This window comes from Streptomyces sp. NBC_01275 (assembly GCF_026340655.1).
Classification (GTDB): Bacteria; Actinomycetota; Actinomycetes; order Streptomycetales; family Streptomycetaceae; genus Streptomyces.
In genome coordinates this window covers 8013851-8243244 of the sequence record NZ_JAPEOZ010000001.1, presented here as the reverse complement: position 1 = coordinate 8243244, position 229394 = coordinate 8013851, and the positions used below count along the sequence as shown (strand labels likewise).

The 229394-nt window shown below is 72.2% G+C and carries 193 protein-coding genes, 1 tRNA gene and 10 pseudogenes (2 of these 204 running past the window's edge); 79 read left to right on the top strand and 125 right to left on the bottom strand.

What is annotated here, in order from left to right:
* The 3 genes from gnd to OG562_RS36140 form a co-directional block, all read left to right on the top strand.
* Positions 1-885 carry the 3' portion of a phosphogluconate dehydrogenase (NAD(+)-dependent, decarboxylating) gene (gene gnd / locus OG562_RS36150; protein ID WP_266409705.1) on the top strand. Its footprint begins 3 nt before the window's first position, so 885 of the gene's 888 nt are visible here — the last part of the coding sequence; the start codon falls outside the window, past its left edge; it ends in the stop codon at positions 883-885.
* Between the two features lie 9 nt (positions 886-894).
* Entirely contained in the window at positions 895-1488 is a 594-nt protein-coding gene (locus OG562_RS36145; RefSeq protein WP_266405620.1) for a histidine phosphatase family protein, read from the top strand.
* A 68-nt stretch (positions 1489-1556) separates the two neighbouring features.
* Positions 1557-3011, top strand: a complete 1455-nt coding sequence (locus OG562_RS36140; protein ID WP_266405619.1) for a membrane-associated oxidoreductase — start codon at positions 1557-1559, stop codon at positions 3009-3011.
* A 1-nt stretch (position 3012) separates the two neighbouring features.
* On the opposite strand, the gene OG562_RS36135 is transcribed toward OG562_RS36140, so the two are convergent.
* Positions 3013-4839: a bifunctional sugar phosphate isomerase/epimerase/4-hydroxyphenylpyruvate dioxygenase family protein gene (locus tag OG562_RS36135; RefSeq protein ID WP_266405617.1), complete on the bottom strand. Its 1827-nt coding sequence runs from the start codon at positions 4837-4839 to the stop codon at positions 3013-3015.
* A 23-nt stretch (positions 4840-4862) separates the two neighbouring features.
* The gene (locus OG562_RS36130) at positions 4863-5738 is read right to left on the bottom strand and encodes a shikimate dehydrogenase (protein WP_266405616.1); all 876 of its coding nucleotides are present in this window, start codon (positions 5736-5738) and stop codon (positions 4863-4865) included.
* Between the two features lie 122 nt (positions 5739-5860).
* On the opposite strand from OG562_RS36130, the gene OG562_RS36125 reads away from it, so the two are divergent.
* Positions 5861-6526 carry a TetR/AcrR family transcriptional regulator gene (locus OG562_RS36125; RefSeq protein ID WP_266405614.1) on the top strand — a complete coding sequence of 222 codons (666 nt, stop codon included), beginning with the start codon at positions 5861-5863 and terminating at the stop codon, positions 6524-6526.
* A gap of 157 nt (positions 6527-6683) precedes the next feature.
* The gene (locus tag OG562_RS36120; RefSeq protein WP_266405613.1) at positions 6684-8042 is read left to right on the top strand and encodes an MFS transporter; all 1359 of its coding nucleotides are present in this window, start codon (positions 6684-6686) and stop codon (positions 8040-8042) included.
* A gap of 94 nt (positions 8043-8136) precedes the next feature.
* Here the strand turns inward: OG562_RS36120 and OG562_RS36115 are convergent, their stop codons facing one another.
* A complete protein-coding gene (locus OG562_RS36115; protein ID WP_266405611.1) occupies positions 8137-8595 on the bottom strand; it encodes a PPOX class F420-dependent oxidoreductase in 459 nt (152 codons plus the stop codon).
* A 128-nt stretch (positions 8596-8723) separates the two neighbouring features.
* On the opposite strand from OG562_RS36115, the gene OG562_RS36110 reads away from it, so the two are divergent.
* Genes OG562_RS36110 through OG562_RS36100 form a run of 3 tightly spaced genes read left to right on the top strand, consistent with a single transcriptional unit; the run spans position 8724 to position 12023 of the window.
* The gene (locus OG562_RS36110) at positions 8724-9323 is read left to right on the top strand and encodes a TetR/AcrR family transcriptional regulator (protein ID WP_266405610.1); all 600 of its coding nucleotides are present in this window, start codon (positions 8724-8726) and stop codon (positions 9321-9323) included.
* A complete protein-coding gene (locus tag OG562_RS36105; protein WP_266405608.1) occupies positions 9320-10735 on the top strand; it encodes an MFS transporter in 1416 nt (471 codons plus the stop codon). The genes OG562_RS36110 and OG562_RS36105 overlap by 4 nt, the downstream gene beginning before the upstream one ends.
* A gap of 58 nt (positions 10736-10793) precedes the next feature.
* Positions 10794-12023, top strand: coding sequence for a serine hydrolase (locus OG562_RS36100; protein WP_266405607.1), 1230 nt, complete (start codon positions 10794-10796; stop codon positions 12021-12023).
* Here the strand turns inward: OG562_RS36100 and OG562_RS36095 are convergent.
* The 5 genes from OG562_RS36095 to ribA form a co-directional block, all read right to left on the bottom strand.
* Complete coding sequence (locus OG562_RS36095; RefSeq protein WP_266405605.1) at positions 11989-12498, bottom strand: GNAT family N-acetyltransferase; 510 nt, start codon at positions 12496-12498, stop codon at positions 11989-11991. The two genes, OG562_RS36100 and OG562_RS36095, sit on opposite strands and share 35 nt — an antisense overlap.
* Before the next feature lie 34 nt (positions 12499-12532).
* The gene (locus OG562_RS36090; protein WP_266405603.1) at positions 12533-13723 is read right to left on the bottom strand and encodes a saccharopine dehydrogenase family protein; all 1191 of its coding nucleotides are present in this window, start codon (positions 13721-13723) and stop codon (positions 12533-12535) included.
* Complete coding sequence (locus OG562_RS36085) at positions 13716-14789, bottom strand: saccharopine dehydrogenase (RefSeq protein WP_266405602.1); 1074 nt, start codon at positions 14787-14789, stop codon at positions 13716-13718. The genes OG562_RS36090 and OG562_RS36085 overlap by 8 nt, the downstream gene beginning before the upstream one ends.
* A complete protein-coding gene (locus tag OG562_RS36080; RefSeq protein ID WP_266405600.1) occupies positions 14786-15931 on the bottom strand; it encodes an FAD-binding oxidoreductase in 1146 nt (381 codons plus the stop codon). The genes OG562_RS36085 and OG562_RS36080 overlap by 4 nt, the downstream gene beginning before the upstream one ends.
* A 96-nt stretch (positions 15932-16027) precedes the next feature.
* Positions 16028-16687 (bottom strand): GTP cyclohydrolase II, encoded by a 660-nt coding sequence (gene ribA, locus OG562_RS36075; protein WP_266405598.1) that lies wholly within the window; start codon positions 16685-16687, stop codon positions 16028-16030.
* Positions 16688-16725: 38 nt separating this feature from the next.
* Between ribA and OG562_RS36070 the strand changes: the two genes are divergently transcribed.
* On the top strand, positions 16726-17511 hold the full coding sequence (locus tag OG562_RS36070; protein WP_323187592.1) for a creatininase family protein: 786 nt from the start codon (positions 16726-16728) through the stop codon (positions 17509-17511).
* A gap of 251 nt (positions 17512-17762) precedes the next feature.
* On the opposite strand, the pseudogene OG562_RS36065 reads toward OG562_RS36070, so the two are convergent.
* The 5 genes and pseudogenes from OG562_RS36065 to OG562_RS36045 form a co-directional block, all read right to left on the bottom strand.
* Positions 17763-18770 (bottom strand): annotated as a pseudogene (locus OG562_RS36065) (YbhN family protein); the annotation flags it as partial.
* On the bottom strand, positions 18770-19885 hold the full coding sequence (locus tag OG562_RS36060) for a class I SAM-dependent methyltransferase (RefSeq protein WP_266405595.1): 1116 nt from the start codon (positions 19883-19885) through the stop codon (positions 18770-18772). The gene OG562_RS36060 and the pseudogene OG562_RS36065, both read right to left, overlap by 1 nt.
* The gene (locus OG562_RS36055) at positions 19882-21096 is read right to left on the bottom strand and encodes a glycosyltransferase family 4 protein (protein ID WP_266405594.1); all 1215 of its coding nucleotides are present in this window, start codon (positions 21094-21096) and stop codon (positions 19882-19884) included. Before OG562_RS36055 ends, OG562_RS36060 begins: the two co-directional genes overlap by 4 nt.
* Positions 21093-21491 carry a 6-carboxytetrahydropterin synthase gene (locus OG562_RS36050; protein ID WP_266405592.1) on the bottom strand — a complete coding sequence of 133 codons (399 nt, stop codon included), beginning with the start codon at positions 21489-21491 and terminating at the stop codon, positions 21093-21095. Before OG562_RS36050 ends, OG562_RS36055 begins: the two co-directional genes overlap by 4 nt.
* 116 nt (positions 21492-21607) lie before the next feature.
* Positions 21608-22588 (bottom strand): zinc-binding alcohol dehydrogenase, encoded by a 981-nt coding sequence (locus tag OG562_RS36045; protein WP_266405591.1) that lies wholly within the window; start codon positions 22586-22588, stop codon positions 21608-21610.
* A 109-nt stretch (positions 22589-22697) separates the two neighbouring features.
* On the opposite strand from OG562_RS36045, the gene OG562_RS36040 reads away from it, so the two are divergent.
* Positions 22698-23462 (top strand): CDP-alcohol phosphatidyltransferase family protein, encoded by a 765-nt coding sequence (locus OG562_RS36040; RefSeq protein WP_266405590.1) that lies wholly within the window; start codon positions 22698-22700, stop codon positions 23460-23462.
* A 76-nt stretch (positions 23463-23538) separates the two neighbouring features.
* Here the strand turns inward: OG562_RS36040 and OG562_RS36035 are convergent, their stop codons facing one another.
* From OG562_RS36035 to OG562_RS36010, 6 genes and pseudogenes are all read right to left on the bottom strand, one after another.
* On the bottom strand, positions 23539-24273 hold the full coding sequence (locus OG562_RS36035; RefSeq protein ID WP_266405588.1) for a YcnI family protein: 735 nt from the start codon (positions 24271-24273) through the stop codon (positions 23539-23541).
* Between the two features lie 71 nt (positions 24274-24344).
* On the bottom strand, positions 24345-24950 hold the full coding sequence (locus tag OG562_RS36030; RefSeq protein ID WP_266405586.1) for a hypothetical protein: 606 nt from the start codon (positions 24948-24950) through the stop codon (positions 24345-24347).
* A 115-nt stretch (positions 24951-25065) separates the two neighbouring features.
* Positions 25066-26328: an MFS transporter gene (locus OG562_RS36025; RefSeq protein ID WP_266405584.1), complete on the bottom strand. Its 1263-nt coding sequence runs from the start codon at positions 26326-26328 to the stop codon at positions 25066-25068.
* Positions 26325-28124, bottom strand: a complete 1800-nt coding sequence (locus tag OG562_RS36020; RefSeq protein WP_266405582.1) for an ABC transporter permease subunit — start codon at positions 28122-28124, stop codon at positions 26325-26327. The genes OG562_RS36025 and OG562_RS36020 overlap by 4 nt, the downstream gene beginning before the upstream one ends.
* Positions 28125-28128: 4 nt before the next feature.
* Positions 28129-29688, bottom strand: coding sequence for an ABC transporter substrate-binding protein (locus OG562_RS36015; protein ID WP_266405580.1), 1560 nt, complete (start codon positions 29686-29688; stop codon positions 28129-28131).
* A gap of 163 nt (positions 29689-29851) precedes the next feature.
* A pseudogene (locus OG562_RS36010) lies at positions 29852-30382 on the bottom strand (N-acetyltransferase family protein); the annotation flags it as partial.
* 126 nt (positions 30383-30508) lie between these two features.
* On the opposite strand from OG562_RS36010, the gene OG562_RS36005 reads away from it, so the two are divergent.
* Positions 30509-31459 (top strand): ArsA-related P-loop ATPase, encoded by a 951-nt coding sequence (locus tag OG562_RS36005; RefSeq protein WP_266405579.1) that lies wholly within the window; start codon positions 30509-30511, stop codon positions 31457-31459.
* 74 nt (positions 31460-31533) lie between these two features.
* Positions 31534-31926, top strand: a complete 393-nt coding sequence (locus OG562_RS36000; RefSeq protein WP_266405577.1) for an SCO5389 family protein — start codon at positions 31534-31536, stop codon at positions 31924-31926.
* Between the two features lie 38 nt (positions 31927-31964).
* On the opposite strand, the gene OG562_RS35995 is transcribed toward OG562_RS36000, so the two are convergent.
* Together OG562_RS35995 and OG562_RS35990 are read right to left on the bottom strand one after the other, a co-directional pair.
* Positions 31965-32825 (bottom strand): alpha/beta fold hydrolase, encoded by an 861-nt coding sequence (locus OG562_RS35995; protein ID WP_266405575.1) that lies wholly within the window; start codon positions 32823-32825, stop codon positions 31965-31967.
* A gap of 107 nt (positions 32826-32932) precedes the next feature.
* Positions 32933-33505: pseudogene (locus OG562_RS35990) on the bottom strand (family 1 glycosylhydrolase); the annotation flags it as partial.
* 223 nt (positions 33506-33728) lie between these two features.
* Here OG562_RS35990 and OG562_RS35985 point away from each other — a divergent pair.
* Positions 33729-35510: a coagulation factor 5/8 type domain-containing protein gene (locus OG562_RS35985; RefSeq protein ID WP_266405573.1), complete on the top strand. Its 1782-nt coding sequence runs from the start codon at positions 33729-33731 to the stop codon at positions 35508-35510.
* 109 nt (positions 35511-35619) lie between these two features.
* On the opposite strand, the gene fusA is transcribed toward OG562_RS35985, so the two are convergent.
* Together fusA and OG562_RS35975 are read right to left on the bottom strand one after the other, a co-directional pair.
* On the bottom strand, positions 35620-37734 hold the full coding sequence (gene fusA, locus OG562_RS35980; protein ID WP_266405571.1) for an elongation factor G: 2115 nt from the start codon (positions 37732-37734) through the stop codon (positions 35620-35622).
* Positions 37735-38049: 315 nt separating this feature from the next.
* Positions 38050-38760 carry a nucleotidyltransferase domain-containing protein gene (locus tag OG562_RS35975; RefSeq protein ID WP_266405569.1) on the bottom strand — a complete coding sequence of 237 codons (711 nt, stop codon included), beginning with the start codon at positions 38758-38760 and terminating at the stop codon, positions 38050-38052.
* 427 nt (positions 38761-39187) lie between these two features.
* On the opposite strand from OG562_RS35975, the gene OG562_RS35970 reads away from it, so the two are divergent.
* The 8 genes and pseudogenes from OG562_RS35970 to OG562_RS35935 all read left to right on the top strand — a co-directional run bounded on the left by OG562_RS35970 (position 39188) and on the right by OG562_RS35935 (position 47588).
* Positions 39188-40009, top strand: coding sequence for a hypothetical protein (locus tag OG562_RS35970; RefSeq protein WP_266409703.1), 822 nt, complete (start codon positions 39188-39190; stop codon positions 40007-40009).
* Positions 40010-40165: 156 nt separating this feature from the next.
* Positions 40166-41320, top strand: a complete 1155-nt coding sequence (locus tag OG562_RS35965; RefSeq protein ID WP_266405568.1) for an FAD-binding oxidoreductase — start codon at positions 40166-40168, stop codon at positions 41318-41320.
* Entirely contained in the window at positions 41317-41643 is a 327-nt protein-coding gene (locus tag OG562_RS35960; protein ID WP_266405567.1) for a (2Fe-2S)-binding protein, read from the top strand. The genes OG562_RS35965 and OG562_RS35960 overlap by 4 nt, the downstream gene beginning before the upstream one ends.
* Positions 41640-43013: pseudogene (locus OG562_RS35955) on the top strand (FAD-dependent oxidoreductase); the annotation flags it as partial. The gene OG562_RS35960 and the pseudogene OG562_RS35955, both read left to right, overlap by 4 nt.
* 153 nt (positions 43014-43166) lie before the next feature.
* On the top strand, positions 43167-44063 hold the full coding sequence (locus OG562_RS35950) for a dihydrodipicolinate synthase family protein (protein WP_266409701.1): 897 nt from the start codon (positions 43167-43169) through the stop codon (positions 44061-44063).
* A 58-nt stretch (positions 44064-44121) separates the two neighbouring features.
* The gene (locus tag OG562_RS35945; RefSeq protein WP_266405566.1) at positions 44122-45123 is read left to right on the top strand and encodes a proline racemase family protein; all 1002 of its coding nucleotides are present in this window, start codon (positions 44122-44124) and stop codon (positions 45121-45123) included.
* A gap of 177 nt (positions 45124-45300) precedes the next feature.
* Complete coding sequence (locus tag OG562_RS35940) at positions 45301-46014, top strand: GntR family transcriptional regulator (protein WP_266405565.1); 714 nt, start codon at positions 45301-45303, stop codon at positions 46012-46014.
* 287 nt (positions 46015-46301) lie between these two features.
* Positions 46302-47588, top strand: coding sequence for an NAD(P)/FAD-dependent oxidoreductase (locus OG562_RS35935; RefSeq protein WP_266405563.1), 1287 nt, complete (start codon positions 46302-46304; stop codon positions 47586-47588).
* 136 nt (positions 47589-47724) lie between these two features.
* On the opposite strand, the gene OG562_RS35930 is transcribed toward OG562_RS35935, so the two are convergent.
* From OG562_RS35930 to OG562_RS35895, 8 genes are all read right to left on the bottom strand, one after another.
* Positions 47725-48945 (bottom strand): tryptophan dimethylallyltransferase family protein, encoded by a 1221-nt coding sequence (locus OG562_RS35930; RefSeq protein WP_266405561.1) that lies wholly within the window; start codon positions 48943-48945, stop codon positions 47725-47727.
* A 222-nt stretch (positions 48946-49167) separates the two neighbouring features.
* Positions 49168-50517, bottom strand: coding sequence for a cytochrome P450 (locus tag OG562_RS35925; RefSeq protein ID WP_266405559.1), 1350 nt, complete (start codon positions 50515-50517; stop codon positions 49168-49170).
* A gap of 8 nt (positions 50518-50525) precedes the next feature.
* Positions 50526-51119 carry an ATP/GTP-binding protein gene (locus OG562_RS35920; RefSeq protein ID WP_266405557.1) on the bottom strand — a complete coding sequence of 198 codons (594 nt, stop codon included), beginning with the start codon at positions 51117-51119 and terminating at the stop codon, positions 50526-50528.
* Positions 51094-51471: a DUF742 domain-containing protein gene (locus tag OG562_RS35915; protein ID WP_266405555.1), complete on the bottom strand. Its 378-nt coding sequence runs from the start codon at positions 51469-51471 to the stop codon at positions 51094-51096. The genes OG562_RS35920 and OG562_RS35915 overlap by 26 nt, the downstream gene beginning before the upstream one ends.
* Entirely contained in the window at positions 51468-51869 is a 402-nt protein-coding gene (locus tag OG562_RS35910) for a roadblock/LC7 domain-containing protein (protein WP_266405554.1), read from the bottom strand. The genes OG562_RS35915 and OG562_RS35910 overlap by 4 nt, the downstream gene beginning before the upstream one ends.
* Entirely contained in the window at positions 51866-53056 is a 1191-nt protein-coding gene (locus OG562_RS35905) for an ATP-binding protein (RefSeq protein ID WP_266409700.1), read from the bottom strand. Before OG562_RS35905 ends, OG562_RS35910 begins: the two co-directional genes overlap by 4 nt.
* Before the next feature lie 496 nt (positions 53057-53552).
* Positions 53553-53637, bottom strand: a tRNA-Leu gene (locus OG562_RS35900).
* A gap of 120 nt (positions 53638-53757) precedes the next feature.
* Entirely contained in the window at positions 53758-54213 is a 456-nt protein-coding gene (locus OG562_RS35895) for a MarR family winged helix-turn-helix transcriptional regulator (RefSeq protein WP_266405552.1), read from the bottom strand.
* A 70-nt stretch (positions 54214-54283) separates the two neighbouring features.
* Between OG562_RS35895 and OG562_RS35890 the strand changes: the two genes are divergently transcribed.
* A complete protein-coding gene (locus tag OG562_RS35890) occupies positions 54284-55183 on the top strand; it encodes an LLM class flavin-dependent oxidoreductase (RefSeq protein WP_266405550.1) in 900 nt (299 codons plus the stop codon).
* A 7-nt stretch (positions 55184-55190) separates the two neighbouring features.
* On the opposite strand, the gene OG562_RS35885 is transcribed toward OG562_RS35890, so the two are convergent.
* Positions 55191-55946: an aldehyde dehydrogenase family protein gene (locus OG562_RS35885; RefSeq protein ID WP_266405548.1), complete on the bottom strand. Its 756-nt coding sequence runs from the start codon at positions 55944-55946 to the stop codon at positions 55191-55193.
* Positions 55947-56059: 113 nt separating this feature from the next.
* A pseudogene (gene sucD / locus OG562_RS35880) lies at positions 56060-56982 on the bottom strand (succinate--CoA ligase subunit alpha); the annotation flags it as partial.
* On the opposite strand from sucD, the pseudogene OG562_RS35875 reads away from it, so the two are divergent.
* A pseudogene (locus OG562_RS35875) lies at positions 56982-57761 on the top strand (MFS transporter); the annotation flags it as partial. The pseudogenes sucD and OG562_RS35875 overlap by 1 nt on opposite strands.
* A gap of 79 nt (positions 57762-57840) precedes the next feature.
* Here the strand turns inward: OG562_RS35875 and OG562_RS35870 are convergent.
* The 16 genes from OG562_RS35870 to OG562_RS35795 form a co-directional block, all read right to left on the bottom strand.
* Complete coding sequence (locus tag OG562_RS35870; protein WP_266405547.1) at positions 57841-58896, bottom strand: sugar phosphate isomerase/epimerase; 1056 nt, start codon at positions 58894-58896, stop codon at positions 57841-57843.
* Positions 58897-58989: 93 nt separating this feature from the next.
* On the bottom strand, positions 58990-60441 hold the full coding sequence (locus OG562_RS35865; protein WP_266405545.1) for a nucleotide pyrophosphatase/phosphodiesterase family protein: 1452 nt from the start codon (positions 60439-60441) through the stop codon (positions 58990-58992).
* Positions 60438-61607: a metabolite traffic protein EboE gene (gene eboE / locus OG562_RS35860; protein WP_266405543.1), complete on the bottom strand. Its 1170-nt coding sequence runs from the start codon at positions 61605-61607 to the stop codon at positions 60438-60440. The genes OG562_RS35865 and eboE overlap by 4 nt, the downstream gene beginning before the upstream one ends.
* A 3-nt stretch (positions 61608-61610) precedes the next feature.
* A complete protein-coding gene (locus tag OG562_RS35855; RefSeq protein ID WP_266405541.1) occupies positions 61611-62459 on the bottom strand; it encodes a TatD family hydrolase in 849 nt (282 codons plus the stop codon).
* On the bottom strand, positions 62459-63328 hold the full coding sequence (locus OG562_RS35850) for an EboA domain-containing protein (protein WP_266405539.1): 870 nt from the start codon (positions 63326-63328) through the stop codon (positions 62459-62461). The genes OG562_RS35855 and OG562_RS35850 overlap by 1 nt, the downstream gene beginning before the upstream one ends.
* Positions 63325-64386, bottom strand: coding sequence for a sugar phosphate isomerase/epimerase (locus OG562_RS35845; protein WP_266405537.1), 1062 nt, complete (start codon positions 64384-64386; stop codon positions 63325-63327). Before OG562_RS35845 ends, OG562_RS35850 begins: the two co-directional genes overlap by 4 nt.
* Positions 64387-64607: 221 nt before the next feature.
* Positions 64608-65345, bottom strand: a complete 738-nt coding sequence (locus OG562_RS35840) for a UbiA family prenyltransferase (protein ID WP_266409698.1) — start codon at positions 65343-65345, stop codon at positions 64608-64610.
* 122 nt (positions 65346-65467) lie between these two features.
* On the bottom strand, positions 65468-66592 hold the full coding sequence (locus OG562_RS35835; RefSeq protein WP_266405535.1) for an inositol-3-phosphate synthase: 1125 nt from the start codon (positions 66590-66592) through the stop codon (positions 65468-65470).
* Positions 66593-66722: 130 nt separating this feature from the next.
* The gene (locus OG562_RS35830; RefSeq protein WP_266405533.1) at positions 66723-68054 is read right to left on the bottom strand and encodes a ThuA domain-containing protein; all 1332 of its coding nucleotides are present in this window, start codon (positions 68052-68054) and stop codon (positions 66723-66725) included.
* Positions 68055-68068: 14 nt separating this feature from the next.
* Positions 68069-70603, bottom strand: coding sequence for a PQQ-dependent sugar dehydrogenase (locus OG562_RS35825; protein ID WP_266405532.1), 2535 nt, complete (start codon positions 70601-70603; stop codon positions 68069-68071).
* A gap of 101 nt (positions 70604-70704) precedes the next feature.
* Positions 70705-71703 (bottom strand): sugar phosphate isomerase/epimerase, encoded by a 999-nt coding sequence (locus OG562_RS35820; RefSeq protein WP_266405530.1) that lies wholly within the window; start codon positions 71701-71703, stop codon positions 70705-70707.
* 14 nt (positions 71704-71717) lie between these two features.
* The gene (locus OG562_RS35815) at positions 71718-73076 is read right to left on the bottom strand and encodes a Gfo/Idh/MocA family protein (RefSeq protein ID WP_266405529.1); all 1359 of its coding nucleotides are present in this window, start codon (positions 73074-73076) and stop codon (positions 71718-71720) included.
* A gap of 204 nt (positions 73077-73280) precedes the next feature.
* The gene (locus OG562_RS35810) at positions 73281-74342 is read right to left on the bottom strand and encodes a substrate-binding domain-containing protein (RefSeq protein WP_266405527.1); all 1062 of its coding nucleotides are present in this window, start codon (positions 74340-74342) and stop codon (positions 73281-73283) included.
* Positions 74343-74359: 17 nt separating this feature from the next.
* Positions 74360-75376: an ABC transporter permease gene (locus tag OG562_RS35805; RefSeq protein WP_266405525.1), complete on the bottom strand. Its 1017-nt coding sequence runs from the start codon at positions 75374-75376 to the stop codon at positions 74360-74362.
* Positions 75373-76920 (bottom strand): sugar ABC transporter ATP-binding protein, encoded by a 1548-nt coding sequence (locus OG562_RS35800; protein ID WP_266405523.1) that lies wholly within the window; start codon positions 76918-76920, stop codon positions 75373-75375. The genes OG562_RS35805 and OG562_RS35800 overlap by 4 nt, the downstream gene beginning before the upstream one ends.
* A gap of 180 nt (positions 76921-77100) precedes the next feature.
* On the bottom strand, positions 77101-78282 hold the full coding sequence (locus OG562_RS35795) for an ROK family transcriptional regulator (protein WP_266405521.1): 1182 nt from the start codon (positions 78280-78282) through the stop codon (positions 77101-77103).
* A gap of 258 nt (positions 78283-78540) precedes the next feature.
* Between OG562_RS35795 and OG562_RS35790 the strand changes: the two genes are divergently transcribed.
* Positions 78541-79713, top strand: a complete 1173-nt coding sequence (locus OG562_RS35790) for a low temperature requirement protein A (RefSeq protein WP_266405520.1) — start codon at positions 78541-78543, stop codon at positions 79711-79713.
* Here OG562_RS35790 and OG562_RS35785 read toward each other — a convergent pair.
* From OG562_RS35785 to OG562_RS35770, 4 genes are all read right to left on the bottom strand, one after another.
* Positions 79692-80369 carry a GntR family transcriptional regulator gene (locus OG562_RS35785; RefSeq protein WP_266405518.1) on the bottom strand — a complete coding sequence of 226 codons (678 nt, stop codon included), beginning with the start codon at positions 80367-80369 and terminating at the stop codon, positions 79692-79694. The two genes, OG562_RS35790 and OG562_RS35785, sit on opposite strands and share 22 nt — an antisense overlap.
* A gap of 275 nt (positions 80370-80644) precedes the next feature.
* Entirely contained in the window at positions 80645-81592 is a 948-nt protein-coding gene (locus tag OG562_RS35780; RefSeq protein ID WP_266405517.1) for a beta-ketoacyl-ACP synthase III, read from the bottom strand.
* 232 nt (positions 81593-81824) lie between these two features.
* Complete coding sequence (locus OG562_RS35775) at positions 81825-81962, bottom strand: hypothetical protein (RefSeq protein WP_266405515.1); 138 nt, start codon at positions 81960-81962, stop codon at positions 81825-81827.
* Positions 81928-83283, bottom strand: a complete 1356-nt coding sequence (locus tag OG562_RS35770) for an OFA family MFS transporter (protein ID WP_266405514.1) — start codon at positions 83281-83283, stop codon at positions 81928-81930. Before OG562_RS35770 ends, OG562_RS35775 begins: the two co-directional genes overlap by 35 nt.
* A gap of 279 nt (positions 83284-83562) precedes the next feature.
* Between OG562_RS35770 and OG562_RS35765 the strand changes: the two are divergent.
* The 5 genes and pseudogenes from OG562_RS35765 to fdhD all read left to right on the top strand — a co-directional run.
* Positions 83563-83955: pseudogene (locus OG562_RS35765) on the top strand (ketopantoate reductase family protein); the annotation flags it as partial.
* 1 nt (position 83956) lies between these two features.
* Positions 83957-84503: pseudogene (locus tag OG562_RS35760) on the top strand (molybdopterin oxidoreductase family protein); the annotation flags it as partial.
* 4 nt (positions 84504-84507) lie between these two features.
* Positions 84508-85712: pseudogene (locus OG562_RS35755) on the top strand (NADH-quinone oxidoreductase subunit F); the annotation flags it as partial.
* Positions 85709-86569: a 2Fe-2S iron-sulfur cluster-binding protein gene (locus OG562_RS35750; RefSeq protein ID WP_266405513.1), complete on the top strand. Its 861-nt coding sequence runs from the start codon at positions 85709-85711 to the stop codon at positions 86567-86569. The pseudogene OG562_RS35755 and the gene OG562_RS35750, both read left to right, overlap by 4 nt.
* Before the next feature lie 7 nt (positions 86570-86576).
* Positions 86577-87461 carry a formate dehydrogenase accessory sulfurtransferase FdhD gene (fdhD, locus tag OG562_RS35745; RefSeq protein WP_266405511.1) on the top strand — a complete coding sequence of 295 codons (885 nt, stop codon included), beginning with the start codon at positions 86577-86579 and terminating at the stop codon, positions 87459-87461.
* A 124-nt stretch (positions 87462-87585) separates the two neighbouring features.
* On the opposite strand, the gene OG562_RS35740 is transcribed toward fdhD, so the two are convergent.
* The 3 genes from OG562_RS35740 to OG562_RS35730 form a co-directional block, all read right to left on the bottom strand.
* The gene (locus tag OG562_RS35740) at positions 87586-88113 is read right to left on the bottom strand and encodes an isochorismatase family protein (RefSeq protein WP_266405510.1); all 528 of its coding nucleotides are present in this window, start codon (positions 88111-88113) and stop codon (positions 87586-87588) included.
* A gap of 19 nt (positions 88114-88132) precedes the next feature.
* The gene (locus OG562_RS35735; RefSeq protein WP_266405509.1) at positions 88133-88570 is read right to left on the bottom strand and encodes a MarR family winged helix-turn-helix transcriptional regulator; all 438 of its coding nucleotides are present in this window, start codon (positions 88568-88570) and stop codon (positions 88133-88135) included.
* A 159-nt stretch (positions 88571-88729) separates the two neighbouring features.
* Complete coding sequence (locus OG562_RS35730; protein ID WP_266405508.1) at positions 88730-89854, bottom strand: S8 family peptidase; 1125 nt, start codon at positions 89852-89854, stop codon at positions 88730-88732.
* 175 nt (positions 89855-90029) lie between these two features.
* On the opposite strand from OG562_RS35730, the gene OG562_RS35725 reads away from it, so the two are divergent.
* Complete coding sequence (locus tag OG562_RS35725) at positions 90030-90947, top strand: zinc-binding dehydrogenase (protein ID WP_266405506.1); 918 nt, start codon at positions 90030-90032, stop codon at positions 90945-90947.
* A gap of 213 nt (positions 90948-91160) precedes the next feature.
* Here the strand turns inward: OG562_RS35725 and OG562_RS35720 are convergent, their stop codons facing one another.
* Complete coding sequence (locus OG562_RS35720; RefSeq protein ID WP_266405504.1) at positions 91161-92180, bottom strand: bile acid:sodium symporter family protein; 1020 nt, start codon at positions 92178-92180, stop codon at positions 91161-91163.
* A 193-nt stretch (positions 92181-92373) separates the two neighbouring features.
* Between OG562_RS35720 and OG562_RS35715 the strand changes: the two genes are divergently transcribed.
* Positions 92374-93276 (top strand): LysR substrate-binding domain-containing protein, encoded by a 903-nt coding sequence (locus OG562_RS35715; RefSeq protein WP_266405502.1) that lies wholly within the window; start codon positions 92374-92376, stop codon positions 93274-93276.
* Here OG562_RS35715 and OG562_RS35710 read toward each other — a convergent pair.
* Positions 93251-94345, bottom strand: a complete 1095-nt coding sequence (locus OG562_RS35710; RefSeq protein ID WP_266405500.1) for an Lrp/AsnC family transcriptional regulator — start codon at positions 94343-94345, stop codon at positions 93251-93253. The genes OG562_RS35715 and OG562_RS35710 overlap by 26 nt on opposite strands.
* 123 nt (positions 94346-94468) lie before the next feature.
* Here OG562_RS35710 and OG562_RS35705 point away from each other — a divergent pair, with 123 nt between their 5' ends.
* The 3 genes from OG562_RS35705 to OG562_RS35695 all read left to right on the top strand — a co-directional run bounded on the left by OG562_RS35705 (position 94469) and on the right by OG562_RS35695 (position 99173).
* Complete coding sequence (locus tag OG562_RS35705; protein WP_266405499.1) at positions 94469-95986, top strand: MFS transporter; 1518 nt, start codon at positions 94469-94471, stop codon at positions 95984-95986.
* Positions 95987-96309: 323 nt separating this feature from the next.
* Positions 96310-98136, top strand: a complete 1827-nt coding sequence (locus tag OG562_RS35700; protein WP_266405497.1) for a long-chain fatty acid--CoA ligase — start codon at positions 96310-96312, stop codon at positions 98134-98136.
* Between the two features lie 200 nt (positions 98137-98336).
* Positions 98337-99173, top strand: coding sequence for an aldo/keto reductase (locus OG562_RS35695; protein ID WP_323187590.1), 837 nt, complete (start codon positions 98337-98339; stop codon positions 99171-99173).
* Between the two features lie 57 nt (positions 99174-99230).
* Here the strand turns inward: OG562_RS35695 and OG562_RS35690 are convergent, their stop codons facing one another.
* From OG562_RS35690 to OG562_RS35675, 4 genes are all read right to left on the bottom strand, one after another.
* Entirely contained in the window at positions 99231-99944 is a 714-nt protein-coding gene (locus OG562_RS35690; protein WP_266405496.1) for an SDR family oxidoreductase, read from the bottom strand.
* 90 nt (positions 99945-100034) lie between these two features.
* Positions 100035-101018: a trans-aconitate 2-methyltransferase gene (locus OG562_RS35685; RefSeq protein WP_266405495.1), complete on the bottom strand. Its 984-nt coding sequence runs from the start codon at positions 101016-101018 to the stop codon at positions 100035-100037.
* Between the two features lie 174 nt (positions 101019-101192).
* Positions 101193-102917 (bottom strand): glycoside hydrolase family 6 protein, encoded by a 1725-nt coding sequence (locus OG562_RS35680; protein WP_266405493.1) that lies wholly within the window; start codon positions 102915-102917, stop codon positions 101193-101195.
* Between the two features lie 77 nt (positions 102918-102994).
* On the bottom strand, positions 102995-104512 hold the full coding sequence (locus OG562_RS35675) for a cellulase family glycosylhydrolase (protein WP_266405492.1): 1518 nt from the start codon (positions 104510-104512) through the stop codon (positions 102995-102997).
* Between the two features lie 273 nt (positions 104513-104785).
* Here OG562_RS35675 and OG562_RS35670 point away from each other — a divergent pair, with 273 nt between their 5' ends.
* The 3 genes from OG562_RS35670 to OG562_RS35660 all read left to right on the top strand — a co-directional run bounded on the left by OG562_RS35670 (position 104786) and on the right by OG562_RS35660 (position 111184).
* Positions 104786-107701: a glycoside hydrolase family 48 protein gene (locus tag OG562_RS35670; protein ID WP_266405491.1), complete on the top strand. Its 2916-nt coding sequence runs from the start codon at positions 104786-104788 to the stop codon at positions 107699-107701.
* 361 nt (positions 107702-108062) lie between these two features.
* The gene (locus tag OG562_RS35665) at positions 108063-110735 is read left to right on the top strand and encodes a cellulose binding domain-containing protein (RefSeq protein WP_266405489.1); all 2673 of its coding nucleotides are present in this window, start codon (positions 108063-108065) and stop codon (positions 110733-110735) included.
* A 113-nt stretch (positions 110736-110848) separates the two neighbouring features.
* On the top strand, positions 110849-111184 hold the full coding sequence (locus tag OG562_RS35660) for a hypothetical protein (protein ID WP_266405488.1): 336 nt from the start codon (positions 110849-110851) through the stop codon (positions 111182-111184).
* Between the two features lie 58 nt (positions 111185-111242).
* Here OG562_RS35660 and OG562_RS35655 read toward each other — a convergent pair whose 3' ends face one another.
* Both OG562_RS35655 and OG562_RS35650 read right to left on the bottom strand, forming a co-directional pair.
* Positions 111243-113033 (bottom strand): rhamnogalacturonan lyase, encoded by a 1791-nt coding sequence (locus OG562_RS35655; RefSeq protein WP_266409694.1) that lies wholly within the window; start codon positions 113031-113033, stop codon positions 111243-111245.
* A gap of 171 nt (positions 113034-113204) precedes the next feature.
* Positions 113205-114161 carry a YafY family protein gene (locus tag OG562_RS35650; RefSeq protein ID WP_266405487.1) on the bottom strand — a complete coding sequence of 319 codons (957 nt, stop codon included), beginning with the start codon at positions 114159-114161 and terminating at the stop codon, positions 113205-113207.
* Between the two features lie 40 nt (positions 114162-114201).
* Here OG562_RS35650 and OG562_RS35645 point away from each other — a divergent pair, with 40 nt between their 5' ends.
* Positions 114202-114681, top strand: a complete 480-nt coding sequence (locus OG562_RS35645) for a hypothetical protein (protein WP_266405485.1) — start codon at positions 114202-114204, stop codon at positions 114679-114681.
* Positions 114678-115283, top strand: a complete 606-nt coding sequence (locus OG562_RS35640; RefSeq protein ID WP_266405484.1) for a hypothetical protein — start codon at positions 114678-114680, stop codon at positions 115281-115283. Before OG562_RS35645 ends, OG562_RS35640 begins: the two co-directional genes overlap by 4 nt.
* Here OG562_RS35640 and OG562_RS35635 read toward each other — a convergent pair.
* Together OG562_RS35635 and OG562_RS35630 are read right to left on the bottom strand one after the other, a co-directional pair.
* On the bottom strand, positions 115222-116013 hold the full coding sequence (locus OG562_RS35635; protein ID WP_266405483.1) for a class I SAM-dependent methyltransferase: 792 nt from the start codon (positions 116011-116013) through the stop codon (positions 115222-115224). The two genes, OG562_RS35640 and OG562_RS35635, sit on opposite strands and share 62 nt — an antisense overlap.
* Positions 116014-116124: 111 nt before the next feature.
* Positions 116125-116430 (bottom strand): 4a-hydroxytetrahydrobiopterin dehydratase, encoded by a 306-nt coding sequence (locus OG562_RS35630; protein ID WP_266405481.1) that lies wholly within the window; start codon positions 116428-116430, stop codon positions 116125-116127.
* A 230-nt stretch (positions 116431-116660) separates the two neighbouring features.
* Here OG562_RS35630 and OG562_RS35625 point away from each other — a divergent pair, with 230 nt between their 5' ends.
* The 6 genes from OG562_RS35625 (at position 116661) to OG562_RS35600 (ending at position 120888) form a co-directional block, all read left to right on the top strand.
* Positions 116661-117500, top strand: coding sequence for a helix-turn-helix domain-containing protein (locus OG562_RS35625; protein ID WP_266405480.1), 840 nt, complete (start codon positions 116661-116663; stop codon positions 117498-117500).
* A 207-nt stretch (positions 117501-117707) separates the two neighbouring features.
* Positions 117708-118571 carry a helix-turn-helix transcriptional regulator gene (locus OG562_RS35620; RefSeq protein ID WP_266405478.1) on the top strand — a complete coding sequence of 288 codons (864 nt, stop codon included), beginning with the start codon at positions 117708-117710 and terminating at the stop codon, positions 118569-118571.
* Positions 118572-118710: 139 nt separating this feature from the next.
* A complete protein-coding gene (locus OG562_RS35615) occupies positions 118711-119532 on the top strand; it encodes an SAM-dependent methyltransferase (RefSeq protein WP_266405476.1) in 822 nt (273 codons plus the stop codon).
* 47 nt (positions 119533-119579) lie between these two features.
* Positions 119580-120086 carry a right-handed parallel beta-helix repeat-containing protein gene (locus tag OG562_RS35610; protein WP_266405474.1) on the top strand — a complete coding sequence of 169 codons (507 nt, stop codon included), beginning with the start codon at positions 119580-119582 and terminating at the stop codon, positions 120084-120086.
* Between the two features lie 2 nt (positions 120087-120088).
* A complete protein-coding gene (locus OG562_RS35605) occupies positions 120089-120484 on the top strand; it encodes a hypothetical protein (RefSeq protein ID WP_266405473.1) in 396 nt (131 codons plus the stop codon).
* Positions 120481-120888, top strand: coding sequence for a hypothetical protein (locus OG562_RS35600; protein ID WP_266405472.1), 408 nt, complete (start codon positions 120481-120483; stop codon positions 120886-120888). Before OG562_RS35605 ends, OG562_RS35600 begins: the two co-directional genes overlap by 4 nt.
* A gap of 68 nt (positions 120889-120956) precedes the next feature.
* Here the strand turns inward: OG562_RS35600 and OG562_RS35595 are convergent, their stop codons facing one another.
* From OG562_RS35595 to OG562_RS35570, 6 genes are all read right to left on the bottom strand, one after another.
* Complete coding sequence (locus OG562_RS35595; RefSeq protein WP_266405471.1) at positions 120957-121718, bottom strand: glycerophosphodiester phosphodiesterase family protein; 762 nt, start codon at positions 121716-121718, stop codon at positions 120957-120959.
* Between the two features lie 245 nt (positions 121719-121963).
* The gene (locus tag OG562_RS35590; protein ID WP_266405470.1) at positions 121964-122389 is read right to left on the bottom strand and encodes an OsmC family protein; all 426 of its coding nucleotides are present in this window, start codon (positions 122387-122389) and stop codon (positions 121964-121966) included.
* A 240-nt stretch (positions 122390-122629) separates the two neighbouring features.
* Positions 122630-124426 (bottom strand): hypothetical protein, encoded by a 1797-nt coding sequence (locus tag OG562_RS35585; RefSeq protein WP_266405469.1) that lies wholly within the window; start codon positions 124424-124426, stop codon positions 122630-122632.
* Positions 124423-125484, bottom strand: coding sequence for an ATP-binding protein (locus OG562_RS35580; RefSeq protein WP_266405468.1), 1062 nt, complete (start codon positions 125482-125484; stop codon positions 124423-124425). The genes OG562_RS35585 and OG562_RS35580 overlap by 4 nt, the downstream gene beginning before the upstream one ends.
* 116 nt (positions 125485-125600) lie before the next feature.
* Complete coding sequence (locus tag OG562_RS35575; RefSeq protein ID WP_266405467.1) at positions 125601-127745, bottom strand: phage holin family protein; 2145 nt, start codon at positions 127743-127745, stop codon at positions 125601-125603.
* Between the two features lie 170 nt (positions 127746-127915).
* Positions 127916-128326 (bottom strand): hypothetical protein, encoded by a 411-nt coding sequence (locus tag OG562_RS35570; protein ID WP_266405466.1) that lies wholly within the window; start codon positions 128324-128326, stop codon positions 127916-127918.
* 84 nt (positions 128327-128410) lie between these two features.
* Here OG562_RS35570 and OG562_RS35565 point away from each other — a divergent pair, with 84 nt between their 5' ends.
* Positions 128411-129184 carry an MBL fold metallo-hydrolase gene (locus tag OG562_RS35565; RefSeq protein WP_266405465.1) on the top strand — a complete coding sequence of 258 codons (774 nt, stop codon included), beginning with the start codon at positions 128411-128413 and terminating at the stop codon, positions 129182-129184.
* Positions 129185-129222: 38 nt separating this feature from the next.
* A complete protein-coding gene (locus tag OG562_RS35560; protein ID WP_266409692.1) occupies positions 129223-129849 on the top strand; it encodes a DedA family protein in 627 nt (208 codons plus the stop codon).
* 73 nt (positions 129850-129922) lie between these two features.
* On the opposite strand, the gene OG562_RS35555 is transcribed toward OG562_RS35560, so the two are convergent.
* From OG562_RS35555 to OG562_RS35525, 7 genes and pseudogenes are all read right to left on the bottom strand, one after another.
* Entirely contained in the window at positions 129923-131053 is a 1131-nt protein-coding gene (locus tag OG562_RS35555; protein ID WP_266405464.1) for an MBL fold metallo-hydrolase, read from the bottom strand.
* A complete protein-coding gene (locus tag OG562_RS35550; protein WP_266405463.1) occupies positions 131050-132297 on the bottom strand; it encodes an aminotransferase class I/II-fold pyridoxal phosphate-dependent enzyme in 1248 nt (415 codons plus the stop codon). The genes OG562_RS35555 and OG562_RS35550 overlap by 4 nt, the downstream gene beginning before the upstream one ends.
* A gap of 88 nt (positions 132298-132385) precedes the next feature.
* A complete protein-coding gene (locus tag OG562_RS35545) occupies positions 132386-133132 on the bottom strand; it encodes a hypothetical protein (protein WP_266405462.1) in 747 nt (248 codons plus the stop codon).
* A gap of 173 nt (positions 133133-133305) precedes the next feature.
* Positions 133306-134100 carry an RNA polymerase sigma factor SigF gene (locus tag OG562_RS35540; RefSeq protein WP_266405461.1) on the bottom strand — a complete coding sequence of 265 codons (795 nt, stop codon included), beginning with the start codon at positions 134098-134100 and terminating at the stop codon, positions 133306-133308.
* 334 nt (positions 134101-134434) lie between these two features.
* Positions 134435-134650 (bottom strand): annotated as a pseudogene (locus OG562_RS35535) (DUF6158 family protein); the annotation flags it as partial.
* Between the two features lie 148 nt (positions 134651-134798).
* Complete coding sequence (locus OG562_RS35530) at positions 134799-136418, bottom strand: ABC-F family ATP-binding cassette domain-containing protein (RefSeq protein WP_266405459.1); 1620 nt, start codon at positions 136416-136418, stop codon at positions 134799-134801.
* Positions 136419-136526: 108 nt separating this feature from the next.
* Positions 136527-137189 (bottom strand): histidine phosphatase family protein, encoded by a 663-nt coding sequence (locus OG562_RS35525; protein WP_266405458.1) that lies wholly within the window; start codon positions 137187-137189, stop codon positions 136527-136529.
* A 223-nt stretch (positions 137190-137412) separates the two neighbouring features.
* On the opposite strand from OG562_RS35525, the gene OG562_RS35520 reads away from it, so the two are divergent.
* A complete protein-coding gene (locus OG562_RS35520; RefSeq protein ID WP_266405456.1) occupies positions 137413-138234 on the top strand; it encodes a class I SAM-dependent methyltransferase in 822 nt (273 codons plus the stop codon).
* Positions 138235-138277: 43 nt separating this feature from the next.
* Positions 138278-138448 (top strand): hydrophobic protein, encoded by a 171-nt coding sequence (locus OG562_RS35515; RefSeq protein WP_266405455.1) that lies wholly within the window; start codon positions 138278-138280, stop codon positions 138446-138448.
* A gap of 65 nt (positions 138449-138513) precedes the next feature.
* On the opposite strand, the gene OG562_RS35510 is transcribed toward OG562_RS35515, so the two are convergent.
* Together OG562_RS35510 and OG562_RS35505 are read right to left on the bottom strand one after the other, a co-directional pair.
* The gene (locus tag OG562_RS35510; RefSeq protein WP_266405453.1) at positions 138514-139203 is read right to left on the bottom strand and encodes a GvpL/GvpF family gas vesicle protein; all 690 of its coding nucleotides are present in this window, start codon (positions 139201-139203) and stop codon (positions 138514-138516) included.
* A 162-nt stretch (positions 139204-139365) separates the two neighbouring features.
* On the bottom strand, positions 139366-139707 hold the full coding sequence (locus tag OG562_RS35505; RefSeq protein ID WP_266405451.1) for a hypothetical protein: 342 nt from the start codon (positions 139705-139707) through the stop codon (positions 139366-139368).
* Between the two features lie 122 nt (positions 139708-139829).
* On the opposite strand from OG562_RS35505, the gene OG562_RS35500 reads away from it, so the two are divergent.
* Positions 139830-140180, top strand: a complete 351-nt coding sequence (locus tag OG562_RS35500) for a VOC family protein (protein WP_266405449.1) — start codon at positions 139830-139832, stop codon at positions 140178-140180.
* A gap of 16 nt (positions 140181-140196) precedes the next feature.
* On the opposite strand, the gene OG562_RS35495 is transcribed toward OG562_RS35500, so the two are convergent.
* Positions 140197-141096: an arginase family protein gene (locus OG562_RS35495; protein WP_266405447.1), complete on the bottom strand. Its 900-nt coding sequence runs from the start codon at positions 141094-141096 to the stop codon at positions 140197-140199.
* 59 nt (positions 141097-141155) lie between these two features.
* Here OG562_RS35495 and OG562_RS35490 point away from each other — a divergent pair, with 59 nt between their 5' ends.
* Positions 141156-141503: a DUF6204 family protein gene (locus OG562_RS35490; protein WP_266405445.1), complete on the top strand. Its 348-nt coding sequence runs from the start codon at positions 141156-141158 to the stop codon at positions 141501-141503.
* Here the strand turns inward: OG562_RS35490 and OG562_RS35485 are convergent.
* The 6 genes from OG562_RS35485 to OG562_RS35460 form a co-directional block, all read right to left on the bottom strand.
* Entirely contained in the window at positions 141475-142089 is a 615-nt protein-coding gene (locus OG562_RS35485; protein WP_266405444.1) for a GNAT family N-acetyltransferase, read from the bottom strand. The two genes, OG562_RS35490 and OG562_RS35485, sit on opposite strands and share 29 nt — an antisense overlap.
* Positions 142090-142108: 19 nt before the next feature.
* On the bottom strand, positions 142109-142360 hold the full coding sequence (locus tag OG562_RS35480) for a LapA family protein (RefSeq protein ID WP_266405443.1): 252 nt from the start codon (positions 142358-142360) through the stop codon (positions 142109-142111).
* A 94-nt stretch (positions 142361-142454) separates the two neighbouring features.
* Positions 142455-143378, bottom strand: coding sequence for an LD-carboxypeptidase (locus OG562_RS35475; RefSeq protein WP_266405441.1), 924 nt, complete (start codon positions 143376-143378; stop codon positions 142455-142457).
* Positions 143375-145327, bottom strand: a complete 1953-nt coding sequence (locus tag OG562_RS35470; RefSeq protein WP_266405440.1) for a prolyl oligopeptidase family serine peptidase — start codon at positions 145325-145327, stop codon at positions 143375-143377. Before OG562_RS35470 ends, OG562_RS35475 begins: the two co-directional genes overlap by 4 nt.
* Positions 145328-145341: 14 nt before the next feature.
* The gene (locus tag OG562_RS35465; protein WP_266405438.1) at positions 145342-146646 is read right to left on the bottom strand and encodes a M20/M25/M40 family metallo-hydrolase; all 1305 of its coding nucleotides are present in this window, start codon (positions 146644-146646) and stop codon (positions 145342-145344) included.
* Between the two features lie 50 nt (positions 146647-146696).
* Positions 146697-147530, bottom strand: coding sequence for a M55 family metallopeptidase (locus tag OG562_RS35460; RefSeq protein ID WP_266405436.1), 834 nt, complete (start codon positions 147528-147530; stop codon positions 146697-146699).
* Between the two features lie 138 nt (positions 147531-147668).
* Here OG562_RS35460 and OG562_RS35455 point away from each other — a divergent pair, with 138 nt between their 5' ends.
* Positions 147669-148583 carry a sigma factor gene (locus OG562_RS35455; protein ID WP_266405434.1) on the top strand — a complete coding sequence of 305 codons (915 nt, stop codon included), beginning with the start codon at positions 147669-147671 and terminating at the stop codon, positions 148581-148583.
* Between the two features lie 152 nt (positions 148584-148735).
* Here OG562_RS35455 and OG562_RS35450 read toward each other — a convergent pair whose 3' ends face one another.
* The 5 genes from OG562_RS35450 to OG562_RS35430 all read right to left on the bottom strand — a co-directional run bounded on the left by OG562_RS35450 (position 148736) and on the right by OG562_RS35430 (position 153421).
* A complete protein-coding gene (locus OG562_RS35450; RefSeq protein ID WP_266405432.1) occupies positions 148736-149077 on the bottom strand; it encodes a DoxX family protein in 342 nt (113 codons plus the stop codon).
* Positions 149078-149183: 106 nt separating this feature from the next.
* Positions 149184-149909, bottom strand: coding sequence for a class I SAM-dependent methyltransferase (locus OG562_RS35445; protein WP_266405431.1), 726 nt, complete (start codon positions 149907-149909; stop codon positions 149184-149186).
* A gap of 216 nt (positions 149910-150125) precedes the next feature.
* Positions 150126-152639 carry a SpoIIE family protein phosphatase gene (locus OG562_RS35440; protein WP_266405430.1) on the bottom strand — a complete coding sequence of 838 codons (2514 nt, stop codon included), beginning with the start codon at positions 152637-152639 and terminating at the stop codon, positions 150126-150128.
* Between the two features lie 142 nt (positions 152640-152781).
* On the bottom strand, positions 152782-152919 hold the full coding sequence (locus OG562_RS35435; protein WP_266405428.1) for a hypothetical protein: 138 nt from the start codon (positions 152917-152919) through the stop codon (positions 152782-152784).
* A 58-nt stretch (positions 152920-152977) separates the two neighbouring features.
* Entirely contained in the window at positions 152978-153421 is a 444-nt protein-coding gene (locus OG562_RS35430; protein ID WP_266405426.1) for an SRPBCC family protein, read from the bottom strand.
* Between the two features lie 223 nt (positions 153422-153644).
* Between OG562_RS35430 and OG562_RS35425 the strand changes: the two genes are divergently transcribed.
* The 3 genes from OG562_RS35425 to OG562_RS35415 all read left to right on the top strand — a co-directional run bounded on the left by OG562_RS35425 (position 153645) and on the right by OG562_RS35415 (position 156877).
* Positions 153645-154688, top strand: a complete 1044-nt coding sequence (locus OG562_RS35425; protein WP_266405424.1) for an Rv2578c family radical SAM protein — start codon at positions 153645-153647, stop codon at positions 154686-154688.
* A 158-nt stretch (positions 154689-154846) separates the two neighbouring features.
* On the top strand, positions 154847-156424 hold the full coding sequence (locus OG562_RS35420; protein WP_266405422.1) for an alpha/beta hydrolase: 1578 nt from the start codon (positions 154847-154849) through the stop codon (positions 156422-156424).
* Between the two features lie 54 nt (positions 156425-156478).
* On the top strand, positions 156479-156877 hold the full coding sequence (locus tag OG562_RS35415) for a RidA family protein (RefSeq protein WP_266405420.1): 399 nt from the start codon (positions 156479-156481) through the stop codon (positions 156875-156877).
* Positions 156878-156971: 94 nt separating this feature from the next.
* Here OG562_RS35415 and OG562_RS35410 read toward each other — a convergent pair whose 3' ends face one another.
* On the bottom strand, positions 156972-157547 hold the full coding sequence (locus OG562_RS35410) for an adenylosuccinate lyase (RefSeq protein ID WP_266405418.1): 576 nt from the start codon (positions 157545-157547) through the stop codon (positions 156972-156974).
* 427 nt (positions 157548-157974) lie between these two features.
* Between OG562_RS35410 and OG562_RS35405 the strand changes: the two genes are divergently transcribed.
* The 9 genes from OG562_RS35405 (at position 157975) to pssA (ending at position 168942) form a co-directional block, all read left to right on the top strand.
* Positions 157975-159798: a 3-hydroxyacyl-CoA dehydrogenase family protein gene (locus tag OG562_RS35405; protein ID WP_266405417.1), complete on the top strand. Its 1824-nt coding sequence runs from the start codon at positions 157975-157977 to the stop codon at positions 159796-159798.
* A gap of 136 nt (positions 159799-159934) precedes the next feature.
* Positions 159935-160750: a TetR family transcriptional regulator gene (locus OG562_RS35400; RefSeq protein WP_266405415.1), complete on the top strand. Its 816-nt coding sequence runs from the start codon at positions 159935-159937 to the stop codon at positions 160748-160750.
* A 425-nt stretch (positions 160751-161175) separates the two neighbouring features.
* Positions 161176-162519, top strand: a complete 1344-nt coding sequence (gene ccrA / locus OG562_RS35395) for a crotonyl-CoA carboxylase/reductase (RefSeq protein WP_266405413.1) — start codon at positions 161176-161178, stop codon at positions 162517-162519.
* An 18-nt stretch (positions 162520-162537) separates the two neighbouring features.
* Positions 162538-164586: a protein meaA gene (locus OG562_RS35390; protein ID WP_266405412.1), complete on the top strand. Its 2049-nt coding sequence runs from the start codon at positions 162538-162540 to the stop codon at positions 164584-164586.
* Positions 164583-165548: a CoA ester lyase gene (locus tag OG562_RS35385; protein ID WP_266405410.1), complete on the top strand. Its 966-nt coding sequence runs from the start codon at positions 164583-164585 to the stop codon at positions 165546-165548. Before OG562_RS35390 ends, OG562_RS35385 begins: the two co-directional genes overlap by 4 nt.
* A gap of 5 nt (positions 165549-165553) precedes the next feature.
* The gene (locus OG562_RS35380) at positions 165554-166066 is read left to right on the top strand and encodes a MaoC family dehydratase (RefSeq protein WP_266409691.1); all 513 of its coding nucleotides are present in this window, start codon (positions 165554-165556) and stop codon (positions 166064-166066) included.
* Between the two features lie 2 nt (positions 166067-166068).
* Positions 166069-167274: an acyl-CoA dehydrogenase family protein gene (locus tag OG562_RS35375; protein WP_266405408.1), complete on the top strand. Its 1206-nt coding sequence runs from the start codon at positions 166069-166071 to the stop codon at positions 167272-167274.
* A gap of 170 nt (positions 167275-167444) precedes the next feature.
* Positions 167445-168101: a phosphatidylserine decarboxylase gene (locus tag OG562_RS35370; RefSeq protein WP_266405406.1), complete on the top strand. Its 657-nt coding sequence runs from the start codon at positions 167445-167447 to the stop codon at positions 168099-168101.
* 22 nt (positions 168102-168123) lie between these two features.
* The gene (gene pssA / locus OG562_RS35365; protein WP_266409689.1) at positions 168124-168942 is read left to right on the top strand and encodes a CDP-diacylglycerol--serine O-phosphatidyltransferase; all 819 of its coding nucleotides are present in this window, start codon (positions 168124-168126) and stop codon (positions 168940-168942) included.
* A 120-nt stretch (positions 168943-169062) separates the two neighbouring features.
* Here the strand turns inward: pssA and OG562_RS35360 are convergent, their stop codons facing one another.
* Positions 169063-170181 carry a glycerate kinase gene (locus OG562_RS35360; RefSeq protein WP_266409688.1) on the bottom strand — a complete coding sequence of 373 codons (1119 nt, stop codon included), beginning with the start codon at positions 170179-170181 and terminating at the stop codon, positions 169063-169065.
* A 215-nt stretch (positions 170182-170396) separates the two neighbouring features.
* Here OG562_RS35360 and OG562_RS35355 point away from each other — a divergent pair, with 215 nt between their 5' ends.
* Together OG562_RS35355 and OG562_RS35350 are read left to right on the top strand one after the other, a co-directional pair.
* Positions 170397-170897 carry an NUDIX hydrolase gene (locus tag OG562_RS35355; protein WP_266405404.1) on the top strand — a complete coding sequence of 167 codons (501 nt, stop codon included), beginning with the start codon at positions 170397-170399 and terminating at the stop codon, positions 170895-170897.
* A 94-nt stretch (positions 170898-170991) separates the two neighbouring features.
* Positions 170992-171723: a Sir2 family NAD-dependent protein deacetylase gene (locus tag OG562_RS35350; RefSeq protein WP_266405402.1), complete on the top strand. Its 732-nt coding sequence runs from the start codon at positions 170992-170994 to the stop codon at positions 171721-171723.
* 33 nt (positions 171724-171756) lie between these two features.
* Here OG562_RS35350 and OG562_RS35345 read toward each other — a convergent pair whose 3' ends face one another.
* The 7 genes from OG562_RS35345 to OG562_RS35315 all read right to left on the bottom strand — a co-directional run bounded on the left by OG562_RS35345 (position 171757) and on the right by OG562_RS35315 (position 179652).
* Positions 171757-172251 (bottom strand): methylated-DNA--[protein]-cysteine S-methyltransferase, encoded by a 495-nt coding sequence (locus OG562_RS35345; RefSeq protein WP_266405400.1) that lies wholly within the window; start codon positions 172249-172251, stop codon positions 171757-171759.
* Between the two features lie 19 nt (positions 172252-172270).
* A complete protein-coding gene (locus OG562_RS35340; RefSeq protein WP_266409687.1) occupies positions 172271-173740 on the bottom strand; it encodes an AlkA N-terminal domain-containing protein in 1470 nt (489 codons plus the stop codon).
* 144 nt (positions 173741-173884) lie between these two features.
* Positions 173885-174364: a hypothetical protein gene (locus tag OG562_RS35335; RefSeq protein WP_266405399.1), complete on the bottom strand. Its 480-nt coding sequence runs from the start codon at positions 174362-174364 to the stop codon at positions 173885-173887.
* Complete coding sequence (locus OG562_RS35330; RefSeq protein WP_266405397.1) at positions 174361-175719, bottom strand: hypothetical protein; 1359 nt, start codon at positions 175717-175719, stop codon at positions 174361-174363. The genes OG562_RS35335 and OG562_RS35330 overlap by 4 nt, the downstream gene beginning before the upstream one ends.
* 123 nt (positions 175720-175842) lie before the next feature.
* Complete coding sequence (gene lpdA / locus OG562_RS35325) at positions 175843-177255, bottom strand: dihydrolipoyl dehydrogenase (protein ID WP_266405395.1); 1413 nt, start codon at positions 177253-177255, stop codon at positions 175843-175845.
* An 88-nt stretch (positions 177256-177343) separates the two neighbouring features.
* Entirely contained in the window at positions 177344-178882 is a 1539-nt protein-coding gene (locus tag OG562_RS35320) for a HAMP domain-containing sensor histidine kinase (protein ID WP_266405393.1), read from the bottom strand.
* On the bottom strand, positions 178879-179652 hold the full coding sequence (locus OG562_RS35315; protein ID WP_266405392.1) for a response regulator transcription factor: 774 nt from the start codon (positions 179650-179652) through the stop codon (positions 178879-178881). The genes OG562_RS35320 and OG562_RS35315 overlap by 4 nt, the downstream gene beginning before the upstream one ends.
* Before the next feature lie 134 nt (positions 179653-179786).
* On the opposite strand from OG562_RS35315, the gene OG562_RS35310 reads away from it, so the two are divergent.
* Both OG562_RS35310 and OG562_RS35305 read left to right on the top strand, forming a co-directional pair.
* Positions 179787-181019 carry a DUF3500 domain-containing protein gene (locus tag OG562_RS35310; RefSeq protein ID WP_266405390.1) on the top strand — a complete coding sequence of 411 codons (1233 nt, stop codon included), beginning with the start codon at positions 179787-179789 and terminating at the stop codon, positions 181017-181019.
* A 19-nt stretch (positions 181020-181038) separates the two neighbouring features.
* Positions 181039-182337, top strand: a complete 1299-nt coding sequence (locus OG562_RS35305; protein ID WP_266405388.1) for a HupE/UreJ family protein — start codon at positions 181039-181041, stop codon at positions 182335-182337.
* A 98-nt stretch (positions 182338-182435) separates the two neighbouring features.
* Here the strand turns inward: OG562_RS35305 and OG562_RS35300 are convergent, their stop codons facing one another.
* Together OG562_RS35300 and OG562_RS35295 are read right to left on the bottom strand one after the other, a co-directional pair.
* Positions 182436-186344 (bottom strand): glycoside hydrolase family 2 TIM barrel-domain containing protein, encoded by a 3909-nt coding sequence (locus OG562_RS35300; protein ID WP_266405386.1) that lies wholly within the window; start codon positions 186342-186344, stop codon positions 182436-182438.
* Positions 186345-186525: 181 nt separating this feature from the next.
* Positions 186526-190782 (bottom strand): bifunctional nitrate reductase/sulfite reductase flavoprotein subunit alpha, encoded by a 4257-nt coding sequence (locus OG562_RS35295; RefSeq protein ID WP_266405385.1) that lies wholly within the window; start codon positions 190780-190782, stop codon positions 186526-186528.
* 522 nt (positions 190783-191304) lie between these two features.
* On the opposite strand from OG562_RS35295, the gene OG562_RS35290 reads away from it, so the two are divergent.
* Together OG562_RS35290 and OG562_RS35285 are read left to right on the top strand one after the other, a co-directional pair.
* Positions 191305-193185 (top strand): M1 family metallopeptidase, encoded by a 1881-nt coding sequence (locus OG562_RS35290; protein ID WP_266405384.1) that lies wholly within the window; start codon positions 191305-191307, stop codon positions 193183-193185.
* 107 nt (positions 193186-193292) lie between these two features.
* Positions 193293-193817 carry a CGNR zinc finger domain-containing protein gene (locus tag OG562_RS35285; RefSeq protein WP_266405383.1) on the top strand — a complete coding sequence of 175 codons (525 nt, stop codon included), beginning with the start codon at positions 193293-193295 and terminating at the stop codon, positions 193815-193817.
* Between the two features lie 38 nt (positions 193818-193855).
* On the opposite strand, the gene OG562_RS35280 is transcribed toward OG562_RS35285, so the two are convergent.
* The 9 genes from OG562_RS35280 to OG562_RS35240 form a co-directional block, all read right to left on the bottom strand.
* On the bottom strand, positions 193856-194503 hold the full coding sequence (locus tag OG562_RS35280; protein ID WP_266405381.1) for a sigma-70 family RNA polymerase sigma factor: 648 nt from the start codon (positions 194501-194503) through the stop codon (positions 193856-193858).
* Positions 194504-194667: 164 nt separating this feature from the next.
* Positions 194668-195354 (bottom strand): hypothetical protein, encoded by a 687-nt coding sequence (locus OG562_RS35275; RefSeq protein WP_266405379.1) that lies wholly within the window; start codon positions 195352-195354, stop codon positions 194668-194670.
* Between the two features lie 154 nt (positions 195355-195508).
* Entirely contained in the window at positions 195509-196018 is a 510-nt protein-coding gene (locus tag OG562_RS35270) for an O-acetyl-ADP-ribose deacetylase (protein ID WP_266405378.1), read from the bottom strand.
* Positions 196019-196101: 83 nt separating this feature from the next.
* Positions 196102-197076: an EboA domain-containing protein gene (locus tag OG562_RS35265; RefSeq protein ID WP_266405377.1), complete on the bottom strand. Its 975-nt coding sequence runs from the start codon at positions 197074-197076 to the stop codon at positions 196102-196104.
* A 288-nt stretch (positions 197077-197364) separates the two neighbouring features.
* Positions 197365-198777 carry an NAD(P)/FAD-dependent oxidoreductase gene (locus OG562_RS35260; RefSeq protein ID WP_266409686.1) on the bottom strand — a complete coding sequence of 471 codons (1413 nt, stop codon included), beginning with the start codon at positions 198775-198777 and terminating at the stop codon, positions 197365-197367.
* A 215-nt stretch (positions 198778-198992) separates the two neighbouring features.
* Positions 198993-199850 (bottom strand): inositol monophosphatase family protein, encoded by an 858-nt coding sequence (locus tag OG562_RS35255; RefSeq protein WP_266405376.1) that lies wholly within the window; start codon positions 199848-199850, stop codon positions 198993-198995.
* A gap of 86 nt (positions 199851-199936) precedes the next feature.
* The gene (locus tag OG562_RS35250; RefSeq protein WP_266405375.1) at positions 199937-201784 is read right to left on the bottom strand and encodes a gamma-glutamyltransferase family protein; all 1848 of its coding nucleotides are present in this window, start codon (positions 201782-201784) and stop codon (positions 199937-199939) included.
* 111 nt (positions 201785-201895) lie between these two features.
* Complete coding sequence (locus tag OG562_RS35245) at positions 201896-202813, bottom strand: oxygenase MpaB family protein (protein WP_266405374.1); 918 nt, start codon at positions 202811-202813, stop codon at positions 201896-201898.
* A 127-nt stretch (positions 202814-202940) separates the two neighbouring features.
* Entirely contained in the window at positions 202941-203546 is a 606-nt protein-coding gene (locus OG562_RS35240; RefSeq protein WP_266405373.1) for a TetR/AcrR family transcriptional regulator, read from the bottom strand.
* Positions 203547-203678: 132 nt separating this feature from the next.
* Between OG562_RS35240 and OG562_RS35235 the strand changes: the two genes are divergently transcribed.
* The 5 genes from OG562_RS35235 (at position 203679) to OG562_RS35215 (ending at position 208945) form a co-directional block, all read left to right on the top strand.
* A complete protein-coding gene (locus OG562_RS35235) occupies positions 203679-204137 on the top strand; it encodes a cupin domain-containing protein (RefSeq protein ID WP_266405371.1) in 459 nt (152 codons plus the stop codon).
* A gap of 47 nt (positions 204138-204184) precedes the next feature.
* Entirely contained in the window at positions 204185-204994 is an 810-nt protein-coding gene (locus OG562_RS35230) for an alpha/beta fold hydrolase (RefSeq protein ID WP_266405369.1), read from the top strand.
* A gap of 88 nt (positions 204995-205082) precedes the next feature.
* A complete protein-coding gene (locus OG562_RS35225; protein WP_266405367.1) occupies positions 205083-206489 on the top strand; it encodes a DHA2 family efflux MFS transporter permease subunit in 1407 nt (468 codons plus the stop codon).
* A gap of 97 nt (positions 206490-206586) precedes the next feature.
* Entirely contained in the window at positions 206587-208143 is a 1557-nt protein-coding gene (locus OG562_RS35220) for a serine/threonine-protein kinase (RefSeq protein WP_266405365.1), read from the top strand.
* 133 nt (positions 208144-208276) lie between these two features.
* Positions 208277-208945 carry a hypothetical protein gene (locus OG562_RS35215; RefSeq protein WP_266405364.1) on the top strand — a complete coding sequence of 223 codons (669 nt, stop codon included), beginning with the start codon at positions 208277-208279 and terminating at the stop codon, positions 208943-208945.
* Between the two features lie 89 nt (positions 208946-209034).
* On the opposite strand, the gene OG562_RS35210 is transcribed toward OG562_RS35215, so the two are convergent.
* The 9 genes from OG562_RS35210 to OG562_RS35170 all read right to left on the bottom strand — a co-directional run bounded on the left by OG562_RS35210 (position 209035) and on the right by OG562_RS35170 (position 220109).
* Positions 209035-210597, bottom strand: a complete 1563-nt coding sequence (locus OG562_RS35210; RefSeq protein ID WP_266405363.1) for an NCS1 family nucleobase:cation symporter-1 — start codon at positions 210595-210597, stop codon at positions 209035-209037.
* A gap of 175 nt (positions 210598-210772) precedes the next feature.
* Positions 210773-211792: a TIGR03842 family LLM class F420-dependent oxidoreductase gene (locus OG562_RS35205; protein ID WP_266405361.1), complete on the bottom strand. Its 1020-nt coding sequence runs from the start codon at positions 211790-211792 to the stop codon at positions 210773-210775.
* An 11-nt stretch (positions 211793-211803) separates the two neighbouring features.
* Positions 211804-213207: a dihydropyrimidinase gene (hydA, locus tag OG562_RS35200; RefSeq protein ID WP_266405360.1), complete on the bottom strand. Its 1404-nt coding sequence runs from the start codon at positions 213205-213207 to the stop codon at positions 211804-211806.
* Positions 213208-213301: 94 nt separating this feature from the next.
* Entirely contained in the window at positions 213302-214144 is an 843-nt protein-coding gene (locus OG562_RS35195; protein ID WP_266405358.1) for a nitrilase-related carbon-nitrogen hydrolase, read from the bottom strand.
* Between the two features lie 155 nt (positions 214145-214299).
* A complete protein-coding gene (locus OG562_RS35190) occupies positions 214300-215883 on the bottom strand; it encodes a PucR family transcriptional regulator (RefSeq protein WP_266405356.1) in 1584 nt (527 codons plus the stop codon).
* A 30-nt stretch (positions 215884-215913) separates the two neighbouring features.
* Positions 215914-217197 (bottom strand): aspartate aminotransferase family protein, encoded by a 1284-nt coding sequence (locus tag OG562_RS35185; RefSeq protein ID WP_266405355.1) that lies wholly within the window; start codon positions 217195-217197, stop codon positions 215914-215916.
* Positions 217194-218036, bottom strand: coding sequence for a nitrilase-related carbon-nitrogen hydrolase (locus OG562_RS35180; protein ID WP_266405354.1), 843 nt, complete (start codon positions 218034-218036; stop codon positions 217194-217196). Before OG562_RS35180 ends, OG562_RS35185 begins: the two co-directional genes overlap by 4 nt.
* 179 nt (positions 218037-218215) lie before the next feature.
* Positions 218216-219682, bottom strand: coding sequence for a hypothetical protein (locus tag OG562_RS35175; protein ID WP_266405353.1), 1467 nt, complete (start codon positions 219680-219682; stop codon positions 218216-218218).
* 172 nt (positions 219683-219854) lie between these two features.
* Complete coding sequence (locus OG562_RS35170; protein WP_266405352.1) at positions 219855-220109, bottom strand: helix-turn-helix domain-containing protein; 255 nt, start codon at positions 220107-220109, stop codon at positions 219855-219857.
* A 44-nt stretch (positions 220110-220153) separates the two neighbouring features.
* Between OG562_RS35170 and map the strand changes: the two genes are divergently transcribed.
* Both map and OG562_RS35160 read left to right on the top strand, forming a co-directional pair.
* Complete coding sequence (map, locus tag OG562_RS35165; protein ID WP_266405351.1) at positions 220154-220924, top strand: type I methionyl aminopeptidase; 771 nt, start codon at positions 220154-220156, stop codon at positions 220922-220924.
* Between the two features lie 471 nt (positions 220925-221395).
* The gene (locus OG562_RS35160) at positions 221396-223951 is read left to right on the top strand and encodes an ATP-dependent Clp protease ATP-binding subunit (protein WP_266405350.1); all 2556 of its coding nucleotides are present in this window, start codon (positions 221396-221398) and stop codon (positions 223949-223951) included.
* Here the strand turns inward: OG562_RS35160 and ggt are convergent.
* Complete coding sequence (gene ggt, locus OG562_RS35155; RefSeq protein ID WP_266405349.1) at positions 223946-225745, bottom strand: gamma-glutamyltransferase; 1800 nt, start codon at positions 225743-225745, stop codon at positions 223946-223948. The two genes, OG562_RS35160 and ggt, sit on opposite strands and share 6 nt — an antisense overlap.
* Positions 225746-225888: 143 nt before the next feature.
* Here ggt and OG562_RS35150 point away from each other — a divergent pair, with 143 nt between their 5' ends.
* Both OG562_RS35150 and OG562_RS35145 read left to right on the top strand, forming a co-directional pair.
* Positions 225889-226635 (top strand): hypothetical protein, encoded by a 747-nt coding sequence (locus OG562_RS35150; RefSeq protein ID WP_266405348.1) that lies wholly within the window; start codon positions 225889-225891, stop codon positions 226633-226635.
* Between the two features lie 95 nt (positions 226636-226730).
* Complete coding sequence (locus OG562_RS35145) at positions 226731-228305, top strand: alpha/beta fold hydrolase (protein WP_266405347.1); 1575 nt, start codon at positions 226731-226733, stop codon at positions 228303-228305.
* 83 nt (positions 228306-228388) lie between these two features.
* Here OG562_RS35145 and OG562_RS35140 read toward each other — a convergent pair whose 3' ends face one another.
* Entirely contained in the window at positions 228389-229132 is a 744-nt protein-coding gene (locus OG562_RS35140; RefSeq protein ID WP_266405346.1) for an amino acid ABC transporter ATP-binding protein, read from the bottom strand.
* A 151-nt stretch (positions 229133-229283) separates the two neighbouring features.
* On the bottom strand, positions 229284-229394 hold the 3' end of the coding sequence (locus OG562_RS35135) for a DUF6278 family protein (protein WP_266405345.1). 309 nt of this gene lie beyond the right edge of the window; 111 of the gene's 420 nt are visible here — the last part of the coding sequence; its start codon lies off the right edge, out of view — the gene reads right to left on this strand; the stop codon is at positions 229284-229286.

Here is a 229394-nt window from a genome sequence, read left to right as displayed (position 1 = left end):
CAGCTGGGTCTGATCGGTCTCGGCAAGATGGGCGGCAACATGCGCGAGCGCGTCCGCCGCGCCGGCCACACCGTCGTCGGCTACGACCGCAACCCCGAACTCTCCGACGTCAGCGGCCTCGCCGAACTCGTCGAGAAGCTGCACGCGCCGCGCACCGTCTGGGTGATGGTGCCGGCCGGCGCCCCCACCCAGTCCGTGATCGACGAGCTCGGCGACCTCCTCGAGCCAGGCGACACGGTCGTGGACGGCGGCAACTCCCGTTGGACGGACGACGAGAAGCACGCCGAGGAGCTGGCGGCCAAGGGCGTCGGCTTCGTCGACGCGGGCGTCTCCGGCGGCGTCTGGGGCCTGCAGAACGGCTACGCCCTGATGGTCGGCGGCGACAAGGAGCACGTCGAGCGCGTCCAGCCGATCTTCGACGCGCTCAAGCCGGAGGGCCCGTACGGCTACGTCCACGCGGGCAAGGTCGGCGCCGGGCACTTCTCGAAGATGGTCCACAACGGCATCGAGTACGCCATGATGCAGGCCTACGCCGAGGGCTGGGAGCTGCTGGAGAAGGTCGACTCCGTGGAGAACGTCCGCGAGGTCTTCCGCTCCTGGCAGGAGGGGACCGTCATCCGCTCCTGGCTGCTCGACCTGGCGGTCAACGCCCTCGACGACGACACCCACCTGGACAAGCTGCGCGGCTACGCGGAGGACTCCGGCGAAGGCCGCTGGACGGTCGAGGCCGCCGTCGACCACGCCGTGCCCCTGCCCGCCATCACCGCGTCCCTCTTCGCCCGGTTCGCCTCCCGCCAGGAGGACTCGCCGCAGATGAAGATGATCGCGGCACTGCGCAACCAGTTCGGCGGCCACGCCGTCGAGTCGGCATCGGCGCAGAAGTAGGCGTGGGCCGTGGGAGATCTGCTGCTGGTCCGCCACGGCGAAACGGAGTGGAGCGTCTCGGGGCAGCACACCGGCTTCACCGACCTGCCGCTCACCGATCGCGGTGAGGAGCAGGCCAAGTCCCTCGCTCCCCTCCTGTCCGGCCGGACCTTCTCGCTCGCTCTGACCAGCCCGCTGCACCGCGCGGTCCGCACCGCCGAACTCGCGGGCGTCACCGGGGCCGTGCCCGACCCCGACCTGCACGAATGGGACTACGGCGGCTACGAGGGCGTCACCACCGTCGACATACACCGCACCCGTCCCGACTGGTATCTGTGGACCGACGGCGTGCCGCCCGGCCCGGAGGATCGCCCCGGCGAGTCGCCCGAGGAGATCGGGCGGCGCGCCGACCGGGTGCTGAACCGGGTGGACGCGGCGCTCGCGCGCGACGACGGTGACGTCGTCCTCGTCGCCCACGGCCATTTCCTGCGGGTGCTGACGGCCCGTCGGCTCGGACTGCCGCCCGCCGAGGGCCGGTTGTTCCAGCTGGCCACCGCCACCGTCAGCCGGCTGTCGACGGAGCACGGACGCCCCGTGATCGCCGAGTGGAACCTGCGCGCGTAGCCGGTCGGGCCGGATGGACCGGATGGGCCGGTTGACACCGCCCAGAGGGCCCGCCAGAGTCGCGGCTGATGGAGATCGACGATCTGACACCGGCCGAACAGCGAGTCTGGCGGGCCTTCGCCACGGGGGCGACCGTGGACTTCCGCGCGGGGGCCGAACCGGATGCGCCCGGCTGGGGTCCCGAACGGACCGTACGGGCAACGGTGTTGCGGGCGCTTCTTCTCAACGGCCCGCGAGAGGCAGGGGAGGTGGCGGCTCTCAAGCTCGTCGGGGCGCGGATCAGCGGCGAGTTGGACCTGCGGTACGCGCACGTCGACAGCGTCGTGCGCATGAACCGCTGCCGCTTCGACGAGGTCCCCCGCATCGCCGGAGCCCGGCTGAGCTACCTCAACCTGCGGGACTCCGAGCTGCCAGGCCTGGCGTCGGCGCGGGTCCGGGTGGACGGCAGTCTGCGGCTGACGCGCTGCCGGATCAGCGGGCCGGTGCACCTCGGCGGGGCGCAGATCTCCGGGGCGCTGTTCCTGGACCGGGCCGAACTCACCGCCCGGGACCCCGCGCAGGCCGTGCTCCAGCTCAACCAGGTGTCCATCGACGACGACCTGTGCGCCCGGCAACTGCGCACCCGGGGGCTGATCCGGCTGGACGGCGCGAGCGTGGCCGGCTCGATCGACCTGGAGGACGCCGAGCTGAGCAACCCCGGCGGGTTCGTCCTGGAGGCGGAGGCCCTGACCGTGGGCGCCAATCTGCTGGGCCGACGGCTGCGCACCCGGGGCCGGATCGACCTGCGCGGGGCCCGGGTGCCGGGGCGGGTGGACCTGCTGCACAGCTCCCTGTCCAACCCCGGCGGCACCGCCCTGCGGGCCAGCAGCTGCGTCATCGGGGAGATCTGGCTGCGCGCGGGCGACCCGATGGAGGGCATGCTCAATCTGCGCCGGGCCGAGATCGGCCAGCTCAGCGTGGAGCCGGAGATGCTGCCCGACCAGGTGCGCCTGCTCGACCTCACCTACACCTCCCTCACCCCGCACGAGCCCGCCGAGCGCCGGCTGCCGATGCTGGAGCGGGACGACGACGCCTTCGACCCGCACGCCTACGAGCAGTTGACGGCCGCCTACCGGCGCGTCGGCGACGACCAGGCCGCCAGGCTCGTCCAGCTCGCCAAGCAGCGCCGCCGCCGCGCCACGCTCCCCTGGTACGGCCGGGTGTGGGGCCGCCTCCAGGACGCGGCCGTCGGCTACGGCTTCCGTCCGCTGCGCGCCGCCGTCTGGCTGGCCTCCCTGCTCGCCGTCGGCTCGATCGTCTACGCCGGACACCGTCCGCCCGCGCTCAAGCCGTCCGAGGCCCCTGACTTCGACCCGTTCTTCTACACCCTCGACCTGCTGCTCCCGGTGATCTCCTTCGGCCAGGAGAGCGCGTTCGCCCCGACCGGCTGGTACCAGACGCTGTCGTACGTCCTGATCGTCACCGGCTGGATCCTGGCCACGACCGTCGTCGCGGGCGTGACCAGGACGGTCAGCCGGCAGTAGGTCAGCGCCCGGCGCGCTGGGCCGCCAGCCGCACCGGTGCGTTGGCCGCGCCGTAGCCCTGGTAGCCGTCGTCGCGCTGGACGAGTTCGAAGAAGACGCGGCCGACGGTGTGCGTGTAGCAGTGCCGGAAGACGCCGTGGGCGTCGCGGTCGTAGAGGATGCCGAGGGCGCGGTAGGTCTCCCACTCGCCGTCGGCGAAGGTGAAGCGGGCCGCGAGGTCGTCGTAGTAGTTCGCGGGGATCGGCAGCAGTCGGCCGCCGGCCTCGGTGAAGCGGCGGGCCGCGGCGACCACGTCATCGGTGGCCAGGGCGATGTGCCGGGCCTGGGCGGTGTCGTCGCCGGGGGCCGCGCCGACGGTGAGCGGGAGGCGGACGCCGCCGTCGGCGGTGGCGACGGCCCGGCTGCGCAGCAGCCCGTAGGGGTCGGCGACGTCCACGCTCTCCTGGGCGTCGAGGCCGAGGACGCTGCGATGGAAGAGGACCGCCTCGTCGAAGTGGTGCCAGGGCTGGGTCAGCGCCACATGGTCGATGCGGCGGACGCCGGCGACGGCCGCGGCGTGCGGGACGTCCTCGAAGTCGGCGCGCCAGTCGGGCAGTCCGGGGCGGTGTGTGGCGCACAGGAAGAGCTCCGTGCCGTCGGGGGCGGCCACGGCGTCGAGCGGGGCGTCCTCGGCGGCGCGGCGGCGGGGCAGCACGGGGGCGAGCAGGGCCTCGGCGCGGCGGGCGGCGGCGGCCGGGTCGGGTGACTCCAGGCCGATCGCGGCGAGACAGGTGCCGTCGACGGGGGTCCCCCCGAGCGAGCGAAGCCGAGAGTGGCGGAGGGCGGCCGGGCCGGTGTTGACCAGCAGTCGGGCCTCGCCCTGTTCCCACAGCTCGACGGGTTTGCCGCGGTGGCGGGCGGTGCGGGCGAAGCCGAGGCCGGTGAGGAGGGCGCGGACGGGTTCGGCGTCGGGGGTGACCAGCTCGGCGAAGGCGAATCCGGTGGGGGCGGCGGGGGCGGGCAGGGCGGTGAGGCCGACCTGGTCCTGGAGCACGAGCAGGGAGCGGCGGGCGTCCACGGCGGTCGGGCCGGCCTCGGCCTGCCGGAAGACGTCGTTGAAGACCTCGAGGGAGAGCGGACCGTCGTATCCGGCGCGCAGTACGTGCCGGACGAGGCCGGCGACGTCGAAGCCGCCCTGTCCGGGGAAGCAGCGGTGGTGGCGGCTCCACTGCAGGACGTCCATGCCGAGCAGCGGGGCGTCGGCCAGCTGGAGGAAGAAGATCTTCTCGCCGGGGATGTCGGCGATGCCTTCGAGGTCCTTGGGTTCCGGGCTGCGGGACAGGATGTGGAAGCTGTCCAGGCAGGTGCCGAGCGCCGGGTGTCCCGCCGTCTCGACGATCCGCCAGGCGTGGTCGTACGTGCTGACGTGCCGTCCCCAGGCGAGCGCCTCGTAGGCGACGCGGACGCCGAAGTCCTGGGCGAGGTCGGCGAGGCGGCTGAGCTGCTCGGCGGCGAGGGCGTCGTCGTCCTCGGCGAGCGGGGAGACGCTGGAACAGACCAGGACGGTGTCCGTGCCGAGCCGGCCCATCAGCTCGAACTTGCGCCGGGCGCGGCGCAGGTTGCGGGCGAACTCCTCGGCGGGCACGGCCTCGATGTCCCGCATCGGCTGGTAGAGGTCGATGGTGAGGCCGAGGTCGGCGCAGCGGGCGCGGACCTCCTCGGGGGCGAGGGGGCTGGCGAGCAGGTCGTTCTCGAAGATCTCGACTCCGTCGAAGCCGGCCCGGGAGGCGGCCGTGAGCTTCTCGGTGAGGGATCCGCTGAGGGAGACGGTGGCGATGGATGTACGCACCTGGGCACCTCTGGGTCGCTGGGTTACTTCGGGGTGGTGACGCCTGCGGCCAGCTCGGCGAAGTGGGCGAGCATGCTCGCGCTGTCGGGTTCCCGGCCGGTGAACAGCCGGAACGCGTCCACCGCCTGGAAGACGGCCATGCCGCCGCCGTCGAGGGCGGCGCAGCCGACCGCGCGGGCGGTGCGCAGCAGCTCGGTCTCCAGCGGGCGGTAGACGACTTCGGCGACCCACAGCCCGGGGTGCAGCAGCTCGGCCGGGAAGGGCAGGCCGGGGTGGGCGGCCATGCCGGTGGGGGTGGCGTGCACGACGCCCTCGGCGTCGCCGAGCAGCTCCGCGAGCCGGTCGGGGCCCGCCGCGGCGGCCCGTCCCGCGCCGAAGTGCCGGTTCAGCGCGTCGGCGAGGGCGGCAGCCCGCTCGGCCAGCGCGTCGACGACGGTGACCCGACCCGCGCCGAGGGTGAGGGTGGCGTGCGCGACGGCCGCGCCCGCGCCGCCCGCGCCGAGTTGCACCACCCGTTCCAGGGGGACGTCGGGCAGACCGCGTGCGAAGGAGGCGGCGAAACCGGTGACGTCCGTGTTGTGGCCGACGGCCCGGCCGTCCTCGAAGACGACGGTGTTCACCGCGCCGAGCGCCTCGGCCTGCGGGGCGAGGGCGTCGAGGTGGGGGATCACCAGCTGCTTGCAGGGGTGGGTGATGTTCAGCCCGTCGAAGCCCAGGTCGCGGGCGGCCCGCACCAGGTCCCCGACCGCCTCCGGAGCGGCCCCGAGGACATCGATGTCGATCAGCCGGTAGAGGTAGCGCAGCCCCTGCCGGTCGGCCTCGCGCTCGTGCAGCGCCGGACTGAGCGACGGCCCGATGCCGGATCCGATCAGCCCGACGAGATACGAGTCCTTGGTCACGGCAGGCCTCCTGAACGGGCGACTAATGTACGAACTGGTGAGTTAGTCATACACCGAGAGAGGCGCGAGGGGAAGCCCTTCTAGAATCGCGGCACTGCACCCGCGCCGCCCGAAGGAACCCGATGACCAGCGTCGACGAACCGGCACGACCGAACGGGCGGACCCGTGACGCCGCCCGCACCCAGGCGGAGATCCTCGACGTGGCGACACGGGAGTTCGCCCGCGCCGGCTACGCCGGGGCCCGGGTCGACGACATCGCGGCCCTCACCCGCACCACGAAGCGGATGATCTACTACTACTTCGGCGGCAAGGAGCAGCTGTTCACCGCCGTCCTGGAGCGGGCGTACGGCGTGATCCGCGAGGCCGAGCAGGAGCTGGACGTCGAGCATCTTGACCCGGTCGCGGCCATCCGCCGGCTGGCGGAGCTGACCTTCGACCACCATGAGCAGCACCCGGACTTCATCCGGCTGGTCAGCATCGAGAACATCCACGAGGCCGAGCACATCGCCGCCTCCGCGAAGCTCGGCAGGATCGGCTCCCCCGCGCTCGACGTGATCCGCCGCATCCTGGCCTCCGGGCAGGAGTCCGGCCTGTTCACGGCCGAGGTGGACGCCGTCGACCTGCACGCGATGATCAGCTCGTTCTGCTTCTTCCGGGTGGCCAACCGGCACACCTTCGGAGCCCTGTTCGGCCGCGACCTCGTCGATCCGGCCCAGCGCGAGCACTACCGCACGATGCTCGGCGACATGGTGATCGCCTACCTGACGGCCGAGCGCACGGCGGACTGACCGGCCTGCGCGCGACCTCTTGACACCGGGGAAACGCGGGCGCAACATCCCTACCCACCGCGCATTAACTATCCAGTGGGTTAATTAGCCGCTCGATCCGGCCCTTCGCCCCGCCGCTCACCTCCCCTACGTTGGGGTTCCCCCGAAGGAGCAAGCCGTGTCCGTCCCCGCCGCACCCCGCGACGCCGCCGCGCCGCCCGGCCAGCCGAAGAAAGCCGCCACGGCGGCCTGGATCGGCAGCGCCCTGGAGTACTACGACTTCTTCATCTACGGCAGCGCGGCCGCGCTGATCTTCCCGAAGGTCTTCTTCGACGAGTCCGACCCGGCCACCGCGACCCTGCTCTCCCTGGCCACGTTCGGCGTCGCCTACGCGGCCCGTCCGGTCGGCGCGCTGTTCCTCGGGCACTTCGGCGACCGGGTGGGCCGTAAGCAGATCATGGTCTTCACGCTGATCCTGATGGGCGTCTCGACGTTCCTCATCGGCTGTCTGCCCACCCGCGCCCAGGTCGGCGGCCTCGCGCCCGTGCTGCTGGTCGCCTGCCGGGTCCTGCAGGGCATCTCCGCGGCCGGGGAACAGGCCAGCGCCAACTCCATGACGCTGGAGCACGCGCCGCCGCACCGGCGTGGCTTCTTCACCAGCTTCACCCTCAGCGGCACCCAGGGCGGCCAGCTCCTCGCCACGCTCGTCTTCATCCCGATCGCGGCCCTCCCCGAGGACCAGCTGCTGTCCTGGGGCTGGCGGGTGCCGTTCTGGCTGAGCATCGCGGTCGCCGTCGTCGGCTACGTCATCCGGCGCAAGCTGGAGGAGACCCCGGCCTTCGCCGCCCAGCAGGCCACCGGCGAGGTCGTGAAGCTGCCGCTGGCGGTGCTGCTGCGCGAGCACTGGGCGGACGTCCTGCGGGTGATCGCGGGCGCGCTGGTCGCCTCGGTGAGCACGATATTCACGGTGTGGGCGCTGGCGTACGCGACGAGCGACTCGGTGGGCGTAGACCGCTCCTCGATGCTGTGGGTGGGCGCGCTGGCCAACCTGGTCGCGCTGGCCGCCATCCCCCTGTGGGCCACGCTCTCGGACCGCATCGGCCGCCGCCCGGTGTACCTGATCGGCGCGTCCGGCAGCGCGGTGATGATGTTCGCCTACCTGTGGGCGATCTCCACCGGCTCCTACCCGCTGATCCTGGTCCTGGGCATCGTCACCTTCGGCGTGGTCTACAGCGCGGCGAACGGCGTGTGGCCGTCCTTCTACGGCGAGATGTTCTCCACCCGCGTCCGGCTGTCCGGGATGGCGATCGGCACCCAGATCGGCTTCGCGGCGGCGGGCTTCGCGGTCACGTTCGCCGCGCAGATCGCGGGTCCGGACGGCGACGACTGGTCCTCGGTCGCCCTGTTCACCGCGGCCCTGTGCGTGCCGCCGGTGATCGCGGCCCTGTCGGCGCGCGAGACGGCGAAGGTCCCGACGGAGCTGCTCGGCGAGCGCGCCGTGCGGGAGGCCGCGCAGCCGGAGACGGTGACCGCCTGATCCCGCCGACCCCGCCCACGGGCCGTGTGAGCCCCCGGACGCCTGACGGCTCCGGGGGCTCGGGCATGTCCTGCGCGAAGGGCGGCGCTCCCTCTCAGCCCTCGTCGGCGCCCGCCGGGATGCCGTACGCCCGTTCCACCCGCAGCCGCAGGACCAGGCGGCGGTCGCGGACCATGGCGGCGCGGTAGTCGTCCCAGTCGGGGTGCTCGCCCGCGAGGTCGCGGTAGAGGCGGACGAGTTCCTCGACGGTCTCGTCGTGGGGGTCCGCGGCGACGGGCGTGAGGTCGGCGGTGGCCTCGACGACCGTGTAGGCACGGTGGCCGGGGGTGGTCACGTGGTACGACGCCCGGGGGTCGCGGCGCAGGTTGCGGGTCTTCGCGCGGTCGTCCGTGATCGAGATCCGGATGACGCCCTCGTCCGGGTAGTAGAGGTGGGTGACGTTCGACAGCTGGGGGCGGCCGTCGCGCTTGAGGGTGACCAGTACCCCGCCGCGGCCCTCGGAGAGCAGCGCGAGCAGTGCGTTCTGCGTGTCGTGCGTCGTGTCCTGAGTCATGTTCGGCACAACCGGCGTCGCCGTGGGACGCATTCCCGCCGTGTTCCGCACCTCCGAGCGCCGACGGGCCGGGCTCTCGGGATCCCAGGTAGTAGACAGTGTCTACCATATCCTGGTAGACACTGTCTATGAGCCATGACTCCGAGAAGCCGGACCCCGACCTGCGGACCCGTCTCGTCGACGTCGGCGTGGACCTGGTGGCCCTGGAAGGCGTCGGCGCGCTGACCCTGCGGGAGATCGCCCGACGGGCCGGCGTCTCGCACGGAGCCCCGCGCCGCTACTTCCCCACGCATGTGGAGCTGCTGTCGGCCATCGCCCGCCGCGGCTTCACCGAGCTGGCCGGGCGGGTGACGACCGCGCTCGGCGACGGCGGCGCGCGTCCGCGCGCCCAACTGGCCGAACTGGGCCGGACCTACCTGGAGTTCGCCCTGGACAACCCCGGGATGTACGAGCTGATGTTCCGTCACGAACTGCTGAAAAGCGGTCATCTGCGGCTGCGGGACACCAGCCTGCCGCTGTTCAGGACCCTGGTGGACCTGGTCGGCCGGGCCCGCCCCGACCTGCGGGCCGACGCCCGCACCGTCGCCGGCGCGCTGTGGGCGAACCTGCACGGCATCGCCCAGCTGTGGGGCTGGGGCAGTCTCCAACTCGCCACGGACACCGACGACTTCGCACCTCTGCTGCATACGGCTCTGGACGCGCATCTCGGGCCGGAGGGCGGCCGGTGAACCGTCCCCTGACGCTGGCGAGCAGCGTGGCCGGGGCCGTGGTGGTCGCCCTGGACGGCACCGTCCTCACGGTCGCCCGGCCCACGATGCAACGCGATCTGGACGCCTCCCTCGCGCAGGTCCAGTGGACCGGCACCGGGTATCTCGTCGCCGTGGCGGGCCTGTTGGTGTTCGCCGGCCGGCTCGGCGACCGGTACGGACACCGGCGGACCTTCGCCGTCGGCATGCTCGGCTTCGGGGCCGCCTCGGCGGGTCTGTGCTGGGCGCCGGGCGTGGGCTGGGTGATCGGACTGCGGGTCGTGCAGGGGGTGTTCGGGGCGCTGTTGCAGCCGGCCACCCTGGGGATGCTGCGCACCTCGTTCCCGCCGGACCGGCTGCGCACCCCGATCGCCGTGCGCACCGCCGCCATCGGGCTGGCGGCGGCGGCCGGACCCGTGGTGGGCGGAGCGCTGGTCACGGCGTTCGGCTGGCGGGCCGTGTTCCTCCTCAACATCGTGCCCGCACTGCTGTTCGGCGTGCTCGCCCTCGCCTCCCGGGAGAAGACGCGGCCGACCGTCGACACCCCGCTGGACGTCCCCGGCTCCCTGCTGCTCGCGGCGGCCCTGGCCTGTCTGGCGCACACCCTGGTCACCCTGCCGGGCGTGAGCTGGTCGGCGGCCGGCGCACTCCTCGCGGGAGCCGCCTTCGTACGCCACGAGCGCCGTACGCCGGTCCCGCTGCTGCCGCCGGCCGTGGTGGGCTCGCCGGCCGTCGGCGCGTCGCTCGGGCTGCTCGTCGCCGTGTCGGCCGCCCTCAACGGCGCGCTGTTCGCCTGCGTCTACCTCCTCCAGGACGATCTGGGGCTCACCCCGCTGCACACCGCCCTGCTCAGCCTGCCGCTGGCCGTGCTGCTGATCGCGGCCGCGCCCACCGCCGCAATCCTGCTGCGCCGGGCCGGCGCGCGCGCCACCGTGACGGGGGCGACGGCCGTCCTCGCCGCCGGTCTCCTCGTCCTGGCCGAAGCCTCGGGCCAGGCGGCCTTCGGCGTCGGGTTCGCACTGCTGGGCGCCGGATTCGGCACGGTGATGGTGGCGGCGACCCATGTCGTCGTACACCAGGCTCCCGCCGCCTCCGCCGGAGTCGCGGGCGCGTTGCAGCAGACGGCGATGAACGTCGGTCCCGTGCTGGGCGTGGCCTCGGCGACCGTGCTCATGGAACTCGGCACCGCCCGCTCGCCCCTGCTCGTGATGGCGCTCGCGGCCGCCGCCGCCCTGCCCGTCTGCCGGGCGCTGCCGGGCCGCCCCCGTCCCGCCTCCTCCACCTCCGCCGCCCCTTCCGCCGGACTCCCGGCTGGTGGAAGCGACGCACCCCACACAAACCACGGCGTCGAAAACGATCCCTCCCGGCATTCCCTACGCGACCATGAGGTCTGAGGTCGCCCGCGCGGGACAGGCCGGACCGCACCTCGAAGGAACGCACCGGAGGAGAACGATGGCACTGCTGCGACAAGAGGTCGACCCGAGCGAGGTCGGACTGGACGCGAAGGCGCTGGACCGCCTCGACCAGCACGTCGCCCACTACGTCGACGAGGGACGCCTGCCCGGATTCCTCGTCGCCGTCTCGCGCGGCGGCCGGGTCGCGCACCTCACCGCGCACGGCCACCGCGACGTCGCCGCAGGTCTGCCCGTCGAGCCCGACACCCTCTACCGGATCTACTCCATGACCAAGCCGGTCACCTCGGTCGCCGCGCTGATACTGATGGAGGAGGGCCGACTGCGGCTCGACGACCCGGTCGCCGACCACCTCCCGGCCTTCGCCGACCAGCGGGTCTACGTCGGCGGCTCCGGCGCCGACCTGCGCACCCGGCCGGTCGAGCAGCCGCTCCTGGTACGGCATCTGATGACCCACACCGCGGGCCTGACCTTCGCCTTCTACCACTGTCACCCCGTCGACGCCCTCTACCGCGAGGCCGGGCTGGAGTCGGCGGTGCTGCCGGGCTCGACCCTCGCCGAGACCGTCGAGGCGTACGCGCGGCTGCCGTTGCAGTTCGAGCCGGGCACCCAGTGGAACTACTCGGTGTCCACCAACGTCCTCGGCCGCATCATCGAGGTCGTCTCCGGGCAGCCCCTCGACACCTTCCTCGCCGAGCGGATCTTCCGCCCGCTCGGCATGCCGGACGCCGGCTTCCAGGTCACGGACGAACAGGCCGGCCGCCTTGCGGAGCTGTACGGCGACGCGGACAGGGGCGGAATCGAGCCGATCCCGGGCCTGCCTCTGTTCGGCCGCCCCCGGTTCCTCTCGGGCAGCGGCGGCATGGTCGCGAGCGCCTACGACGTCCACCGCTTCGCGGAGCTGCTGCGCCGGCGCGGCGAGCTGGACGGCGTCCGCCTCCTCGCGCCCGAGACGGTGGACCTCATGACCCGCAACCACCTCCCCGGCGGGGCCGACCTGCGCGCCTTCGGCGCCCGCCCGGCCCATGACGAGCCCGGCAACGACGGCGTCGGCTTCGGCCTGGGCGTCTCCGTGGTCGTCGACCCGGACCGCACCCAGGCCCCCGCCGGCCTCGGCGCCTACGGCTGGAGCGGGGTCGCCACCACGACGTTCTGGGTCGACCCGGCCCATGACGTGACCGTCCAGTTCCTGACCCAGCTCAGGCCGAGGAGGTCGCTCAAGCTCTACCCCGACCTCAAGCGGCTGGTCCATGAGGCGCTGACGGGCTGAGGCGACGGCGGTAGCGCACGCCGGGGCGGCCGTCGAGGGTGATGCCGTCCACGGCCGTGAACCCGGTGCGCGCCGGCACGGCCCTGGACGCCGGGTTGTCGAGGGTGGCGGCGGCGGTGAGGGCGGACAGCCGGTGCGCCTCCGTCGCCGGCCGGCAGACCTCCTCCACCGCGCCCGTCGCCACGCCCCGGCCCGCGGCGCGCTCGGCGACCCGGTAGCCGAGGTCGGCCCTCCCGTCCTCGACCTCCACGAGATCGACCCGGCCGACGAGGTCGCCCCGGTCGTCCACCACGCCATGGAAGTGACACACCCCGGCGTCCTGCTCGGCGAGCAGGACGCGGAGCCGGGAGGGGAACTCGGAGAAGCACGCGTCGCCCCGGTCCGGCACGGTCCGCGCGAAGTGGCTCCGGTTCTCGCGCTCGAAGGCCGGCAGGGCCTCCGCGTGATCGGCACGCAGCCGCTCCGGCTTGATCACGCCGCACCACGATACGCGGCAGGACGCCGGCCGGTCAGCCGTCGACGCGCACGGTGAACTCCAGCCCTTCGTCGCCGAGTTCGCGCAGCCACTGCTCCGAGCGTGCCGCGGTCTCCGCCGCCCGGCTCAGCCCCGGCGGCAGGGAGCCGTCCAGGATGTGCCGGACGCCGAGGGCGAGAGTGCGGGAGACGCAGCGGGCCATGGCGCTCTCCCGCGCGTCCCCGGTCAGGTCGAGCAGACAACTCCCGGACCACGCCACGCCGTTGTCGGCGTCGACGTCCAGGGACACCGCGAGGACCACGCGGTCGCGGTCGGCGTCCGTGGTGGGGTGGGCGGCGGCCAAATCCCGGGCCAGGGCGGCGATCCGGGCGTCGTCGCCGTCCTTCAGCTCCTCGAACACCGGGTCCCAGGCCCGCAGCCAGCCGTCCAGGCGCAGGGTGCCGCGCACGAAGGCCTCCGGCCGCCAGGCCCCCGGCAGCTCGTACTGCTCGATGAAGGGCAGGCTGTCGCGGTTGGGGTAGACCTCGAAGGTCTCCGCGGCCGTCCCGTCGTTCCCGTCGAGCGCGCCGTTCCCGTCGACGACGTGCCCCCGGGTGGCCTCCCACGGCCGGGCGACCTCGACCTCGACGCCGTCCTCGACGTAACGCGCGGGCGAGCGCAGGGCGTTGAGGACTCCGAGGGGCGCCCAGCTGAAGCGGTAGCGGAAGTCGTTGGGGACGGCGGGGACGCCTCCGCAGTAGGAGGTGAGTCGGTAGGAGGCGGGGACGCCCGCGCCGACGGCCGTGCCGGCCCGGGCGACGAGGCTGTGCGCGAAGAGATGGTCGATGCCCGGGTCGAGACCGGCCTCGGTCAGCACCACGAGCCCGGCCTCGGCGGCGGCGGGCGCCTGCTCCAGGACCGCGTCCGACACATAGCTGGAGCAGGCGAAGTGGGCGCGCTCGGCCACGCAGGCCGCCAGCAGCGGGGCGTGCTCGGGCGCGGGCAGCATCGACACCACGACGTCCCCGGGGGCCAGTTCGGCCGTGAGCGCGTCGAGGGTGTACGCGCGCGGCTCGACGCGTCCGGTCAGGCCCAGCCGGTCCAGGGCCTGCGCCGCGCGCTCCGTCGTACGGTGCCACAGCCGCACCCGGCCGGTGTGGGCGCACAGGTCGGCCAGACCGCTGCCCGTGGACAGCCCGGCCCCGACCCAGTGGACTGCGCCGGATGCGGCGACCCGCTCAGACACGGCCGAACTCCCCTTCCGAGAGGCCCAGTTCACGGCCGGCCTGGCGGAAGCGGTCCAGGCAGCGGCCCCAGGGACCGCCGACGCCGAAGTCGAGCAGCTGGGGTGTCAGGGCCGCCGAGAAGTCGGCGCTGGACTCGGCCGGCAGCAGGGACGGCAGGTTGTCGATGGCGATCAGATCGAGCGGGGGCTCCGTGCGCAGCCGGCGCACGGGGTCCGTCCACTCGGTCGTACGGTCGTAGACCGGCAGGACGTTGAGGGGCGAGCCCACGTCGCAGGTGACGTCGCAGAGGGTGCGCAGCCGGCGGGCCGGGTCGTCGAGGTCCTCCTCGCGGACGAAGGGCGGCACCGGTGCGGTGGCGAGGACGCAGTTGACCAGCACGTCGTGGGCCAGCAGGGCGCGGCGGTCCAGGGCGCGGGTCTCCGCCAGGTCCCAGCAGGTCGGTTCCACGCCGGCCGTGGCGAACGCGGCCCGTGCGCCCCGGCCGCTGCGGCCCAGGGCGCCGACGACGAGCGCGGTGAACCCCTCGTCGCCGGAGGTCTCCCCGTCGGTCGGGCGCAGCGTCGCGTCCAGCTCGTCCTTGTCGGTCGGGCGCAGGGGCGCGGTCAGCCGGCCCCGGTGCTGGAGCACCGCGAGGGCTGCGCCCAGATAGCCCGCCCAGAAGCCGAAGGCGGCGAGCCGGCGGCCCTGGTCGTCGACCAGGTACTCCAGGTCGAGGAGCGTCCCGCCTCCGGCGGCGAACCTCCGCAGCAGGTCGGCCGCGCCGGGCTGGCCCTTGTAGGCGTGTCCGAAGAAGATGTGGCGGTGCGTCAGTTCCCGTGGCTCGTCCGGGAGTTCCTTCAGTCCGAGGACGACGGCCTCGCGCGGCGCCGACGGCCAGGAGCCCGCGGGGACGATCCGGGCGCCGATCGCCTCGTACTCCTTGGTCGGGACGATGCGCTGCGGGGAGTCCTCGACGGTCAGGGCCACGCCGGCCTCGACGAGGCGGCGGGCGTCGTCGGGGACGACCGGGGTGCGCCGCTCGGTGGTGCGGGCCTCGTGGCGCAGCCACAGCTGCAGGTCGCTCATACGCGGTTGACCTCCGGACGCGGGGCGTCGGCCGCGAACCGGCCGGCGCTCAGGGGGGTGACGTCCACGAAGGGTACGCGGCCGAGGTACAGGTCGCGGACGACCTCGCCGACGGCCGGTCCCTGGAGGAAGCCGTGCCCGGAGAAGCCGGTCGCATACAGAAAACGGGATACCGAAGTCGCCTCGCCGATCAGCGCGTTGTGGTCCGGAGTGACCTCGTACAGCCCCGCCCAGCCGCCCGTGCGGCGCAGGTCGAGCAGGGCGGGGGCGCGGTGCTCCAGGGCGGCGGCGAGACGGGGGATCCACCGGTCGTGGGCGTCGGTGGCGAAGCCGGGGCGTTCGTCGGGGTCGGACATGCCGACGAGGAGGCCGGGGCCCTCGGTGTGGAAGTAGAGGGTGCTGGTGAAGTCGATGGTCATCGGCAGGTCGGGCGGGAGGCCGGGGACCGGTTCGGTGACCGCGATCTGGCGGCGCAGCGGCTGCACCGGCAGATCCACGCCGGCCATCGCGCCGACGGCCCGGGACCAGGCGCCGGCCGCGCAGATCACCGTGTCGGTGGTGACGCGGCCCAGGGTGGTGGTCACGGCGGTGATCGCGGCGCCCCGCGTCTCGATGCCGGTCACCTCGGTGTGCCGCAGGATGCGCGCTCCGCACCGGCGGGCGGCGTCCGCGTACCCCTGGACGACGGCCTCGGGGGTGCAGTGGCCGTCGTCGGGCGAGAACGCGGCCGCCAGCAGCCCGTCCGTGGTGATCAGCGGCGAGAGGCGGCGCGCCTCGGCCGGGTCGATCATGCGGCTGGGCACGCCGAGCGCGTTCTGCAGCCGGACGCTCGCCTCGAAGGAGGCGACCTCCTCGGGCGTCGACAGCAGGAAGAGATAGCCGACGCGGTGCAGTCCGATGTCGTGCCCGAACTCCTGGCCGAACCGTCCGAACGCCTCCAGGCTGCGCGCCCCGAGCTGGATGTTCAGTTCGTCGGAGAACTGCGCGCGCACTCCGCCGGCGGCCTTCGAGGTCGATCCGGCGGCGAGTTCGTCCCGCTCGAGGAGCAGGACGTCACGGACGCCGGCGGCGGCCAGATGGTAGGCGATGCTCGTGCCCATCACTCCGCCGCCGATGACGACGACCGAGGCATGCGTGTTCACGCGAGCGGCTCCTTATCGCGGCGGCCTCGGCCGGATGCCGAGGCCGAGGCTGTCCTGCGCCGTGTCCGTCCTGCGCGGTGGCCGTGCCCTCACGGCTCAGGACCAGTGCGCCACCGCGTCCAGGTGGGGCAGCCGGTGGTCGAGGCGCTCCCGCTTGGTGCGCAGGTAGGTGATGTTGTTCTCGCACGGCTCGATCAGCAGCGGCACCTCCTCGGCGACCAGGATGCCGTTGTCCACCAGCGCCTCCCGCTTGCGCGGGTTGTTCGACATCAGGCGGACCGAGCGCACGCCCAGGTCGCGCAGGATGTCGGCGGCCACCTTGTAGTCGCGGGCGTCCACCGGCAGACCGAGGGCGAGGTTCGCCTCGACCGTGTCCAGGCCCTCCGCCTGCAGGGCCATCGCGCGCAGCTTGCCCAGCAGCCCGATGCCACGGCCCTCGTGACCGCGCAGATAGACGACTATGCCCCGGCCCTCGGCGACGACCGCGCGCAGCGCGGAGGCCAGCTGGTCGCCGCACTCGCAGTGCTGGGAGCCGAACGCGTCGCCGGTCAGGCACTCCGAGTGCAGCCGGGTCAGCACGTCCTCGGCGCCGATGTCTCCGTAGACCAGGGCGACCTGTTCGTCACCGCGGTCGTGGTCCATGTAGCCGATCGCCTGGAATTTCCCGTACACCGTGGGCAAGGGCGCATTCACCACGCGTTCCACACCGGTGCGCTGCGGGGTCTTCGTGCCGAGTACGCCAATTTTTTCTGTCATGATCTGGTTCCTAAGCAGAGACGAAAGGCCGTGAAAAGATGAGTGGTTCGGACATACCGTCGACGGCGTACGGTCTGGTGCCGACGGACACTACGGAAGACGTACGGACCCGGGGGGCCGGCGTCTCGACGCAGGTGGCGGTCCTTCCCGTCGGAAGCTTCGAACAGCACGGTCCGTACCTGCCGTTGGCCACCGACACGCTGGTCGCCTGCGCCATCGCCCGGGAGATCGCCGAGGCGTACCCGGTGCACCTCCTTCCGCCGGTGACCATCGCCTGCTCGCACGAGCACGCGGCCTGGCCGGGGACCGTCAGCATCTCCTCCGTGACCCTTCACGCGGTGGTACGGGACATCGCGGCGTCACTGCGCCGCTCGGGCGTCGAGGCCCTGGTGCTGGTCAACGGACACGGCGGGAACTACGTCCTGGGCAACGCCGTCCAGGAGTCCTCCGCCCGCGGCGAGCCAATGGCGCTGTTCCCGGCCCCGGAGGACTGGGAGGAGGCGCGGGAACGGTCCGGGGTGGTGACCTCGCTGCTCACCGACATGCACGCCGGGGAAATCGAGACCTCGATCCTGCTGCACGCCCATCCGGAACTCGTCCGGCCCGGTCATGCGTCCGCTGATTTCGTCGCGGACGACCGTCGCCATCTGCTCACGCTGGGAATGTCCGCCTATACCGATTCGGGCGTCATCGGCCGTCCTTCCCTGGGGTCCGCGGAAAAGGGGAAGGAACTCCTGGCGAGCCTGGCGGATTCCTTCGGCGCGTATTTCTCGCTGCTCACCACGGGGGCCGCCGCGGGAGCCGGAGCGGGCGACTCCGTGTAATGCCCGGCGAGTTCGTCGACGGATTCCGCGACGGATTCCCCGACGGTTTCGGGGCCGGTCGAGCCGGCCCCGGCCGCCCGGGAGGCCATCGCGTCGCCGGAGGCCGCCGCGTCGCCGCAGGCCCCCGCGGGCGAACCGTTCGCCGCGCCCGCTCGCAGTCCGGCGTACCAGCGGACGACCAGGACGACGGCGCCGGGCAGGGCGGCCACGAAGCTCAGCACCCCGTACACCACGGCGACCGCGAGGCCGGTGCTCGCGCCCAGGCCCGCCGCACCGAACGCCCAGGCGGTGACGCCCTCCCGGGGGCCCCAGCCGCCGACGTTCAGCGGCAGGCCCATGGCGAGCAGGGCGAGGACCGCGATCGGCAGCAGCGCCAGGACGGAGGCGCCGGAGCCGGCGACCCGGGCGGCCACGACGAACATCCCGAGGTGTCCGGCCAGCACGACCACGGACGACACGGCGACGCCGGGTCCGTTGCGCCGGGACAGCAGGCCCTCGCGCGCCTCGGCCAGCGTCGCCCGCAGCCGCCCGCCCCGGCGCGGGGCCGAGGAGTTCATGCGGACGGCGAGGAGGACCGCGGCCGCGCCCACCGCGGCCAGCAGGACCAGCGGGGCGACCTGTCGGGCGTCCGCCATGACCGGGGACGGCAGGGTCAGCAGGACCGTCACTCCCGCGACGGCCAGCACGAGCTGTCCCGCGGTCCGCTCCAGGACCACCGCGCGCACTCCGCGTCCGACGTCGCCGGCGCTCTGCCCGTGCCGCACCGCGCGGTGCACGTCGCCGAGGACGCCGCCGGGCAGCGCCGCGTTGAGGAACAGGGCGCGGTAGTAGTCGGCGACGGCCGCGCCGAGCGGCAGCCGGATCTGCAGCCCGCGGGCCACCAGCGCCCACCGCCAGGCGCTGAACACGGTGGTGATCACACCGATCCCGAGCCCCGCGAGCAGCGTCGGCACGTCGATCCGCCGCAGCCCGTCCAGGAACACGCCGGTGCCCAGCCGCCACAGCAGCACGGAGAGGATGACGACCCCGGCGACGGTCCCGACGTGCGTGCGCAGGGCCCGGTTGGCCAGCAGGGTGCGCAGCCGGGACGTCTTGGCGCGCGGCGCGGCGACGATGACGCCGATGCGGGCCTCGGACACGGCGGCTCCGGAGCGCGTCACCGACGGGGGACGCGGGGGCCGTCGTACGGCCAGGGCGCCCTCGCCCCAGATCACCGGCGCGGTCGGGTCGACCCGGGCGCTCGCCGTCTCCGCGCTCATCACGCCGCGCCCGTCGGCCGGGCCAGTGCCAGCAGGTCGCTGTGGTGGACGGTGACGCGCAGCTCGCCGGCCGCGAGGGCGGCGAGCCGGGCGGCCAGGTAGGTCTCGGCGCGGGCGGCGAGTTCGGGGCGCTGCTCGACCGCCGCGCCGACCCAGCCGCGCAGCCACTGCTCGGTGAGGGCGGCGTGCTCGGGGCCGAGCCGCCAGGCGCTCGGGTGCACCTTGACCGTCGCGCCGTGGTCGGCGAACGCCTCGCAGGCCGCGGTCACCGCGTCGGGGCCGAGGAGGCCGCCGCGGCGCTGGTGGTCGTTGAAGGCGGCGGCGATCTCCTCGTCCAGCGGGTCCTGCGGGGCGAGGTCGACGCGTCCGGCGACGGAGAGCGTGAGCAGCGCCGGGCAGCCCGCGCCCGCGCAGGCCGCGGCGAGGGTCTCGATCTCCTCGCGGGTCAGGACGTCCAGCAGGGCGGAGGCGGTGACCAGCGAGGCGCCGCGCAGGGCGTCCGGGGTGAGCCGGGCGACGTCGCCGCGCCGGGTCTCGACGGTGACCCGGCTGCCGTCGGCGGCCACCCGCGGGGAGGCGACGGCGGCGAAGTGCAGCAGGTAGGGGTCGCGGTCGTGCAGGATCCAGTGCTGGGCGCCGTCCAGGCGCGGGGCGAGCCAGCGGCCCATCGAGCCGGTGCCGCAGCCCAGGTCGTGGACGGCGAGTCCGCCGGGGCGTCCGGGCAGGTTGGCGAGCCGGATGCGCAGGGGGTCCAGCAGGTCCATCGACCGGGCGTCCGCGTCGGCGGGCTCGCGCAGCTGGAGCCATTCGGGCGCGTAGCGCGGCTGCTCGTCGGGCCCGGCGTCCCGCAGCCGTACGGTGGGCCGCTCGCCGGGGCGGGTCACGGGGCCGGCGCCGGGGATGACGGACCCCGACGGCTGGTCGGCACCGGTGTCGATGCCGTCGCCGTTGCCGTTGCCGTCGCCGGATATGGCGGGCCGCGCCCCGGAGTCGGCTCCGGAGGTCGGAGAAGTCACGGACTGAGTCACGAGGTCGCCCTCCTTGGGGCCCGGCTGCGTCGGGATGTGTCCCACGCGTCGGGCCAGGTCCGCCGGGGTCACGGTGCTCTTGCTCATGCCGCCCTCCGGGGTTCGCTGGGAAGCCGGCCGAGGACTCCGGCCAGGCTCTGGGCGGTGGACGCCCAGCCGTTCAGGGCCGCCCGGCGGCCGCGCGCGGCCGCCTTCAGCCGGCGCCGTACGTCCGCCTCGCCGAACCAGCCGCGCAGTTCGGCGGCGAGGGCGGCCGGGTCCTCCGGCGGCACGAGGATGCCGGGGACGCCGCCGTCGGGGGCGCGGCCGACCGCCTCGGGCAGTCCGCCGACGTCGGTGGCGAGGACGGGGATGCCGCGCGCGAGCGCCTCGGTGACCGCCATGCCGTACGTCTCGGCGTAGGAGGTGAGGACCATCAGGTCGGCGGCGGCGTAGCTGGCGTCGAGTTCGGCGCCGGCCTTCGGGCCCGCCAGCTCCAGCCGGTCCTCGAGGCCGTACTTCCTGATGAGGCCGCGCAGATGGGCGACGTACTCCGGGTCTCCCCCGAGGCCGCCGACACAGGAGCAGCTCCACGGCAGGTCGGTGACGGCGGCCAGCGCCTCCACCAGGCGGTGCTGGCCCTTGCGCGGGGTCACGGCCGCGACGCACAGCAGCCGGGACACGCCGTCCGTGCCGGAGGCCAGCGGCGCGATGTCGGCGCCGGGGGCGGCGACGTGCACCTTCTCCGGCGCCAGGCCGTGGTGGGAGACGAGGCGGCGCACCGCCCAGTCGCTGGTGGCGATCACGGCGGGCACGGCGCGCAGCACGGCCCGCTCCTTGGCGTCCAGCTCGGCCGCCGTCTGCGGGGCGAGTCCGGTCTCGTCGCCGAGCGGGAGGTGGACGAGGACGGCGAGCTGCAGGCGCTCCGCCTCCGGCACGATGATCTCCGGGACGCCGCAGGCCACGAGCCCGTCGAGCAGCACGATCGTGCCGTCGGGGAACTCGGCCAGCGTGCGGGCCAGTTCCGCCCGGGCGGCCGGCTGCGGGCTGGGCCAGGAGCCGGACGCCAGGTGCCTGTGGACCTGCCAGCCGAAGCCGGCCAGGTCCAGGCAGACCCGCCGGTCGTAGGCGTTGCCGCCGCTGGGGTTGGCCGGGTCGTCGACGCCGCCCGGCATGACGAAGTGCACGGACCGCAGCGACATGGGGATGATCCCCCCGATCTTCGGACAGGTCTTCGGGACGGCGACCTGCGCGGGCACATAGGCGAGCGAGGGCGGCTGCGCGGTCTGCACGGTCTTCTCCAGGGTCACGTCGGTCACAGCGCACGCTCGTAACTCGCCCAGGCGATGTGCGACTCGTGCAGCGTGACGGCGAGGGCGGCGATGCCCCGGGCGCCCTCGCCGAGGGCGCCCTTGTCGATCCGCGCGGCGAGCCGGTCGGCGATGACCTTGGCCAGGAACTCGGTCGAGGTGTTGATCCCGTCGAATTCCGGCTCGTTGTCCAGATTTCTGTAGTTCAGCTCGCTGACGACCGCACCGAGCTCCTGCGTGGCCAGTCCGATGTCGACGACGATGTTGTCGTCGTCCAGCTGGTCGCGGCGGAAGGTGGCGTCCACGAGGAACGTCGCTCCGTGCAGGCGCTGCGCGGGTCCGAAGACCTCGCCGCGGAAGCTGTGGGCGATCATGATGTGATCGCGGACGGTGACACTGAACAACGGACGACCCTCCAGGTGCGGCGCGTCTGGTCCCCCGGCCGTTGGCCGCCGGGGGATGCCGTGTAGTACGGCTCTTCGCTTCCCCGTGTTCAGCCCGATCTCACTCTTTTCTCAGGTCAGGCGCTCTGTTCGTACCTGATGCGGTGACAGAGCGCCGGAATCTCCCCGGTGGCGAGCCTCGGCATCACCTCCGGCAACTCCTCGAAAGCGCTCTCCCCGGTGACGAGGGCGTCGAGCGCCGGGTCGGCGAGCAGTTCGAGGGCGAGCGCGAGCCGATCGGCGTACGTGCGACTGGCGCGGGCCGGGGAGACGGTGCCGACCTGGCTGCTGCGGATGACCAGGCGGCGGGAGTGGAAGGCCTCGCCGAGCGGGAGGGACACCTGCCGGTCGCCGTACCAGCTCAGTTCGAGGACCGTGCCCTCGGGCCGCAGCAGCTCCAGGGCGCGGGCGAGGCCCTGTTCGCTGGCGCTGGCGTGCACGACGAGGTCGCAGCCGTCGAGCGCGTCGCCGGGGAGGGCGAAGCCGACGCCGAGGGCCTCGGCGACCTTCGCCCGCGCCGGGTCGGCGTCCACCAGTTGGACGCGGACGCCCGGGAAGCGGGCCAGGAGCGCGGCCACCGAGCAGCCGACCATGCCGCCGCCGACCACCGCGATCCGATCGCCGACCAGGGGCGCGGCGTCCCACAGGGCGTTGACGGCGGTCTCCACGGTCCCGGCGAGGATCGCCCGTTCGGCGGGCACGCGGTCCGGTACGACCGTGACCGCCGTCGCGGGAACGACGTACCGCGTCTGATGCGGGTAGAGGCAGAAGACGGTACGGCCGACCAGGGCCGCCGGTCCCTCCTCCACGCGTCCGACGTTGAGGTAGCCGTACTTCACCGGCGCGGGGAAGTCGCCGTCCTGGAACGGCGCGCGCATGGTCGCGTGCTGACTGTCCGGCACCCCGCCGCGGAAGACGAGGGTCTCGGTGCCGCGGCTGACGCCCGACCACAGGGAACGCACCAGAACCTCGCCCGGCGCGGGGGCGGAAAGGGGGGTCTCGCGGATCTCTCCTTCACCCGGAGAGCTGACCCAGAACGCACGTGCGGTGGTCGACATCGGCATCCTCCTGAACGATCGGGAACCTGTTCACGTACCGAGGTGTGCACAGTCCGCGCACAGTACGCGGCACTGATCATCTCTGTACACCTGGCCGGAGGAATGTGCGGTGGCCCTGAACAACACTTACGAAGCAAGGCTGGTCCAGCAGGAGACCGCTGTGGGAGCGGGCGTTCAGATCCTGTTGCTGGCTCTGCTCGGCTCGGCGATCGGCATGGGGCCGGCGGGCTGGGTGACCGGTCTCGTCTTCGCCGTCGCCACCTGGGCGGTGCTCTCCCGGGCGCTGCACCGCTCCAGCCTGCGCACCTTCGGCCCGGCCAACCGGGTCACGCTCGGCCGCGCGACCCTGGTCGGCGGGGTGACCGCGCTGGTCGCCGACTCCTTCGAGAGCGCGCCGCCGGTGACGCTGCTGGTGGGCCTGACGGCCGTGGCCCTGATCCTGGACGGCGTCGACGGCAAGGTCGCCCGGCGCACGGGCACCTCCACCGCACTGGGCGCGCGCTTCGACATGGAGGTCGACGCCTTCCTGATCCTGGTGCTGAGCGTGTACGTCTCGATGCAGCTGGGCCCGTGGGTCGTCCTCATCGGCGGCATGCGCTACGCCTTCGTCGCCGCGGCCCGGGTCGCCCCTTGGCTCAACGGATCGCTCCCGCCGAGCTTCGCCCGCAAGACGGTGGCCGCGCTCCAGGGCGTCTGCCTGCTCCTCGCGGGCGCGGACCTGCTGCCGTACGCGGCGAACTTCGCGGTCGCCCTGCTGGCCCTGTCCACCCTGGTGTGGTCGTTCGGCCGGGACGTCCTGTGGCTGTGGCGCACCTCGCGGCCCGCCCGGGAAGAGGAGCGGCTGCCCGCGGAGAAGGTCCTGGAACTCGCCTGACCTCGCCCCACCGCTCAGCCCGAAGGGCCCGGATCGTCCGCACGGACACGATCCGGGCCCTTCGGGTCGTCCGGGGCTACGGCCGCGGCGACCGGGTCCGTACGACGGCGAAGGCGGCGGCCGCCAGGCCCAGCACGCCGACGACCAGCCCGGCGATGCCCAGCCCGCGGGCGGTGGAGTCGCCGGAGTCGGCGGCCTGCGCCGTGCTCTTGGCGCTCGCCGTGCTCTGCGTGCTCTTCCCGGAGGACGCCGGAGTGCTCTCGTCCGCCGCCGCCGTGAGCTTCAGCACCGGCGCGGGGTTCTCCGGCTCGTCCGCGCCCGCTTCCTCCTCCTCGATCCAGCGCACGGTGGTGCCGTCGGAGTAGCTCTGGAGGGTCTTGAAGGCGAGTTCGTCGGCGTCCTCGGGGAGTTGTCCGAAGGCGACGTCGAAGTCCTCGAACTGGCCGGCCGCGATCTTCCCGCCGGTCCAGGTGATCTCGGAGGCGGCCTCGGTGATCGTGCCGTCGTCGGTCTTGACCGGCGTCTTGAGCTTGGTGGTGGTCACCTTCGCGGTCCAGCCGTCGTGCGGGGTGACCAGCACGCCGAGCACGGGGTGGTCGGTGGGCAGGAAGACCTGGACCTTGGTGGTGGTCGCGGTGTCCTCCTCGTTGGGGACCCGGAAGGTGAGCAGGCCGTCGGTGGCGCCCTTGGCATAGCTCTCGGGGTGGACGGTGACATGCGCGGAGGCGACCCCGGCGGCGGCGAGCACGGCTGCGGCGGCGAGCACGGCGCCGAGACCGGTGCGGCGCAGGGCGAGGCGAGTCGTGGACATGGTGGACGTGCTGGACGGGCTGGACATGGGTGAGTGATCTCCGTACAGGAAGCAGAAAGGGTGTGGTCGGTTCAGATCGCGTACGGGATCGGGGCGGGCGGTCCGCGGCGGCTCACCGCGTGCCGCAGCAGGAGCTGCCGGAACGGCGCCGGGGCCTGCGGGGTCGTGGGGGCGGACGGCGCGGGGAGCGGGACGGGCGTGTCCCGCCACCAGGCGGCGAGGCCGGGCAGGAACGCGACCGCCCAGCGCAGCAGCGACCACAGGGCGGCCTCGCCGCGCCGCAGCCACCAGGAGGCGAGGAGCGCGGCCAGCACATGGGCGGCGACGGCGTGGGGATGGACCTGCGTGTGCGCCATGCGCATGCCGTGCATCTGGGCGTGCGCATGGGTCATGGACATCACGGGCACGACCTGGGCGACGGTACGGGAACGGGTCGCGTCGAAGGCGACGTGCAGGCCCGCCTGGGTGACCAGCATGGCCGCGCCGATGCCGGGCAGCGAGCGTTCCCGACCGCCCAGCAGCCAGCCGGCGGCGAAGACGGCCAGGAATCCGGCGCCGTCCGCCCACGGCGACGGCGTGTCACCGGTGGCGAGCCCGTGTCCGGCGGCGGCCAGCAGCACGCACACCGCGGCGAACACGGCGGCGCGCACACTCCGGACCGCCGTGGACGCACTCATGGGGAGGGATCCTGCCACGGTCCACTGATACGCGGAGCGTTGCTCCCGTGTTCACAGCCGGCGGTGAGCACCACACCCCGAATTCACAGCTTGCGACGCCCACGGCTTGCGACGCTCACGGCTTGACGGGCGGGCGCGGCATGACGGGCGGGCGCGGCAGCAGGGCGATCGCGGCGGCCGGTACGGCGGCCAGGAGCAGCCAGGGCACGGCCGGGGGCAGGTCCGTGTCGAGAAGGGCGCCGGTGGCCGCGCTGCCGACCAGCACGATCAGCCCGGAGACGGACGACAGCGCCCCCGTGTACAGGCCGAGCCGCCCGTCCTCGGCGAGGTCGGGCGTCCAGGCGCGGGCGGCGGGCGCGACGAGCATCTGGCCGAGGGTGAGCAGCACGACGAAGCCGGCCGCGGGCAGCAGCCCGGCCGTCGCGGTCCGGCCGGCGGGCAGCGCCACGGCCACGACCGCGAACCCGGCGGCGATCAGCGCGAGCCCGGCCGCCATGGAGCGGCGCAGGCTGAGCCGCTCCCCCGCCCACCGGGTGACGGGCAGTTGGGCGGTCACCACCAGCAGCGAGGACAGCGCGAACAGCCAGGCCAGCGGCGCCTGCGCACCGGCCGCGCGCTCCACCTCGGCGGGCAGGGCGAGGTAGAGCTGGTTGTAGGCGAGGAGGTAGGCGCCGTACGCGCAGCACAGGGCGAGGAAGCGGCGGTTGCGCAGCAACGGGCCGATTCCGCCGCGGAGTCGAACGCGGGAGCGGCCGGGTATGTGCTGCGGCAGCAGCCAGGCGTGCCCGGCGAGGACGAGGACGAAGATCCCGGCGCCGGCCAGGCAGACGGCCCGGAAGTCGACCGACAGCAGCAGCGCGCCGAGCAGCGGCCCGACGAACGCCCCGGTCTGCCCGGCGACCGTGAACAGCGCCAGCACCCGGGTCCGCGACCCGCCGCCCGACTCCTCCCGTACGACGGCCTGGCGGGCGACCTCCGACTCGACCGCGGGGGAGAACAGCGCGGCCGCGAACCCGGTCAGCAGCACCGCCCCGACCACCGCCCAGGTCCGCTGGGCGTACCCGAGCCAGGCGAACCCGGCGATGCGCAGTGCGCAGCCGGCGAGGACGACGGGCCGGACGCCGCAGCGGTCGGCCAGCGCGCCGCCGACCACGAACAGCCCCTGCTGGCTGAAGGTCCGCAGCCCCAGCACGAACCCGACCGTCCACCCCGCCATGCCGACCGCGCCGCCCAGATGCTCGGCGACGAACGGCAGCACGGCGAAGAACCCGATGTTGAAGGCGAGTTGGGTGAGGATCAGCAGCCGGAGCAGGGGCGAGAGCGGCGCTGGTGCGCTCCGACTCCGGTTCCGACGAAGGACGGAGAGGGGGGTCGTCATCGCGTGCTCACCAACTCCGGTGCGGGTGACGGCTGTTCGCCCGCCGTGTCCCCCGCCTCCGCCGAGCTTGTCGTACGACGCCGTGGTCGTCGTAGGCCGCCTGCCGCCGTCACCGCCAGGGCGCCGAGCAGGGCGAGGGCGGCCGCGGGGGCGAGGACGGCCCAGGGGGCGCGCTCGGCGTAGGGCTGGTTCTCGGCGAGCAGCAGGCCCCACTCGGGGGACGGCGGCTGTGCGCCCAGACCGAGGAAGCCGAGGGAGGCGAGGGCGAGGGCGATGCCGGGCAGCCGCAGGAGGGCGTGGCGGGCGACGGGCGGCAGGACGGCGGGCAGGAGTTCGCGGCTCAGCAGATACCAGGGACCGGCGCCCAGGGCGCGGGTCGCGGTCAGGTGCAGGGTGGCCCGTTCCTGCTGGAGCAGCGCGGAGGCGTGCGCGGCGAGCGGGGCCCAGGCCACGACCGCCACGGCGAGGACGGGGGCGGCCGTACCGTTGCCCCGGACCGCGGCGACGAGGAGCGCGGCGAGGACCGGCGGCACGGCGTTGACGGTGTCGACGAGCGGTCCGGACAGCCGGGGCAGCAGCCCGAGCAGCACGCCGGCCGTCAGCGCGATCGCGGTGACGGCGAGGGCGAGGAGGAGGGTGTCGAGCGCGCCGTGTGCGACCCGGGCGAGCACGTCCCGGCCGAGCGCGTCGGTGCCGAACGGGTGTGCCGTGGAGGGGGGTTGGAGGCGGGCGGCGGTGTCGAGGGCGAGCGGGTCGCGGGGCAGGCCCGCGGCGACGACGGCGAGGAGGAGAGCGCCGTGGAGGAGCGGGAGGATCGTGCGTGCGGGCGGGGTCGGGGGGTGCGGGCTCGTCAGGGCGCCGTCGCGCAGGGCGGGGCCGATGAGCAGCCCGGCGGCGAGGCGGGCGGCGGCGGTCGTCACGGCGGCGAGGAGGACGAGGGCCAGGGCGCCGGCCTGGAGGACGGGCAGGTCCTGGGCGAGCGCGGCCTGAAGGGTGGTCCGGCCGAGTCCGGGGATGTCGAAGATCTGCTCCACGGCGACGGAACCGCCGGTCAGACCGACGACGAACAGCCCGAGGTTGGGCAGCAGTCCGGGCAGGCAGCGGCGCAGCGCCTGGCGGGCGATGCTCCGGCCGGGCAGTCCGCGCGCGGCGGCGGCCAGCGCCCAGGGCTCGGCGAAGGTGCCGGGCAGCCGGTCGTCGAGGAGGCGTCCGAGGACCGCGCCGGCGGGCAGGGCGAGGGCGAGGGCCGGCAGCACGGTCCACTGGGGGCCGTACCAGCCGAGGGCGGGCAGCCAGCCCAACTGCACGCCGACGACGGTGGCGAGGACCGAGGCGGTGAGGAACTCGGGCAGCGCGGCGAGCACGGCGGACCCGGAACCGCCGGCGCGCCGGCCGTCCAGGCCCCGACGTGCGCCGAGGTACAGGGTGCGGGCGCACACGGCGGCGGCGACGACCAGGGCGAGGGCGAGCGCCACCGCCATCAGCAGCAGGGACGCCCCCAGGGCCTGGAGCACGGCGGGCGCGACCTCCGCGCCCGAGATCCACGACCGCCCGGCGTCCCCGCGCGGCAACCCGGCCAGCCACTGGCCGAGTAGAGGCAACGGGCCGCTGTCCAGGCCGAGTTGGGCGCGGATGTCGGCGAGCACCGCGGGGTCGGGATCCCGGTCGGCGGAGCGCGTCTTGAGGACGGTGAGCGCCGGGTCGGTGCGCGAGAGCCAGGGCAGCAGCCCGATCCCGCACACCAGCAGCGCGGCCAGTCCCACGCGCCACAGCAGCGCGCCCACCCTGTTCCTCATGCCGTCAGCGCCGGGTCCCGGCGCCGACGAGGGTCCGCTCGTAGGGGTCGAGGAGCACCCCGCTCGTCCTGGCGCCGACGCCGGTGATGACGCGCTGGTGGACCAGCGGGACGTCGGCGTCGGTGGCGAGGATCGCGGCCTCGGCGGCCAGGGCGGCGTCCCGGCGCTTGTCGGGGTCGGCTGTCCGCTGGGCCTTGGCCACGGCCCGGTCGACCGTCTTGTCGCAGAGCAGGGCGAGGTTGTAGCCGCCGTCGCAGGTGAAGTCGCCGGCGAGCACGGAGACGGGGTCGCCGGTGTCGAGGAGGCTGTTGCGGGCCCCGACGAACGCGTCGAACCTCCCGGCCAGCGCGTCGCTCTCCAGCCGCGAGTACTCGCGCACCTCCAGCTTCACCGTGAACCCGGCCTTCTCCAGCTGTTGCTTCAACACCTGTGCGACTTCGGGGAGTTCGGGCCGGTTGTCGTAGGTGGCGAGGGTGAGGGAGGCGCCGTCGGGGTCGCCGGCCTTCGCTCGCCCGGCGGGCTTCACACGCTTGCCCTCGGCCCAGGTGACGGCGGGTCCGTAGATCCCGGCGCCGGCGTCGGCGCGGCCCTCGTAGACGCCCTCCGCGAGCGCCGAGGTGTCGACGGCGGCGCGGGCGGCGGCGCGCAGGGCCGGGTCCTTGAAGACGCCCGACTCCGTGTTGAGGAGCAGGCTGGTGGTGCGGGTCGTGGCGGTCTCGCGGCGGGTGGCCGCGTCGAGGGAGGCGGCCTGCGCGACCGGGATCGCCTCGGCGAGGTCGACCTGGCCGGTGCGCAGGGCGTTGGCGCGGGCGGTGCCGTCGGCGATGAACCGTGCGTCGATCCCGGCGGCCTGGGCGCGGCCGCCCCAGTAGTCGTCGAAGCGGTCGAGGTCGGCGGCGGTGGCGCCGGCGACCTCGGTGAGCTCGAACGGCCCGGTGGCGGTGCCGACCGGATCGACGACGCCCTTCCCGTCCTTGCCGCCGTTCCCGTCGCCGACGCCGTCCCCGTCGTACGCCTTCGGGGAGAGGACGGCGAGGCTGGGGCTGCTCAGGCGCAGGGGCAGTACGGGATCGGGGTCGGCGGTGATGATCCGTACGCCGGTGTCGCCGTCCGTCTCGACCGTGAGGGTGCCGCCGGCGAGGGCGGCGGGAACGGGCTTGGCCTTCGTGGCGTGGGTGAGGGCGGTGACGACCGCGGCGGGAGTGACGTCGGCGCCGTCCTGGAAGGACGCCTCGCGCAAGGTGAACAGCCAGCTGCGGTCGTCCTCGCGCCGCCAGGACGCGGCGAGCGCGGGGGCGGCTGCGCCGTTGGCGTCGAGCGCGGTCAGTCCCTCGGTGACGCCGAGCCGGCTGAGGATCGTGGCGTCGGCGCCGTACGGGGAGAGGTTCTCGGCGGGCGGGAAGGCGAGGGCGACGCGCAGCCGGGTCCCGTCCTCGGCGTCGGACGCCCCGCCGCCGTCGCCACCGGAGGCGAAGCAGCCGGCGAGGAGGGGGGTGAGCAGGAGCGCGGAGAGGGAGCGGCGGGGACGGGAGCGGGGAGGGCTGGGACGGAGGGGGAGGTGCATGGGGTACCGGCCTAGGGAGTGCGCGCGTGGGAGTGGGGGGAGGGGGCGGTGGGGCTCGGGGCGCCGAAGGGAAGGTCGACGGGGACACCCAGGGGGAGGCCCGGGGGGGGAGGCCGGGGCAAGCGTCGAGGGGGGTGCCGAGAGAGGTGCCGAGGGGGACGTCGAGGGGGACGTCGAAGTGCACGATCCCCAAGCCGCCCGGGTCCTCGCGTTCGTCGTGCACGACCTTGCCGAGCGAGCGCCAGAACCCCTCGGCGCCCTCCACGGACGGGTCCGTGTGCAGGTAGACGGCCCGATAGCCGCCCTCCGCGGCGGCGAATGCGAGCAGTTCGGCCACGAGCCGCCGGGCGAGGCCGCGCCTGCGGTGCTCACGGCGGACGTAGACCCGGCGCAACTGCGCGGTCGTGCCGGAGGGATACCGCTCGGCGACATGGCGCGGGTTCGGCGGGTGCACGGGACCGCGGGAGTCCAGGGCGGCGGTGGCGACGACCGCGCCGTCCTCGCCGTCGCCGTCGAGTGCGACCAGCAGGGTGTGGCGGGCGGGGGCGAGGTACGCGGCGGCGGGGTCGATGACGTCGCCGTGCCAGCGGGGCACATAGCCGGTGCCGAAGTCGCGGTAGACGGTGTCGAGCATGACCGCTCGGGCTCCGTCGAGGTCGTCTGGGCCCGCGGGCCGTATGCAGTAGTCACGCACTTGCACATCATATGCATTAAGCCGGGCCGGAAGATCACTCCCGATGCGCCTCCGGACTTGACAGAGATCACGGCGCAGCCCTAAACCTAGCCACATGACATTCATTTTCAACAAGGCGGTGCTGTGATGCGCATCGCCTTCGTGGGGAAGGGCGGCAGCGGCAAGACGACGCTGTCGGCCCTGTTCGCCCGGCGCCTGGCGCGTTCCGGCGCACCGGTGCTGGCCGTCGACGCCGACATCAACCAGCACCTGGCCGAGGCGCTCGACCCCGCGCTGCGGACACCTTTCGCCGCCCCTCCCCTGGCCGCCCGCCTGGGCGAGATCAAGGACCTGCTGCGCGGCGCCAACCCGCGCATCGCCTCCCGCGAGGCGATGATCAAGACGACCCCGCCGGGCCGCGGTTCACGCCTCCTGCGCCTGTTGGGCGACGACGAACTGCACGCCCGCCATGTCCGGCAGGTGGGCGGCGTGCCGCTGATGGTCACCGGCGAGTTCGACGAGAGCGACCTCGGGGTGGCCTGCTACCACTCCAAGCTCGGCGCCGTCGAGCTCTACCTCGGGCACCTGGTCGACGGCCCCGGCGAGTACGTCGTCGTCGACATGACGGCCGGCGCCGACGCCTTCGCCTCCGGCCTGTTCACCCGCTTCGACATGACCTTCCTGGTGGCCGAACCCACCCGCAAGGGCGTCTCGGTCTACCGCCAGTACCGCGACCACGCCCGCGAGTTCGACATCCCGCTCGCCGTGATCGGCAACAAGGTGACCGGCGAGGAGGACCTCCTCTTCCTCAAGGACCAGGTGGGCGACGACCTCCTCACCCACCTGGTCCACTCCCCCTGGGTGCGCTCCGCCGAACAAGGCAGTCCCCAGGGCGAGTTGGAGGAGACCAACCGCCACGCTCTGACGGTGCTGCGCGAGCACGTCGACGCCCGCACGAAGGACTGGCCGGCCCTCCACCGCCACGCCGTTCAGTTCCACCTCCGCAACGCCCACGCCTGGGCGGACCGGGCGACGGGCCAGAACCTGGCGGCCCAGGTGGACCCGGACTTCACCCCGGGCCCGGCGTCCCTCGCCTGACAAGCCTCGCCCGACGAGCCGCCCCTCCCCCTTTTTTCCAGAAGAACCAGAAGAACCAGAAGAACAGGACACACATGTCTCTCGACGTCTCCCCCAAGCTCCTCGCCGAGGCCGAAGCGGGCGCCGTCCGCGAGGAGGATTTCGTGGACACCGTCCGCACGTCCCTCCCCTACGCGTACGACCTCGTCGCCTCCCTCGCCACCCGACTCCACGCCGGCATCGGCGAGTTCACCGACAACCAGACCCCTCCCGCCTCCGAACAGGAACGCGGCCAACTCCTTCGCGCCCTCGCCAGCGACGCCATCCGCACCAGCCTGGAACGCCACTTCGACGTGGCCCTGGCCTTCCAGAACTGCCACCGGGTGGCAGCGTTCCGCCCGGGGGCGCGGGACGGGGAGACCTATGCGCGGTTCACTTCCGCGCGGGCACAGGTGCTGAACCAGTCGGCGGAGCTGAGGGACTGCTAGCCCTCCGGCCGCCCTCTTCGTGAGCGTGCCTGAACCGGTCAGTCCCCCGGGCCGGTCCCCACGCCCAGGAACGCCTCCACCGCCGACACGAAGCCCTCGGCATCGTCCCGCCAGGGAAAATGCCCAGCCCCCGCCTGCACCACGAACTCGGTCTTCGGGAACAGCCCCGCGAACTCCCGCATCACCCGGGGCGGAGCGGCCAGGTCCGTCTCGCCGGCGAGGAGGAGGACCGGGGCGGGGAGGGCGGCGAGGGTCTCGCGGGTCGCGGTGGGGGTGAAGGCGCCCTCGGCGGTGTAGACGGCGGCCGCCTCAGGGTTCTTCGCGCGGTCGCCGGCCGCGTCGAAGGCGCGGGCCTCGTCGTTCCAGCGGGCGTGGAAGAAGGGGGCGAGGGCCTGCCAGGAGTCGGGGGCGGCCCGGCCTGCCGTGACCGCTTCCAGCGCCGCGTACGCCGTCGCGAACCACGGCTCGTCGCGGCGCAGGCGGGCTGTCGTGAGGCGGTCCTCGGCGGTGACGTCGAGGCCGACGGCGTACACGCTCGGGGTGATCAGCAGCAGGCTGGCGACCCGGTCCGGGTACCGGGCCGCGTAGAGGATCGCCAGGTTGGCTCCTGCGGAGTGCCCGAGCAGGTCGATCCGCTCCAGCCCGAGGTGCTCGCGCAGTGCCTCGACGTCGTCGACCTGGCGGTCGCAGCGGTACGACGCGGTGTCCGCCGGGGCCGCCGACTCGCCGGTGCCTCTGAGGTCCAGCCTGATCAGCCGACGGTGGGACGTGAGGCCGCCGAGGTCGCCCAGGTAGGCGGCGGACTGCATGGGGCCGCCGGGCAGGCAGACCAGCGGCGGGCCGTCCCCCGACTCGTGGTGGGCGAGGCGGGTCGAGTCGGGGGCGGTGAAGGTCGGCATGGGGCGAGCCTCTCAGCGGAGGAAACGGCGGGCAACCGAGTTCCCGTGGGGAACCGCAGGCCGGAGCCCCGCACCCGCACCCGCACCCGCGCCCCCCTCAGGCAGACTCAGGCCGCCCTCCGCACCCCCTCCCGATGCCTGCGGATGATCTCCGCGTAGTGGCGTCCGGCGCCCTTGATCGTGCGCGCCTGTGTGCGGTGGTCGACGTGCACGAGTCCGAAGCGCTTGTCGTAGCCGTACGCCCACTCGAAGTCGTCCAGCAGGGACCAGGCGAAGTAGCCGGCCAGCGGGGCGCCCTTGCGGGCGGCGGAGGCGCAGGCGGTCAGGTGGGCGGTCAGGTAGGTCTGGCGGTCGGGGTCGTCGACGGCGCCGTCGGGGCGGACGGCGTCCGGGTAGGCGGAACCGTTCTCCGTGACCTACAGCCGGTGCGCGCCGTACTCGTCGGTGAGGCGCAGCAGGAGCGTCTCGATGCCGCCCGGGTCGACCTCCCCGTCCATGCCGGTGCGCGGGACGCCGGGCCGGCGGACGGAACGGGCGTGCGGGGCCGGGCCGCCCGGGTCGTCGGCGACCGTCGCCGGGAAGCAGTAGTTCAGGCCCAGCCAGTCCAGCGGTGCGGCGATCGTCGCCAAGTCGCCCGGCTCTTCGGGGAGTTCGACGCCGTACACGTCCCGCATGCCTGCTGCTCCAGCGCCGCGGGGGAACTCCGGTCGCGCCTCTTGACGCGCACGTTCGGGTAGTTGAAGCATTCAGTGGCGTGAGAGCGCTCTCAGGACCGCGCGAGTTCACTTCCTGAATGCGTTTGCCGAACACGCTTACTGAACGCGCTTGCTGAACGTCCTTCCTGCATGAGCCGTTCCCACCGACCAGCCGCCGTGCCCGTCCCGACCCAGGAGAGCCGCGACCATGCCCCACACCTCCTCGGATTCCTCCGCACCGCGCCGCAGAACCGTCCTCGCCGCCGCGGCCGCCGCGCCCGCGCTGGCCGCACTCGGCTCCGCGCCGGCCGTCGCCGCCTCACGCGTCAAGTGCCCGCGCGCCCTGCCGGGCGGCGGCGACCTCGGCCCCAACGTCATCGTCTTCGACCCGTCGACCTCCGGCATCCAGGCGAAGCTGGACCAGATCTTCGCCCAGCAGGAGTCGGCCCAGTTCGGCGCGGGCCGCTACGCACTGCTGTTCAAGCCCGGCACCTACAGCGGTCTCAACGCCCAACTCGGCTTCTACACCTCCATCGCGGGCCTCGGCCTCTCCCCCGACGACACGACCATCAACGGCGACGTGACGGTCGACGCGGGCTGGTTCAACGGCAACGCGACGCAGAACTTCTGGCGTTCGGCGGAGAACCTCGCGCTCGTCCCCGCGAACGGCACCAACCGCTGGGCCGTCGCCCAGGCCGCCCCCTTCCGCCGTATGCATGTGCGCGGCGACCTCAACCTCTCCCCCACCGGCTACGGTTGGGCGAGCGGCGGCTACATCGCCGACAGCCGGATCGACGGCCAGGTCGGGCCGTACTCGCAGCAGCAGTGGTACACCCGCGACAGCGTGATCGGCAGTTGGCTCAACGGCGTCTGGAACATGGTGTTCTCGGGTGTCCAGAGCGCGCCCGCGCAGAGCTTCCCGAACCCGCCGTACACCACCCTGGCCACGACGCCCATCTCCCGCGAGAAGCCCTTCCTCTACCTCGACGGCAGCGAATACCGGGTCTTCCTCCCGGAGAAGCGCACCAACGCGAGCGGAGTGACCTGGGGCAACGGCACACCGCGCGGCACCTCGCTGTCCCTGTCGCGGTTCTACGTCGCGAAGCCGGGCGTCACGGCGGCCACGCTCAACCAGGCGCTCACCGAAGGCCTCCACCTGCTGCTGACACCGGGGATCTACCACCTCGACCAGCCGATCCAGGTGAACCGCGCGGGCACGGTGGTCCTGGGCCTGGGTTATGCGACTCTCGTCCCTGACAACGGAGTTACGGCCCTGAAGGTCGCCGACGTGGACGGCGTACGGCTGGCGGGCTTCCTGATCGACGCCGGACCGGTCAACTCCCCGACACTGCTGGAGGTCGGGCCGAGCGGGGCGTGGCGCGACCACTCGGCCAACCCGACCACCGTCCAGGACGTGTTCATCCGCATCGGCGGCGCGGGCGCCGGCAAGGCCACCACCAGCATGGTGATCAACAGTCGGCACACCATCGTCGACCACACCTGGGTCTGGCGCGCCGACCACGGCGCCGGCGTCGGCTGGGACACCAACCGGGCCGACTACGGCGTCGTCGTCAACGGCTCCGACGTGCTCGCCACCGGCCTGTTCGTGGAGCACTTCAACAAGTACGACGTGCAGTGGTTCGGCGAGCGGGGCCGGACGATCTTCTACCAGAACGAGAAGGCGTACGACGCCCCGAACCAGGCGGCGATCCAGAACGGGTCCGTGAAGGGGTACGCCGCCTACCGGGTCGGGGACGCCGTGACCGTGCACGAGGGCTGGGGGCTGGGCAGTTACTGCTACTACAACGTCGACCCGACGATCGTGCAGCACAACGGCTTCGCCGCGCCGAACCGGTCGGGGGTGAAGTTCCACGACCTGCTGGTGGTCTCGCTCGGCGGTCAGGGCCAGTACGAGCATGTCGTCAACGAGACCGGAACGCCGACGTCCGGCACGTCGACCGTGCCGTCGACGGTGGTGTCGTATCCCTGACGCTTCGTGTGGAGCGGGACATCTGACGATGTCTCAACTGTGATAGGAGAGCGCCGAGGTGGTCCCGCCCTGGTACGGGCGGGACCACCGGGCCGGACCAGTGGCGCGGCTACGGCGCGAGAGCGGGGCTCGGCGCCGGGGCGTACCCCGTGGGCCGGGCCGTGAACGCGCCGCGGCCCTGGGTGCGGCTGCGCAGCCGGGTCGCGTAGCCGAACAGCTCCGCGAGCGGCACGGTGGCGGTGACCACCGCGGCGCCGCCGCGCACGGAGGAGCCGGTGACTCTGCCGCGCCGGGCCGCGAGATCGCCGAGGACGGCCCCGACGGCGTCCTCGGGCACGGTCACCGTGACCTCGACGACCGGTTCCAGCAACGCCATCGCGCAGCCGCGCAGGGCCTCCCGGAGAGCGAGCCGGCCCGCGGTGCGGAAGGCCGTCTCCGAGGAGTCCTTCACATGGGTGGCCCCGTCGGTCAGGGTGACCCGCAGCCCGGTCACCGGGTGCCCGCCGAGGGGACCCTCGGCGAGCGCGTCCCGGCAGCCGGCCTCGACGGCACGGACGTACTCCTGCGGCACCCGTCCGCCGACGACGGCGGAGCGGAACGCGAAGCCGTCCTGCGTGCCGGACGCGAAGCCGTCCTGCGTGCCGAGCGGCTCGACGTCGAGCACGACGTGCGCGAACTGCCCTGCCCCGCCGTCCTGTTTGACGTGTCGGAAGACCAGGCCGGACACCCCGCGCACAACGGTCTCCCGGTACGTCACCCTCGGGCGGCCCACGTTGACGTCCAGTCCGAGAGTGCGACGGATCTTCTCCACCGCGACCTCGAGGTGCAGTTCGCCCATGCCCGACAGCACCGTCTGCCCGGTCTCGGGGTCGGTCCGCACGACCAACGAGGGGTCCTCCTCGGCCAGTCGGGCGAGCGCCGACACCAGCCGTTCGGTGTCGGTGCTGCGACGTGCCTCGACGGCCACGGAGACGACCGGGTCGGCGACGCCGGGCGGTTCGAGGACGATCGGGGCGTCCGGCGCGCACAGGGTCGTGCCCGCACGGGCCGACTTCAGCCCGATCACGGCCACGATGTCCCCGGCGACCGCCCGCTCCAACGGGGCGTGCCGGTCGGCCTGCACCCGCAGGATCCGGCCGATCCGCTCGGTGCGGCGCGCGCTCGCGTCCCACACGGTGGCTCCCTTCTCGATCGTGCCCGAGTAGACCCGCAGATAGGTGAGCCGGCCCGTGGAGGTGGCGCCGACCTTGAACGCGAGAGCCGCGAACGGCGCGGCGGGGTCGGCGGGACGTTCCTCGCCGGCCCCCTCCGCTCCCTCGCGTCCCTCGTGCGCATCAGCCACGCCCTCGTGCATACCGCGTACAGCCGGCACGTCCAGGGGTGACGGCAGATAGGCGACGACGGCGTCGAGCAGCGGTTCGATGCCGCGGTTGCGGTAGGCCGAGCCGCACAGCACGACGACACCGTCGCCGGTGTGGGTCAGATCGCGCAGAGCGGCCGCGAGGGTCGCGGCGGAGAGCGTCTCCCGGTCGCAGAACTCCTCGAGCGCGGCCGGGTGCCGCTCCGCCACGGCCTCCTCCAGCAGCCGACGCCGACGCAGCGCTTCCTCGCGCAACGCCTGCGGTACGTCCCCTTCGACGGCCGTTTCGCTGCCGTCGTCCCAGGTCAGCGCCCGCATGCGCAGCAGGTCCACGACGCCGGTGAAGGCGTCCTGCGTGCCGATCGGCAGCTGGACGACCAGCGGAACCGGGTGGAGACGTTCCCGGATCGACGCCACGGCCGCGTCGAGGTCGGCCCCCGCCCGGTCCAGCTTGTTGACGAACGCGATCCTCGGCACGCCGTGCCGGTCGGCCTGCCGCCACACGGACTCGCTCTGCGGTTCCACGCCCGCGACGGCGTCGAACACCGCGACCGCCCCGTCCAGCACGCGCAGGGAACGCTCCACCTCGTCGGCGAAGTCGACGTGCCCGGGCGTGTCGATCAGGTTGACGCGGTGACCGTCCCAGTCGCAGCTGACGGCCGCGGCGAAGATGGTGATTCCACGGTCTCGCTCCTGAGGGTCGAAGTCGGTGACGGTCGTGCCGTCGTGGACCTCGCCGCGCCTGTGCGTGGTCCCGGTGGCATACAGGATCCGCTCGGTGACGGTGGTCTTGCCTGCGTCGACATGGGCGAGGATGCCCAGATTGCGCACGGCGGCGAGGTGAAGGTCGAGGTTGCTGCGCACGGCCCTTGGCCTTTCGGGGTGTTCTTGGAGAAACGGGCAGCGCGATTCCCCGGACGTGCGTCGGTGCGTACGTCAGGCCATCCGGTGCCGGCCGCGCAGCGGACACCGGACGGACGAAGACACGAGGATCACCTCGTGGCGAGAGGAGGGGACGACGACAGCGGTGAAGTCACGCATGGCCGGCTCCCCTCGTTCGTCACAGTGCCGCGCAGCCCAGTCGTGGGCGGCGCTCGGTCCTCGGCAAGGGTAGAGAGGAACGGGTCCGCGCCGCACGCGATTTATCGGAACCCGTGGAGCTGCTGCCCGTCCCGCTCGTCAGGACGCGTAGAAGTGCCGCCGCACCCCGCGCAGCCACGCCTCCGCGGCAGACTCGTCGGGCTGTTCGGGCAGAACGCTGCGCGTCCGGTCGAACCGCTCCTCGAAGTCGCGCAGGAGCGGCAGCGCGGAGTCGGGGTCGGCGGCGACCTGTTCGCCGAACCGGTGGTAGCTCTCCGGGTCCTCGACGCGGATGGTCAACTGCCCGGTGGCGTACAGGTCGTAGCCCTGGGTGCACAGTCGCTTGAGGTGGCGGGCGTGCTTCGCGGTCCGTTTGCCTGTGTCCGCGGAGGCTTCGGCTTGGGAGTCGTCGGCCTGGGAGCCGTCGTTGCGATTCTGCAGTCGGCGGAACTGCTGGGTGGCGTAACCGAGATAGGCGTCCCGGACCCGCTGGGCGCTCGGCAACGTCGTCCGGATGGCGATGAGTTCGTCGCCGAGCGGGGTGCGCACCTCGTACAACTCGTCGGGCAGCCAGACGAGTTCCATCACGGTGGGATTGCCGCTGAGCGCGAGCCGGCACCACTTCGCGGCCTCGTGCAGGGTGCTGTCGGGGGCTGTGCTGACGTGGGACTCCTTCGGCCGGTGCAGGCCGTGCAGCTCCTCGGTCGGGGCCGCGAACATGCCGAGGCGGTCCACGTCGGACCCTTCGTGCGCGAGTCCGTAGGCGGTCGAGCCGACGATGCCGGACAGCAGGATGTTGGCGACGGTCACAGGTGCCCCCGATGATCTTCCCTGATGGTCCTCCCCGGCGGCCTACCCCGACGGTGATCGCCCGCCGCCACGGCAGGGGCGGCGGGCCCTCCATCATGCCCCGGCCTGCGCCCGGCCCACCTGGCATTTTCCCGGCCCTGCCCGGCCTCGCCCGGCCGTCCGCCCCATCCCCCCGGCGAAGCGGCCGTTGCTGCGCCCGTTCACCCGTTCGGCACAGTGCGCTGGTCGCGCGGCCGGGCCGGTGGTGCCGTGGAGGGGCAGAGACAGCCGCCCGCCGCTCCTCCCGGGGCGCGCACGCACCAGGGAGCCGTTCCCGCCCCGCCTTCAGGAGGTACCCGTGCCCACCGATCGCCCGTCGTCCCGTCCGCCCTCTCCGGCCCGGCCCTGTGGCCCGGCGGGTCCGACCCGTCCGTCCCGCCCGGTGCGGGTGCTGGCCGCCGCCCTGGCCGCCGGGGCGCTGCTCGTCACGGCGGCCTGTTCCGGCGGGGACGACGACGAGTCGACCGGCTCGGACATCGCTGCCTCCCCCGTCGCCGAACGGTCCGTCACGCCCTCCCCGTCCAAGTCCCCCACCAAGTCCCCCACCGCGTCCACGGCGCCCCTCACCAAGGCCGGCGCCGAGACCGCGCTGATCGACGAGGCGGAGCTGGAGGACGCCTGGACCGAGGTGGACGACGCCTCGACCTGGAAGGACTCCCTGCTCATCGGCGAGGTCGACACGGCGGATTTCCTCACCGCCAAGACGCAGGCCGCCGACTGCCAGCGCCTGCTCGACGGGCTCTACGACGACGACCTGCTGGGCCGGCCGTCCGGCGCGTCGGCCCTCACCGGCTTCACCGAGGGCGACTCCCGGCTGCTGTACCAGGTCGCCGCGTACAAGCAGGCCGACCTCGACAAGTCGATGGACTGGCTGGGGACGCTGCCCGACTCCTGCGACCAGTTCACGGCGAACGCCTCCGACGGCTCCAAGCGCACCGTCCAGGTCGTCGAGGCCTCACTGCCCAAGGAGGGCGACGCCCGTCAGGGCCTCACCGTGACGGTCCAGGGCACGTCCGACGGCTCACCGGTCACCCTGACCCTGGACGTCGCCGTCGTCCAGGTGGGCGCCGACGCGATCACGGTCACCAACGGCGGCCTCGACGGAGCCGACCACGACAGCACCGAGGACGCGGTGAAGCAGGGAACCCACCGGCTGAAGGACGTCCAGGCGGGCCGCACCCCGAAGGCGGATCCCAGCGAGTTCGACTGAGCGGTCCGGCCGCACGGCCGGGCCGAGCAGCTCGGCTGGGCGATTCGGCCGAGCAGCTCGGCTGGGCGATTCGGCTGGGCGGTGGTCCGCCGTCCGTCCTCCGACCGGGCGAGCGGCCTTCTTCCTCCCCTCAGAACCATGTGACATATTACTGGCGTGACCAATCGACCCAGCGGTGACGTCGTGGTCGTCGGCGCCGGCATGGTGGGCGCCGCCTGCGCCCTGTACGCGGCCCGTGCCGGGCTCGACGTCGTCCTGGTGGACCGCGGCCCGGTGGCGGGCGGCACGACGGGCGCGGGCGAGGGAAACCTCCTCGTCTCCGACAAGGAACCCGGCCCGGAACTGCAACTCGCCCTGCTCTCGGCCCGCTTGTGGCGGGAACTCGCCCAAGAACTGGGACCGACAGTGGAGTTCGAACCCAAGGGCGGGCTCGTCGTCGCCTCCACGGCCGAAGGCCTCACGGCCCTGACGGACCTGGCCGCCGGACAACGCGCCGCCGGAGTGGAGACGGTCCCCGTCGGACCGGACCGACTCCCCGATCTGGAACCGTACTTGGCGCCCGGCCTCACCGGCGGCGTCCTGTATCCCCAGGACGCGCAGGTCATGCCCACCCTCGCCGCCGCCCACCTGGTACGGGCCTCGGGAGCGCGGCTGGAGACCGGGCGGACGGTGACCCGGGTGCTGCGCGACGCCGACGGCGCCGTGCGGGGCGTACGGACGGACCGGGGCGACCTCCTCGCCCCGGCCGTGGTGAACGCGGCCGGCACCTGGGGCGACCAGGTCGCCGCGCTCGCGGGGGTCGGGCTCCCCGTGCTCCCCCGCCGCGGCTTCGTCCTGGTCACCGAGCCGCTGCCGCGCCGGGTACGGCACAAGGTGTACGCCGCCGACTACGTGGCCGACGTGGCCAGCGACTCGGCCGCCCTGCAGACCTCGCCGGTCGTCGAGGGCACCGCCGCCGGACCCGTGCTGATCGGCGCGAGCCGCGAACGGGTCGGCTTCGACCGGTCGTTCTCGCTGCCCGTCGTACGGGCTCTCGCGGCGGGGGCGACCCGGCTGTTCCCGTTCCTCGAGCACGTACGGGCGATGCGCACGTATCTCGGCTTCCGCCCCTACCTGCCCGACCACCTCCCCGCCGTCGGCCCCGACCCTCGGGTGCCGGGCCTGTTCCACGCCTGCGGGCACGAGGGCGCGGGGATCGGCCTCGCGACCGGCACCGGGCAGCTGATCGCGCAGGCGCTGACCGGCGGGAACCCGGAGCTGGACCTCACACCGTTCCGACCCGACCGCTTCGGCAGGGAGGCATCCGAGTGAACCCCCTGAAGCTGGCCCGGGCCCGTCCCGGCGCCGCGTTCACCGTCACGTTCGACGGGCGGGAGATCGAGGCGCTGCCCGGGCAGACGGTCGCCGCCGCGCTCTGGTCGGCGGGCGTCGTCGCCTGGCGCAGCACGCGGGGCGAGGGACGGCCGCGTGGGGTGTTCTGCGGGATCGGCGTGTGCTTCGACTGCCTGGTGACCGTCGACGGCCGCCCCAACCAGCGGGCCTGTCTGGTGCCCGCCGAGCCGGGCGCGGACGTCCGTACGCAGCAGGGGACGGGCCACGCGGGCGAGCACGAGGCAGAGGACGGGCCGCGATGACCGAGCGCAGCCCGGTGCTCGCGGTGATCGGGGCCGGCCCGGCCGGGCTCGCGGCCGCCCTGGCCGCCGCCGCGCGCGGTGTACGCGTGCTGCTGATCGACTCCGCCGCCGAACCGGGCGGCCAGTTCTACCGGCAGCCCGCGCGCGGCCTCGGCGCCCTGCGCCCCCAGGCGCTCCACCACCAGTGGCGCACCTGGGAGCGCCTGCGCGCCGGCCTCGACGTACACCTCTCCGCCGGTCGCGTCTCGCACCTGAGTGACCGTCATGTGTGGTGTGTGGAAAGGGAGTCGGCCGGATTCACCGTGCACGCCCTGCTCGGACCGGAGCAGCGGGAGTCCGTCGCGGTCCGCGCCGACGCGGTGCTGCTGGCGACCGGCGGATACGAGAAGGTCCTGCCGTTCCCCGGCTGGACCCTGCCCGGAGTGGTCACCGCGGGCGGCGCCCAGGCCCTGCTCAAGGGCGGCCTCGCCCTGCCGGGGCGCACGGCGGTCGTGGCCGGCACGGGCCCCCTCCTCCTGCCCGTCGCGACCGGCCTCGCGGCAGCGGGCGCCCACGTGGTCGCCCTGGTCGAGTCATCCGACCCGAGCCGCTTCCTACGCCGCCCCCGAGCCTGGGCGGCGGCCCCCGCCAAACTCGCCGAGGGGGCCGCCTACACATCCCGACTCCTGCGTCACCGCATCCCCCTGAAGGTCCGTCATACGGTGCTGGAGGCGCACGGCGTCGAACGGCTGGAGTCGGTCACCGTCGCCGCGCTCGACGCCGAGGGCCGGCCGGCGCCCGGCACCGCACGTCGCCTCGCCTGCGACACCCTCGCTGTCGGACACGGCCTGTCGCCGCACACCGATCTCGCCGAGGGGCTCGGCTGCCGTCTCGACGGGGCGGCCGTGCACGTCGACGACGAGCAGCGCACCGACGTCCCCGGCGTCTGGGCCGCGGGCGAGACCACCGGGATCGGCGGCGCGGCCCTGTCGCTCGCCGAGGGCCACATCGCGGGGCGGTCGGCGGCGGCACGGCTGAGCGGAACGGAACCCGACCCGCGGGAGTGGGCGCCGGCCGCCCGGTCCCGTACCCGGCTGCGGGCCTTCTTCGCCGCACTCGACGCCGCCTGCGCCGTTCCCCGGCGCTGGGCGGAGCAGGTGACCGACGAGACGGTCGTGTGCCGCTGCGAGGAGGTCACGGCCGGGGCCGTCCGCGAGGCCGTCGGCGCACTCGGCGCGGGCGATCTGCGCACCGTGAAGCTGTTGACGCGGGCCGGGATGGGCTGGTGCCAGGGCCGGATGTGCGAGCCGGGGGTCGCCGGCGTCGCGGGCTGCGAACTCGTTCCCGCGCGCCGGCTGTTGGCGCGGCCCGTACCGCTCGGGGTGCTGGCGACGCCGACCGATCCGGCACCGGAGCCCAACACCTCAGATCCGGCCCCCGGCACCTCGGCACCGGCACCCCGCACCTCGACACCGACACCGGCACCAGCACCAGCACCGACACGCCCTAGTGATATGTCACATGACACAGGGAGGATCCTCTCCATGACCACCCCCCAGCACCGCCCCTGGCGCGGTGTCCTCGTCGCCACCGCGCTCCCGCTCGACGACGACCTCACCGTGAACTACGACCGGTACGCCGAGCACTGCGCCTGGCTGGTGGCCAACGGCTGCGACGGCGTCGTACCGAACGGTTCGCTGGGCGAGTACCAGGTGCTCACGCCCGAGGAGCGTGCCCGGGTGGTGGAGACGGCGGTGGCCGCGATCGGCGGGGAGCGGGTGATGCCCGGGGTCGCCGCGTACGGGTCGGCGGAGTCCCGCCGCCTGGCAGAGCAGGCGCGCGAGGCGGGCTGCGGGGCCGTCATGCTGCTGCCGCCGAACGCCTACCGCGCCGACGAGCGCGCTGTCGTGGCCCACTACGCGGAGGTCGCCGAGGCGGGGCTGCCGGTCGTGGCGTACAACAACCCGATCGACACCAAGGTCGACCTGGTGCCCGAGCTGCTGGCGCGCCTGCACGGCGAGGGGCACATCCAGGCGGTGAAGGAGTTCTCGGGCGATGTCCGCCGCGCCTACCGGATCGCCGAACTCGCCCCGGAACTGGACTTGTTGATCGGCGCCGACGATGTGCTGCTGGAGTTGGCGGTGGCGGGCGCCAAGGGCTGGGTGGCCGGGTACCCCAACGCGCTGCCGAGGGCCTCGGTGGAGCTGTACCGGGCCGCGGTGAGCGGAGACCTGAGCACCGCGCTGCCCCTCTACCGGCAGTTGCATCCCCTGCTGCGCTGGGATTCTCGCGTCGAGTTCGTCCAGGCGATCAAACTGTCGATGGACGTGGTGGGACGGCACGGCGGCCGCTGCCGGCCGCCACGGGTCCCGCTGCTGCCGGAGCAGGAGGCGGCCGTCCGGGCGGCCACCGAGAAGGCCGTCGCCGCAGGTCTGGCGTAACCGCGGCGCCTGCCAGAACCAACCGAATGGGAACGGGACTTCACCGGAGAGGGACTTCATGCGCAGCAAACTCGTCCTGCACGCCGTCGACTCGCACACCGAGGGCATGCCCACCCGGGTGATCACCGGCGGGATCGGCACGATCCCCGGCGCGACGATGAACGAGCGGCGGCTGTACTTCCGTGAACACCGCGACGACATCAAGCAGTTGCTGATGAACGAGCCGCGCGGGCACTCCGCGATGAGCGGCGCGATCCTCCAGCCGCCCACCCGGCCGGACTGCGACTGGGGCGTCGTCTACATCGAGGTCTCCGGCTATCTGCCGATGTGCGGGCACGGCACGATGGGGGTGGCGACCGTGCTCGTGGAGACGGGCATGGTGGAGGTCGTCGAGCCGGTCACCACCATCCGTCTCGACACCCCGGCCGGACTCGTCGTCGCCGAGGTCACGGTGGAGAACGGCGCGGCCACGTCCGTGACCCTGCAGAACGTGCCGTCGTTCTCCGTCGCCCTGGACCGCAAGGCCACCCTGGCCGACGGCCGCACGGTGACGTACGACCTCGCGTACGGCGGCAACTTCTACGCGATCCTGCCGCTGGAGGAGTTCGGGCTGCCCTTCGACCGGGCCCGCAAGGACGACATCCTGCGGGCCGGCCTGTCGCTGATGGAGGCGATCAACGCGAAGGACGAGCCGGTGCATCCCGAGGACCCGTCCATCCGCGGCTGCCGCCACGTCCATCTCCACGCGCCCGGCTCCACCGCCCGGCACTCCCGGCACGCGATGGCCATCCACCCGGGCTGGTTCGACCGCTCCCCCTGCGGTACGGGGACGAGCGCACGCATGGCGCAACTGCACGCGCGGGGCGAACTCCCGCTGCACACCGAGTTCGTGAACGAGTCCTTCATCGGCACCCGCTTCACGGGACGGCTGCTCGGCACGACGGAGGTCGCCGGACGCCCCGCCGTCCTGCCCAGCTTCACCGGCCGGGCCTGGGTCACCGGCACGGCCCAGTACCTGCTGGACCCGACGGACCCGTTCCCGGCCGGTTTCGTGCTCTGACGGGCCGGGCGCCGCGAGCCGTGGGCATCTGAAGCCGTCAGAAGCGACAGGAGACCGTCGGTAGCCGTCGGAAGCCGTCGGAAGCCGTAGATACTGGTGGCACGTGACATGGCACAGCACGCACGCCTCGGCACGCCGCAGCACGCCACAGCACAGCCCGTTCCCTGGAGACCCTCGATGACCGTCCCGCGCGACAGCGGCCCGTCCGCAGTGCCCGCTCCGCCCGCCGCACCCGCCCTGCCCATGCTCGGCGGCCGGCGCAGCAGCTACCGCGAGCGGGTCGCCGACGCGCTGCGGGCCGCGCTGATCGCGGGCGAACTGCGGCCCGGCGAGGTGTACTCGGCGCCGACCCTGGCCGCCCGCTTCGGCGTCTCGGCGACCCCGGTGCGCGAGGCGATGCTGGACCTGGCGAAGGAGGGCCTGGTCGACGCGGTCCCCAACAAGGGGTTCCGGGTCACGGACGTCTCCGACCGGCAGCTCGACGAGTACACGCACGTCCGCGCGCTCATCGAGATCCCCACCGTGACAGCGCTGGCGACGACCGCCGACCCGGTGTCCCTGGAGGCGCTGCGCCCGGCCGCCCGGGAGATCGTCACCGCCGCGGTCGCCGGCGACCTCATCGCGTACGTCGAGGCCGACACCCGCTTCCACCTGGGCCTGCTCGCCCTCGCCGGCAACGCCCACCTCGTCGAGGTGGTCCGCGATCTGCGCGGCCGCGCCCGCCTCTACGGCCTGACCGCCCTCTCCGCCTCGGGCCGCCTGCTGGCCTCCGCCGAGGAGCATCTGGAGCTCCTGGACGCCCTGTCCACCCGCGAGGAGCAGGCCGTGCGCGAGGTCATGACACGACATCTGGGACATGTGCGGGGCTTGTGGGCCTCCGCCCCCAAGTAGGCGACTCGACACCCGACATCCCCCAGCCCCCAGCCCCCAGCCCCCAGCCGCCTGTACCCCTTCCATCCCCTCCGTCCCTTACATCCCCTCCGTCTCTTCCATCCCCTCCGCCCCTTCCATCCCCTCCGTCCCCTCTGCCCGCTACCCCTCTTCAGTTCGTCCGGCACCCGGGCCGCGAGGGTGCCTCTGTGATCCTTGTCGCTGGTGGCGGGCGCGTGACGGATGTGCCGGATGGGCAGTCAATTGCCCGTGCGCGAAAGGATGGTGTCTTTTCTGTGGGGGCGACCGTGAGTGTGTGTCTCATCGGTGCAGGTCTGTCGGGGCTGGCGACGGCGCATGCGCTGAAGTCCGAGGGCGTCGACTTCGTCTGTCTCGAGAAGGCGCCCGACGTCGGCGGGCTCTGGCGGCAACCCCAGGCCGGCGAGCGCGGCCCGGGCTATCTCTCGCTCCACCTCAACACCAACAAGCAGTTGACCGGGTACGCCGACTTTCCGATGCCGGCGTCGTACCCTGTCTACCCCCGGCACAGCGACGTCGCCGCCTACCTGCGCTCCTTCGCCGAGTGGGCCGACGTAGGGGACCGCATCGAACTGGGGACGACCGTCGAGTCCGTACGGCGGACGGCCGACGGTTCGTGGACGGTCGTCAGCCGGGACGCCCGAGGGACCCGCAGCTCACGCGAGTTCACGCAGGTGATCGTCGCCTCGGGGCACAACACCGAGCCGACCCTGCCCGCTCCGGCACCGGGTTCCGACGGTTTCAAGGGAACGATTCTCCATGCGCTCGACTACCGCGACGGCAGTGACTACGCCGGGCAGCGCGTCGTCGTCGTAGGACTCGGCGCCTCGGCGGTGGACGTCGCCGCGGACGTCTCCCGGTACGCCTCGCGGACCGTCCTCTCCGTGCGCCGGGGCCTGCACATCCTGCCCAAGCAGCTCTTCGGCATGCCCCTGGACGACGTCGCCGAGGCCCCGTGGTGGACGAGCATGTCGCTGCAGGAGCAGCGCCGGTTCATCGAGCAGGCCCTGCTCGTCGCCCGGGGCAAGCTCTCGGACTACGGTCTGCCCGAGCCGGATCACCCGATCTTCGCCTCGGCGGTGACCATCTCCGACGAGATCCTCACCCGCATACGCCACGGCGGGGTCACCCCCAAGCCCGGCATCGACTTCCTCGACGGCGACCGGGTGGTCTTCACCGACGGCACGTCCGCGGACGCCGACGCGATCGTCTACTGCACGGGATATCGCATGGCCTACCCGTTCCTGCCCGCCGGTTGTCCGATCGGCCCGCAGGGCTCGGTCGAGCTCTACAAGCGCGTCGTCGCACCCGAGCACCCCGGTCTGCACTTCATCGGGCTGGTCCGTCCGCACGGCTCCATCACCCGGCTCGTAGAGGCCCAGGCGCGCTGGGTGGCCCGCGTCGTCGCGGGCAAGGCTGCGCTGCCGGAGCCGGAGGTCATGCGCAAGGAGATCGGCGCCTACCTGAGCGGCATCGCCGGCCAGTACGGACAGGCGCAGAGCGCGTCGATCCAGGTCGACGTGGTCCCCTACCTGGAGGAACTGCGCGAGGAATGACGGCCGGTGGGCGGTCGGCGGCGATCCCCAGCTCCCCAGCTCCCCAGCTCCCCAGCTCCCCAGCTCCCCAGCTCCCCATGGTCGGCGGTCCCCCGTTTCCGCCGTTTCCCCCGTTTTCTCAACGTGTCTCGGCGGGCTACCGGCCGGTCATGGCTTCTACGGGCAGGGGCACGGCGGGCGGCCGGACCTCGTACGCCTCCGAGGAGAGGTACGTCATCACCCGGGGCGGGCGACCCTGCTGATGGGCCAGCCCCAGGTACGCGACCAGCCCCACGCCGTCCTCCGGCTGCCGGGAGGTGACGGCCTTCACGGCGTGCAGCACCGGCGCGGGATCCATGCCGTAGCGGCCGAACAGCGCCGTGGCCCGGGCCAGGGCCTCGCCGTCGTGTCGTACGTAGTCCCGCACCGGAATGTAGAGGGTGAAGCCGCTCGGCAGGGCCGCTCCCGCCTCGGTGAACGCGTGACAGCTCTGGACGGGCCGGCGGACGGTCCGCGACCGCAGCCCTCCCCCGGCATCGATGTCGGGGCCCGTGTCGGGGTCGATGCCGGTGTCGATGTCAGGGACGGTGTCGGTGTCAGGGTCGGTGTCAGGGCCGGCCGCGATGCGGAAGAACTCCTCGATCTCCGCCTGTCCGGGTCCGCCGTCCATACGGGACAGGCCGCCCGCCTCCACGGCCGACAGGTCGTTGTGCGCGAGGTAGACCTTCACCCGGGGTTCCGCCCACTCCCCCAGGTCCAGCGCGAAGAACAGATGGCGATCGCCCTCGGGCAGCGCCTTGAACGCCTCCCGGTGACCGAGCCGCTTCAGCGCTTTCCGTACGGTTTTCGCCGCACGTCTCTGTCCGGACGCCGCAGGGTTGAGATACGCCTTGACCTTGGGGACCCCGCCGGGAAGGAGTTCCAGCGCGCACCACAGCGCCAGGGGCCCCTCGGCGGCGGCCGGGAAGAAGAGGTCCTCCAGCTCGTCGAGCCGGTCGGTCGTGATGCCCCAGCGTCCTGCCAGCTCGCGCAGGACCTGTAGTCCGGTACGCCCGTTCCCGGCCAGGCCGTCGGCGCCGGACCCCGGCTCCAGCAGCACCCGGAGGGTCGGCGCCGCGCCCGGTTCGCAGGACAGCGAGAACTCCACCGGCGTGTGGTCGTCGGAGAGGAAGCTGTCGCTGGCCGGCGGCAGCTCCAGCGGCCGCTGCGCCACGGGGCCCAGCGCCTCGACGAGTGTCCGCGCGTAGACCTTGGAGTCGGCTCCGGTCAGGCCCGCGATCTCGCCGAGCCGCATGAGCTGACGGGCCGTATGGCCGCCGAGCGTGTCCGCGCGGGGAACGCGCGGAGCACCGTTCTTTCCGCCTCTGCCGGGGGTCACCGGTCCTCCGCCGGCGGGAAGGGACGGACAAGAAGATACCCGCCTGGTGAGGCGGGTATCTGGGGGTGCACGACGATGGGTGGTGGTATGAAAACGGCGTCGGTGGATATGTGGTCCACGACACCTCCTCTGACTCGTGAGTAACACGGAATGCCGCGTTCCTCACTACCCCTGAGGTTGAATCGTCATGCAGTGGTGGAGAGTTGACGGGTGTTGTGTGAATCACCTCGTCAGCCAGTTGAGGAACTGGCTCCAGACGCCGCTGCGTTCACCCCTGCCACCCGTCGGGGCCTGCTCCTGTCGCACGGGCGCCTCGGTGCGGACGGGAGCCGCCGGACGACGTACGGGCTGGACCGGGGTGAACTTGGCGGGCAGCACGGCGAGACCCCGGTTGAAGGGGCCGGGTCGCCAGGTCAAGCTCTCCGTGGGGACGGCGAGTTCGACGTCGGGAAGCTTGTTCAGGAGGTTCTCGATGGCCGTCACGGTGATCTGCCGTGCGGGCTCCTTGGACGGGCACGCGTGCGGGCCCGCGCTCCACGCCAGGTGGGCGCGGTTGCTGCCCGCCTGACGCGCGGCCGTCAGCGCCGGGCCGGTGTTGGCGGCGGCGAAGCTGACCAGCACCAGGTCGCCGGCCTGCAGCTTCTGCCCGGCGAACTCCATGTCGGAGGCCGGGTAGTGCGGCGCGAGGTTCTGCATGGGCGGGTTCTCCCACAGCGTGTCGTCGATCGCCTCGTCGATCAGACCGCCCTGGTGGGCGTACGCGTCGTGGGTGAGCAGGCGGTGGAGGGTGTTGCCGATGAGGTTGCGCAGCGGTTCGTTGCCTCCCACCATGAGGAGGGCGATCTGGTGGACCATCTCCTCGTCAGTGAGCTTCGCCTGATGCTGCATCATCCAGGAGGGGACGTCATCGCCGGGCTTGGCCCGCTTGAGCGCCACCAGTTCGCCGACGGCGCCGAACAACACGCCCATCGCCTGCTCGGCGTTGACGCCGTCGAACATGCCGGTGATGCCGAAGACGATGCGGTCGCCGATGTCGGCGGGGCAGCCGAAGAGTTCGTTGAACACGAACAGCGGCAGCTGCTTGGCGTAGTCGCCCAGCAGATCGGCCGAGCCACGCGAACCGAACTGGGATATCAGGTAGTTGGAGACCTGCTCGGTGCTCTGGCTCAGCCTGCGCGAGTCGACGCGGGCCATGCTGTCCGTGACCGCCTGACGGAGCCTCAGGTGCTCCGCGCCGTCGCTGAACATGCAGTTGGGCCGGTAGGCGAGGACAGGCGCGACCGGGCTGTCGGGGGCGATCTTGCCCTCGTTGAAGTGCCGCCAACGGCGCGCGTCCTTACGGAACGAGCCAGAGTCCTGGAGGAGTTGGAGCGCGAAGCCGTAGTCGGTGACGAGGGTGGCCTCGACTCCGGGGGCGAGCTCGACGGGGGCGGTCGGCCCGTAGTGGCGCAGGTAGGAGTAGTAGGCCTGCGGGTCGGCCGCGAACTCCGGTCCGTGGAGCGGCACTCGGCCGCCGGTGTGGTGTGCCGGGCACCCTGGAGGGGGCACGGGGGCGGTGGGTTGGGCGTCCATCTCTGCTCCTAGTGGGCACGGTCCTGCAAGTGGCGGACGAGAGTGATCAGCGCTTCGGCCGACGACTGCTCGTCCCGGGCGTCGCAGGTGACGACGGGGGTGTCGTCGAGCAGGTCCAGTGCGTCGCGCAGGGCCGTCTCGTCGCGCAGCGGCGAGCCGTCGAAGTGGTTGACGGCAATGGCGTAGTCGAGTCCGTACTGCTCGATCAGGTCGATCACGGCGAAGGAGTCCGCGAGTCGCTCGGGGTCGACCAGCACCAGTGCGCCGAGCGCGCCGCGTGCCATGTCCTCCCACATCTGGACGAATCGCTGCTGGCCCGGCGTTCCGAACAGGTACAGCACGACACGGTCGCTGATGGTCAGCCGGCCGAAGTCCATGGCGACCGTGGTGGTGGTCTTGCCCTGGACTCCCTTGAGGTCGTCGACCGACTCCGCGGCCCGCGTCATCGTCTCCTCGGTGGACAACGGCGGGATCTCGGAGATCGCTCCGATGAACGTGGTCTTGCCCACCGCGAAGTGACCGACGACGAGGATCTTCACCGCCGTCTGCGTCGCCCCTTCGCGGACGTATGCCTGCTCATCCAAACTTGGCCCTGAGACCATTCAGCACCTCCTCCAGGATGTCCCGGTCGGCGAGGGGGGCCCGCTGCACGGGCGGGCGGGTGATGAGGTAGCCGCCTTCGGTGAGGGCGGCGAGGAGGATCTTCACCACGCCCAGGGGCAGTTGGGTGTGCCCGGCGATCTCGGCGACCGAGAGGTAGCCGGCCTCGCACAGCTCCAACAGGCTCTGTTCCTCCGGGGACAGGCGGGTGGGCCGCTGTTGGTGATCGGCGGCCGCCGTGACCAGGGTGATGAGGGAGAGCTGCCCCTCGTCGGGCAGCCCGCGCCCCTTGGTGATGACGTACGGACGCACTAACTCCGGTGTCTGCGGCTCCAGTTCGTCGAAACCGGTCATGACCGTACGCCGAGGTTCTCGCGCGGCGGTGTGGTCAGCGCCTTGCCGAGCTGGCCGACGAGCTGCTGCATCCGGAAGGTGATGTCCTGCATGTCGATGTCCGGGCCGGCCGAGACGCCGAGGTAGGCGCCCTCGCCGGCGGAGATCAGGAAGACCCAGCCCCCGTCGAACTCGACCACCGTCTGCCGCCACCGCTGGCCGGCGTCCTCGCAGAAGAAGGCGAGCGAGCGGCTGAGCGACTGCACACCGCTCATCGCGGCTGCCACACGGTCCGCGTCGTCCTTGTCGAAGTCCTGCGTCCGGGCCATCAACAGGCCGTCGGCGGAGATCAGGACGGCGTGCAGGGCCCCGGGAATCTCCAAGGCACTGTCAAGCATCCATGCCAGATCGTCGTTCACGAGACCTCATGCCCTTCGCTGCTCGCACCACGTGTGCTGCTCGACTGTTCCCCGGGACCCGCAGGCGTGGACCGGCCGGACTGAGTTCCCCGTTGGAAAGCACCCATGATCGCCGCCGTCTCCGCGCCCGAGCGGGCGGGAGTGGAGCTGGACGCGCTGCCGGGCACGATGGCCATCGGCCGCTTGCGGCGCCGCTTCGGCAGACCGTCGGCGGTGGTGTTCGCGGCCATCGCCGCTTCGGGACCGCTGCGGTCCGTGGCGGTGGCGGTGGCGGTGGCGGTGGCGGTGACAGCGGGAACGACCGGAGCCGGCTCCCGCTGCTCGGGAGCGTTGGTGAGCAGGTCGTGCGGCAGGAGGAGGACCGCCCGGACGCCTCCGTAGGGGGAGGTGGAGTCCACGGAGACCTCGAAGCCGAAGCGCTCGCTGAGCACGCCGATCACCGCGAACCCGAACTGCGGCGGGTTGCCGAGTGCGGAGACGCCCGAGACGCGCTCGCTCGACAGGAGTTTCTCGGCGCGGGCACGCTCTTCGTCGTTCATACCGACACCGGCGTCGTCGACGACGATGCAAATGCCCTTCGGCACGGTACGAATGTTGATTTCGACGACGGTGTCCGGGCTGGAGTAGCTGGTCGCGTTGTCGAGCAGTTCGGCGAGGGCCAGTGCCACCGGTTCGACGGCACGGCTGGTGATGCCGAAGTCGACCTGCGAGAGAATCTCCACCCGCCGGTAGTGGCGGACCCTGCCCTGCGCGCTGCGGACCACGTCGTACACCGAGGCCACGTCACGCTGGCGTCCCAGCCATCCGTCGCACAGAACGGCGATGGACTGGGCGCGGCGGCCGAACTGAGAGTTCGTGTGGTCGATCTCCAGAAGGTCCTGGAGGATGACCGACTCGCCATATTTGTTCTGCAGCCGGGAGACAATCAACTGCTGTTCCGCGGCAAGACCCTGAAGCGTCCGCATGGCGGACTTCAGGGTTGTCTTCGTTGCCTCTTCGGCTCTTTCCTGAGCTGCCTCGACGGATTTCGCGTACCCGTTCTCCAGCTCGGAGTGGCGAGCCCTGAGATCTGCGAACTCCTGCCTTAACGTCCGCGCTGCCCTACGCTGACGAACTATGAGGGCGACTGCGACGAACACGGCGACGAGGAGAGCCCAGAGTACCGGGTTCTGTATGTAATCAGTCATAAGACTCTCTTCAGGCGACTGACGGCCAGTTGCTGAATTCCCGTCAACGCGGGTGGACCGGCGGACCGCCCGCATCGGAGTTGCCGCCCGGACTGTCCCCGTAGTCGGAGATGTCGTCTTGCACCCATCCGCCCGCTCTACAAGCGCCGTGATCGTATCACCGCAAGAACACGTCACTGACCGTCAATATGGGGATCCTGACGAACATTGACGGTCAGTCAGCAACATCGACGACAGCCCTCACGAGGGCGACGGCAGGACAACCGATAAACAGGCTTCCGCGGCATTCGGCAGCAATCGAGACGTACGGCGCGATTCCCGCGAGTTCCCCGAGCGAGGAGGCGAGGGGGGACGCAACCGGGGACGCGGACAAGCTGCGAGTGGAGACGCAAGTGGGGACACGGCGGGAGAACGACAAAACCCGCACTCGGCGGAACGCCGAATGCGGGCATCGAATGATCACCGAGCGAAATCCGCTCGATACGGAGAGTGAGAGTGTCCGAGGGGGGACTTGAACCCCCACGCCCGATAAAGGGCACTAGCACCTCAAGCTAGCGCGTCTGCCATTCCGCCACCCGGACCAGGTGTCTGTCGCGCGCGAGGTGTTCCCCGTGGCGACATGGAGAACAATACCAAGCTTTCGGAGCGCCTTTCACCTGCATATCCGTCCACCGGAGGCCCTGCCGCGCCGGCCGGAACGATCAGCCTCCGACGGCTTCCTCCACCACCAGGACCCGCAGCGCCCGCAGCAGGACGTCCGCCGTCTGCTCGTCCAGCGGGGCGAGGAATCGACGCTCCGCGGCCCGGCGCGCCCGCTCGGCCCGATCCAGGCAGTCGCGGCCGGCCGGGGTGAGTTCGACGATGTTGCGGCGCCGGTCCTGGGGGCTGCGTCGCCGCGCCACCAGCCCGTGGTCCTCCAGGCCGTCGACGAGCGACACCATCGTCGTGCGGTCGACGCCGAGCCGCCCCGCCACCTCGACCTGCGACAACGTTTCGTCACCGGCGAGCACCACCAGGACGGCCAGCTCATGGCCGTCCACCCCGTACGGCGCGAGCGCCTCCGCGGACGTCCTGGTCAGCTTGGCCTGGGCGTGCTTCAGGAGGTAGCCGAGCCGGTACTCCAACGGCACGGGCCCCTCGTCGCGATCACTCACCATGCCTCGAGGGTAGCGGTCCGTATGCACGAACTATCGTCAGCCTGACTGACGATTGACTATCCTGACGAATATGACCCAAGCTCGCTTCGGCATCAAGACCACACCCCTGCACGTGTCCTATGAGGACATCCGCCGCGTCTGGCGCGAGGCCGACGCCGTCCCGGAGATAGCGGACGCCTGGCTCTGGGACCACCTCCTGCCGATCGCCGGTCCCGCGGACGGGCAGGTCCACGAGGGCTGGACCCTGCTCAGCGCGCTCGCCGCCCAGACCACCCGGCTGCGGCTGGGGCTGCTGGTGACGAGCAACCGGATCCGCCCGCCGGCGGTCCTGGGCAAGATGGCCTCCACGGTCGACGTGATCTCGGGCGGCCGGCTCGTCATGGGTCTCGGCGTGGGCGGCACCCACCAGCCGCCGGGCGCGGGAGGGATCGCCGGGCCGAACCCGGCCCTCGCCGAGTACGCGGCGTACGGCCTCGCCCTCGTCCCGCCGGCCGAGGGCATCGCGCGGCTGGCGGAGACCGTCGAGATCCTCAAGCTGATGTGGACCCGGGACGTCTTCGACTTCGAGGGCCGCTACCACCGTCTCCAGGGCACCCGGAACGAGCCGAAGCCGATCCAGCGGCCGGGTCCCCCGTTGCTGATCGGCGGCTGGGGCACCCGGTTGCTGCGGTTGGCCGCCGAGCACGCGGACATCTGGAACGTGCCCGGCCCGCCCCATCACACCGTGGAGTTCGTCGCCGAACGCGCCCGGGTGCTGGACGCCCACTGCGCCGAGCTCGGGCGCGACCCGGCGGACATCGTCCGCTCGGTGCAGGTCCTGGTGTCGTACGACGACCCGGCGGCCACGCGCGCGACGGTCGCCGCGCTCGTCGCCGCCGGGATGAACCACATCGTGCTCAGCCTGCCGCGCCCGTATCCGCAGGGCGTGGCGCGCTGGCTGGCCGACGAGGTGATCGCCGGCGCCGCCTGAGACGGGGTCAGGGCATCAGCTGGTACTCCGGGAAGTTGCCCGGCAGTCTCTCTCCCGCCGGTCCCCGGGTCACCGCCCGTACCAGCAGCTCCCCGCCGACGAACGCGCCCCGCCAGGACGCGCCGAAGCCGCCGAAGAGCTCGTCGCGGTCGCCGCGGGAGCGGGGCGTGCCATGGCCGACCTTGAAGGCGCGGATCTGCGGGGCGAGCCGGTCGTAGGTGCTCCGGTCGTCCGTGGACAGGGTGGCGACGAGCGCGCCGTTGGACGGGTAGTTCCAGCTCGCGATGTTGGACACCGGGCCGTCCAGCGGGGCCCGGTCGGCCAGCATCGGCTCGATGCCGTCGACGTACCAGCGCACTCCGTCGACGGCCCGGTCGACGTCGGCCTGCGCGAGCCGCCAGGGCTTGCCGATCTCCCAGACGAGCAGGAGCGCGAGGAGTTCGCGGTGCTCGGCGAGGGCGTCCAGGGTGGCCGCGACGCGGGCGCGGCGCTCCTCCAACGGGATGTGTCGCCAGGCGCGGTGCTGGTCCAGGGAGGCGCGGACCGCCTGTCGCGCCGTGGCCCGGTCCAGGCGGGGCGGGCCGGCGATGGGGCTGCCGTCGACCGGACTGCCTGCGGGAAGCGCCCGGCCGTCGGCCTGCCAGGCGGCGTTCCAGAGGTTGAGGACGCGGTCGTCGCGGAAGGCCTCCGGGGCGACGGCGAGGCAGCGTCGCCAGGCGTCGGCCCAGGACGTGCCCGCTTTGAGGGTGAGGGTGGTTGCCATTGGGTTGCTCCGCTCTCGGTGCACAGTCGGGGGCGGGGTGGAACATGGCTGCGAAGGACGCCAGCGAGACGCGACGACTCCCGAAAGCGACCGCGTGCCGCCTATGAGTGACGTCACGCGCAGCCCCCGTCGTCGCCCCCTTCTTCCGGTCCTTCCGGTCCTTCCGGCACGGTGAGCTTTTCGGGCGCGGCGCGTTCTTGCAGCAAGGCGAGGGCGAGGCGTGCGGTCTCGGTCGGTGTGGCGCCGACCCGGACGCCGGCCGCCTCCAGGGCCGCCTTCTTCGCCTGCGCGGTCCCCGACGAACCGGACACGATCGCGCCCGCGTGCCCCATGGTCTTGCCCTCGGGAGCGGTGAAGCCGGCGATGCAGCCGACCACGGGTTTGGTGACGTGGTCGCGGACGTAGACGGCCGCGCGTTCCTCCGCGTCGCCGCCGATCTCCCCGATGAGGACGATGAGTTCGGTGTCGGGGTCGTCCTCGAAGGCGGCCAGGCAGTCGATGTGGCTGGTGCCGACGACCGGGTCGCCGCCGATGCCGACGCACGTCGAGAAGCCGATGTCCCGCAGCTCGTACATGAGTTGGTAGGTCAGCGTCCCGGACTTGGAGACCAGGCCGATGCGGCCGGGCTTGGCGATGTCGGCCGGGATGATGCCCGCCCCGGCCTGACCGGGGGTGATGAGGCCGGGGCAGTTGGGGCCGACGACCCGCGTTCCGCGCGCCTTCGCGTACGCCGTGAAGGCGACGGAGTCGTGGACCGGGATGCCCTCCGTCATGACGACGGCGAGGCCGATCCCGGCGTCGGCGGCTTCGACGACGGCCGCCTTGGCGAAGACCGGCGGCACGAAGACGACCGTGACATCGGCGCCGGTCGACTGTATTCCGTCGGCCACCGAACCGAAGACGGGGAAATGGCGATGGGGGCACCTCCCGGGCCGTTCAGGCACTGGGGGACGTCGAAGTCGACGGTACGGCCCGCCTTGCGCGGGTTGACGCCGCCGACGACGTTCGTGCCGGCCGCGAGCATCCGCCGGGTGTGTGTTCGGGTGCGCGTTCTTCTTCAGGGATCCGCCGAAGAACGGGTGGCCCGCCGACCTCGACCCGCTGGCCTTCTGCGGTGACGCCGCTGCCTCCGGTGGCCCCGGTGACGGCAAGAACGCGGCGAGCCCGACGAAGAACCCTCCGGCGACCCGGCAGTACACGCCCAAGGAGGCCGTCAGGACCGGAAGGCTGCCCCTGATGTGGCTCTCCATCGTGATGACGGCCGGCGTGTCGATCTTCGGAATCTCCTTCCAGGTCGACTACGCCAAGGAGGTCGGCTTCGGCCCGCTGGTCGCGGCCTCGTCGATGGGCGTCATGGCGGTCGTCAACGGCGTCGGCCGGGGTGTGGTGGGGTGGCTGTCCGACCGGTGGGGGCGCAGGTCCACCCTTGTCTTCGTCATCGTCGTCCTGGGGCTCGCGCAGTTCGGCGTGATCTGGGCCGGCGACGTCAGGAGCGGGTGGCTGTTCCTGTTCTTCGCCTTCCTCTCCGGCTTCGGCGGCGGCGCGTTCTACCCGCTGTTCGCGGCCCTCACCCCGGACTACTTCGGCGAGAACTTCAACGCCACCAACTACGGGCTCGTCTACAGCGGCAAGCTGATCAGCGGCCTGTTCGGCGGCGGTCTGGGCTCCGTGGTGGTCTCGGCCTGGGGTTACGACGGCGCGTACGCACTGGCGGGCGGCGTCTCGATGGCGGCGGCGGGCATCGCACTGCTGCTGCGACAGCCGGGGCGTGGCAGGGACGCGCCCTCGGTCGCCCTGCCCCGAGCGGCCGGCTGACGGCGAAGCAGCGTGAGGAGGCCCTCCCCGTGGGCACGGGGAGGGCCTCCTCACCTGCGGAGCAACGTCTCAGCAGGACTCAGCACCTCTCGCGCAACGAGTGCAGGTACGCGCTCGATCGGCGGGCGAACGTGAACGACTCGGTGGGCGCGTCGTGTTCGGCCTGCCAGTGGTGGGCCAGCCGCTCGCCGCGCAGCCGGGTGACGGCGGAGATGAAGCGCTGGTAGTCGATGTCGCCGTCGCCGACGTCGACCATGCGGTAGCCGAACTGGTTCTCCGGATCGCTCACGCCGTCCTTCACATGGAAGAGCGGGTAGCGGTGCGGCTGCTTCAGCACGTAGTTCAGCGGATCGAAGGGCGCGGGCCTGCCGTCGGGCCGCTTCGAGAAGCGGAACTGGCCGGCGTACGCCCAGAAGATGTCCATCTCAAGGAACACCAGGTCGGGGTCGGTTTCGGCGAGCAGGACGTCGTAGAGGCGGACCTTGGGGTTGTCGCTGGCGAAGCCGAACTCGTCGGAGTGGTTGTGCTGGTAGAACTTCATGCCGCGGGCCCGCGCCGCCGCGCCGTACGTGTTGAACTCCTCGGCCGCCCGCTTCCACGCGTCGACGGTGTCGCCGTAGCGGAACGGGCCGGAGGCGGTGCCGATGTGCCGGAGGCCGAGGGCCTGGGCGTCGTCGAGGACCTTGGTGAGGTTCTGGGCGAAGGTGTAGGCGGTCGGGTCGCTGGAGTAGTAGCCGACGTGGCTGCCTATCGGGGTCAGGCCGTGGTCGCGGGCCAGCCGCCCGAGCTGGGCGAGGGTGAGGGGACCCGCGGAGCCCTGGGTGTAGCCGGCGAACTCGACCTCGTCGTACCCGTACTTCTCCAGTTCGGCGAAGACGGCGGCGAAGCCCAGCGTGGAGACCTTGTCGCGCAGGGTGTAGAGCTGGATGCCGAGTCGGCCGGGGGGCAGCACGGGACGGCCGCGGCGGGCGGCGGAGGCCTCGCCGTCGGGGGTCGCCGTGACGGGGACGGCCGTGGCGGGGGTCGCGGCGGCGCCCACGAGGGCGGCGGCGGTGGCGCCCGCGGCGACGCCGAGCACGCCTCGTCTGGTGAGGCGATGGGTGAGTTCGGGGTCGATGTCGGGGATGCGGCTCATGTCTGGAACTCCTCGGGATCGAAGGGCGTTGTCAGTGGTGAGTGCTTCACTTGTGACCAGTCAGGACAGAACAGAACGACCAGGTCGGAGCCGTCAGGACAGACCGGCCAGGTGAAGCAGGAGAGCTTTGACGTCGGTGGCCGCGACGCGGTCTCCGACAGCACGGGGGGTGGAGCAGATGAGGAGCGGACCGTCGTCGTCGCTCTGCGGAAGGCGGCCGTGGCTGCCGCGAATAGGTGAGGGATCCAGGGGCACGACCGCCATGCGATAGCGCATGCCGAGCTTCTTGCGAGCCAGGGCGGTGGCCGCCCTCACCTTCACATAGGGGTCGAGCGGATCCATGAACAGCTCGACCGGGTCGTAGCCGGGTTTGCGGTGGATCTCGACGAGCGGTGCGAAATCGGGCGCGCGAGCGTCGTCGAGCCAGTAGTAGTACGTGAACCAGGCGTCCGGCTCCGCCACGGCGACGAGTTCGCCGGAGCGCGGATGGTCGAGGTGGTGCGCCTTCTTGCCCTCGTCGTCGAGGAGTTGCTCGACACCGGGCAGGTCGGCGAGCACGGCCCGGGTGGCGTTGAGGTCCTCGGGGCGGCGCACGTAGACGTGGGCGATCTGGTGGTCCGCGACCGCGAAGGCACGGGACGCCATCGGGTCGAGGTACTCCATGCCGTCCTGGGTGTGCACCTCGAGGAGGCCGGCGCGGCGCAGGGCGCGGTTGATGTCGACGGGCCGGTTCACGGCGGTGATGCCGTACTCGGACAGCGCGACGACGGTACGGCCTTCCGCGCAGGCTTCGTCGAGGAGCGGGCCCAGGATCGTGTCGAGGTCGGAGGCCGCTTTCAGGGAGCGTGGGTCGTCGGGGCCGAAGCGCTGGAGGTCGTAGTCGAGGTGAGGGAGGTAGCAGAGGGCCAGGTCGGGACGGCGGGTGCGCAGGATGTGGCGGGTCGCGTCGGTGATCCAGCGGCTGGAGACCAGGTCCGCGCCGGGCCCCCAGAAGTGGAAGAGGGGGAACGTGCCGAGTTTCTCGGTGAGTTCGTCGTGCAGGGCCGGGGGGCGGGTGTAGCAGTCGGGCTCCTTGCGGCCGTCGGAGTAGTAGATCGGACGGGGGGTGACGGTGATGTCGGTGTCGGCGCCCATGGCGTACCACCAGCAGATGTTGGCGACCGTGTAGCCGGGGTGGACCCGGCGGGCGGCGTCCCACAGCCTGTCTCCGGCGACGAGACCGTTGTGCTGCCGCCACAGCAGGACGTCGCCGAGCTCACGGAAGTACCAGCCGTTGCCGACGATGCCGTGCTCGTCCGGGAGCGTGCCGGTGAGGAAGGTGGCCTGGGCGGCGCAGGTGACGGCGGGCAGGACGGTCCCGAGCGGCGCACAGGAGCCGGCTCGGGCGAGGGACTTGAGACGGGGCATGTGAGCGAGGAGACGGGGGGTGAGGCCGACGACGTCGAGGACGAGGAGAGGGACCGGGCCGTGCGGGACGGCGGGCTGCCCGGCCGGGGCTGATGCCGGGGTGCTCTCGGGCACGGGAGCGGTGATGGGTGCGGTCATGGGAGCTCCTTGAGGCCGAGGTCCGTCAACAGGTCCCGGACCAGCGAGAGTTCGGCGGCGATGCCGTCCGCGAGCTGGGCGCGGGCACGGGGTCGCAGCTCGGCTGGGAGGGCCTGCCAGGTGTAGGTCTCGACTTCGAGGTGCCGGGTGAGTGGGTGCGGACCGGCGACGAGCCGGGTCAGCGCGGCTTTCAGCACGGGGAGCGTGGAGGTGAGGGGCGCGGCGGGGGCCGCGTGCAGCGGGACGTGGAAGTGGGCGCGCCAGGGCGTGGCGTCGGGCAGGACGGTGCCGTCGAGGGCCTCGCCGAGGTCGTCCACTCCGTGCAGACCGGTGGCGGTGACGGTGCGGGTCTGGTGCAGGAAGCGGGGTTCGTCGAACGCGGCGAGGGCTTCGCGGACGGCGGGGAGACGGGGGTGTTCTGCGTGCAGGGCGGCTGACAGCTGGGATTTGACGACGGGGACGCGGGCTTCGGCGAGGGCGTCCAGGGCGGTGTGCGGATCTTCGAAGGAGGTGGCGAGGTGGCAGGTGTCGATGCAGACGCCGATGCGCGGGTGGCCGACGGCCGTGAGCGGGGCGAGGGCGTCGCCGGTGGTCTCGACGGTGCAGCCGGGCTCCGGTTCGAGCCCGACGCGGACGGAGCGGCCGGTCAGCTCGGCGAGCGCGTCGAGGCGGTCGGCGAGGGTGAGCAGGGCGGAGTGGGCCGTCTTCGCGCGTTCGGCGTTCCAGGCGGTGCGCCAGCCGAGGGGGAGGGTCGAGATGCTGCCCTCGGTGACGTCGTCGGGGAGGAGTCCGGCGAGGATACGGGCCAGGGCGGTGGTGTGGTCGAGGCGTGCCGGGTCGGACCAGTCCGGCTGGTAGACGCGGTACTTGACCTCGTCGCCGCCGAAGCCCTCGTAGGGGAAGCCGTTGAGGGTGACGACCTCGAGGCCGCGCCGGTCCAGTTCCGTGCGCAGGGCGCGCAGGGCGGACGGGTCGGTGTCCAGGGTGTGAGCGGCGTCCTTGGCGAGCCACAGGCCGATGCCGAGCCGGTCGCGGCCCAGGCGCCGACGGACGGGTTCGCAGTGGTCGCGCAGTTGGGCACGGACACCGTCGAGGGTCTCGGCGGGGTGGACGTTGGTGCAGTAGGCGAGGTGGACGGTGCTGCCGTCGGGGTGGCGGAAGCGCATCGCTCACTCCCCGCCGCGCAGGATCGAGTTGCCCTCGTGGGTCGCCTCGGAGGGGGTGACGTCGAGGTTCAGGCGGCCGCTGAGCCCGTAGAAGGCGACGGGGTTGCGCCACAGGACCAGGTCGACGTCGTCCTCGCCGAAGCCCTGCGCCAGCATCAGGTCACCGACCCTGCGGGTCTTGAGGGGGTCGCTGCGGCCCCAGTCGGCGGCGGAGTTCACCAGGACCTGTTCCGGCCCGTACGTCCGCAGGATCTCGATCATCCGGCCTTCGTCCATCTTGGTGTCCGGATAGACCGAGAAGCCCAGCCAGCAGCCCGCGTCCTTGGCCTCCTTCACGGTGGTCTCGCTGAGGTGGTCGATCAGGACCCGCTCCGGGGGCAGGGCGGACTCCCCGACGACGTCGAGGGTGCGGCGCAGACCGGCGAGCTTGTCGCGGTGCGGGGTGTGCACCAGCGCGGGCAGCTCGTGGTCGGCGGCCAGCTGGAGCTGGGCGGCGAGGGCGGTGTCCTCGGCGGGGGTCATCGAGTCGTAGCCGATCTCGCCCACGGCGACGACCTGGTCCTTGACGAGGTAGCGGGGCAGCTCGTCCAGGACGGGGACGCAGCGCGGGTCGTTCGCCTCCTTGGGGTTGAGGGCGAGCGTGCAGTGGTGGGCGATGCCGTACTGGGCGGCGCGGAAGGGTTCCCAGCCGAGGAGGGAGTCGAAGTAGTCGAGGAAGGAGGCGGGCGAGGTGCGCGGCTGGCCCAGCCAGAAGGACGGTTCGACGAGGGCGCGGACACCGGCCGCGTACATCGCCTCGTAGTCGTCGGTGGTCCTGGAGGTCATATGGACATGCGGGTCGAAGATACGCATCAGGACTCCTTGCGGCGGGGGTGGGCCGGGCGGTGGGGACTGGCGCCCTGGCACTGAGGGTCCGTGCGGGGGAGATCTACGGCGGTATGTGGCTCTGTGGCGTGCGGGCCTACGGCGTGGGGGCCTACGGCCTGCGGATCTGCGGCCTGCGGATCTGCGGCCTGCGGATCTGCGGCCTGCGGGTCTACCGCGGTCAGGGCCAGGACGCGGCGCAGGTCCTGGGGGACGGGGCGGCCTGCGGCGGTGCGTTCCGCGGCGTGGTCGCCGAGCATGCGGGCGAGTTCGGCGTCGGCGCGGGCCCGGTGTTCGAGGTCCGCCACCGCGTCGACGGACACCCCGGCGAAGAGGCACTTCAGTACGGCATGGCGCCAGCCGTGGGCGTCGAGATGGCGGGCGGCGTAGGGGCCGACGGCGGCGGCGAGGAGCCGGGTGTCGTTCGTGCGCAGGGCGTCCTCGATCAGCGGCAGGGCGTCGGGGCCGGGCACCAGGTGGGGCAGGGCGTGCAGGACGGCGCGGCGCTCGTCGGCGGTGCCCTGGAAATAGACGCGGGTGAGGGCGGCCGGGTCGGCGCGGGCCGCGTCGAGGATGAGGACGCGCACGGCGTCGGCGTACCGGCTGCCGCAGCGGCGGCCGGCTTCGGCCAGGCGCAACTCCCACACGGAGATGGGCCCGTGGGTGCCGGGCTGCCGGGCTGCCTCGTCGAGAGCCCGCTGGAACCAGACCCGGGCGGGGCCGTGGAGGTGGGTGTCGAGGTGGCTGCGCAGGGCGTCCAGAGGGACGGGGGCGGCGGTGGCGAGGGCGAGGGTGGCGCCCTTGTGTCCCGCTGCCGTCGTCCCCGGGGTTGCCCGGTCGGCGTGGGGGTGGGTCATGGGGTGCTCCCTTCCGGGGTGGCGGAGGGGACGCCGGTTGGTGCGACGGACGGGTTCGGGACGGGGGCGGTGCGACTCGTAGGCGACGTGACGGAAGGGAAGGGCCGCTGATGGGCACGGCTGAACGTGGGAGGCCTCGGATCAGGGTGGGCGGCAGGCGGGCGGGAGGCTGCCGCGAGGCGGAGGAACGGGAGGGAGCGTTCGGCGTGGAGAGGTCCGGCGTGGGAGTGGCGGGGCAGTTCGACGACCGTCAGGCCCCGATAGCCGACGGCGGACAGGGCGGCGAGGACCGGCGGGAAGTCGATCTCGCCGTCTCCGAAGGGGAGGTGCTCGTGGACGCCTCGGCGCATGTCCTCGACCTGGACGTGACGCAGCCAGGGGGCGGCGGCGCGTACACAGTCGGCGGGAGAGAGGGGTTCGAGGCACTGGCAGTGGCCGATGTCGAGGGTGAGGCCGAGGGGGTCCGGGTCGCCGAGGGCGCCGCTGAGCCGGTGGAAGTCGGCGAGGGTGGCGAGGAGGTGACCTGGTTCGGGTTCGATCGCGAGAGGGACGCCGGCGGTCGCGGCGGCGTCCAGGACGGGGGCGAGGCTCTCGGCGAGGCGCTGCCATGCGGTGTCGGGGTCCGTGCCGGGCGGGAGGGTTCCGCTGAAGCAGTGGACGGCGTGAGCGCCGAGGTCGGCGGCGACCCGGACGGCGCGCAGCAGCAGGTCGACACGGCGGGCTCGGTCGTCCGGGTCCGGGTCCAGGAGGGAGGGGCCGTGCTTGCGGCGCGGGTCGAGGACATAGCGGGCGCCGGTCTCCACGGTGACGCCGAGCCCGAGAGCGTCCAGGCGGTGAGCGAGGCGCCGGGTCCGGGCGGCGAGGTCCGGTGCGAGCGGGTCGAGGTGCATGTGGTCGAGGGTGAGACCGACGCCGTCATAGCCCAGGTCGGCGAGCAGGGCGAGGGCGTCGTCGAGGCGCAGGTCGGCAAGGCCGTTGGTGCCGTAGCCGAAGCGGAGGGAGCGCGCGGTGGCGTCGCCGGGGCGCGTGGGGCTCGGGCTCGCATGCCCGGGCTCCACAGGTCCCGGGTTCAGGGGCGCGGGGGTCAGGGGCGTGGGCGTCGCGGGCCCGGGTGCCGTGGGCCTGGGCCCCGTGGACCCGGGTGCCGTGGGCCCGCGCCCCGTGGACCCGGGTGTCGTGGGCCTGGGCTCTGTGGGCCTGGGCCCCGTGGACCCGAGGTTCATGGGCCGGAGGTTCATGGGCTCGGCGTTCATCGGCTCGGGGTTCACAGGCTCGGGGTTCATGTGATGCTCACCCGCCTCGCGAGTCTCCGGGCGACGGGGACCAGGGCCACGGTGAGCAGCGGGGTGACGGTGGCTCCGGAGCGGGCGGCGAGGGCGGCTTGGAGGGGGATCGTGGCGCGGATGCCGGCGGAGACGGCTCGTTGGGTGAGGGGAGGTGACGGGTTGAGGGCGGCGTGCAGGTAGGGGCGGGCCGTGGACAGGGCGTAGGCGGCGGCCAGGGCCGTGGCCAGCGGGACGGTCAGGCGGGCCGGCGGGATATATGCCGGGCGACGGCCCCGCCGCCCGTGGCCTGGACCTCCTGCTCGGCGCATGGCGAACGAACCTGCCGGCGTGTGTTTCAGCGCGAGGTCGTAGGCCCAGACGGTCGCTGCAAGGGGAGCTGCGACCGTCAGTGCCGGACGGCCTGCCCGGGCGGCCAGGGCGAGCCCCGCGGCCGTGAAGGCGCAGGCCGCCGTGAACGCGGCGGTCGGGCCGACGCGGCCGGAGGGGAGGGGGCGGTGGGGGCGTTCGACGGCGTCCTCGGCGCGGTCCGCCCAGTCGTTGAGGGCCATGCCGGCCTCGTACAGACAGAGGGAGGAACCGATGGCGAGCAGGGTGCGGTGGTCGGGGTGAGCGGTGAGTGCGGCCGCGCCCGCCAGTGCGTCCCCGGGGACGGTGAACAGGGCGGGCAGGCGGAGGAGTTCGGCCCAGTCGTGCAGGCGGGCCTTGCCCGTCGTACCCCTGGGACGCGGTATGGGCCGGCCGTTCCCCGTGACGGGGCCGTCCCCGGAGGACGTCGAACCGCACGCCGTCTGTGCGAACGCGGGCCCGCCGACCCCACGCCCCGCCTCTCCACCGCGCACGGTCCCTCCCCCGCTCACCTCGCCGACTCCAACCGCCGACCGAACCGCTCCAGTTCGGCGTACTGCTCCGCCAGGCCCGACGGCGCCTCGCCCACCGGGTCCTTGAAGAAGAAGCCGAGTTCGGCGAGTGGTCCGGACAGGCCGTGTTCATGGGCCCGGGCGGTGAGCCGGGCGAGGTCGAGGACGAGGGGCGCCGCGAGGGCCGAGTCGCAGCCCTGCCAGATGGTCTGGAGGATCATGCGGGCGCCGAGGAAGCCGTCGAAGGCGATGTGGTCCCAGGCGGTCTTCCAGTCGCCGAGAGCGGGGACGTCGTCGATGTGGACCCGCCCCTCGGGGACCGCGCCGAGGGTGTCGGCGAGGACGCGTTCCTTGCCCGCGTTCTTCGCCTCGGCGGCGGCCGGGTCGGCCAGGGCCGCGCCGTCCCCGCCGCCCAGGAGGTTGACGCCGGACCAGGCGCGGACCGTGAGAGCCCGTCGGCTGAACATCGGTCCCAGGACGGAGCGCAGCAGCGTCTGCCCGGTCTTGCCGTCGCGGCCGGCGTACGGCAGGCCGCTCGTTTGCGCCGCCGGGGCCAGCGCGGGATGGTGCAGCCCGGTGGACGGGGTGAAGTTCACGTACGGGCAGCCCACGCGCAGGGCGGCCGCCGCGTACAGCGAGCTCGGTGGGAGGGCGGGGCCGGGCGCGGCGGGCTCGGTGGAGGCCACGTTCACCACCACCGCACGGGCCAGACCGCACCGCCGTACGAAGTCCTGGATGTCGGCGGTGAAGGCGGCGATCAGCGACTCCTCGCTGCGGGTGTCTCCCGGGAGCGGGCCGCCCGGTCTGATCTCGGCGTCGGCGGCGGTGAGTTCGGCGCTCACGGCGGAGGGGAGGCCGGCCGGGAGGACTCCGCCGGCGGCGAGGTGCTCGGCGCGTTTGGGCAGGGGGCAGTCGGTCGTGTCGTGGCCGCCGAAGACGAGGGACGACAGGGCCGGCAGGGCGCTGTCGGCGAAGGCGGGCGTCTCGGTGACCAGGCCCGTCGGAGGATGCAGGCCGGCGGTGACGGCGGCGCACCCCGCGACCACGGTGGTGGCCACGGAACCGCGGGCGCCGATCAGCCAGACGCCGACGCGAGGAGGACGGGAGAGGGGCGCGGACATGGGCAGCCTCCTTGTCGTGCGCGAACCCCGAGAACGGAGAAGGAAGGGAGAAGCGAGGAGAGAGAACGCAGAGGGCGAGGATGTGGTGGTGACGGCGGGCGGGAGTACGGCGTCTCCCGCCCGCCGCCGCTCAGTCGCCCTGGGCGGGCAGTTCCCTGATGCGGACGTCGCGGAAGGACACCTGGTCGTCGGCTCCGTGGTTCTGCAGGCCGAGGTGTCCGTCGCGCAGGCTCCGGGCGGGATCGGTGTTGGTGAAGTCGTTGATCTGCACGCCGTTGAGCCAGACGCGGAGGCGCTCGCCCTCCACGCGGATCTCGTACGTGTTCCACTCCCCCGGCGGGTTCAGCGCGCGGTCGCGCTTCTTCAGGTCGGCGGACCGGAAGCCGTAGACGGCGCCGGTGGTCTTCTCCGGCGTGTCGGTGGCGTCGATCTGGATCTCGTACCCGTTGTCCACGGCCGACCAGGGATCGTCCGAGGGCGGGAAGCCCACGAACACACCGGAGTTGTCGTCGCCGGCCGTCTTCCAGTCGAGCTTCAGGGAGTACGAGGTGAAGCCGGAGGTGGCGTACCAGAGCAGGCCCATGCCGCCGGTCGACGTGAGCGTGCCGTCGTCGGACAGGGTGAAGGAGCCCGGGCCCGCCTGCCGCCAGCCGGTGAGGGAGCTGCCGTCGAACAGCGGCCGGTAGCCGTTCTCCGGGCGGCAGTCGGCCTGGGCGTCACCCGCGGCCCAGCGGATTCCGCCCAACAGGTGGGCGCGGAACGCGGGTTCGGCGTACGACTCCTTCGTGTGGCCGCCGCCCGTGTAGAAGGCGCGGCCGCCCTGGTAGTTCTGGCACCAGGCGATCGGATGGTCGCCGTCCATCGTGCCGCCGGTGTACGAGGACTCGTCGAGCGAGGCGAGGACGTGGACCCGATCCCTCGGGTTCGAGCGGTAGTCGTACCACTCGTCGGTGCGGTCCCAGGTCCGGGCCAGTCCCGACGTCGCCGGGTGGGCGCGGTCCTCGACGTCCACGGTCGCGGGCTGGATCGCCGGGTGCGACTGGAAGTAGGCGCCGACGAGGCCGCCGTAGAACGGCCAGTCGTACTCGGTGTCGGCAGCCGCGTGGATGCCGACGTAGCCGCCGCCGTGCCGGATGTAGCCCTCGAAGGCGCGCTGCTGGGCCGCGTCGAGGACGTCGCCCGTGGTCGAGAGGAACACGACGGCGTCGTAGCGCCGTAGGTTCTTCGCCGTGAACGCGCCCGCGTCCTCGGTCGCGTCGACCGTGAAGCCGCTCGTCTCGCCGAGCTGCTGCACCGCCTCGACCCCCTCGGGGAGGGAGTCGTGCCGGAAGCCGGCCGTCTTGGAGAACACCAGCAACCGCTTCCCGGCGTCCCCGGGGTGCGAGGAGGCCGGTCCCGAGACGCAGCCGAGGAGCAGCGCGGCGCCCACGACCGCGGTCGCCAGTCGGCTGGTTGAGTGCATCCCGTCCCCTCCTCTCAGCCGGTCGTGAAGGTGAAGTCGTCCACGTCGAACAGCGCGCCCGTGCCGCCCTTGAAGACCAGGTAGAGGGTGGTGGTGCCCTTCGGTGCGCGGGACAGGTTCGCGCTGACGTCCTGGAAGGCGTCCCAGCCGCCGGTCACCGGCACGGTGGCCCTGCCGAGCAGGGTGCCCGTCGGGGAGCCGGCGCGGATCTCGAGCCTGCCGCCCGCGCCGCCGGAGGAGACCCGGGCGGTGATCTTCGTGGCGTTGCCGAGCGCGTACGGCGTGAAGGAGATCCAGTCGCCGTGGTCGATGTCGCCGACGGTCTTCGCGCCGTGCGCACTGTCCTTGGCGATCACCGAGACTCCGGACTGGTCGCCGAAGTGCTCTGCCTGGCGGTGGCGGGGCTGGAGGACGTTCTGGTCGTGCGAGGTGAGCGGGGCCTGGCCGCCGCCTCCGCCGTCGGTGTACTCGGCGTCGAGGACTCCGAAGATGTCGGCGTCCTCGTCGTGGCCGCCGTCGGCGCTGGTCTGCAGGGTGCCGGTGCAGCCGTTGGCCGAGGTCATCGGGTGGCCGTGGCTGTCGTGGCCGAGGACGAAGGTGACCTTGACCTTGGAGCAGTCGACGGTCCGGCCGTCCTCGGGGTCGGCGACCCGCACGGTGAACGGGATGGCGTCGCCGAAACTGAAGAGCTGTCCGTCCTTCGGAGTGCGCAGCACCACCGTGGGCGCGGTGTTGCCGACGACGACCTGCACGCTCGCGCTGCCGGTGCGGCCGGAGGCGTCCTCGGCGGTCAGGGTCGCGGTGTACGTGCCGTTCTCGCGGTACTTGTGGGTCGGGGCGGCCGCGGTGGAGGTGACGCCGTCGCCGAAGTCCCAGCGATAGGTGAGCGCGTCGCCGTCCTGGTCGCTCGTGCCCGCGGCGGAGAAGCGCACCTTCAGCGGGGCCTGTCCGGAGGTGCGGTCCGCCGCCGCCTGCGCGACCGGGGAGTGGCCGTCTGTGGCGTTCTCGATGCGGTACAGGGCCGAGTGCTCGTCGCCGCCGAACCACGCGGTGCCGTAGTCGAGGACGTACAGCGCGCCGTCGGGTCCGAAGGCCATGTCCATGATCTGGGTGCCGGTCCACGGGACGGGGCTGATCGACTGCACCGTGCCGTCGGCGTCACTGGCGATCCGCTTGATCCAACGGCGGCCGAACTCCCCGGCGAAGAAACTCCCGTCATACGCTTGCGGGAACTTCACCGGCGAGTCGAGCGAGGCGTCGTAGTGGTAGACGGGGCCGCCCATCGGGGATTCGGAGCCGTCGCCGAACTCGGGCACGGACGGGCCGTTGTACGGGATCCAGGCGGGCTGGGCCGGGGGCAGGTCGGTGAGGCCGGTGTTGTGCGGCGAGGTGTTCTTCGGGGCGGCGCAGTCGAAGGAGGCGCCGGACGCACCGGTCGCGAAGTCGTAGTCCACGTAAGGGTCGTTGGCCCCCGTGCAGTACGGCCAGCCGAAGTTTCCGGGGCCGGTGACCCGTGCGAACTCGACCTGCCCGGCCGGTCCGCGGGCCGGGTCGGCGGCGCCGGCGTCGGGGCCGTAGTCGCCGACGTAGAGGATGCCGGTGGCCCGGTCGACGCTGAAGCGGAACGGGTTGCGGAAACCCATCGCATAGATCTCGGGCCGCGTCTTCTGCGTGCCTACGGGGAAGAGGTTGCCGTCGGGGATCGTGTACGAGCCGTCGGCGGCGACCTTGATGCGCAGGATCTTGCCGCGCAGGTCGTTGGTGTTGCCGGCGGATCGCTGGGCGTCGAAGGCGGGGTTGCGGCCGTCGCGCTCGTCGATGGGAGTGAAACCGTCCGACTGGAACGGGTTGGTGTCGTCGCCGGTGGACAGGTAGAGGTTCCCCGTCGCGTCGAAGTCGATGTCGCCGCCGACATGGCAGCACAGGCCGCGGGAGGCGGACACGTCGAGGATCTTCGTCTCGCTCGCGGTGTCGAGCGTGCCGTCGGTCTTCAGCACGAAGCGGGAGAGGCGGTTGACGCCGTCGAAGGGGGCGAAGTCGGCGGCCGTGCCGGTCTCCGGGGCGTCGCCTGCCGGGGTGTCCAACGGGGGTGCGTAGTACAGGTAGATGAAGCGGTTGGCGGTGAAGTCCGGGTCCACGCCGATGCCTTGGAGGCCCTCCTCGTCGTGCGCGTAGACGTCGAGCTTGCCGGCCAGTCGGGTGTTGCCGGCCGCGTCGGTGAGGCGGAGTTCGCCGTCGCGCGAGGTGTGCAGGACCGAGCGGTCGGGCAGCACGGCGAGCGACATGGGCTCGCCGACCTCCGCCTCGCCCTTGGCGAGGGTGACCTGCTGGAAGTCCTCGGCCGCGGTCGCTGAGGCGGCTGCGGGGGTCGCGGCGGCCTCGGGGCTCGCCGGGTCGGCGACGGCTGCGCCGGCCTGGGGTGCGGTGAGCGTGAGGGACGCGCCGGCCAGCAGGGCGCCGCACATCAGGGCGAGCGCTCTGCGCAGCGGACGTCGTCGTCTGCGGATCTCGGTTCTGCCGGTGCCGGTGGTGGGGTCGTTCCCGTGCACGGGTGCCTCCAGGATGGGGCTGGTTGTACGGGCGGGTGCGTACCCCGGGATGCGCCGTCATCCCGGAACGTGACGATCAGTCAGGGAGCTTTGTCTGTGCCTCAGTTGCCGAAGGCCGCGTCGAAGGAGGCCGACGGCGGCTCGAAGTCGTAGGCCTTGAGGTGGGTCAGGGCCTGGGGGGCGCCCTGGAGCCGGTCCATGCCGGCGTCCTCCCACTCCACGGAGACGGGGCCCTGGTAGTCGATGGACCGCAGCATCCGGAAGACGTCCTCCCAGGGGACGTCGCCGTGCCCGGCGGAGACGAAGTCCCAGCCGCGCCGCGGGTCGCCCCAGGGCAGATGGGAGCCGAGGCGGCCGTTGCGCCCGTCGAGGCGCTTGCGGGCCTCCTTGCAGTCGACGTGGTAGATCCGGTCCCGGAAGTCCCACAGGAAGCCGACCGGGTCCAGGTCCTGCCACACGAAATGGCTCGGGTCGAAGTTGAGACCGAACGCCGGTCGACGGTCGACGGCGTCCAGGGTGCGTACGGTCGTCCAGTAGTCGTAGGCGATCTCGCTGGGGTGGACCTCGTGCGCGAAGCGCACGCCCTGCGCGTCGAAGACGTCCAGGATCGGGTTCCAGCGGTCGGCGAAGTCCTGGTAGCCGCGCTCGATCATCGACTCGGGCACGGGCGGGAACATCGCCACGAGATGCCAGATGGCGGAGCCGGTGAAGCCGACCACGGTGTCGACGCCGAGGGCCGCGGCGGCCCGCGCGGTGTCGGCGATCTCCGCCGCCGCCCGCCGCCGTACGCCTTCCGGCTCGCCGTCGCCCCAGATGCGGGCAGGCAGGATGGCCTGATGGCGTTCGTCGATGAGGGCGTCGCAGACCGCCTGGCCCACCAGGTGGTTGGAGATCGCCCAGCACTTCAGCCCGTACTTGTCGAGGAGTTGGTGGCGGGAGGCGACATAGCCGGGGTCCGCGAGGGCCTTGTCGACCTCGAAGTGGTCGCCCCAGCAGGCGAGTTCGAGGCCGTCGTAGCCGAAGTCGCGGGCGAGTCGGCAGACCTCCTCCAGGGGAAGGTCGGCCCACTGGCCGGTGAAGAGCGTGAACCTGCGCGGCATGCTCCAAGCCCTCCTCAGTGCGCTGTCGGGGTGGGGATCGGGGTGTAGACGGAGTTCTTCTCGGCGCTCTCCTCCACCGCCGCCAGGACGCGCTGCACCTGCAGTCCGTCGGCGAAGGAGGGTTCGGGGCGGCGGCCCTCGGCGACCGCGTGCACCAGGTCGCGGGCCTGGTGGACGAAGGTGTGCTCGTAGCCGAGGCCGTGGCCCGGGGGCCACCAGGCGGCCAGGTAGGGGTGGTCGGGCTCGGTGACGAGGATGCGGCGGAAGCCCGCGTGCGTGCCGGGCTCGGTGGCGTCGTGGTACCAGAGTTCGTTGAGGCGTTCCAGATCGAACGCCAACGAGCCGCGCTCGCCGTTGAGTTCGATGCGCAGGGCGTTCTTGCGCCCGGTGGCGTACCGGGTCGCCTCGAAGGAGGCGAGGGCGCCGGAGGTGAAGCGGCCGGTGAACAGGGCGGCGTCGTCGACGGTGACCGCGCCAGTGGGGGTTCCAGCGCCTTTGCCCGTGCCTGTGCCGATGCCTGCGCCTGCGCCTGCGCCTGCGCCTGCGCCTGCGCCTGCGCCGACGGTGGACACGGCGGCCGGCCCGCTCGTCGGCCCGCCCCTCGACCCGGCCGCCGGCCCGGTCATCGCCTCGCCGGTCGACCCGTTCACCGCTTCGCCGGGCAGCGGGCGCTGTCGTACGAAGGTCTCGGTGAGCGCGGAGACCCCGGCGAGCCGCTCGCCCGCCAGGTGCTGGGCGAGGTCGACGATGTGCGCGCCCAGGTCGCCGAGCGAGCCGGAGCCGGCGAGCTCCCTGCGCAGCCGCCAGGTCAGCGGGAAGTCGGGGTCGACCAGCCAGTCCTGAAGGTACGTCACCCGCACGTGCCGCAGCGTGCCCAGCCTGCCCTCGGCGACCATCCGCCGGGCGAGGGCGATGGCGGGCACGCGACGGTAGTTGAAGCCGACCATCGCCAACTGGCCGCGCGTGAAGGCGGTTTCGGCGGCCCCTGCCATGAGCTCGGCCTCCTCGACGGTGTTCGCCAGGGGCTTCTCGCACAGGACGTGCTTGCCGGCGGCCAGCGCGGCGACGGCGATCTCCGCGTGGCTGTCGCCGGGGGTGCAGATGTCGACCAGGTCGACGTCGTCCCGGGCGATCAGGGCCCGCCAGTCGGTCTCGGTCGCCGCCCAGCCGTGCCGGTCGGCCGCCGCGCGCACGGCCGAGGCGTCGCGGCCGCAGAGCACGGCGAGGACCGGACTGCGGGGCAGGTCGAAGACGCGGCCCGCGGTGCGCCAGCCCTGGGAGTGGGCGGCGCCCATGAAGGCGTAGCCGACCATGCCCACGCGGAGCGGCGGCCCGCCGGCCTCCGGTCCCGCTGACTGTTGCGGCTGTTCCATGCGGATGTCCTCCTCGTCGTCGTGGCGCGGTGGGGGTGCGGTGCGTCCGGCGGACGGCTGCCGACGGCTACGGGGCGCGCCGCGCAGAAAGGCGATGGACGCCGCCTCGCCTGTCGAACGTGCTTCGGCGGATGGCCGGTCGGCGTGCGAGGCCCTGCCCGGTGGCCGACGGCGCCTGCCGCCCTCCGCCCAGCGCGGCGCGCCTCACTGGAAGCCGGTGGGCATGTACTGGTCGACGTTGTCCTTGTCGACGACCGCCGAGTAGAGGGTGATCGACGAGGGGATCTCGTACTCGGCGAGGCCGCCGACGCCCTTGCCCTGGCCGAGGGCACGGGCGAGGTCGATGGCGGAGGCGGCCATGGTCGGCGGGTAGAGAACGGTCGCCTTGAGTACGCCGTCGTCCCGCTTGATCGCCTGGAAGGCGGAGAGGGCGCCCGCACCGCCGACCATCAGGAAGTCGTCGCGCCCGGCCTGTTCGATGGCGCGCAGCGCGCCCACGCCCTGGTCGTCGTCGTGGTTCCACAGCGCGTCGAACTTCGACTGGGCCTGCAGGAGTTGGGCCATCTTGGCCTGTCCCGACTCGACCGTGAACTCGGCGGCCTGGCGGGCCACCTTCTTGATGTTGGGGTAGTTCTTCAGGGCGTCGTCGAAGCCCTGGGTGCGCTGTTTGGTCAGCTCCAGGTTGTCCAGGCCCGCCAGCTCGATCACCCGGGCGTCGGATGTGTCCTTGAGCTTCTCGCCGATGTAGTGCCCGGCGTTGAGGCCCATGCCGTAGTTGTCGCCGCCGATCCAACACCGGTACGCCTGAGGGGTGTTGAAGATGCGGTCGAGGTTGACGACCGGGATGCCCGCGCGCATCGCCTTCAGCCCGACCTGGGTCAGGGCCTTGCCGTCGGCGGGCAGGACGACCAGGACGTCGACCTTCTTGTTGATGAGGGTCTCGATCTGGCCGATCTGCTGGGCGGTGTCGTTGGACCCCTCGGTGATCTCCAGGGTGACGTCGGAGTACTTCTTGGCGCGGCTCTCGGCGTTGTCGTTGATGGCGTTGAGCCAGCCGTGGTCGGCCTGCGGTCCGGCGAAGCCGATGGTGACCTGCTTGCCGGGCTTGCCGTCGGCGGCCGGCTGGTCGTTGCCGGCCGGTTCCTCATCCTTGGACTCATTGCTGGTGCAACCCACGAGGACGGTGCCGGCGGAGACGGCGGCGGCCCCGAAGAGCAGCCCTCTGCGACTCGTGAAACGGCTGGTGAAAGACGTCGGCTCTGGCATGGCGTGGAACCCTTTCCTCAGGTCGTGCTCGCGGTACGGCGCTGGACCAGCACGGCGGCGACGATGATCGCGCCCTTGGCGATCTGCTGGACGTCGCTCTGCAGGTTGTTCAGGGCGAAGATGTTGGTGATCGTGGTGAAGATCAGCACGCCGAGCACCGAGCCGGTGATGGTGCCGCGACCCCCGCTGAGCAGCGTGCCGCCGATGATCGCGGCCGCGATGGCGTCGAGCTCGTAGAGGTTGCCGTTGGTGTTCTGGCCCGAGCCGGACAGGATGATCAGCAGGAAGGCGGCGATGCCGCAGCAGGCCCCGGACAGCAGGTAGAGATACAGCCGCTGACGCCGTACGTCGATGCCGGCGAGCCGGGCGGCCTCCGCATTGCCGCCGACGGCGACCGTGCGCCGGCCGAACGTGGTGCGGTTCAGCAGCAGCCAGCCGATGACGGTCACGATCGCGAAGACGATCACGAGGGGCGGTACGCCGAGGACATACGCGTCGCGCTCGCCGAGGTCGAGGACGCTGCCGATGGTGACGATCTGCGTCTTGCCGTCGGTGAGCTGCAGGGCGAGTCCGCGGGCCGAGGCGAGCATGGCGAGGGTGGCGATGAAGGGGACCATCCCGCCGTAGGCGACGAGGACTCCGTTGACCAGGCCGCAGCCCAGGCCGACGAGCACCGCGGTGAAGAGGATGCCCGCGAAGCCGTACTCCTGGGTGGCGACGGTGGTCGCCCATACGGAGGAGAGGGCGACGATAGCGCCGACCGAGAGGTCGATGCCGCCGGAGGTGATGACGAAGGTCATGCCGACGGTGACGACGCCGATCACCGAGGCCTGGGTGAGGACGAGTTGGAGGTTGCGGGTGTCGAGGAACTCGGCGGGCTTGGTGACCCCGCCGATGACGATCAGCGCGGCGAGCACGCCCAGCAGGGAGAGGGTGCGGACGTCGGCTCGGGCCACCAGGCCGTGCCAGGAGGGGCGTTGGGTGTGCGGCACCTTGTCGGTGCTCTCCCGCGGCGGGGAGACGGGCTGCGTCATGACGCCGGGCTTCCTTCCATGACGAGGTCGAGTACACGGTGTTCGTCCAGCTCGCGGGCGGGCGCCGTGTGGACGACGCGTCCCTCGCGGAGCACCAGCACACGGTCGGCGAGGCCGAGCACCTCGGGCACCTCGCTGGAGACCAGCAGCACGGCGAGTCCCTCGTCGGCGAGTCGGCGGACGACCGCATACAGTTCGGCGCGGGCGCCGACGTCGACGCCTCGGGTCGGTTCGTCGAGCAGCAGGATCTTGCAGCCGCGCAGCAGCCAGCGCGCCAGGACGGCCTTCTGCTGATTGCCGCCGGACAGGGTGCGTACCGGCACGGACGGGTCGTCGGGCCGCAGGGACAGTTCACGGGTCGCCGCGCGCGCCGCCCTGCGTTCGGCGTGCCGGTCGATCCAGCCGCCGCGCGCGAACCGGGGCAGGGAGGAGACGGAGACGTTGCGGGTGACGGACTCCAGCATCAGCAGGGCCTGAGCCTTGCGCTCCTCGGGGGCCAGCCCGAGCCCGGCGCGGACCGCCGCGCGAACACTGCCCGGCCTCAACGGACGCCCCTCGACGAGGACTTGGCCTGCACTGGGCCTGCGCGCCCCGTAGATCGTCTCCAGGATCTCCGAGCGCCCCGAGCCGACCAGCCCGGCGAGGCCCACGATCTCGCCGGGGCGCACGGTCAGGTCGAGGGGGGCGAACTCGCCGTCCCGGGCGAGCCCTCGCACCTCCAGCACCGGCTTCCCGGCACCCGCCGCGTCCACCGCGGCGTCCGCCGGCACGTCCGCCCCGGGCCGCCGGGGGAAGACGTACTCGACGTTGCGTCCCGTCATCAGCGCCACGACCTCACGGGTCGGCGTCGCCCTGGCGGGCAGCCCGCCGGCCACCGCGCGGCCGTCCTTCAGCACGGTCACCCGGTCGCCGATGCGGCGGATCTCCTCCAGGCGGTGCGAGATGTAGACGACGGCGACGCCGTCGGCGGTGAGGTCGCCGACGATCCGGAAGAGGTTGTCGACCTCGTCGGGGTCGAGCGCGGCGGACGGCTCGTCCATCACGATGAGCCGTACGTCGTGGGAGAGGGCCCGCGCCATGGAGACGATCTGCCGCTGGGCCGCCGACAACTCGCCCACCAGACGGGCCGGATCGATCTCCGGGTGCCCAAGTCGCTTCAACAGGGCGGCTGTTGACGCGCGGGCGACTTTGCCTCGTACGACGAATCCGGCGGTCGTGGGCTCATGGCCCAGGTGGACGTTCTCGGCCACCGACAGGTGCTCCACCAGGTCGAGTTCCTGGTAGATGGTGGCGATGCCGAGGCGCATGGCAGCGATCGGCGAGCGCAGGGTGACGGGGTCGCCCTGCCAGCGGATGACACCGTCGTCGGGCTGGTGGGCTCCGGCCAGGACCTTGATGAGGGTGGACTTCCCGGCGCCGTTCTGGCCGAGCAGACAGTGGACCTCACCGGCCTGGACGGCGAGGTCGACGCCGTCCAGCGCCCGGACTCCGGGGAAGGACTTGGTGATGCCGGACATGCTGAGCAGCGGTGGTTCTGGTGCCATGTGGGTTCCCCTCGGCGGACGTGCGGGCCGGTTTCAGGGCAGAACGAGACGTTCTCGGAGCAGGGCAGGGCAGAACAAGGCAGGTCAGAGCAGGGCGGGTCAGGTCAGGTCAGGTCAGGGCCAGGCAGGACTGTGCAGTGCAGGTGGAGTGCAGGTGCAGGGCGGCGAGAGGCGGCGGGTTCAGGCGGGTGAGAAGAGGTGGTCGCTGATCAGGCGGGCCGCGCCGATCACACCCGCGGTGGGGCCCAACTCCCCCAGGACGATGGGCAGGTTGCCGGTCGCCAGGGGCAGCGACTGGCGGTAGACCTGGGTGCGAACGGCGGCGAGCAGGGTGTGGCCGAGGCCGGTCACCCCGCCGCCGATCACCACCAGACCGGGGTTGAAGAACGAGACGAGGGCGGCGATGACCTGGCCGACCCGGTCGCCGCCCTCGCGGATCAGCGCGAGGGAGGTGGCGTCGCCCGCGGCGGCCGCGGCGGCGACGTCCACGGCGGTCAGGTCGCCGTTCGCCTCCAGCCGCGCGGCGAGTTCCGCCGAGAGGCCCTGGCGGGCCGCGTCCACCGCGTCGCGGGCCAGCGCCGCGCCGCTGAAGTGGGCTTCCAGGCAGCCCCGGTTGCCGCAGGCGCAGGGTCGTCCGTCGGGCACGGCCTGGATGTGCCCGATGTCGCCCGCGCTGCCGGTCGTACCGCGGTACACCTGGCCGCCGACGACGATGCCGCAGCCGATGCCGGTGCCGATCTTGACGCAGAGGAAGTCGGCGACGGTGCGGGCCACGCCCGCGTGCTGCTCCCCCATCGCCATGAGGTTCACGTCGTTGTCGACCATGACGGGGCAGCCGAGCTCCTGGCTGAGCGCCTCCCGTACGGGGAAGCCATCCCAGCCCGGCATGATCGGCGGCGCCACCGGCACGCCCTCGGGAAAGCGGACCGGCCCGGGCACCCCGATGCCGGCGCCGTCGAAGCCCTCGGCGAGTCCCGTCGCCTTCAACTTCGCGGCCATGGACAGGACTTGCTCGAACACCGCGACCGGGCCCTCACGTACGTCGAGGGGCTGGTTGAGGTGTCCGAGGGTCTCCAGTTCGGCGTTGGTGACCGCGACGTCGACCGAGGTCGCGCCGATGTCCACGCCGAGGAAGCGCAGTCCGGGGTTGAGCCGGACGTTGTGGGAGCGGCGGCCGCCGCGCGAGGCGGCGAGTCCGTCGGCCACGACCAGCCCCGTCTCCAGCAGCCGGTCCACCTCCACGGCCAGCTTGGACCGTGACAGGTCGACCTGATCGCCCAACTGGGCACGGGAGTTGGGGCCACTGTCCCGCAACAGCTTGAGCAGGCGGGCCTGATGAGCGTTCGCGGGTCGTGCCGTCATACGTCTCACGAGCCCCTCCCCGCCTCGATTCGGCCACCAGTGTCGGGCTTTCGTAGGGAACGTAGCAGCGGTTTCCGAACCTGGGAAGAATCTGTGCACGGATTGCCGTTAACTTTCCCCACTCACAGGACAAAGAGACACGGCACAGGCCGGCCCGGCTCCCGCCGGAACCGCCCCGCCCGCCCACACCGGCGCCGTCCCGACCGCCCCGACCTCCCCCTACGATCACCAACACACCATCACCACAGGGGGATTCACATGAGCGCCGTACCGGACACGCCCGGTCGCAGAGTCACCACTCTCGAGCTGTTCTTCGACCTCGTCTTCGTCTTCACGCTCACCCAGCTCACCGTGCTGCTCGCCGCCGACCTGTCGTTCGCCACGGCGGCCCGGGTCGCGCTGATCTTCACCGTGCTGTTCTGGATGTACGGCGCCTACGCGTACCTCACCAACCAGGTGCCGCCCGACCGCCCTTCGCGCCGGCTGCTGCTGATGCTCGGCATGGGCGGGTTCCTGGTGTGCGCGCTGGCGATCCCGCGGGTCTTCGACGACGGCGGGGTGGTGTTCGGGCTCGGATTCCTGCTGGTGGTGGTCGTGCACACCGCCCTGTACACGCGCAGCCACGGCAGGGACTCGATCTGGTACGGCGTGCCGAACGCGATGGCCGCGCTGTCGGTGACGGCGGCGGGCACGGTCGGCTCTCTGGCGGCGGACGGACTGTGGGTGCTGGCGCTGGCACTGCAGTTCGTGACGCCGTTCGTGGCCGAGCGGGGGCCCGGTCATGCGGACGGACGGACGCCGGACGCGGTGCGTGCCCAGCTCGGCAGTCTGGATCCGGCCCACTTCGTGGAGCGGCACGGACTGTTGCTCATCGTGGCGTTCGGCGAGTCCGTCATCGCGATCGGCATCGGCGTGGGGGACGCTCCGCTGACGCCCGGCCTGTTCGGCGGCGCGTTCCTGGCGCTGGCGCTGGCCGTCGCGCTGTGGTGGACGTACTTCGTACGCGACGAGGAGCTCGCCGAGAGGACGTTCCGGGCCACGCCCCCGCCGGCCCGGTTCCGGCTGGCGATGAACGCGTACTACTACGCCTTTCTGCCCATGCTGCTCGGCATCGCGTATCTGGCCGCAGGGGTGAAGAAGACCCTCGGCCATCTCACCGAGCATCTGCACACGGGGCCGGCGTCGGCCCTCGCGGGCGGGGTCGCGCTGTTCCTCGCCGGCGACGTGGCCTTCCGCGTCGCCCTGGGGCTGCGTCCGGTGCGGTTCCGGCTGACCGCCGCCCTCATCGCCGTAGCCGCCGTGCTCCTCGGGGTGGGCGTCTCAGCGGTCGCCGAACTCCTCGCCCTGGTCGCGGTGTTGGTGGCGATGCTGGCGGTCGAGGCCCGTCGGGGTCTGCGTCCGCGGAGCGTTCAGGACTTGGCGCGCTCGTGATAGGAGCGCCGGGTGTGCTCCGTGTGCTCGCGCATGAGCCGGGCGGCCTCATACCCGTCGCGGGCGGTGATCGCGTGGATGAGGTCCCGGTGCTCGATCCACGACTGCCGGCCGCGCTGGCGGGCCACCGGCGTGTAGTACCAGCGCACCCGGCGGTCTACCTGGGCCGCGAGTTCGGCGAGGACCTTGTTGCCCGCGAGCTGCATGATCTTCGCGTGGAACCGGGCGTTGAGGGCGACGGCGGCGTCCACGTCGTCGTCGGCGACGGCCTTCATGCCCTTGGCCAGCAGGGCGTCCAGGGCGGCGAGGCCGGCCGCGTCCGCGTGCAGGGCGGCGAGGCTGGCGGCCTCGGCCTCCAACAGCGTGCGGACGGTGAGGAGTTGGTCGGCCTCCTCCTCGGTCGGCTCGTGCACGAACGCACCCTGGGCAGGTCTGAGGTCGACCCAGCCCTCGGTGTTCAGCCGCTGCAGCGCCTCGCGCACCGGCTGCCGGGAGACGCCGAGGAGGTTGGCGAGCTCGCTCTCGACGAGGTGCTGGCCGGGCTCGAGGGCGCGGGTGGTGATGAGTTCGAGCAGCGCCTCGTAGACGCGGTCGCGCAGCGGGCCGGGCCGTTCGAGCTTGGGCACCGCGCCCTGCGGCAGTCCTCTCGACAACATCGGTCGGTCCCCCTCCTGGGCAGCACCGGGCGGCTGCGGCCGAAACGCCGCGCGCCGCCTGTCCTCAGCCGAGTATCGATTGTCTTTCGTCTACAGTCTACGGCGCACTGTAGACGATGTGGGGCCGACGAAGCCGAAGTCGGGCCCGACGCATACGAAGTCAGGCCCGACGAAACCCGAAGCCGGGCCCGACAGCGAGACGGACACCGGGCACAGGGCACAGGGCACAGGGCACAGAGGACGGGCGCAGCGGGACGGGCAGGAGACAGGACGCCTCAGGGGCAGCGTACGACCTGTCCCGCGTACGACAGGTTGCCGCCGAAGCCGAACAGCAGCACCGGGTCCCCGGTGCTGATCACGCCCTGCTCGACCAGCTTGGAGAAGGCGAGCGGAATGCTGGCGGCGGAGGTGTTGCCCGATTCGGTGACATCGCGCGCGACCACCGCGTTGACGGCGCCGATCTTCTGCGCGAGGGGCTCGATGATGCGCAGGTTCGCCTGGTGCAGGACGACGGCGGCGAGGTCCGCCGGAGCCAGGCCCGCCCGCTCGCAGGCCTGCCGTGCCAGGGGCGGCAGCCGGGTGGTGGCCCAGCGGTAGACGCTCTGCCCCTCCTGGGCGAACCGCGCGGGCTGGCCCTCGATGCGCACGGCGTTGCCCATCTCGGGCACCGATCCCCACAGCACGGGCGAGATGCCGGGCTCGACGCCGTCGGGACAGGGCTCGACCACGGCCGCCCCCGCGCCGTCGCCGACGAGCACGCAGGTGGTGCGGTCGCTCCAGTCGGCGACCTCGGACATCTTGTCGGCCCCGATGACCAGGGCCCGGGTCGCGGCGCCCGCGCGGACGGTGTGGTCGGCGGTGGCCAGCGCGTGGGTGAAGCCGGCGCACACGACGTTGACGTCCATCGCGGCCGGCTGCGGGATGCCGAGGCGGGCGGCGACCCGGGCGGCCATGTTGGGCGAGCGGTCGACGGCCGTGGAGGTCGCCACCAGCACCAGGTCGATGTCGCCGGGCGTGAGCCCGGCCGCCGCGAGCGCCTTGGCGGCGGCGTGCGCTGCCAGCTCGTCCACGGGCTCGTCGGGCCCGGCGATGTGCCGTGTGCGGATGCCCACCCGGCTCCTGATCCACTCGTCGCTGGTGTCGACCAGGCCCGCCAGGTCCTCGTTGGTGAGCACCTTGGCGGGCTGGTAGTGGCCGACGGCGGCGATGCGCGAGCCGTTCATGGGGGGATCCCTCTCGTTGCCGTGGGTAGCGAGATCCTCCAGTCTGATGAGTGACTCACGGGTACGAGGACAGGTGATGCGACAGGAAACCCGCACCAGCCTTGTCGGCTTCCCTCTAACCCTCGGACGCCCGAGCAATCGCCGCACGCCCGCGTGGCGAGCCGAGCGCCTGCGCGGCGAAAGGCCACGGTCACGTGGGGAGACGCCGCGACTACTTGGGGAGACGCCCCGACTACTTGGTGAACAGCTGCGTCGCCTTCTGCACGAGTTCGTACAGTCCGTAGACGAGGGGCGCCCCCACCCACAGCCAGGCGAAGGCGATGAGCGGGCGCCGGTCAGGCGGACTCTGACTGCTGTCGGGCTGTGACATCGGCGGCCTCCCTCGGGGCGGGGACGTGGTGGTGGCGGGCGTCGACGGGCCGGACTAGTTCGTTGGCGACGAAGCCGACGGCGAGCAGCCCGATCATGATGAACAGGGACAGGGTGTACAGCGACGAGCCGTGCTTGCCGGCGTCCTCCTGCCGGTCGGCGATCCAGTTGACGATCAGCGGACCGAGCACGCCGGCCGTCGACCAGGCGGTGAGCAGCCGGCCGTGGATCGCGCCGACCTGGTAGGTCCCGAACAGGTCCTTCAGGTAGGCGGGGATAGTCGCGAAGCCGCCGCCGTAGAAGGAGAGGATCACCAGGGCGGACAGGATGAACAGGGGTTTCGAGGAGTCGCCGATCAGCGCGATCAGGGCGTACATCAGCGCGCCGACGCCCAGGTAGACGCGGTAGATGTTCTTGCGGCCGATCAGGTCGGAGGTCGACGACCAGCCGATGCGACCGGCCATGTTCGCCGCGGACAGCAGGGCGACGAAGCCGGCGGCCGCGGACACCGAGACGGGGGTGGAGGTGTCGGAGAAGAAGTCCGTGATCATCGGGGCGGCCTTCTCCAGGATGCCGATGCCGGCGGTCACGTTCATGCAGAGCACGACCCACAGGCACCAGAACTGCGGGGTGCGCACCGCACTGCGCGCCGAGACCTGCACGCCCTCGACGGCGCTGGGCCCGCCCTCGGCGGGCTGCACGCCCACGGCGGGCTGCGGGCCGCGCGGCACCCGCACCAGTAGCACTCCCAGCGTCATGAACACGGCATACGACAGCCCGAGCACGAGGAAGGAGAGCGCGATCCCGGAGCTGTCGGCGCCGAACGACTCCAGCATCTGCGCCGACCAGGGCGAGGCGATGAGCGCGCCGCCGCCGAAACCCATGATGGCGATGCCGGTCGCCATGCCGGGCCGGTCCGGGAACCACTTGATCAGCGTGGAGACCGGGGAGATGTAGCCGATGCCGAGGCCGATGCCGCCGACGAAGCCGTAGCCGAGGACGATCAGCCAGTACTGCTCGGTGGCGGCGCCGAGCGCGGAGATCAGGAGGCCGGAGGAGAAGCAGACCAGGGCGACCGTCATGGCCCAGCGCGGCCCGTTGCGCTCCACCAGGGTGCCGCCGAACGCGGCGGACAGGCCGAGCATGACGATGGCGAGCTGGAAGGGCAGGGCGCTCTGGGTGCCGCTGAGGTCGAGCGCGGACTCCAGCGGCGGCTTGAACACGGACCAGGCGTAGGCCTGGCCGATGGAGAGGTGGACGGAGAGGGCCGCCGGGGGGACGAGCCAGCGGCTCCAGCCGGGCGGCGCGACAGGGGGACTCATGATCCCGAACGGTAGGAACCCGTACGGCAGTTGCAAAGGCGGCGCGTCGACCGTATGCGGTGAACGGTATGGCGGATGCGGCGAGCGGTCGCACCGCCGGTTCCCGCGCACGACATATCGGCCGGTTTTCGCGGACCGCATCCAGCGTGCGCGAGTCCTTGCCGCTCAAGCACTTGCCGCGCGAGTCCTTGCCGCCCCTCCTTCCATACTGTAGACAATATTTCGTCGACAGTGTTCTGCAGTTCCTCGGTACCCTCGACCGAACGGAGCTCCCTCACCATGAAAATCGCAGTCCTCGGCGCCGGTGCGATCGGCGCCTACGTCGGTGCAGCGCTCCACCGCGCGGGCGCCGACGTGCACCTCGTCGCCCGTGGACCGCATCTGGCGGCCATGAGGCGGCACGGGGTGCGTGTGCTCAGTGCGCGCGGCGACTTCACCGCGCATGCCCACGCCACCGCCGACCCGGCCGAGATCGGCCCGGTCGACTTCGTGTTCCTGGGCCTGAAGGCCAACTCGCACGCGGCGTGCGGGCCGCTGATCGAGCCTCTGCACGATGCCACCGCGGTGGTCGCCGCTCAGAACGGCATCCCCTGGTGGTCCTTCCACGGACACGGCGGCCCCTACGACGGCGCCAGGGTCGAAAGCGTGGACCCGGACGGCGCGGTCAGTGCCGAGGACCGCCGAGCTGGCGGACGTCGTGCTGCCCGCGACGGCCGGCTGGGCGGAGACCGAGGGCACGACCACCAACAGCGAGCGGCGAGTTCAGCGCGTACGGCGGGCGGTGACGCCTCCCGGCGAGGCGCGCGAGGACATCGACATCCTCTGCGACCTGGCCACCCGGCTCGGCCACGACTGGAAGTACGCCGACGCCGAGGCCGTCTGGAACGAGCTGCGCTCGGTGTCCCCGGACCACTACGGGATGACGTACCGGCGGCTGGCGGACCAGCAGGGCATCCAGTGGCCCTGTCCGAGCCGAGCGCCTCGAACCCATCTATCTGCACGGCCGGTTGTGGGAGACGGACCCGGTCCGGCTGACCACCGGAAGGTGGCTGGACTCCTACAACACCGGTGTGCAGAGCGGGAGTTTCGCCTCCCCGCTGCGGCGCGGCGAGCACGTCGAAGCGTGCCCGGAGGACGCCGAGCGCTACGGGGTCGCCGTCGGCGAGGAGGTCCGGGTGTCCTCGCGGCGCGGATCGGTGGTGGCGCCGGTGTGGGTGGACCGTGCTGCTGCGCCGCGTGGGCGTGGTCGACCCGGCCTCCCCCGACGACTACCGGGCCCACGGCGGTTACACGGCGCTGCGCCGGGCCTTCGCGCTCGGTCCCGCCGGCGTGATCCGCGAGGTGAGCGACTCCGGGCTGCTCGGCCGGGGCGGCGCGGCCTTCCCCACCGGACGCAAGTGGCAGGCCACGGCGTCCCATCCCGGCCATCCGCACTACCTGGTGTGCAACGCCGACGAATCCGAGCCGGGCACCTTCAAGACCGGGTGCTGATGGAGGACGACCCGTACGCGCTGGTGGAGGCGATGACGGTCGCGGCGTATGCGATCGGCGCGCACCAGGGCTACCTCTATCTGCGCGGGGAGTATCCGCGGGCGCTGCACCGTATGCAGTATGCCGTCGATCAGGCCCGTAGACGCGGTCTCCTCGGCGACGACGTCCTCGGCCAGGGATACGCCTTCGACATCGAGATCCGGCGCGGGGCGGGCGCGTACATCTGCGGTGAGGAGACGGCCCTGTTCAACTCCATCGAGGGGTACCGGGGCGGGCCGCGCTCGAAGCCGCCCTTCCCCGTGGAGAAGGGGCTGTTCGGCAGGCCGACGGTCGAGAACAACGTGGAGACGCTTCTCAACGTGCTGCCGATCCTGACCATGGGCGCACCCGCGTACGCGGCGATCGGCACGGACAGGTCCACCGGACCCAAGCTGTTCTGCGTGTCGGGGAGCGTGGACCGACCCGGCGTCTACGAGCTGCCGTTCGGCGCCACGCTCGGCGAGCTGCTCACCCTCGCCGGCGCCCGTGAGCGCCTGCGCGCGGTCCTGCTCGGCGGCGCGGCCGGCGGTTTCGTACGGCCCGACGAACTCGATGTCCCGCTCACCTTCGAGGGCGCCCGGGAGGCGGGCACGACGCTCGGCTCCGGGGTCGTGACGGCCTTCGACGACACGGTCCCGCTGCCCCGGCTGCTGCTGCGCATCGCCGAGTTCTTCCGCGACGAGTCGTGCGGACAGTGCGTGCCGTGCCGGATCGGGACCGTACGGCAGGAGGAGGCGCTGCACCGGATCGTGGAGCGCACCGGCGCGGCCGCGGCCGGCGACATCGCCCTGCTGCGCGAGGTCGGCCGCGCGATGCGGGACGCCTCGATCTGCGGTCTGGGACAGACCGCGTGGAACGCCGTGGAATCCGCCATCGACCGTCTGGGGGCGTACGAATGACCGTGATACCGCTCGGAGTGCCGCGTCGGCTGGTGGAGTTCACGATCGACGGGCAGGAGGCCAGGGCGCCCGAGGGTACGACCGTCCTCGACGCCTGCCGGGCCGCAGGGAAGGACGTGCCGACCTTCTGCGAGGGCGACACCCTGCGCCCGAGGAACGCCTGCCGGGTGTGCGTGGTCGAGGTCGAGGGCGCACGCACCCTGGTCCCCGCCTGCTCCCGCACGGCGGAGCCGGGCATGGTGGTGCGCACGGACACCGAGCGCACCCGGCACAGCCGCAGGATCGTCCTCGAACTGCTCGCCTCCTCGGTCGACCTGTCCACGACGCCCGTGGTCGCGGAATGGATCAAGGAGTACGAGGCGAAGCCGGACCGCTTCGGCCCCGACGCGGCCCGGCTCGACGAGGAGCCGAAGATCGACAACGACCTCTATGTGCGCGACCACGACAAGTGCATCCTCTGCTACAAGTGCGTGGACGCCTGCGGTGACCAGTGGCAGAACAGCTTCGCGATCTCCGTCGCGGGGCGTGGCTTCGACGCCCGGATCGCCGTGGAGCACGACGCCGCGCTGACCGACTCGGCGTGCGTGTACTGCGGGAACTGCATCGAGGTGTGCCCGACGGGGGCGCTGTCCTTCCGCTCGGAGTTCGACCGACGAAAGGCGGGCACCTGGGATGAGTCGTCCCAGACCAGGACGACTACTGTATGCGCCTACTGTGGAGTGGGCTGCAATCTCACGCTCCATGTGCAGGACAATGAGATCGTGAAGGTCACCTCGCCGCACGACAACCCGGTGACCCACGGCAACCTCTGCATCAAGGGCCGTTTCGGCTACCAGCACGTACAGAACCGGGGCTGATCAGGACATGGGACGAGTCACGGAACGACGCAAGGTGCTCCGCATCCGGGACGGGGCGGTCTCCAGCCGCCCGGACACGCTCGTCGCCGAGGAGCCCATGGAGATCAGGCTGAACGGCAAGCCGCTCGCGATCACCATGCGCACCCCGGGCGACGACTTCGCGCTCGCCGCCGGGTTCCTGGTCAGCGAGGGGGTGCTGGCGAACGCGTCCGATCTGCAGAGCATCGTGTACTGCGCCGGCGCGACGGCTGGGGGCACCTCCCGCTCGAGCGGAGCCGAGAGTGGGGGAGGGGCGAACTCGTACAACGTGGTGGACGTCCGCATCGCTGCGGACGTGGTGATCCCCGACATCACGCTCGAGCGGAATGTGTATACGACATCCTCCTGCGGGCTGTGCGGCAAGGCGAGCCTGGACGCGGTCCGCACGACGGCCCGCTGGCCCATCGCCGACACTCCCCCGCTCCGTGTCGAGCCCGAGCTGCTCGCGAGCCTGCCCGACCGGCTGCGCGCGGCCCAGCGGGTCTTCGACCGCACCGGCGGGCTGCACGCGGCGGCCCTGTTCTCCGAGGCCGGCGAGCTGCTGGACGTGCGGGAGGACGTGGGCCGGCACAACGCGGTCGACAAACTCGTCGGCCGCGCTCTGCAGAACGGCGACCTGCCGCTGTCCCGCACGATCCTGCTGGTGTCGGGCCGCGCCTCCTTCGAGCTGGCGCAGAAGGCCGTGATGGCGGGCATCCCGATGCTCGCGGCGGTGTCCGCGCCCTCCTCGCTGGCGGTGGACCTGGCCGCCGAGACGGGGCTGACGCTGGTGGGCTTCCTGCGGGGCAGTTCCATGAACGTGTACGCGGGTGAGGACCGCATCGCTCTGCGGACCGCGGCCGCCCGGGGCTGACCCGGCTCTCCCCGCTGCACGGCGGCGGGGCCCCGACCGGCGGGGAGCGCCCCCTGCGCCGCAAGGGCCCCGCTTCGGCTGAGGGCGGTTGGGTTCACGGCGCTGCGGCTGGAGGCGCTTCGGCTCAGGGCGCCACGAACCGTACGTCCGCCGCCCGCACCACCGACCCCAGCCGGGGGAAGTCGAGCCGCACCGACGCCTCGTGCTCGGCCTCGGTGAGGGCGGTCATCGCGTCCTCGACGAAGACGAGGTCGTAGCCGAGGTCGCCGGCGGCGCGGGCCGTGGACTCCACGCCGAGGTTGGTGGCGATGCCGCCGAACACGAGGGCGGTGACGCCGTGTTCGCGCAGCCGCTCGTCCAGCCCGGTGCCGTGGAACGCGCCGATGGTGCGCTTGACGATCTCCAGGTCGCCGTCCCTGAGCAGCCCGTGGACCAGCTCGCTGCCGTGCGGCTGCTCGGCGACGCCCGGGCGTTCGACGCGCACGAGGACGACGAGGGCCCCGGCGGAGCGGAAGGCGTCCGCCAACTCCTCGGCGACGGCCAGCACTTCGGCGCCCTTGTGGGGTTCCAGGGGCAGCGCGACGATCCGGTCCATCAGGTCGACGAGGACGAGGGCGGTGCGCGCGGGGTCGAGCGCGAGGGGTGCGGTCATGACGGAACGTTATCCCGTGTCACCCCTCCGTACCGGAGATCCGGATCAACAGGCTCATGAACCGGGCTCGTTCGGCGTCGGAGAGCGGGGCGAGCAGCGTGTCGTTCGCCTCGCGGGCGGCGAACTCGCAGCGCCGGAGCAGCCGTTCGCCCTCCTCGGTGAGCGACACGGCGTTCTTGCGGCGGTCTTTGGGGTCCGGTTCTCGGACGGCGAGGCCCGCGGCCTGGAGGTCGTTGAGGATGCCGACCAGGTCCTTGGGGTCGAGCGAGACGCTGCGGCCGAGGTCGGCCTGGGCGACGGGGGCGAGGTCACGGACGGCGGAGAGCACGACGTGGTGCCACATCTTCACGCCCTCGGCGGCGAGTGCCTCGGCGACCAGGGCGCGCCCCCGCGCGGCGGCGCGGCCGAGGAGCCAGCTGGGAAGGGAGCGGATGGCGGGAAGGGGCGCTTCGGGCATGGCGCCAGCCTAGGCTTGCTTGGATCGTGTGGCGTCCGAAGTCACCGCGGACGGGTGAGCACATTGCGCTCCTGGAGTGGTACGAGGAGCAGTGGCGGTGCGGGGGGGCGGCAGCGGCCCCGGAGACGGTGACCGTGCGACCGGGGCGGCCGGGGCAGGTCAGAGGCCGCCGGTGTTGAGCAGCCGGTTGGGAGTGTCGGAGCGGACGCCGCGCACGACGCCACGGGTGGCCGTGTGGTCGAGCCAGACGTGGACCTCGCGGGCAGTGGCGTGGGGGTGTGCCGACAGGTACAGCGCGATCACGCCGGTCGCATGCGGGGCGGCCCAGGACGTCGCGCCGTCGTTCTCCGTGGTCGTACCGCCTCCGGCGAGGGCGGCGGTCACCTTCTGGCCGGGGGCGTACAGGTCCACGCACCGTCCGTAACCCGATCCGTAGGAGCCGCCGTCGCTCCACGCGCGGTCGTTCGAGGTGGAGGCCGCCACGACGATCGTGCCGGGGACGCCGGCCGGGGAGTGCTTGCAGGCGTCGTCATGGAAGTTGCCGGCCGACACCACCGTGGGGATCCCCGCGTCGACCATCTTCTTCACGGCGGACTCCACGGCCGCCGACCGGTGGTCGAAGTTGAGCGACATGTTCACCACCGCGGGCTTCTGCGCGTGCGCGGTGACCCATTTGACCGACTTCACCACGGCCGCCTCGGCCGCCGCCTGGGAACCGCCGCCCTCGCTCTCGCACAGGACGCCCTGGACCCGTACGAGTTCGGCCTTGGGCGCCACCCCGTACTTCGCCCCGCCGATGACGCCCGCGACGAACGTGCCGTGGCCGACGCCCGCCTCGCTGAAGCAGTCACCGGAGTCCTTCGGGCCCACGAAGTCGGCGCCGAGGTGGGCGCGTCCGCCGAACTCCTGGTGCGCGATGTCCATCCCGGTGTCGATCACATACACGTGAACGCCCTTGCCCGTGGCGGTGGTGGTGAACTTCCCGTTCAGCGGCCGCGACCGCTGGTCCAGAATGTCGAGGTTCCATGGCACATGCCTGGTGATGGGCGACGCTGCGGTCTGCGCGGTCCCGGACAACGTCCCCACGGCGCCGGCAGACGTCGGCGCCGAGCCGGACGACGCCCCGTCCCCGAAGGGCGCCACGGACTCCCCGTTCCCGTGCGCGGCGAGCGTCCGCCCGGCCCCCCCGGCCGCCGCGCCGGCTTCCCCGCCGCAGGCCGAGGCCCCGAGCACCGTCGCCATGGCCACCACCAGGAGACCGGCCTTCGTTACGTTCCGCGTCACAACGTCCCCCATATCCCTGCTTCGTACACAGTCAGCGCACAAGACGACCACGGGGGGCGGGCGGTTCCGACGGGGCGAGAATTCGTTGGACTTCCCAACGAACATGGGGATACCGTTGGGACTCCCAACGAATCTCGGCCACTCCCCACCCTGCGTGAGGACTTCTGGAGGTGCGATGCGTCGCGTCCGGTACGACTCCACCGGCGGCCCCCTGTTCCTGGAGGAGGCCCCCGTTCCCGAACCCGGCCCCGGCGAGCTCCTCGTGCGCTGCGCGGCCGTCGGCGTCACGCTCCCCGTCGTCCGCAAGGTCACCGAGGCCGCGGAGCCGATCCCGCTCGGGGGTGAGATCGCCGGGGACGTCGTGGCCGTAGGGGCGGGGGTCACCCGGTTCCGGGCGGGCGAGCGCGTGACGGGCCTGTGCTTCGGCCACGGCTACGCCGACTTCGCCCTCCTGCGCGAGGCGATGGCCTCCGCCGTGCCGCGGACGGCGAGCGCCGTGGACGCGGTCGCCCTGGTCCGCAGCGGCCTGGTCGCCCTCGGCGCGCTCACCGCCGCCCGGCCCGAACCCGGCGAGAGCGCCCTCGTCACGGCCGCCGCGAGCGGGGTCGGCCACCTCGCCGTGCAACTGGCTCGGGCGCGCGGCGCGGGCCGCGTGGTGGGCGCGGTCTCCGACCCGGCGAAGTCCGCCTTCGTGAGCGCCCTGGGGGCCGACGCCGTCGTCGCCTACGACCAGGACGACTGGGGCGACCCCGTGGACTACGCCCTGGACGCGGTCGGCGGCGAGCTGCTCACCCCGGCCGTCGCGGCCCTCGCCCCCGGCGGGCGACTCGTGGCGTACAGCTCGGGCGGCGGGACGATCCGGGCGTACGACCTGCTGGTGGGCGCCAAGTCCGTGATCGGCTTCCAGATGGCCCGGGTCGCCCGCGGGAAGCCCGAGGTGTACGAGCGGTGGCGGCAGGAGCTGTGGCGACTGTTCGCGCAGGGGGAGCTGAAGCCGGCCGTGCACGGGGCGTTCGCCCTGGAGGACGCGGCCGAGGCGCACAGGGCGATCGAGACGCGGCGCAATCTGGGCAAGGTGGTCCTGGTGCCGTGACCGCCGACTGCCGACGGCCGACTGCCGACCACCGATTGCCGATTGCCGATTGCCGACCACCGATTGCCGATTGTCTACCGTCCACCCCCGACCACCGACTCTCGGTCCGCCGACCCCCGATCCTCGACCGCCGGCCCCCACCCTCCTCCAGCCCACAGCCCCCACCCCTCACCCCTCAGCCCCCCGCACCCCGCACCCCGCACCCCGCACCCGTCAAGCCGTCGCCGTCGCCGCCGGTTCGTTCGTGTGGTCCTGGGGTGTGTCCAGTGGGTCGTGGGCCCGGCGTTTGGCGATGACCGCGCAGACCATGAGCTGCATCTGGTGGAAGAGCATCAGCGGCAGCACCGCCAGCGAGGCGTGCGCGCCGAACAGGACGCTCGCCATGGGCAGTCCGGAGGCGAGGGACTTCTTGGAGCCGGCGAACTGGATGGCGATGCGGTCCTCGCGGTCGAAGCGCAGGGCCTTCGCGCCGTACCAGGTCGCCGCGAGCATCACGGCCAGCAGCACGGCCTCGACGACGAGCAGTCCGCCGAGCCGCACGGGGCTGACCTGGCGCCAGACGCCCTGGACCATGCCCTCGCTGAACGCGGTGTAGACGACCAGCAGGATCGAGCCGCGGTCGACGAGCCCGAGCACCTTCTTGTGCCGGGTGACGAAGGCGCCGATCCAGCGCCGAAGCAGCTGCCCCGCGAGGAACGGCGCCAGCAGTTGCAGCACGATCTCGACCAGGGAGTCGGCGGAGAACCCCCCACCGCCGCTGCCCAGCAGGGTGGCCGCCAGCAGCGGGGTGACGACGATGCCGACCAGGGAGGAGAAGGAGCCCGCGCAGATCGCGGCGGGCACGTTGCCGCGGGCCATCGAGGTGAAGGCGATCGACGACTGGATGGTGGACGGCACCAGGGTGAGGAAGAGCAGCCCCTGGTAGAGCGGGTGGGTGAGGAACACCGGGACGAGTCCGCGGGCGGCGAGGCCGAGCAGCGGGAAGATCACGAAGGTGCAGACGAGGACGGTGACGTGCAGCCGCCAGTGCCGCAGTCCGTCCAGCGCCTCCCGGGTGGACAGCCGGGCGCCGTAGAGGAAGAAGAGGAAGGCGATCGCGGCCGTGGACGCGCCGGAGGCCACGTCGGCGGCCCCGCCCCGGGCCGGGAACAGCGCCGCGAGCCCGACCGTGCCGAGCAACAGCAGGATGTAGGGGTCGACCGGCATCCAACTCGGCCACTGCAGGCGTTTCACGGTGCTCCACGTGCTGATCGGGTGCTGCGGATCGGGTGCTGCTGATCGGATATTGACCTGGTCGTGCGCAGGGACTCGGTCGAGGGCCACAGGGCCCCTCTCCATGGTCCTCCCGCCGCTCGTGATCGGGAATCCGGTACACCGCTCTCACTGTCATCGCGCAGCGTGATGAGCAGGGGCTACGGTGGCCGGTGTGTACGAGCCCTCCCAGCTGCGGACCTTCCTCGCCGTGGCGCAGACGCTGAGTTTCACGCAGGCCGCCCGGCGGCTCGGGCTGCGTCAGTCCACCGTCAGCCAGCATGTGCGGCGGCTGGAGGACGCCACCGGGCGCACGCTGTTCTCCCGGGACACCCACTCGGTGGAGCTGACGGAGGACGGCGAGGCGATGCTCGGCTTCGCGCGCCGGATCCTGGAGGTGCACGAGCAGGCCACGGCGTTCTTCACCGGGACCCGGCTGCGCGGCCGGCTGCGCTTCGGCGCGTCGGAGGACTTCGTGCTGACCCGGCTGCCGGAGATCCTGGAGGGCTTCCGGTACGACCATCCCGAGGTCGACCTGGAGCTGACGGTGGAGCTGTCCGGCACCCTGCACGAGCAGCTCACCGCCGGGAAACTGGACCTGGTACTGGCCAAGCGTCGCCCCGAGGACCCGCGGGGCGAGCTGGTCTGGCACGACGAGCTGGTGTGGATCGGCGCGGAGCGGCTGCGCGTGGACGCCGACCGTCCGGTCCCGCTCATCGTGTTCCCGCCGCCCGGCATCACCCGCGCCCTGGCCCTGGAGGCGCTGGAGCGGCAGGGGCGGGCCTGGCGGATCGTCTGCACGAGCGGCAGCCTCAACGGGCTCATCGCGGCGGCCCGGGCGGGCCTGGGCGTGATGGCGCACTCACGGGGTCTGATCCCGCCGGGCCTGGTGCGCGTCCCGGAGCGGGCCGGGCTGCCGGAGCTGGGGCAGGTGGACTTCGTCCTGGTGCACGGCAGCCGGCGGACGTCCGCCCAGGGCGCGGCGGACGCGCTGGCGGCGGCGATCCTGGCGGCCGGGGACCGGCTGCACCGGCAGCACCGGCGGGGCTCGGTTACCTCCCGGGGTGCTGATAGGTGAGCTGCTTGACCCTGCGCAGGAACGGGGTCGTCTCCACGTGCTGGACGCCCTCCAGCCGTCCGAGGGGGCCGCTGAGGTAGGCGTACAGGCCCGCCGTGTCGCGGACCACCGCGGTGACGACGATGTGGGAGGGGCCGGCCGTGGCGGAGGCGAAGGCGACCTCGCGGTGGGTGGCGAGGGCCTGGCCGACCGCGTGCAGAGCCGAGGGGGCCGTGGTGATCCAGAGGGCGGCGGCGACGGGGTGGCCGAGGGCCTCGGAGTGGTACTCGATGTCGATGTAGACGGCGCCGGAGGCGAGCAGGGCGGCGAGGCGGCGTTTGACGGCGGACTCGGAGCGGCCGGTGGCCCGCTGGAGTTCGGGGTAGGTGGCGCGGCCGTCGCGTTCCAGGACGGCGAGCAGGGGTTCGTCCTCGGGCTCGATGCGCGGCGGTCCGCCGACCGCTCCCCCTCCCCCTGCCCCTCCCCCTGCCCCTGCCCCTGCCCCTGCCGCTGCCGCTGCCGCTCCCCCGTCCGCACTCCCTCCCCCGTCCGCTCCCGGTTCGTGGCGTGGCGAGAGTGCGGCGATCTGATCGTCGTCGAGCGCGCCGAACTTGTGCAGCCAGCCGTTGGGGCCGCCATAGAAGCGGTGCAGGAGTTGCTGGGCGCGGATCTCCACGACGCTGGGGGTACGCGGGAGCTTGGCGAGGAGCAGGTCGTCGTGGTCGCCGGCGTGGCGGGGGCGGCTCATGCAGACGATCTCGGTGCCGCCGGAGGCGAGGCCGATCCAGTTGGTGTCGGGGCGTTTGGCCAGTGCGTCGGCGATGACGGCGGCGCTGTCGGGGACGCAGCGCAGCCGCAGCATCCACTGGTCCTGTCCGAGGCGGGCGGCGTCCCGGACGGCGACGACCCGCAGGCCGGCCTCGGCGCACAGCCTGCGGTAGCGGCGCGCGACGGTCTGGTCGGAGACGCCGAGGACCGCGCCGAGCCTGCTGAAGGAGGCCCGGCCGTCGATCTCCAGCGCCGAGAGCAGTTGCAGGTCCAGCCTGTCCAGGGCGTCCAGCCTGTCCAGGGTGTGGGATTCCATCTGCATGCACCGCTCCCGCGTCGGATTCCGTCGGCCGGACCCCGGTTTCCGCCGTGACCGGCCGCGTCTCTTCCCATCGTACGGAGCACCTCAACGCATGAGGGACGGACTGATGGACGGAGAGGTGACATGCGCACATGGGGGCCGCTGACGGCGGTGTGCCTGGGTACGTTCATGTTGTTGCTGGACGTGACGATCGTGGTGGTGGCGCTGCCCGACATGGCGGGCGCGCTGCACGCGTCGCTGAGCGATCTGCAGTGGGTGGTGGACGGGTACGCGCTGGCGCTGGCGGCGCTGCTGCTGGGGATGGGGGCCGCGGCCGACGTGCTCGGGCGGCGGCGGGTGCATGTGACGGGGGTGGTGCTGTTCGCGGCGGCTTCCCTGTTGTGCGGGCTGGCGTCGGGTCCGGCCACGCTGGTGGCGGCGCGGGCCCTGCAGGGGGTGGGCGCGGCAGCGATGCTGGCGACGACGCTGCCGCTGCTCGGCTCGGTGTACCAGGGGCGGCAGCGGTCGGCGGCGCTCGGTGTGTGGGGCGCGGTCAGCGGCGGGGCCGCGGCGGTCGGGCCGGTCCTCGGCGGGCTGCTGACCGAGGGGCCCGGCTGGCGGTGGATCTTCTTCGTGAATCTGCCGGTGAGCGTGGCCGCGGTGTGGCTGACGCTGAAGGCGGTTCCGGAGTCGCGGGGCGCGCACTCGGCGCAGGGCTCCCCCTGGGGTCGTATCGACTGGGCGGGTACGGCGGCCTTCGCCGGCTTCGCGGGCGGTATGACGTATGCAGTGGTACGGGCCGGGGAGGACGGCTGGACGGCGACGGCCACGCTGGTGTCGTTCGGGCTCGCCGTGCTGGCGCTGGTGTGCTTCGTGCTGGTGGAGCGGCGGGCGGCGCATCCGCTGCTGGATCTGTCGCTGTTGCGCAGGCCCGCGTTCGTGGGGGTGATGGCGGGGGCGCTGGCCTTCAACGGGGTGGCGTTCGGGGTGACGCCGTATCTGTCGATCTGGATGCAGACGCTGCTGGGCATGGACCCGGTGCGCGGCGGGCTGACGCTGCTGCCGATGACGCTGGCCGCCATGGTCGCCGCGATCCTGGTGGGGAAGCTGCTGCACGGGGCGCCGGCCCGGCTGACCATCGGCGGCGGGCTGCTGCTGATCGGCGCGGGCTGTCTCGCCCAGTCCGTGCTCGGGGCGGGCTCGGACTGGACGGCGCTGGCGCCCGGGTTCGTGCTGGTGGGCATCGGCACCGGGCTGGTCTCGCCGACCGTCGCGGGCGCGGCGCTGGCCTCGGTGGAGCCGGCGCGGGCCGGGATGGCGGGCGGGGCGGTGAACACCGTACGGCAGCTCGGGTACGCGCTCGGGGTGGCAGTCTTCGGGACCGTGCTGACCTCGCGGATGTCCGACGACCTTCCGCAGGGCGCGGCGCACACGCTGGCCGGCGGGGGCGCGGCGGCGCTGCGCGGGCAGGTGCCCGAGCACACCCTGCGGGCCGCCTTCGCCGCCGGGCTCGACACGGCGCTGGTGACGGCGGGCTGCGTGGGCCTGGTCGCAGGCGCTGTCGTCCTGGCCCTGGTCCGGCCGGCGCGCGCGGCCTCGGCCGGGGCGCCGGAGGCGTCTGCCGCGGCGCCGGCCGGGGAGAAGGCGGCCCCGCGCGGGTGATCTGGGGGAGGGGTCGGGCAGCGTAAGCGGAGCGGGCAGATTCGGTGGAGATTACGGCACCGGAACCTACCCAAAGGTCAGTTCCCTGTCCGGTTTCCGTCCGGTTTCTGTCCGACCCTTCCCCATGTGCGCCCATTTTCCTGCGCCGACCGGCGCGGACGAGAACATCCCTCGCTTTCCTCCCCTCTCCCGCCCCGTCGCCGGGTGGGGTAGCTTTCACGGCGCTGTACGGCCATGAGAGCGGCCATCCGAGGAGGCCGCCGCAGGCCGTCCGCGGTGGCCGTGAGAGTCGGCCGTGAGAAGCCGGAAGCGGGGTGCTGGGTTTGCGCGAGTTCACCAATCCTCCGTTGGCGTCGGCGCCGCTGGCAGGCGGGCTGGCCGACGTCGTCTTCCGGCACGCCCAGGAGGACCCGCAGTACATCGCGCTCGGCCGCAAGGACGAGCGCGGCGAGTGGCGGGACGTGACCGCCGCCGGGTTCCGCGACGAGGTCCTCGCCCTCGCCAAGGGGCTGCTCGCCCAGGGCGTCCGGTTCGGCGACCGCGTCGCGATCATGTCCCGCACCCGCTACGAGTGGACCCTCTTCGACTTCGCCCTGTGGACCGTCGGCGCGCAGGTGGTGCCGATCTACCCGACGTCGTCGGCCGAGCAGTGCTTCTGGATGCTGTACGACGCCGAGGTCACCGCGGCGGTCGTGGAGCACGAGGACCACGCGATGACGATCGCCACGGTCATCGACCGCCTTCCGCGACTGCACCGGCTGTGGCAGTTGGACTCGGGCTGCGTCCAGGAGCTGTACGACGCGGGCGCGTCCATCGAGGACGACGTGGTGCACCGGCACCGCGAGGCGGTCACCCCCGACTCGACCGCGACGATCATCTACACGTCCGGCACGACGGGCCGCCCCAAGGGCTGTGTCGTCTCGCACGGCAACCTCATGTTCGAGGCCGACACCGTCATCGAGCGCTGGGAGCCGGTGTTCCACTCCCGCAAGGGCGACGAGGCGGCGACCCTGCTGTTCCTGCCGCTCGCGCACGTGTTCGGCCGGATGGTGCAGGTGGCCGCGATCCGGGGCAGGGTCCGCTTCGGCCACCAGCCCCAGCTGCACGCCGCCGCCCTGCTGCCCGACCTGGTCGCCTTCAAGCCGACGTTCTTCCTGGCCGTCCCGTACATCTTCGAGAAGGTGTTCAACGCGGCCCGCCGCAAGGCGGAGCGGGAGGGCAGGGCGGGTCCGTTCGAGAAGGCCGTCGAGGTGGCGGTGAACTACGCGGACGCGATCGAGGCGAAGGCCTGGGGCATCGGGCCCGGCCCGTCGGCGGGACTGCGCATGCAGCACCAGCTGTTCGACAAGCTCGTCTACTCCAAGGTGCGCGCCGCGATGGGCGGCCGGGTGAGGCACGCGATGTCCGGCGGCTCGGCGATGGACCGCAGGCTCGGCCTGTTCTTCGCCGGCGCGGGCGTGCAGATCTACGAGGGCTACGGCCTCACCGAGACGACGGCGGCCGCGACCGCCAACCCGCCCGGACGCACCCGGTACGGCACCGTCGGCCAGGCCATTCCGGGCATGACCGTGCACATCGCGGACGACGGCGAGATCTGGCTGCGCGGCGACAACGTCTTCCAGGGCTATCTCAACAACCCCAAGGCCACCGACGAGACCCTGCACGACGGCTGGCTGGCCACCGGCGACCTGGGCTCCCTCGACGAGGACGGCTATCTCACCATCACCGGCCGCAAGAAGGAGATCCTGGTGACCTCCGGCGGCAAGAGCGTCTCGCCGGGGCAGCTGGAGGAGCGGGTGCGCGACCATCCGCTGGTCAACCAGTGTCTCCTCGTCGGCAACGACCGGCCGTTCGTGGCCGCCCTGGTCACCCTCGACCAGGAGGCCGTCGAGCACTGGCTGGGGATGCGCGAGAAGCCGCAGCTGACCCCCGTCGAGCTGGTGCGCGACCCGGATCTGGAGGCGGAGGTGCGCCGGGCCGTCGTGGCCGCGAACACCCTGGTCTCGCAGGCCGAGCAGATCCGCACCTTCCGCATCCTCGCCCAGCCGTTCACCGAGGAGCACGGACTGCTCACCCCGTCGCTGAAGCTGAAGCGCAAGGCGATCGAGAACGCCTACGCGGACGAGGTCGAGGCGCTGTACCGGACGTGAGGCCCCGGCCGGGCCCGGCGTCAGGCCCCCGGCCGGGCCCGGCATCGCGTCTCGGCCGTGCCCGGCATCACGTCCCGGGGTGAGGTTCTTCACGCTGCGGGACGAATTCCGGGGTATTCGAGGGGCAGGAATGCAGTACGCCGCCTGATCGTTGACGATGGGCGTACCACTTTGACGGACAACCGAAGGATCGAGAGCTCGTGAGCAGCAAGGTCCCCCCGATCATCCTCAACAACGGCGTCGAGATGCCCCAGCTGGGCTTCGGCGTCTGGCAGGTGCCGGACGACGAGGCGGAGCGGGCGGTGTCCACCGCGCTGGAGGCCGGGTACCGCAGCATCGACACAGCGGCGATCTACGGCAACGAGGAGGGCACCGGCAAGGCCATCGCCGCCGCCGGCCTGCCCCGCAAGGACGTCTTCGTCACCACCAAGCTCTGGAACGCCGACCAGGGGTACGACGCGACGCTCCGCGGGTTCGACGCCTCCCTGAAGAAGCTCGGCCTCGACCACGTCGACCTGTACCTCATCCACTGGCCGCTCCCGGCCCGCGACCTTTACGTCGACTCCTACAAGGCGTTCGAGAAGCTGCTGGAGGACGGCCGGGTACGGGCCATCGGCGTCTCCAACTTCCTGCCCGACCACCTTCAACGGCTGATCGACCAGACGTCGGTCATTCCCGCGGTCAACCAGATCGAGCTGCACCCGCACCTCCAGCAGCACGCCTCGCGCGCCTTCCACGCGGAGCAGGGAATCGCCACCGAGGCCTGGTCGCCGCTCGGCCAGGGCAAGGGCCTGCTCGAGGTCCCGGCGGTCGTGGCCATCGCCCAGAAGCACAACCGCACCCCGGCCCAGGTCGTGCTGCGCTGGCACCTCCAGCTGGGCAACGTGGTGATCCCGAAGTCCGTGACGCCGTCGCGGATCAAGGAGAACATCGAGGTCTTCGACTTCAGCCTGGACACCGAGGACCTGGCCGCGATCAGCGCGCTCAACGAGGACCGGCGCATCGGCCCGGACCCGGCGACGTTCGACGTGGGCTGAACCGCCGTCACGTCCACCCGCCACGAGGGCGCTCCGCACGGGAGCGCCCTCGACGCGTCAGTTGGGCTGTCCGATCGGCCGTACGACGACGGTGTTGACGTCGACGCCGTCGGGCTGGCGCACGGCCCACACGACCGAGTCGGCTATCTGGTCGGCGGTGAGGAGGCGGCCGGGCGGCAGGCTGCCGTAGCCGTCCCAGAACGGGGTCTCCACCCGGCCGGGCGCGATCAGGGTCACGCCGACGCCCCACTCGGTGACCTGTCGGCGGGTGTTCTCCGCGAGCCCGGTCACCGCCCACTTCGTCGCCCCGTAGATGTTGCCCGGCGTGGGCACGAAGCCGGCGACGCTGCCGACCAGCACGATCCGCCCCCGCGTCTCCTTCAGGGCGTCGATCGACGCCCTGATGAGCAGCGCGGGGCCGAGTACGTTGGTCAGCACCATGTCGGTCCACCCGGCCGGGTCGCCGTCGGCGACCGAGTCGTGGGTGGCGGTCCCGGCGTTGGCGACGACTGTATCCAGTCGACCGAACTCCTTGAGCGTACGGTCGACCGCCGACCGCACGCTGTCGTAGTCGGCGGCATTCCCGGGGATCGTCAGCAGACCGTCCGGGTCGCCGAGTTCCACGGCGAAGGCGCGCAGCCGCTCCTCGCCGCGGCCGGTGACGGTCACCCGGTGACCGGCGTCCAGCAGCCGTCGCGCGACGGCGGCGCCGATGCCGCTGCCGCCGCCGGTGATCAGCGCGACCGGAGACGCGACCGGAGAGCTGCCCATGGTGTTTCCCCCTTGTGTGGCGTGCGCTGCGCGAGGTGTGGTGCGCAGCGGGGAGTCCATCACATCGAGCGCTCTCCAAGTCAAGCCTCGTCAGGCCGACTTGACCGCCGCGTGCACGGTGTGGGCGGCCAGCACGAAGACGTCCTGCCTGCGGTGCACGCCCGCCTCGTCCTGCGGGTCGAGCAGCCGGTCCAGGACGGCGCGGTCGTCGGGGTCCAGGACGTCGCCGAAGACGTCGCGCAGCCGGGACAGGGACGCGGCGATGTAGGCGCGGGCCCGGTCGGAGGCGGGGGCGGGCAGGTCGAGGAGGAAGCTGCGGGTGCGGGTGGGCTTCAGGCCCGCGCCGGCCAGCAGCGCCGGCCAGTCCTCGGCGCCCTCGACGGAGCCGGGCAGGTCGGCGCGCATCCTGGCGAACCACTCCGCCTCCAGGGCGTCGATCCGCGCCTCCAGACCGGGCCGCCCCAGGCCAAGGTCGCGCGGCAGGAACCGGGACGGCAGCCCGCCCTCCATGATGGCCAGCGTGCCGCCCGGCGCGAGCCGCTCCGCGAAGGCGGCGAGGGCGGCGCGCTGGTCGCCCAGGTGGTGCAGGCTGCGGCTGGCCCACAGCAGGTCGGCCGGGTACTCCAACTCGTCTAGTACGCCGGGGAGTTCACCGGTCAGGGTGCCGAAGCGGTCGCCGTACCCGAGCCGGGCGGCCCGTTCCCGGGCCCGCTGGAGCAGCGGCTCGGAGCCGTCGACCGCCATCACCCGGGCGCCGGGGAAGCTCTCGGCGATCAGACAGGAGACCACCCCGGGGCCGCTGCCCACGTCGACGATCAGTCCCGGCTCGGTCACCTCCTTGCCGAGCCAGGACAGGGCCCGCTCGTACAGGGGGGTGAACAGTTCGGCCTGGGATTCGAGGTGCGGGGCCATCGCGGCCCAGTCGATGTCGGTGTGATGGCCATGGCCGTGACTGTGCCCGCCGCCCTGCTCGTCGCCGTGGCCGCTGCCCTGCTCGTCGCCGTGCCCGCCGCCCTGCTCGTCGCCGTGCCCGCTGCCGCCTCGGTGCTCGTGCTCGTGCTGCTGGTGCGCCATGCTGTTCAGCCTCTCGTCCGGTGTGCCGTCAGCGTGCTCCGACGCACCGCACGGAGGCAACTCCTGTTGCCGGGACGGCAAAAACTCCGGGGTGTTGACGGTGATCCGCCGGGCCCGGCCCTGGGAGGGCCGACCCCGACGGATCACCTCAGCGCCCTGCCGACCGCATACGGTCTACAGCGGCGGGTAGGCGTTGGTCATCAGCTGCTGGAACTGCGCCGAGAACCAGTGCCCGGACAGCGGGGCGTTCGCCAGCGCGCCGGACATGCTGTTGCCGTTGCGGGCGTTGCCCGTGTACGTCGGGTCGCACATCTGGTCGAAGCCCTTGCCCTCGTCGTTCGGGATGGCGCTGCTGGAGCCGTCGGACTCGCCCGGCGGCTTCATCCACACGTACGCGTCGATCCCGGCGGCCGGAGCGGCCTGCGGGCGCTCGCCGAGGCCGGCGCCGGACTGGTTGCACCAGTTGCCGACGTGGATACGGCGGTCGTAGCGGCCGCCGTTGACATAGGTGTCCACGCTGGTCGTGGCCCCCGGGCCGGTGGGCCGGGCGGTGCCGCCCCAGCCGTTGCGGGAGGTGTCGATCAGCATGCCGATGCCCGACCGGAACCCGGCGGAGATCAGCTGGGTGCGGAAGGCCTGCGCGTACGACAGCTCGTCGACGTACCGGTTCCAGTCCACCCACTTCGACTGGCGTACGGAGGTGCCGTTGACGCTGTCGTTGATGGTGAAGTTGTTCTCCTTCAGGGCGCTGTAGTTGGCCGTGTTGGTGATGAAGCCGTGTACGTCGTCTACGGTCGCCCCTTCCGCGGTGGCGGCCTGGTAGAAGAGCTGGGCGGAGGGGGCGAAGTTGTCGTCCCAGCCGAGCCAGCCGTGGTGTCCGGCGTCGATGTAGTTGTAGACGTTGGGGATCGCGCCGAGCTTGTTCAGCGCGTAGCCGACGCCCTTCACGTAGTTGCCGTTGGCCTTCATCGTGTCGCAGGCCGCGGTGGCGGTGGGCCGGCTGCCGGTGTTGGTGACGAGGTTGGGCAGCGAGTCGATCTCGATGGTGGTGACGATCCGCAGGCCGGCGTACTTGCTGTCGGCGAGGATCGTCGCGATCGGGTCGATGAACTGCGTCTTGTACTTGTCGATCTCCGTCGGGCCGAGCTCGCCGTTGGAGGCGAGGGCCGCGCAGTCGCGTCCGGGGAGGTCGTAGACGACCAGCTGGACCACTTCCTGGCCGCTGCCCTTCTGGGCGAGGGCCGCGTCCAGGTGGGCGCGCAGGCCCATGCCGCCGTTCACTCCGTTGATGGCGGCGATGCGGTCGAGCCAGACGCCGGTGGGCTGGCTGGAGATGCGGCTGCCGCCCGTCTCGGCCGCGGCCTTCGCCGACCATTCGGGGTTCACGTACACCTTGGCGCCGGCGTAGGGGTTGTCGACCTTGGTGGAGGGGGTGCCCGGGTCGGTCGGGGTGCCGGGGTCGGTCGGTGTGCCGGTGCCGCTGTCGACGTTGCAGGTCACGCCGTCCAGCGTGAACGTGGTCGGGATGGCGTTGGTGCCGCTGTAGGTGCCCTGGAATCCGAAGCTGACCGAACCGCCGGTCGCCAGCGTCCCGTTGTAGGTCTCGTTGTTGGCGGTGACGGCCGTACCGGCCTGGGTGATCTTCGCGTTCCAGCCGTTGGTGATCGTCTGGTTACCGGCGTACGCCCACTTCACCGACCAACTCGTCTTGGCGGCCGAGTTGTTGGTCACGGTGACGGCGGCGGTGTAGCCGGTGCCCCAGTCGTTCTGCACCTTGTAGTCGACGCTGCACGGGATGGCGGCGATGCCCGGATCCCCCGGGACCACCGCGAGTGCCGTCCCGGAGGCGCCGGCGACCAGCGCCAGCGCGGCGAGTATCGCTGTTCTGCTACGGCTCATGAGTGCGGGTTTCCTTCTTGGTTGCGGGTGTTGTCCGTGTCCTTGTTCCTTGCGTTGGCCGTTCTCTCTTGTCGCGCCTATCCGTTGAGTGCGCGCAGGTGGTCGCGCAGTCCGATGCCGTACGCGGTGGGCGTCCCGTCGTAAGCGGAGATCAGGGACGGACCGGAGGAGCAGTCCCAGGCGTTCCAGGTCCAGCCCAGATACGACAGGCCGCGGTCGTCGAACCACTTCATGACCTGATCGACGAAACCGTGCGAGCAGGTGTTCTCCCCGATCTCCCCGGCCACGAGCGGCACTTGGGCGGCGACCGGGGCGAGTGTGGAGTTCCAGCAGCTCTCGTTCGCGCAGGTGTTGAAGTTGTACACGTGGTACGCGGCGGCGAGATTGCCGGTCGGGTCAGTGGGCTTGTACGTCAGCCACTGCCCGAGGTCGTTGGAGTAGGCGAGCCCGCCGGCCAGGACGACGTTCTTCGCGCCGGTCGCCCGGACGGAGTCGACGAGGTCCTGCATGCCGGCGACCTCGTATCCGATGCCGGGGCAGGTGCCGCCGTCCCGCCAGCACTGCCACGCCTGGGTGGTCGTGGACGTCGCGCGGTCCGGGTAGGGCTCGTTGAACAGGTCGAACACGACCGTCTGGTCGCTCTTGAAGGTGTTGGCGACCCCCGTCCAGAACGACGGCGTGTACTGCATGTCCGGCATCGGCTTCTGGCAGCTGGCGTGCACGTCGGAGCAGCCGGCCGAGTTGCCGGTGTACTGGCCGTAGGTCCAGTGCAGTTCGACGATCGGCGTCATGCCGTGCGCCTCGACGCGGGCCACCAGGTCCTTGACGGCGTTGATGTAGTTCGCGCCGCCGTAGGCGGAGTTGATGTTCGACAGGCCCAGCCAGCACTCCTCGTTGAGGGGGATGCGCACGGTGTTGACGTTCCAGTCGGCGATCGCCTTGATCGCGGCGTCGTCGACCGGTCCGTCCCAGATGCCGCGGCCCTGTACGCACATGAACTCGCCGCCGGAGCGGTTCACGCCGAGCAGCCGGCGGGAGGTTCCGGCGGCGTCCACGAGCTTGTTGCCCGAGACGTGCAGCACGGGCGGCTGGTCACCGGTGTCCGGCGGCTCGGTCGAGGGCGGTGTGGTGGGGGTGGAGGTCGGTGTGGGTGTGGGGGTGGGTGTGGTCGGCGGCTCGGTGTCGACGTTGCAGGTCGCGCCGTTGAGCTTGAACGTCGTCGGTACGGCGTTCGCCCCCGACTTGGAGGCGATGAAGCCGGCGCTGACGCTCGCCCCGGTGCCGAGGGAGCCGTTCCAGCTCTCGTTCGACGCGGTGACGGTCGTCCCCGACTGGGACCACTTGGCGCTCCAGCCCTGGGTGACCTTCTGGCCGTTCGCGAAATCGAAGCCGAGGCTCCAACTGCTCACGGCGGCCGCGTTGTTGGTGACCTTCACGGCTGCCTGGAAACCGGCGTCCCACTGGCTGGTGACGGAGTACTCCACCGTGCAGACGGACGTGGCTCCCTGGGCCGTCACGATCGGCAGGGACGCTCCCACGACGAGGGCGACCGAGCCGGCGACGGCTAAAAGTACTGAACGCGGGGGGTGTCGCATGAGCGACTCCTTGCAGCTCAGGCGCGTCGTGACGGACGCGTCGACTGATGGAACCGCTCCCACTGGTGTCTCGAAGTTAGCGCCAAGTGTCGGCAAAGAACAGGGAAGTCACTGACTTTCCCTCAACGCCGCACGTCGAATCTTTTCGACTCTTCAAGCACCTTGACCGTTCCCACCCCCATCCTCACTATGGGAGCGCTCCCACTGGTTCAAGGCTTGTTGCTCCTCCCCCCTTCTCCGAGCTTCTCCGAGCCGCAAGGAGGAACCAGCACCATGGAATCCTCACGCAGACGCCGCGGGACGCGGCGCCTGTGGACCGCCGCCCTGGCGGCCCTCGCGCTTCCTCTGGCCATGCTGAGCACGAGCACGACGCCCGCCCAGGCGGCGGCACTTCAGTGCAGCGTGGACTACAAGACCAACGACTGGGGCTCCGGCTTCACCGCGGACCTGACCCTCACCAACCGGGGCACGGACCCGATCAGCGGCTGGGCCCTGACGTACTCCTACGCGGGCAACCAGAAGCTGTCGAACGGCTGGAACGGGACCTGGTCGCAGTCCGGTCAGCAGATCACCGTGAACAACGCCTCCTACAACGGGACGATCGCCGTCGGCGCGGCGGTCAGCACGGGTGCGCAGTTCACCTACAGCGGCACGAACACCGCTCCCGCGAGCTTCGCGATCAACGGCACCACCTGCGTCGGCGCGCATCAGCCGCCGGTCACCGTGCTGACCAGCCCGGCCGCGGGCGCGGTCTACACGCAGGGGAACGCGGTGCCGCTGGCGGCGACCGCGGCCGCCGCCGACAACGCGACCGTCAGCAAGGTCGAGTTCTACGACGACACGACCCTGCTCGGCACGGACACCAGCACGCCGTACACCCTCTCGGCCACCGGTCTGGCCGTGGGCAGCCACTCCCTGGTCGCGAAGGCCTACGACAGTCTGGGCGCGTCCGCGTCGTCCACGCCGGTCGGCATCACGGTCGTCTCGGGTCCGGCCGTGGTGGCCTCGACGAACCAGCTGGCGGTGCAGCAGGGCAAGACGGGCACGTACACGCTGAAGCTGTCGACGCAGCCGTCGGCCAACGTGACCGTCACGACCGCCCGCGCCAGCGGGAACACGGGGCTGACGGTGACGGGCGGGGCGAGCCTCACCTTCACCCCGTCGAACTGGAGCACCGCCCAGAACGTGACCGTCACGGCCAACGCCTCCGGCACCGGCGCCGCGGCCTTCGAGTCGACGGCCACCGGACACGCCAAGGCCTCGGTCACGGTCACCGAGATCGCCGGGAGCAAGGCGTACGACGCCCGGTTCCTGGATCTCTACGGCAAGATCACCAATCCGGCCAGCGGCTACTTCTCCCCCGAGGGCATCCCGTACCACTCGGTCGAGACGCTGATCGTCGAGGCTCCGGACCAGGGGCACGAGACCACGTCGGAGGCCTACAGCTACCTTCTCTGGCTGCAGGCCATGTACGGCAAGATCACGGGCGACTGGACCAAGTTCAACGGCGCCTGGGACATCATGGAGAAGTACATGATCCCCACCCACGCCGACCAGCCGACCAACTCGTTCTACAACGCGTCCAAGCCGGCGACCTACGCGCCGGAGCTGGACACTCCGAACGAGTATCCGGCGAAGCTGGACACCGGAGTGTCCGTGGGATCGGATCCCATAGCCGGTGAGCTGAAGACCGCCTACGGCACGGACGACGTCTACGGTATGCACTGGCTGCAGGACGTCGACAACGTCTACGGCTACGGCAACGAGCCCGGCAAGTGCGAGGCCGGCCCGACGGCCACCGGACCGTCGTACATCAACACCTTCCAGCGCGGTGCGCAGGAGTCGGTGTGGGAGACGGTGCCGCAGCCGACCTGCGACGCGTTCAAGTACGGCGGCACGAACGGGTATCTGGACCTGTTCACCGGCGACTCCTCCTACGCCAAGCAGTGGAAGTACACCGACGCCCCGGACGCCGACGCGCGGGCCGTGCAGGCCGCGTACTGGGCGGACGTCTGGGCCACGGCGCAGGGCAAGGGCGGTGACGTCTCCGCGACCGTAGGCAAGGCCGCGAAGATGGGCGACTACCTGCGGTACGCGATGTACGACAAGTACTTCAAGAAGATCGGCAACTGCGTCGGACCGACGGCCTGCCCGGCCGGCACCGGCAAGGACGCCTCGCACTATCTGCTGTCCTGGTACTACGCCTGGGGCGGCGCCACGGACACCAGCGCGGGCTGGGCCTGGCGCATCGGCTCCAGCCACACCCACGGCGGCTACCAGAACCCCCTCGCCGCCTACGCGCTCAGCAGCTACGCCGACCTGAAGCCCAAGTCGGCGACGGGCCAGGCGGACTGGGCCAAGTCGCTCGGCCGGCAGCTGGAGTTCTACCGCTGGCTGCAGTCGAACGAGGGCGCCATCGCGGGCGGGGCGACCAACAGCTGGGCGGGCCGCTACGCGACTCCCCCGGCCGGCACGTCGACCTTCTACGGCATGTACTACGACCAGCAGCCCGTCTACCACGACCCGCCGTCCAACCAGTGGTTCGGCTTCCAGGCGTGGTCGATGGAGCGGGTCGCCGAGTACTACCAGCAGACGGGGAACGCGAGCGCCAAGGCGGTCCTCGACAAGTGGGTCGACTGGGCGCTGTCCAAGACCACGATCAACCCGGACGGCACCTTCCTGATCCCCTCCACGCTCCAGTGGTCGGGCCAGCCCGACACCTGGAACGCGACGAGTCCCGGCGCCAACAGCGGACTTCACGTCACCGTGGCCGACTACACCAACGACGTCGGCGTGGCCGCCGCGTACGCCAAGACCCTGACGTACTACGCCGCCAAGTCCGGTGACACGGAGGCGAAGACGACCGCCAAGGCGCTCCTGGACGGCATGTGGACCAACAACCAGGACGCCCTGGGCATCGCGGTCCCGGAGACCCGGGCCGACTACAACCGCTTCGACGACGGCGTGTACGTCCCGAGCGGCTTCAGCGGCAAGATGCCGAACGGCGACACGATCACCTCCTCCTCGACCTTCGCCTCGCTCAGGTCCTTCTACAAGAACGACCCGGCCTGGTCGAAGATCGAGAGCTATCTCGCGGGCGGCGCCGCGCCCGTGTTCACGTACCACCGGTTCTGGGCCCAGGCGGACATCGCCCTGGCCATGGGCTCGTACGCGGAGCTTCTCGAATAGCCCCCGCTGAGCGCTCCGCAGGTTGGGCGGTGTTCGTCTGCGGGCCGGATGTGGCTGGTCGCGCCCGCGCGGCGGAGCCGCATGCCGGCACGGCCCCGCGCCCCCTGGTCGCCCCTTCGGGGCTCGGGGGCGCGGGGCGGCACCGCCCCTCGGCGGAGTCGCTCAAGGTTCCGCGTGCGCGGCCCCGTCACCTGACGACGGGGCCCAGGCCGGGCGGCCCCCACCCGAACAGGGGGGCCGCCCGGCAGTCGCACGTCCCGTATCCCCCGCACCGATCTCCTCCCCCACCGATCTCCTCCCCCACCGTTCTCCTCCCGCACAGATCTCCTCCCACATGGCTTCGCGAGGAAGGACCCCCACCGTGCGAAGAACCCGTATCCTCACCGCCGTTCTGGCGCTCGCCGCCGGTCTGATCGCGGGCAGCCCGCCCGTGCTGGCCGCGGACGGCAGCCCGAAGACGACGCTGGCCGCAGAGTCGTACACCTGGAAGAACGCGCGGATCGACGGTGGCGGCTTCGTGCCGGGCATCGTCTTCAACCGCAAGGAGAAGAACCTCGCCTACGCGCGCACCGACATCGGCGGCGCCTACCGTTGGCAGGAGTCGAGCAAGACGTGGACGCCGCTGCTGGACTCGGTCGGCTGGGCGGACTGGGGGCACACGGGCGTGGTGAGCCTGGCCTCCGACTCCGTCGACCCGAACAAGGTGTACGCGGCGGTCGGCACGTACACCAACAGCTGGGACCCGGGGAACGGGGCCGTGCTGCGCTCCGGCGACCGGGGCGCGAGCTGGCAGAAGACGGACCTGCCGTTCAAGCTGGGCGGCAACATGCCCGGCCGGGGCATGGGCGAGCGGCTCGCCGTCGACCCGAACAAGAACAGCGTGCTGTATCTGGGCGCACCGAGCGGCAAGGGGCTGTGGCGGTCGACGGACTCGGGCGTCACCTGGTCGCAGGTGACGAACTTCCCGAATGTCGGCAACTACGTACAGGATCCCAGCGACACCAGCGGGTATGCGAGCGACAACCAGGGCATCGTCTGGGTCACCTTCGACGAGTCGAGCGGCACGTCCGGCGCGGCGACGAAGACGATATACGTCGGGGTCGCGGACCAGAGCAACGCGGTGTACCGCTCGACGGACTCGGGCGCGACCTGGACCCGGCTGGCCGGGCAGCCGACGGGATACCTCGCCCACAAGGGGGTGCTGGATACCGTCAACGGCTATCTGTATCTCGCATACAGCGACAAGGGCGGTCCGTACGACGGCGGCAAGGGCCGGTTGTGGCGGTACGCGACGGCGACCGGGACCTGGACCGACATCAGCCCGGTGGCGGAGGCCGACACCTACTACGGCTTCAGCGGGCTGACGGTCGACCGGCAGAAGCCCGGCACCGTCATGGCCACCGCGTACAGCTCCTGGTGGCCGGACACCCAGATCTTCCGCTCCACCGACAGCGGCGGCGCCTGGACGAAGGCGTGGGACTACACCTCGTATCCCAACCGTTCGAACCGGTTCACGATGGACGTCTCGTCGTCGCCGTGGCTGACCTGGGGCGCGAACCCGTCACCGCCGGAGCAGACGCCCAAACTGGGCTGGATGACCGAGGCGTTGGAGATCGACCCGTTCAACTCCAGCCGCATGATGTACGGGACGGGCGCGACGATCTACGGCACGGAGAACCTGGCCAACTGGGACAGCGGGGGCCAGTTCGCCATCAAGCCGATGGTGCAGGGGCTGGAGGAGACCGCGGTCAACGACCTCGCCTCGCCCCCGTCCGGCGCCCCGCTGCTCAGCGCGCTCGGTGACGTCGGCGGCTTCCGGCACACGGATCTGGCCAAGGTGCCGTCGATGATGTTCACGTCGCCGAACTTCACGACGACCACGAGCCTGGACTACGCCGAGTCGAACCCGAACACGGTGGTGCGGGTCGGCAATCTGGACGCGGGGCCGCATGTGGCGTTCTCGACGGACAACGGGGCCAACTGGTTCGCGGGGACGGACCCTTCGGGCGTCAGCGGCGGCGGGACGGTCGCCGCGGCGGCGGACGGCAGCCGCTTCGTGTGGAGCCCCACGGGCACGGGTGTGCAGTACACATCCGGTTTCGGCTCGTCCTGGGCGGCGTCGAGCGGGATTCCGGCGGGCGCGATCGTGGAGTCGGACCGGGTCGACGCCAAGACCTTCTACGGCTTCAAGTCGGGCAAGTTCTATGTGAGTTCGGACGGCGGTGCGACCTTCGCCGCGTCGGCGGCGAGCGGGCTGCCCAGCGGCGACAGCGTGCGTTTCAAGGCGCTGCCCGGAGTGAAGGGCGACGTCTGGCTGGCGGGCGGGGCGAGCGACGGGGCGTACGGTCTGTGGCACTCCACCGACTCCGGCGCGACCTTCGCCAAGCTGTCCACCGTCGAGCAGGCCGACACGATCGGCTTCGGGAAGGCGGCGACGGGCGCGTCGTACCAGACGCTCTACACCAGTGCGAAGATCGCCGGCGTCCGCGGGATCTTCCGTTCGACCGACAAGGGCGTGACCTGGACGCGGATCAACGACGACGTCCACCAGTGGGGCTGGACGGGTGCGGCGATCACCGGCGACCCGAGGGTCTACGGGCGGGTGTACGTGTCGACGAACGGTCGGGGGGTCGTCTACGGGGACACCTCCGACACGAGCGGCGGGGGCACGGATCCGACGGACCCCACCGATCCCACCGACCCCACGCCGACCGGGGCCTGTGCGGTGACGTACACGATCACCAACCAGTGGTCGGGCGGCTTCCAGGCGGACGTGAAGCTCGCCAACACGGGGACGGCCGCCTGGTCGGGGTGGAGTCTCAACTGGACGTTCCCCAACGGCCAGACGGTCTCGCAGCTGTGGAACGCCGACTACACCCAGTCGGGTGCGGCGGTGACGGCGAAGAACGTCGTCTGGAACGGCAATGTGGCGGCCGGCGCGTCGGTGAGCTTCGGCTTCACGGGGAGCTGGTCGGGGTCGAACTCGAAGCCGACCGCGTTCAAACTGGGTGATCAGAGCTGCACGGTGGGGTGAGCCGGGCGCCGGCCAACCGGATGATCTCATTCAGCGCCGCGCCCGATTTCTCGCTCATACGATCGATCCTGCCTCCATCTGGGAGGCAGGAGAGGTCGGAGGGGAACATGGGAGTGTCCAGACGTGCCCTGCTGGGCTATTCGAGTTCGGCGGCGGCAGGCGCGGTCCTCGCGTCCGCCGGCTCGGCCCAGGCCGAGGAGAGCTCGGTCGCCGAGGAGGCCGCCGAGTCGACCGCGGTGTGGGAAGGGGGCAACACGTTCCATGGCGTCACCTCGCCCGGTCCGGAGGACGGGAGCATCAGCATGACCTTCAGCCTCGACTTCATGGCCTCGCCGACGGCGCAGGAGGTCACCCCCCTGGATGTCGCCAACGCCATCAACGAGCTGCTCGCCTCTCGCGGATGGTCCGACATCCAGTTCTACGGGACCGTGACCAAGGCCTTGAACTGATCCACCGCACGACCGCGAGGAGGCCCCGCCCGGCGGGCGGGGCCTCCTCGCGTGCGCGTCAGGGCGTGTAGACCGCCGGCCGCGGTGCCGTCGGCATACCGTCGCCGAGGAAGAAGCTCGGGTGCGGCGGTTGGTTGTATGCGGTGTTCTGCCAGGCCAGGCCTGTGCGGTACATGGTGTCGTGCAGCAGGGTCGTGATCCTCGTCGTCGTCTCGTACGGCGTCGAGTAGATCCGCAGGGCCGTGTTGTCGCTGGTCGGCCAGACGACCTCCTCCCGCCAGTCGCCGAGGATGTCGCCGGACAGGGACGGGGTGGCCTTGGTGCTGTTGTTGGAGTGGACGGACGCGCCGGTCAGCAGGCGGGTGTCGGAGGCCGTGCCGTACTTGTCGATGTGGGTGCCGTCGAGGAGTTCCCGGACGGGGTCGGCGTCCCACCAGGACAGGAAGTTGACGGAGGACGGTTCCCGGCCTTTCGTCGCGCCCGCCTCGTCGCGGACGGAGGAGTCGGAGGCCGACCAGACCTCGGCTCCGTCGTTGCCCGCCCAGATGTCGCCGGCGACTCCGCGGCCGTTGTCGCAGCAGGAGGCGAGCTGCCAGTTGACGGTCCCGTCGGCCGGGTCGATGTACAGCTCGGCCGGCTGGCTGCTGGACTCGGAGACCTTGAAGTACTCCAGGCCCGCGTGGGAGGGGTCGAGGTCGCCGAGGTGCTGGGCGTCGCCGTGCCCGGTCTTGGTCGTCCACAGGCCGTTGCCGTTGTCGTCGACCGCCATCGCGCCGTACACGATCTCGTCCCGGCCGTCGCCGTCGACGTCCCCGACGGAGAGGCTGTGCGAGCCCTGGCCGTCGTAGCCCTTGCCGGTGTTGGTGGAGGAGTTGGTGTCGAAGGTCCAGCGGCGGGTGAACGCGCCGCCTCGCCAGTCCCAGGCCGCGATCACCGTGCGCGTGTAGTAGCCGCGCGCCATGATCAGGGAGGGGCGGGCGCCGTCCAGGTAGGCGGTTCCGGCGAGGAAGCGGTCGACGCGGTTGCCGTAGGAGTCGCCCCAGGAGGAGACCGTGCCCCGGGCCGGGACGTAGTCGACGGACTGCATCGCCTTGCCGGTCTGGCCGTTGAACATGGTCAGGTACTCGGGTCCGGACAGCACATAGCCGCTGGAGTTGCGGTAGTCGGCGGAGGAGCTGCCGATCACCGTGCCCGTGCCGTCGACCGTGGCGTCGGCCGTCTTCGCGGCGACCTCGGCCTTGCCGTCGCCGTCGTAGTCGTACACCTGGAACTGGGTGTAGTGGGCGCCCGAGCGGATGTTGCGGCCCAGGTCGACGCGCCACAGCCGGGTGCCGTCGAGCTTGACGCCGTCGAGGATCGTGTTGCCGGTGTAGCCGGACTGGGAGTTGTCCTTGGCGTTGGTCGGCTGCCACTTGAGGACGAAGTCCAGTTGGCCGTCGCCGTCGAGGTCGCCCACCGACGCGTCGTTGGCCTCGTAGGTGTAGGCGACGCCGTCGGGGGTCGTGCCGCCGGCCGGCGGGGTGATCGGAACGTCCTTGTAGCCGGTGCGCAGTTGGACGGCGTGCACGGAGTCGGCCTGCTCCACGCCGTTCACGATCGCGCGGATCGTGTAGTCGGCCTGCGCCGGGGCGCCGGAGTGGAAGTAGTTCGTGGAGCCGGTGACCGGGGTCGAGTTGACCTTCGTGCCGGCCCGGTAGACGTTGAAGGAGACGTCGTCGGGGTCGGTGCCCAGCCAGCGCCAGCTGACCAGGTTGCCGCTGTCGGTGTGGACGCTGACGACGCCCCGGTCGAGGGCCTCGACCTGACGGGCCGTGGCCGCCTCGGCGGTGTCGGTGGCGAGCGCGGTCAGGCCGGCGCCGAGGAGGGCGACGACGGCGGTCGCCGCGGCGAGGGCGGCGGTCGGGCGTCTGCGGTGCTTGTGCGGCTGCGGGTACTGATGCGGGTGCGGGTACTGAGGTGGGATCGGGTGCCGGTGCTGCACGAGACGTACCTCCCGGGAGGGCGGACGGGTTCCGGTCTGTCAGTCGCCGCTGTCCGCACGGGAGTTGCCGTATCTTTCGGCCAGTTCGGCGACCGTGCGGGCGATCCGCTCGCGCAGCTCGGCGGGCGCGACGACCTCCACGTCCGTGCCCAGCCGCAGGAACTCGCCGCACGCCTGCTCCACGGACTCGATCGGGACGGTCACCGACGTCCAACCGTCTGCCTCCGCAGGCCCGTTGGCCCGCACCGGCCGCCCGAGGCGCACGCCCGGGGCCAGCCGCACCACCGCCTCCGCCGGATACAGCCGCTCGCGGAAGCCGCGTTGGTACGCCGTCCAGTAGGCGGCCAGGTCGAAGCCGTCCGGGCGGGTGAACTCCTCTTCGGTGGAGGTGAGTTCGAGGATCTGGTCGACGCGGAAGGTACGGGGGCCGGGGCCGGCGACGACGTACCAGCGGCCGGCCTTCAGGACCAGGCCGTACGGCTCCAGGCGGCGGCGCACGTCGGTGGGCTCGCGCCAGCGCCGGTAGCCGATGTCCAGCACGCGGTCGTTCCACACGGCGGCGGCGACCGCCGGCAGGAACGGCGTCTCGTCCGCCTCCGCGTACCAGCCGGGCGCGTCGAGATGGAAGCGCCCGCTGATCCGGTCGGCGTGCGGGCGCAGCTCCCGGGGCAGCGCGGCGCGGACCTTCAGCTGGGCGGCGGCCAGCACCGGGCCCAGACCCAGCTGGGCGGCGGGGCCGGGGGCGCCGGCCAGGAAGAGGGCCTCGGCCTCGTCGGCGTTGAGGCCGGTCAGCCGGGTGCGGTAGCCGTCGAGGAGGCGGTAGCCGCCCGCGTGCCCGGCGTCGCCGTACAGCGGGACGCCCGCCGCGGCCAGCGCCTCGACGTCCCGGTAGACCGTGCGCACCGAGACCTCCAGCTCCTCGGCGAGGTGGGCGGCGGTCATCCGGCCCCGGGTCTGGAGCAGCAGCAGGAGGGAGACGAGACGGCTGGACTTCACTGACACATGGTGTCAGTGAAGCGGGCCTAGCGTGCCGTGCATGCCCTTCCAGGAGAAACTGCTGACCGTGCCGCCGCCGATCGAGGTGGCGGGGCGGCACATCAAGCGCTACCAAGTCAGCGCCGACCCGGCGGGCGTCGCGCCCGAGGTGGAGCGGGCCGCGTACGCGATCCTGCCCGAGCTGCTGCCGGCGCCGGACGGGACGCCGCCGGCCACGTTCGTGGTACTGCACCGGGGCGGCGACGACGGCGCCTACCTCAACGTCTACAGCTGGGTGTGGGACAACGTCCTGCACTTCCGGGGTGCGGCGGCGGGTCAGCCGGTGCTGGGCTGCCCGGACGGCGACCCGGCCCACTTCGTGCTCGGCGACCGGCCGTGGATCGGCTGCGTCTGGGAGCTGCCGCCGATCCTGCACGAGCGGGACGCCTGGGTACGTCATCTGCTCGCGCCCGAAGTCCCGGATCTCGACGCCTACTTGACCGACACGCTGCCCGAGGGCACGACAGGAGACCGACGATGAGCGGCCCGCACGACTTCGACTTCCTGCACGGCGACTGGGAGGTCCGCCACCGGCGGCGCACCGACTTCCTCGATCCCGGCGGCGACTGGGAGGAGTTCCCGGCCACGACCCGCTGTCTGCCCTTCTTCGACGGGGCCGCGAACGTCGACGAGATCGACATGCCGTACCTCGGGACGAGGGGGCTCACCCTGCGGCTCTTCGACCGCGAGAGCGGTCAGTGGTCGCTGAACTGGGCCTCCAGCGGCAGCGGCCGACTGTTCCCGCCGGTGATCGGCGGCTTCGACGGCACCGACGGCACCGGAGACGAGGACGGCTCGGACGGCTCGGACGGCACAGGAGACGAGGAGGGCTCGGCGGAAAAGAAGGGAGTGCTCCAACAGGGCGGGATCCGCGGGGAGTTCTACGGCGACGACACGCACGACGGCAAGGACGTGCGGGTGCGGTTCGTGTGGTCGGGGATCTCCGCGACCACCGCCCGCTGGGAGCAGGCCTTCTCGACGGACGGCGGGGAGACCTGGCTGACCAACTGGGTCATGGACTTCACGCGCCTTCGGCCGGGTCCGCCGTCGGGCCCGTCGGCTTCCGGAACGCCAGCAGGGTGAACTCGGGGTCCGGGCGGGGCCGGTCCTGGTCGGGCAGGGCCGCGAGGCGGGCGGCGAAGTCGTCGGCGAGCGGATGACCGGGCGGCAGGGTGACGAACCAGCCGCGCCGCAGGTCCGCGATCGCCCGGCGCGGGCTGCGCCCCTGCCCCCGGCCCGGGAAGCGGGCCCGCCCGGCCGGGACCAGGCCACAGCCCGCGGTGTACGTCTCCACCAGCGCGGCGGCGTCGGACGCGGGGCTGCGCGGGCGGGAGGCGAGGACTACGTCGATGTCGCTGCCGACGTTGTGCGAAGCGCCCTTGTCGACCGTGGTGACGTACACCCCGCCGGGCCGCAGCACCCGGGCGCACTCGGCGACGATGCGCCGTACGTCCTCGGCGTCCTCGACGAGGTGCAGCAGCCAGACGCTGCTGACGGCGTCGAACTCGCCGTCCCGGAAGGGCAGTTGCCTGCAGTCGGCGAGCAGGATCGCGCCGGGCAGCCGGGCCGAGGCCTGTCGGGCCATCGCAGGCGCCAGATCGACACCGGTCACCCGCAGACCGCTCCGACCGTCCCGGCCGTCCCGACCGGCCGCGAGCCGTCGGGTGACGATGCCGGTGCCGCAGGCCACGTCGAGCAGGGTGCGCGCCTGGGGCGGCACGAGGGCGAGGACGCCCTGCGCGGCGGCGGCCGCCCGGGGCTCGCCGCCGCGCAGACCGTCGTACCGCTCGGCTTCCTTGTCGTAGTCCAGCACCCGCGCCTCCCCGTCCCGTGGCCTGCCCGTCCCCACCGTCCGCCCCCGCCACGCACCCCGCCGTCCGCCCCCGCGTCCGTCCTCTACGGCGTTGCCGTCCGCCGCCAGAGGTCAGTGCGCCCCGTGTCCTGCGGCCGCGTCCTCCACCCGGCGGGCCAGCTCCAGGTCGAGCTCGGTGACGGTGTCGCCCGCGCTGTGCGTGTTCACGGCGAGGGACACCGTGTTGTAACCGAGGGTGAGCTCGGAGTGATGGTTCAGCTCCTCCTGGAGTTGCGCGACATGGATGACCAGGGCGGTCGCGGCGAAGTGGGAGGCGAGCCGGTAGGAGCGGGTGAGGCGGTCGTCGGCCAGGGACCAACCGGGCAGCTGCACCAGCCGGTCCTCGATCTCCTGTTGCGACAACGGTTTCTCGGCCATGACCTGGTTCCCTTCCTGGGCCTCGCGTACCTGTCCAGCGTGCCACAGGAGACGCGCTGCGGCCCTGGTCAGGAGGGCCACTCGGTGCACAAGGGCCGACCGGTCGGCCGTGGGCGCATTCGGCCGCCGGGCCGAGGGCCTGGCTCAGGGGGCCGGCTCAGGGGCTGGCTCAGGGTCTGGCTCAGGGGGCCGCTCGTTCCTGCACGTGCTCCTCAACTACGGTCGTATGCATGACCATTGGCCCGCCCGGTACGAACGCCGTTTCCGCCGCCTCCGTCGACAAGGGCGTCGGCCCGCTGCTGCGCGCCTGGCGGGAGCGGCGGCGGGTGAGTCAGCTGGAGCTCGCGGGGCGTGCCGACTCCTCGGCCCGGCACATCAGCTTCATCGAGACGGGCCGCTCCCGGCCGAGCGAGGAGATGGTGCTGCGGCTCGCGGAGCATCTCGACGTGCCCGTCCGCGAGCGCAACTCGCTGCTCCTGGCGGCCGGTTACGCCCCGCACTATCCGGAGACCCGGCTGGACGACCCGGCGCTGGACGCGCTGCGCGCGGGCGTGCAACGGCTGATCCAGGGCTACGAGCCGTACCCGGCGCTGGTCGTGGACGCCGGGTACGACGTCGTGGCGGCCAACCGTGGGATCGCGATGCTTCTGGACGGCGTCCCGGAGTCCCTGCTCACGCCGCCGCTGAACGCGATGCGCCTGACCCTCCACCCGCAGGGACTGGCGCCGCGGATCCGCAACCTGCCCGAGTGGCGCGGCCATCTCCTCGCCCAGATGGAACGCCAGATCGCCCTGCACCGCTCCGCCCCGTTGCGCGCGCTGTACGACGAGGTCGCCGCGTATCCGGCGCCGGAGGCCGTGTCCGGGGGCGGGCCGGTCGAACCGGGGGAGCCGGTCCCGTACTTCGCTCTGCCGATGCTGATCGAGCACGAGGGACGGACCCTGTCCTTCGTCTCGTCGATCTCCACCTTCAACACGCCCATGGACGTGACCGTCGCCGAGCTGGCCATCGAGACGTTCCTCCCGGCCGACCCGGCGACGGCCAAGTATCTGCACGGACTGGCTGGCTGACAGACCGTCAGTCGGGCGCGGATCCCGGACCGGAGTGCGCCGGCCCGGAACCCGGCTGCCCCCACTGTCCCGGCCAGGGGCCGACCGGGTCGATTACCTACGAGGTAAGGAAATGTCCTCCCGCCGTTTCGGTGAGACGGCGGCCGGAACATGACACACTGACCCGCGTCCTCGACATGTAGGGGAGACACGTAGGGGAGACGTGGCGTGAGTGAACGTCGGCCCGCACCCACGGTGGGCCAGGTGGTACTCGGCAGGCGACTGCAGGAGCTGCGGGAGGCGGCCGGGCTCGGCCGCGAGGAAGCGGCCCGCGCCCTGCGGGTGGCCCCCGCGACCGTACGGCGCATGGAGACGGCGGACGTCGCGCTGAAGATCCCGTACGTCCAGGTGCTGCTGGAGACGTACGGCGTGGCCGAGGACGAGGCCGCCGCTTTCGTCACGCTCGCCGAGGACGCGAACCGGCCCGGCTGGTGGCAGCGGTTCCACGACGTGCTGCCGGACTGGTTCAGCCTGTACGTCAGCCTGGAGGGCGCGGCCCGCCTGATCCGCTCGTACGAGCCGCACTTCGTGCCCGGGCTGCTGCAGACCGAGGACTACGCACGCGCGGTCCTGGAGGCGGGGACCGTGGGGCGCACGACGCCGGAGTCGATCGAGCGGCATGTGTCGCTGCGCCTGGCGCGCCAGCGGCTGCTGGAGGGCCCCCGTCCGCCCCATCTGTGGGTGGTGATGGACGAGACGGTGCTGCGCCGGCCGGTGAGCGGCGACGCCGCGGTCATGCGCGGACAGCTCGACAAGCTCCTGGAGTTCGGCGAGCGCGACCGGGTCACGCTGCAGGTCGCCGAGTTCGCGGACGGCCCGCATCCGGGGGCGTCCGCGCCGTTCTCGCTCTTCCGCTTCGCCGAGCCCGAGCTGCCCGACATGGTGGTGACCGAGTATCTGACCGGCGCCCTGTACCTCGACTCGCGCAAGGAGGTCTCCGCGCATCTGGAGGTCCTCGACCATCTGACGACGCACGCCGCGTCCGCGGAGCGCACCCAGCTGATCCTGCGGGACGTCCGCGAGGCGTTCTGAGCACGGCCCGTCGACCGTCCGCCGTCGTCCCCTGCCCGACCCGCCCGACCCGCCGGACCCGCCCGACCTGCCCGACCTGCCCGACCTGCGCATACGCCCCTGTTCATCCCCCAGCCCAGTCCCTAGGAGAGACCCGAGCATGGCCGGATCCGAGGCCGAGAACGCGTCCGCCCGCATCGACACCAGCAGGCCGCACCCGGCCCGTGTGTACGACTGGTGGCTGGGCGGCAAGGACAACTACCCCGTGGACGAGGAGCTGGCCCGCAGGATCCTCGCCGTGGACGACACGGTGCTGCGCGGGGCGCGCGCCAACCGCCGGTTCATGCAGCGGGCCGTGCGCGTCGCCGCCGAGGCCGGGACGCGCCAGTTCCTGGACATCGGCACCGGCATCCCCACCGAGCCCAATCTGCACCAGGTGGCGCAGGGCGTGGCGGCGGAGGCGAAGGTGGTGTACGCGGACAACGACCCGATCGTGCTCCGGCACGCGCAGGCGCTGCTGCACAGCACGCCCGAGGGCTCGACGCAGTATGTGCACGCCGACGTACGCGACGTCGACGCCCTGTTGCACCGGGCCGCCGAGTCCCTGGACTTCGGCCGGCCGATCGCGCTGTCGCTGGTGGCGCTCACCCACTACCTGGGCGAGGACCCGGCCGGCGACGACGTGTACGGGCTGCTGAGGAGGTACCTGGCCGCGCTCGCCCCGGGCAGCTGGCTGATCCTCTCCCAGGTCACCCCGGACCTCAATCCGGCGGCCATCGAGAAGGCCGCCGAGAACTTCCGCCGCAGCGGCACCCCCTTCCACCCCCGCTCCCTGCCCGAGTTCTCCCGCTTCTTCGAGGGCCTGGAGCTGCTCGGCCCGGGCGTGATCCCGGTCTCCGGCTGGCGCCCGGACCCGGAGGACGTGGCACTCCAGGCGGAGGGCATCGTGCCGCTGTACGCGGGCGTGGCGCGCAAGACCTGACCGCTGCCGTCCAGCCCGCGGGCCGCGGCACGTTCGAGGACTGCGAGGTGCTCGACTCGGGCGCCGTCGCGGTGTTCGCGACCCAGGGCGCGGCCGTACGGGTCGACGGCTGCCGCATCTCGGGAGGCAACGTCGGGATCGCGCTCGTGGACAGGGCCCGGGGCCGTTTCACCCGGATCGACGTCGAGGACCTGACGAACGTCGCCCTGCGGGTGCGCTACGAGTCCAAGGCGGTGTTCGAGGGGATCCGCGTCGAGCGCTGCCCGGCGGGCCTGGAGACCCTGGGCAACGGCGGCACGACGGCCGAGCTGACCGACGCGAGGTTCCGCGACTTCGACCTGGGGGCCGTGGCCGCCGGGGGCGAGTCCCGGGTCACTCTCAAGGGCGTGACAGCGCACCGCGGTCAACTGGGCTTCGGCGCCGTCGAGGAGGCCCAACTGCATCTGCACGACTGCGAGGTCGGCGCGGTGCGCTTGGGCGGGGCCTCGCGGGAGGGCGGTCGACGCTCGTCGCACGGAACCTCTCCGTCGCCGGCTCGGAGAACTTCGGCCTGAGTGTGACCGACTCCGCGTACGCGGACGTCGTGGGCAGCCGGTTCGCCGACTGTGAGTACGGCGGCGTGCACTTCGGGGCATCGGGCCGCGGGCGGCTGGTCGACTGCACCGTGACCGGTACGAAGGGGGTGGCCGTGGTCGACAACGGCCGGGTCGACCTCGTCTCGCTGCACACCTCGCTGCCGGTCGTCCAGGAGAGCGCCGACGAGCCGGCCGTGCCCGCTACGTCGATCGTGAACCACTTCCACGGCCCGGTCTTCGACGCCGCCGTCGAGGGCGTTCAACTGGCCTGGAACAACAACGGCGTCGTCCAGCAGCAGCAACACGGCCGACAGCCCCTTCAGCCCCAACTGCCCCAGCACTCCCAGCAGTCCGATCAGGACGGAGCCGGCTCATGAACGACCCTCAGCAGGCGCACCAGCACGACGGCCCGGTGTTCCACGCCGCCGTCTCCGGGGCGCAGTTCGCCTGGAACAACGAGACGGTCACCCAGAACCAGCAGAACAACGACGTGGTCGCCCCCGGTTTCGAGGCGCTCGCCCACCTGGTGACCGAGCTGCGCCGCCAGCTGCCCGGGGCCGGTCTCGCCGACCAGGACCGCGAGGACGCCGACGCCGCGGCCCAGGAGGTGCTCGCGGAGCTCACCGGGCCGCAGACCCCGGAGCCGGGCAGGCTGCGCCGGGCGCTGAACGGGCTCAAGGGGGCCTTGGCGCCGGTCGCGACCGGTGTCGCCGCCGGGGCTGCGGTGGGGGCGCAGGAGTGGGCCCAGGAGGCGATCAGAAGCCTGGCCGCCGCCGTCTGAGACGACCGCCGTCTGAGCGCCCCCGAGCCCCGGTTTCCTTCCGGACCCCGGACGGCCGGCATCGGCAGTCAGGAAGACGGCCGACCGCCCGTCGGAAGGGTCTGCCGCGGCTCCCCGCGCAGGTGCACGGCCCGCCGCGGCCGGTCGGTGATCAGTACGTCCACCCGTGCGTCGGCGAGGAACCTCCGCAGCCCGGCGTCGTCGTTGACCGTCCAGACCATGGTGAACAGCCGGTGGCGCGCCGCCCGGCGCAGGACGGTGGCGCGGGCCAGCGCCTGGTGGACGGCCACTCCGTGCGCCCCGCAGGCGCGCAGACGTCGCATCGGGAACAGTTCGCTCGCCCGGATCGCCGCCAGCCGCGCCGCGCCGATCTGGCGGCGGTCGCGGCCCAGGGAGAGGGCTGTGCGCACGCCGGGAAAGGCCCGGGTGATCGCGGCGACGGAACGGTCCTCCAGGGTCGTCGCGACGAACCCGTCCCGGCCCAGCAGCGCGACCGCCCGGTCGATCGCCTCGCGCTCGTAACCGGTTTCCTTCAGATCCAGGTGCCCGACCAGTCTCCCGGCGACCAGCTCCATGACGTCCTCGACGACGGGGACGTCGTGTCCGGCGCGGCCGCACAGTTCGGCGTAGGTGATCCGGTGCAGCGGCGGCCCGGTGGGTCCGACCCGGGGGTCGTGGTGGACGACGAGGACGCCGTCGGCGGTGCGCCGGACGTCGAACTCGACGTACTCCGCACCGGAGGCGAGTGCGTCCTCGTACGCCTGCCAGGTCGCGGGCCCGAAGCGCTCGGAGCCGCCGCGGTGCGCGGAGACGGCGGGGCGGTACGGCATCGGCTCAGCTCCGGCGGAGGTACGCGGCGCGGGCCCGGGCCGACCGGTCCGCACCCGGGATCACCCGTAGGTGCGGACCGCCCGTCTCAGGCGGTCCGCACCTACGCAGGACATACGGCGGCCGTACGGCAGGCCTGCGGCAGGCATACGGCGGGTCTACGACGAGCCCGGTGCCGCAGCCGGCTCAGCTCGGCTCAGGTCATCTCGCCTGAGCTCGGCACGGCTCGGCTCGGCACCCGCTCGGCTCAGACGAGCTCGGCCGACAGGGTGATGGTCGTGCCCGTGAGGGCCTGGCTGACCGGGCAGTTCTTCTTGGCGTCCTCGGCGGCGGCGGCGAACCCTTCGGCGTCGAGGCCGGGCACGGTGCCCTCCACCTTCAGGTGGATGCCGGTGATGCCCTCACCCGGCTGGAAGGTGACGTCGGCCGAGGTGACGAGCTTGGTGGGCGGGGTGCCGGCGCCGGCCAGACCGTGCGACAGCGCCATGGAGAAGCAGCTGGAGTGGGCGGCGGCGATCAGCTCCTCGGGGCTGGTCTTGCCGTTGGCCTGCTCGGCGCGCGACGGCCACGACACCGGCTGCTGACCGATGCCGGAGGAGTCGAAGGTGACGACACCGTTGCCCTTGAGCAGGTCGCCTTCCCAGACGGTGTGAGCGGAGCGCGTGGTTGCCACGACGATTCCCTTCGCGTACTGGCTGTTGGGGTAGCGGCGGCCCGTCGCCGGGCGCCTAGGACACGTCCTGGCCCCATCCGATCACACCTGGGCCCGCTTCACCCACCCGACGGGGCGACGACGGCCGAGCGCGTCGCGGAAACGGCCACGGTGACCGCGTGACTCCACGGCCCGGCGTCCGCCGCCGCGCCCCTCCCCTCGCCCTCCTCCTCACCCTGTCCTCCCTCTCCCCCTCCCCCTTCACCGCACCCGGAACACCGGTCCCTTTGCGGTGAACGGCAGTTGACGCCCCTGTGGGATCAGGTAGGCGTGTTCGCGTCGGATCCGCAGGACGTCGCACCAGCCGTCGGTGATGACGAGCAGCGGCGCGCCGGGCGGGAAGTCGTCGGCGCGGTGCAGGAGGTCGACGCCGGGCTGCAGGACCGTGCCGCCGCGCCCGTGCACGCGGACCCGGCTCGCGATCTCGGCGACGGGGAGGTAGCCGGCGTCGTGCGGGGCGGCGTCGCAGAAGACGACGCGGGCGGCCGGTACGTCGCGGGCCTCGGCGTACGAGGCGATCGCGCCCAGTGCCTTGCCGAGGAGGGTGCGGTCCATGGAGCCGGAGGTGTCCAGGACGACGCCGAAGGTGCAGCGCGCGATCTCCTCGGGCGGGAAGGAGCGGCCGGCGCGCGGGATGTCGGGGGTGGAGGCCTGGCGGCGCGCGGGGCGGGCGTAGGTCCGCAGCGGCTCGGGGCGTGGCACGAACTCGTCGAACCAGCGGGCGAGTTGTGCGTCCCAGGGCAGGGGCGGGTGGCTGAGCGCGCGGATCTCCTCCACCAACCCGCCGGGCAGGAAGCCGCGTTCCTGGCGGTGGTGCAGGTCGAGGCCCTGGGCGAGACCGCGGCGGTAGAAGCCGTCGAGGTCGACGTGGTCGCACGGCGGGCCGAGCGGGGCGCCGAGGACGTCGCCGAGGCCCTTGCCGCGCAGGGTGGCCAGTCGGCGCATCCGGCGCAGGTCGACGGCGATGCGGTCGTAGACCTCCTCGGCGGACAGGCCCGCCAACTCGCCGTCGTACAGGAGCCCTTCGGGCATGGTGCCGACCTGCATCTCGCGCAGCCAGCCGTTGATGACGTAGTCGCAGGCGACGTTGAAGAGGTAGGGGTCGCGGGCGCCGCAGCGGTCGCCGTGGCGCAGGGCGGCGTGCAGCATCTCGTGGGCGAGGACGAAGCGCCATTCCTCGTCGTCGAAGTGGCGCAGCGGGTTGACGTAGATCTCGCCGGCCTCCGCGTTCACGGCGGCGATCGAGATGTCGTGCGCGCGGGCGAGTTCGGCGTCGGCGACGAGCTTGATGCCGGCCGCGAGGCTGCCGAGCAGCGGGTAGGAGGAGACGAACCAGCTCAGTGCGCGCTCCCAGGGGCGGCGGGCGGGCGCCGCGGCGTCGAGGGACTCGCGGCGGCCGCCCGCCATGTCCATCGCGGCGGACACGGTCCGGGTGAGGGCGGTGGCGAACGCCAGCGGCCAGTCGGGCGCCTGTCGTCCGTAGGAGGCCCATCGCACGAGCACCTGGTCGGCCGCCGTGCCCGCGGTGCCGCAGTGCTCGTAGGCGGCGGGGAGCCCGGTGCGCCGCCAGCGGGCGGCGAGCTGCTCCTCGTCGCCGCCGGGGTACGACAGCGGCAGCTCGTCGGGGGCGCTGCCGACGGAGAAGGTCAGCAGAAAGCGGTTGACGACGGTGCAGCGCGCGGCGAGTTCGTAGCGGTCGGGCTGGGTGCGCTCGTCCTGGGACGCCGGGAGATGTCCGAAGCCGAGGTGGAGGGCGGCGTGGGCCAGCGACCAGGCCCAGCGGGCGGGGTCGGCGATGCGGGTGGGGTGGGCGTGCAGGGTGCCGTTGGAGTCGACGCGGACGAGTCCGTCGCGGGGAGCCGTGGCGCACTCCTCGCGGCGGCAGGTGTCGAACTCCAGGGCGGCCAGCGCCGGGTTGGCGCGCAGCAGCGCCAACCCGAACGTGAACTGCTCGGTCGCGAGGTCCCGCTTCTTCTTCTCGCGCTCCCGCTGGCTCACCGGCGGGCCTCCACCAGGCGGGGCATGTCCCGGGCCGCCTCGACCAGGAACCAGGCGGGCAGTACGGGGTTGCCGTCGGCGTCGGAGGCGATGACGATCTGGGCGACCTCGACGGAGATCTCGGCGAGCTGCACGAGCAGCGACTTGGCGCGGTACGCGGTCTGCCGGCCGTTCGCCGACATGTGCCCCTTGACGGCGGGGAGTTCCTTGACGAGCCGGCCGCGGAACGAGTCGGCGAGGTAGTAGAGCAGGTCGCGGTCCTCGACGCGGTGCGGCCAGGAGGCCTCGCCCTTGAGGATGGCCTCGATGCCGTACCGGCTGCGGACGATCTTGACGTAGCCGCAGAAGGCGGTGGCGTGCGCGGGGGTCAGCGTGCCGTGCGCGAGGATCTTGAGAGTGTCCTCGTCGAGGTCCCGGCCGAAGGAGTGCAGGGCGTCGGAGAGCATGTGCCAGGAGCGGGGCGTCGAGAACGGTTCCTCGGTCTTGGGCGGCTTGGACCACAGGTGGTCGGGGCGGTCGGTGACGTGGTCGAGGACCCAGGGGTGGACGCCGTTGTTCGCCGCCCAGGTCAGCCAGTCCTTCGCGGACGCCTCCAGGTGGACGTGGGTGAGGCGGTTGACGAGCGCGGAGGCGATGGGCCGGGCGAGCGCGTTGTCCGTGGCCCGGTTGCCGGCGCCGATGACGATCGAGCCTCCGGGCAGCTCGTAGTCGCCGATCCGGCGGTCGAGGATGAGGGAGTAGAACGCCTTCTGCACGTCCGGGGTGGCCGCGTTGAGCTCGTCGAGGAACAGACAGTACGGCTCGTCGCGGGCGATGGCCTCCGGCGGGCAGAACACCGACCGGCCGTCCCGGATCTGCGGTACGCCGATGAGGTCCTCGGGCGCGAGCTGCGTACCCAGCAGGCTCACGCACTCCAGCCCGAGCGACTCGGCGAACTCCCTGACCAGGGAGGACTTTCCGATGCCGGGGGCGCCCCACAGGAACACCGGCCGCACGGTGGCGAGGCCGAGGAGCAGTTCGGGGATACGGGAGGGCGTGACCGTGACGGCAGCCTGCAAGGGGAACGACTCCTGCGGGAATTCGAGTCCGGGAAGGGCGCGCGAGTGCACGGGATCCGGACAGACAGATCAGTACGAACAGTCTGTGCGTACGAACCTGTCGGCGCAGCCGATTTTCAGGCGGCGCGCTCCTCCGGCGCCGTCTCCAGGGGCACTTGGGGCCCGTTCGACTCGCGCAGCCAGCGGCACAGGACGCGGTGGACCTGCTCGGCGCCGACCAGTCCGGCTCCCTCGCGGCCCACGCCGTCCCCTCCGTCCCCTCCGTCCCCTGGATCCCCTGCATCCCCTGCATCTCCTGCGTCCTCGACGGGTGCGGAGAGGGCGAGCGGGGACAGCAGGAAGGGGCGGGCCTGGGCGCCGCCGAGGCCGCCGTGGGAGCCGATCTGCTCCTCGAAGGCGAGGACCTCGCCGTCGACGGGATCGTGGAAGGAGTTGACCATGATGTCGGCGGTGTGCGGGAAGGAGTGGGTGCGGCGCACGGCGTCGGCGGCGCCGGGCCCGAAGGCGGCCAACGGGCCGGGATGCCCGTCCAGTCGGTCCAGGGGGATCTCCGCGCCGTACGCGCCCAGGACGACCCCGCCGTGCTCCTCGCTGCGCACGAGGAGGAAGCCGATGCCGGGGTGGTTGGCGAGCGTGGTCAGCAGGGCGGGGTGGCGGGCGTCGATCTCCTCCTTGCTCATGCGGTGCGGAACCTCGGGGAAGGAGATCAGGCCGAGGTTGCCGGAGGCGAGCACGATCGGCTCCGTCTGCCGTCCGGCGGGGCGGTGGCGCGCGCCGCTCTCCTCGACGGGCCGGCGCAGCGCCGCCCGGACGGCCGCGCGGGCCTCGGCGCCGCTGTGGGTACGCTCGGCCCTGCGCGGCACGGGCAGTCCGCAGCCGGCCCGCACCAGGTCGCCCAGGGTGAGGCCGTAGCGGGCGTGGAAGGTCTCGCCGGGGCTCTGGCCGTGGTCGGACAGGACGACGATCCGGTAGGGGCGGGGGGCGTGCTCGGTGACGTTCTCGATCAGCGCGAGGGACCGGTCCAGGCGGCCGAGGACCTGCTCGGTGTCCCGGCCGAGCGGCCCGGAGTGGTGCGCGACCTCGTCGTAGGCGACCAGGTCGGCGTAGACGGAGGTGCGGCCGGCCAGCACGTCGCCCATCACGGCGGCCACGACGACGTCCCGTTCGACGACGGTCGCGAAGGCGCGGACGAAGGGGTAGAGGCCGCCGCGCCCCACGCGCGGGCGTTCCTTGCGCAGCCGGGCGCGGGTGGACTGGCCCATCTCGCGGACGACCTCGGCGAAGAACGACAGCGCGGTGCGCACGGCGTTGGCCGGGTCGGAGAAGTACGCGAAGTAACCGGCCCGGGAACGGGTTTCCCGGCTGCGCCGGCGCGCGGCGATGGACAGCACGAGGGCCTGTTCGTCGGCGCCGCCGCCGAAGAGGTTGCCCCGGCTGGCGCCGTCGGCGGAGAGCAGCCCGCCGTCGCCGGTCCGCTCGACCGCCCGGCGCTGGAGTTCGGCGGCGCTGGTCGGCCGGTTGCAGACCATCACCTCCTGGCTGTCCTTCTCGTACCAGCGGAAGGCCGGGATGTCGTGGTTGCTGCCGTGCAGGATGCCGAGCTGGCTGGCGCCGGTCTGGCTGGACCAGTCGGTGCGCCAGGGGGTGAGCCGGTGGGTCGGGGCCAGGCCGCTCTGACCGAGCCAGCGGGCGATCGTCGGCATCAGGCCCTTCTCGACCGCCGCGACCAGGACGTCGTGGCCGACGCCGTCGAGTTGGAGGAAGACGGTGCCGGGGGTGGTCGGGCAGGGCGGGCCGCCCCGGCGGCGGCGGTCGGCGAGGCGGTACAGGCGACGGCGGTAGGCGTCGTCGTCGCGCACGGCCAGCGCACCGCCCGTGGCGGAGGCGACGGCGGACATCACGGCGGCGACGATGACGGCGGTCTCGGGGGCCGCCTCGCTCTGCCCGGAGGGGTTCAGCCGCAGGGCGAGCAGGAGAAGGGAGCCGTTGAGGAAGAACACCAGCAGGCCGAGCACCAGCGCCGGCACGAGCAGCAGGAGCCGCACGAGCAGGGGCCAGACCAGGGCCGACAGCACACCGAACACCCCGGCGCCGACGGCCGCGGTGACGGCGATGCGGGTGGCGCTGTCGCCGTCGGCGGACTGCAGCCGGAAGTCCGGCAGGATCCCCGCCAGAACGAGCATCGTGAGCGTGGAGACGCCCCACACCGTGACGCTTCGCCCAGCCTGACTGACGGCCCGACGCCACCGCACCCCACGCACGCCCCGTACACCTTCTTCCGGCCCCGTCGCCCGCGGGGGCCGCCACCCACCCTGTCACATCGCGCCGACAAGGGCCCCGCGGTCCTCGACCTCCCAAGACCTACCGGCTACCGGCTACCGGCTACCGGCTACCGGCTACCGGCTACCGGCTACCGGCTACCGGCTACCGGCTACCGGCCGTCGTACCCGGCCGTCGGCATCGACAGTCGCCGGTGCACCCGTGCCTTCATCTGCGCGTCGTACGCGGGCTCGGCGAACCCCACCGTCTCCACCCGCACCCCGCGCCGCGCGCACTCCTCGGCGAACTCCTCGACGGAGGAGAACGCGCTCTGAAGGACCCGGTGGCTGGGGGCGACGAACAGGTCGCCGCCGGGCAGGACGCCGTCCCACAGCACACAGTGGTCGGGGCGCAGCCCGCTCACCAGGAGCTCCCGGCTGACGACGTACCCCCGCTGGGCCGCCCACCGCGCGCACATGGCGTGCTGGCTGCGGGAGTCCACCAGGAAAGGATCGGCGTCCAGTTCCTCCAGCGGCGTCAGACTCGCGATCGCCGTGACCCGCATGACCCGCACCGGTCCCATGGTGTCCCCCTCACCTCCGGGTTTCGCCGCCGACCCTACTCCTGCCCGTAGGCTTCGGGGGAGTCGCGCGAAGGGGGCAAAGGGGTGCCGGTGGACATCACGTGGTGGGGACACGCCACCTGCACGGTCGAGGATTCGAACGTACGCGTACTCACCGATCCCGTGTTCGCCCGCCGGCTCGCGCACCTGCGCCGCCGCCGGGGCGAGCCGCCCCCGCCCGACGCCTGGCGCGCCGACGTCGCGCTCGTCTCCCATCTGCACGCCGACCATCTGCACCTGCCCTCGCTGGCGCGCCTCGCGCCGGGCACGCGCCTGCTGGTGCCCCGAGGCGCGCCGCGCGCCGTGCCGGGGCTGCGCCGCCTGGGACATCTGCTGCTGAGCGAGATGGGGCCGGGCGACGAGACCTCCGTCGGCGCACTGCGGATACGGGCCGTGGCCGCGCGCCACGACGGCCGCCGGCTGCCGCTCGGCCCGCACCGCTCCCCCGCGCTCGGGTACGTCGTCGAGGGCGAGGCCCGGACGTACTTCGCCGGGGACACCGGCCTGTTCGAGGACATGGCCAAGGAGGTCGGGCCCATCGAAGTGGCGCTCCTGCCGGTGGGCGGCTGGGGGCCGTATCTCGGGGAGGGGCATCTGGACGCGGGGCGGGCGGCGGAGGCGCTGGCCCGGCTGGCGCCGCACAGCGCGGTGCCGGTGCACTACGGCACGTACTGGCCGATCGGGATGGACGCCGTGCGCCCCCATGAGTTCCATGCGCCGGGCGAGGAGTTCGTGCGCCTGGCGGCGGAGCGTGCGCCGGACGTGACGGTGCACCGGCTCGGACACGGGGAGAGCGTGCGGCTGGGGGACGCGCGGTGACCGTGCTGTCCGCCGCGAGCCTGCTGTCTCCCGCGAGCCTGCTGTCCGCCGCCGCCACGACGACGGTCGTGCCGACGGAGTCCACCCAGCAGGCGCTCGGCTATCCGTCGCTGTTCCTGCTGGTGCTGATCGGCGCGCTGGTGCCGGTGGTGCCGACGGGGGCGCTGGTGAGTTCGGCGGCGGTGGTCGCCTTCCACCAGACGGCGCCGTTCGCGCTGGCGCTGGTGTTCGTGACGGCGTCGCTGGCCGCGTTCTGCGGGGACGCGGCGCTGTACTGGCTGGGTCGGCGCGGGATGCGGTCGAAGAACGGCTCACGCTGGCTGGCGGCGATCCGGACGCGGGCGCCGGAGGAGCGGCTGGCGCAGGCGCAGGAGAAGCTCGCCGACCACGGCACGACCGTGCTGGTGCTGTCCCGGCTGGTGCCGGCGGGCCGGATCCCGGTGATGCTGGCCTGTCTGATGGCCGACTGGCCGCTGCGCCGCTTCATGCGCGGCAACCTCCCGGCCTGTCTGGCCTGGGCGGTGACCTACCAGCTGATCGGGATCCTCGGCGGCTCCCTGTTCCCCGAGCCGTGGGAGGGCGTGGTCGCGGCGGTCGCGCTGACCGTGGTGATCAGCGCGGCCCCGAGCGTGTGGCGCCGTATGCGAAGGACCGGACCGGTCTAGCGCCCAGGCCCGGCAGGGCCGGCAGGGCCGGCAGCCGATCCGGTCCGGCAGCCGATCTAGCCCGGCAGCCGGTCTAGTCCAGTACCCGTTCCAGTACCCGTGCGCCTCCCACCGGCAGGTCCCACAGGTCCGCGCGGTCCCGGCCCGCCTTCTCCCAGGCCGTCCGCACCCGCTGGAGCGGTTCGAGGACGGGTTCGGCGGACAGCACGAACGTGCCCCAGTGCATCGGGGCCATCCGGCGGGCCCCCAGGTCGAGGGCGGAGCGGACGGCCTCCTCCGGGTCGCAGTGCACGTCTCTGAGCCACCAGCGGGGGTTGTAGGCGCCGATGGGGAGCAGGGCGAGGTCGATGCCGGGGTAGCGCTGTCCGATGCGGGAGAACCAGTGGCCGTACCCGGTGTCGCCGGCGAAGTACAGGCGCTGCCCGTCGGGGGCGGTGAGCACCCAACCGCCCCAGAGGGAACGGCAGGTGTCGGTGAGGGAGCGCTTGGACCAGTGGTGGGCGGGGACGAAGTCGAAGCGCACGCCGGACAGTTCGGCCGCCTCCCACCAGTCCAGCTCGGTCACGCGGGTGAACCGGCGGCGGTGGAACCAGCTGCCGAGCCCGGCCGGCACGAACACGGGTGTGTCGCGCGGGAGTCGGCGCAGCGTGGGCGCGTCCAGGTGGTCGTAGTGGTTGTGGCTGATGACGACCGCGTCGACGGGCGGCAGCGTGTCCCAGGGCACGCCCACGGGGGTGATGCGGGCCGGGGTGCCGAGGATGCGGCGGGACCAGACCGGGTCGGTGAGGACGGTCAGACCGCCGATGCTCACCACCCAACTGGCGTGTCCCGCCCAGGTGACGGCGAGGGTGCGGGCGTCCACGCGGGGCGGCGGGGCGGGGGCGAAGGGCAGCCGGGGGATGTCGGCGAGGCCCTCCTTGCCGGGCCGCACCGAGCCCTCGCGGGCGAAGCGGGCGAGGGCCTTGAGACCGGGCAGCGGGGCGGTCAGCCGGTCGTGGAACGTGCGCGGCCACACCCGCCGCTCCCCCAGCGGGCGGGGCTCGGCGAGGGGCGGAAAAGGGGGCGCGGACGGGGCGTTGAGGGCATCGGCATCCGGCGTGGCCGTGCCGGTGGTGAGCGATGTGCCGGTGGTGAGCGATGTGCCGGTGGCGAGGGGCGTGCGGGTGGTGAGGGGCGTGCGGGTCGACTCGGACTGCTGCGTCATCGAGGAGGCTCCCATCGCTGAGCGTCGTCACGGAGATCGTCGAAGACCGACCTCAAGAGCATCAACGCGCGTTGCACGTGTGGCAGTTCCAACGGCGTGGGCGAGGTGAGACATTCCAGCCGCTGCGCGTCCGTGTCGCCCAGCAGCGGGCCGGTGGACAGGCGGACGCGCAGCGCCCCGAGGTCGTCTCCGAAGCGGTGGCCGCCCGGCGCGGGCCTGCCGAGCCGGGCGGTGAGGAAGTCCTCCAGGTCCTGCGCGTCGCCGACGCCGTGCGCGGCCAGCGCCTGGCGCAGCGGGCCCAGGTCGGCGTACACGTGCCGGCCGGCCTGGGGCGGTCGGGCGAAGGCCCCCGCGCCGACGACCGCGCCGTGCACGGCGGCGGCCACGCGCGCGTGCAGGCGTACGGCGGCTCTCACCCGCGCGGTGACCGGCTCGGGCTCGGTCAGGGCATGGGCGGCAGCCGCGGCGACCGGTGCGGCCACGCGCGCGTCGAGGGCGGTGAGCACGTCGAGCACGCGCGCGTGCAGACCGTCGCCGGCGGCGCCGGCGGGGAGGCGGGCGACGGCGGCCGGCCAGCCCGACGGCAGCAGGGCGCCGGCGAGGTCGGTGACGACGGTGACCCGCTCGGGCAGCATCTCGGCGGGACTGACCAGCATGGTGTGGTGCGGGGCGTGCAGGGTGTCGCGCCAGGTCTCGTCGCTGACCAGGTGCAGGCCCTCCGCGGCGGCGGCCTCCACGGCCTCGTGCAGCACCTCGGGCGGGGCGACGGTGGCGGTGGGGTCGTCGGCGACGGACAGTACCAGCAGCCGCGGGTCGCCGCCCTCGGCCCGCACCCGGCGCACGGTCTCCAGCAGGGCGTACGGGTCCGGGACGCCCCCGCACTCGGCGGGCGTCGCCACATGGAACAGGGGTCTGCCCAACAGGCGCGCGTACGGCGCCCACCAGGCCGCGCAGGGCCGGGGCACCAGGACGTCGCCGCCGAGCGCGGCGGTCAGCGCGAGCAGCAGCGCGGGGGCGCCGGGACCGGCCACCACCCGGCCGGCCTCGGCGGGGGCGCCGCGCCGCGCCCCGTAGCCGGCCGCGGCCGCCAGCAGCTCGGGCCCGCCGCCCACGGGCTCCCCCTCGCCCCGGCCGGCCGCCTCGGCGAGCACGGCGGCGAGTTCGGGCAGCACGGGCAGTCCGTCCGAGGGCACCGGAGGGCCGTAGCGGACGGGCCCGTGGCCTTCCGGTTCCGTCCACCGCATGTGGTCCTCCGCGCAGTCGGTCCCAGGGTGTCTCGTACGAGGATGAGCGGGCCGTGGGTGCCCAGCGGGCCCTGATCGCCCTGCGGGGTCAGGCGTCCGCCGCGGGGCTGCGACGGCGCAGCCGGTGCACGGCCGCGGCGACCGCGCCGGCGATCAGCAGACCGCCGGCGACGAGTGCGGGGACGGAGCCGGTGAAGGCCCCTCCCTCGCCGGCCCGGACGCCGTGCTCGACGGTCGCGGGGGCGCAGGAGACGTCGCGGGGAGCGTCGTGGGAGGTGTCGTGGGCAGGGTCGCGGGGAGTGTCGTAGGCAGGGTCGCGGGGAGTGTCGTAGGACCGGCCGGGCTGGGCGGGCTGGACGGGCTGGGCCGGTCTGGCGGGGACCTCGGCGCACGGCTGGGCCGCGCCGCCGTGGGTGACGTCGAAGGTGGCGCTCCACGGCCTGCCCTGCCCGCCGGGCGGCGCCGGGCAGGTGCCGTCGACGGTCCAGGCGGAGTCCGGGCCGACCGCCTCCGGGCTGACGTCGAGGCCGTCGGCGGAGGGGATGCGGGCGGTGCCCCGGTAGGCGGGACCGGCTGCCGCCGCGTCGTCGCCGGGGACCTTGGTCAGCGTGACCGCGCCTTCGTCGAAGGCCCGCGAGGTGGCGTCGATGCTCTCGGGGGCGATCCCGTCGAGGGGGTCGCAGGAGACGGAGACGGTGACGCTGCCGCCCGGGGAGACGCTGCCCGGGCCGACCTCCGCCGCCGGGTCCGCCGACGCGGCCGGAGCGACGGTGACCAGCAGGACACCGGCCAGGGCGGCGGCGGAGAGAAAAGGGGCGGTGGGGCTGCGGCGCATGGGACGGCTCCTTCGGCCGGCGACTGCGGGGCACGGCGTTCATGCCCCGCAGCCATCACAGCCCGCAGGAGGCCGGGCCGCGCGCGGCCGGACACCATTAGCGGGACGGGAGCCTCCAACCGGGTGACTTTTTTCTGTGCGACTTCTCCTGTACGGCTTTCTTCTGCACGGCCTTACGCGACGTCCCTCAGGACCTGTTCCCGTAACCGGTTGCAGCAATGGCTGATCAGCCGGGACACATGCATCTGCGAGATCCCCAGCTGCTCGGCGATCCGGCTCTGCGTCATGTCCGCGAAGAACCGCATGTACAAGATCGCCCGCTCCCGCTCGGGCAGTGCGGCCAGCCGAGGCCGGACCGCCTCGCGGTCGACGACGGTGTCGAGCGCGGGGTCGGCGCAGCCCAGGGTGTCGGCCAGCGCGTACCCGCCCTCGCCGCCCGGCAGCTCCGCGTCCAGGGACAGCGCGGTGTAGCTCTCCAGCGCTTCCAGGCCGGTGCGGACGTCGTCCTCGCCGAGCTGCGCGTGCTCGGCGATCTCGGCGACGGTGGGCCGGCGGCCGACGACGGTCTGCGACAGGTCCTGGCAGGCGAAGCGGACGCGGTTGCGCAGGTCCTGGACCCGGCGGGGCACGTGCAGGGTCCACAGGTGGTCGCGGAAGTGCCGCTTGATCTCCCCGGTGACGGTGGGCACGGCATAGCTCTCGAACGCGTGTCCGCGCTCGGGGTCGTAGCGGTCGACGGCCTTGACCAGGCCGAGGGCCGCGACCTGGCGCAGGTCCTCGAGGTTCTCCCCGCGGCTGCGGAAGCGGCCGGCGAGGCGGTCGGCCATGGGCAGCCAGGCCTCGACGACCTGGCTGCGGAGGCGGTCGCGCTGGGGGCCCGGCGGCAGCGCGGCGAGCCGGCGGAAGGCGTCGGCGGTGTCGGGGGCGTCATGGTGCGGGTGGTGCTTCGCGCTCGCTCGGTTTCGCATGGTGCGTAGCAACTCCCTTGGCGATGCTCAGGGTTGGCCGGTCACCGTGGAAGCGCGTCACTGTGAAAGCGCGGCGGCGCGGCGGCGGCCCGACCGGGCGTGCGGGGGCCGGGAGCCAGGGGCCGGGACGCACGGCCTCCCACGGACGTGCTCCGGTCAGAAGCACTGTGACGCGCCTGCCCCGGGCCTCCGCCCGCAAACACCTTCCGGGCTACGCCCCGGCGGGGCTCCCGCCGCCCGTCGTCCCCTGACCCCACTTGCCGACCGGGGCGTCGGCGGCCCGAGCGCCTGTGGCCGGGGTCGGTCGCGGCCGGCCGCCGTTCACCGCGGCGGTGCGCTCCCGGGCCCCCTCGCGGGTGCGGCCGGCGGAGACGAAGCGGCGCGGGTTGCGGCGCAGGTACTCGCCCTCGAGCCGGGCCATGCGGTCGTTGTGGGCCCGCAGTGCGTCGTTCGAGCCGTAGAGCAGAGTGTCGTGGCGCGTGCGGTGGATCGTCGCGAGCTCCTTCATGAGCTGCTGGTCGTCCAGGCGCGCAGGGTCGACTCCGGTCATGGTGGCACCCCGCTCGTCGCGTGCGTTTGCCAGTGCTTCCCCTCCACTGTACGAACATTCAGCCCGTAGGGCCTCCGTACGCCGGGACCTGTCGCGGTACGCCGGGACCTGTCGCCGTACGCCGGGACCTGTCGCGGTACGCAGGGACCTATCGCGCGCGCTCCACCCGGCGCTCGTCCCACACGGGCTCGGCCGTCTCCCGGACCCGGCCGTCGCTGCCGAAGACCAGATAGCGGTCGAAGGAGCGGGCGAACCAGCGGTCGTGGGTGACGGCGAGGACGGTCCCGTCGAAGGCCTCCAGGCCTTCCTGGAGGGCCTCGGCGGACTCCAGGTCGAGGTTGTCGGTCGGCTCGTCGAGGAGCAGGGCCGTGACGCCCTGCAGTTCGAGGAGCAGGATCTGGAAGCGGGCCTGCTGGCCGCCGGAGAGCCGCTCGAAGGTCTGCTCGGCCTGCTGGGTCAGCTCGTAGCGGCGCAGCCGGGACATGGCCGCGCCCCGGTCCTGGGAGTGCTCCTGCCACAGGATGTCCAGGAGGGCACGGCCCTGGAGCTCGGGGTGGGCGTGGGTCTGCGCGAAGTGTCCGGGCACGACCCGCGCCCCGAGCTTCCACTCCCCGGTGTGCGCGACGGTGTCGCCGGCGAGCAGCCGCAGGAAGTGCGACTTGCCGGAGCCGTTGGAGCCGAGGACGGCGACCCGTTCGCCGTAGAAGACCTCCAGGTCGAAGGGTTTCATCAGGCCGGTGAGCTCAAGTCCCTTGCAGGTGACGGCCCTTACGCCGGTGCGGCCGCCCTTGAGCCGCATGGTGATGTCCTGCTCGCGCGGCGGCTCCGGCGGCGGGCCCGCCTCCTCGAACTTGCGCAGCCGGGTCTGGGCGGCGGCGTAGCGGGAGGCCAACTCGTGGCTGATGGAGGCGGCCTGACGGAGGTTCAGGACGAGCTTCTTCAGCTGGGCGTGCTTCTCGTCCCAGCGTCTGCGCAACTCCTCGAAACGGGCGAAGCGTGCGCGGCGGGCCTCGTGGTAGGTGGCGAAGCCGCTGCCGTGCACCCAGGCGTCGGCGCCGGCCGGGCCCGGTTCGACGGAGACGATCTTCTCGGCGGCGCGGGAGAGGAGTTCGCGGTCGTGGGAGACGAACAGGACCGTCTTGCGGGTCTCCTTCAGCCGCTCCTCCAGCCATCGCTTGCCGGGCACGTCGAGGTAGTTGTCAGGCTCGTCGAGCAGCAGCACCTCGTCGCCGCCGCGCAGCAGCGCCTCCAGCACCAGCCGCTTCTGCTCGCCTCCGGAGAGCGTGCGCACGACCCGGAACTGCGCCTTGTCGTAGGGCACGCCGAGCGCGGCCATGGTGCACATGTCCCAGAGCGTCTCGAACTCGTACCCGCGCACCTCGGCCCAGTCGCTGAGGGCCTGCGCGTACTGGAGCTGGGCCGCTTCGTCGTCGACGGTCATGATGGCGTGCTCGGCCTTGTCGACTTCCCGCGCGACCTCGCGGATGCGCGGCGGGGCCACGGAGACGAGCAGGTCGCGTACGGTCGTCTCGTCCCGTACGGAGCCCACGAACTGACGCATCACGCCCAGGCCGCCACTGACGGTGACGGTCCCGCCGTGCGGTTTCAGCTCACCCGAGATCAGCCGCAGCAGGGTCGTCTTGCCCGCGCCGTTCGGCCCGACCAGGGCGACCACGGCCCCTTCCCCCACCCGGAAGGACACGTCGCCGAGCAACGTCCTCCCGTCGGGGAGGTAGTACTCGAGGTGCGCGGCTTCCAGATGTCCCATGAGGACGCATTCTGCGGGCCGCCCACAGGATGCGGCAAACCGATATCGGCGCTGGCAGGGGGCGCGGTACTCGACTCGCGGCGGGGTACCGGCAGGGGCCGGGGCGGGTCAGTCGCCGTCGGCGCCCTCCACCGGCCGGCCCGCCGGTCCGCCCTCGCCGGCCGGCGTCACCGTCGCGCCCGCCCAGGAGAGGGCCTTCCAGCCGTCCTGCGGGGAGCCTTCGAGGATCACCACGCCCGTGTTGTCGAGACGGTGGGCGGCGGCGAAGGGCACGTCGACGTTGTGGGCGCGGGCCGCGGACCAGACCCGGATCGCCGCGCCGTGGCTGACCAGGGCGACCGTCCCCGCGCCGCTCGCCGCGGCCTCGGCGACCACGGCGTCGTACCGGGCGAGGAACTCGACGCCGTCCTCCCCGCCGGGCATGCGCAGCTCGACCTCGCCGGCCGCCCAGGCGAACACCGTGCGCATGTAGCGGTCGCCGACCCCGGAGCCGCCGGGCAGCCCCTCCACGTCGCCCGCGGTGATCTCGCGTATGCCGTCGCGGACGAGGACGTCGAGACCGCGGGCGGCGGCCAGCGGGGCGGCGGTGAGCTGGGTGCGGACGAGGGTGGAGGCGTAGAGGGCCTCGATGTCCTCGTGGGCGAGGGCAGCGGGCAGCGCGGCCGCCTGCTGTTCGCCGAGTGCGGTCAGGCCCGGGCCCGGGACGGCGGTGTCCAGGACGTAGTCCACGTTCGCGGGAGTCTGACCGTGACGGATGAGCAGCAGACGCATGCGGTGACCTCCGGTGTCGGATGCCGCCCCCACTCGGGAAACGGCCACGCCAGCGTACCCGTGGGCCACGCCGGACCAGGCTGGAAAGAGACAGCGGGGGACAGGATCTGACGTATCGTCAGTCCACATGGCAAAACAAATGGTCTCACGATGCGGCCGACGAGCGTACGGTGTCGTCATCGCTCCGGGGGACCCGGTTCGTCGACGAGGGGTAGGGAGAGCCATGCCGAAAGCACAGGAATCCGCCGTCTACACGCACGGGCACCACGAGTCGGTGCTGCGTTCGCACACCTGGCGGACCGCCGCCAACTCGGCCGCCTACCTGCTCGGCTCCCTGAAGCCCCACATGAAGGTTCTGGACGTCGGCTGCGGACCGGGCACCATCACCGCCGACCTGGCGGCGCTGGTCCCCGACGGGCACGTCACGGCCGTGGACCACGCGCCGGGAATCCTGGAACAGGCCCGGGCCACGGCCGAGGAGCGGGGCCTGACGAACGTCGACTTCGCCGTCGCGGACGTCCACGCCCTGGACTTCCCGGACGACACGTTCTGCGTGGTCCACGCCCACCAGGTGCTCCAGCACGTGGGCGACCCGGTGCAGGCGCTGCGCGAGATACGGCGGGTGACGAAGCCGGGAGGGTACGTGGCGGTCCGGGACGCGGACTACGCGGCGATGGTCTGGTACCCCGAGTCGCCTGGCATGGACGACTGGCTGGACCTCTACCAGCGGGTGTCCCGGGCCAACGGCGGCGAACCGGACGCCGGACGCCGGCTGAAGTCCTGGGCGCTGGCCGCCGGGTTCACGGACATCACGGCCACCTCCGGCACCTGGACGTTCAGCACCGCCGAAGAGCGGGCGTGGTGGAGCGGCCTGTGGGCCGACCGCACGCTGGCCTCCGCGTACGCGGAGCGCGCCGTCGAGGGCGGGCACGCCACCGTGGAGCAGCTGCGGGCCGTGGCGCAGGCGTGGCGGGAGTGGGGCGAGCAGGAGGACGGCTGGTTCAGCGTCCTGCACGGCGAGATTCTGTGCCGTAAAGACGCCTGATTCGCGGAATCCGGGACACCCGGATTGGCAGGAGGTTCACATCATGGTTCCCATCCTGCTCGTCCTGCTGCTGGTGCTGCTGCTTTTCGGCATCGGATTCGCGGTGAAGTTGCTCTGGTGGATCGCGATCGTCGTTCTCATCGTCTGGCTGCTCGGATTCCTCTTCCGCGGGACCTCCGCGTCGGGAGGCAAGAGCCGTTGGTACCGGTGGTGAATCGTCGATCGTAGAGGTCGGCGAGTCGATCGCAGAGAGGGGCGAGGGGAGTCCACGGCGCGCCATTACGGCCGTGGGCTCCCCTCGCCCGCTTCCACGAAGGAATAGGCCGCCCAGGGGCCGGAGAGTTCCACCCGCATTCTCGATTCCGCATTCTTCGCGCGCTGCACGATTTCCACGAATTCCTCGGAGTCGGCGCGCGGCACCAGATAGGCGGCGTTCAGGACGTTCCGCCCGAAAGCCGTGCCGGGAGCCTTGGCGGAAGGGTGCAGACGGGCCGAGTCGGCGTGCGCGGCCAGCTTGAGGTGCAGCCGGTCGGCGAACTGCTCGGCCCCGGATTCGGATTCGGCCTCGGATTCAGCCTCGGCATACGCCTTCACCCTCCACTCGACCCGCCCCGCGAGCCGGCCCAGGGTGCGGCGGAACTCCTCCTCGCGCTCCTCCATCATCACGCGCACCCCGCTGTCGTCGCGGAACACGGTGGCGAGCCGGAGCGGCAGCGGCGTGGTGACGGCCGTGAGCGCGTCGATCACCTGCTCGTGGGCGCGGGCGGTCGCGGTGAGCCAGTCGGGGTCTTCCGAACGACGGCGCAGGGGCTCCTCGGCGAAGTCCCGCTCCGGGACATGGCTGACGACGGCGATCAGGCCATGGTGGGTGAGCAGTCTGGGCGGATCGCCCGCCACTCCCGTCAGAGCGGTCTGCAGGGGCGCGTCGAGGGGCCGGCAGACGGCGTAGACGTACCGCAGTCCGGTCATGACGACTCCTCCGCCTTCTCCGTCCGCCCTCGGCCTACGGCCCCTCGCCGCACGGGCTCCTCCTCGTACTCCACATCGTCCACCCGGCCGTCGTCCCCGGCATCCCGCGCCTCGCCGCCTCGGCCCCTTCCGCCCGGCGCGCACACCGCACCCCACAGCGTCTCACCCCTGCCGTTGCGGGGCCTCGGGGTCGATGTCGTCCGGGCGGGGCGCCGCACCGGGGTGCGGCAGGTCCGCGTCCGGCAGGGGCGGGTACGGCAGGCCCAGGCCTCCGGGCGGCCCGGCCGGCGGCGTACCGCCGATGACGCGCCCAGGCCGGCCCGGGCCGCCGCGCAGCGCGTACACCACCATGCCGAGGGCCGCCGCGACGATCACCGCGGCCGCCCAGCCCGGCAGACCGCCGCCGAGCCCCTGCCCCAGTCCGAGCCCGATCCCCAGTCCCACCACCAGTGCGACAGCCGCGGCGAGACGCTCCGGGTGTTCCCCTTGTTTCCTGTGCTCCATGGCCGCCGGGTACCCGCCGTCGCCGCCGCCTAACTCCATGGTCCGGGCGGGGCCGTGGACCCGTGAAGGGGATTCGTGAAGGGGTCCCCTCTCCCCCGACCGCCCCAACTAGGCTCGACGCCATGGACATTCTGGGAGCCACACTGCGTGTCTGTGTCGACGACCTGGAGGCCTCGGTCTCCTTCTACGAGCGGCTCGCGGGCGCCAGGGCGCTGCGTTTCGAGCGGGGCGGTGTGGAGGTGGCCGCGGTGGGCTGCTTCCTGCTGATGAGCGGGCCCGAGGCCGAGTTGGAGGTGCTGCGCAAGGTCGCGGCGACGATCGCGGTCACGGATGTCGACGAGGCCCACAAGACCCTCGCCGAGCTGGGCGCGGACATCGTCGCGGGTCCGGTGGCGACCCCCGCCGGCCGCAACCTGATCGTCCGGCACCCGGACGGCGCGGTCTACGAGTACGTGGACCGACGCCGGACCTGAACGGAGCCGCTACCGCTCAGGACGGGACCAGCGCGGACACGACGACGTCGGCGAGCAGCGCGCCCGCCGTGCCCTGCGGGTCCAGATCGGGGTCGTAGATGGTGACGTTGAGGCCGACGCAGCGCGGGGAGGCCAGCAACGGGCGGAGCAGGGCGACGAGTTCGTCGGGGAGCAGGCCGTCGGGGTCGGGGCTGTCGACGGCGGGCATGACGGTGGGGTCGAGGACGTCGGCGTCCAAGTGCACCCAGAAACCGTCGAGTCGGGGGATGTCGAAGGCCTCGGCGGCGGCGTCGCCGAGCGCCTCGGGTCCCTGCTCCCGCAGCTCGCCGACGGTGGCGACGGACATCTTCAGGGCGACGAGTTCGGCGCGGTCGTCGGTGAAGAGGTCGCGGATGCCGAAGAAGCGGACGTCCTCGTCGCGCAGATAGGGCCCGAGGCCCTCCAGGTTGGTCAGGTCCTCCTGGCCGCGCCCGGTCGCCAGCGCCACCTCCTCGCCGCCCGCCGCGCCGACCGATTCGGAGTTGCCGAGGTGCCGGAAGTCGGCGGAGGCGTCCACGGCGGCCAGTCCGTACCGTCCGAGCCGGCGCAGGGCGAGGGAGGCGCCGAGCTGGATGGAGCAGTCGCCGCCCAGGACCACGGGGAAGTCGCCGGCGCGCACATGCCGCTCGATGCGGTCCGCGAGCTTGCGGGTGTAGGCGGCGAGGGCGGCGGCGTTGAAGACGCCGTCGCCCTCCTGCCAGTCTCCGCGGTCGTAGCGCGGCGGGACGACGACCCCGCCGTCCGCGGCGCCGAGCCGCCGCACGATCCGCTGTTCCCGCAGCGCGCCGGCCAGCTTGTAGCAGCCGGGCACGGTGCCGGGGGCGGGCGGGCGCAGGCCCAGGTTGGAGGGGGCGTCGAGCACGACGAAATTCCGCATGCCGCGCATCCTCGCCGACGTACAGTCGACCGTCCACCGACTTGCGCGAAGGAGCGGCAGTGAGCGAGCAGCACACCTATCGGGTGATCGTCCGGGGCGTCTGGGACGGCCTCGCCGAGGAGGCCCGTGCCCGGCTGCTCGCCGAGGCCGCCGACCACGGTCTGACGAGCATGCGGTTCAGCGAGGAGGGCACGCTGTCGTACGAGCCGTCGCCGCTGAAGCACTTCTCGATGCGGTACGTGGTGGTGTCGGACGCGGCGGACGGCCCGGAGATGGCGGGCGCGCTCGCCGAGGACCGTGCCGAGACGGCGCTGCGTGCGCTCGGCTACGGCTTCGCCGGGCTGAAGTCGACGGTCACCGACCTGGACACGATGAAGATCAACCGGAAGTCCGCATCTCGGCGGTGATCGCCCACCGCTCGTGGTCCCGCCAGTCCCCGTCGATGTAGATCATCTTCGGGGAGAAGCCCTCCAGGCGGAAGCCGCAGGAGCGGGCGAGTCCGATCGAGGCGGCGTTGCCGGGCTGCATGTTGATCTCCAGCCGGTGCAGCCGCATCGGCCCGAACGCGTGTCCGACCACGAGGTCGAGCCCCTCGCGCATCAGCCCGCGCCCGGCCGCGTGCGCGAAGGCGCCGTAGCCCAGCGCGCCGCACTGGAATCCGCCTTCGACGATGTTGTTGATGTTGATGAACCCGGCGATGGCCCCGTCGCCGCCGTTCTCACCGCCGTTCTCGCCGTCCTTCCCGCCCCCCTTCCCTGCGCCCGCCTCTGCGCCCTTCTCGCAGACCAGGAACCCGGCCTTCGTCGGGTCCTCGATCAGCCGGCCCGCGTACGCGGTGTACGCGTCGGCGGTGGCCGGCGGGAACAGCCACGGACGGTGCAGGTCCTGGCTCTCGCGGGCGCGGGCGGTGAACTCGGCCCCGTCCGCGTAGGTGAAGTGACGTATCCCCACGCGGGGGCCTTCGGCGAGGTAACGGGATCCGGTGTGCGGCATCGGGCCAGCGTACGACGGGTCAGCCGCGCCGTTTGCGCAAGTACGTGACGTACGCACCGCACAGCGCGCCGATGATCGCCGTGGCCAGGAGCGCCACCCACAGGGGCATGGTGACCTCGGGGACCAGCAGTCTGATCTTGGTGGTGCGGGTGTTCTCGAAGATGAAGATCAGGGCGAGGACGGCGAGCACCAGGACGGCGATCCGGGCGGGTGTCATCGCTCCGCCGCGGCCGCCGGTCTTCCCGCCGCTCTCGGAGGTCTTCGGGCTCATGGGACCAGGGTGGGCCCGAAACCGCCCTCACGCACGGTGAGCGCGCCCTCCGGGTGAACCCTGAGCGGCCGCCGAGCCGCCCCTGAGCCGTACGTCACCGCAACGCGGGCTCGTCCAGGGTCAACGTCCCGGCCTCCGCGTCGAGTTCGGCGCGCACGCCGAAGGGCACGGTCAACGCCCCCTCGCAGTGCCCGAATCCGAGCTCCTCGACGACGGGCACCCCGAGTCCGCCGAGCCGGTCGGCGAACACCGCCCGCAGCTCCTCATAGGGCCCGCACCTGTCCCAGGACCCGAGCGCGACGCCCGCGACGCCGTCGAGCCAGCCGGTGCGCAGGAGCTGGGTGAGGGCGCGGTCGACGCTGTACGGCCGCTCCCCCACGTCCTCGATCAGCAGCAGCCCGCCGCGCGCGCCGGAGCGGGTGTGCGGGGTGCCGTAGCCGGTGGCGAGCAGCGCGAGGCAGCCGCCGAGGGTGACGCCCCTGGCCCGGCCCGGGGCGAGTGCCGTACCGGAGGAGGCGAGGGTGCGGACGGTCTGAGGGGCGAACAGGGTGGCCCTCAGGTGTTCCTGCGCGCGGGCGTTCTTGACGAAGTCGACGCCGGCGGCCACCGGGCCGTACAGCGTGGCCAGGCCCAGACGGACGGCGAACGCCTCGTGCAGCGTGGTGGTGTCGCTGAAGCCGACGAACACCTTCGGTCCGGCCGCCCGCATCGCGTCCCAGTCGAGGAGGTCGACGATGCGCTGGGCGCCGTAGCCGCCGCGGGCGCACAGCACCGCGTCGACGGCGGGATCGCACCAGGCGCGCTGGAGGTCGGCGGCCCGGTCGGCGTCGGCGCCCGCGAGGTAGGGCAGGTCGGGGCGCCGGTCGAGCGCATGGGGTGCGGCCACCGGGTCGAGGTCCCAGCCGCGCAGCAGGTCGAGGCCGGCCTGCAGGCGCTCCTCGACCACGGGACCGCTGGGCGCGACGATCGCGACGCGGGCGCCGGGGGCCAGCCGCGCCGGCCGCACGAGTTCCTTCACCGTACGAGCTCCAACCTGGGGACACCGGGCACCCGCAGCCCGAACGCCTGAGCGTACAGGGACAGCTCGGCCTCCAGCGCGCGCACCGTCGTCGCCGCCTGCCGGAACCCGTGCCCCTCCCCCGCGAAGGCGAGATACGCGTGCGGCACCCGCCGTCCGGCCAGCCGGGCCAGGAACCGCTCGCACTGGGCGGGCGGGCAGATCACGTCGTCCAGGCCCTGGAGCAGCAGGAACGGCGCGGTGATCCGGTCGGCGTGCTCGACGGGCGAGCGTTGCGCGTAGCGGGCGGGCACCTCGGCGAGCGGTCCGACGAGATGGTCGAGGTAGCGCGACTCCAGGTCGTGGGTCTCCCCGGTGGCCCAGCCCACCAGGTCGAGCACGGGGTAGCGGATCGTGCCGCAGGCGTAGACGTCCGTGCCGGTCAGCGAGGCGGCGGCGGTCCAGCCGCCCGCGCTGCCGCCGCGGATCGCCAGCCGGTCGCGGTCGGCGGTGCCCTCGCCGGCCAGGGCCAGGGCGACGGTCGCGCAGTCCTCGACGTCGACGACGCCCCACTGCTCGCGCAGCCGCTCCCGGTACTCCCGCCCGTATCCGGTCGACCCCCCGTAGTTCACCTCGGCGACCCCGATGCCCCGGGAGGTGAAGTAGGCGATCTCCAGGTCCAGCACGAGCGGGGCCCGGTCGGTGGGCCCGCCGTGCGCCCAGACGACGTACGGCGGCAGCTCGTGGCCGGGGGCCGCGTGGCCGGGGTTGTGGGGCGGGTAGACGTGGGCGTGGATCTCGCGGCCGTCGGGGCCGGTGACGGTGCGGATCTGCGGCTCCGGGTAGTACGCCGGGTCCACCGCGTCGTCGTGCGCCGCGCCGACCACCCGGGCCCGGCCGGTACGGGCGTCCAGCTCCACCACCTCGTAGGCGCTGCGCGGGCTGGCGGCGACGCCGACGACCCGGTCGCCGAGCACACCGAGGGTGGAGGCGAACTCGGTCCACGGTCCGGCCGCGTCGACGAGCTCGCCGGTCTCCGGGTCGAGGATGCCGAGGGCGGTGGCGCCCCGGCCGTGCACGACGGCGACGAGTCCGCTGTCCAAGGGGGCGAACCAGCGGTGCCCGGGCTTCCACAGGGCCCCGCCGAACTCCTCCTCGCGGGGGCACACCGGTTCGTGGTCGCGGTACAGGTTCCACCAGCCGCTGCGGTCGCTCGCGTACAGCAACCGCCCGTCCGCCGACCAGTCGACCTGTGCGATCGACTCCTGCGGTCCGCCCGCCACGGCCCGGGCGCCGGTCAGGGATCCGTCCGGCGTGACGTCGGCGACGATCGCCTCCGTGCCGTCCCACGGCATCCGCGGATGGTCCCAGGCCAGCCACGCCGCCCGCCGCCCGTCCGGCGAGAGCCGCGCCCCGGTGACGAACCGCCGCCGGTCGTCGGTCAGTTCGCGTACCGCGCCCCGGTCGTCGGCCGCCGAGCCGTCCAGCGGTACGGCGGCCAGCACCCGGCGTACCTCGGTGGGCGCGTCGCCGGTGAACTCCTCCAGCACGCACCACACTTCGCCGCGGTCCAGGAGCAACTGCGGCTCCGCCCAGCGCAGTCCGCCGCCCACCGTCGAGACGGGGGTGAGCGGCCGGGGCTCTCCGCCCAGCTCGCAGACGTAGAGCCGCTGGTCGGCGAAGTGCACGAACACCACCAGCGGGCCGCCCTCGCGCACGGCTCCGGCCCAGGGCTGTCCGCCGTACTCGACGAACCGGCTGCGGACGTTCCAGGGCGCGGGCAGGACGGGCTCCTCGACGCCGTCCGCGCGGCGGCGCACCAGGGTGCGGCGGCCGCCCTCGGCGGGGCGGGGCGTGGTCCACCACACCTCGTCGCCGACGAAGCCGACGTACTCGGGCCGTCCGTCGTGCGCGGCGGCGAGCCGGGCGTCGATGGGCGAGGGCCAGGAGCCGTAGGGCAGGATCCGCATGTTCTCCCCGCCCGTCAGGCCGTGCGCAGGAACCGGTCGAGGACGTGGACGCCGAAGTGCAGCGCCTCGACCGGGACCCGCTCGTCGACGCCGTGGAACATGGCCTGGTAGTCGTAGCCCTCCGGCAGCTTCAGCGGGGTGAAGCCGTAGCCGGTGATCCCCAGGCGCGAGAACTGCTTGGCGTCCGTGCCGCCGGACATGCAGAACGGCACCACATGCCCCTCGGGCGCGAACTCCTCGACGGCCGCGCGCATCCGGGCGTACGTCGGCGAGTCCAGCGGTGCCTGGAGGGCGACTTCGCGGTGGTGGAACTCCCAGTCCACGTCAGGGCCGGTGAGTTCGTCGAGAGTGGTGCGGAACTCGTCCTCGCAGCCTGGGAGATACCGTCCGTCGACGAACGCGACGGCCTCGCCCGGGATGACGTTGACCTTGTAACCGGCTTTGAGCATGGTCGGGTTGGCGCTGTTGCGCACGGTCGCCTCGACCAGCTTGGCCGCGGGCCCGAGCTTCTTCAGCAGCACGTCCACGTCGGCCAGGTCCGCGTCGATCCCGTACAGGGCGGCGAGTTCGGTGAGCGCGGCGCGGACGGTCGGGGTGAGCCGCAGCGGCCACTCGTGCTCGCCGATCCGGGTGACGGCGGCGGCCAGCCGGGTCACCGCGTTCTCCCGGTTGACCTTGGAGCCGTGCCCGGCCCGCCCGCGTGCGGTGAGCTTCACCCAGCCGGTGCCGCGCTCGCCCGCCGCGACGGGGTAGATCTGGCGGCCCGTGCCGTCGTGGAAGGTGTACGCCCCGGACTCGCCGACGCCCTCCGTGCACCCCTCGAACAGCTCCGGGTGCCGGTCGGCGAGGAAGCCCGAGCCGTCCTCGGCGCTGGCCTCCTCGTCGGCGGTGAAGGCGATGACGAGGTCGCGCCGGGGCCGTACGCCCGCCCGCGCCCAGGCCCGCACGACGGACAGGATCATCGCGTCCATGTTCTTCATGTCGACCGCGCCGCGCCCCCACACGACGCCGTCGCGCACCTCTCCGGAGAACGGGTGCACGCTCCAGTCCGCGGCCTCGGCGGGGACGACGTCCAGGTGGCCGTGGACGAGCAGCGCGTCGGCGGACGGGTCGCAGCCCTCGATCCGGGCGACGACGTTGGTCCGGCCCGGGGTGCGTTCGAGCAGCGTCGGCTCGAGCCCGACGTCGGCGAGGAGCGCGGCCGCGTACTCGGCGGCGGGCCGCTCCCGGCAGTCGCCGCCGCCCCGGTTGGCCGTGTCGATGCGGATGAGGTCGGAGGTGAACCGGACGACCTCGTCCCGCGCCTGCGCGTCAGTCATGCTGCTCCTCAGCCGTACGGTTCTTCGGCCGTACTGTTCCGTGCCGCTCTTCAGCCGTACTGTTCTTCGATCGCCGCCGAGACGATCGTGGTGATCGCCTTGAAGGCGCGAATGCCCTCGTACATCGTGTCGCTGGTGCAGGCGACCTTGCGCTCGCCGATGCGCGCCACGCCGGGCACGACGGTGGCGGCCATCGCGAGATGCTCAGCGTCGAACTCCAGCGCGATGGTGAACGGCCCGCCGTACAGCGGTTCCTGACGGACCGCCAGCCGTGCGGCCTCCTTCGCGGCCGACCGGATGTCGGCGGCGGTGCGGGCCGGCGTACGGCAGACGGCCGCGTACCGCGAGACATGGTCCTTGACCGCGACCTTCAGCGCCTCGGGCGCGTACCCGAGGGCGTCCTCGCAGGCCACGTCGTCGCCGGTGACCAGGACGACCGGCACGCCGTACTCGGCGACGACGTGCGCGTTGAGCAGGCCCTCGCTGGCGCGTACGTCGTTCAGCCACACGCCGGTGATCGAGTTGGCGAGGTAGGTGTGGGCGAGGACGCCCTCCATGCCGGCGCCCGCGTGGTAGCCGACGAACGCGACGCCGTCGACGTCGCCGTGTTGCACGCCCTCCACCATCGACAGCTCCTTGTGCCGGCCGGTGAGCATCTCCGCCCGCTCGTCGAGCTGCTCGAGGAGGAGGTTGCGCATGGTCCAGTGGGCCTCGTTGATCAGGACCTCGTCCGCCCCGCCGTCGAAGAAGCCCAGCACGGCGGCGTTGACGTCCGAGGTGAACAGCGACCGGCAGCGCTCCCACTGCGGGGTCCCGGGCAGCACGTCGGCCGGCCAGGTGACACCGGTGGCGCCCTCCATGTCGGCGCTGATGAGGATCTTCATGTCCGGCCCGTTCTCTCCAAGGGGTCTTCGAGCTTAGTGGGCGCGCCCTCGGTCATCCGGGGAGCGACTCCGCAGCCGCGTCCCCACTGAGCAAAACTGAGCACAGCGCAACCGCAGCCGCACGAACGGGGACCCTTCATGATCACGCACAGCCTGTCACCGGAACGCTTCGAGGCCGAGCGGCCGCACCTGCGGGCCGTCGCCTACCGCGTGCTCGGCTCGCTCAGCGAGGCCGACGACGCCGTACAGGAGACCTGGCTGCGGGCGGCCGGGGCCGACCTCGGCGCGGTGGAGAACCTCGGCGGCTGGCTGACCACGGTGGTGGGCCGGGTGTGCCTGAACATGCTGCGCTCCCGCCGGACCCGGCCCGAGGTGCCGCTCGACGCGCAGGTGACCGAACCTGCCGTCGGCCCGTGGGAGGGCGGCGATCCCGAGGAGGAGGCCCTGCTCGCCGACTCGGTCGGGGTGGCGCTGCTGGTCGTCCTGGACACGCTGGCCCCGGCCGAACGGCTGGCGTTCGTGCTGCACGACCTGTTCGCGGTGCCCTTCGACGACATCGCCCCCCTGATCGAGCGCACCCCGGCCACGACCCGGCAGCTGGCGAGCCGGGCCCGCCGCAGGGTCAAGGGAGGCTCCCCCGCTCCCGGCGGCTCCTCGTCCGGCGCCCCCGCCTCCGGGGTCGACCGGGCCCGGCAGCGCGAGGTCGTCGACGCGTTCCTGGCCGCCACGCGCGGCGGGGACTTCGAGGCGCTGCTGGCGCTGCTGCACCCGGACGTGGTCCTCAGCGCCGACCGCTTCGTCGTACCGACCCCGCAGCCCGTCACCGTCGACGGCGCTCGGCCCGTCGCCCAGGGCGCGATGGCGGCGGCCGGGCGGGCCCGGTTCACCGGTCTGGCGCTGCTCGACGGCCGGGTCGGGCTCGTGATGGCGTCGCAGGGCAGGCTGCGGCTGGCCCTCGTCTTCACGATCGCGGAGGGCGGGATCACCGGGATCGACCTGGTGGCGGACCGGGAGCGGCTGGCGGGGATCGAGGTGGCGGTGCTCGACGCGTGAGGAACGGCCGAGGGGCGACCGGAGTTCCCGGTCGCCCCTCGGCCGTGCTCAGAACAACAGCCTTCACCGCGGCTCAGAGCCACAGCCCAGAGCCGCAGCTCAGAACAACAGCTCAGAACCGCAGCTCATAGCTACAACCCAGAACCCTCGGCTCAGAACCACAGCACCAGCGAGGCCGCCGCCGGGGCCGCGTAGATCAGCGGGAACGCCACGTGCGAGAACCAGCGGGCCCGCACCACGGTGGCGACGGCCCCGAGGAAGTACAGGACCAGCCCGGCCGCGGCCAGCATGCCGACCACGGGCACGAGCAGCCCGGCCAGCAGACCGACCGCTCCGGCGGCCTTGGCCGCGCCGAGCCACGGCCACCACGAGCGCGGCACTCCGTAGTCGGCCAGCGGCTTGACCGTCCACTCGGCGCCGAGAAAGACCGAGGCGGCCGAGAAGCCCGCCAGGACGGCTCCGAGGACGGTGACGACGACGTAGGCAGTGGACATGTGCAGCAGCTCCTCGTTCAGGGGATCGGCGACGTGCTTCACCCCCCTGACACGGCGCGCCCCGGGAATGTGACGGGAGCGAAAGCACTTCCCCATGTGATCGCCGTCACATGTCGCGCCCCGCCATCAGCCACCTCGACGGCAGCTCGATCCGAGTGCCGTCAGAGGCCAACTCCGTCGTGGTGAGGGGCAGTTCGCCGGATGCGAGCACCGTGAGGCCGGCCGCGCGCAGATAGCCGGGCACCGCCTCGTCGGCGACCTCGCCGGGGGCGATGCCGTGCCGGAAGATCGGCGCGAGCTTCGGCGGCGGGCCCTCGGGGCGCTGCGCCAGGTCGCCGAGGACGGGCCGGGCGGCCTCGGACAGCTCGACGAGGAAGACCCGGCCCCGCTCCCCCACCAGCGCGGCGATCCCGTCCACCAGCGGCTGCCGGTCGTCGGGCTCGCACTGGTGCAGCACGCCCCGCATATAGACGTTGGCGTCGCCGAGTTCGGCGTGCAGGTTCTGCGCCGCGTCCTTCTCGGCCGCGTCCAGCAGCCGGTACGTCGCCTGCCCCGCGGGGTCGGCGCGCCGGGCGTGGTCGAGGGCCGCGGCGGCCAGGTCGGCGCCGACGACCTGCGGGAAGCGGTCGGCGAGGAAGCGGGTCTGGGTGCCGTTGCCGCAGCCCAGGTCCACCAACGGCAGCCCGGGGTCGACGAGCCGGGGTTCGAAGAGGGCGAGATGGAGGGCCGCGGTCAGCTGGGGCGCCGCGTCCCAGAACACGGCGCCCGGTTCGTCGGGGGCCTCACGCCAGAAGCCCTCCCAGGCCTCCCGGTACCGCATCGTCACGCTCATGCCCAACTCCCCAGGGTATGAAGCCGATCCGCCGCAAGTGACGGGCGAGTACGGTCTATCGCTCCGGGGTGTGCACGACAAGCGCGGGGCGCATTCCTTCACGCCGCGTTCGAGAAGTGCACGCCGTGGCACGCCTGTTCACAGACCCGCCCCGTTCGCTGCCGCGCCCTGTCAGCCGCCCGCCCGGTTCGCGGTCCGCCCTGTTCGCGGTCCGGTTCAGCGACGCGGCAACGTCAGCTCGAACCACACGGACTTGCCCGCGCCGGTACGGTTGGCGCCCCACTCCCGGGCCAGCGTGCTCACCACGCGCAGTCCCCGCCCGGCCTCGTCGCCGGGTCCGGCGCTCAGCAGGGTGGGCAGCTCGTGATCGTCGTCGTCCACCTCGCACAGCAGTGTGTCGCCGCGCACGAGCCGCATGGCGACCGGACGCCGACGGGAGTGCCGTACGGCGTTGGTGACCAGCTCGCTGACCATCAGCTCGGCGTGCGGGACGAGCTTGGCCAGACCCCAGTCGTGGAGCTGTTCGCGGACCGCCGCGCGGGCCCGGCCGACCTCGGCCGGGTCGAGGGCGAAGCGCCATTCGGCGACGTCGTCGGGTTCGATTCCGTTGAGGCGGGCCATCAGCAGGGCCACGTCGTCCTTGCGGCCGCCGCGCGGGTTGAGGGCGCGGATGATGGTGTCGCAGGCGTCGTCCATGGAGGCGGCCGGGTGCGCGGCGGACTCGCAGAGCGTCGCCAGGCCTACGCCGATGTCCTCGCCGCGCATCTCGACCAGCCCGTCGGTGCACATCACCAGCCGGTCGCCGGGCTGCACTCGCACGCGCACCGCCTCGAAGGGCACCCCGCCGACGCCGATCGGCGCGCCCGTGGGCAGATCGAGCAGCTCGCTGCGGGCGTCCTCGGCACGGACGACGACCGGCGGGATATGGCCCGCGTTGGCGAGGTGCAGCTCGCCGGCGATCGGGTCGTAGACGGCGTACAGGCAGGTCGCGAGGTAGGTGTCGCCGAGGCGTTGCGCCAAGTCGTCGAGGTTGCGCAGGAGTTGGGCGGGCGGCAGGTCGAGGGCGGCCATGGTCTGCACGGCTGTCCGCAACTGGCCCATCATGGCGGCCGAGTTGAGGCCGTGGCCCATGACGTCGCCGACGACGAGGGCGGTGCGGGCGCCGGGGAGTTTCACCGAGTCGAACCAGTCGCCGCCGACCCGCCCGAGCAGGGTGCCCGGCAGATAGCGGGTGGCGATGTCGCAGCCCGCCATCCGCGGCGGGATGTGCGGCAGCATGCTGTCCTGGAGGGTCTCGGCGACGCTCTCCTGGTAGGTGTACATGCGCGCGTTGTCCAGCACCAGGCCTGCGCGGGCGGCGAGTTCGGCGCCGGTGACGCGGTCCATGTCGTTGAACTCGACGCGCTCGGGGTGGCGCAGCAGGATCATGAAGCCGAGGACGACGTTGCGGGCCTTGAGCGGGACGACCAGCATGGAGCGGCCGGTGATCAGCGGCCGGATGTCGCGCTTCTCGAACTGCGAGGCGATCATGTGCCCCATCTGCTCGCTGATGCGCGGCACGAGGACGGGCTCGCCGGTGGTCATGCACTGGAAGAACGGGGTGTGCGCCGGGAAGGGCATGGCCTCGCCGACGGGGACGACGTCGTCCCAGCGGCCGGGTTCGTCGGTGTGCTCGATGGCTACCCGGTGCCACATGGTGGTGGTGTCCGGCACGCCGTCGGGGAATCCCTCGCCGCCGACGACCTGTTCGCGCAGATAGGTGCCGGCGACGTCGGTGAAGCGGGGGACGACGGCTCTGCTGACCTCGAGGATGGTGCGGGAGAGGTCGAGGGAGGTGCCGATCCTCCCGCTGACCTCGTTGAGGAACTCCAGGCGCTCGCGGACGGCGGTGTACTCGAGGTCCTCGCCCTCGTCGGGGAGGTCGTCCGGCAGCGGCAGGCCCTCGGCGACGGCGCGGGCGGCGCGCTCCCGGCGGGCTCTGCGCTCGACGCGCCGGGCCACGCCCCAGTCGGGGGTCACGGGCACCCGGTCGCTCTGGCTGAACTCCAGCACGGGATAGCCCAGTTCGAGGATCTGCGCGACGATGCGGGCGCTCTCGCCGACGCTCATGCTGGGCAGGATCTCGGGGAGCCTGCGGGCGAGTTCCTCGGCGCCGGGGAAGTCGGTGTACAGGGCGAAGCCGGGGGCGATGCGCTCGACGGCGGGGCGGTCCTGCGGATCCTCCGGGCGCAGTCCGTCCGCGTCGGCGGCGAGCACGAGCAGCCGCTCGCTGCCGGGGCCGACCAGCGGATAGGCCCACCACAGGACGTCGACGCGGTCCCTCCCCCGCCCTCCGGGCGGGGGGACCCCCCTCTCGCTCCGCTCGGGCAGGGTCAGCCGGGCCCGTCCGGCGGCCGGGTAGCCCAGCCTCTGGTCGAGGGAGGACTCCAGTCCGGGACCGAGGCCGTCGTAGGCGGCGTACTCGCCGTAGCCGCCGGGGCCGCCGTACGGGAGGTCGTCGGGCTCGGGGAGCGCGCCGGCGACGGGGAGCAGGTCGATCGCGGGCTGTCCGATCGCCTCTTCCTTGACGACGCCGAAGAGCCGGCGTGCGCCGCTGCTCCAGTGGGAGACGAGGCCCTCGCGGTCGACCACGACCACGGCCAGCGGGATGCGTCCGGCGGCGGACTCGGCCGCCGCACCGCTCCCGGCTCCGCGGCTGGGAGGCGCGTCCCTCTCGGTGCCACGGTCCATGGCCCAGGCCCTCTCTCCCCAGAGCTGTGCAAGATCTGTCCCGCAGCCACCACCGTACGGCGCACGCCCGGCGGGATGTGCGGCAATACGGGAATTGGTTTCGCCGGGTCGCGCCGGGGTACGCCCACGCCCCGACGCCTGCTCAGCCCTCTGTTCGCTCCCCGGCCGGGTCTTCGTGGCCCAGCCGCAGATCGCGTTCCGTGCGGCCGCCGCCCGCCACCTGGAGAACGGTGGCGACCGGCGGGTAGCCGGAGGCGATGACGGTGTACTCGCGGCTCAACGACCAGGGAACGCCCGACGGTTGACCGACCAGCGGTCGAACGGCCCGACGGCGAGGTCTACTTCTCGACCTCGGTGGCGAGGTTGTCGAGGATCACGTCGTAGATGCGGCCGAGACCCTTGGGCGCGAAGGTCCGCTCGAAGAAGCCGCCGACGCCGCCGGCGCCGGTCCAGGTGGTGGTCACGACGACCCGGGACTTGCCCTCGCCGGCCGGGGTGACGCGCCAGGTGGTGACCATCGAGGAGTTGCGGTCCTTCTCGACGAGCTCGCCGTCGGTCGGCTCGGCGACCTCCAGGAGGCAGTCGCGGACGCGCTTGCTGGTGGCCTGGAGCTTCCAGTGGACGAGGGTGCCCTCGCCGTCGCCGCCCTCGTGGACCTCGTACTCGCTGAAGTGCTCGGGCAGCAGCTTCGCGCGCGTGCCGCTGTAGTCGGCGAGCGTGTCGAACACCTTCTCCGGGTCCGCTGCGACGACCCGCTCGGTGGTGGCCTCGACCTGCGCCATGGGGTTCCTCCAGGTCCGTGTTGCTCAGGGTTCCTCAGGTTCGGGGCAAGCCAACCACCCCGGTCCACGGCCGCCCAAATCGGGGGCCCGGAAGCGATCGCCGGACGGTCGAAAAGGACCACCGACCCAAGGACCGCCGATCGAAGAGGGCCGTCGAAAGAACGGTCGCACGATCATGGGAACACATGTTCTATTGTGGGGGCAGTGCTACCGAGGAGGCGTCATGCGCTGGGAGAACCTCACCGTGGAGACCCGCCACGACCGGCCGGCCGACGCCGCGCTGTTCGGCGCGGACGCGGTCACGACCCGGACGTTCGACACGCCCGAGTTCGCCGGCATCACGTTCCACGAGGTCCGGGCCCGCTCGGTCCTCAACCGGGTGCCGGGCGCCTCGCGCATGCCGTTCGAGTGGACGGTGAACCCCTATCGGGGCTGCACGCACGCGTGCGTGTACTGCTTCGCGCGCAAGACGCACAGCTATCTCGACCTCGACACCGGGATCGGCTTCGACACCCAGATCGTCGTCAAGGTGAACGCGCCGGAGGTGCTGCGCCGCCAGCTGTCCTCGCCCCGCTGGCCCGGCGAGCACGTCGCGATGGGCACCAACGTCGACTGCTACCAGCGCGCCGAGGGCCGCTACCGGCTGATGCCGGGCATCCTGGCCGCCCTGCGCGACCACGCCAACCCCTTCTCGATCCTGACCAAGGGCACCCTGATCCTGCGCGACCTCGACCTGCTGAAACAGTCCGCCGAGGTGGCCGACGTCGGCATCTCCGTGTCGGTCGGCTTCGTCGACGGCGAGCTGTGGCGCACCGTGGAGCCGGGCACACCGGCCCCGGAGCGGCGCCTGGACGTCGTACGGACGCTCACCGACCACGGGATCGACTGCGGGGTCCTGATGGCGCCGGTGATCCCGTTCCTGGGCGACGAGCCGGCCCAACTGCGGGCCACCGTGCGGGCGATCGCGGCCGCCGGGGCCACCTCCGTCACTCCCCTCGCGCTGCATCTGCGCCCCGGCGCCCGCGAGTGGTTCATGAGCTGGCTGGCACAGCACCACCCCTACCTGGTGCGGCGCTACGAGCGGCTGTACACGGACGGCGCCTACGCGCCGAAGTGGTACCAGCGCCGGATCACCCGTCAGGTCCACGAGCTGGCCCAGGAGTACGGCATCGGTCCCGCGCGCGGGGGGATGCCCCGCCGGATCCGGCCGCCCGAGCCGGCGGAGGAACCCACGCCGCCCGAGCCCACCCAACTCACGCTGATCTGAGGGCGTTCTCGGCCCGGCCCGAGCGCGTTCGAGCGCATCCGGCAACCCGAACGGGTCAAGTATCACCAGATCAGGTTCTTTCGGACGATCTTTCCGGGACGATGCGGCGAGGGCCGTGACCTGCGCGGTCCGACCACCTCCGTCCTGGGAGGACTCCCATGAACACACGCGCAGCCGTGCTGTGCGCCGCCGTCGCCGTCGTGGCCGGGACGCTCACCGCGGCGCCCGCCGACGCGAGCCCCTCGTCCACCGCCCGGGCCGCCGGTGCGGCGGGACTCACCTGGAAGAGCTGCCGCACCGCCGACCGGCCGACGCTCCAGTGCGCGTCCCTGAAGGTGCCGCTCGACCACGACGACCCGAGCGGGAAGCAGATCACGCTGGCCCTGTCCCGCGTCCCGCACACCGCGAAGACGTTCCAGGGCCCGCTGCTGGTCAACCCCGGCGGCCCCGGCGGCGGCGGGCTGTCCCTCGCCGGGTTCATCGCCTCGGCGCTGCCGAAGGCGGTGGCGGCCCAGTACGACGTCATCGGCTTCGACCCGCGCGGGGTGGGCAAGAGCTCGCCCGCGCTGAACTGCGAGCCCGGCCACTTCGCCGCCGTACGCCCGGACTCCGTCCCGTCCACCGAGGCGATCGAGCAGGCCAACCTCACCCGCGCGCGGTCCTTCGCCGAGGCCTGCGGCAAGAAGTACGCGAGCGTGCTGCCGTACATCGACACGATCAGCACCGTGCGGGACATGGACGCGATCCGCGCCGCCGTCGGCGCGGGGAAGCTGAACTACTTCGGCTACTCGTACGGCACCTACCTCGGCGCGGTCTACGCCAAGCTCTACCCGCAGCGGGTACGGCGCCTGGTGCTGGACTCGATCGTCGACCCGACGGGCGTCTGGTACGACGACAACCTCACACAGGACCTCGCCTTCAACGACCGGCACCGCGCGCTGATGGCGTGGATCGCCAAGTACGACAAGACGTACAAGCTCGGCGCCGACCCGGAGAAGGTCGAGGCCGAGTGGTACGCGATGCGGGCGGCCCTCGCGAAGAAGCCGGCCGGCGGCAAGGTGGGCGCGTCGGAGCTGGAGGACACCTTCCTGCCCGGCGGCTACTACAACGGCTACTGGCCCCACCTCGCCGAGGCGTTCGCGGCCTACGCCAACGACAAGAAGACCGGCCCGCTGGTCGAGGCGTACGAGAACTTCGCCGCCGTCGACGCCTCGGGGGACAACGGCTACAGCGTCTACACCTCGGTGCAGTGCCGTGACGCCTCCTGGCCGCGGGACTGGGACGAGTGGCGCTCGGACAACTGGTCGGCGTACGCGAAGGCGCCGTTCATGACCTGGAGCAACGCCTGGTACAACGCGCCGTGCGCGTTCTGGCCGACGAAGCCGCTGGGCCCGGTGAACCTGGCCAACGGCGCGCTGCCGCCGGCCCTGCTGTTCCAGGCGACGGACGACGCGGCGACCCCGTACGAGGGCGGCGCGATGATGCACTCCCTGCTGCGCGGCTCCAGCTTCGTGGTGGAGCAGGGCGGCCAGAACCACGGCATCGCGCTGAGCGGGAACAGCTGCCTGGACAAGCACCTGGCGGCGTATCTGACCGACGGCACGGTGCCGCGCGGCGTCGGCGGGGTGGACGCGGTGTGCAAGGCGCAGTCCGACCCGAAGCCGCTGAGCGCGAAGGTCGCGTCGCGCACGGCCCACGGCTCGACGCTGCACGGGCTGCTGGGGTTCCGCGGCTGAGGTCGGCGGCCGGTCGTCGGGGGCGTTGTCAGACCCGTGGTCCATCATGGGCGCATGAGTGAGCTGACCAGGATTCCCGCCCCCGACGGGGTCGCCCCCGCCGCGCAGTACACGCATGTCGTCATGGGCACGGGCCGCTTCGTCGCGGTCTCCGGCCAGCTCGCCCTGGACGAGGACGGCAAGCCGGTGGGCGAGGGCGATCCGGCGGCGCAGGCCCGTCAGGTCTTCGAGAACCTGCGGCGCTGTCTGGCCGCCGCCGGGGCGACCTTCGCCGACGTCGTCAAACTCACCTACTTCGTCACGGACATGGCCCATATGCCCGCGATCCGCGCGGCCCGCGTCGCGCACATACCCGACGACCGTCTCCCCGCCGCCTCGGCCGTCCAGGTCGCCGCGCTGGTCGCCCCGGAGTTCCTGATGGAGATCGAAGCGTTCGCGGTGGTGCCGGGGTGACTCCCCCCGCCCCGAACCCGGCCCCGAACCCTGCCCCGGACCCGGACCCGGACCCGGGCCCGCGGCCCGCGGCCGTCCCGACCGTCTCAACGCCTCACCGCTGGCGCGGAATCCGCCCCAGCGCGTGCACGGCCGCCTCCGCGAGCACCGGGTGGGCGAGGGCCTCGTTCAGCACCGGCCGGGCGCGGTCGTCCCCCAGCGTGCCGAGCCCCTCCACGCACGCGAGGGCCACCCGCCGGTAGGGGTCGTGCGGGCGCAGCCGCCGCCGGAGCGTGGTGATCAGCGCGGGCACGGACTCGGGCGCGCGCAGCTCCACCAGCAGCCGGACGGGATGCAGGGCATAGGCGACGCGCAGCTCGTTGGTGGCCAGGGCGGCCGCGGCGCGGGCGGTGCGCGGGTCGCCGAGCCGGGCCAGGGCGTACGCGGCGGAGGCGCAGCGCGGCGGGTCGCGATGGTTGAGCAGCAGGACGAGCGCCTCGAAGGCGCGCCGGTCCCCGGCCAGCCCCAGCCGGAACGCGGCGAGCTCCCGGGCCCACAGCGGCTGCCCCGACTCGGTGAGCACACCCGCGAGTTCGTCACCGTCCACGGCGTCCGCCAGCCGCTCGTAGACGGCGGCGCCGCCGGACTCCTGCCGTAAGCGCTCCGTGAGCGATCGCAACTCTTCGTCCATGCGCCGAGCCTAGGGCAGGGCACGGCGGTCGCAGGGCACGTCCGCCGAGGCGGTCCGTGCAGCGAAACAGATCACAGCCACGGGGGGCTGGCGCGCTCGTTACCCACCGGTTAAGCTCAGACGAGCGAGTCACCCACTCGCCTCACCTCCTCGCTGCGGCCTGGTGACGCAGTCGCCGCGAGAGAAGTCGGTTCGGTACCTCGTACCGCGTACGACCCGGCCACGGGACAGGGCCGGTCGGATCTCCCGTTCGTCTTCGGGCGTGTGCACGCCCACGACGACGGCACCGGGCGTGTGCGCTCGTAGCCCGGCAACACCCGCACTCCTTCTCCGCACCCGGTGCGCCCGTGGTCCGGCCTTCGCGAAGGCCTCCTCGGCGCACCCGGGCGCGTTCCCAGTCGTCACCCCTCATTCCTGGAGTCCCGCGATGGCCACTCCCCTGTCCCACACCTCCGCCTCCCCTCTCTCTCCGCTGTCCCCGCTGCGCACGATCGCCGTCGTCGGTCTCGGCACCATGGGCGCCGGCATCACCGAGGTCCTGGCCAAGGCCGGCCGCACGGTGATCGGCATCGACGTCAGCGAGGCCCAGGCCGCGCGGGCCCTCGCCGCGCTGGAGTCCTCCACCGCCCGCGCCGTGCAGCGCGGCCGGCTGACCGAGCAGGAGCGCGCCGACCTCGTCGCCCGTGTCCGCGTCTCCACCGACCTGCGCACCGCCGCCGACGCCGATCTCGTCATCGAGGTGGCGCCGGAGTCGTACGAGATCAAGCAGCAGATCTTCCGGGAGCTGGACGGGATCGTGCGTCCCGAGGCGATCCTGGCGACCGGCACCAACGCGCTGTCCGTGACCCGCCTGGCCGCCGACTCGGCGCGTCCGGAGCGCGTGCTCGGCCTGCACTTCTTCAACCCGGCGCCGGCCATGAAGCTGGTCGAGGTCGTCTCCTCGGTGCTCACCGCGCCCACCGCCGTCGCCGCGGTCACCGACCTCGCCCTCGACCTCGGCAAGGAGCCCGTCGCGGTCGGCGACCGGCCCGGATTCGTCGCGGACGGGCTGCTGTTCGGCTACCTCAACCAGGCCGCCGCGATGTACGAGGCCCGCTACGCCTCCCGCGAGGACATCGACGCGGCGATGCGGCTGGGCTGCGGACTGCCGATGGGCCCCCTCGCCCTGCTCGACCTGATCGGCGTGGACACGGCCCGTACGGTCCTGGAGGCCATGTACGCCGAGTCGCGCGACCGGCTGCACGCCCCCGCGCCGATCCTCAAGCAGCTCAGCGAGGCGGGCCTGACCGGCCGTAAGTCGGGCCGGGGCTTCTACGCCTACGACGCCCCCGGGAGCTCGACGGTGGTCCCCGACGCCCTGACCCCGCCGTCCGACACCGCCGCGACAGCCGGCCGCACGGTCCGCTCGGTCGGCGTCGCCGGCTCCGGCACGATGGCCTCCGGGATCGCCGAGGTCTTCGCCAAGGCCGGCTACGACGTCGTCCTCGCCGCCCGCAGCGAGGAGAAGGCGCAGGTCGCCAAGGCCCGTATCGGCAAGTCCCTGTCCCGCTCCGTCGACAAGGGCCGGCTGACTGCGGAGGCCGCCGCGCAGACCCTGGACCGGATCACCCCGGCCGGCTCCTACGACGCCTTCGCCGACGTGGACCTGGCGGTCGAGGCGGTCGCCGAGGACCTGGAGATCAAGCAGCAGCTGTTCGCGACGCTGGACAAGGTCTGCAAGCCGGGCGCTGTCCTGGCCACGACCACGTCCTCGCTGCCGGTCGTGGCCTGCGCCCGCGCGACCTCGCGCCCGCAGGACGTGATCGGCATGCACTTCTTCAACCCGGCGCCGGCCATGAAGCTGGTCGAGGTGGTCCGCACGGTGCTGACGGCCGAGGACGTCCACGCGACGGTCCGCGAGGTCTGCGTCAAGGTCAGGAAGCACGCGGTCGACTGCTCGGACCGCGCGGGCTTCATCGTGAACGCGCTGCTGTTCCCCTACCTCAACAACGCGATCAAGATGGTGCAGGAGCACTACGCGTCGCTCGACGACATCGACGCGGCCATGAAGCTGGGCGGCGGCTACCCGATGGGCCCCTTCGAGCTGCTGGACGTCGTCGGGCTCGACGTCTCGCTGGCGATCGAGAAGGTCCTGCACCGCGAGTTCCGCGACCCCGGTCTCGCTCCGGCCCCGCTCCTGGAGCATCTGGTGGCCGCGGGCTGCCTCGGCCGCAAGACCGGCCGCGGCTTCCGCGAATATGCCCGCCGCTGAGCGGGACGGCGACCGGCTGCGCTCGGACGAGGACTGGGGCGGACTCCTCGAGCCCACCGGCGCACCCCCGCCCGCCCGGGGCGGGGGAAACCCGGGACATGCGCACCGAGCTGCGCACATGCAGTACGTTCGGGTCATGTCCCAGCCCGCCAGGTCCTCACGTACACCAGCCACGCCCGACGCGCCGGAGAGTGCCGCGGGCGGCCGCGCGGCCGCCCAACGGCTCAAGATGCGCCGCGAACTGGCGGCCGCGGCGATGGAGCTGTTCGCGACCAAGGGGTACGAGGCGACCACCGTCGACGAGATCGCGGCCGCGGCCGGGGTCGCCCGCCGCACCTTCTTCCGCCACTTCCGCTCCAAGGAAGAGGCGATCTTCCCGGATCACGACGACACGTTGATCCGCGCGGAGGCCGTGCTCAACGCGGCCCCGGCCCACGAGCACCCGCTCGACACCGTGTGCCGCGGCATCAAGGAAGTCATGAAGATGTACGCGGCCCGGCCGGAGATCTCGGTCGCCCGCTACAAGCTGACGCGCGAGGTGCCCACCCTGCGCGAGGCCGAGATCGCATCGGTGGCCCGCTACGAGCGGCTCTTCACCCGCTATCTCCTCGGCCACTTCGACGAGCACGCGCACGACGACGACGCCAACGACGACCCGCTGCTCGCGGAGGTCGCCGCGTCCGCCGTGGTCACCGCCCACAACCACGTGCTGCGGCGGTGGCTGCGGGCCGGCGGCCAGGGCGACGTCGAGACCCAGCTCGACCACGCCTTCGCGATCGTGCGCAAGACGTTCGGGACGGGCATCGGAGTCGGCCGCAGCGGCGCCGCCGCCCCCCAGCCGGTCCCGGCGGCGGTCTCCGCGCAGGGCGAGGTCCTGGTGACCGTCGCCCGTACCGACGCCCCGCTGGACGAGGTCATGCGCACCATCGAGCAGGCCCTCAAGGAACGCTGACTTTCTCCCTTTTTCCTCTTCGCGCTGTGACGACGGCCACCCCACCGGGTGGCCGTTTTGGCATGCCAGAGGCCCTTTTCACGCAGATTTCCGATCCCGTTCGATCGATCATCGCTCATTTGTTACGTAAAGATTTCATCTGAGGCGAAGTTCTGGCACTCAGTGCCTTGCGGGGTGACACGCGGTGTCATACGTTGAAGAGGTCCGGGCGGCCGGCGTGCAGAGACCTTTCGTACGTCGGCTGTCCCCGCAAGCTCATGGCCTGCGCGCCCGGACGCCTGCGTCACAGGCACCCTCCCGCGCCACAAAGCGCTGCCGAACAGCACCACCGCCGAACCGACGGCACTTCTCCACCCCACCCTCAGCAGCACCGACGTAACCCTCAGCGCCCCGCCCTCAGGGCGCTCACCGCCGGAGGCAACACCGTGACCGTTAAGGACATCCTGGACGCGATCCAGTCGCCGGACTCGACGGCGGCCGACTTCGCCGCACTGCCGCTCCCCGAGTCGTACCGCGCGATCACCGTCCACAAGGACGAGACGGAGATGTTCGCGGGCCTCACCACCCGCGACAAGGACCCGCGCAAGTCGCTCCACCTGGACGAGGTGGCCTTGCCCGAACTCGGCCCGGGCGAGGCCCTGGTGGCCGTCATGGCCTCCTCTGTCAACTACAACTCCGTGTGGACGTCGATCTTCGAGCCGCTGTCGACGTTCGGCTTCCTGGAGCGCTACGGCAAGCTCAGCGAGCTCACCAAGCGGCACGACCTGCCGTACCACGTCATCGGCTCCGACCTCGCGGGCGTCGTCCTGCGCACCGGTCCCGGCGTCAACGCCTGGAAGCCGGGCGACGAGGTCGTCGCGCACTGTCTGTCCGTCGAGCTGGAGTCCTCCGACGGCCACAACGACACGATGCTCGACCCCGAGCAGCGCATCTGGGGCTTCGAGACGAACTTCGGCGGGCTCGCCGAGATCGCGCTGGTCAAGTCCAACCAGCTGATGCCGAAGCCGGACCATCTGAGCTGGGAGGAGGCCGCGGCCCCCGGGCTCGTGAACTCCACCGCCTACCGGCAGCTGGTCTCCCGCAACGGCGCCGGCATGAAGCAGGGCGACAACGTGCTCATCTGGGGCGCGAGCGGCGGACTGGGCAGCTACGCCACGCAGTTCGCGCTGGCCGGCGGCGCCAACCCGATCTGTGTCGTCTCCAGCGAGCAGAAGGCCCAGATCTGCCGGTCCATGGGCGCGGAGGCGATCATCGACCGCACCGCCGAGGACTACAAGTTCTGGCAGGACGAGCACCACCAGGACCCGCGCGAGTGGAAGCGTTTCGGTAAGCGCATCCGCGAGCTGACCGGCGGCGAGGACGTCGACATCGTCTTCGAGCACCCCGGCCGCGAGACCTTCGGCGCGAGCGTCTACGTCACGCGCAAGGGCGGCACGATCGTCACCTGCGCCTCGACCTCCGGGTACAACCACGAGTACGACAACCGTTACCTGTGGATGTCCCTGAAGAAGATCATCGGCTCGCACTTCGCCAACTACCGCGAGGCCTGGGAGGCCAACCGGCTGGTCGCCAAGGGCAAGATCCACCCGACGCTCTCCAAGGTGTACTCCCTGGAGGAGACCGGGCAGGCCGCCTACGACGTGCACCGCAACCTCCACCAGGGCAAGGTCGGCGTCCTGTGCCTGGCGCCCGAGGAAGGCCTCGGCGTCCGCGACGAGGCCAAGCGCGCCCAGCACGTCGACGCCATCAACCGCTTCCGCAACATCTGAGGACACCCGAGGTCATCGATGACTGAGCGTCAGCCCGCCGCAGGCAAGCGGGAGAAGGACCGGCCGTGGCTCATGCGCACGTACGCCGGTCACTCCACGGCCGAGGCGTCCAACGAGCTGTACCGGCGCAACCTCGCCAAGGGTCAGACCGGCCTGTCGGTCGCGTTCGACCTGCCCACGCAGACCGGCTACGACTCCGACCACATCCTCGCCCGCGGCGAGGTCGGCCGGGTCGGCGTGCCGATCGCGCACCTCGGTGACATGCGCCGGCTGTTCCAGGACATCCCCCTGGAGCAGATGAACACCTCGATGACGATCAACGCCACCGCCATGTGGCTGCTGGCGCTCTACCAGGTCGTCGCGGAGGAGCAGGGCGCCGACATCACCCAGCTCCAGGGGACGACCCAGAACGACATCGTCAAGGAGTACCTGTCCCGGGGCACGCACGTGTTCCCGCCGGTGCCGAGCCTGCGCCTGACGACCGACATGATCTGCTACACGGTCAACAACATCCCCAAGTGGAACCCCATCAACATCTGCAGCTACCACCTGCAGGAGGCCGGGGCCACACCGGTGCAGGAGATCGCCTACGCGATGTCCACCGCGATCGCCGTGCTGGACGCGGTCTTCGCGTCCGGTCAGATCCCCGAGGACCGCAAGGGCGATGTCGTCGCCCGCATCTCGTTCTTCGTCAACGCGGGTGTGCGGTTCATCGAGGAGATGTGCAAAATGCGGGCGTTCTCCCGCATCTGGGACCAGATCACCCGCGAGCGCTACGGCATCGACGACCCCAAGCAGCGCCGCTTCCGCTACGGCGTCCAGGTCAACTCCCTGGGCCTGACGGAGGCGCAGCCGGAGAACAACGTCCAGCGGATCGTGCTGGAGATGCTCGCCGTCACCCTCTCCAAGGACGCACGCGCGCGTGCCGTGCAGCTGCCCGCCTGGAACGAGGCCCTGGGGCTGCCCCGCCCCTGGGACCAGCAGTGGTCGCTGCGCATCCAGCAGGTGCTGGCGCACGAGAGCGACCTGCTGGAGTACGAGGACATCTTCGAGGGCTCCAAGGTGATCGAGACCAAGGTCGCGGCGCTGGTCGAGGAGTCCCTCGCGGAGATCGACCGGATCCAGGAGATGGGCGGCGCGATGGCCGCCGTCGAGTCCGGCTACCTCAAGTCGCAGCTGGTCTCCTCGCATGCCGAGCGCAGGGCTCGTATCGAGTCCGGCCAGGAGAAGATCATCGGCGTCAACATCTTCGAGACGACCGAGCCGAACCCCCTGACCGCCGACCTCGACACGGCCATCCAGACCGTCGACCCGGCCGTCGAGGCCCGGGTCGTCGCCTCGCTGCAGAACTGGCGCGACACCCGCTACCAGCCGCCCTTCAACCACCCGCGCCCCTGCAAGGCGCTGGAGAAGCTGAAGGAGGCCGCCAAGGGCACGGCCAACCTCATGGAGGCCACCCTGGAGTGCGCCCGCGCCGGCGTCACGACCGGCGAGTGGGCCGGCGCGCTGCGCGAGGTGTTCGGCGAGTTCCGCGCCCCGACGGGCGTCTCGTCGGCGCCGGTGGCGGTGCCGGCCGAGGAGGGCTCGGCGATGAGCGAGGTGCGCGCCAGGGTCGACCGCACGGCCCGGGACATGGGCGTCGGCAAGCTGCGCTTCCTGGTCGGCAAGCCGGGCCTGGACGGCCACTCCAACGGCGCCGAGCAGATCGCCGTACGCGCGCGTGACGCCGGCTTCGAGGTGGTCTACCAGGGCATCCGGCTCACCCCCGAGGAGATCGTGGACGCGGCTCTGGAGGAGGACGTGCACGCCGTGGGCCTGTCCATCCTCTCCGGCTCGCACGCGCAGCTGGTGCCCGACGTCCTCGAACGGCTGCGTGTGGCCGGTGCCACAGACATCCCGGTGATCGCCGGTGGCATCATCCCGAATGGAGACGCCGAACAGCTCAGGGCTGCCGGCGTGGCCGCGGTCTTCACCCCGAAGGACTTCGACATCACCGGAATCATCGGCCGCATCGTCGACGAGATCCGGAAAGCGAACAAGCTCGACCCCCTGGAGGTCCCCGCATGACCACGCCCGCCAACCGTCTGCGTCCGCGGCGTTCCTGTCTCGCCGTGCCCGGGAGCAACCCGCGCTTCCTGGAGAAGGCGCAGGGCCTCCCCGCCGACCAGGTCTTCCTCGACCTGGAGGACGCGTGCGCGCCGCTCGCCAAGCCCGAGGCGCGGCACACCATCGTCAAGTTCCTCAACGAGGGCGACTGGACGGGCAAGACCAGGGTCGTGCGCGTCAACGACTGGACGACCGAGTGGACGTACCGCGACGTCGTCACGGTCGTCGAGGGCGCGGGGCCCAACCTCGACTGCATCATGCTGCCGAAGGTGCAGAACGCGCAGCAGGTCGTCGCGCTGGACCTGCTGCTGACGCAGATCGAGAAGACCATGGGCTTCGAGGTCGGCCGGATCGGCATCGAGGCGCAGATCGAGAACGCGCAGGGCCTGAACAACGTCAACGAGATCGCGCAGGCCTCCCCGCGCATCGAGACGATCATCTTCGGCCCGGCCGACTTCATGGCGTCGATCAACATGAAGTCGCTGGTCGTGGGCGAGCAGCCGCCCGGCTACCCGGCGGACGCCTACCACTACATCCTGATGAAGATCCTGATGGCCGCCCGCGCCAACGACCTCCAGGCGATCGACGGCCCCTACCTCCAGATCCGCAACGTCGACGGCTACCGCGAGGTCGCCCAGCGCGCCGCCGCGCTCGGCTTCGACGGCAAGTGGGTGCTGCACCCGGGCCAGGTCGAGGCGTCCAACGAGATCTTCTCGCCCTCCCAGGAGGACTACGACCACGCCGAGCTGATCCTGGACGCGTACGACTACTACACGTCCGAGGCGGGCGGCAAGAAGGGCTCCGCGATGCTCGGCGACGAGATGATCGACGAGGCCAGCCGCAAGATGGCCCTGGTCGTCTCCGGCAAGGGGCGCGCCGCCGGCATGAAGCGCACCAGCACGTTCGAGATTCCGGAGGCGTGAGCGCGATGCAGTTCGGGCGCACCTACGAGGAGTTCGAGGTCGGGGCGGTCTACAAGCACTGGCCCGGGAAGACGGTCACCGAGTACGACGACCACCTCTTCTGCCTCCTCACCATGAACCACCACCCGCTCCACATGGACGCCAACTACGCGGAGCAGACGACCGACTTCGGCAAGAACGTCGTGGTCGGCAACTACATCTACTCCCTCCTGCTCGGCATGTCCGTGCCGGACGTCTCCGGCAAGGCGATCGCCAACCTGGAGATCGAGTCGCTGAAGCACGTGGCGCCGACCTTCCACGGCGACACGCTCTACGGCCAGACGACCGTGCTCGACAAGTGGCCGTCGAAGTCGAAGAACGACCGCGGGATCGTGTACGTCGAGACCAAGGGCTACAAGCAGGACGGCACGCTGGTGTGCGTGTTCCGCCGCAAGGTGCTGGTGCCGACCGAGACGTACATCAAGGAGCGCGGCGGCGAGCAGCCGGGCCGCCCCGAGCTCAAGGAACAGGGGAAGTAGTCATGGCGCGACTCGCCCAGACCGCCGGTCTGACGGACATCCAGCAGGAGATCCTGTCCACCGTCCGCGACTTCGTGGACAAGGAGATCATCCCGGTCGCCACCGAGCTGGAGCACCGCGACGAGTATCCGCAGCAGATCGTCGACGGCCTCAAGGAGCTGGGCCTGTTCGGCCTGATGATCCCCGAGGAGTACGGCGGTCTGGGCGAGTCGCTCCTGACGTACGCCCTCTGCGTCGAGGAGATCGCCCGCGGCTGGATGTCGGTGTCCGGCATCATCAACACGCACTTCATCGTCGCGTACATGCTCAAGCAGCACGGCACGCAGGAGCAGAAGGACCACTTCCTGCCGAGGATGGCGCTCGGCGACGTCCGGGGCGCGTTCTCGATGTCGGAGCCGGCGCTGGGATCCGACGTCTCGGCGATCACGTCCAGGGCGGTCAAGGACGGCGAGGAGTACGTCCTCAACGGTCAGAAGATGTGGCTGACGAACGGCGGCACGTCGTCTCTCGTGGCCGTCCTGGTGCGAAGTGACGAAGGACACCCCGAGGGCACGGCCCCGCACAAGTCGATGACGACCTTCCTGATCGAGAAGGAGCCCGGCTTCGGCGAGGTCCGTCCGGGCCTCACGATCCCCGGCAAGATCGACAAGATGGGCTACAAGGGCGTCGACACCACCGAGATGATCATGGACGGTCTGCGGCTTCCCGCCGACCGCGTGCTCGGCGGGGTCACCGGCCGAGGTTTTTACCAAATGATGGACGGCGTCGAGGTGGGTCGCGTCAATGTCGCGGCACGTGGCTGCGGCGTCGCTCAGCGCGCCTTCGAACTCGGCGTCCGGTACGCCCAGCAGCGTCACACTTTCGGCAAGCCGATCGCCCAGCACCAGGCGATCCAGTTCAAGCTGGCCGAGATGGCTACCAAGGTCGAGGCCGCCCATGCGATGATGGTGAACGCGGCACGCAAAAAGGACTCCGGCGAACGAAACGACCTTGAGGCAGGGATGGCGAAGTATCTCGCCTCCGAATACTGCAAGGAGGTCGTGGAGGACGCCTTCCGGATCCACGGCGGCTACGGCTTCTCCAAGGAGTATGAGATCGAGCGCCTCTACCGCGAGGCCCCGATGCTCCTGATCGGTGAAGGCACGGCCGAGATCCAGAAAATGATCATCGGGCGTCGACTGCTCGAAGAGTATCGGTTCCAGGGCTAGATGTCCGGGTTGGGGGTGTTTTCTTCGAGAAGAAGATCACACCCCGTCAACTCTCCTCAGCCGTCGACTCGTCTTCCTGGCTTACCCAGTTGCGGCCCCGAACCGCTACGATCGCGGAAAGCCGCCGTCCCCCTGTCGAAGCGCGGCATCATCCGCTACGAAGGTCATCCATGCCCCACAGCCAAACCTCTGCACATCGCGACAGCCTGGCCGGCGTTCGCCTCGCGCGCGGAGCATCGCCGTGGCTTCTGCCGACTGTCGCCACCGCAGCCGTCAGCCTTCTGCGCGCCCGCCGCTCGGGCGCAGCGAAGGCCGTCGCCGTGCCCGCCACCGCTCTCGCGGCGGGCATGCTGTGGTTCTTCCGCGACCCCGAGCGCGAGATCGCCACGGGCCGGGTCATCTCCCCCGCCGACGGCGTGGTGCAGAGCATCATGCCGTGGAAGGACGGACGCACCCGGGTCGCGATCTTCATGAGCCCGCTGAACGTCCATGTCAACCGCGCCCCGCTGGCCGGCACGGTGACCTCGGTCGAGCACATCCCGGGTGGGTTCGTTCCGGCGTTCAACAAGGAGAGCGAGAACAACGAGCGCGTGGTCTGGCACTTCGACACCGAGCTCGGTGACATCGAGATGATCCAGATCGCCGGCGCCGTCGCCCGCCGTATCGTCCCCTACCTCCCCGAGGGCACGAAGGTCGAGCAGGGCGAGCGGATCGGCCTGATCCGCTTCGGCTCCCGCGTCGACGTCTACCTGCCCGAGGGCGTGGACGTCGCCGTCGAGGTCGGGCAGAAGACCGTGGCGGGGGTGACTCGCATTGACCGTGATTGACCCGGAGACCCAGGCGGGCTGGGTGCCCGAGGCCGACGAGGTGGACGAAGAGGAGGAGATGCCCCTCTCTCTCCGCCTGTCGATAGCGGACACCCTGACCCTCGGCAACGCCACCTGCGGCTTCATGGCGGTGTACTTCACCACCACCGGCATCCTGATCCCGCACCTCACCGGCAGCCAGGAATCCGGCATGGCCCGCCACAGCGCGGCCACCGCCGTCATCCTGATGCTCTGCGCCGCGGTCTTCGACCTCTTCGACGGTCTGGTGGCCCGCAAACTGCGCAGCTCGCCGATGGGCGCGGAGCTCGACAACCTCTCCGACCTGATCAGCTTCGGCCTCGCCCCGGCGTACTTCGTCCTGGTCTACGGCATGGTCGCCGACGACGCGCACCAGCGGGTGGCGGCGGTCGGCGCGATCGTGGTCCTGCTGGCCGTGGTGCTGCGACTGGCGAGATTCTCCTGTGTGACGGTGAAGGACGGCACGTTCCAGGGCATGCCCTCGCCGTTCGGCGCGCTGACCGTGGTCTCGATCGTCCTGCTGGAGCTGCCCTTCGTGGCGACGCTCATGGCGATCCTGGGCACCGCCTGGCTGATGGTGAGCCGGGTGGAGTACCCCAAGCCGCGAGGCCGCCTCGCCGGCGCGATGCTCTCCTGGATCGTGCTGTCGATGGGCCTGCTGGCCGCCTGGGCGTTCGACGCCCCCAGCGGCATGCTCCTGCTCCAGACGGGCTGCGCGCTCCAGCTGGTCATGGGCGCGGTCATCCCCCTGTTCGCCACGGCCCGCCGGGTGAACAACTTCCGCGACAACCGCCGCGAAGCACGAGCGGCGCAGCTGCCGTAGCGGCGACCACGGCTGTCGTACGACAGCGGTTCTACGACGGTGAAGGGCCCCGAACCAGTACGGTTCGGGGCCCTTCCGGTTGTCCGGGGGTCCGCTTGTCCGGGGCTGCGGCAGCGGGCCTCACGTCAGGAAGTCGCGTCCGATGTGCTCCGCGACCCGCTCCAGGATCGGGCCCGCGTCCGAGATGCAGGTCGCCAGGTCCGGCTCGACGTCCGTCAGCGGGTACGCCCGCCGGATCCCCGCCTGGCCCAGCGCCGCCGGCGGCAGCGCGAGCCGGCCGCAGACGGCGACGACCTCCTTGCCGGCCGCCCGGGCGGCGGCGGCGACGCCCGCGGGCGCCTTGCCGTGCAGGGTCTGCTCGTCCAGCGACCCCTCACCGGTGATCACCAGCTCCGCCCGCTCCAGCGCCGGCCCAAAACCCAGCACGTCGAGCATCACCTCGATGCCGGCGCGGAAGCGGGCGCCGAGCAGCAGCGCGCCGTACCCGATGCCGCCGGCCGCGCCCGCGCCCGGCGCGAGCGCGTACTCCGCCGCCTTCGAGCCGACCGCCGTCTCCAGCACCTTCGTGTAGTGCGCGAGGGCCGCGTCCAGCGCCTCGACGTCGTCCGGCGAAGCGCCCTTCTGCGGCCCGTACACGGCCGGGGCGCCCTTCGGTCCGGTCAGCGGGTTGTCGACGTCGCTGGCCAGCACCAGCTCCACGTCCGCGAACCGCGGGTCGAGGCCCGACAGATCCGCGCGCGCCAGGTCCTCGAGGCCGCCGCCGCCCGGCGCGACCGGCTCGCCGTCCTCGTCGAGGAAGCGGGCGCCCAGCGCGGACAGCATGCCCGCGCCCCCGTCCGTGGTCGCGCTGCCGCCGACCCCGAACACGATCCTGCGCACCCCCGCGTCCAGCGCGGCCCGCAGCAGCTCGCCGGAGCCGTACGTGGACGCCGTGAGCGGTGCGAAGACGCCCTTGGGCAGTCGCTGCAGCCCGCTCGCCTCCGCCATCTCCACCACGGCGGTGTCGCCGCGCACCGCGAAGGCGGCGGTGACCTCGTGCCCGAGGGGCCCGGCGACCCGGACCTCCCGGCGTTCGAACCCGGCCGCGACCGCCGCGTCGACCGTGCCGTCGCCGCCGTCGGCGACGGGCAGCGACTCCACCTCGACGTCCGGCACGGCCCGGCGCAGCCCCGCCGTCACCCGCTCGGCGACCTGTACGGCCGTCAGCGAGCCCTTGAACTTGTCCGCGGCCACAAGCACCCGTCGGGTGCCCTGCGCTGCAGCGTCCGCCACTTGCATCCCCTTGCTCTCCAGGCCCCCACGCACGTCAGGGCCAGTCGCGCCGCAGCGACCTTAACCGCCGGACGCCCCCGCCGTCATGCGATGACCGCACCCTGGAACAAGCCTGGGCGCCGCCTGTGCAGACGGATCAAGCAGACGGGCGCTCGCGCGGCCCCCATGGATACGCTGCGAGCGTGACTACTTCGAGTACGACCGACTTCGCCGCCTACGTCGCCTCCCTGCCCCGCGTCCTGGCCGGCGCCGCCGCGATCTTCCGGGACGGCGCGGGGCGGGTGCTGCTCGTGGAGCCCAACTACCGGGAGGGCTGGGCGCTTCCCGGCGGCACGATCGAGTCCGACGACGGCGAGACCCCGCGCCAGGGCGCCCGGCGCGAGACGCTCGAGGAGATCGGCCTCGACCGTGAACTCGGCCGACTGCTCGCGGTGGACTGGGCGCGCGGCCCGGGCCGGCCGCCGCTGGTGGCGTACGTGTACGACGGCGGGGTCCTCGCCGACGACGACCTCAAGGCGATCCGCCTGCAGGAGGAGGAGCTGCTGTCCTGGCGTCTGGTCCCGCGCGAGGAGATCACCGACTACCTGTTGGGCTCCCTGGGCCGCCGCGTCCTGGCCGCCCTGGACGCCCTGGCCGACGGCACGGGTACGGTCGAGCTGGAGAACGGCGAGCGGGCGGTCTGAGGACTCCCCGAGCGGGCGGTCCGAGGACTCCCTCCTGTACCCGCCCCGCTTTTATCCGTTCGCCCCGAGAAGTCGGGCGACCTACGCTCGGCCCATGACCAAGCCCCTCGTCGCCCTGCTCAGCGGCGCCGGCGTCTCGACCGACTCCGGCATCCCCGACTACCGCGGTCCGGGCGGGCTGTGGCGGAAGGATCCGGAGGCGCAGAAGCTCGTCACGTACGAGTACTACATGAACGACCCGGAGATCCGGCGGCGGTCCTGGCAGATGCGGCGCAAGAACCGCACCCTCAAGGCGGAGCCGAACGCGGCGCACCGGGCCGTGGCCGAGCTGGAGCGGTCCGGGGCGCCGGTGCGGGTCATCACGCAGAATGTGGACGGGCTGCACCAGCTCGCCGGGCTGCCCGCCCGCAAGGTGCTCGAACTGCACGGCACCGCACGGAGTTTCGTGTGCACGAAGTGCCATGCGCGCGGCCCGATGGAGGACGCGCTGGCGCGGGTCGAGGCCGGTGAGGACGACCCGCCGTGCCTGCGGTGCGGCGGGATCCTGAAGTCGGCCACGGTGATGTTCGGCGAGCGGCTCGACCCGGTGGTGCTGGGCGAGGCGGTCGCGATCACCAAGGCGTGCCAGGTGTTCTTCGCCGTCGGCACCACCCTCCAGGTCCAGCCCGCCGCGGGGCTGGCCGGCGTCGCCGCCGACCACGGGGCCCGCCTCGTCATCGTCAACGCCGAGCCGACGCCGTACGACGAGATCGCCGACGAGGTCGTGCGGGAGCCGATCGGGACGGCGTTGCCGAGGCTGCTGCGGGAGTTGGGCGACGCAGGCTAGGGACGCAGGCTGGAGACAGGGGCTGGGAACGGGCTAGAACAGGGGCTGGAACAGGGCCGTTCCGCTCTCGAAGTCCAGCAGGCGCTGCTTGCGGTCCAGGCCGCCGCCGTAGCCGGTGAGGCTGCCGTTCGCGCCGACCACGCGGTGGCAGGGGACGACGATGCCGACGGGGTTCCTGCCGTTGGCGAGGCCCACCGCGCGGGAGGCGGCCGGATTGCCGAGGGCTTCGGCGAGTTCGCCGTAGCTGCGGGTCTCGCCGTACGGGATCCTCTTCAGTTCGTTCCAGACGGTCTGCTGGAACGGGGTGCCGTGCAGGCGGAGTTCGAGGGTGAACTCCTTCAACTCCCCGGAGAAATAGGCCTCCAGTTGTTCCTCGGTCGCGGCGAAGAGGGTGTCGTCGCGGGGGCCGAAGCTCTCCTCGGGCGGGCGGTGGCGCTGTTCGGTCATATAGAGGCCGCACAGGACGCCGTCGTCGGCGACGAGGGTGAGGGGTCCGTAGGGGCTGTCGACGACGGTGTGCTGCTTCATGGAGCGTCCTTGAACGTGCTCAGGCGGGAAGGAAGTTGATCGGGTGGCTGTCGGTCGCCCAGAGATACTGCACGGCGTACGCCCGCCAGGGGCGCCAGGCCGCCGCGCGGGCGGTGAGCGCCGCCGGGGTGGAGGGCAGGCCCAGCTCCTGGGCCGCGCGCCGGATTCCGAGGTCGGTGGGCAGGAAGGCGTCGGGGTCGCCGAGGGCGCGCATCGCGATGACGTCGACGGTCCAGGGGCCGAATCCGGGGAGGGCGAGGAGCTGGTCGCGCGCCTGTGACCAGTCGCTGTCCGCACCCAGGTGCAGGGTGCCGTCCGCGAGTCGGGCGACCAGGGTGGTGAAGGTGGTCCGGCGGGTGCGGGGCATGGCCAGGGAGTCGGGATCGACTCCGGCGAGCGCCTGCGGGGTCGGGAAGAGATGGGTGAGGCCGCCCTCCGGGTCGTCGACCGGGTCGCCGTACGCGGTGACCAGACGGGCCGCGTGGGTGCGCGCGGCCGCTGTGGAGACCTGCTGGCCGAGCACGGCCCGTACGGCGAACTCCGCCTCGTCGACCGTGCGGGGCACCCGGCGACCGGGAGCCTTGTCCACCAGGGGCGCGAGCAGCGGGTCCGTGCGCAGCTGGTCGTCGACGGCGACCGGGTCGGCGTCCAGGTCGAGCATCCGGCGGCAGCGGCTGATGGCGACGGTGAGATCGCGCAGGTCGCTGAGGGTGAGCCGGCAGCCGATGTGGTCGGGGTTCGGGGTGAGCGCCACGACGCCGTGCCCGTACGGCAGCCGCAGCGTGCGCCGGAACGCGCCGTCCCGCCACTCCTCCACGCCCGGCACACCGGTCGCGGAGAGGTGGCCGAACAGGTTGTCGGGGTTGAGCGGGGCGCGGAACGGCAGCCTCAGCTGGAGGGCGCCCGGCGTGGCCGGGGCGTTCTTCTGGGGGACGCGGGCGCGCAGTTCGCTCGGGGAGAGCGCGAAGACCTCGCGCACGGTGTCGTTGAAGGTGCGGACGGAGGCGAAGCCGGCGGCGAACGTCACGTCCGCCATGGGCAGTTCGGTCGTCTCGATGAGGAGGCGGGCGGTCTGGGCGCGCTGGGCACGGGCCAACGCGAGGGGTCCTGCGCCGAGTTCGGCGAGGAGTTGGCGTTCGACCTGGCGGGTGCTGTAGCCGAGGCGGGCGGCGAGGCCGGGGACGCCGTCGCGGTCGACGACGCCGTCGGCGATCAGCCGCATGGCGCGGGCGACCAGGTCGGCGCGCTGGTTCCACTCCGGGGAGCCCGGGGTGGTGTCCGGTCGGCAGCGCTTGCACGCGCGGAAGCCGGCCTGCTGGCAGGCGGCGGCGCTCGGGTGGAACACCATGTTCGCCGGCTTGGGCGGCACGACCGGACAGCTGGGCCGGCAGTAGATGCCGGTGGTCAGGACCGCTGTGAAGAACCAGCCGTCGAAGCGCGCGTCCTTGGACTGCACGGCGCGCACACAGCGCTCACGGTCGGTGTACATCCCGTTCTGCATGCGTCCAGCATCGGCCACCGGCCCGACCCGGCGCTGGCGAGAATCCGACATCGACCTCGTGTGTCCAGCGGCCTCACCAGTCCCGGCAGCCCCAGACCGAGCCCCGGCCCACCCCTTGTCCGCCCGCCGCCCCTACTGCCTGCCCGCCATCTCCTGCCGGGTCGCCAGCGACCAGATCACGAACACGTCGATGCCCATCAGCGTGATCGGCCACACCGGTCCGTAGGGCAGGAACAGGAACTGGGCGACCAGGCTGAGCGCGGCGAGGAAGATGCCGACGAAGCGGGCCCAGGTCGCGTCCCTGAGGAGGGCGGCGCCGGTCACGGCCAGCAGGACGCCCAGGACGAGGTGGATCCAGCCCCAGCCGGTGAGGCTCATCTTGTAGACGTAGTCGCCGACGCGTGTGTAGACGTCGTCCCGGGCGATGGCCGCGATGCCCTGCAGGACGCCGAGGACGCCGCTGCACAGCATCAGGACGCCGGCGAAGGCGACGCCGCCGGAGACCCAGCTGTCGCGGGTGGAGTGCTTGCCCGGGCCGCCGGGCGGGGTGGACCAGGCGGCGCCGATCTCGCCGTGCGGGTTGCCGGTGGGGGTGTTGGGGTGGGAGGTCATGAGGGGACGTCCTTTCCGTTTCCGGGCCCTTCGCCGGATTCGACGGATTCGGCCGATGCGAGAGAGTCACGGGAGTCGCGGGAGTCGGCGGATTCGAAGGCCAGGAAGTCGACGACGCTCAGTGCGAAGAGCAGGGCGAGGGCGAGGCCGACGACGACCCAGCCGGTCGGGTACGACCACAGGAGATAGGCCAGGACGGCCGCCGCGGCCAGGATCCAGACGACCCAGGTGCGGTAGCGGCGCAGGAACGGGCCGACGGGGCCGGTGCGCAGCCCGGCGTGGTCGGCGGTCGTGCGGACCGCGCCGAGCCCCTCGTGCCACAGGCGCCGGACGAGGGCGGCATGGCGGCCCGGTCCGGTCAGCCAGGCGGCGAGGGCGATGACGAGCCCGAGGGCGGCCACCACGCGCACGCCGGTGCGCAGGAAGCGGGTCATGGTGTCGTAGACGGAGCCGGCGGCGGGCTGGGAGACGCTCGCCGGGAGGGCGTCGAGGTAGACGACGCGGAAGACGGTCAGGGCGACGCCCAGGAGGAGCGTGGCGAAGGCGAAGCAGAGAGCGGAGACGATCAGGACGCGCCGGCGGTGCGTGGAGAGCAGGATGCCGGCGGCGACCAGCACGACCGCCACGACCGGCACCCACACGCCGGCCAGTTCCAGCAGCCGGAAGTAGGTCTTGACCTTGCCGATGTCGTCGGACCTGACGACCGTGAAGTCGGTGTGGATCTCGGGGATCTTCCCCGCGACCGTCATGCCGGAGTCGACCAGCCGTTGCTTGACCTGGTCGACGACCGGGGCGAGGTCCACGTTCACCGTGTCGTTCTCGATCTTCACCGCGCCGCCGCCGCTGCCCGTGAGGGCCTTGTCGACGGCGCTGTGGATCCTGCGGTTGGCGTCGGTCCAGATCTTCTCGAAGGCGTCGGAGGCCACGACCGCCTGCGCCTTGTCGTGCACGAAACTGCGGACGGCGCCTTCCAGGGAGGGGCCGAGCCGGCCGAGGGCCTTTTCCAGCAGGGGGCGCTGGGCGGGGATCGCGTCCTGGAGGAGCGCGGTGAGGTCGAGGCGCTCCATCAGGGCGTTCGTGACACGGTTCGCGGCCGCGTTCTGGATGTCCTCGTCGGAGGCGAGCGGGCGGACCGTGTCGACGTAGCGGCCGGTGTCGCCCACGATGCTCGAGGTCCAGGCCGCCACCACCCCCAGGGGGGCCAGGACGCAGCCGAGGACGATGAGGACGACCGCGAGGACGGAGCGGATCCGGTGGTGAGAGGGGCGGCCGGGGGCGCGCTGCGCCTCCAGCGCCGCGATGCGAGCTCTCAGTGCTTCCAGCTCAGCGTCGGCGGCGCCACCTCTGTCCGGCATGGAGAGCTCCCTCGTCCGTCGCTCGGGTCCTGTGGCTGCTGCCAGCAGACCCTGTGCGTACGGCGGGGGCGAGTGCGGCGGGGCCGTCCGGGTGAACGGCCCCGCCGGGAGCGTCGGGGCGCCTCACATGTTGATCATGTGGCCCGCGAGGCCGTGCACGGCTTCCTTGACGGCCTCGCCCAGGGTGGGGTGGGCGTGGACGTTGCGGGCGACCTCGTGGACGGTGAGGTCCCACTGCTGGGCCAGGGTCAGCTCGGGGAGCAGCTCGGTGACCTCCGGGCCGATGAGGTGTCCGCCGATGAGCTCGCCGTGCCGGGCGTCGCTGATCAGCTTCACGAAGCCGGTCGGGTCGCCCAGGCCGTGGGCCTTCGCGTTCGCGGTGAACGGGAACTTGGCGACCTTGACGTCGTAGCCGAGTTCGCGGGCCTGGGCCTCGGTGTAGCCGAAGCTGGCGATCTGGGGCTGGCAGTAGGTGGCGCGCGGGATCATCGCATAGTCGAGTTCCATGGTCTCGGCGTCGGCGAGGGTCTCGGCGGCGATCACGCCCATCGCCTCGGCGGTGTGCGCGAGCATCAGCTTCGCGGTGACGTCGCCGATGGCGTAGAGGTGCGGGACGGAGGTGCGGCAGCGGCCGTCGACGTCGATCGCGCCGCGGTCGGTGACCTTCACGCCGGTGTTCTCCAGGCCGTAGCCGGTGACGTTCGGGGCGAAGCCGATGGCCTGGAGAACCTTGTCAGCCTCCAGGACCTGCTGGGCGCCGTCCTTGCCGGTGACGGTGACGCGGACCTGCGGGCCGGACTCGTCGATGGACTCCACGCGGGTGGAGGTGAGCACGTCGATGCCCAGCTTGCGGTACTGCTTGGCGAGTTCGGCGGAGACCTCGGCGTCCTCCAGCGGGGCGACGCGGTCCAGGAACTCGACGATCGTGACCTTCACACCGTAGTTGTGCAGCACGTAGGCGAACTCGATGCCGATCGCGCCGGCGCCCGCGATCACGACGGACTGCGGGAGGTCCTCGGCGAGGATCTGCTCCTCGTAGGTCACCACGCGGGAGGTGCGCTTGGTGCCGGGCAGCAGCTTCGGGGTGGCGCCGGTGGCGATGATGCAGTGGTCGAAGCCTAGGGTGCGGGTCTCGCCGTCGTAGCCGGTCACCTGCAGGGTGTGGTCGTCGACGAACGTGCCGCGGCCGTCGAACTCGGTGATCTTGTTCTTCTTCATCAGGTAGTGGACGCCCTTGACGCGGCCGTCGGCGACCTTGCGGCTACGGCGGTAGGCCTCGCCGTAGTCGAAGGAGACCTGTCCGTCCACCTTGATGCCGAAGGTCTTCGCCTCATGGGTGAAGATGTGCGCGAGTTCGGCGTTGCGCAGCAGGGCCTTGGTGGGAATGCAGCCCACGTTCAGACAGACGCCGCCCCAGTACTTCTCCTCGACGACGGCGACGCGCTTGCCCAGCTGGGCGGCCCGGACCGCGGCGACATAGCCGCCGGGGCCGGCGCCGAGGACCACGACGTCGAAGCGTTCGTCCTGCTCGACCATGGGAGGGTTCCCTCTTCCGTTTGCGTGCGGTGCGTTATGCGGTTACGCGAGGGATTCTTCCGCTCTCCTCCGCTCACCGCCACAGTGATCAACGGGAGGGGCGGGCCCGCGCCTCCGGGCCTGCGTCCGGCGCCGGGCTGAGCAGGCGGGTCGCGCTCACCGTGAATCCGACGGTGGCGCCGCCGCCCGGGCGTGGGCCCGCGAAGGCGACGCCGCCGTGGGTCTCGGCGACGTCACGGACGATGGCGAGGCCGAGCCCCGAGCCGGGCAGGGCGCGGGCCGCGTCGGACCGGTAGAAACGATCGAAAACGCGTTCTGCGTCGACGTCGGCGATGCCGGGGCCCCGGTCGGAGACGGCGACGTCGCCGCGGCGGATCCGCACCTCGACGGGCTCGTCGCCCGGGTCGAACTTGGCAGCGTTCTCCAGCAGGTTGCCGACGGCCCGCTCCAGCGCGTGACGGCGACCGCGTACGACGCTGTCGTCGGCGTCGAGACGCACGAGGCGGCCGGTGCGGCGGTGGACGCGCCGGGCGGCCCGGCGAGCCGTCTCGGCCAGCCCGACCGGCTCCTCCGGCTCGTCGCGCCCCTGCGCGAGGGCCAGTTCGACGAGTTCGTCGACGAGATGGCCGAGCTCGCGCGTCTCGCCCTCGACGTCGGCCAGCAGCCGGTCGCGGGCGTCCGGGGAGAGCTCGCCGAGGTGACGCAGGACGCCTGCGTTGGCGAGGAGGCTGGTCAGCGGGGTGCGCAACTCGTGCGCGGCGTCCTGGACGAGACGTTCCTGCGCCTGCCGGGCTGCGGCCAGCCGGTCGAGCATCCGGCCGAAGGAGGCGGTCAGACGCCTGACTTCGTCCCGGGCGCCGGTGCCGGGGCCGACGCCTGTGCCTGTGCCTGTGCCAGTTCCGACACCGGTGCGGGTGCCGGTGCCGGTGCCGGTGCGGGTGCCGGTGCCGGCGGCAGGCGCCTTGTCGAAGCCGCTTCCCCACCCCTCCGCGTGCCCGTTCTCGCTGACCTCCTCCGCGGCCCGGGCCAGCCGTTCCAGCCGCCGGGTGATACGGCCCGCCAGCAGCCGCCCCGCGCCGGCCGCGGCGAGCATGACGGCCAGGCTCGCGCCCGCGATCTCGCGCGCCAGGCCCCCGAGCACGTGGTGCGTCTGGTCGACCGCCACCGCCACCTGAAGGGCGCCGCGGTCGCCGCCGAGGGCGGTGACAAGGCGGCGGTAGGTGTGGCCGGCCACGTCGATCTCGGCGAGGTCGGAGGCGCCGGGCGCGCCGTCGGTGGCCAGGGCGCGGGCGGTGTCCGTCACGGGGAGGGACACCGCCGGACCGGCGAGCCGGGCGGTCGTGCCGTCGGGGGCGACGGTCTGCACGAGGGTCTGCCGGTCGCCCTCGTCGCCGGGACCGGGCCGGTCGGGGCCCGGGTAGAGGTCCGGGCCCCGGGTCACCGCGTCGGACACCGCCTGCGCCTGGTCCCGGGCCTGGGCGAAGGCCACCGTGGACGAGCGCAGCGAGCGGTCGATCTCGGCGAGGACGCGGTCGGAGGCGGCGCGGTAGCCGAGCACGCCGACCGCGACCGCCACCAGGGCGCCGATCGCGGCGAAGGCCAGGGCGAAACGGGACCGCAGGCTCATGGGCGGCGCACCGCGTAGCCGACGCCGCGGACGGTGTGGATGAGGTCGGGCGCGCCGGCGTCGGCGAGCTTGCGTCGCAGATAACCGACGTATCCCGCGAGGTTCCTGGCGTCCACGCCCGCCTCGGGGCCCCACACCTCGCCGTAGAGCGTGGCGTGGTCCAGGACGAGTCCTTCGTTGCGCACCAACAGCTCCAGCAGGTCGAACTCCGTTTTGGACAGGTGCAGTTCCTCGTCGGCCCACCAGACGCGCCGGGCGGCGGGGGCGATGCGCAGGGATGCGGTGCGCAGGAACGCGGTGCGCAGCATCCGGGCCGGGATCGACTCGCTCTTCTCTGTTGCCGTATCTGTTCCCGTGCCTGTTCCCGGTCCTGTTCCCGTCTCCGGCGACCAGCTGGTTCTGCGCAGCAACGCCCTTAATCGGGCCAGTAGTTCGGGTATCTCGAAGGGCTTGGACAGATAGTCGTCGGCGCCCGCGTCCAGGCCGTTGATCCGGTCCGGGACGCCGGCGCGCGCGGTGAGCATCAGCACCGGGGTGCGGTCGCCGCCGGCGCGCAGGACGCGGCAGACGGCCACACCGTCGATGTGGGGCATCATCACGTCCACCACCAGCGCGCTGAAGGAGTCCCCACGGGTTCTGGTCAGCGCCTCCACCCCGTCGGCGGCGGTGACCACGTCGTACCCGGCCAACTCCAGTGCGCGGCCCAGGGATTCACGGACCGCCCGGTCGTCGTCGACGACGAGGACGCGGTCCGTCGGTTCGTTCGCCATGGTTCCTCCAGCCTCCCGCTCACCACAGGTCTCCTTTCTTACCCGACTCCCGACCGGCTCCCGCCTGGCTCTGAGACGGTCCGACCACCATGGCAGGCCGGTACAACCTCCTCCACACCCCCCACAGGAGACCCATGCGTCCCGCCCGTCCCAAGTCCGCCGCCAGACTGGTCCGGCCCGCCGTCGCCCTCGCCGTGTGCGTGGCGCTCGGCGTCACCGGCTGCACGGCACTCGGCTCGGCCTCCTCGTCCGCCGGGCTCTCGCTCCCGGCGAAGCAGCCGATCCCGGCGTCCGCGCACCGCACCGGCGCCGACGGCGCGAACACCGCGCAGGTCGTGGCCGCCGCGAACGCCTTCCTCGCAACACTGTCCGAGGAACAGAAGGACACCGCTCTCTACGACTTCGACGACCCGGCGAAGAAGACCGGCTGGTCGAACTTCCCGACGCCCGTCGTCGTCCGCAACGGTCTGAAACTGGGCGACCTCACCGACGAGCAGGAGGCCGCGGCCCTGAAGGTCATGGAGGCCGCGCTCAGCAGGAAGGGCTACGAGGAGCTCGTCGAGATCCGCAAGGCCGACGACTACCTCGCCTCGCTCCCGGACACCGGCGGCTCCAACGGGCCGACCGCGAGCCCGACCGCCGACCCGAGCACCACCCCCACAGCCACCCCGACCGGCACCCCGACCGGAGGTCCCGGTGGCGGCCGTCCCCCCGGCGGAGGCGGCGGCGCCAACTTCGGCTCCGAGTGGTACTACATCTCGTTCTTCGGACAGCCCAGCAGGACAGGCGAGTTCACCGTGCAGTACGGCGGCCACCACGCCGCCTACAACCTCACCTACGCCGGCGGCAGCGTGAGCATCTCCCCCACCCTCACCGCCGTGGAACCGATGGAGTTCGACTGGGAAGACCTCTACTACGCCCCGCTGGAGGACAAGCGGACCTCCACGATCGCCGCGATCCAGTCCCTCACCGCCGACGAACTGACCGCCGCCGAGATCGACGGCAGCTTCGACGACCTCTACCTCGGTCCGGGCCACGACGGCCCCTTCCCCACCGAGCCCGAGGGCGTCCTGGTCAGCAGCCTCACCAAGAAGCAGCGGGCCAAGGTCACCGCGATGCTGAAGGCGTGGGTGGACGACCTGGACGAGCGGGCGGCGGCGCGACTGCTGGCCAAGTACGTCTCCGAGTACGACGAGACGTACATCGGCTGGAGCGGCGGGACCACCCTGGACAACAACCAGACCTATGTGCGGCTTGACGGACCGTCGGCGTGGGTGGAGTTCTCCAACCAGCCCGGCGCCTCGACCGACGGGATCCACCAGCACACCATCTTCCGGGACGAGACCGCCGACTACGGCTGGGAATGACGGAGCGGGACAAGAAGCCGTGCGCCGACTCCTTCCCGTCCTGCTGCTCGCGGCGCTGATGCTGGTCGGCGGCCCCGTGCCGTCGGCCGGCGCCCACCCGATGAGCACCTCCGCCGTCCTCCTCGACATCGGCGCGGACCGGGTCGAGGGCGAGGTCCAGCTCCCCCTCGACCGGCTGGCGATCGCCGTGCACCGCGACCTGACCGCGTCCGGCGTCCTGGGCGCCGACCGGGCGTTCCTGACGTCGTACGTGGCCGAGCACATCGGCGCGTCCGGCGACGACGGCACGCCCTGGACCGTGACGCTCGGCGCGCCCGCCGTCCGCACGATCGACGCGAGCGCGCATCTGGTCTACCCGCTGACGATCCGCCCGCCCGCCGACGGGAACGTCACGGACTTCCGGCTGCGCTACGACGTCATCGTCGAGGAGCTCCTCACCCACCAGGTCATCGCCACGGTCCGCTACGACTTCGACCGGGGGATCCTCAAGACCGACGACGCCGAGACGCTCGGGGTGTTCGACTGGGACACCAAGAGCCTGACGGTGCCCGCGGGCGAGGGCTCCTGGCTGCGCGGGTTCGCGGCCACCGCGGCCCTCGGCGCCCGGCATGTCGGCGAGGGCGCCGACCATCTGCTGTTCCTGCTCATGCTGCTCGTTCCGGCGCCCCTGATCGCGGCGGGCGGCCGGTGGCGGACGGCGGCCCCCTCGCCGGGACGCAGCGTCTGGCGGGTGGTGCACGTCGTCACCGCTTTCGCCGTCGGCCACTCCCTCACCCTGGCCCTCGCCGCCTCCGGGGTGATCGACCTGCCGTCCCGCCCGGTGGAAACCCTGATCGCGCTGTCGATCGCGGTGTCCGCGGTGCACGCGCTGCGCCCGCTGGTGGCGCGCGGCGAGGTGCTGATCGCCGCGGGGTTCGGGCTGGTCCACGGGCTGGCGTTCGCCTCCCTGATCGGGGACCTGGGCCTCGACCGGGGTTCGCTGGTGACGACCCTGCTGGGCTTCAACCTGGGCATCGAGCTGACCCAGTTGCTGGTCGTGGCGCTGGTGATGCCCTCGCTGCTGGTGCTGGCCCGGACGGCCGTGTACCCGGTGTTCCGGATCGGGCTTGCGGTGGTGGGCCTGGCGTTCTCGGTGTCCTGGATGCTGGAACGTTCGACGCTGACGTCCTCCGACCCCTTCGAGGGCGTGCAGACCTGGCTGGTGGGCCATCCGCTGCCGGTCGCGGCGACGGTGGCGGCAGCGGCGGTCGCGGCCCGGTTGCTGGCGCCGGTGGGACCACCGGCGGGCGAACCAGTGGGCACGGCCGCCCGAAGGTGACCGCGCCCACCGCGTAACACCGGGTGGCACGGGGTGGCACGGGGTGGCACCGGGCGACACCGGGTGACCGGAATTACCCGTACCTCGCCCCGCCCGCCCTACTCGGAGGCCGCCGTCGGGCGCCGGGAGGCCGCCGTCGCCCCGTCCACGCCGGTCAACGGCCGCAGCCGATAGGTGTACGCGTAGTCGCGGTCGGCGAACAGCTTGTACTCGTCGTGGGTGTGGGCGCCCCAGCTGTTGTCGCCGCCGATGCCCATCTGCCGGTGGCTGAGGCGCAGGACGACCTCGGCGCGTGGGGTGAGCTGGTAGTCGTGGCGGGCGCCGACGGAGAGGTCCTCGGGGGTGAAGTGCGAGGCGTTGACCTCCAGGAGCGGTTCGCCGGAGACCAGCAGTCCGGCGCCGCGGGCGTCGGTGAGGGCGACCCAGCGGACGTCGGTCTTGTTGCCGTTCTCCTGCGGCCGCAGATAGGAGGTCCACTGGCCGGCGACGGTGCCGGAGTACAGGCCCACGTCGGTGGCGTCGTTGCGGTCCCAGTGGTTCTCCTCGGGGCCGCGCCCGTAGTAGTGCAGCCGCTCCAGCCGGGCCGGCAGAGACAGCAGCGTGCCGACCTCCGGGAGGTACGGCAGGTTCGCGGCCCCCGGGTGCAGGGTGTTGTCGACCTTGATCTCACCGCTTCCGAAGACGGTGTAGGTGGTGGTGTACGTCGATTCCGTCGTCGTGGGCAGGGTGCCGGCGACCTTGATCTCCACGGCCCGGTCGCGCAGGGCGCGCACCTCGACCCCGGTCACCCGGCGGTGGGCGCCGGCGTCGCGCCAGGTCTGGTTGCGGGTGTGCTGGCCGTTGCCCCGGTCGTTGTCGGTGGGGGCCCGCCAGAAGTTCGGGGCGGGACCGGAGGAGATCAGCTCGGCGCCGCCGGCCCGGTAGGAGGTGATGACGCCGGTCTTCTTGTCGACGGCGACCGAGAAGCCCCGGCCCGTGACGGTGACGGAGTCGGCCCCGTCCTGGTGGCTCAGCGCCGGCACGCTGTCGAGCGGTACGGGGGTGACGGCGGGGCTGCCGACGTCGAGGGCGAGCTGCTGTCGGGCCACCTCGAAGCCGGCCTTCGCCCACTTCGTGCTCTCGCGGGTGGTGAAGGACAGCTGGAGGAAGTACTCGGCGCCCGGCGCCGGGTCGCGCGGCAGCCTCAACGGCACGGTGACGTCCTTGCCGGACAGCGGCGCCACATCCAGCTGGGCACGGCTCAACTTCCCGCGCTGTACGACCTTTCCGTCCTCCACCAGCTCCCAACGCCCGTCGAACTCAAGGAGGTTGGTGAAGAGGTACTCGTTGGTGAGCGTGACCGCGCCGGGCGTCGAGCCCGAAGTGACCTGCACGGCCTGGTAGATCCGCTTGACCTCGGCGGACTTGCCGGTGAGCCCGCGGTCGGCGGTGACGATGCCGTCGCCGGAGAAGGCGCCGTCGTTGGGGTTGTCGCCCCAGTCGCCGCCGTAGGCGTAGAACGTCTTCGCGCGGGGCCGCTGCTCGGTCAGTCCGACGGTGGCCGCGTCGAACCAGAAGCGCACGCCGTCGTCGCCGGGGCCCCGGTCGGCGGAGGCCAGTTCACCGGCGCTCAGCGCCCGGGCGTAGACACGGGCGACCCGGACGGCGCCGCTGAACTCCCGGGTCGGGTTGTCGACGTCGGTGGCCAGCGACAGGGAGGCGGTGTTGTTGTCGGGGCGTCGGCCGGTGGTCCGGGTGGCCCGCGCCTCGCCGTCCACGTACAGGGTCAGGGAGCCCTCGTCCGCGTCGAAGACGCCCGCGACCTGGTGTTCGCGGCCGGTCCAGTCGTCTGGGACCGCCCAGTTCACGGCGATCCACTGGCCGCCGCCGTAGATGAAGAACTCCAGCGACCGGCCCGACTGCTTCAGTGCGTACTGGGTGTCGCCCTTGACGAGGATCGGCTGGTGGTAGCCGGTCACGTGCGGGGTGATCCAGGCTTCCAGGGTGAGGGAGCCGGTGAGGTCGAGGCTCGCGTCGCGGGCGAAGACGGTTCCGCCGGAGACGCCCTTGTCGCGGCTGAAGGCGCCGGCGGGGGCGATGATCTCGCCGCTCAGCGCGGCGGGCCCGGACTCGGTGAACAGCTTGCGGGTCGGGGTGGGCCAGTCCAGCGCCTGGTCGACGAAGTCCCAGATCCAGCCGCCCTGCAGCACCTCGTGACGGCGGACCAGATCCCAGTACTTGCTGAGGTTTCCGGTGGAGTTGCCCATCGAATGCGCGTACTCGATCATGACGTACGGCCGGGTGTCGGCGGTGTCCTTGGCCCGTGCCTCGACGCGGGACGGGCTGTCGTACATCTCGGAGCGGATGTCGCTGATGCCGGGGCGGTCGTCGCCCTCGTACTGGATGACGCGGGTGGTGTCGTAGGAGCGGATCCACTCGTGCATGGCGGTGAAGGTGCTGCCGCCGCCCGCCTCGTTGCCGAGGGACCAGATGACGGCCGAGGCGTGGTTCTTGTCACGGTGGACCATGTTCTGGGCGCGGGCCACGCACGCCGCGGTCCACTCGGGGTGGTCGCCGGGGTACTGGCCGCGGATGCCGTGGGTCTCGAGGTTCGTCTCGTCGACGAGGTAGAGGCCGTATGCGTCGGCGAGCTCCAGCCACTGCGGGTTGTTGGGGTAGTGCGAGGTGCGCACGGTGTTGATGTTCAGCCGCTTGATGATGCCGATGTCCTCGACCAGGTCGGCGCGGGTGAGGGCCGAGCCGCGCACCGGGTGCATCTCGTGCCGGTTGACGCCCCGCAGGGAGATCGGTTTGCCGTTGATGCGCATCAGCCCGTCCCGGAGCGCGAACTCGCGCAGGCCCACGCGGTGGGAAAGGGTTTCGACCACTCTGCCGGCCGGGTCGCGCAGCCGGAGCACGGCGGTGTAGAGGTACGGATGTTCGGCCGACCACAGGCGCGGCGCGGGCACGGCCCTCGCGGCCTGGACGGTCGTCTCCTCGCCGGCGGCGAGGGCGACGGCCTGGGTCAGCGGTCTGGGCCACACCGGGTGCCCGTCGGCGTCGTACAGCTGGGTCTCGACGGAGTACCGGCCCGCGCCTTCCCCGCCGTAGTCGCGCACGCTCGCGGTGACCGACAGTTCGGCCGCCTCGTAGTCGTCGCTCAGCGGGGTGTCCAGCCGGAAGTCGCGCAGGTGCACGGCAGGGGTGGAGTACAGGTAGACCGAGCGGAAGATGCCGCTCAGCCGGATCATGTCCTGGTCCTCCAGCCAGTCCCCGTCGGAGTAGCGGTAGACCTCCACGGCGATCTGGTTGACGCCGGCCTTCAGGTGCGGGGTGATGTCGTACTCGGCGGGGTCGTAGGAGTCCTCGTGGTAGCCGACCAACTCACCGTTGATCCACACGTAGTGGGCGGACTTGACCCCCTCGAAGTGCAGGAAGGTGCGGCGTCCGGCCCAGTCGCGGGGGACGGTGAAGGTGCGGCGGTACTGGCCCACGGGGTTGTACCGGGTGGGGGCGGCCGGGGGCTGCGCGTCCTCGCCCAGGCCGTTGGCGCCCCACCACGGGTAGGTGATGTTGATGTAGATCGGGCGGTCGTATCCGTGCAACTGCCAGGCCGCGGGGACCGGGATGGTGTCCCAGGCGCCGTCGTCGAGGTCGGTGCGGTGGAAGTCGGTTTCGCGGTCTTCGGGGCGCTCTGCGTAGGCGAACTTCCAGGCTCCGTCCAGGCTCAGCCGGTACGGGGAGCGGGTCCGGTCGGCGGCGAGGGCCTGGTCCAGGGTGGCGTACGGCATGAGGGTGGTGTGCGGGTCCTCGGTGCCGATCCGGAACAGGTCGATACGGCCGTTCCATTCCGGAGTGCCCTCGGCGCCGTCCGCCGCGGCGGCCCGCCCGGCGCCGGCCGGGGCGGACAGGGCGAGGGCGCCGAGGACGGCGGCCGATCCCTCGAGCAGACGGCGACGGCTGACGAACGCCCGCTGGGGGCGGTCCGGCCGGTCCATGGGCGACGGCGACACGTGCGGGTGCGACATGACCACGACCTTCCTCAGGGCGGACCGTGCGGCTCTGCACGGACGGAGGGTTTGTCAGATCTTGTCCACTCCTGTTGAAAAAACGAACATAGACACGCCACGTTGACCGAATATCAACTCTCTTCGGCGCAACGGCACTTGCCACACACGTTTCTCACAGACATCGCGCGTCCCAGCGGCGTCAGTACACGTCCCGTACGTACCGCTTGTCGGCGGCGAGTTGCTTGACGTAGGCCGCCGCCTCCGTCTCGCCCAGTCCGCCGTGGACGACGGCGACGGCGCGCAGGGCGTCGTCGACGTCCTTGGCCATCCGGGAGGCGTCTCCGCAGACGTAGAAGTGGGCGCCGTCCTGGAGCCAGGACCACAGCTGGGAGCCGTGCTCGCGCATCCGGTCCTGGACGTAGACCTTGGCGCGCTGATCGCGGGAGAAGGCGGTGTCGAGACGGGCCAGGACGCCGTCGGCGAGGAGGTCGGTCAGCTCCTGTTCGTAGTAGAAGTCCGTCGCCCGGTGCTGCTCTCCGAAGAACAGCCAGTTCGGCGCCCGGTGCCCGCGCTCCCGGCGCTCTTCCAGGAAGCCGACGAAGGGTGCCACCCCGGTGCCGGGGCCGACCATCACCATCGGCGTGGCGGGGTCGGCGGGCGGCCGGAAGTGCGGGGAGCGCTGCACATGGACCGCGACCTCGGCGCCCGGCTCGGCGTCGGCGAGGAAGGGCGAGCAGACGCCCTGGCGGGGGCGGCCGGCCAGGTTCTCGTAGCGCACGACGGAGACGGTGAGCGAGACCAGGTGGGGGTCGGTCAGCGGGCTGGAGGATATGGAGTACAGGCGTGGCTGGAGCCGGCCCAGCGCCTGCGTCCACTCCTGGGCGTCGGCCCGGATCCCGAACTCGGCGGCCACGTCGACGGCCTGACGGCCCCAGGACCACTTCGCCAGCTCGCCCTTGTTGTCGGGGCGCAGCAGCTTGCGCAGCTCACGCGGGTCGCGGGTGCGGTCGGCGGTGAAGCGCAGCAGGGCCGGGGTGATCCGGGTGATGTCGAGATGGCGCAGCAGGGCCTCGCCGAGGGCGACCTCGCCGACCCCGTTCACCTGCACGGGCGTGTCCGCGGCCGCGCCGGTGACGGTCAGCCACTCCGCCACCAGCTCCGGCGCGTTGAGGGGGCGTACGCCGAGCGCGTCGCCGGCCTCGTAGACGAGCGGGATCTCGCTGTCACGGGTGTCGAAGGTGAAGCGGCGCACCTCCTTGCCGGAGCCCGGAAGGCTCAGCAGCCGGTTGCCGGTGAGGCGGGCGACGACGGGGGCGGGCCGCTTCGGGCGCGGCGGAGCGGCGGGCGCGGATGTGGGCGCGGATGTGGGCGCGGATGTGGGCGCGGATGTGGGCGCGGATGTGGGCGCGGGCGGTGCGAGGGCCGCCGGGGCCGGGCCCGCTGACTCGGCGTGGTCCTCGGGAACCGCTTCCGTGGCCTCTTTCAGCGCGGTGAGCACCTGGTCCAGCCAGGCCTCCGCCTCTGTCTCGTAGTCCGGTTCGCAGTCGATGCGCGGCGCCAGCCGGACCGCGCCCAGCTCGTCCATCCGATCGTCCAGGCGCCGGCCGTGCCCGCAGAAGTCGTCGTAGGAGGAGTCCCCGAAGGCGAGGACGGCGTAGCGGCGGCCGGTCAGGCGGCCGGTGTCCAGCGCGGCGAGGCCGTCCCAGAAGCCGGCGCCGTTGTCGGGGGCGTCGCCGTCGCCGAAGGTGCTGGTGATCAGCAGCAGGTCGGCGTCGGAGGGCAGGGCGGCGGGGTCGGCCTCGTCCATGGCGACGAGGGAGGCCGGGTGGCCGCCCGCGGTGAGCCGCTCGGCGGTGGCGACGGCGAAGTCCTCGGCGGTGCCGGTCTGCGAGGCCCACAGGATCACCACCCGGCGCACCTGACGGGCCTGACCGTCCGGTTCCCGCCGGGGTTCGGCGGCGCCGCGGGAGTACATGCCGGCGAGCGCGCCGTTGACCCACAGGGCGTGCTCGGGACTGAAGGGCGCGTCCGGCGGCAGGACGGGGACGCCGGGTGCGCCGGCCGGGACGCCCGCGAGGAAGCCGACGAGGTACTGGCGTTCGCGTTCGGTCAGCACCGGCGGCGGAGCGGGCTCGAAGCCGAAGACGGCGGCCGCGGAAGGATGCACCGCGGAGGGGTGGACCACGGTGGGGTCGAGCGCGGAGGGCCCACCCCCGGAAGGATGCGCCCCGACGGCGTCGGCCGCGGCCGGGACGAGGGCGGCGGGCGGCTCGGCGACCGGGCTCTGCACGGTCACCGGCGTGGACACCTTCGTCAGCGCCACCGCGCACACCTTCAGCTCGGGCTGGAAGGACAGCGGGTCGACGGCGTCGCTGGTCACCGCGTTGACGCTGAGGTACTCGCCGAACAGGTCGTTCCAGTGGAACGGCGCGAAGCAGGACCCGGGCAGCACCCGGTCGGTGACGACGGCCGGCAGCACGGCCCGGCCGCGCCGCGAGGCGACCTCGACGGAGTCGCCGTCGACGAGACCGAGCGCGGCCGCGTCCTCGGGGTGCACCTCGACGAAGGGCCCGGGGTCGAGCTTGTTGAGCTTGGCGACCTTGGCGGTCTTGGTCAGGGTGTGCCACTGGTGCTGGAGGCGTCCGGTGTTCAGGACGAACGGATAGTCGTCGTCCGGCATCTCGGCGGGCGGGACGTGCGGGCGGGGGTGGAAGACGGCGCGGCCGGAGGCCGTGGGAAAGGTGAGGGAACCGTCTTCGTTCACGTAGCGGATCGGGTTGCGGTCGGGGCCGTCGGCGGTGGCGGCAGGCCACTGCACGGGGGCGGCGCGCAGCCGGTCGTAGGTCACTCCGCGCAGGTCGTAGCCGGTCTGCGGGTTGTGGAAGCGCTTGATCTCCTCGAAGATCTCCTGCGCGCTGTCGTAGGAGAAGCCGTCCTCGTATCCCATCGCGCAGGCGACGGCCGCGATGAGACGCCAGTCGGCGGTGGCCTCGCCGGGCGGGTCGGCGGCGGGCCGGGCGAGGGTGAGGTTGCGCTCGCTGTTGATGAGGACGCCCTCGATCTCGGTCCACAGGGCGCCGGGCAGGACCACGTCGGCGTACGCGTTGGTCTCGGTGTCGGTGAAGACGTCCTGCGCGACGACGAACTCGGCGGCCTCCAGCCCTTCGATGACCGTACGGCGGTTGGCGACCGAGGCGACCGGGTTGGTGCAGATGATCCAGCATGCCTTGATGTCGCCGTCGGCCATCTTCTGGAACATCTCGACGGTGCCCTTGCCGACGCCGTCGGCCCGGATCGTGCCGGGCTTCAGCCCCCACGTCTCCTCGACGAAGGCCCGGTCCGCGTCCACGAGCACGGAGCGCTGACCGGGGAGGCCCGGCCCCATGTACCCCATTTCCCGGCCGCCCATGGCGTTGGGCTGGCCGGTGAGGGAGAAGGGTCCGCTGCCCGGGCGGCAGATCGCGCCGGTGGCCAGGTGGAGGTTGATCAGGGCGTTGGTGTTCCAGGTGCCGTGGGTGGACTGGTTGAGCCCCATGGTCCAGCAGCTGGTCCACTCCTGCGCCTCGCCGATCAGCCGGGCGGCCTCGCGCAGGTCGGCCTCGGGGATGCCGGTGATCTCCGCGACGGAGGCGGGCGGGTAGTCGGCGAGGAACTCCGGCATCGCCTCCCAGCCCTCGGTGAAGGCGGCGACGAAGGCGGGGTCGGTGTGGCCGTTCTCGTGCAGCAGGTGCAGCAGTCCGTTGAGCAGGGCGAGGTCGGCGCCGGGCTTGACCTGGAGGAACAGGTCGGCCTTCGCGGCGGTGGCGGTACGGCGCGGGTCGACGACGATCAGCTTGGCGCCCGCCTTGACGCGGTCCATCATCCGCAGGAAGAGGATGGGGTGGCAGTCGGCCATGTTGGAGCCGATGACGAGGAAGACGTCCGCCTTGTCGAGGTCCTCGTAGGAGCCGGGCGGGCCGTCGGCGCCGAGAGACAGCTTGTAACCGGTTCCCGCGCTCGCCATGCACAGCCGGGAGTTCGACTCGATCTGGTTGCTGCGGAGGTAGCCCTTCACCAGCTTGTTCGCGAGGTACTGCGCCTCGAGGCTCATCTGGCCGGAGACGTAGAGGGCGACCGCGTCGGGGCCGTGCTCGTCGACGATTCCCCGCAGCCGCCGGGCCGTCTCGGCGACCGCCGCGTCCACCGGGGCGGGCTCCGGCTCCGCACCGCGGTCCGAGCGGACGAGGGCGGTGGTCAGCCGGCCCGGGGCGGCCAGCATGTCGGCGGTGGTCGCGCCCTTGGTGCACAGCCTGCCGAAGTTGGCGGGGTGCGCCTTGTCCCCGGACGCCTTCAGGACCGTACGGCGGCCCTCCGGTCCGATGCCGACGTCGAGGAGCATGCCGCAGCCGACACCGCAGTACGAGCAGACCGTGCGCACTTTCGTCGCGCTGTCGGTCCGCGGGTTCGGCAGGGGCACGGGCACTCCCTTCGTTCTGACGATCGGCCTGGTGAGAGCCACTGTGACCGTACGAAGTGTGCATTACGCAGGTGTCTCCCGAACCGGTCGCCGGGGGTTAAGCCCACCGCACACCCGGGGGTGGAGGGGTGTGAGCCGGAGTGGTGAACGGGGGCGGGCGCGGGTGGCGCAGGGGCGGGTGCGGGGGTAGCGGACGGGTGCGAACGCGGGCGTGGAAGGGGCGTGGGCGGGGCGTGGAGAGCTTTGCGGGCGGGGGTGCGGAGGGGGACGAGCGGGGGCGCGAAGGGGTGCGAGCGGGGGCGTTCCGCCCAGTCGCCGTACAGCTCCCGCCCGAGTCCCAGCGCAGCTCCCGTCCGGCTCCCGTTCCGTTCCTGTGCGGCTCCTTTGCTCTTCCCTGATGGCATGGCCGCGTCAAATCTGTCAGGCTTCCGGCAGCCGCCGCTCAACCGCCCCTCGGCACACCCTGGCCGTCGGGGCAGCCACCGAGCAGGCCGGGACCCCGGCCGCCGCAAAAGGAGTCTCATGAGACCCACCCCCCGCAAGGCCCTCGCCGCGAGCGCACTCGCCCTCGCCGCGGTGGCCGCCGTCTCGCTCCCCGCCACGCCCGTGGCGGCCGCGCCCGAGACGGCCGCGTCCACAGCCTCCACCGCCTCCGCGGCGGCCGCCTGCACCCCGGCCCAGGTGGTCGCGAACGGCGGCTTCGAGAGCGGCACCGCCTCCTGGACCCAGTCGTCGACCAGTGTGATCACCAGCCGCACCGGCCAGAGCGCGCACGGCGGCACCGCCTTCGCCTGGCTGGACGGCGTCGGCAGCACGCACACCGACACGCTCTCGCAGAGCGTGACGATCCCGTCCGGGTGCAGCAGCGCCTCCCTCACGTTCTGGCTGCACATCGACACCGCGGAAACGACCTCGTCGACCGCCTACGACAAGCTGACGGCCAAGATCGGCACGACGACCCTGGCGACGTACTCGAACCTCGACAAGAACACCGGGTACGTGCAGAAGTCGTTCGACGTGTCGTCGTTCGCCGGCCAGACCGTGACCCTCGCCTTCACCGGGACCGAGGACTCCAGCCTCCAGTCGAGCTTCGTCCTCGACGACATCGCGCTCGACACCTCGGGCGACACCGCTCCCCCGGCCGACTCGACCCGCACGCCGGCCGCACCGTCGTACACCGTCAGCCTCACCAGCAACACGGCCGGCACCGTCTGGACCGGTCACGAGAGCGCGACCTTCACCAACGCCTCCTCCACCGCGCTCAGCGAGGTGTACCTGAGGCTGTGGGACAACTACCACGGCACCTGCACCTCGATGCCGATCTCGGTCACCAACGTCACCGGCGGCACCGCGGGCGCCCTCTCGGTCGCCTGCACGGCCCTCCAGATCACCCTGCCCACCCCGCTCGCGCAGGGGCAGAGCGCCACCATCGGCTTCGACCTCGGCATCACCGTGCCCAGCGGCGCCGACCGGTTCGGCTACGACGGCGCGTTCAGCATGATCGGCAACGCGCTGCCCGTCCTCGCGATCAAGGACGGATCGGGCTGGCACCTGGACCCGTACACCAACAACGGCGAGTCGTTCTACTCCCTGGCCGCCGACTTCAAGGTGACCCTCGACCACCCGACGACCCTGCTGGTCCCGGCCACCGGCGCCTCGGTCGACACCGCCGGCTCCAGCGGGCGCACCATCACCACGGCCACCGCCGCCAAGGTCCGTGACTTCGCCTGGGCGGCCGGCCCCTTCAGCAAGATCTCCGGCACCTCGACCGCCGGGACCCCGATCAACGTCTACTCGGTCTCCGACATCAGCTCCGCCAACGCCCAGTCGATGCTCACCACCGCCAAGACCGCCGTCGACGCCCACGCGGCACGCTTCGGCGCCTATCCGTACGGCGAACTGGACGCCGTCATCGACAACAACTTCTGGTTCGGCGGCATGGAGTACCCGGGGTTCGTCCTCGACCTGGTCAGCACCACGGCGCTCACCCATGAGATCGGCCACCAGTGGTTCTACGGGATCGTCGGCGACGACGAGTACAACAGCCCCTGGCTGGACGAGTCGTTCACCGACTACGCCACCGACCTGGCGCTGGGCAAGACCGGCACGAGCTGCTGGAGCAGCGTCTCCTGGGCCTCGACGGCGGAGAAGATCACCAACTCGATGGCCTACTGGGACGCCCACTCGTCCCGCTACTCCACCGTCGTCTACGGCTACGGCAAGTGCGCCCTGCACGACCTGCGCCGCGTCCTCGGTGACACCGCGATGGCCAAACTCCTGAAGGACTACGCCACTTCGCACTGGTACGGCGTCTCGACCACGGCCGACTTCAAGGCGGCCGCGCAGGCCGCCACGACCACGGACCTGACCTCGTTCTGGACCACGCACCGCATCGACGGCTGAGGCCGCCCGGTGCGTGCCGTGGGTGACGCCGTCCGGCCTCACCCACGGCGCGCACCGGCTCCCCTCCCGCCCTTGTCCCGCGCCGTCCCGGCCGATGCAATGGCCGTATGCACCTCAATCCCTACGGCGAGGACGTCGTGAACCTGGCCGCGGACCTGGCCAACCGACGCCCGGCGAGCGCCGACGAACTCGCGAGCCGCTGCCGGGCCGCGGGGCTGGTGCTGGAACACCCGGTAGTCCCAGGGGACCTGGACCGCGCCCTCGACGCGCTGGACGGGTGGGAGAAGGTCGTCGACGCCGACGACGAGCGGGAGCGCGCCGAGCTGCTCAACCGGATGCTGGCGACGGCCGCCGCCTACCCACGGCTGACCGATCACGCCGGTTCCGGCTGGCACCTGCACTACCGCGACGACCGACAGCCGCTCGGCGAGCTGCTGTTCTCCCTCATCGCCGTCGGTACCGCGCTCCATCTGGCGGGACGCGGCATGCACCGGCTGCGGCGCTGCGCCGTGACCGAGTGCACCACGATCTTCGCCGACACCTCCCGCACCGGACGGCAGCGCTACTGCTCGCCGCCGTGCGCCAACCGCGACGCGGTGCGCCGCCACCGCGCGCGCACCGCGTCCGCCTGAGCGGGCTTCGCTCTCCGCTCGTCGTTCTCCTTCCGGACTCAGGCCGCTATGACGACGGCGGGCTCGACCGACTCGTCCCTCCCTTGCCTCCCGTCGTTCTCGTCGCTCCCGTCCAGCAGGTCGATCAGGGTCGCCCGGGCCCGTGCGACCCGGGAGCGGACGGTGCCGACCGGGCAGTCGCCGACCTCGGCGGCCTCCGCGTACGGCAGGCCGAGGAGCTGGGTGAGGATGAACGCCTCCCGGCGCTCGTCCGGCAGCGCGGCCAGCAGGTCGAGGAGGGCGACGCCCTCGTCGAAGCCGGGCAGGCCGCACGGCTGGGCCCGCTCGACGGCCAGCTGCCAGTCCGCCGCGTCGGACAGCCGGGGGCGCGCGGCGGCGGTCCGGTAGCTGTCGATCACCGCCCGGCGGGCGATGGACATCAGCCAGGCGCGGGCCGACGAACGGCCCTCGAACCGGTGCAGGCTGCCGAGCGCGCGCAGGAACGTGTCCTGTGCCAGGTCGTCGACCGCCTGGGGATCGGCGCAGAGGTGGGCGACGTACCGCAGGACGTCACGGTGCAGGGCGCGCACGAAGTGCTCGACCGCGACCGTGTCTCCGCCGCGGGCGGCGAGCGCCCAGGCGGTTATCGACTCGTCGCGCGGGTCGGAGAGGTCTTTGCGCGAGGCGGGCAGGGTGGAAGTGATCACCTGGTGTCCTTCTCGGATCGTCCGTGCCGGACGGCCGCGCGGCAGCGCGCGAGCGCTCCGCCGACCGGCGGTCCGGCGGCTGGGGAAACGGCCCTACGACGCTTGCGCGGGCGTACGGCCGTGGCCCGAGGCGCACAGGGGCGGCCTCGGGACACCGACTGTCGTCAGACGACAGCGGTCCCCGAAGGCGGACCCCGAGAGGTGATCGCGTGAACGAGGAGAAGGCGCGGCACGCGCTCCGAGCCATACCGGCGCAGCCGGTTGCGCGGTCGTTCCGCAGGCGCGGGCAGGGCGAGCAGCAGCAGGCGCAGCGGCGCCGCCAGCCATCCGGCCACGGCCCGCAGGATGCGGAACGCGGCCTTCTCGCCGTACGCCAGCCACAGGCCGCAGAGCAGCGCGGCCAGCAGATGGGCGGCGAGCATGCCGTACGACGACGCACCGCCGCCCGTGGCATGCCCCAGGTGGTCCAGGCCGCTCATGTCCATGTGCGGCATGTCCATGGAGTCCATGGACGCCATGTCCATGTGTGCCATTCCCATGGACTGCAGGGCGGCGCCCGGGTCCGTCGCAGCCGTGCCCGCGCCCCCGCCCATGGCCGTCGACTGGACGAGGGCGAAGGCGGAGTGCAGTCCCGTCTGGGCGGCGACCACGACCGTCACGACCAGCGGAAGCCCGCGCTCACGGCCCGTCAGACACCAACCCGCGGCGCCGGTGACGGCCACGCCGGCGGCCAGCGTCCACGCGGGCACCGGGCTGCCGGACATCATGACGTGGCCCAGGGCGGCGAGCAGCACACAGACGGCCGCGAACATCGCGGCCCGTACCGTGCGAGAACACCACCCTGCTGTCATGGCGCCTCATCCTCGCATCCAGCCGCCGGTCGTCATGCGGGGGTACGGAAATCGCCCCCGCCCTCCACTCACACCAGGTCATGTGATCCAGGTCATGATGAGCGACTCCGAACGTCGGCAGGTCGGCAGGTCCCCAGATCGGCAGATCTGGGCATCAGCGGATCAGCTCGGCGAACACGTCGTAAGCCGTGTCGTCGAAGAGCACGAACCGCACTTCCTCCACCGCCGTCTCCGCCGTCCGCACCGTCTCCACGGCGATGCGGGCGGCGTCCTCCATCGGCCAGCCGTACGCCCCCGTGGAGATGGCCGGGAACGCGACGGTCCGTGCACCAAGCTCGTCCGCGACCTTGAGCGACTCCCGGTAACAGGAGGCCAGCAGCGAGGGGTCGTTGCCGTAGGCCTCGTAGACCGGGCCCACGGTGTGGATCACCCAGCGCGCGTCCAGCTCGCCCGCGGTCGTGGCGACCGCCCGGCCGGTGGCCAGCCCCTTGCCGTAGTGGGAGGCGCGCAGCCGGCGGCAGTCGGCGAGGATCGCGGGGCCGCCCCGGCGGTGGATGGCGCCGTCGACGCCACCGCCGCCGAGCAGTGAGGAGTTGGCGGCGTTGACGATGGCGTCGACGGACTCACGGGTGATGTCGCCCTGGACGAGGGTGATGGCGGTCATGCTGTGTCTATACCAGCCGCTCCGCACGGCCGCGACTCCGATTCGCCGATTCGGCGACCGTTTCCGTCTCGGTTCCGATCTCCCTATTCCGTATGCCTTTCCGCCCCTGTCTCCGCCCCTGTCTCCGCCTCTTTCTCCGCCTCTTTCTCCGCCTCTTTCTCCGCCTCTGTTTCGGTCTCTGTTTCCGTCTCCATGCCGCTGCGGCCCAGTGCGGCGAGGGCGCGGGCGGCGGCCTCGCCCCGGGCGGGCGTCAGATCGCGGGCCTGCGCGGCGAGGGTCTTGGCGACGGCGGGGAAGGCGCGGACGACGGGCCAGACGTCCGAGGGCACATCCCGTCCGGCGGCGATGCGCTCATGCGCGAAGTCGGCGAGCATGCCGGCGAGTTCACGGTCGGCTCGGGCGTCGAGTCCGGTCACGCGGTCGAGTGGGATCTCGTGGCGGACACAGGTGAGAACGGCCTGCCGGTACTCGGCGTCGGGCAGCCGTACGGCCGCGTAGGCGCCGAGGGCCGCCTCGATGACGCTGTCGTCGTGGCCGCGCAGGGCTTCACGGACGAGGGAGAGAGCCAGGTCGCCGAAAGGGTCGGCTTCGGAGGGAGCGAACGGGACGTCGCCGGGCGGGGCGTCGCCGGCCACCGCGACCGAGGTGTCCACGGCCACGCCGGTCGGGTCGTCCACGCGTACGGCGACCGGGGCGCCCGCGGCCACGGCGACCGCGTCGTCGAGGAAGGGCAACGCCTTGAGGACGGCGCGCCGTTCGGTCGGGTCGCCGTGGCGGAACAGGCCGGCCACCTGGTCGGCGAGAGCCCGGCCGCGCATGGGCAGGGCGGTCAGCAGAACGGCGCGGGCGGCCTCGTCGGCACTCCAGTGCTCGTCCAGCCGTTCCTCGCCGCAGCGTCTTCGGGCGGCGGGGAAGAGGACCCGGATCGCGGTGGGTCGGACGGCCACGCTTTCGGCGGCCTCCGCCAGCCAGACGCGGGCGGGTTCGAGCAGGGCATCGGCGACGAGGACCGTACGCGGGTCGGTGGGCGCGGGCGGAAGCAGGTGAGCGGTGGGCATGCCGGGGCAATCTCCTGTGGGGTCGGAGGAGTCGGGGAAGAAGGGGCGAGGGAGAAGGGGCGAGGGAGAAGAGGGCGGGCTAGGCGGACACGGCGCGGGGGACGTCCCGTGAGGGGCGCCGGGCCGCGTCGGGAGCGTCCGAAGGGCCGCCCTGGATCGCAACGAACCCCACGCAGGCCCGCCTGATCCGGTGGGCCGCTGCTCCAACTGCCCCCGACCCCATCGCCGTAGCCCCCGCTGCCGTCATTCTTGCCGCCATCGCCCCTGCCACCGCCACCCGTGCCACCGTCACCCCTGTTGCCGCAGTCTCCGCCACACGGCCTTCGCCGCGTTGTGGCCCGACATGCCGTGCACGCCCGGGCCGGGCGGTGTGGCCGAGGAGCAGATGAAGACGGCCGGGTGCGGGGTGGAGTAGGGGAAGAGGGACAGCTTGGGGCGGAGCATGATCTGCAGTCCGGACACCGCGCCGGAGGCGATGTCCCCGCCGACGTAGTTGGCGTTGCGGGCGGCGAGTTCGGCGGGGCCCGCGATCGCCCGGGCGAGGACCCGGTCGCGGAATCCGGGGGCGAACCGCTCCAGTTGACGTTCCATCACGTCCGTGAGGTCGCCGGTCCAGCCGTTGGGCACATGACCGTACGCCCAGAAGACGTGCTTGCCGGCCGGGGCGCGGGTGGGGTCGACGACGCTGGGCTGCACCGTGATCAGGAAGGGGCGCTCGGGTGCGCGGCCCTCTCGGGAGGGCGCGCGCAGGGCGGCGGCGATCTCCGCGCTGTTCGCGCCGATCTGCACGGTGCCGGCGGTGCGCGCCTCCTTCGCGGTCCACGGGACCGGGCCGTCGAGCGCATAGTCGATCTTGAAGACGCCGGGTCCGTACCGATAGCCCGCGTAGTGGCTGCCGAGGTCGGCGATGCGGGCGAGGGCGGTGGGCGAGGTGTCGAAGACGTAGGCGCGGGCCGGGGGCAGGTCGTCGAGGCGCTTGACCTCGTAGTCGGTATGGATGCTGCCGCCGAGGTCCTTGAGGTAGGCGGCGAGGGCGTCCGAGATGGACTGGGAGCCGCCGCGGGCCACCGGCCAGCCGCGGGCGTGCGCGGCGAGGGCGAAGACCAGGCCGACGGCGCCGGTGGCCAGGCCGGTGAGGGGGGCCATGACATGGGCGACGAGACCGGCGAAGAGGGTCTTGGCCGGTTCGTCGTGGAAGCGCCGGGTCAGCCAGGCGGACGGGGGCAGGCCGACGAGGCCGAAGCGGGCCAGGGTGAGCGGGTCCCGGGGCAGCGCGGTCAGCGGCAGGGACATGAAGTCGCGGACCAGGACGTCCCACTTGGGCAGGAAGGGCTCGACGAGCCTGCGGTACGCGCCCGCGTCACGCGGCCCGAACGAGGCGGCCGTCTCCGCGACCGACCGCGACAGCACGGCGGCGCTGCCGTCCGGGAAGGGGTGCGCCATGGGCAGCTCGGCGTGCAGCCACTCCAGGCCGTAGCGCTCCAGGGGCAGGGCGCGGAACGCGGGCGAGTTGATGCCGAGGGGGTGGGCGGCGGCGCACGGGTCGTGGCGGAAGCCCGGCAGGGTGAGCTCCTCGGTGCGGGAGCCTCCGCCCACGGTGTCCCGTGCCTCGAACAGGGCCACGGAGAGGCCGCGCCTGGCCAGCTCCACCGCGGCGGTCAGCCCGTTGGGCCCCGCCCCCACCACGACCGCATCGAGCATCGACGCCACTTCGACCCCTTCGTCAGCGGCTGGCCTCCGTAGACCGGCGGCCTCCGGCATCAGGATATGCCGGGGGTACGACAGAACCTGCGGCCCGGGCCCCTCGAACCGTCGAACGCCTCGAACCGTCAGGTCGGCATCAGGCGGACGTCAGGCCGACGTCAGGCCGGATTCCGATCACCCGTCAGGTGCGGCCGTCAGGCGCGCCCGTCAGCTCAGCGCCTCACAGCCCCTGAGACCGACAGCAGTGCCGCCACCCGCCGTGCCGTCGCCGCGTCCCGGGCCGCCGTGAACGGCAGGCTGTTGCCGCCGGTGATCCGGAACGGCTCGCCGGTGAGGGTCAGGTGGGCGCCGCCCGCCTCCTCGACCAGCAGCAGTCCCGCCGCGTGGTCCCATGCGGCCTCCCAGGAGAAGGCCGTCGCGTCCAGCTCTCCCCGGGCGATCGCCAGATACTCCAGGCCGGCCGATCCGCAGGCGCGCGGTGCGACGCCGTCGGTCCACAGGCCCAGCAGGGCGCGCTTCTGGTCGTCGGTGGTGTAGTCGGGGTGCGAGGTGGCCACCGTCAGGTCGCGGCCGGGGGCGGGCGACCCGGCGAGGAGCCGCTCGCCGTCGAGGAAGGCGCCTCCGCCGCGCACGGCCGTGGCGAGCTGGTCGCGGGCCGGAGCGTAGGTCCAGGAGGCGAGCACGACGCCGTGCCGGGCGAGCGCGACCAGCGTGCAGAAGCCGTCGTCGCCGTGCACGAACTGGCGCGTCCCGTCCACGGGGTCGACGATCCAGACCGGCGCGTCGCCCTGGATCGCCTCGTACGTCGCCGGGTCGGCGTGCACCGCCTCCTCGCCGACGACGACCGAGCCGGGCAGCAGCGCGCCGAGGGCGTCGGTGAGATACCGCTCGGCGCCCCGGTCGGCGTCGGTCACCAGGTCGTGGGGGCCGCTCTTCTGGTCGACCTCGTGCGCGGCGAGCTGCCGGAAGCGGGGCATGATCTCGGCCGCGGCGGCCTTGCGGACCGCTTCCTCCACGTCGGCGCGGTGGCGGGCGAGAAACTCGTCGATGGTTTCCATGTCTTCGATCATGTCTCCATGAGAGCACGCCCCACTGACAATCCCCGGCCCACCGGTGCACTGCGGGTGGAAACGGGATGAAGAACACGTACGCGAGGTCAGCGGCCCACCGCGTACCCCTGCATGCCCCGCGGGTTCGCCGCCGCCGACAGGATGCCGGTGCCCGGGTCACGGGCGACCGCGCACAGCCGGCCCTCGGACCAGGGGTCGCCGACGGTCACGTCGTGTCCGCGCCGGCGCAGTTCCTCGACGACGTCGGCGGGCATCCGGGACTCGACGGTCACGCTGCCCGGCCGCATGCCGCGCGGGTAGAAGGAGCCGGGGAAGCCGTCGTTGTGCCAGTTCGGGGCGTCGATCGCGCCCTGGAGGTCGAGTCTGCCGCGCACGCGTGCGCGCAGGGCGACGGCCAGCAGGAAGTGCAGTTGCCACTGGTCCTGCTGGTCGCCGCCGGGTGTGCCGAAGGCCAGTACCGGCACGCCGTCGCGCAGCGCCAGCGAGGGGGTGAGGGTGGTGCGGGGACGGCGGCCGGGCGTCAGCGAGTTCGGCAGCCCCTCCTCCAGCCAGGTCATCTGCAACCGTGTGCCGAGCGGAAAGCCCAGCTCGGGCACGACCGGGTTGGACTGCAGCCAGCCGCCGCTGGGCGTGGCCGCGACCATGTTGCCCCAGCGGTCGACGACGTCGAGGTGACAGGTGTCGCCCCGGGTGGCCCCGTCGGCACGCACGCGTGCCTCGCCCCCGGCCTCCTTCCACGTCGCCGACGCCGGCGCCGCCGATACGGTCGCGACCGTCGGCTCCCCCGCCCCCATCGGGTCGAAGCCCGGCTCGTCGGCGGCGACCACGTGCGCGTGCGCGCTGAGCCGCGGCTCGCGTCCGCCGGGGCTGCCGGGCCGCAGGTCGTACGACGCCTTGTCGCCGACGAGGGTGCGCCGCCCGGCGTTGTAGGAGTCCGAGAGCAGCTCGTCCAGCGGGACGTCGGCCGCGTCGCCGTACCAGGCCTCCCGGTCGGCCATGGCGAGCTTGCAGCCCTCGATCAGCAGGTGGACGTAGTCGGCGGAGCCGTACGCGGGCAGCTCGGGCGGGAGCAGGGCGAGCTGCTGGAGGAGGGCCGGGCCCTGACTCCAGGGGCCGGCCTTGCACAGGGTCCAGCCGTTCCAGTCGTACGTCGCCGGGGCCTCGTACGTCGCGGACCAGTCGGCGAGGTCGGCGGAGGTGAGCGTGCCGGTGTGGCGCTCGCCGCTGGTGTCCAGGGTCGGGCGGCCGGACTGCCGGACCAGGGCCTCGGCGACGAAGCCGGTCCGCCACACCTCCCGCGCGGCCTCGATCTGAGCCTCCCGGCCTCCTGCCCCGGCGGTCTCGGCGAGCAGCCGCCGCCAGGTGGCGGCGAGTGCGGGGTTGCGGAACAGCTCGCCCGGCCGCGGCGCCCGCCCGCCCGGCAGGTACACCTCCGCCGACGAGGTCCACTCGGTCTCGAACAGCTCCCGTACCGTCTCGACGGTCGCGCCGACGTTCTCCACGGGCGCGTGCCCGTGCTCGGCGTACCCGATGGCGTACTCGAGGACGTCGGCCAGGGGTTTGGTGCCGTGGTCGCGCAGCAGGAGCATCCACGCGTCGAACGCGCCGGGCACGGCGGCGGCCAGGGGTCCCGTGCCGGGGACGAGATCCAGGCCCAGCCCCCGGTAGCGGGCGACCGTCGCGCCCGCCGGAGCCACGCCCTGCCCGCACAGCACCCGCACCTCGCCGCCCGCCGGGGCGAGCAGGATCGGGACCTCGCCGGCGGGTCCGTTGAGGTGCGGTTCGACGATGTGCAGGACGAAGGCGCCGGCGACGGCCGCGTCGTAGGCGTTGCCGCCGTCCTCCAGGACGGCCATCGCCGACTGGGAGGCCAGCCAGTGCGTGGAGGACACCATGCCGAAGGTGCCCTGGAGCGTGGGACGGGTCGTGAACATATGGCCTCTCACCTCGTCGTTTCCGCCCAGCGGTCGAACCGGTCGGCGGACGGGATCGGTCCTGGGGAGAATTTACGGGATCGGTCCTGAAGAGAGTCCGGAGAGTGTGCGTCAGGCGCGTGTGGTGCGCCCGGTCCGTCGGGTCCGTCGGGTCTGCCCCGTCCGTCTGGTCCGTCTGGTACGCCGGAGGCGCTCGGGAAGCGGGGTGCGGTAGTCGGGCAGAAGGCGTTGGATCCGGAACGCGGACTTCAGGAAGACGCGGACGATCCGCTCGCGGCGGGGGCTGATCCAGCCGATCCCGTGGAGCCGGCAGACCCGCTCGCCGGCGAGGTACCGGGTCAGGTCCCGGCCGAACGCCCGGAAGGGCGCGGGAAACCAGCGCTCGGCGAAGAAGTCCATCATCGCGTTCGCCACCCGGCGGCCGGACTCCGTCGGCTCGTAGGGCCGGGAGTCGAACTTCGAGGCGAACTCGGTCATCGCGTTCCAGTCCTCGGGGAACGCCTCGTCGGCCAAGGGGCCGGACTCGCGTTCCAGGAGGCGGAAGAGTCCCTGCGCCCAGCGGTGCCACGCGATCTTCATGGGTTCGCTCGTGCCGGGCAGGCCCAGCGAGGTCTGCAGGCGGTCGCCGAACGTGGCCAGCAGGACCAGGGGGTAGACGAAGTCGTCGATGTCGTCGAAGTTGCCGGGCAAGTGCGGGGTACTGCGGGCGACGGCCAGGTGGATGCGGTTCAGTCGTTCGGCGGCTCTGCGGCCCGCCGCGCTGGATATGCCGTCCACCATCCAGGCCGTCAGGAAGTCGTTGCCGTCCTGGAAACGCCGGTCGGGCCTCGTCTCCAGCTTCCCGGTGTGGGCCAGGGTGGCGGCTCCCGTGCTCGGCTGCATCATGCGCATGGTGCCCGGATAGATCATCATCGCCAGGGCGAACTCCGGGACCCGGTGGCCGACGTAGAGCGAGATCATCCGCTCTCCGTCGGTCTCCGGGTCCATGCGAGCCAGTTCGCGCTCGACCCACCTGTACCCACGGCGCACCGTCTGCTCCCCCTGTCTCGGTTTCAGGACCCCGGCGGCGTCGTCGTCGGTTGCCGACTCCCACCGGGCCGACCGGGGCGCCGCACCGCCCCCTTCCTATCGGAAGGGGCGGTCTGCGCCCCAGCCGCTATGCGGTCGAGCGAACTGCCGCCTCGGTGAGGGTGGTTGCGGTCCGCACGGCGCTGGCGACGGCGTCGTCGGGGTCGAGGCCGCACAGATCGGTGAGGGTGAAGAGCGCCTCGGCGCTCACGACCACGGCCAGGTCCCGTTTGAGTTGGGCGAACGCGTCCGGGTCCGTCGCGCCGAGCGTGTCCTCCAGCGGCAGGAGCGCATGGTCGATGAGTCCGAAGCGAATCCCGGGTCGCCCGGTCACCGTCTCGGGCCGGGTGACGGTGGCGGCGATCATCGCGCGTACCGCGCCCTGGCGGGCGAGGACGCCGCGGAGCAGGAACGCGCAGGCGAAGGCCGTGCGTTCGACGGGGTCGCCGGATTCCGCGACCGGCGCGAGCGCCTCGGCGGGGGGCGGCCAGACGCCGGCCAGGGCCTCGCTGATCAGCGACGGCAGGTCGGGGAAGTACCGGTAGGCGGTGGCCTCGGACACCAGGGCCGCGTGGGCGATCGCCGGCATGGTCACCTCGGCGCCCGTGCCGATGAGCTCTCGGGCGGCCGCCACGATCGCCGTCCGCGTGCGCTGCTTCTGGTTGGTGCGTCCGGTGCCCGTCTGCGCCGTCATCGTACGACTCCTCCTGTTGATCCACCCTCATGCTAGCAGTCACCTCTCTTCATGAGAGTGGACTTGCATAACGACACTCGACTTCTCTAGTCTCCTGAGAGTCGGCTCTCACGAAGGACTTCAGGAGGAGCAATGAGCACGGTTTCCCTGGTCGGCCCGGACGGCGGCGAGACGATCCGGCTGGGCCCCACACAGATGCGCATCCTCGAGGACGGCAGCACCACCGGGCACCGCCTCGGCATCGGGGAGATCACCATCGCCCCGCACACCCAGGGCCCGCCGCAGCACCGCCACGCCCAGCACGACGAGGGCTTCTACGTCGTCTCCGGCACCGTGCACTTCACCATCGGGGAGACGACCCACGCGGCCCCGGCCGGCACGCTCGCCATGATCCCGCCCGGCGCCCCGCACACCTTCGCCAACCTCGGCGACGAGCCGGCGGTGATGCTCAACACCTTCACGCCCGACCTCTACGTCCAGTACTTCCGCGACCTGCGGAACATGATCGCCGGCGGCCGGGAACTCACCCCGGAGTCGACGGTCGAGGCGATGAGCCGCTACGCCACCGTCCCCGCGACCGACTTCGCGTGACGGCGACCCGACTGTCCTGTCGACACAGCCCACTTGAGGAGCACCGCATGACCCGCAGCACCCACCCCCTCACGCTCGACCAGGGCGGCCTCGACGTCACCGTCGACCTCTACGGCCAGGAGGGCCGTCCCTTCCTCCTCCTGCACGGAGGCGGCGGCCCGGGGACCGTCGCCCCCTTCGCCGGCCTCCTGGCCGAGCGGCGTCCGGCCCGGGTGTTCACCCCGGTCCACCCCGGCTTCGACGGCACCGCCCGCCCCGAGTGGCTGACCGACGTCACGACCCTGGCCCAGGTCTACGCACAGCTGCTCGACGCGCTCGACCTGCGTGACGTCGCCGTCGTCGGCAACTCCATCGGCGGCTGGATCGCCGCCGAGCTAGCGGCCCTGGGCAGCGACCGGATCGGCAGTGTCACCCTCGTCAACGCCGTCGGCATCCCCGTCCCCGGCCACCCGATCGCCGACACCTTCTCCCTGACCCCCGTCGAGCTGTCCCGCCTCTCCTTCCACGACCCCTCGAAATTCCGCTTCGACCCCAGCAGGCTGACCGAGGCGCAGCGCGCGGTCATGGCCGCCAACCGGGCCACCCTGCAGGTCTATTCGGGCCCGCACGCGATGGCCGACCCCACCCTGCCGGAGCGCCTCGCCAAGGTCGCCCACCCGACGCTGGTCGCGTGGGGCGCGAGCGACCAGGTCGTGGACGCGGGCTACGGACGCGCGTACGCGCAGGCCGTCCCGGACGCGGAGTTCCGTCTGCTGGAGGGCACCGGCCACATGCCCCAGGCCGAGACGCCCGAGCAGTTCCTGCCGGTGCTCTGGGACTTCGCCGACGCCCACGCCGCCGACCGGCCGCAGCACTGACCGGCCGCGGCGCCGACCGACGGTCGCGACATTCACCGACCGCGGCGCCGACCGACCGCCGCACCGACCGACGAGAAGGGCGCCCGACATGGCTCGACCCGACCGCAGCAGACCCTCGCTGGTCCTGGCCGTCTGCTGTCTGAGCGTGCTGCTGGTCAGCCTCGACACCACCGTCCTCAACGTCGCCCTGCCCTCGATCCAGGAGGACCTGCACAGCTCCCTGTCCGGCCTGCAGTGGACCCTCGACGCGTACACCATCGTGCTGGCCTCGCTGCTCATCCTGGCCGGCTCCACGGCCGACCGCGTCGGGCGACGGCGCGTCCTCCTCCTCGGACTCGTGCTGTTCACCGGCGGATCGGCGCTGTGCAGCCTGGCGCCCTCGCTGGACTGGCTGATCGCCTTCCGCATGGCCCAGGCGGTGGGCGGCTGCATGCTCACCCCGGTCGCCATGGCGATCCTCGCCCACGCCTTCCCCTCACCGCGGCAGCGGGCGCGGGCCATCGGCGTGTGGGGCGGGGTGGTGGGCGTCAGCATGGCGGCCGGGCCGATCCTCGGCGGCGTACTGGTGCAGACGGCCGGATGGCGGTCGGTGTTCTGGCTGAACGTGCCGATCGGGCTGGCCGCGCTGCTGCTGACCGCCCTGTTCGTCCCGGAGTCCCGTGCGCCGCGCCCCCGCAGGGCGGACCCGGTGGGCCAACTTCTGGTGATCACCGCGCTCGGCGCCCTGACGTACGCCGTCATCGAGGCGCCGAGCCAGGGCTGGACCTCCCCGGTCATCGTCACCTGCCTGATCGCGGCGGTCGGCGCGTCGGCCGCCTTCATCCCCTACGAGAGGAGACGCGTCGAACCGCTGATCGAACCGCGCCTCTTCCGCAGCGTGCCCTTCAGCGGGGCGACGGTGATGGCGGTGTGCGCCTTCGCCGCACTCGGCGGCTTCCTGTTCGCCAACACCCTCTATCTGCAACAGGTGCGGGGGCTCAGCGCTCTGGACACCGGGGTGCATCTGCTGCCGATGGCCGTGCTGTCCCTGGTGTGCCCGCCGCTGTCCGGGCGGATCGTGGGCAGCCGCGGCCCCCGTGTCCCGCTGCTGCTCGCCGGGGCCGGCCTCACCGCGGGCGGCCTGCTGGCCCTTCCCGCCACCCGCACCGCGGACCGCTCGGACATCCTGCTGTTCACGGCGTACGCGTTGTTCGGTCTGGGCTTCGGCTTCGTCAACGCGCCCATCACCGACACCGCGGTCTCGGGCCTGCCGCGGGCCCAGGCCGGGGTGGCCGCCGCGATCGCCGCGACCAGCCGCCAGGTCGGCGCCGCGCTCGGCATCGCGGTGACCGGCGCGGCGATCGCCGCCGGGGCGACCTCGGCCCCCTGGTGGATCATCGCCGGCTGCGGGCTGACCGTCCTCGCCCTGGGCGTCCTGACCTCCGGCCCGTGGGCCGCGCGCAAGCAGGACACGGACCGTCAAGTTCCGTTCGCTTCAACGGTGTTGACGGAATAGGACCGCCGGGTGCTCCGCTATGCTCACCCCGGTTCGAACGAACGACGACCGGCGGGCTTTCCAGACCGCCGGAAAAGAGAACGTGAGAGAGCGCGTGATGTCCCGAGATGGCGATCCCCCGGCGGCGACGCGTTCGGCACGCGACTCGGAACGGCTGATCGCCGGCCGGTATCTGCTCCACGACGTCCTCGGCAGAGGCGGCATGGGCACGGTCTGGCGCGCCCACGACCAACTGCTCGACCGGCCGGTCGCCGCCAAGGAACTGCATGTCCTCACCCACGGCGACGAGGAGCACCGCATACGGATGCGCCGGGCCGTCCGTGAGGCCCGTGCGGTCGCCCGGGTGCCGCACCCCCACGTGGTCGGCGTCCACGACCTGATCGAGTCCGAGGACCGGCTGTGGATCGTCATGGAACTCGTCGAGGGGCCCTCGTTGGCCCACCGGATCGCCGAGACCGGACCGCTCACCCCTCAGCACACCGCCGCCCTCGGTCTGCAACTGCTCGACGCGCTGGAGGCCGTGCACACGGCCGGCACCCTGCATCGCGATGTGAAACCCGCCAACGTCCTGCTGCGCCGCGACGGCAACGCCGTCCTCACGGACTTCGGCATCGCCGCCCTGGACGACGGCGAGTTCCTGACGACCACCGGTGAACTGGTCGGCTCCCTCGAGTTCATGGCGCCCGAGCGGGTGACGGGAGCGGAGGCCGGCCCGGCCTCCGACCTGTTCTCGCTCGGCGCGACCCTCGCCACGGTCTGCGGCGGGCTGTCCCCGTTCCGCAGACCGGCGGCGCCCGCCACGCTGCACGCGGTGGCGTACGAGGAACCCGTTCTGCCGGAGCGGCTCGGCCCGTTGCGCCCGGTGGTCGAGGCGCTGCTGCGCAAGTCCCCGGACGAGCGCCCCTCGGCGGCCGGCGCACGAGCCGCGCTGCGGCGCGTCGCGGCGGGGGAGACGGGCGCCGAGCCGCCGCCGGCGACCGTGCGCGTGTTCGCGCCGTCGGCCCCGTCGGCCTACGCGGACACGGTGACCAGTGGCCGGCAGCGGCTCGTCGCGGCCGGGGGAACCGTGCCGACGGCACGGCACACCGCGTTGCCCCCGCCGTCGCAGCCCTCGCGGCATGAGGGGTCCCGCTCGGCGGGGCGCAAGCGGCTGTGGTGGGCCCTGGCCGGTACGGCCGTGCTGGCGGCCGGCGTCGGAGGCGGTCTGTTCGTCACCGGGGTGCTGCCGTTGAAGAAGGACCCGACGACGACGACCGTCAGTCAGGTCGTCCAGTCGGCGACCGGCTGGCAGCCGGTGCCCGGAGCGGCCGTCCAGCGGGGAGACGAGGTCACCGTGCGATTCGTCTCGGGAGAGTGGACGGCCGACCACCAGAACATGCCCATGACCGGGCCGGCCGGCTACGACGCGAAGACCGGCGCCTGGCTGGACTTCGCGGCGGACTGCAAGGTCAAGCCCGCGGCGCCGTTCGGCAGCCTGCTGGCGGTCCTCGCGGGCGACAAGGACTCCCCCGTCCGCACCGTCGGAAAGAAGCTGACCTTCCGGGCCACCGGGAACGGCACCCTGCAACTGGGCATGAACGACACCGCCGGATCCTGCTCCGGGGACAACAGGGGGACGCTGACCGTACGAGTGAGCGTCACGCACCAGCCTTGACGGGCCCCCCTCCTGTCACCGTGCGACCACGGAGCGAGTTCGACCCTTCCACCTCACAGGGAGTCGTGTGAGACTGCAGTCCCTTGTCCGCATCGCGGACTCCCGTCCGCACCGTCCCCCACGAAAGTGCGTCGTGCGCTCTCTCCCACTGCCGCTCGCCCTCACCGCGCGTCTGTCCCCGGTGGTCGTGCTCGCCTGCGCGGGCTGGGCGCTTTCGTCCGGTCCGAACACCGAGACGCAGGACACCGCAAGCAAGGACACCCGCAAGACCGAGTCCACGTCGCCGACCGCGCCGTCGACGTCGGCCGTGTCCAAGACGTACGCCGCCGCGCCCCCGCCCTGCACCAGCGTGGCCACGAAGACGATCACCTCGCTGGTGCCCGCCGCCAAGACGGCCGGCAAGGAGATCGCGTCGACGGACAGCAAGCTGCGCCGCACCTGCTCCTGGAACGCGCTCAAGGGGTACGACTACCGCTGGCTCGACGTCTCCTTCGAGATCACGGACTCCGACGAAGCGGCACAGAGCTCGTACAAGGACCGTCTCAAGGAGAAGAGCGGCGGCGGGGCGGTCCCGGGCCTCGGGAACCAGGCGTACTCCGTGGTGAACCTCACGACCGAGGACAAGCAGCAGACCCGTGAGGGCGTGGTGATCGCCCAGGTGTCCAACGCGCTGGTGGTCATCACCTACAACGGCAGCGACTTCGAGTCGAAGAAGGCCCCCGGCACGGACGAGATCAACAAGGGCGCGATCAAGGCGGCGAAGGAAGCGGTGGCCGCACTGCAGAACGGCCAGAAGAGCTGAGCTGCTCCTCCGGCCGTTCTGTCGAAGCGGGTTGCGCAACGCCTCACGTTGCACAACGGGTCACGTAACACGTCGCACCGCGCGTCGCCCTACGCCTTGGACACCGCCCCCTCGTGCTCCTCGTGCTCCTCGTGCTCCTCCTGGCGTCCGCGCAGCAGCATCAGCGCCAGGTACAGCGCCATCGAGGTGCCGAGCCCGACCGCCCAGCCGTAGTCGGCGAGGGACTCCAGCGCCGGGATGGGCCGTCCGTCGATCAGCGGCTTGAAGCTGGCGCCGCCGACGGCGAGCACACCGCCGGTCACGAAGGCCACCACGGCCCGCCAGTTCCAGCCGCCGTCGTACCAGTAGCGGCCGCCCGTGCGGTACAGGTCGGCGAGGTCCAGCTTGCCGCGGCGCAGGACCCAGTAGTCGGCGATGAGGATGCCGGCGACCGTGCCCAGCAGACCGCCGACCAGGCCGAGCCAGGTGAAGATGTAGCCCTGCGGGTCGGAGTACAGCTTCCAGGGGAAGATCAGCACGCCGAGGACGCAGGTCGCGAGGGCGCCGGTACGGAAACTGATCTTCCGGGGCGCGATGTTGGAGAAGTCGAAGGCCGGCGAGACCAGGTTGGCCGCGATGTTCACGGACAGGGTCGCCACCAGCACGGTCACCAGCGCGAACAGCAGCCCGAAGACGTTGTCCGTCTTGGCGGCGAGCTGTACCGGGTCCCAGATCGTCTCGCCGTACACGGCCTGCGAGCCGGAGGTGACCATCACGGACAGCAGCGCGAACAGCGTCATGGTCGTCGGAAGACCGAGCGCCTGTCCCCACGTCTGCGCCTTCTGGCTCTTGCCGTAGCGGGTGAAGTCGGGGATGTTCAGCGACAGGGTGGACCAGAAGCCGATCATGCCCATGAGGGAGGGCCAGAACAGCTTCCAGAAGTCTGCGCCCCAGCCGAGCTTGGAGGGCTGGTCGAGCAACGGGCCGAAGCCGCCTGCCTTGTTGCTCATCCAGATCAGCATCACCAGCGCGCCGACGAGGACGAAGGGCGCCGCCCAGTTCTCGAAGCGGCGGATCGTCTCCATGCCCCGGTAGATGATCGCGACCTGGATCGCCCAGAAGATCGCGAACGACAGCCACATCGTCCAGGCGTAGCCGCCGATCTTCCCGGCGTCGCTCCAGCCGTTGCCGATCAGTTTCCCGGCGAGGAAGTAGATCGCCTCGCCGCCGATCCAGGTCTGGATGCCGAACCAGCCGCAGGCCACCAACGCCCGTACGACGGCGGGCAGGTTGGCGCCGCGGATGCCGAAGGAGGCGCGGGCGAAGACCGGGAAGGGGATGCCGTACTTCGGTCCCGCGTGGCCGGTGAGCAGCATCGGCACCAGCACGATGACGTTGGCCAGGGCGATGGTGAGCACCGCCTGCTTCCAGTCCATGCCGACGGCGATCAGACCGGAGGCGAGGGTCCACGAGGCCGTGTTGTGGGCCATGCCGACCCACAGCGCGGAGAAGTTGTACGTGGTCCAGGTGCGCTTCTCCACGGGGACCGGGAGCAGGTCCTCGTTGGCGTAGGGGCCGCTGGGCTGCGGCGAACCAGGAGCGATCTCCACCCGGCCGTCGGCGAGGGTGACTTGGGCGGTCGGCGGTATGGCCGGGGAAGCGGTGTCGGTCATGGGCAGGCCAATCAAACGAGGGGCGGATCCGGAAAGGCCGTGCGGGCTCCGGCCCCCTCCCCCCGGGCGGGCGGGGAGGGGAGAACTGGAGTGGGGGGATGGGGAGGTGAGCGGTGGCCAGGGGTTTTCTTCGCCGGCCCGCGCGGGGCGCGGGTCGTGGGTCGTGGGTCGTGGGTCAGCCGTTGAGGGCGGGAATCACCGTCGACCCGTAGGCGTCGATGACGGTCTCCTGGGCGTCGTGCATGTCGTAGACGGCGAACTGGTCGACGCCCAGCTCGCGCAGCGCGTTCAGCTTCTCGATGTGCTTCTCGACCGGTCCGATGATGCAGAACCGGTCGACGATCTCGTCGGGCACGAACGCGGTGTCGGGGTTGTCGGCGCGTCCGTGGTGCGAGTAGTCGTACCCCTCGCGGGCCTTGATGTAGTCGGTGAGCTCCTCGGGTACGGCGGCGGAGTGCTCGCCGTACTTCGAGACCAGGTCGGCGACGTGGTTGCCGACCATCCCGCCGAACCACCGGCACTGCTCGCGTGCGTGGGCGAGCGCCTCGGGCGAGTCGTCCTCGGTGACGTAGGCGGGGGCGGCGACGCAGATCTTGACCTCGGAGGGGTCGCGGCCCGCGGCGACGGCCGCGTCCTTCACGGCCTTCACCATGTACTCGGTGAGGTACAGGTCGGCGAGCTGGAGGATGAACCCGTCGGCCTCCTCGCCGGTCATCTTCAGCGCCTTGGGGCCGTACGCGGCCATCCAGACGGGGAGTTCGGCGCCGGGCTTGACCCACGGGAACTTCACGACCGTACCGCCGAGGTCGGCCTCGTCGCCGCGGCCGAGGGAGCGGATGACCTTCATGGCGCCGCTGATGCGGGCGAGGGTGTTGGGCGCGCGGCCGGCGACGCGCATCGCGGAGTCGCCGCGGCCGATGCCGCAGACGGTGCGGTTGCCGAACATGTCGTTGAGGGTGGCGAAGGTGGAGGCGGTGACCTCCCAGGTGCGGGTGCCCGGGTTGGTGACCATGGGGCCGACCGTCAACTTCGTGGTGCTGGAGAGGATCTGACTGTAGATCACGAACGGTTCCTGCCACAGCACGGCGGAGTCGAAGGTCCAGCCGTAGGTGAAGCCGTTGTTCTCCGCGCGCTGCATCAGGCTGACGACCTTGGAGGCCGGCGGGTCGGTCTGCAGGACGAGTCCGAAGTCCATGTGCGCTGCTCCTAGTTGAGGTACTGACAGGTGGAGCGCGGGGTGTAGACGCCGTGGCCGGCGTGTCCGGTGTACTCCCGCTCGGTGATGACGAGTTCGCCGCGCGAGAGGACCGTCTCGACGCGGCCGGTGAGGCGCTTGCCCTCGTACGCCGAGTAGTCGACGTTCATGTGGTGGGTCTCGGCGGAGACGATCTGATCGGCGTGCGGGTCGTAGATGACGACGTCGGCGTCGGCGCCCGGGGCGATGGTGCCCTTCTTGGGGTACATGCCGAACATGCGGGCCGGGGTGGCGCAGGCGATCTCGATCCAGCGGCGGCGGCTGATGTGCCCGTCGACGACGGCCTGGTGGAGCAGGTCCATGCGGTTCTCGACGCCGGGCAGACCGTTGGGGATCTTGGAGAAGTCGCCCCGGCCGAGCTCCTTCTGGCCCACGAAGCAGAAGGGGCAGTGGTCGGTGGAGACGACCTGGAGGTCGTTGGTGCGCAGGCCCCGCCAGAGTGCGGCCTGGTGCTCCTTGGGCCGCAGGGGCGTCGAGCACACGTACTTCGAGCCCTCGAAGTCGGGTTCGGCGAGGTTGTCCGTCGACAGGAACAGGTACTGCGGGCAGGTCTCGCCGAAGACGTTGAGGCCCTCGTCGCGCGCCTTGGCGAGCTCGGCGACCGCCTCCTGCGCGGAGACGTGCACGACGTACAGGGGCGCGCCGGCGACCTGGGCGAGCTTGATGGCGCGGTGGGTGGCCTCGGCCTCCAGGAGGGCCTTGCGGACCTCGCCGTGGTACCGCGGGTCCGTCTCGCCGCGGGCCAGCGCCTGCTCGACCAGGACGTCGATGGCGATGCCGTTCTCCGCGTGCATCATGATCAGGCCGCCGTTCTCGGCGGAGCGCTGCATGGCGCGCAGGATCTGGCCGTCGTCGCTGTAGAAGACGCCGGGGTAGGCCATGAACTGCTTGAAGGAGGTGACGCCTTCCTCGACGAGGAGGTCCATCTCCTTGAGCGTGTCCTGGTTCACGTCGGAGACGATCATGTGGAAGGCGTAGTCGATCGCGCAGTTGCCCTCGGCCTTGGCGTGCCAGGCGTCGAGTCCTTCGCGCAGCGAGTGGCCGACGCTCTGCACCGCGAAGTCGACGATCGTCGTCGTCCCGCCCCAGGCGGCGGCCCGGGTTCCGGTCTCGAAGGTGTCGGAGGCGAAGGTGCCGCCGAACGGCAGCTCCATGTGGGTGTGGGCGTCGACCCCGCCCGGGATGACGTACTTCCCGGTGGCGTCGATGACCCGCTCGGCGGTCCAGGCCTCGGCGGCCGGGGTGCCGGAGGCGGCGAGGGCGGCGATACGGCCGTCCTCGATCAGGACGTCGGCATGGATCTCGTCGGACGCGGTGATGACGAGTCCGCCACGGATGACGGTTCGGCTGCTCATACTCCCTCTCCTACCGTGTTCAACACTGGTGTGGTGCAGGCCGGTTCGGCCCCGCCGGCCCGATCCCCGTGCACCGGGCCGGCGGGCGTCGCGGTTACGGAGCGGTCAGCGGGCCGTACGCCTCGGGACGGCGGTCCCGGTAGAACTGCCAACGGTCGCGCACCTCGCGCAACTTGGCCATGTCGAGGTCGCGGACGACGAGTTCGCTCTCCTTGTCGCTGGCCACCTCGCCGACGAACTGGGCCTCCGGGTCCACGAAGTACGAGGTCCCGTAGAAGTCGTTGTCGCCGAGCTCCTCGACGCCGACCCGGTTGATCGCGCCGACGAAGTACTCGTTGGCGACGGCCGCCGCCGGCTGCTCCAGCTGCCACAGGTAGGCGGACAGGCCGCGCGAGGTCGCCGACGGGTTGAAGACGATCTCGGCGCCCTCCAGCCCCAGCGCACGCCAGCCCTCCGGGAAGTGGCGGTCGTAGCAGATGTAGACGCCGATCTTGCCGACGGCCGTGTCGAAGATCGGCCAGCCGACGTTCCCCGGGCGGAAGTAGAACTTCTCCCAGAAGCCCTTGACCTGCGGGATGTGGTGCTTGCGGTACTTGCCGAGGTACGAACCGTCCGCGTCGATCACGGCGGCGGTGTTGTAGAGGACGCCGGGCTGCTCCTCCTCGTACATCGGCAGCACCAGGACGATGCCGTGCTCCCTGGCGAGCGCCTGGAAGCGCTGCACGATCGGGCCGTCCGGGATCTGCTCGGCGTACTCGTAGAACTGCGGGTCCTGGACCTGGCAGAAATACGGTCCGTAGAACAGCTCCTGGAAGCACAGGACTTGGGCGCCCTGCGCGGCCGCGTCGCGGACCGCCTGCTCGTGGACCTGGATCATCGACTCCTTGTCGCCGGTCCAGGCCGTCTGGAAGATGGCGGCACGGATCACTCTGCTCATCGGGACCTCCGGTCGCTCGGTGTACGAGGAGCCTAGAAAGTCCGAAAGCAGGCTTTGAGTTGCACGGTGTCACGCCTGCGGGAGTCCGGCGTGCCACCGTGTCACGTCTTCCTCGACCCATGTTTCACCGCCGTTTTCGCAGGTCGTCGCATGTTTCAGGCCTGTTGCGCATCGTGCGCGAGAAGCGCGATGTGGACGGACGCGGCCTGTTCGAAGTCGTCGAGGTCCACGCCGAGGCGGCCCTCTATGGCCTCCAGCCTCCGGTACAGGGCGGGCCGGGAGACATGGTGGAGCTGGGCGGTGCGGGACTTGTTGCGGCCGGTGGCCAGATAGGTGCGCAGTACGGCGAGCAGGTCCTCGCCGGCCGCGCACAGCAGCCCGTCCAGCTCGCGCTCGGCGAAGGACTGCACATGCGGGTCGTCCCGCAGCAGCCGGATCAGGCCGCGCAGATGGACGTCCCGCAGGCGTACGACGGCCGGCAGGTCGAGGGCGGTCGAGGAGTCGGCCACGGCGTCCGCGACATGCTGGGCCTCGCGCAGTCCGGCGGGCACGTCGTCCCAGACGGTGCGCGGGTCGGCTGCGGCGACGACCGTGCGGGCCTCCCCGGACTCCGTCCTGAGCCGGGCCGCGAAGTGTGCGGCGAGCGCCTCGGCGTCCTGGTCGCGGGCGAGGCTGAGCAGCACGGCCGTGGCCCCGTCCGCGAGTTCGGCGACCAGGCCGGGCAGCCCCAACAGCCGCAGCGTCCGGTCGAGTTGCGCGGGGTCGCCGTCGCGTACGACGAGCGGGACGAAGGTGCGCCGGTTGACGGGGAGCCCGGCCGCCCGCGCGCGGGGCAGCAGCTGTCTGGCCGGTACGACGCCGGAGACCAGGTCGGTGAGCAGGCTCTGCGCGGACTGCTCCTCCCAGGTGTGGGCGGAGGCGCCGCCGAGCATGCGGTGCAGGACGAGGGCCTCGGCGGCCCGGTCGGCGAGCAGCCGTCCGCTCGCGGTGTCGCCCCGGTGGCCGCAGAGCATGATCTGCCCCCATCGCTCGCCGCGTCCGCCCAGCTCGGCGCGGATCCAGCCGTCGCCCTCGCTGCCGCCGGCCTGGCGGGCGATGCGCTCCCAGTCCCGCAGCACGTCGTCGACGGCCGACCGCTCCCCCGCCGTGGCCAGCACCCGGTGGGCGAGGTTGGTGACGACGACCGGGCAGGCGGCGTGCTGGGCGATCTCGTCGAGCAGCCGTTGCAGCGGCGCGCCCGCGGTGATCAGTCCGGTGAGCGCGGTCCGCACCGACTCCGACAGACTGACGGCGGCGAACTTCCGCCGCACGAGCCGGGACTGGACCTCCTCGGTCAACTCGGCGAAGGGGAACGGCCGATGGAGGACGATCATCGGCAGCCCGCACCGCTCGGCCGCGCGCCGCATCACGGCCGGCGGGGCCGGGAACGCCCGGCCCAGGCCGAGGACGACGGCGGCGGCCTCCGCGCGGTGCAGGGACCGGATGTACTCGGCCTGCGCGTTCTCGTCGCCGGCCAGCAGGACGCCCGTGGTGAGCACCATCTCGCCGCCGGTGAGCATCACGCCGACGTCGGCGGCCTCGGCGACGTGCACCCAGCGCACGGGCCGGTCGAGCTGGCTCGCGCCGGCCACCACCTCGGGCTCCCCGGCCAGCACCCGTTCCAGGGAGAGGACCTGACGGACCGACAGGGCGGGTTCCAGGGGCTCGACGGGCCCCCAGGGCTCCAAGGTGGCAGTCATGGCGATGTGATTCCCTTGCTCAGGACAGTGCTACTGCGTGCTCCTCAGCGCGCTTTCGAGGATCGCGGCGCCCTCCTCGGCCTCCGCGACGGTCAGCGACAACGGTGGGGCGACGCGCAAAGCACTGGTGTTGTGGCCGCCCCCCTTGCCGATCAGCAGCCCGTCCGTGCGGGCGGCCTCCAGCACGGCCGACGCCCGGTCCGGGTCGGCCTGGTCGGTGCCGGGCCGGGTGAGCTCGACGCCGATCATCAGTCCGCGCCCGCGCACCTCCCGTACGCCGGGATCCTGGGCGGCGACGGCCCGCAGCCGCTCGATGAGCAGTCCGCCGACGCGTCGGGCGTTGCCCTGGAGGTCGTGCTCCAGCAGGTAGGCGAGGTTGGCGAGGCCCGCCGCCATGGTGATCTGGGTGCCGCCGAACGTGGAGATGCTGTTGGAGTCCAGGCAGTTCATGATCTCGGCGCGGGCGATGACGCCTCCGATGGACATGCCGTTGCCGATGCCCTTGGCGAAGGTGACGATGTCCGGCGGACCGTGCTGCCCGTGCGCCTGCCAGCCCCAGAAGTGCTCGCCGGTGCGGCCCCAGCCGGTCTGCACCTCGTCGGCGATCCACAGGACGCCCCGCTCGGCCAGCACCTCGCGGAAGGCCGCGTACAGGCCGTCCGGGGGCGAGGTGAAGCCGCCGACGCCCTGGATCGGCTCGGCGATCAGCGCGGCGGGCGGGCGGGTGTGGCCGAGGAGGTCCTCGAGGTCCTCCACACAGGCCGCGATGAACGCGGCGTCGTCGAGCTCGGCGTACGGGCCGCGTCCGCGCACCCCGCCGTGCACGTACAGCGTCTGCAGCGGGGACAGGGAGGTCGGGGACCAGCCGCGGTTGCCGGTGATGCCGACCGCGCTGAAGGAACGGCCGTGGTAACTGTTGCGCATCGCCAGGATCGTGTTGCTGCGCCGGTAGGTCGTCGCCAGCAGCAGCGCCGTGTCGTTGGCCTCGGTGCCGGAGGTGGTGAAGAAGACGCGGGCGTCGGGGATGCCGCTGAGGTGGGCGATCCGCTCGGCGAGGTCGACCATCGGGCGGTTGAGGTAAAGGGTCGAGGAGTGGACGATCCGCCCGGCCTGCTCGCTCACCGCCTTGGTCACCTCGGGCAGGGCGTGCGCGGTCATGGTGGTGAGGATGCCGCCGAAGAAGTCCAGATACCTGTTTCCGGCGGCGTCCCAGACGTGCCGGCCCTCGCCGTGGGTGATCTCCAGCGGGTCCTCGTAGTAGAGGGCGAGCCAGTCCGGCAGGACGCCGCGGTGGCGGGCGTAGAGGTCGCTCACGGCTGCACCAGCCCTTCGTAGGCGTCGGGGCGTCGGTCGCGGTAGAAGGCCCACTGCTGCCGAACCTCCTCGACGAGATCGAGGTCGAGGTCGCGTACGAGAAGTTCCTCGTCCTTGTCGCTGGCGACCTCCCCGACGAACTTCCCGCGCGGGTCGACGAAGTACGACGTGCCGTAGAAATCGTTGTCGCCGTACTCCTCGACGCCGACGCGGTTGATGGCGGCGACGAAGTACTCGTTGGCGACCGCGGCCGCCGGCTGCTCCAACTGCCAGAGATGGGCGGACAGGCCGCGGTGGGTGGCGGACGGGTTGTAGACCAACTGGGCTCCGTTGAGCCCGAGTTGCCGCCAGCCCTCCGGGAAGTGACGGTCGTAGCAGATGTAGACGCCGACCTTGCCGACGGCCGTGTCGAAGACGGGCCAGCCCGCGTTGCCCGGCTTGAAGTAGTACTTCTCCCAGAAACCCTTGACCTGCGGGATGTGGTGCTTGCGGTATTTGCCGAGGTAGGAGCCGTCGGCGTCGATCACGGCGGCGGTGTTGTAGTAGAAGCCGGACTGCTCGACCTCGAAGACCGGGACGACGATCACCATGCCCGTCTCGCGCGCGAGCTCTTGCATACGACGCACGGTCGGCCCGTCGGGGACCGGCTCGGCCCAGCGGTAGTGCTCCGGCTCCTGGACCTGACAGAAGTAGGGAGCGTTGAAGACCTCCTGGAAACCGATGATCTTCGCGCCCTGGCGGGCCGCCTCGCGGGCGTGCTCCTCGTGTTTCGCCACCATGGACTCGGTGTCGCCGGTCCAGGTGGCCTGGACCAGTGCGGCACGTACGACGTTGGCCATGAGCTGCTCCTTCGACGGGACGTCAGAGCCTCTACGCCCGTAGACAAAGGCCGTAGAGGGATGAACGTAAGCCTCAGGGACGGGCTTGCCAAGACCATCGTCGTTAACCCGCTGAGTCGATCGCGTTTCACACCCCTGTGGGTGAGTCGCGTGGCGTACGGCGTAACGGGAGCCGCCGGTCAGGCCGTGAAGCCGGCCACCCGCAGGGCGTGGACCAGGTCCCAGTGGCGTTCCTCCGAGACGCCCCGGGCCGCCTGCAGCAGGAGGGGGACGAGGGACTGCGGGTCGGGGGCGACGCTGCGGGCCGCCTCCTCGGGGGTGCGGACCCGGACGTAGGCGTCGAGCAGCGCGCCGGCCTCACGGCGGCGGCCGTCCCCGACCAGGGCGAGCACGGCCTGCCCGATCTCGGCGGCGGGTCGGGCGACGCCCTGCCGCAGGATCTGCTCGCCGTCGGCCGTGCGCCCCACCGCGACCAGGGCGTCCGCCGCGGCGACCAGCCGGTCGGCGGGCAGCGAGGCGGCCTCCCAGAGCAGGGTCGTCCAGTCGGCGGTGAGCCCGGCGCGGCGCAGCTCGGCCGCGAGCAGCGGGATCCGGGCGGCGGGCCAGTACGCGAGCTCGACGAGCAGGGCGTGCGCCTCGCCGCTGCGGCCCTCGCCGCGCAGCCGCACCAGGTGCTCCACCGCCTCGACGGTCTCCCGCCGCGCCTGCGCGTCCAGCGGCTCCCGCTGCGGCTCCGACCGCGACGCCGCCTCCTCGGCTGCCCCGGCGAACCGCGCCCCGCGCGGAGTGCGCCGAGCCGCGGGAGCGGGCGCGGGCGCCACCGGCTCCGCGACCGGCGGTACGGCGACGGGGGCGGCCTCCTCCTCGGCCATCCCGGCGAAGCGGGCACTGCCGCGGCGACGCTTGCGCTGCTTGGGGAGGGGGGCGCTCGACGCGGGGTCCGGGGCGGGGGCCTCGGCGGCAGCCACGGCGGGAGTCGGCCCGGGGGCTGCCTCAGCGGCGGAGGGCTCGGTGTCGTATGCGGTTACCGTGGCATCTCCGGGACGGGCCGCGGTCGCGGCCTCTGCGCCGTACCCGGAGTCCGGGTGCGGCTCGGCGGCGCGGACCGGCTGCGCCCCCCGCCTCTGAGCGCTTCCCGGGTTCCGGTCCAACTCGGCCATCCGGTACCGGAGTTCGGCGCACCGTGCGGTGGCCCGTTCATGGTCGTCGTGGGCCCAGGCGAGGTCGAGGCGGATGGCGTCGGCCTCCTCCCGGGACGCCGCGGCGGCGAGCCGACGGCCCAGTTCGGCCTGGCGCTCGACGGCGTAGCGCTGCTCGCGGAGCATGACGTCGAGCCGGTCCCCGAGGGATTCCCGGCCGCCGGGACGGGCGTCGTAGGCGGCGAGGGCGGCGGAGTGCAGAGGCCTCACCTGCTGCGCCTCCTGCCCGGCGAGCGCGGTGCCGTACTCGCTGGAGAGGTCCTGCAACAGGGCTTCCACCACGTCCCAGGGGGGCACCTCGCGCCCTTCGAGACAGGCCTGCATGCCGTCGGGATCCCGTTGCCAGAACACCGCGCACCAGCCGGCGCCCTGGTCGAGGCGCGCCAGCAGTCCGTTCAGGTAGTTCGCGAACTCCCGCACCCTGCCCGGGAGTTGATCCACCGCCATCGCCCAACTCCTGCCAGACCGGAGATCCCCGAGTCGTAGAAAACACCAGCCGTGTTACAGCGCGGCTACGGATGGTTTTCAAAGCGGACGCGACGAGCTCATTGCGCGATCTTGACCATTGCGCGATCGGCCGTCGCGGGCGTCCGTCATGGGCCCCGACGTGGGCGCTCCCTCAGGCCGCCGGGGCCGGCACACACAGCCCGGCCAGCTTGTCCATCGACAGTCCGAGCGCGCGGGCGAGCGCGGCGACGGTGAAGAACGCCGGGGTGGGGGCGCGGCCGGTCTCGATCTTGCGGAGCGTCTCGGCGGAGATGCCCGCGCTCGCCGCGACCTCGGTCATGCTCCGGCCGCCGCGGGCCTCGCGGAGCAGTCGGCCGAGCCGTTCTCCGCGTTCGCGCTCTTCTGGGGTCAACGGGGTGCGCACCATGCCGCCATTCTAATACCGGCACAGAAACCGGTATAGTAATTGGCATGGTGGAACTGAAGACGAACACATCGATCGATGCCATGTACGAGGCGGGACAGGTCGTCGCCCGAGCCCTGACGGCGGTGCGCAAGGCCGCCGACGTGGGCGTGTCCCCGCTGGAGCTGGACGAGGTGGCGCACGACGTGCTGCGGGAGGCGGGCGCGAGCTCGCCCTTCCTCGGCTACCGCCCGTCCTTCGCGCCGACCCCGTTCCCGGCGGTGCTCTGCGTCTCCGTGAACGACGCGATCGTGCACGGCATCCCCACCGGTCAACCGCTGCGCGACGGCGACCTGGTCTCGATCGACTTCGGCGCGCAGCTGGACGGCTGGGTCGGCGACTCCGCCCTCACCTTCACCGTGGGCACGCCCCGCCCGGCGGACCTCCGACTGATCGACGCCGCGGAGCGCGCCCTCGCGGCCGGCATCGAGGCGGCGGTCGTCGGCAACCGCATCGGCGACATCGCCCACGCCGTCGGCGCGGTCTGCCGGGCCGGCGGCTACGGCATCCCGGACGGCTTCGGCGGCCACGGCGTGGGCCGGCACATGCACGAGGACCCGCCGGTCCCCAACGAGGGCCGCCCGGGCCGGGGGATGCGCCTGCGGCACGGCATGGTCCTCGCCATCGAGCCCATGCTGATCGCGGGCGGCGGCGACGGCTACCACGAGGCGCCGGACGGCTGGACCCTGCGGACGAACGACGGCTCCCGGGCGGCCCACGCGGAACACACGGTGGCCATCACGGACGCGGGCCCACGGATCCTCACCGAACGACGGTAGAACGGTTCCCTCCGGGGGCGGAGGCCGCAGGGGGGCGGGGCCCGAAGCTCCAGGAGCGGAGACCGCAGGGGGGCAGGGCCTGAAGCTCCGGGGGCATGGGGGCCATAGAGGCACGGGGGCCGAAGCGGGGCGTGGCGGGGAGCGGCGCAGGGCTGGGCGCGGGGCGGGGCGCAGGACGGGGGACGCGGGACGGGGCGTGGTGGGGAGCGGCGCGCAGGACGGGGCGCGGGACGGGACGCGGCGCGGGACGCGGCGCAGGACGCGGGACGGCGCAGGACGCGGCGCGGGACGCGGGACGGCGCAGGACGCGGGGAGCTCGTATCGGCGGGTGGCCGTGGGGCCGGGTGCCGCCGCGGCCGGCAGGACATGCCGCACCCGATCGATCGTGCCAAGGTGGTGTGACCGGCCGGCCCGGCCGAGGGCACCCGGCACCGCAGCGCAGCGCCCTGCACGTCCATCGAACGGAACGCCATGACCAGCGGCTTCACCAGCCCGGAGGGCAACGGCGACCCCTTCGGCGAATTCCTGGCCCGCTTCTTCGGCGGGCCCCGCCCCGGCCCCCGCCGGCAGATCAACATCGGCCAGCTGCTCAGCCAGCCCGCCAGGGACCTCGTGCGCGGCGCGGCCCAGTACGCCGCCGAGCACGGCAGCCGCGACCTGGACACCGAGCACCTGTTGCGCGCGGCCCTCTCCGCGGAGCCCACCCGCACGCTGCTCAGCCGGGCCGGCGCGGACCCCGACTCCCTCGCGACGGAGATCGACGAGCGTTCGGGCCCGGCCCAGCACCCGCCGGGCGAGGGACCCCCGCCGACCTCGCTCTCCCTCACCCCGGCCGCCAAGCGCGCCCTGCTGGACGCCCATGAGCTGGCGCGCTCGCGCGGCGCCGGGCACATCGGCCCGGAGCATGTGCTCAGCGCCCTCGCCTCGAACCCGGACTCCGCGGCCGGTCACATCCTCAACGCGGCCCGCTTCGCCTCCACCGGCATGCCGCCGGAGCCCCCGGAGGCCGACCGGGCCCACCCCGAGCGGCCGGGGCCCACCGGCACGCCCACCCTGGACAAGTACGGCCGCGATCTCACCGACCTGGCCCGCCAGGGCCGGGTGGACCCGGTGATCGGGCGGGACGACGAGATCGAGCAGACCATCGAGGTGCTCTCCCGGCGCGGCAAGAACAACCCGGTGCTGATCGGCGACGCGGGCGTCGGCAAGACCGCCGTCGTCGAGGGGCTGGCGCAGCGCATCGCGGACGACGACGTGCCGGACGTGCTCGGCGGACGCCGGGTGATCGCCCTGGACCTGACCGGCGTGGTCGCGGGCACCCGCTACCGCGGCGACTTCGAGGAACGCCTCAACAGCATCGTGGGCGAGATCAGCGCCCACTCCGACCAGCTGATCGTCTTCATCGACGAGCTGCACACCGTCGTCGGCGCGGGCGGAGGCGGCGAGGCCGGCTCGATGGACGCCGGCAACATCCTCAAGCCGGCCCTGGCCCGCGGCGAGCTGCACATCGTGGGGGCGACGACGCTGGAGGAGTACCGGCGCATCGAGAAGGACGCGGCGCTGGCCCGCCGCTTCCAGCCGATCCTCGTCCCCGAGCCGTCCGTCGTGGACGCGATCGAGATCCTGCGCGGCCTGCGCGACCGCTACGAGGCCCACCACCAGGTCCGCTACACCGACGAGGCGCTCGTCGCCGCCGTGGAGCTGTCCGACCGCTATCTCACCGACCGCCGCCTGCCCGACAAGGCCATCGACCTGATCGACCAGGCCGGCGCCCGGGTGCGGCTCGGCGCCCGCACGAAGGGCACGGACGTGCGCGCCATGGAGCGCGAGGTCGAGCAGCTCGCCCGTGACAAGGACCAGGCCGTCGCGGACGAGAGTTACGAGGAGGCCACCCGGTTGCGGGACCGCATCGTGCAGCTGAGGAAGCGCATCACGGACGTGACCGGCGAGGAGGCGGCCGACGAGGGACGGCATCTGGAGGTCACCGCCGAGGCCGTCGCCGAGGTGGTGTCACGGCAGACCGGCATCCCGGTCGCCAGCCTCACCCAGGAGGAGAAGGACCGTCTGCTCGGTCTGGAGGAGCGGCTGCACGAGCGGGTCGTCGGCCAGGAGGAGGCGGTGCGGGTCGTCGCGGACGCGGTGCTGCGCTCGCGCGCCGGGCTGGCCAGCCCGGACCGGCCGATCGGCAGCTTCCTCTTCCTGGGGCCGACCGGAGTCGGCAAGACGGAACTAGCCCGGGCGCTCGCCCAGGCGCTGTTCGGCAGCGAGGAGCGCATGGTCCGGCTCGACATGAGCGAGTACCAGGAGCGGCACACCGTCAGCCGTCTGGTGGGCGCCCCGCCCGGCTACGTCGGCCACGAGGAGGCCGGCCAGCTCACCGAGGCGGTCCGCCGGCATCCGTACTCGCTGCTGCTGCTCGACGAGGTGGAGAAGGCGCATCCGGACGTCTTCAACATCCTGCTCCAGGTCCTCGACGACGGCCGGCTCACCGACGCGCAGGGCCGCAGGGTGGACTTCACCAACACGGTCATCGTGATGACCAGCAATCTCGGCTCCGAGGCGATCATCCGGCGCGGCGGCGGCATCGGCTTCGGGTCGGGGAGCGGCGAGGGCGACGAGGAGGCGCGGCGCGAGCAGATCCTGCGGCCGCTGCGCGAGCACTTCCGGCCGGAGTTCCTCAACCGCATCGACGAGATCGTCGTCTTCCGTGAGCTGACGAGCGAGCAACTGCGGCAGATCACCGACCTGTTGCTGCAGAAGACGCGGCGGCTGGTGCACGCGCAGGGCGTCACGGTCGAGTTCGGCGACGCGGCCGTCGACTGGCTGGCCGAGCGCGGCTACCAACCCGAGTACGGCGCCCGGCCGTTGCGCCGCACCATCCAGCGCGAGGTCGACAACCAGCTGTCGCGGCTGCTGCTCGACGGCCGGGTGAAGGACGGCGACCGGGTGCGGGTGGAGGTCGAGGACGGGCGGCTCGCGTTCCGCACGCAGCCGCCCGACCCCGCCCCTGCCGCCGTCGAACTATGAGGCCGGGTACACGACCTGGGCCGAGCCGCCGCCGCGCCGTACGGTCTCGGCGGCGGCCAGCCACTTGCCGTTCGGCAGTCGCTGTACGCCGGTCGCCGCGCCGATCTCCGGGTTCAGCTTGAAGGAGTGCCCGATGGCCTCCAGCTGCTTGGCCACGTCGCTTCCGTACAGGCCGGGTTCGAGTTCGGTCTGGGCCGCGTTGCGCTGGCTGGCGCGGGGTGCGGCGATGGCGTCGACGAGGGGCAGTCCGCGGTCGAGGAACTCGGTGAGGGTCTGCAGCACGGTGGTGATGATGGTCGAGCCGCCGGGCGAACCGAGCGCCACGACGGGCTTGTCGTTCTTGTCCAGCACGATGGTCGGGGAGATCGACGACCGCGGCCGCTTGCCCGGACCGGGCAGGTTCGGGTCGTGCACGGCCGGGTTGGCCGGCGCGAAGGAGAAGTCCGTCAGCTCGTTGTTGAGGAGGAAGCCCCGGCCCGGGACGGTGATGGCGCTGCCGCCGGTCTGCTCGATGGTGAGCGTGTAGGAGACGACGTTGCCCCACTTGTCGGCGACCGTGAGATGCGTGGTGTTCTCGCCCTCGTAGGTCGTCGGCGCGGCGGTGCCGCCGGTGTCGCAGGCGGCCGGGTGGCTCGGGTCGCCGGGCGCGAGGGGGCTGGTGAGCACCGCGTCGTCCTTGATCAGGCAGGCGCGCGAGTCGGCGTACCTCTGTGACAGCAGCTGCTTCGTCGGCACGTCCTCGAAGGCGGGGTCGCCGAGCCAGCGTCCGCGGTCGGCGAAGGCGATCCGGCTGGCTTCGATGTAGCGGTGCAGATACTGCGCCTCGCTCGCCTTGGAAAGGTCCGTCTTCTCCAGGATGTTGAGCGCCTCGCCGACCGTCGTTCCGCCCGACGACGAGGGCGCGATGGAGTAGACGCCCAGGCCTCGGTACGACGTCTTGGTGGGCGCCTGGAGCTTGGCGCGGTAGGCGGCGAGGTCCTCGGCGGACAGCTTCCCGGGGCGGGCCTTCCAGCCGGAACTCGGGTCCACGGGCGGCTTGTTGACCGTGTCGACGATGTCCTCGCCCAGGTCGCCCCGGTAGAGCGCGGCGACGCCCTTGCGGCCCAGCTCCTGGTAGGTCCTGGCGAGCTCGGGGTTCTTGAACGTCGAGCCGACGACGGGGAGTTGTCCGCCGGGCAGGAACAGCTTCGCGGTGTCCGGGAAGTAGCGGAAGCGGGTCTCGTTGGCGGCGGTCTGGGTGCGGAAGGTGTCGTCGACGGTGAAGCCGTCGCGGGCGATGCGCTCGGCGGGTTCGAGCACCGCGGCGAGCTTTCTGCTGCCCCACTTCGACAGCGCGGTCGCCCATGTGGCGGGCGTGCCCGGGGTGCCGACGCCCAGGCCGCTGCTGACGGCGTCCGCGAAGGCGAGCGGCTTGCCGTCCTCCAGGAAGAGGCCGGAGTCCGCGGTCAGCGGAGCGGTCTCCCGGCCGTCGATGGTGTGCACCGCACGGGTCTTGGCGTCGTAGTAGACGAAGTAGCCGCCTCCGCCGATGCCGGAGGAGTAGGGCTCGGTGACGCCGAGGGCGGCGGCGGTGGCGACGGCCGCGTCGACGGCGTTGCCGCCCTTGCGCAGCACCTCGATGCCGGCCGCGGAGGCGTCCACGTCGACGCTGGCGACGGCTCCTCCGTAGCCGACGGCGACGGGGACCTTCTCGACTGCCGTGCTCCCGGCGGCGGGTGGCGCTGCCGCCCCCACCGACACCACGGCGGCGGATACCGCCAGCACCGACAGTTTCCGCGCGAGGGGGCGACGCATCAATACCTCCAGTCCAGGACCGTCCGCGCAGCGTAACCACATTGCCGGGGCCCCGACAGTCTCCTTCCGGGCACTGTCATACGACTGCCACACCTCGAACACGGGTACGTAGCGGTCATGCGGGCCCACTACTATGCGCGCCCATGAACGACGACCTGCGCAACATCGTCCTGGGCGTGGTCGCGGCCGGAATCAGCGCCGCGCTGGGCTGGCTCGCCCGTACGTACCTGTGGCGGCGGAAGCTCCGCCGCAAGCAGGCCTTCTTCGGGCTGCCGGAGAACTCGGAGTGCCTGCTCGTCGTCAACCGCGACGCGGGCAGCGCGGACCTGGCGGTGCACCGGCACGACGTGTTCGCGCTCCTGGAACTCGCCGCGCTCATCAAGGACTGCGGCGCGGGCGCCGAGGTCGTCACCCAGGACACGGCCCGTCAGGGTTTCGGGGAGCGAACGGAGTTCTGCGTCGGCGGGCCGGGATCGAACCGGCGCATGGCGGCCCACATCCAGGCCATGCTGCCCGGGGTGCGGGTCAACACCGACCGCGAACCGAGCCCGGACCGGCTGGCGTTCCAGGTCGGCGCCGAGCACTACCGCATGGACGCGGGCGTCACCGAGTTCGTTCTGCTGGCCCGGCTCACCGCCGGTCAACGGCGGGAGGCGCGGCCGGTGTTCCTGTTCTGCGGCCAGCGCGCGATCACCAACCAGGCCGCCACCCGCTATCTCGTCCGCAACCACGAGCGGCTGGCCCGCAAGCACGGGAACGGCTCGTTCGTCCTGCTCCTGAAGGTGATCAACTCCCAGGCGTACGGCCCCGACGTCGTGGAGCTGGTCGAGGACGTGACGCGGGCGGCCCAGGCGCCCCTGCCGGCCACAACAATCGTTACTGCCACGTAACTTACCGGCGGGTTACCTCCAGTAAGACATCCCGGTTACCGTCGGGTCACTTTGCACTGAGGAACTGTGCGCCGACGCACGTCGAGGAGTGACCCGTGGGACACCGCAAGGCCTTTCGCACGACCGCCGCGGGCGTCGTCTCCGCGTCCCTGATCGCGGGCGGCGTCCTCGGCCTCGCGCCCGCCGCACAGGCCGCGCAGGACGCTGCGAGCAGCGTCCGGTACGTCGACATCGCCGGGGACGGCGGCACGGTCCTCAAGGCCAACGTGGTCACGCCGGCCGGCGCCGACGCCCTCCACCGCCACCCGTTGATCGTGCTCCCCACGAGCTGGGGCTTCCCGCAGGTCCAGTACCTCGCACAGGCACAGAGACTCGCCGAATCCGGTTACGTCGTGCTCAGTTACAACGTGCGGGGCTTCTGGCAGTCGGGCGGGGAGATCGACGTGGCGGGTCCGCACGACGTGGCCGACGCCTCCAAGGTCGTCGACTGGGCCCTCGCCAACACCCCTGCCGACGCACGGCACATCGGCATGGCGGGCGTCTCCTACGGCGCGGGCATCAGCCTGTTGGCCGCCGCCCACGATCCGCGGATCAAGGCCGTCGCCTCGCTCAGCGGCTGGGGCGACCTGATCGACTCGATCTACTCCGGCCGCACCCAGCACGTCCAGGCCGCCGCCCTGCTCGACGGCGTGGGCACGGTCGTCGGCCGCCAGAGCGCCGAGTCCCGGGACGTCTTCTCGGCTTTCTACGCCTCCGACCTGTCCCGGGAGCAGGACATCCTCGCCTGGGGGAAGAAACGTTCACCCGCGACCTATCTGGACCAGCTCAACCACAACGGCGCGGCGGTGCTGCTCGCCGGGGCCTGGGGCGACACGATCTTCCCGCCCAACCAGTCCGTCTCCCTCTACGAGAAGCTGACCGGCCCCAAGCGACTGGAGCTGCGCCCCGGCGACCACGCCACCGCCGAGCTCACCGGTCTGTTCGGTCTGCCCAACGACGTGTGGACCGACACCGGGCGCTGGTTCGACCACTACCTCAAGGGCGTGGACAACGGCGTCGACCGGGAACAGCCCGTCCAGCTCAAGTCCCGTTCCACCGACGGCTACGAGGGTTACCCCGACTGGAAGTCGGTGAACGCCCACCGTACGAAGATCGCCCTCGCGGGCACGACCACGATCCACACGAACGTCGACTCGGGCGCGGACGGCGGGATCGTGTTCCTCTCCAGCATCCTCGACCAGGTCGCGCGGGTGCCCCCGGTGGCCCCGATCCCCCTGCTCCCCCGCCGCTGGGCGGCCGTATGGCAGTCGGAGCGGTACACGACGGCCCAACAGGTGCGCGGCACCGCCGTGTTGCACACCACGGTCACCCCGACCAAGGAGAGCGGCACCCTCGTCGCCTATCTGTACGACGTGGGGCCGCTCGGCCTCGGCAAGCTGGTCGCCGACGCGCCGTACACCTTCCACGGGCTCACGCCCGGCAAGCCGTTCGGCCTCGGCCTGGAGCTGTTCTCCACGGCCTACGACGTCCCGGCAGGGCACCGACTGGCCCTGGTCGTCGACACGGTCGACCCGCTCTACATCGAGCACAACCCGTCCGGCGCGCAGCTGACCTTCTCCTCGCCGGCGAACGACCCGTCGTACGTGTCGATTCCGCTGCGCGAGCAGTGATCTCCGGCCGCTGCCGGGCGGGTACGGCTCCGTGACTGCCGCCCCCGGGAAAACCCAGGGTCCCAGGGTCGCACACCCGTCGCTCAGTGCTTCAGGATCTTCGAAAGGAAGTCCTTGGCCCGGTCGCTGCGCGGGTCGGTGAAGAACTCCTCGGGGGTGCGGTCCTCGACGATGCGGCCGTCGGCCATGAACACCACGCGGTTGGCGGCCGAGCGGGCGAAGCCCATCTCGTGGGTGACCACGACCATGGTCATGCCGTCCCGGGCCAGTTGCTGCATGACCTCGAGGACCTCGTTGATCATCTCGGGGTCGAGGGCGGAGGTGGGCTCGTCGAACAGGAGCGCCTTGGGGTCCATGGCGAGGGCGCGGGCGATGGCCACGCGCTGCTGCTGCCCGCCGGAGAGCTGTGCGGGGAACTTGTCGGCCTGGGAGATCAGGCCGACCCGGTCCAGGAGTTCACGGGAGCGCCGGTCGGCCTCGTCCTTCTTGCGCTTGCGGACCTTCGTCTGACCCAGCGAGATGTTCTGCAGGACCGTCTTGTGGGCGAAGAGGTTGAACGACTGGAAGACCATGCCGACGTCGGAACGCAGCCTGGCGAGGTCCTTGCCCTCCTCGGGCAGCGGCTGTCCGTCGAGCGTGATCGAGCCGGACTGGATCGGCTCCAGCCGGTTGATCGCACGGCACAGCGTCGACTTCCCCGACCCCGAGGGGCCGATGACGACGACCACCTCCCCCCTGCCGACGGTGAGGTTGACGTCCTGCAGGACATGCAGCTCCCCGAAGTACTTGTTGACGTCTCGCAGTTCGATCAACGGATCGACGGCCATTCGCAGCCCTACTCACTTCTCAGCTGTGTCGTGGTTGCCGCAAACTATCCACATAAGGCTGACGTGAAGGCCCGACACGCACTTTCAGGGCATTAGCCGTATTTACGGGGCATTCGCGCCCATGTTCCCAGGCCGGCGCTCAGATCGGCGCTCAGGCCTCGGCGACCTCGCCGTACAGCTGGGACAGCTCGGGAACGCCGTTCGCGGCCCATTCGTGCCCGGCCGTCACGACGTCGAACTCCCGGCCGGACGCCAGCCGGAC

Bases quoted from the DNA above. Each gene is read 5' to 3' on its own strand.
- OG562_RS36140 (WP_266405619.1), top strand. From the start codon at position 1,557: ATGGAGATCGACGATCTGACACCGGCCGAACAGCGAGTCTGGCGGGCC.
- OG562_RS36125 (WP_266405614.1), top strand. From the start codon at position 5,861: ATGACCAGCGTCGACGAACCGGCACGACCGAACGGGCGGACCCGTGAC.
- OG562_RS36115 (WP_266405611.1), bottom strand. From the start codon at position 8,595: ATGACTCAGGACACGACGCACGACACGCAGAACGCACTGCTCGCGCTG.
- OG562_RS36110 (WP_266405610.1), top strand. From the start codon at position 8,724: ATGAGCCATGACTCCGAGAAGCCGGACCCCGACCTGCGGACCCGTCTC.
- OG562_RS36100 (WP_266405607.1), top strand. From the start codon at position 10,794: ATGGCACTGCTGCGACAAGAGGTCGACCCGAGCGAGGTCGGACTGGAC.
- OG562_RS36085 (WP_266405602.1), bottom strand. From the start codon at position 14,789: ATGAGCGACCTGCAGCTGTGGCTGCGCCACGAGGCCCGCACCACCGAG.
- ribA (WP_266405598.1), bottom strand. From the start codon at position 16,687: ATGACAGAAAAAATTGGCGTACTCGGCACGAAGACCCCGCAGCGCACC.
- OG562_RS36070 (WP_323187592.1), top strand. From the start codon at position 16,726: ATGAGTGGTTCGGACATACCGTCGACGGCGTACGGTCTGGTGCCGACG.
- OG562_RS36060 (WP_266405595.1), bottom strand. From the start codon at position 19,885: ATGAGCAAGAGCACCGTGACCCCGGCGGACCTGGCCCGACGCGTGGGA.
- OG562_RS36045 (WP_266405591.1), bottom strand. From the start codon at position 22,588: ATGTCGACCACCGCACGTGCGTTCTGGGTCAGCTCTCCGGGTGAAGGA.
- OG562_RS36035 (WP_266405588.1), bottom strand. From the start codon at position 24,273: ATGTCCACGACTCGCCTCGCCCTGCGCCGCACCGGTCTCGGCGCCGTG.
- OG562_RS36030 (WP_266405586.1), bottom strand. From the start codon at position 24,950: ATGAGTGCGTCCACGGCGGTCCGGAGTGTGCGCGCCGCCGTGTTCGCC.
- OG562_RS36025 (WP_266405584.1), bottom strand. From the start codon at position 26,328: ATGACGACCCCCCTCTCCGTCCTTCGTCGGAACCGGAGTCGGAGCGCA.
- OG562_RS36020 (WP_266405582.1), bottom strand. From the start codon at position 28,124: ATGAGGAACAGGGTGGGCGCGCTGCTGTGGCGCGTGGGACTGGCCGCG.
- OG562_RS36015 (WP_266405580.1), bottom strand. From the start codon at position 29,688: ATGCACCTCCCCCTCCGTCCCAGCCCTCCCCGCTCCCGTCCCCGCCGC.
- OG562_RS36005 (WP_266405579.1), top strand. From the start codon at position 30,509: ATGCGCATCGCCTTCGTGGGGAAGGGCGGCAGCGGCAAGACGACGCTG.
- OG562_RS36000 (WP_266405577.1), top strand. From the start codon at position 31,534: ATGTCTCTCGACGTCTCCCCCAAGCTCCTCGCCGAGGCCGAAGCGGGC.
- OG562_RS35995 (WP_266405575.1), bottom strand. From the start codon at position 32,825: ATGCCGACCTTCACCGCCCCCGACTCGACCCGCCTCGCCCACCACGAG.
- OG562_RS35985 (WP_266405573.1), top strand. From the start codon at position 33,729: ATGCCCCACACCTCCTCGGATTCCTCCGCACCGCGCCGCAGAACCGTC.
- OG562_RS35950 (WP_266409701.1), top strand. From the start codon at position 43,167: ATGACCACCCCCCAGCACCGCCCCTGGCGCGGTGTCCTCGTCGCCACC.
- OG562_RS35945 (WP_266405566.1), top strand. From the start codon at position 44,122: ATGCGCAGCAAACTCGTCCTGCACGCCGTCGACTCGCACACCGAGGGC.
- OG562_RS35940 (WP_266405565.1), top strand. From the start codon at position 45,301: ATGACCGTCCCGCGCGACAGCGGCCCGTCCGCAGTGCCCGCTCCGCCC.
- OG562_RS35925 (WP_266405559.1), bottom strand. From the start codon at position 50,517: ATGGACGCCCAACCCACCGCCCCCGTGCCCCCTCCAGGGTGCCCGGCA.
- OG562_RS35920 (WP_266405557.1), bottom strand. From the start codon at position 51,119: ATGGTCTCAGGGCCAAGTTTGGATGAGCAGGCATACGTCCGCGAAGGG.
- OG562_RS35915 (WP_266405555.1), bottom strand. From the start codon at position 51,471: ATGACCGGTTTCGACGAACTGGAGCCGCAGACACCGGAGTTAGTGCGT.
- OG562_RS35905 (WP_266409700.1), bottom strand. From the start codon at position 53,056: ATGACTGATTACATACAGAACCCGGTACTCTGGGCTCTCCTCGTCGCC.
- OG562_RS35895 (WP_266405552.1), bottom strand. From the start codon at position 54,213: ATGGTGAGTGATCGCGACGAGGGGCCCGTGCCGTTGGAGTACCGGCTC.
- OG562_RS35890 (WP_266405550.1), top strand. From the start codon at position 54,284: ATGACCCAAGCTCGCTTCGGCATCAAGACCACACCCCTGCACGTGTCC.
- OG562_RS35885 (WP_266405548.1), bottom strand. From the start codon at position 55,946: ATGGCAACCACCCTCACCCTCAAAGCGGGCACGTCCTGGGCCGACGCC.
- OG562_RS35870 (WP_266405547.1), bottom strand. From the start codon at position 58,896: ATGAGCCGCATCCCCGACATCGACCCCGAACTCACCCATCGCCTCACC.
- OG562_RS35865 (WP_266405545.1), bottom strand. From the start codon at position 60,441: ATGACCGCACCCATCACCGCTCCCGTGCCCGAGAGCACCCCGGCATCA.
- eboE (WP_266405543.1), bottom strand. From the start codon at position 61,607: ATGCGCTTCCGCCACCCCGACGGCAGCACCGTCCACCTCGCCTACTGC.
- OG562_RS35855 (WP_266405541.1), bottom strand. From the start codon at position 62,459: ATGCGTATCTTCGACCCGCATGTCCATATGACCTCCAGGACCACCGAC.
- OG562_RS35850 (WP_266405539.1), bottom strand. From the start codon at position 63,328: ATGACCCACCCCCACGCCGACCGGGCAACCCCGGGGACGACGGCAGCG.
- OG562_RS35835 (WP_266405535.1), bottom strand. From the start codon at position 66,592: ATGTCCGCGCCCCTCTCCCGTCCTCCTCGCGTCGGCGTCTGGCTGATC.
- OG562_RS35830 (WP_266405533.1), bottom strand. From the start codon at position 68,054: ATGCACTCAACCAGCCGACTGGCGACCGCGGTCGTGGGCGCCGCGCTG.
- OG562_RS35820 (WP_266405530.1), bottom strand. From the start codon at position 71,703: ATGCCGCGCAGGTTCACGCTCTTCACCGGCCAGTGGGCCGACCTTCCC.
- OG562_RS35815 (WP_266405529.1), bottom strand. From the start codon at position 73,076: ATGGAACAGCCGCAACAGTCAGCGGGACCGGAGGCCGGCGGGCCGCCG.
- OG562_RS35810 (WP_266405527.1), bottom strand. From the start codon at position 74,342: ATGCCAGAGCCGACGTCTTTCACCAGCCGTTTCACGAGTCGCAGAGGG.
- OG562_RS35805 (WP_266405525.1), bottom strand. From the start codon at position 75,376: ATGACGCAGCCCGTCTCCCCGCCGCGGGAGAGCACCGACAAGGTGCCG.
- OG562_RS35800 (WP_266405523.1), bottom strand. From the start codon at position 76,920: ATGGCACCAGAACCACCGCTGCTCAGCATGTCCGGCATCACCAAGTCC.
- OG562_RS35795 (WP_266405521.1), bottom strand. From the start codon at position 78,282: ATGACGGCACGACCCGCGAACGCTCATCAGGCCCGCCTGCTCAAGCTG.
- OG562_RS35790 (WP_266405520.1), top strand. From the start codon at position 78,541: ATGAGCGCCGTACCGGACACGCCCGGTCGCAGAGTCACCACTCTCGAG.
- OG562_RS35785 (WP_266405518.1), bottom strand. From the start codon at position 80,369: ATGTTGTCGAGAGGACTGCCGCAGGGCGCGGTGCCCAAGCTCGAACGG.
- OG562_RS35780 (WP_266405517.1), bottom strand. From the start codon at position 81,592: ATGAACGGCTCGCGCATCGCCGCCGTCGGCCACTACCAGCCCGCCAAG.
- OG562_RS35775 (WP_266405515.1), bottom strand. From the start codon at position 81,962: ATGTCACAGCCCGACAGCAGTCAGAGTCCGCCTGACCGGCGCCCGCTC.
- OG562_RS35770 (WP_266405514.1), bottom strand. From the start codon at position 83,283: ATGAGTCCCCCTGTCGCGCCGCCCGGCTGGAGCCGCTGGCTCGTCCCC.
- OG562_RS35750 (WP_266405513.1), top strand. From the start codon at position 85,709: ATGACCGTGATACCGCTCGGAGTGCCGCGTCGGCTGGTGGAGTTCACG.
- fdhD (WP_266405511.1), top strand. From the start codon at position 86,577: ATGGGACGAGTCACGGAACGACGCAAGGTGCTCCGCATCCGGGACGGG.
- OG562_RS35740 (WP_266405510.1), bottom strand. From the start codon at position 88,113: ATGACCGCACCCCTCGCGCTCGACCCCGCGCGCACCGCCCTCGTCCTC.
- OG562_RS35735 (WP_266405509.1), bottom strand. From the start codon at position 88,570: ATGCCCGAAGCGCCCCTTCCCGCCATCCGCTCCCTTCCCAGCTGGCTC.
- OG562_RS35725 (WP_266405506.1), top strand. From the start codon at position 90,030: ATGCGTCGCGTCCGGTACGACTCCACCGGCGGCCCCCTGTTCCTGGAG.
- OG562_RS35710 (WP_266405500.1), bottom strand. From the start codon at position 94,345: ATGCAGATGGAATCCCACACCCTGGACAGGCTGGACGCCCTGGACAGG.
- OG562_RS35705 (WP_266405499.1), top strand. From the start codon at position 94,469: ATGCGCACATGGGGGCCGCTGACGGCGGTGTGCCTGGGTACGTTCATG.
- OG562_RS35690 (WP_266405496.1), bottom strand. From the start codon at position 99,944: ATGGGCAGCTCTCCGGTCGCGTCTCCGGTCGCGCTGATCACCGGCGGC.
- OG562_RS35685 (WP_266405495.1), bottom strand. From the start codon at position 101,018: ATGGCGCACCAGCAGCACGAGCACGAGCACCGAGGCGGCAGCGGGCAC.
- OG562_RS35680 (WP_266405493.1), bottom strand. From the start codon at position 102,917: ATGAGCCGTAGCAGAACAGCGATACTCGCCGCGCTGGCGCTGGTCGCC.
- OG562_RS35675 (WP_266405492.1), bottom strand. From the start codon at position 104,512: ATGCGACACCCCCCGCGTTCAGTACTTTTAGCCGTCGCCGGCTCGGTC.
- OG562_RS35670 (WP_266405491.1), top strand. From the start codon at position 104,786: ATGGAATCCTCACGCAGACGCCGCGGGACGCGGCGCCTGTGGACCGCC.
- OG562_RS35645 (WP_266405485.1), top strand. From the start codon at position 114,202: ATGCCCTTCCAGGAGAAACTGCTGACCGTGCCGCCGCCGATCGAGGTG.
- OG562_RS35640 (WP_266405484.1), top strand. From the start codon at position 114,678: ATGAGCGGCCCGCACGACTTCGACTTCCTGCACGGCGACTGGGAGGTC.
- OG562_RS35630 (WP_266405481.1), bottom strand. From the start codon at position 116,430: ATGGCCGAGAAACCGTTGTCGCAACAGGAGATCGAGGACCGGCTGGTG.
- OG562_RS35625 (WP_266405480.1), top strand. From the start codon at position 116,661: ATGACCATTGGCCCGCCCGGTACGAACGCCGTTTCCGCCGCCTCCGTC.
- OG562_RS35615 (WP_266405476.1), top strand. From the start codon at position 118,711: ATGGCCGGATCCGAGGCCGAGAACGCGTCCGCCCGCATCGACACCAGC.
- OG562_RS35600 (WP_266405472.1), top strand. From the start codon at position 120,481: ATGAACGACCCTCAGCAGGCGCACCAGCACGACGGCCCGGTGTTCCAC.
- OG562_RS35595 (WP_266405471.1), bottom strand. From the start codon at position 121,718: ATGCCGTACCGCCCCGCCGTCTCCGCGCACCGCGGCGGCTCCGAGCGC.
- OG562_RS35570 (WP_266405466.1), bottom strand. From the start codon at position 128,326: ATGGGACCGGTGCGGGTCATGCGGGTCACGGCGATCGCGAGTCTGACG.
- OG562_RS35555 (WP_266405464.1), bottom strand. From the start codon at position 131,053: ATGACGCAGCAGTCCGAGTCGACCCGCACGCCCCTCACCACCCGCACG.
- OG562_RS35550 (WP_266405463.1), bottom strand. From the start codon at position 132,297: ATGCGGTGGACGGAACCGGAAGGCCACGGGCCCGTCCGCTACGGCCCT.
- OG562_RS35545 (WP_266405462.1), bottom strand. From the start codon at position 133,132: ATGCGCCGCAGCCCCACCGCCCCTTTTCTCTCCGCCGCCGCCCTGGCC.
- OG562_RS35540 (WP_266405461.1), bottom strand. From the start codon at position 134,100: ATGCGAAACCGAGCGAGCGCGAAGCACCACCCGCACCATGACGCCCCC.
- OG562_RS35530 (WP_266405459.1), bottom strand. From the start codon at position 136,418: ATGGGACATCTGGAAGCCGCGCACCTCGAGTACTACCTCCCCGACGGG.
- OG562_RS35525 (WP_266405458.1), bottom strand. From the start codon at position 137,189: ATGCGTCTGCTGCTCATCCGTCACGGTCAGACTCCCGCGAACGTGGAC.
- OG562_RS35520 (WP_266405456.1), top strand. From the start codon at position 137,413: ATGCCGAAAGCACAGGAATCCGCCGTCTACACGCACGGGCACCACGAG.
- OG562_RS35515 (WP_266405455.1), top strand. From the start codon at position 138,278: ATGGTTCCCATCCTGCTCGTCCTGCTGCTGGTGCTGCTGCTTTTCGGC.
- OG562_RS35510 (WP_266405453.1), bottom strand. From the start codon at position 139,203: ATGACCGGACTGCGGTACGTCTACGCCGTCTGCCGGCCCCTCGACGCG.
- OG562_RS35505 (WP_266405451.1), bottom strand. From the start codon at position 139,707: ATGGAGCACAGGAAACAAGGGGAACACCCGGAGCGTCTCGCCGCGGCT.
- OG562_RS35500 (WP_266405449.1), top strand. From the start codon at position 139,830: ATGGACATTCTGGGAGCCACACTGCGTGTCTGTGTCGACGACCTGGAG.
- OG562_RS35495 (WP_266405447.1), bottom strand. From the start codon at position 141,096: ATGCGGAATTTCGTCGTGCTCGACGCCCCCTCCAACCTGGGCCTGCGC.
- OG562_RS35485 (WP_266405444.1), bottom strand. From the start codon at position 142,089: ATGCCGCACACCGGATCCCGTTACCTCGCCGAAGGCCCCCGCGTGGGG.
- OG562_RS35480 (WP_266405443.1), bottom strand. From the start codon at position 142,360: ATGAGCCCGAAGACCTCCGAGAGCGGCGGGAAGACCGGCGGCCGCGGC.
- OG562_RS35470 (WP_266405440.1), bottom strand. From the start codon at position 145,327: ATGCGGATCCTGCCCTACGGCTCCTGGCCCTCGCCCATCGACGCCCGG.
- OG562_RS35465 (WP_266405438.1), bottom strand. From the start codon at position 146,646: ATGACTGACGCGCAGGCGCGGGACGAGGTCGTCCGGTTCACCTCCGAC.
- OG562_RS35460 (WP_266405436.1), bottom strand. From the start codon at position 147,530: ATGAAGATCCTCATCAGCGCCGACATGGAGGGCGCCACCGGTGTCACC.
- OG562_RS35455 (WP_266405434.1), top strand. From the start codon at position 147,669: ATGATCACGCACAGCCTGTCACCGGAACGCTTCGAGGCCGAGCGGCCG.
- OG562_RS35450 (WP_266405432.1), bottom strand. From the start codon at position 149,077: ATGTCCACTGCCTACGTCGTCGTCACCGTCCTCGGAGCCGTCCTGGCG.
- OG562_RS35445 (WP_266405431.1), bottom strand. From the start codon at position 149,909: ATGAGCGTGACGATGCGGTACCGGGAGGCCTGGGAGGGCTTCTGGCGT.
- OG562_RS35440 (WP_266405430.1), bottom strand. From the start codon at position 152,639: ATGGACCGTGGCACCGAGAGGGACGCGCCTCCCAGCCGCGGAGCCGGG.
- OG562_RS35430 (WP_266405426.1), bottom strand. From the start codon at position 153,421: ATGGCGCAGGTCGAGGCCACCACCGAGCGGGTCGTCGCAGCGGACCCG.
- OG562_RS35425 (WP_266405424.1), top strand. From the start codon at position 153,645: ATGCGCTGGGAGAACCTCACCGTGGAGACCCGCCACGACCGGCCGGCC.
- OG562_RS35420 (WP_266405422.1), top strand. From the start codon at position 154,847: ATGAACACACGCGCAGCCGTGCTGTGCGCCGCCGTCGCCGTCGTGGCC.
- OG562_RS35415 (WP_266405420.1), top strand. From the start codon at position 156,479: ATGAGTGAGCTGACCAGGATTCCCGCCCCCGACGGGGTCGCCCCCGCC.
- OG562_RS35410 (WP_266405418.1), bottom strand. From the start codon at position 157,547: ATGGACGAAGAGTTGCGATCGCTCACGGAGCGCTTACGGCAGGAGTCC.
- OG562_RS35405 (WP_266405417.1), top strand. From the start codon at position 157,975: ATGGCCACTCCCCTGTCCCACACCTCCGCCTCCCCTCTCTCTCCGCTG.
- OG562_RS35400 (WP_266405415.1), top strand. From the start codon at position 159,935: ATGTCCCAGCCCGCCAGGTCCTCACGTACACCAGCCACGCCCGACGCG.
- OG562_RS35390 (WP_266405412.1), top strand. From the start codon at position 162,538: ATGACTGAGCGTCAGCCCGCCGCAGGCAAGCGGGAGAAGGACCGGCCG.
- OG562_RS35385 (WP_266405410.1), top strand. From the start codon at position 164,583: ATGACCACGCCCGCCAACCGTCTGCGTCCGCGGCGTTCCTGTCTCGCC.
- OG562_RS35380 (WP_266409691.1), top strand. From the start codon at position 165,554: ATGCAGTTCGGGCGCACCTACGAGGAGTTCGAGGTCGGGGCGGTCTAC.
- OG562_RS35375 (WP_266405408.1), top strand. From the start codon at position 166,069: ATGGCGCGACTCGCCCAGACCGCCGGTCTGACGGACATCCAGCAGGAG.
- OG562_RS35370 (WP_266405406.1), top strand. From the start codon at position 167,445: ATGCCCCACAGCCAAACCTCTGCACATCGCGACAGCCTGGCCGGCGTT.
- OG562_RS35350 (WP_266405402.1), top strand. From the start codon at position 170,992: ATGACCAAGCCCCTCGTCGCCCTGCTCAGCGGCGCCGGCGTCTCGACC.
- OG562_RS35345 (WP_266405400.1), bottom strand. From the start codon at position 172,251: ATGAAGCAGCACACCGTCGTCGACAGCCCCTACGGACCCCTCACCCTC.
- OG562_RS35340 (WP_266409687.1), bottom strand. From the start codon at position 173,740: ATGTACACCGACCGTGAGCGCTGTGTGCGCGCCGTGCAGTCCAAGGAC.
- OG562_RS35335 (WP_266405399.1), bottom strand. From the start codon at position 174,364: ATGACCTCCCACCCCAACACCCCCACCGGCAACCCGCACGGCGAGATC.
- OG562_RS35330 (WP_266405397.1), bottom strand. From the start codon at position 175,719: ATGCCGGACAGAGGTGGCGCCGCCGACGCTGAGCTGGAAGCACTGAGA.
- lpdA (WP_266405395.1), bottom strand. From the start codon at position 177,255: ATGGTCGAGCAGGACGAACGCTTCGACGTCGTGGTCCTCGGCGCCGGC.
- OG562_RS35320 (WP_266405393.1), bottom strand. From the start codon at position 178,882: ATGAGCCTGCGGTCCCGTTTCGCCCTGGCCTTCGCCGCGATCGGCGCC.
- OG562_RS35315 (WP_266405392.1), bottom strand. From the start codon at position 179,652: ATGGCGAACGAACCGACGGACCGCGTCCTCGTCGTCGACGACGACCGG.
- OG562_RS35310 (WP_266405390.1), top strand. From the start codon at position 179,787: ATGCGTCCCGCCCGTCCCAAGTCCGCCGCCAGACTGGTCCGGCCCGCC.
- OG562_RS35300 (WP_266405386.1), bottom strand. From the start codon at position 186,344: ATGTCGCACCCGCACGTGTCGCCGTCGCCCATGGACCGGCCGGACCGC.
- OG562_RS35290 (WP_266405384.1), top strand. From the start codon at position 191,305: ATGAGACCCACCCCCCGCAAGGCCCTCGCCGCGAGCGCACTCGCCCTC.
- OG562_RS35285 (WP_266405383.1), top strand. From the start codon at position 193,293: ATGCACCTCAATCCCTACGGCGAGGACGTCGTGAACCTGGCCGCGGAC.
- OG562_RS35275 (WP_266405379.1), bottom strand. From the start codon at position 195,354: ATGACAGCAGGGTGGTGTTCTCGCACGGTACGGGCCGCGATGTTCGCG.
- OG562_RS35270 (WP_266405378.1), bottom strand. From the start codon at position 196,018: ATGACCGCCATCACCCTCGTCCAGGGCGACATCACCCGTGAGTCCGTC.
- OG562_RS35265 (WP_266405377.1), bottom strand. From the start codon at position 197,076: ATGCCCACCGCTCACCTGCTTCCGCCCGCGCCCACCGACCCGCGTACG.
- OG562_RS35260 (WP_266409686.1), bottom strand. From the start codon at position 198,777: ATGCTCGATGCGGTCGTGGTGGGGGCGGGGCCCAACGGGCTGACCGCC.
- OG562_RS35255 (WP_266405376.1), bottom strand. From the start codon at position 199,850: ATGATCGAAGACATGGAAACCATCGACGAGTTTCTCGCCCGCCACCGC.
- OG562_RS35250 (WP_266405375.1), bottom strand. From the start codon at position 201,784: ATGTTCACGACCCGTCCCACGCTCCAGGGCACCTTCGGCATGGTGTCC.
- OG562_RS35240 (WP_266405373.1), bottom strand. From the start codon at position 203,546: ATGACGGCGCAGACGGGCACCGGACGCACCAACCAGAAGCAGCGCACG.
- OG562_RS35235 (WP_266405371.1), top strand. From the start codon at position 203,679: ATGAGCACGGTTTCCCTGGTCGGCCCGGACGGCGGCGAGACGATCCGG.
- OG562_RS35230 (WP_266405369.1), top strand. From the start codon at position 204,185: ATGACCCGCAGCACCCACCCCCTCACGCTCGACCAGGGCGGCCTCGAC.
- OG562_RS35225 (WP_266405367.1), top strand. From the start codon at position 205,083: ATGGCTCGACCCGACCGCAGCAGACCCTCGCTGGTCCTGGCCGTCTGC.
- OG562_RS35220 (WP_266405365.1), top strand. From the start codon at position 206,587: ATGTCCCGAGATGGCGATCCCCCGGCGGCGACGCGTTCGGCACGCGAC.
- OG562_RS35210 (WP_266405363.1), bottom strand. From the start codon at position 210,597: ATGACCGACACCGCTTCCCCGGCCATACCGCCGACCGCCCAAGTCACC.
- OG562_RS35205 (WP_266405361.1), bottom strand. From the start codon at position 211,792: ATGGACTTCGGACTCGTCCTGCAGACCGACCCGCCGGCCTCCAAGGTC.
- hydA (WP_266405360.1), bottom strand. From the start codon at position 213,207: ATGAGCAGCCGAACCGTCATCCGTGGCGGACTCGTCATCACCGCGTCC.
- OG562_RS35195 (WP_266405358.1), bottom strand. From the start codon at position 214,144: ATGAGCAGAGTGATCCGTGCCGCCATCTTCCAGACGGCCTGGACCGGC.
- OG562_RS35190 (WP_266405356.1), bottom strand. From the start codon at position 215,883: ATGACTGCCACCTTGGAGCCCTGGGGGCCCGTCGAGCCCCTGGAACCC.
- OG562_RS35180 (WP_266405354.1), bottom strand. From the start codon at position 218,036: ATGGCCAACGTCGTACGTGCCGCACTGGTCCAGGCCACCTGGACCGGC.
- OG562_RS35175 (WP_266405353.1), bottom strand. From the start codon at position 219,682: ATGGCGGTGGATCAACTCCCGGGCAGGGTGCGGGAGTTCGCGAACTAC.
- OG562_RS35170 (WP_266405352.1), bottom strand. From the start codon at position 220,109: ATGGTGCGCACCCCGTTGACCCCAGAAGAGCGCGAACGCGGAGAACGG.
- map (WP_266405351.1), top strand. From the start codon at position 220,154: ATGGTGGAACTGAAGACGAACACATCGATCGATGCCATGTACGAGGCG.
- OG562_RS35160 (WP_266405350.1), top strand. From the start codon at position 221,396: ATGACCAGCGGCTTCACCAGCCCGGAGGGCAACGGCGACCCCTTCGGC.
- ggt (WP_266405349.1), bottom strand. From the start codon at position 225,745: ATGCGTCGCCCCCTCGCGCGGAAACTGTCGGTGCTGGCGGTATCCGCC.
- OG562_RS35150 (WP_266405348.1), top strand. From the start codon at position 225,889: ATGAACGACGACCTGCGCAACATCGTCCTGGGCGTGGTCGCGGCCGGA.
- OG562_RS35140 (WP_266405346.1), bottom strand. From the start codon at position 229,132: ATGGCCGTCGATCCGTTGATCGAACTGCGAGACGTCAACAAGTACTTC.